Origin of the sequence: Streptomyces sp. NBC_00989 (genome assembly GCF_045162655.1) — a bacterium.
GTDB lineage: Bacteria > Actinomycetota > Actinomycetes > Streptomycetales > Streptomycetaceae > Streptomyces.
The window spans coordinates 9372501-9603186 of sequence record NZ_CP108728.1; the positions used below are offsets into that span (position 1 = coordinate 9372501).

188 protein-coding genes, 2 rRNA genes, 2 pseudogenes and 2 riboswitches (2 of these 194 only partly in view) are annotated in these 230686 nt (G+C 70.7%); of the genes and pseudogenes, 102 read left to right on the forward strand and 90 right to left on the reverse strand.

Going from position 1 to position 230686, the window contains the following annotated elements; genetic code table 11:
* The 12 genes and pseudogenes from OG714_RS42135 to OG714_RS42190 all read left to right on the forward strand — a co-directional run.
* Positions 1-2811 (forward strand): 23S ribosomal RNA (locus OG714_RS42135) (it extends 312 nt beyond the left edge of the window).
* A 91-nt stretch (positions 2812-2902) separates the two neighbouring features.
* Positions 2903-3019, forward strand: a 5S ribosomal RNA gene (rrf, locus tag OG714_RS42140).
* A 110-nt stretch (positions 3020-3129) separates the two neighbouring features.
* Positions 3130-3738 (forward strand): CDP-alcohol phosphatidyltransferase family protein, encoded by a 609-nt coding sequence (locus tag OG714_RS42145; protein ID WP_406129053.1) that lies wholly within the window; start codon positions 3130-3132, stop codon positions 3736-3738.
* Between the two features lie 114 nt (positions 3739-3852).
* Entirely contained in the window at positions 3853-6348 is a 2496-nt protein-coding gene (locus OG714_RS42150; RefSeq protein ID WP_406129055.1) for a sugar phosphate nucleotidyltransferase, read from the forward strand.
* A gap of 167 nt (positions 6349-6515) precedes the next feature.
* The gene (locus tag OG714_RS42155) at positions 6516-7352 is read left to right on the forward strand and encodes a DUF881 domain-containing protein (RefSeq protein ID WP_406132134.1); all 837 of its coding nucleotides are present in this window, start codon (positions 6516-6518) and stop codon (positions 7350-7352) included.
* On the forward strand, positions 7349-7681 hold the full coding sequence (locus OG714_RS42160; RefSeq protein WP_019059351.1) for a small basic family protein: 333 nt from the start codon (positions 7349-7351) through the stop codon (positions 7679-7681). Before OG714_RS42155 ends, OG714_RS42160 begins: the two co-directional genes overlap by 4 nt.
* 5 nt (positions 7682-7686) lie before the next feature.
* Positions 7687-8523, forward strand: a complete 837-nt coding sequence (locus tag OG714_RS42165) for a DUF881 domain-containing protein (RefSeq protein ID WP_406129057.1) — start codon at positions 7687-7689, stop codon at positions 8521-8523.
* 61 nt (positions 8524-8584) lie between these two features.
* The gene (locus tag OG714_RS42170; RefSeq protein WP_327405539.1) at positions 8585-9466 is read left to right on the forward strand and encodes an FHA domain-containing protein; all 882 of its coding nucleotides are present in this window, start codon (positions 8585-8587) and stop codon (positions 9464-9466) included.
* A gap of 43 nt (positions 9467-9509) precedes the next feature.
* The gene (locus OG714_RS42175) at positions 9510-10247 is read left to right on the forward strand and encodes a MerR family transcriptional regulator (protein WP_406129060.1); all 738 of its coding nucleotides are present in this window, start codon (positions 9510-9512) and stop codon (positions 10245-10247) included.
* Between the two features lie 85 nt (positions 10248-10332).
* Positions 10333-10806, forward strand: coding sequence for a bifunctional nuclease family protein (locus tag OG714_RS42180; protein ID WP_006123076.1), 474 nt, complete (start codon positions 10333-10335; stop codon positions 10804-10806).
* Positions 10807-11021: 215 nt separating this feature from the next.
* Positions 11022-11666 carry a MerR family transcriptional regulator gene (locus OG714_RS42185; RefSeq protein WP_406129062.1) on the forward strand — a complete coding sequence of 215 codons (645 nt, stop codon included), beginning with the start codon at positions 11022-11024 and terminating at the stop codon, positions 11664-11666.
* 57 nt (positions 11667-11723) lie between these two features.
* A pseudogene (locus OG714_RS42190) lies at positions 11724-13178 on the forward strand (DNA polymerase IV); the annotation flags it as partial.
* Between the two features lie 714 nt (positions 13179-13892).
* On the opposite strand, the gene OG714_RS42195 reads toward OG714_RS42190, so the two are convergent.
* A complete protein-coding gene (locus OG714_RS42195) occupies positions 13893-14264 on the reverse strand; it encodes a PRC-barrel domain-containing protein (RefSeq protein WP_406129064.1) in 372 nt (123 codons plus the stop codon).
* Between the two features lie 114 nt (positions 14265-14378).
* Positions 14379-14474, forward strand: a riboswitch (glycine riboswitch).
* 187 nt (positions 14475-14661) lie between these two features.
* On the opposite strand from OG714_RS42195, the gene gcvP reads away from it, so the two are divergent.
* Positions 14662-17547 carry an aminomethyl-transferring glycine dehydrogenase gene (gcvP, locus tag OG714_RS42200; protein WP_406129066.1) on the forward strand — a complete coding sequence of 962 codons (2886 nt, stop codon included), beginning with the start codon at positions 14662-14664 and terminating at the stop codon, positions 17545-17547.
* A 122-nt stretch (positions 17548-17669) separates the two neighbouring features.
* Here gcvP and OG714_RS42205 read toward each other — a convergent pair whose 3' ends face one another.
* Genes OG714_RS42205 through modA form a run of 3 tightly spaced genes read right to left on the reverse strand, consistent with a single transcriptional unit; the run spans position 17670 to position 20468 of the window.
* The gene (locus OG714_RS42205) at positions 17670-18743 is read right to left on the reverse strand and encodes an ABC transporter ATP-binding protein (protein ID WP_406129068.1); all 1074 of its coding nucleotides are present in this window, start codon (positions 18741-18743) and stop codon (positions 17670-17672) included.
* Positions 18744-18792: 49 nt separating this feature from the next.
* Positions 18793-19650, reverse strand: a complete 858-nt coding sequence (modB, locus tag OG714_RS42210) for a molybdate ABC transporter permease subunit (RefSeq protein ID WP_406129070.1) — start codon at positions 19648-19650, stop codon at positions 18793-18795.
* Positions 19647-20468: a molybdate ABC transporter substrate-binding protein gene (modA, locus tag OG714_RS42215; RefSeq protein ID WP_406129071.1), complete on the reverse strand. Its 822-nt coding sequence runs from the start codon at positions 20466-20468 to the stop codon at positions 19647-19649. The genes modB and modA overlap by 4 nt, the downstream gene beginning before the upstream one ends.
* 219 nt (positions 20469-20687) lie before the next feature.
* Between modA and OG714_RS42220 the strand changes: the two genes are divergently transcribed.
* Positions 20688-21176 (forward strand): molybdopterin-dependent oxidoreductase, encoded by a 489-nt coding sequence (locus OG714_RS42220; RefSeq protein ID WP_406129073.1) that lies wholly within the window; start codon positions 20688-20690, stop codon positions 21174-21176.
* Here the strand turns inward: OG714_RS42220 and OG714_RS42225 are convergent.
* Both OG714_RS42225 and OG714_RS42230 read right to left on the reverse strand, forming a co-directional pair.
* On the reverse strand, positions 21091-23832 hold the full coding sequence (locus OG714_RS42225) for a molybdopterin-dependent oxidoreductase (RefSeq protein WP_406129075.1): 2742 nt from the start codon (positions 23830-23832) through the stop codon (positions 21091-21093). The two genes, OG714_RS42220 and OG714_RS42225, sit on opposite strands and share 86 nt — an antisense overlap.
* On the reverse strand, positions 23829-24650 hold the full coding sequence (locus OG714_RS42230) for an FAD binding domain-containing protein (protein WP_406129076.1): 822 nt from the start codon (positions 24648-24650) through the stop codon (positions 23829-23831). Before OG714_RS42230 ends, OG714_RS42225 begins: the two co-directional genes overlap by 4 nt.
* A 180-nt stretch (positions 24651-24830) precedes the next feature.
* On the opposite strand from OG714_RS42230, the gene OG714_RS42235 reads away from it, so the two are divergent.
* The 3 genes from OG714_RS42235 to OG714_RS42245 all read left to right on the forward strand — a co-directional run bounded on the left by OG714_RS42235 (position 24831) and on the right by OG714_RS42245 (position 28592).
* Positions 24831-26339, forward strand: a complete 1509-nt coding sequence (locus tag OG714_RS42235) for a helix-turn-helix domain-containing protein (protein ID WP_406129078.1) — start codon at positions 24831-24833, stop codon at positions 26337-26339.
* Between the two features lie 42 nt (positions 26340-26381).
* Positions 26382-27317 (forward strand): LysR substrate-binding domain-containing protein, encoded by a 936-nt coding sequence (locus OG714_RS42240; RefSeq protein ID WP_406129079.1) that lies wholly within the window; start codon positions 26382-26384, stop codon positions 27315-27317.
* Positions 27318-27431: 114 nt separating this feature from the next.
* Complete coding sequence (locus tag OG714_RS42245) at positions 27432-28592, forward strand: NAD-dependent formate dehydrogenase (protein ID WP_406129081.1); 1161 nt, start codon at positions 27432-27434, stop codon at positions 28590-28592.
* Positions 28593-28622: 30 nt separating this feature from the next.
* On the opposite strand, the gene OG714_RS42250 is transcribed toward OG714_RS42245, so the two are convergent.
* Entirely contained in the window at positions 28623-29018 is a 396-nt protein-coding gene (locus tag OG714_RS42250; RefSeq protein ID WP_406129083.1) for a molybdopterin-binding protein, read from the reverse strand.
* Positions 29019-29116: 98 nt separating this feature from the next.
* Between OG714_RS42250 and OG714_RS42255 the strand changes: the two genes are divergently transcribed.
* On the forward strand, positions 29117-29707 hold the full coding sequence (locus OG714_RS42255; protein WP_406129085.1) for a DUF1707 domain-containing protein: 591 nt from the start codon (positions 29117-29119) through the stop codon (positions 29705-29707).
* Here the strand turns inward: OG714_RS42255 and OG714_RS42260 are convergent.
* From OG714_RS42260 to OG714_RS42270, 3 genes are all read right to left on the reverse strand, one after another.
* Positions 29685-30206: a hypothetical protein gene (locus OG714_RS42260; RefSeq protein WP_406129087.1), complete on the reverse strand. Its 522-nt coding sequence runs from the start codon at positions 30204-30206 to the stop codon at positions 29685-29687. The two genes, OG714_RS42255 and OG714_RS42260, sit on opposite strands and share 23 nt — an antisense overlap.
* Before the next feature lie 192 nt (positions 30207-30398).
* Positions 30399-32354 (reverse strand): amino acid transporter, encoded by a 1956-nt coding sequence (locus OG714_RS42265; protein ID WP_406129089.1) that lies wholly within the window; start codon positions 32352-32354, stop codon positions 30399-30401.
* Between the two features lie 537 nt (positions 32355-32891).
* Positions 32892-34466, reverse strand: a complete 1575-nt coding sequence (locus tag OG714_RS42270) for a Na+/H+ antiporter (protein ID WP_406129091.1) — start codon at positions 34464-34466, stop codon at positions 32892-32894.
* A 183-nt stretch (positions 34467-34649) separates the two neighbouring features.
* On the opposite strand from OG714_RS42270, the gene OG714_RS42275 reads away from it, so the two are divergent.
* On the forward strand, positions 34650-37163 hold the full coding sequence (locus OG714_RS42275; protein ID WP_406129093.1) for an ATP-binding protein: 2514 nt from the start codon (positions 34650-34652) through the stop codon (positions 37161-37163).
* A 16-nt stretch (positions 37164-37179) separates the two neighbouring features.
* On the opposite strand, the gene OG714_RS42280 is transcribed toward OG714_RS42275, so the two are convergent.
* The gene (locus OG714_RS42280) at positions 37180-37716 is read right to left on the reverse strand and encodes a hypothetical protein (RefSeq protein WP_406129095.1); all 537 of its coding nucleotides are present in this window, start codon (positions 37714-37716) and stop codon (positions 37180-37182) included.
* 259 nt (positions 37717-37975) lie between these two features.
* Between OG714_RS42280 and OG714_RS42285 the strand changes: the two genes are divergently transcribed.
* The 9 genes from OG714_RS42285 (at position 37976) to OG714_RS42325 (ending at position 50780) form a co-directional block, all read left to right on the forward strand.
* Positions 37976-39808, forward strand: coding sequence for an APC family permease (locus OG714_RS42285; RefSeq protein WP_406129097.1), 1833 nt, complete (start codon positions 37976-37978; stop codon positions 39806-39808).
* A 376-nt stretch (positions 39809-40184) separates the two neighbouring features.
* Positions 40185-40274, forward strand: coding sequence for a K(+)-transporting ATPase subunit F (gene kdpF, locus OG714_RS42290; protein ID WP_016434100.1), 90 nt, complete (start codon positions 40185-40187; stop codon positions 40272-40274).
* A gap of 7 nt (positions 40275-40281) precedes the next feature.
* Complete coding sequence (gene kdpA, locus OG714_RS42295; protein WP_406129099.1) at positions 40282-41946, forward strand: potassium-transporting ATPase subunit KdpA; 1665 nt, start codon at positions 40282-40284, stop codon at positions 41944-41946.
* Between the two features lie 38 nt (positions 41947-41984).
* Positions 41985-44078: a potassium-transporting ATPase subunit KdpB gene (kdpB, locus tag OG714_RS42300; RefSeq protein WP_406129101.1), complete on the forward strand. Its 2094-nt coding sequence runs from the start codon at positions 41985-41987 to the stop codon at positions 44076-44078.
* Between the two features lie 24 nt (positions 44079-44102).
* Entirely contained in the window at positions 44103-44771 is a 669-nt protein-coding gene (locus OG714_RS42305; RefSeq protein WP_406129103.1) for a potassium-transporting ATPase subunit C, read from the forward strand.
* Between the two features lie 100 nt (positions 44772-44871).
* Positions 44872-45555: a response regulator gene (locus tag OG714_RS42310; RefSeq protein ID WP_406129105.1), complete on the forward strand. Its 684-nt coding sequence runs from the start codon at positions 44872-44874 to the stop codon at positions 45553-45555.
* A 1-nt stretch (position 45556) separates the two neighbouring features.
* Complete coding sequence (locus OG714_RS42315) at positions 45557-48103, forward strand: DUF4118 domain-containing protein (protein ID WP_406129107.1); 2547 nt, start codon at positions 45557-45559, stop codon at positions 48101-48103.
* A 57-nt stretch (positions 48104-48160) separates the two neighbouring features.
* Positions 48161-49606 (forward strand): glycoside hydrolase family 43 protein, encoded by a 1446-nt coding sequence (locus tag OG714_RS42320; protein WP_406129109.1) that lies wholly within the window; start codon positions 48161-48163, stop codon positions 49604-49606.
* A gap of 106 nt (positions 49607-49712) precedes the next feature.
* Positions 49713-50780 carry an endo-1,4-beta-xylanase gene (locus tag OG714_RS42325; protein ID WP_406129111.1) on the forward strand — a complete coding sequence of 356 codons (1068 nt, stop codon included), beginning with the start codon at positions 49713-49715 and terminating at the stop codon, positions 50778-50780.
* 132 nt (positions 50781-50912) lie between these two features.
* Here OG714_RS42325 and OG714_RS42330 read toward each other — a convergent pair whose 3' ends face one another.
* Together OG714_RS42330 and OG714_RS42335 are read right to left on the reverse strand one after the other, a co-directional pair.
* On the reverse strand, positions 50913-51104 hold the full coding sequence (locus OG714_RS42330; RefSeq protein WP_329245543.1) for a DUF5999 family protein: 192 nt from the start codon (positions 51102-51104) through the stop codon (positions 50913-50915).
* 284 nt (positions 51105-51388) lie between these two features.
* On the reverse strand, positions 51389-51973 hold the full coding sequence (locus OG714_RS42335; RefSeq protein ID WP_406129113.1) for a hypothetical protein: 585 nt from the start codon (positions 51971-51973) through the stop codon (positions 51389-51391).
* 531 nt (positions 51974-52504) lie between these two features.
* Between OG714_RS42335 and OG714_RS42340 the strand changes: the two genes are divergently transcribed.
* Positions 52505-54022, forward strand: a complete 1518-nt coding sequence (locus tag OG714_RS42340; protein WP_406129115.1) for a glutamate-cysteine ligase family protein — start codon at positions 52505-52507, stop codon at positions 54020-54022.
* Positions 54023-54073: 51 nt separating this feature from the next.
* Here OG714_RS42340 and OG714_RS42345 read toward each other — a convergent pair whose 3' ends face one another.
* The gene (locus OG714_RS42345) at positions 54074-55861 is read right to left on the reverse strand and encodes a substrate-binding and VWA domain-containing protein (protein ID WP_406129117.1); all 1788 of its coding nucleotides are present in this window, start codon (positions 55859-55861) and stop codon (positions 54074-54076) included.
* 186 nt (positions 55862-56047) lie between these two features.
* On the opposite strand from OG714_RS42345, the gene OG714_RS42350 reads away from it, so the two are divergent.
* Positions 56048-56848, forward strand: a complete 801-nt coding sequence (locus OG714_RS42350; RefSeq protein WP_406129118.1) for a CPBP family intramembrane glutamic endopeptidase — start codon at positions 56048-56050, stop codon at positions 56846-56848.
* A gap of 61 nt (positions 56849-56909) precedes the next feature.
* On the opposite strand, the gene OG714_RS42355 is transcribed toward OG714_RS42350, so the two are convergent.
* From OG714_RS42355 to OG714_RS42365, 3 genes are all read right to left on the reverse strand, one after another.
* On the reverse strand, positions 56910-57719 hold the full coding sequence (locus tag OG714_RS42355; protein WP_406129120.1) for a PhzF family phenazine biosynthesis protein: 810 nt from the start codon (positions 57717-57719) through the stop codon (positions 56910-56912).
* A gap of 97 nt (positions 57720-57816) precedes the next feature.
* Positions 57817-58491 (reverse strand): class I SAM-dependent methyltransferase, encoded by a 675-nt coding sequence (locus OG714_RS42360; RefSeq protein ID WP_406129122.1) that lies wholly within the window; start codon positions 58489-58491, stop codon positions 57817-57819.
* 76 nt (positions 58492-58567) lie between these two features.
* Complete coding sequence (locus OG714_RS42365) at positions 58568-59464, reverse strand: aminoglycoside phosphotransferase family protein (RefSeq protein ID WP_406129124.1); 897 nt, start codon at positions 59462-59464, stop codon at positions 58568-58570.
* Positions 59465-59622: 158 nt separating this feature from the next.
* Between OG714_RS42365 and OG714_RS42370 the strand changes: the two genes are divergently transcribed.
* Positions 59623-60261: a PadR family transcriptional regulator gene (locus tag OG714_RS42370; protein ID WP_406129126.1), complete on the forward strand. Its 639-nt coding sequence runs from the start codon at positions 59623-59625 to the stop codon at positions 60259-60261.
* A gap of 105 nt (positions 60262-60366) precedes the next feature.
* Here OG714_RS42370 and OG714_RS42375 read toward each other — a convergent pair whose 3' ends face one another.
* Complete coding sequence (locus OG714_RS42375) at positions 60367-60795, reverse strand: SRPBCC family protein (RefSeq protein ID WP_406129128.1); 429 nt, start codon at positions 60793-60795, stop codon at positions 60367-60369.
* A gap of 112 nt (positions 60796-60907) precedes the next feature.
* The gene (locus tag OG714_RS42380) at positions 60908-61075 is read right to left on the reverse strand and encodes a hypothetical protein (RefSeq protein ID WP_106971117.1); all 168 of its coding nucleotides are present in this window, start codon (positions 61073-61075) and stop codon (positions 60908-60910) included.
* A gap of 219 nt (positions 61076-61294) precedes the next feature.
* Between OG714_RS42380 and OG714_RS42385 the strand changes: the two genes are divergently transcribed.
* The 3 genes from OG714_RS42385 to OG714_RS42395 all read left to right on the forward strand — a co-directional run bounded on the left by OG714_RS42385 (position 61295) and on the right by OG714_RS42395 (position 64100).
* Complete coding sequence (locus OG714_RS42385) at positions 61295-61846, forward strand: Clp protease N-terminal domain-containing protein (RefSeq protein ID WP_406129130.1); 552 nt, start codon at positions 61295-61297, stop codon at positions 61844-61846.
* A gap of 108 nt (positions 61847-61954) precedes the next feature.
* Positions 61955-62959: an EamA family transporter gene (locus OG714_RS42390; protein ID WP_406129132.1), complete on the forward strand. Its 1005-nt coding sequence runs from the start codon at positions 61955-61957 to the stop codon at positions 62957-62959.
* A 187-nt stretch (positions 62960-63146) separates the two neighbouring features.
* Positions 63147-64100, forward strand: coding sequence for a DMT family transporter (locus OG714_RS42395; protein ID WP_406129134.1), 954 nt, complete (start codon positions 63147-63149; stop codon positions 64098-64100).
* 15 nt (positions 64101-64115) lie between these two features.
* Here the strand turns inward: OG714_RS42395 and OG714_RS42400 are convergent, their stop codons facing one another.
* Both OG714_RS42400 and OG714_RS42405 read right to left on the reverse strand, forming a co-directional pair.
* A complete protein-coding gene (locus tag OG714_RS42400; protein ID WP_406129136.1) occupies positions 64116-64748 on the reverse strand; it encodes an FMN-binding negative transcriptional regulator in 633 nt (210 codons plus the stop codon).
* Positions 64748-65434 (reverse strand): pyridoxamine 5'-phosphate oxidase family protein, encoded by a 687-nt coding sequence (locus tag OG714_RS42405; RefSeq protein WP_406129137.1) that lies wholly within the window; start codon positions 65432-65434, stop codon positions 64748-64750. The genes OG714_RS42400 and OG714_RS42405 overlap by 1 nt, the downstream gene beginning before the upstream one ends.
* 95 nt (positions 65435-65529) lie before the next feature.
* Here OG714_RS42405 and OG714_RS42410 point away from each other — a divergent pair, with 95 nt between their 5' ends.
* Positions 65530-66861, forward strand: coding sequence for an aminotransferase class I/II-fold pyridoxal phosphate-dependent enzyme (locus OG714_RS42410; RefSeq protein WP_406129139.1), 1332 nt, complete (start codon positions 65530-65532; stop codon positions 66859-66861).
* Between the two features lie 79 nt (positions 66862-66940).
* Here the strand turns inward: OG714_RS42410 and OG714_RS42415 are convergent, their stop codons facing one another.
* On the reverse strand, positions 66941-67891 hold the full coding sequence (locus tag OG714_RS42415) for a DMT family transporter (RefSeq protein ID WP_406129141.1): 951 nt from the start codon (positions 67889-67891) through the stop codon (positions 66941-66943).
* Positions 67892-67965: 74 nt separating this feature from the next.
* On the opposite strand from OG714_RS42415, the gene OG714_RS42420 reads away from it, so the two are divergent.
* Positions 67966-68868: a LysR family transcriptional regulator gene (locus OG714_RS42420; protein WP_406129143.1), complete on the forward strand. Its 903-nt coding sequence runs from the start codon at positions 67966-67968 to the stop codon at positions 68866-68868.
* Positions 68869-68974: 106 nt separating this feature from the next.
* Here OG714_RS42420 and OG714_RS42425 read toward each other — a convergent pair whose 3' ends face one another.
* Positions 68975-69442, reverse strand: a complete 468-nt coding sequence (locus OG714_RS42425; protein ID WP_406129145.1) for a pyridoxamine 5'-phosphate oxidase family protein — start codon at positions 69440-69442, stop codon at positions 68975-68977.
* Between the two features lie 148 nt (positions 69443-69590).
* Here OG714_RS42425 and OG714_RS42430 point away from each other — a divergent pair, with 148 nt between their 5' ends.
* A complete protein-coding gene (locus tag OG714_RS42430; protein WP_406129147.1) occupies positions 69591-70232 on the forward strand; it encodes a cysteine hydrolase in 642 nt (213 codons plus the stop codon).
* A 3-nt stretch (positions 70233-70235) separates the two neighbouring features.
* Here OG714_RS42430 and OG714_RS42435 read toward each other — a convergent pair whose 3' ends face one another.
* Positions 70236-70718: a Rieske (2Fe-2S) protein gene (locus tag OG714_RS42435; RefSeq protein WP_406129149.1), complete on the reverse strand. Its 483-nt coding sequence runs from the start codon at positions 70716-70718 to the stop codon at positions 70236-70238.
* A 346-nt stretch (positions 70719-71064) separates the two neighbouring features.
* Here OG714_RS42435 and OG714_RS42440 point away from each other — a divergent pair, with 346 nt between their 5' ends.
* From OG714_RS42440 to OG714_RS42480, 9 genes are all read left to right on the forward strand, one after another.
* The gene (locus tag OG714_RS42440) at positions 71065-72771 is read left to right on the forward strand and encodes a nitrate/nitrite transporter (RefSeq protein ID WP_406129151.1); all 1707 of its coding nucleotides are present in this window, start codon (positions 71065-71067) and stop codon (positions 72769-72771) included.
* Between the two features lie 5 nt (positions 72772-72776).
* The gene (locus OG714_RS42445) at positions 72777-73016 is read left to right on the forward strand and encodes a hypothetical protein (RefSeq protein WP_406129153.1); all 240 of its coding nucleotides are present in this window, start codon (positions 72777-72779) and stop codon (positions 73014-73016) included.
* A gap of 152 nt (positions 73017-73168) precedes the next feature.
* Positions 73169-73921 (forward strand): HipA family kinase, encoded by a 753-nt coding sequence (locus tag OG714_RS42450; RefSeq protein WP_406129155.1) that lies wholly within the window; start codon positions 73169-73171, stop codon positions 73919-73921.
* A complete protein-coding gene (locus OG714_RS42455) occupies positions 73918-74334 on the forward strand; it encodes a DUF3037 domain-containing protein (protein ID WP_019059410.1) in 417 nt (138 codons plus the stop codon). Before OG714_RS42450 ends, OG714_RS42455 begins: the two co-directional genes overlap by 4 nt.
* Positions 74335-74476: 142 nt before the next feature.
* Entirely contained in the window at positions 74477-75238 is a 762-nt protein-coding gene (fabG, locus tag OG714_RS42460; RefSeq protein WP_406129157.1) for a 3-oxoacyl-ACP reductase FabG, read from the forward strand.
* Between the two features lie 14 nt (positions 75239-75252).
* Positions 75253-76014: an SDR family oxidoreductase gene (locus OG714_RS42465; protein ID WP_406129159.1), complete on the forward strand. Its 762-nt coding sequence runs from the start codon at positions 75253-75255 to the stop codon at positions 76012-76014.
* Positions 76015-76213: 199 nt separating this feature from the next.
* Complete coding sequence (locus OG714_RS42470; protein WP_406129161.1) at positions 76214-77788, forward strand: ABC transporter substrate-binding protein; 1575 nt, start codon at positions 76214-76216, stop codon at positions 77786-77788.
* 112 nt (positions 77789-77900) lie between these two features.
* The gene (ung, locus tag OG714_RS42475; protein ID WP_019059414.1) at positions 77901-78584 is read left to right on the forward strand and encodes a uracil-DNA glycosylase; all 684 of its coding nucleotides are present in this window, start codon (positions 77901-77903) and stop codon (positions 78582-78584) included.
* Between the two features lie 103 nt (positions 78585-78687).
* Positions 78688-79272, forward strand: a complete 585-nt coding sequence (locus tag OG714_RS42480; RefSeq protein WP_406129163.1) for a hypothetical protein — start codon at positions 78688-78690, stop codon at positions 79270-79272.
* Positions 79273-79324: 52 nt separating this feature from the next.
* Here OG714_RS42480 and OG714_RS42485 read toward each other — a convergent pair whose 3' ends face one another.
* Both OG714_RS42485 and OG714_RS42490 read right to left on the reverse strand, forming a co-directional pair.
* A complete protein-coding gene (locus OG714_RS42485) occupies positions 79325-79804 on the reverse strand; it encodes a hypothetical protein (protein ID WP_406129165.1) in 480 nt (159 codons plus the stop codon).
* 130 nt (positions 79805-79934) lie between these two features.
* Positions 79935-80447, reverse strand: a complete 513-nt coding sequence (locus OG714_RS42490; RefSeq protein ID WP_406129166.1) for a DinB family protein — start codon at positions 80445-80447, stop codon at positions 79935-79937.
* Between the two features lie 98 nt (positions 80448-80545).
* Here OG714_RS42490 and OG714_RS42495 point away from each other — a divergent pair, with 98 nt between their 5' ends.
* Complete coding sequence (locus tag OG714_RS42495; protein ID WP_406129168.1) at positions 80546-81457, forward strand: Gfo/Idh/MocA family protein; 912 nt, start codon at positions 80546-80548, stop codon at positions 81455-81457.
* Here the strand turns inward: OG714_RS42495 and lnt are convergent.
* Positions 81375-82949, reverse strand: coding sequence for an apolipoprotein N-acyltransferase (gene lnt / locus OG714_RS42500; protein ID WP_406129170.1), 1575 nt, complete (start codon positions 82947-82949; stop codon positions 81375-81377). The two genes, OG714_RS42495 and lnt, sit on opposite strands and share 83 nt — an antisense overlap.
* A 127-nt stretch (positions 82950-83076) precedes the next feature.
* The gene (locus OG714_RS42505) at positions 83077-83577 is read right to left on the reverse strand and encodes a nuclear transport factor 2 family protein (protein WP_406129172.1); all 501 of its coding nucleotides are present in this window, start codon (positions 83575-83577) and stop codon (positions 83077-83079) included.
* A 123-nt stretch (positions 83578-83700) separates the two neighbouring features.
* Here OG714_RS42505 and OG714_RS42510 point away from each other — a divergent pair, with 123 nt between their 5' ends.
* Positions 83701-84441 carry an SDR family NAD(P)-dependent oxidoreductase gene (locus tag OG714_RS42510; RefSeq protein WP_406129174.1) on the forward strand — a complete coding sequence of 247 codons (741 nt, stop codon included), beginning with the start codon at positions 83701-83703 and terminating at the stop codon, positions 84439-84441.
* Positions 84442-84674: 233 nt separating this feature from the next.
* Here the strand turns inward: OG714_RS42510 and OG714_RS42515 are convergent, their stop codons facing one another.
* The 3 genes from OG714_RS42515 to OG714_RS42525 all read right to left on the reverse strand — a co-directional run bounded on the left by OG714_RS42515 (position 84675) and on the right by OG714_RS42525 (position 85781).
* Positions 84675-84854, reverse strand: a complete 180-nt coding sequence (locus OG714_RS42515) for a hypothetical protein (protein WP_406129176.1) — start codon at positions 84852-84854, stop codon at positions 84675-84677.
* 109 nt (positions 84855-84963) lie between these two features.
* Positions 84964-85494 (reverse strand): DUF1877 domain-containing protein, encoded by a 531-nt coding sequence (locus tag OG714_RS42520; protein ID WP_406129177.1) that lies wholly within the window; start codon positions 85492-85494, stop codon positions 84964-84966.
* Between the two features lie 8 nt (positions 85495-85502).
* The gene (locus OG714_RS42525) at positions 85503-85781 is read right to left on the reverse strand and encodes a winged helix-turn-helix transcriptional regulator (protein ID WP_406132135.1); all 279 of its coding nucleotides are present in this window, start codon (positions 85779-85781) and stop codon (positions 85503-85505) included.
* 169 nt (positions 85782-85950) lie between these two features.
* Between OG714_RS42525 and OG714_RS42530 the strand changes: the two genes are divergently transcribed.
* The gene (locus OG714_RS42530) at positions 85951-86511 is read left to right on the forward strand and encodes a carboxymuconolactone decarboxylase family protein (protein ID WP_406129179.1); all 561 of its coding nucleotides are present in this window, start codon (positions 85951-85953) and stop codon (positions 86509-86511) included.
* A gap of 1 nt (position 86512) precedes the next feature.
* Here the strand turns inward: OG714_RS42530 and OG714_RS42535 are convergent, their stop codons facing one another.
* Positions 86513-87388 (reverse strand): undecaprenyl-diphosphate phosphatase, encoded by an 876-nt coding sequence (locus OG714_RS42535; RefSeq protein WP_406129181.1) that lies wholly within the window; start codon positions 87386-87388, stop codon positions 86513-86515.
* Positions 87389-87708: 320 nt separating this feature from the next.
* Here OG714_RS42535 and OG714_RS42540 point away from each other — a divergent pair, with 320 nt between their 5' ends.
* From OG714_RS42540 to OG714_RS42550, 3 genes are all read left to right on the forward strand, one after another.
* Positions 87709-88896, forward strand: coding sequence for a Gfo/Idh/MocA family protein (locus tag OG714_RS42540; RefSeq protein ID WP_406132136.1), 1188 nt, complete (start codon positions 87709-87711; stop codon positions 88894-88896).
* A complete protein-coding gene (locus tag OG714_RS42545; protein WP_406129183.1) occupies positions 88893-89825 on the forward strand; it encodes a PmoA family protein in 933 nt (310 codons plus the stop codon). Before OG714_RS42540 ends, OG714_RS42545 begins: the two co-directional genes overlap by 4 nt.
* A 137-nt stretch (positions 89826-89962) precedes the next feature.
* Positions 89963-90586: a cupin domain-containing protein gene (locus tag OG714_RS42550; RefSeq protein ID WP_406132137.1), complete on the forward strand. Its 624-nt coding sequence runs from the start codon at positions 89963-89965 to the stop codon at positions 90584-90586.
* Between the two features lie 9 nt (positions 90587-90595).
* Here the strand turns inward: OG714_RS42550 and OG714_RS42555 are convergent, their stop codons facing one another.
* Positions 90596-91117 (reverse strand): winged helix-turn-helix transcriptional regulator, encoded by a 522-nt coding sequence (locus OG714_RS42555; RefSeq protein ID WP_406129184.1) that lies wholly within the window; start codon positions 91115-91117, stop codon positions 90596-90598.
* 107 nt (positions 91118-91224) lie between these two features.
* Here OG714_RS42555 and OG714_RS42560 point away from each other — a divergent pair, with 107 nt between their 5' ends.
* Positions 91225-92394 (forward strand): thiolase family protein, encoded by a 1170-nt coding sequence (locus OG714_RS42560; RefSeq protein ID WP_406129186.1) that lies wholly within the window; start codon positions 91225-91227, stop codon positions 92392-92394.
* A gap of 4 nt (positions 92395-92398) precedes the next feature.
* Here OG714_RS42560 and OG714_RS42565 read toward each other — a convergent pair whose 3' ends face one another.
* Entirely contained in the window at positions 92399-93253 is an 855-nt protein-coding gene (locus tag OG714_RS42565) for a TVP38/TMEM64 family protein (RefSeq protein WP_406129188.1), read from the reverse strand.
* Between the two features lie 50 nt (positions 93254-93303).
* On the opposite strand from OG714_RS42565, the gene OG714_RS42570 reads away from it, so the two are divergent.
* From OG714_RS42570 to OG714_RS42585, 4 genes are all read left to right on the forward strand, one after another.
* Positions 93304-94023: a DNA alkylation repair protein gene (locus OG714_RS42570; protein ID WP_406129189.1), complete on the forward strand. Its 720-nt coding sequence runs from the start codon at positions 93304-93306 to the stop codon at positions 94021-94023.
* Between the two features lie 341 nt (positions 94024-94364).
* Positions 94365-95534, forward strand: a complete 1170-nt coding sequence (gene tuf, locus OG714_RS42575; protein ID WP_406129191.1) for an elongation factor Tu — start codon at positions 94365-94367, stop codon at positions 95532-95534.
* A gap of 179 nt (positions 95535-95713) precedes the next feature.
* On the forward strand, positions 95714-96556 hold the full coding sequence (locus OG714_RS42580; RefSeq protein WP_406129193.1) for a patatin-like phospholipase family protein: 843 nt from the start codon (positions 95714-95716) through the stop codon (positions 96554-96556).
* 176 nt (positions 96557-96732) lie between these two features.
* Positions 96733-97578 (forward strand): spermidine synthase, encoded by an 846-nt coding sequence (locus OG714_RS42585; RefSeq protein WP_406129194.1) that lies wholly within the window; start codon positions 96733-96735, stop codon positions 97576-97578.
* Positions 97579-97719: 141 nt separating this feature from the next.
* On the opposite strand, the gene OG714_RS42590 is transcribed toward OG714_RS42585, so the two are convergent.
* Positions 97720-98958 (reverse strand): MFS transporter, encoded by a 1239-nt coding sequence (locus OG714_RS42590; protein WP_406129196.1) that lies wholly within the window; start codon positions 98956-98958, stop codon positions 97720-97722.
* 109 nt (positions 98959-99067) lie between these two features.
* Positions 99068-100084 (reverse strand): hypothetical protein, encoded by a 1017-nt coding sequence (locus OG714_RS42595; protein ID WP_406129198.1) that lies wholly within the window; start codon positions 100082-100084, stop codon positions 99068-99070.
* Positions 100085-100259: 175 nt separating this feature from the next.
* Here OG714_RS42595 and OG714_RS42600 point away from each other — a divergent pair, with 175 nt between their 5' ends.
* Positions 100260-100697: a DUF4442 domain-containing protein gene (locus tag OG714_RS42600; protein WP_406132138.1), complete on the forward strand. Its 438-nt coding sequence runs from the start codon at positions 100260-100262 to the stop codon at positions 100695-100697.
* A 92-nt stretch (positions 100698-100789) separates the two neighbouring features.
* On the opposite strand, the gene galU is transcribed toward OG714_RS42600, so the two are convergent.
* Positions 100790-101752, reverse strand: coding sequence for a UTP--glucose-1-phosphate uridylyltransferase GalU (gene galU, locus OG714_RS42605; RefSeq protein WP_406129199.1), 963 nt, complete (start codon positions 101750-101752; stop codon positions 100790-100792).
* 341 nt (positions 101753-102093) lie between these two features.
* Here galU and OG714_RS42610 point away from each other — a divergent pair, with 341 nt between their 5' ends.
* From OG714_RS42610 to OG714_RS42625, 4 genes are all read left to right on the forward strand, one after another.
* Positions 102094-103971 carry an RICIN domain-containing protein gene (locus OG714_RS42610; protein ID WP_406129201.1) on the forward strand — a complete coding sequence of 626 codons (1878 nt, stop codon included), beginning with the start codon at positions 102094-102096 and terminating at the stop codon, positions 103969-103971.
* A gap of 327 nt (positions 103972-104298) precedes the next feature.
* Entirely contained in the window at positions 104299-106779 is a 2481-nt protein-coding gene (locus OG714_RS42615; protein ID WP_406129203.1) for a beta-glucosidase, read from the forward strand.
* 180 nt (positions 106780-106959) lie between these two features.
* Positions 106960-108447, forward strand: coding sequence for an amidohydrolase (locus OG714_RS42620; RefSeq protein ID WP_406129205.1), 1488 nt, complete (start codon positions 106960-106962; stop codon positions 108445-108447).
* 123 nt (positions 108448-108570) lie between these two features.
* Positions 108571-109251 carry an isochorismatase family protein gene (locus OG714_RS42625; RefSeq protein WP_406129207.1) on the forward strand — a complete coding sequence of 227 codons (681 nt, stop codon included), beginning with the start codon at positions 108571-108573 and terminating at the stop codon, positions 109249-109251.
* Between the two features lie 140 nt (positions 109252-109391).
* On the opposite strand, the gene OG714_RS42630 is transcribed toward OG714_RS42625, so the two are convergent.
* Complete coding sequence (locus tag OG714_RS42630) at positions 109392-110699, reverse strand: lysine N(6)-hydroxylase/L-ornithine N(5)-oxygenase family protein (protein WP_406132139.1); 1308 nt, start codon at positions 110697-110699, stop codon at positions 109392-109394.
* A 98-nt stretch (positions 110700-110797) separates the two neighbouring features.
* Between OG714_RS42630 and OG714_RS42635 the strand changes: the two genes are divergently transcribed.
* A complete protein-coding gene (locus OG714_RS42635) occupies positions 110798-111751 on the forward strand; it encodes a methionyl-tRNA formyltransferase (RefSeq protein WP_406129209.1) in 954 nt (317 codons plus the stop codon).
* A 37-nt stretch (positions 111752-111788) separates the two neighbouring features.
* Here the strand turns inward: OG714_RS42635 and OG714_RS42640 are convergent, their stop codons facing one another.
* Genes OG714_RS42640 through OG714_RS42650 form a run of 3 tightly spaced genes read right to left on the reverse strand, consistent with a single transcriptional unit; the run spans position 111789 to position 114782 of the window.
* The gene (locus OG714_RS42640) at positions 111789-112703 is read right to left on the reverse strand and encodes an ABC transporter ATP-binding protein (protein WP_406129211.1); all 915 of its coding nucleotides are present in this window, start codon (positions 112701-112703) and stop codon (positions 111789-111791) included.
* Positions 112704-112707: 4 nt separating this feature from the next.
* Complete coding sequence (locus OG714_RS42645) at positions 112708-113790, reverse strand: FecCD family ABC transporter permease (RefSeq protein ID WP_406129213.1); 1083 nt, start codon at positions 113788-113790, stop codon at positions 112708-112710.
* Complete coding sequence (locus OG714_RS42650; protein ID WP_406132140.1) at positions 113787-114782, reverse strand: FecCD family ABC transporter permease; 996 nt, start codon at positions 114780-114782, stop codon at positions 113787-113789. The genes OG714_RS42645 and OG714_RS42650 overlap by 4 nt, the downstream gene beginning before the upstream one ends.
* Before the next feature lie 258 nt (positions 114783-115040).
* Between OG714_RS42650 and OG714_RS42655 the strand changes: the two genes are divergently transcribed.
* Entirely contained in the window at positions 115041-137018 is a 21978-nt protein-coding gene (locus OG714_RS42655) for a non-ribosomal peptide synthase/polyketide synthase (RefSeq protein ID WP_406129214.1), read from the forward strand.
* Positions 137019-137102: 84 nt separating this feature from the next.
* Positions 137103-137306 carry an MbtH family protein gene (locus OG714_RS42660; protein WP_406129216.1) on the forward strand — a complete coding sequence of 68 codons (204 nt, stop codon included), beginning with the start codon at positions 137103-137105 and terminating at the stop codon, positions 137304-137306.
* 62 nt (positions 137307-137368) lie between these two features.
* Here OG714_RS42660 and OG714_RS42665 read toward each other — a convergent pair whose 3' ends face one another.
* The 3 genes from OG714_RS42665 to OG714_RS42675 all read right to left on the reverse strand — a co-directional run bounded on the left by OG714_RS42665 (position 137369) and on the right by OG714_RS42675 (position 142028).
* On the reverse strand, positions 137369-138445 hold the full coding sequence (locus OG714_RS42665) for an iron-siderophore ABC transporter substrate-binding protein (RefSeq protein WP_406129218.1): 1077 nt from the start codon (positions 138443-138445) through the stop codon (positions 137369-137371).
* 77 nt (positions 138446-138522) lie between these two features.
* On the reverse strand, positions 138523-140322 hold the full coding sequence (locus OG714_RS42670; protein WP_406129220.1) for an ABC transporter ATP-binding protein: 1800 nt from the start codon (positions 140320-140322) through the stop codon (positions 138523-138525).
* Positions 140319-142028, reverse strand: a complete 1710-nt coding sequence (locus OG714_RS42675; RefSeq protein ID WP_406129221.1) for an ABC transporter ATP-binding protein — start codon at positions 142026-142028, stop codon at positions 140319-140321. Before OG714_RS42675 ends, OG714_RS42670 begins: the two co-directional genes overlap by 4 nt.
* A 272-nt stretch (positions 142029-142300) precedes the next feature.
* Here OG714_RS42675 and OG714_RS42680 point away from each other — a divergent pair, with 272 nt between their 5' ends.
* A complete protein-coding gene (locus tag OG714_RS42680) occupies positions 142301-142945 on the forward strand; it encodes a DedA family protein (protein ID WP_406129223.1) in 645 nt (214 codons plus the stop codon).
* An 85-nt stretch (positions 142946-143030) separates the two neighbouring features.
* On the opposite strand, the gene OG714_RS42685 is transcribed toward OG714_RS42680, so the two are convergent.
* Positions 143031-143558 (reverse strand): gamma carbonic anhydrase family protein, encoded by a 528-nt coding sequence (locus OG714_RS42685; RefSeq protein WP_406129225.1) that lies wholly within the window; start codon positions 143556-143558, stop codon positions 143031-143033.
* Positions 143559-143666: 108 nt separating this feature from the next.
* Between OG714_RS42685 and OG714_RS42690 the strand changes: the two genes are divergently transcribed.
* Positions 143667-144464, forward strand: a complete 798-nt coding sequence (locus tag OG714_RS42690) for an acyltransferase (RefSeq protein WP_406129227.1) — start codon at positions 143667-143669, stop codon at positions 144462-144464.
* 137 nt (positions 144465-144601) lie between these two features.
* On the opposite strand, the gene OG714_RS42695 is transcribed toward OG714_RS42690, so the two are convergent.
* The gene (locus OG714_RS42695) at positions 144602-145459 is read right to left on the reverse strand and encodes an EamA family transporter (protein WP_406129229.1); all 858 of its coding nucleotides are present in this window, start codon (positions 145457-145459) and stop codon (positions 144602-144604) included.
* 116 nt (positions 145460-145575) lie between these two features.
* Between OG714_RS42695 and OG714_RS42700 the strand changes: the two genes are divergently transcribed.
* The gene (locus tag OG714_RS42700; RefSeq protein WP_406129230.1) at positions 145576-146160 is read left to right on the forward strand and encodes a helix-turn-helix domain-containing protein; all 585 of its coding nucleotides are present in this window, start codon (positions 145576-145578) and stop codon (positions 146158-146160) included.
* Positions 146161-146191: 31 nt separating this feature from the next.
* Positions 146192-146749: a YbaK/EbsC family protein gene (locus OG714_RS42705; protein WP_406129232.1), complete on the forward strand. Its 558-nt coding sequence runs from the start codon at positions 146192-146194 to the stop codon at positions 146747-146749.
* A 12-nt stretch (positions 146750-146761) separates the two neighbouring features.
* Here the strand turns inward: OG714_RS42705 and OG714_RS42710 are convergent, their stop codons facing one another.
* Positions 146762-147820: a cation diffusion facilitator family transporter gene (locus OG714_RS42710; protein ID WP_406129234.1), complete on the reverse strand. Its 1059-nt coding sequence runs from the start codon at positions 147818-147820 to the stop codon at positions 146762-146764.
* 59 nt (positions 147821-147879) lie between these two features.
* On the opposite strand from OG714_RS42710, the gene OG714_RS42715 reads away from it, so the two are divergent.
* Complete coding sequence (locus OG714_RS42715; RefSeq protein ID WP_406129236.1) at positions 147880-148239, forward strand: ArsR/SmtB family transcription factor; 360 nt, start codon at positions 147880-147882, stop codon at positions 148237-148239.
* Between the two features lie 7 nt (positions 148240-148246).
* Here OG714_RS42715 and OG714_RS42720 read toward each other — a convergent pair whose 3' ends face one another.
* The 5 genes from OG714_RS42720 to OG714_RS42740 all read right to left on the reverse strand — a co-directional run bounded on the left by OG714_RS42720 (position 148247) and on the right by OG714_RS42740 (position 154828).
* Positions 148247-149470 carry a 4-hydroxybenzoate 3-monooxygenase gene (locus tag OG714_RS42720; RefSeq protein WP_406129238.1) on the reverse strand — a complete coding sequence of 408 codons (1224 nt, stop codon included), beginning with the start codon at positions 149468-149470 and terminating at the stop codon, positions 148247-148249.
* Positions 149471-149553: 83 nt separating this feature from the next.
* Positions 149554-151194 carry an APC family permease gene (locus tag OG714_RS42725; protein WP_406129240.1) on the reverse strand — a complete coding sequence of 547 codons (1641 nt, stop codon included), beginning with the start codon at positions 151192-151194 and terminating at the stop codon, positions 149554-149556.
* Positions 151195-151344: 150 nt separating this feature from the next.
* Positions 151345-151752: a CoA-binding protein gene (locus OG714_RS42730; RefSeq protein WP_406129241.1), complete on the reverse strand. Its 408-nt coding sequence runs from the start codon at positions 151750-151752 to the stop codon at positions 151345-151347.
* A 70-nt stretch (positions 151753-151822) separates the two neighbouring features.
* Complete coding sequence (locus OG714_RS42735; protein WP_406129242.1) at positions 151823-153682, reverse strand: right-handed parallel beta-helix repeat-containing protein; 1860 nt, start codon at positions 153680-153682, stop codon at positions 151823-151825.
* 123 nt (positions 153683-153805) lie between these two features.
* Complete coding sequence (locus OG714_RS42740; RefSeq protein ID WP_406129244.1) at positions 153806-154828, reverse strand: LacI family DNA-binding transcriptional regulator; 1023 nt, start codon at positions 154826-154828, stop codon at positions 153806-153808.
* Positions 154829-155076: 248 nt separating this feature from the next.
* Here OG714_RS42740 and OG714_RS42745 point away from each other — a divergent pair, with 248 nt between their 5' ends.
* Positions 155077-157035 carry a hypothetical protein gene (locus tag OG714_RS42745; protein WP_406129246.1) on the forward strand — a complete coding sequence of 653 codons (1959 nt, stop codon included), beginning with the start codon at positions 155077-155079 and terminating at the stop codon, positions 157033-157035.
* A 19-nt stretch (positions 157036-157054) separates the two neighbouring features.
* On the opposite strand, the gene OG714_RS42750 is transcribed toward OG714_RS42745, so the two are convergent.
* On the reverse strand, positions 157055-159085 hold the full coding sequence (locus tag OG714_RS42750; protein WP_406129248.1) for a BTAD domain-containing putative transcriptional regulator: 2031 nt from the start codon (positions 159083-159085) through the stop codon (positions 157055-157057).
* A gap of 141 nt (positions 159086-159226) precedes the next feature.
* On the opposite strand from OG714_RS42750, the gene OG714_RS42755 reads away from it, so the two are divergent.
* Positions 159227-160108, forward strand: coding sequence for an alpha/beta fold hydrolase (locus OG714_RS42755; protein WP_406129250.1), 882 nt, complete (start codon positions 159227-159229; stop codon positions 160106-160108).
* 28 nt (positions 160109-160136) lie between these two features.
* On the opposite strand, the gene OG714_RS42760 is transcribed toward OG714_RS42755, so the two are convergent.
* The gene (locus tag OG714_RS42760; protein WP_406129252.1) at positions 160137-160964 is read right to left on the reverse strand and encodes a carboxypeptidase regulatory-like domain-containing protein; all 828 of its coding nucleotides are present in this window, start codon (positions 160962-160964) and stop codon (positions 160137-160139) included.
* A 180-nt stretch (positions 160965-161144) separates the two neighbouring features.
* Between OG714_RS42760 and OG714_RS42765 the strand changes: the two genes are divergently transcribed.
* Both OG714_RS42765 and OG714_RS42770 read left to right on the forward strand, forming a co-directional pair.
* The gene (locus OG714_RS42765; RefSeq protein ID WP_406129253.1) at positions 161145-161909 is read left to right on the forward strand and encodes a hypothetical protein; all 765 of its coding nucleotides are present in this window, start codon (positions 161145-161147) and stop codon (positions 161907-161909) included.
* The gene (locus OG714_RS42770; protein ID WP_406129255.1) at positions 161906-162448 is read left to right on the forward strand and encodes a SixA phosphatase family protein; all 543 of its coding nucleotides are present in this window, start codon (positions 161906-161908) and stop codon (positions 162446-162448) included. The genes OG714_RS42765 and OG714_RS42770 overlap by 4 nt, the downstream gene beginning before the upstream one ends.
* Positions 162449-162461: 13 nt before the next feature.
* Here OG714_RS42770 and OG714_RS42775 read toward each other — a convergent pair whose 3' ends face one another.
* Both OG714_RS42775 and OG714_RS42780 read right to left on the reverse strand, forming a co-directional pair.
* Complete coding sequence (locus tag OG714_RS42775) at positions 162462-163292, reverse strand: SDR family oxidoreductase (protein WP_406129256.1); 831 nt, start codon at positions 163290-163292, stop codon at positions 162462-162464.
* A 10-nt stretch (positions 163293-163302) separates the two neighbouring features.
* Positions 163303-165288, reverse strand: coding sequence for an amino acid transporter (locus tag OG714_RS42780; RefSeq protein WP_406129258.1), 1986 nt, complete (start codon positions 165286-165288; stop codon positions 163303-163305).
* A 125-nt stretch (positions 165289-165413) separates the two neighbouring features.
* Here OG714_RS42780 and OG714_RS42785 point away from each other — a divergent pair, with 125 nt between their 5' ends.
* Positions 165414-166040 (forward strand): YigZ family protein, encoded by a 627-nt coding sequence (locus OG714_RS42785; RefSeq protein ID WP_406129259.1) that lies wholly within the window; start codon positions 165414-165416, stop codon positions 166038-166040.
* A 63-nt stretch (positions 166041-166103) separates the two neighbouring features.
* Here OG714_RS42785 and OG714_RS42790 read toward each other — a convergent pair whose 3' ends face one another.
* Positions 166104-168086: a protein kinase domain-containing protein gene (locus tag OG714_RS42790; RefSeq protein ID WP_406129260.1), complete on the reverse strand. Its 1983-nt coding sequence runs from the start codon at positions 168084-168086 to the stop codon at positions 166104-166106.
* A 348-nt stretch (positions 168087-168434) separates the two neighbouring features.
* On the opposite strand from OG714_RS42790, the gene OG714_RS42795 reads away from it, so the two are divergent.
* From OG714_RS42795 to OG714_RS42805, 3 genes are all read left to right on the forward strand, one after another.
* Positions 168435-169724: an MATE family efflux transporter gene (locus tag OG714_RS42795; protein ID WP_406129262.1), complete on the forward strand. Its 1290-nt coding sequence runs from the start codon at positions 168435-168437 to the stop codon at positions 169722-169724.
* A 105-nt stretch (positions 169725-169829) separates the two neighbouring features.
* Entirely contained in the window at positions 169830-170993 is a 1164-nt protein-coding gene (locus OG714_RS42800) for an exonuclease SbcCD subunit D (RefSeq protein WP_406129264.1), read from the forward strand.
* A 97-nt stretch (positions 170994-171090) separates the two neighbouring features.
* Positions 171091-174081 (forward strand): AAA family ATPase, encoded by a 2991-nt coding sequence (locus OG714_RS42805; protein ID WP_406129266.1) that lies wholly within the window; start codon positions 171091-171093, stop codon positions 174079-174081.
* A gap of 38 nt (positions 174082-174119) precedes the next feature.
* Here the strand turns inward: OG714_RS42805 and OG714_RS42810 are convergent, their stop codons facing one another.
* Positions 174120-174575 carry an Lrp/AsnC family transcriptional regulator gene (locus OG714_RS42810; protein ID WP_406129268.1) on the reverse strand — a complete coding sequence of 152 codons (456 nt, stop codon included), beginning with the start codon at positions 174573-174575 and terminating at the stop codon, positions 174120-174122.
* A gap of 163 nt (positions 174576-174738) precedes the next feature.
* Between OG714_RS42810 and OG714_RS42815 the strand changes: the two genes are divergently transcribed.
* Together OG714_RS42815 and OG714_RS42820 are read left to right on the forward strand one after the other, a co-directional pair.
* A complete protein-coding gene (locus tag OG714_RS42815) occupies positions 174739-175218 on the forward strand; it encodes a rhodanese-like domain-containing protein (protein WP_406129270.1) in 480 nt (159 codons plus the stop codon).
* A gap of 118 nt (positions 175219-175336) precedes the next feature.
* On the forward strand, positions 175337-175855 hold the full coding sequence (locus OG714_RS42820; RefSeq protein WP_406129271.1) for an immunity 21 family protein: 519 nt from the start codon (positions 175337-175339) through the stop codon (positions 175853-175855).
* A 148-nt stretch (positions 175856-176003) separates the two neighbouring features.
* Here OG714_RS42820 and OG714_RS42825 read toward each other — a convergent pair whose 3' ends face one another.
* Both OG714_RS42825 and OG714_RS42830 read right to left on the reverse strand, forming a co-directional pair.
* The gene (locus OG714_RS42825; RefSeq protein ID WP_406129273.1) at positions 176004-177695 is read right to left on the reverse strand and encodes a DUF885 domain-containing protein; all 1692 of its coding nucleotides are present in this window, start codon (positions 177693-177695) and stop codon (positions 176004-176006) included.
* Between the two features lie 33 nt (positions 177696-177728).
* On the reverse strand, positions 177729-178223 hold the full coding sequence (locus OG714_RS42830) for an Lrp/AsnC family transcriptional regulator (RefSeq protein ID WP_406129275.1): 495 nt from the start codon (positions 178221-178223) through the stop codon (positions 177729-177731).
* 60 nt (positions 178224-178283) lie between these two features.
* On the opposite strand from OG714_RS42830, the gene OG714_RS42835 reads away from it, so the two are divergent.
* Positions 178284-179555 (forward strand): trans-sulfuration enzyme family protein, encoded by a 1272-nt coding sequence (locus OG714_RS42835; protein WP_406129277.1) that lies wholly within the window; start codon positions 178284-178286, stop codon positions 179553-179555.
* Here OG714_RS42835 and OG714_RS42840 read toward each other — a convergent pair.
* The 5 genes from OG714_RS42840 to OG714_RS42860 form a co-directional block, all read right to left on the reverse strand.
* A complete protein-coding gene (locus tag OG714_RS42840) occupies positions 179524-181035 on the reverse strand; it encodes a GNAT family N-acetyltransferase (RefSeq protein ID WP_406129279.1) in 1512 nt (503 codons plus the stop codon). The two genes, OG714_RS42835 and OG714_RS42840, sit on opposite strands and share 32 nt — an antisense overlap.
* Positions 181036-181179: 144 nt before the next feature.
* Complete coding sequence (locus OG714_RS42845; RefSeq protein WP_406129281.1) at positions 181180-183843, reverse strand: DUF6493 family protein; 2664 nt, start codon at positions 183841-183843, stop codon at positions 181180-181182.
* Positions 183840-185279, reverse strand: coding sequence for an SWIM zinc finger family protein (locus OG714_RS42850; RefSeq protein ID WP_406129283.1), 1440 nt, complete (start codon positions 185277-185279; stop codon positions 183840-183842). Before OG714_RS42850 ends, OG714_RS42845 begins: the two co-directional genes overlap by 4 nt.
* A 142-nt stretch (positions 185280-185421) precedes the next feature.
* Positions 185422-187005, reverse strand: a complete 1584-nt coding sequence (locus tag OG714_RS42855) for an alkaline phosphatase D family protein (RefSeq protein WP_406129284.1) — start codon at positions 187003-187005, stop codon at positions 185422-185424.
* Positions 187006-187140: 135 nt separating this feature from the next.
* Positions 187141-188625 carry a PLP-dependent aminotransferase family protein gene (locus OG714_RS42860; protein WP_406129286.1) on the reverse strand — a complete coding sequence of 495 codons (1485 nt, stop codon included), beginning with the start codon at positions 188623-188625 and terminating at the stop codon, positions 187141-187143.
* Between the two features lie 47 nt (positions 188626-188672).
* Between OG714_RS42860 and OG714_RS42865 the strand changes: the two are divergent.
* Positions 188673-189509 (forward strand): annotated as a pseudogene (locus OG714_RS42865) (DMT family transporter); the annotation flags it as partial.
* 45 nt (positions 189510-189554) lie between these two features.
* Here the strand turns inward: OG714_RS42865 and OG714_RS42870 are convergent.
* Positions 189555-190385: an alpha/beta fold hydrolase gene (locus OG714_RS42870; RefSeq protein ID WP_406129287.1), complete on the reverse strand. Its 831-nt coding sequence runs from the start codon at positions 190383-190385 to the stop codon at positions 189555-189557.
* Positions 190386-190553: 168 nt separating this feature from the next.
* Complete coding sequence (locus OG714_RS42875; protein ID WP_406129288.1) at positions 190554-191207, reverse strand: NADPH-dependent F420 reductase; 654 nt, start codon at positions 191205-191207, stop codon at positions 190554-190556.
* Positions 191208-191335: 128 nt separating this feature from the next.
* On the opposite strand from OG714_RS42875, the gene OG714_RS42880 reads away from it, so the two are divergent.
* Both OG714_RS42880 and OG714_RS42885 read left to right on the forward strand, forming a co-directional pair.
* Positions 191336-192220 (forward strand): RNA polymerase sigma-70 factor, encoded by an 885-nt coding sequence (locus OG714_RS42880; protein WP_406129290.1) that lies wholly within the window; start codon positions 191336-191338, stop codon positions 192218-192220.
* Between the two features lie 239 nt (positions 192221-192459).
* Positions 192460-193221, forward strand: coding sequence for a GntR family transcriptional regulator (locus OG714_RS42885; RefSeq protein WP_406129291.1), 762 nt, complete (start codon positions 192460-192462; stop codon positions 193219-193221).
* Positions 193222-193369: 148 nt separating this feature from the next.
* Here the strand turns inward: OG714_RS42885 and OG714_RS42890 are convergent, their stop codons facing one another.
* The 3 genes from OG714_RS42890 to OG714_RS42900 form a co-directional block, all read right to left on the reverse strand.
* Complete coding sequence (locus tag OG714_RS42890) at positions 193370-194524, reverse strand: ROK family transcriptional regulator (RefSeq protein ID WP_329245241.1); 1155 nt, start codon at positions 194522-194524, stop codon at positions 193370-193372.
* A 99-nt stretch (positions 194525-194623) separates the two neighbouring features.
* A complete protein-coding gene (locus OG714_RS42895; protein ID WP_043668383.1) occupies positions 194624-195286 on the reverse strand; it encodes a response regulator transcription factor in 663 nt (220 codons plus the stop codon).
* 14 nt (positions 195287-195300) lie between these two features.
* Positions 195301-196455 carry a sensor histidine kinase gene (locus tag OG714_RS42900; protein ID WP_406129294.1) on the reverse strand — a complete coding sequence of 385 codons (1155 nt, stop codon included), beginning with the start codon at positions 196453-196455 and terminating at the stop codon, positions 195301-195303.
* A 108-nt stretch (positions 196456-196563) separates the two neighbouring features.
* Between OG714_RS42900 and OG714_RS42905 the strand changes: the two genes are divergently transcribed.
* The 3 genes from OG714_RS42905 (at position 196564) to OG714_RS42915 (ending at position 198734) form a co-directional block, all read left to right on the forward strand.
* Positions 196564-197484 carry an ABC transporter ATP-binding protein gene (locus OG714_RS42905; protein ID WP_406129295.1) on the forward strand — a complete coding sequence of 307 codons (921 nt, stop codon included), beginning with the start codon at positions 196564-196566 and terminating at the stop codon, positions 197482-197484.
* A gap of 2 nt (positions 197485-197486) precedes the next feature.
* The gene (locus OG714_RS42910) at positions 197487-198209 is read left to right on the forward strand and encodes an ABC transporter permease (RefSeq protein ID WP_406129297.1); all 723 of its coding nucleotides are present in this window, start codon (positions 197487-197489) and stop codon (positions 198207-198209) included.
* Positions 198210-198290: 81 nt separating this feature from the next.
* Positions 198291-198734 carry a hypothetical protein gene (locus OG714_RS42915; protein WP_406129299.1) on the forward strand — a complete coding sequence of 148 codons (444 nt, stop codon included), beginning with the start codon at positions 198291-198293 and terminating at the stop codon, positions 198732-198734.
* 4 nt (positions 198735-198738) lie between these two features.
* On the opposite strand, the gene mug is transcribed toward OG714_RS42915, so the two are convergent.
* Positions 198739-199284, reverse strand: a complete 546-nt coding sequence (gene mug, locus OG714_RS42920; protein WP_406132141.1) for a G/U mismatch-specific DNA glycosylase — start codon at positions 199282-199284, stop codon at positions 198739-198741.
* Positions 199281-200723 (reverse strand): adenylosuccinate lyase, encoded by a 1443-nt coding sequence (gene purB / locus OG714_RS42925; protein ID WP_033283481.1) that lies wholly within the window; start codon positions 200721-200723, stop codon positions 199281-199283. The genes mug and purB overlap by 4 nt, the downstream gene beginning before the upstream one ends.
* Before the next feature lie 280 nt (positions 200724-201003).
* Between purB and OG714_RS42930 the strand changes: the two genes are divergently transcribed.
* Both OG714_RS42930 and OG714_RS42935 read left to right on the forward strand, forming a co-directional pair.
* On the forward strand, positions 201004-201615 hold the full coding sequence (locus OG714_RS42930) for a hypothetical protein (RefSeq protein WP_406129301.1): 612 nt from the start codon (positions 201004-201006) through the stop codon (positions 201613-201615).
* 67 nt (positions 201616-201682) lie between these two features.
* Positions 201683-202258: a hypothetical protein gene (locus tag OG714_RS42935; RefSeq protein ID WP_406129302.1), complete on the forward strand. Its 576-nt coding sequence runs from the start codon at positions 201683-201685 to the stop codon at positions 202256-202258.
* Between the two features lie 126 nt (positions 202259-202384).
* Here the strand turns inward: OG714_RS42935 and OG714_RS42940 are convergent, their stop codons facing one another.
* The 8 genes from OG714_RS42940 to OG714_RS42975 form a co-directional block, all read right to left on the reverse strand.
* Positions 202385-202735 carry a DUF4326 domain-containing protein gene (locus OG714_RS42940; protein ID WP_406129303.1) on the reverse strand — a complete coding sequence of 117 codons (351 nt, stop codon included), beginning with the start codon at positions 202733-202735 and terminating at the stop codon, positions 202385-202387.
* A gap of 6 nt (positions 202736-202741) precedes the next feature.
* Positions 202742-203524 carry an SGNH/GDSL hydrolase family protein gene (locus tag OG714_RS42945; RefSeq protein WP_406129305.1) on the reverse strand — a complete coding sequence of 261 codons (783 nt, stop codon included), beginning with the start codon at positions 203522-203524 and terminating at the stop codon, positions 202742-202744.
* 291 nt (positions 203525-203815) lie between these two features.
* Positions 203816-204829, reverse strand: coding sequence for a hemolysin family protein (locus OG714_RS42950; protein ID WP_406129307.1), 1014 nt, complete (start codon positions 204827-204829; stop codon positions 203816-203818).
* Positions 204826-206190 carry a hemolysin family protein gene (locus OG714_RS42955; RefSeq protein WP_406129308.1) on the reverse strand — a complete coding sequence of 455 codons (1365 nt, stop codon included), beginning with the start codon at positions 206188-206190 and terminating at the stop codon, positions 204826-204828. The genes OG714_RS42950 and OG714_RS42955 overlap by 4 nt, the downstream gene beginning before the upstream one ends.
* A gap of 154 nt (positions 206191-206344) precedes the next feature.
* Positions 206345-206770 (reverse strand): GNAT family N-acetyltransferase, encoded by a 426-nt coding sequence (locus OG714_RS42960; RefSeq protein WP_406129310.1) that lies wholly within the window; start codon positions 206768-206770, stop codon positions 206345-206347.
* Positions 206763-207674, reverse strand: a complete 912-nt coding sequence (locus OG714_RS42965; RefSeq protein WP_406129312.1) for an LLM class F420-dependent oxidoreductase — start codon at positions 207672-207674, stop codon at positions 206763-206765. The genes OG714_RS42960 and OG714_RS42965 overlap by 8 nt, the downstream gene beginning before the upstream one ends.
* A 66-nt stretch (positions 207675-207740) precedes the next feature.
* Positions 207741-210311 (reverse strand): ABC transporter permease, encoded by a 2571-nt coding sequence (locus tag OG714_RS42970; RefSeq protein ID WP_406129314.1) that lies wholly within the window; start codon positions 210309-210311, stop codon positions 207741-207743.
* Between the two features lie 3 nt (positions 210312-210314).
* Positions 210315-211181 carry an ABC transporter ATP-binding protein gene (locus OG714_RS42975; RefSeq protein WP_406129316.1) on the reverse strand — a complete coding sequence of 289 codons (867 nt, stop codon included), beginning with the start codon at positions 211179-211181 and terminating at the stop codon, positions 210315-210317.
* Between the two features lie 219 nt (positions 211182-211400).
* Between OG714_RS42975 and OG714_RS42980 the strand changes: the two genes are divergently transcribed.
* Together OG714_RS42980 and OG714_RS42985 are read left to right on the forward strand one after the other, a co-directional pair.
* A complete protein-coding gene (locus tag OG714_RS42980) occupies positions 211401-211640 on the forward strand; it encodes a toxin-antitoxin system HicB family antitoxin (protein ID WP_366094160.1) in 240 nt (79 codons plus the stop codon).
* A 4-nt stretch (positions 211641-211644) separates the two neighbouring features.
* Positions 211645-212019, forward strand: a complete 375-nt coding sequence (locus tag OG714_RS42985; protein WP_406129317.1) for a fic family toxin-antitoxin system, toxin component — start codon at positions 211645-211647, stop codon at positions 212017-212019.
* A gap of 9 nt (positions 212020-212028) precedes the next feature.
* On the opposite strand, the gene OG714_RS42990 is transcribed toward OG714_RS42985, so the two are convergent.
* A complete protein-coding gene (locus OG714_RS42990; RefSeq protein WP_406129319.1) occupies positions 212029-212724 on the reverse strand; it encodes a class I SAM-dependent methyltransferase in 696 nt (231 codons plus the stop codon).
* A gap of 94 nt (positions 212725-212818) precedes the next feature.
* Entirely contained in the window at positions 212819-213505 is a 687-nt protein-coding gene (locus OG714_RS42995) for an esterase/lipase family protein (protein ID WP_406129321.1), read from the reverse strand.
* A 115-nt stretch (positions 213506-213620) separates the two neighbouring features.
* Here OG714_RS42995 and OG714_RS43000 point away from each other — a divergent pair, with 115 nt between their 5' ends.
* Positions 213621-215897, forward strand: coding sequence for a LuxR C-terminal-related transcriptional regulator (locus OG714_RS43000; protein ID WP_406129322.1), 2277 nt, complete (start codon positions 213621-213623; stop codon positions 215895-215897).
* Here OG714_RS43000 and bioD read toward each other — a convergent pair.
* Genes bioD through bioB form a run of 3 tightly spaced genes read right to left on the reverse strand, consistent with a single transcriptional unit; the run spans position 215894 to position 219153 of the window.
* The gene (gene bioD, locus OG714_RS43005) at positions 215894-216634 is read right to left on the reverse strand and encodes a dethiobiotin synthase (protein WP_406129324.1); all 741 of its coding nucleotides are present in this window, start codon (positions 216632-216634) and stop codon (positions 215894-215896) included. The genes OG714_RS43000 and bioD overlap by 4 nt on opposite strands.
* Position 216635: 1 nt before the next feature.
* Positions 216636-217928: an adenosylmethionine--8-amino-7-oxononanoate transaminase gene (locus OG714_RS43010; protein WP_406129326.1), complete on the reverse strand. Its 1293-nt coding sequence runs from the start codon at positions 217926-217928 to the stop codon at positions 216636-216638.
* Complete coding sequence (gene bioB / locus OG714_RS43015; RefSeq protein ID WP_406129327.1) at positions 217921-219153, reverse strand: biotin synthase BioB; 1233 nt, start codon at positions 219151-219153, stop codon at positions 217921-217923. The genes OG714_RS43010 and bioB overlap by 8 nt, the downstream gene beginning before the upstream one ends.
* A gap of 147 nt (positions 219154-219300) precedes the next feature.
* Between bioB and OG714_RS43020 the strand changes: the two genes are divergently transcribed.
* Positions 219301-220428, forward strand: coding sequence for an 8-amino-7-oxononanoate synthase (locus OG714_RS43020; RefSeq protein ID WP_406129329.1), 1128 nt, complete (start codon positions 219301-219303; stop codon positions 220426-220428).
* A 41-nt stretch (positions 220429-220469) separates the two neighbouring features.
* Here the strand turns inward: OG714_RS43020 and OG714_RS43025 are convergent, their stop codons facing one another.
* A complete protein-coding gene (locus OG714_RS43025) occupies positions 220470-220694 on the reverse strand; it encodes a DUF397 domain-containing protein (RefSeq protein ID WP_406129331.1) in 225 nt (74 codons plus the stop codon).
* A gap of 9 nt (positions 220695-220703) precedes the next feature.
* Complete coding sequence (locus tag OG714_RS43030) at positions 220704-221573, reverse strand: helix-turn-helix domain-containing protein (protein ID WP_406129332.1); 870 nt, start codon at positions 221571-221573, stop codon at positions 220704-220706.
* 212 nt (positions 221574-221785) lie between these two features.
* Here OG714_RS43030 and OG714_RS43035 point away from each other — a divergent pair, with 212 nt between their 5' ends.
* A complete protein-coding gene (locus OG714_RS43035; protein ID WP_406129334.1) occupies positions 221786-222244 on the forward strand; it encodes an ATP-binding protein in 459 nt (152 codons plus the stop codon).
* Positions 222245-222517: 273 nt separating this feature from the next.
* Here OG714_RS43035 and OG714_RS43040 read toward each other — a convergent pair whose 3' ends face one another.
* The 3 genes from OG714_RS43040 to OG714_RS43050 form a co-directional block, all read right to left on the reverse strand.
* Complete coding sequence (locus tag OG714_RS43040; RefSeq protein WP_019059527.1) at positions 222518-222991, reverse strand: C40 family peptidase; 474 nt, start codon at positions 222989-222991, stop codon at positions 222518-222520.
* Positions 222992-222994: 3 nt separating this feature from the next.
* A riboswitch (cyclic di-AMP (ydaO/yuaA leader) is annotated at positions 222995-223174 on the reverse strand.
* Positions 223175-223546: 372 nt separating this feature from the next.
* A complete protein-coding gene (locus tag OG714_RS43045; protein ID WP_406129335.1) occupies positions 223547-223855 on the reverse strand; it encodes a hypothetical protein in 309 nt (102 codons plus the stop codon).
* A 7-nt stretch (positions 223856-223862) separates the two neighbouring features.
* A complete protein-coding gene (locus OG714_RS43050; RefSeq protein ID WP_406129337.1) occupies positions 223863-224498 on the reverse strand; it encodes an ATP-dependent Clp protease proteolytic subunit in 636 nt (211 codons plus the stop codon).
* A gap of 83 nt (positions 224499-224581) precedes the next feature.
* On the opposite strand from OG714_RS43050, the gene OG714_RS43055 reads away from it, so the two are divergent.
* From OG714_RS43055 to OG714_RS43090, 8 genes are all read left to right on the forward strand, one after another.
* Positions 224582-224878, forward strand: a complete 297-nt coding sequence (locus OG714_RS43055; RefSeq protein WP_406129339.1) for a type II toxin-antitoxin system Phd/YefM family antitoxin — start codon at positions 224582-224584, stop codon at positions 224876-224878.
* Between the two features lie 310 nt (positions 224879-225188).
* On the forward strand, positions 225189-225491 hold the full coding sequence (locus tag OG714_RS43060) for an urease subunit gamma (RefSeq protein ID WP_010988499.1): 303 nt from the start codon (positions 225189-225191) through the stop codon (positions 225489-225491).
* Positions 225492-225500: 9 nt separating this feature from the next.
* The gene (locus OG714_RS43065; protein ID WP_406129341.1) at positions 225501-225812 is read left to right on the forward strand and encodes an urease subunit beta; all 312 of its coding nucleotides are present in this window, start codon (positions 225501-225503) and stop codon (positions 225810-225812) included.
* Positions 225805-227526, forward strand: a complete 1722-nt coding sequence (locus tag OG714_RS43070; RefSeq protein WP_406129343.1) for an urease subunit alpha — start codon at positions 225805-225807, stop codon at positions 227524-227526. Before OG714_RS43065 ends, OG714_RS43070 begins: the two co-directional genes overlap by 8 nt.
* A gap of 36 nt (positions 227527-227562) precedes the next feature.
* Positions 227563-228237 carry an urease accessory protein UreF gene (locus tag OG714_RS43075; protein WP_406129344.1) on the forward strand — a complete coding sequence of 225 codons (675 nt, stop codon included), beginning with the start codon at positions 227563-227565 and terminating at the stop codon, positions 228235-228237.
* 312 nt (positions 228238-228549) lie between these two features.
* Positions 228550-229227 carry an urease accessory protein UreG gene (gene ureG / locus OG714_RS43080; RefSeq protein WP_406129346.1) on the forward strand — a complete coding sequence of 226 codons (678 nt, stop codon included), beginning with the start codon at positions 228550-228552 and terminating at the stop codon, positions 229225-229227.
* Positions 229215-229982, forward strand: a complete 768-nt coding sequence (locus OG714_RS43085; RefSeq protein WP_406129347.1) for an urease accessory protein UreD — start codon at positions 229215-229217, stop codon at positions 229980-229982. Before ureG ends, OG714_RS43085 begins: the two co-directional genes overlap by 13 nt.
* A 164-nt stretch (positions 229983-230146) precedes the next feature.
* A protein-coding gene (locus OG714_RS43090) for an alpha/beta hydrolase (protein ID WP_406132143.1) crosses the window boundary here: on the forward strand, positions 230147-230686 show its 5' end (the start). Its footprint extends 1041 nt past the window's final position; the window shows 540 of its 1581 coding nt (coding positions 1-540); its start codon is at positions 230147-230149; its stop codon lies off the right edge, out of view.

Sequence of the window (230686 nt, forward strand, 5' to 3'; positions counted from 1 at the left end):
GGGGTTGTGGGATCTCTCTTTCACAGTCTGCCGGCTGTGAGACGAGTCAGAAACCGTTGATGTAGGCGAAGGACATGCGAAAGGTCCGGCGTAGAGGGTAAGACCCCCGTAGTCGAAACGTCAACGGCTCGTTTGAGAGACACCCAAGTAGCACGGGGCCCGAGAAATCCCGTGTGAATCTGGCGGGACCACCCGCTAAGCCTAAATATTCCCTGGTGACCGATAGCGGATAGTACCGTGAGGGAATGGTGAAAAGTACCGCGGGAGCGGAGTGAAATAGTACCTGAAACCGTGTGCCTACAAGCCGTGGGAGCGTCGCGCATTGAGTTTACTCAATGCGTCGTGACTGCGTGCCTTTTGAAGAATGAGCCTGCGAGTTTGCGGTGTGTTGCGAGGTTAACCCGTGTGGGGAAGCCGTAGCGAAAGCGAGTCCGAATAGGGCGATTTAGTAGCGCGCTCAAGACCCGAAGCGGAGTGATCTAGCCATGGGCAGGTTGAAGCGGAGGTAAGACTTCGTGGAGGACCGAACCCACCAGGGTTGAAAACCTGGGGGATGACCTGTGGTTAGGGGTGAAAGGCCAATCAAACTCCGTGATAGCTGGTTCTCCCCGAAATGCATTTAGGTGCAGCGTCGTGTGTTTCTTGCCGGAGGTAGAGCACTGGATAGGCGATGGGCCCTACCGGGTTACTGACCTTAGCCAAACTCCGAATGCCGGTAAGTGAGAGCACGGCAGTGAGACTGTGGGGGATAAGCTCCATGGTCGAGAGGGAAACAGCCCAGAGCATCGACTAAGGCCCCTAAGCGTACGCTAAGTGGGAAAGGATGTGGAGTCGCAGAGACAACCAGGAGGTTGGCTTAGAAGCAGCCACCCTTGAAAGAGTGCGTAATAGCTCACTGGTCTAGTGATTCCGCGCCGACAATGTAGCGGGGCTCAAGCGTACCGCCGAAGTCGTGTCATTCCAGCAATAGCCCCAACGGGTGCTGGGATGGGTAGGGGAGCGTCGTGTGCCGGGTGAAGCTGCAGCGGAAGCTAGTGGTGGACGGTTCACGAGTGAGAATGCAGGCATGAGTAGCGATACACACGTGAGAAACGTGTGCGCCGATTGACTAAGGGTTCCTGGGTCAAGCTGATCTGCCCAGGGTAAGTCGGGACCTAAGGCGAGGCCGACAGGCGTAGTCGATGGATAACCGGTTGATATTCCGGTACCCGCTGTGAAGCGTCAAACATCGAGCATCGTGATGCTAAGGCCGTGAAGCCGTTCCGGACCCTTCGGGGAATGGAAAGTGGTGGAGCCGCCGGCCCAAGCGGTTAGTAGGTGAGTGATGGGGTGACGCAGGAAGGTAGTCCATCCCGGGCGGTGGTTGTCCCGGGGTAAGGGTGTAGGACGAGTGGTAGGCAAATCCGCCATTCATTAAGTCTGAGACCTGATGCCGAGCCGATTGTGGTGAAGTGGATGATCCTATGCTGTCGAGAAAAGCCTCTAGCGAGTTTCATGGCGGCCCGTACCCTAAACCGACTCAGGTGGTCAGGTAGAGAATACCGAGGCGTTCGGGTGAACTATGGTTAAGGAACTCGGCAAAATGCCCCCGTAACTTCGGGAGAAGGGGGGCCATCACTGGTGATCGGATTTACTCCGTGAGCTGGGGGTGGCCGCAGAGACCAGCGAGAAGCGACTGTTTACTAAAAACACAGGTCCGTGCGAAGCCGTAAGGCGATGTATACGGACTGACGCCTGCCCGGTGCTGGAACGTTAAGGGGACCGGTTAGTCACTCTTCGGGGTGGCGAAGCTGAGAACTTAAGCGCCAGTAAACGGCGGTGGTAACTATAACCATCCTAAGGTAGCGAAATTCCTTGTCGGGTAAGTTCCGACCTGCACGAATGGCGTAACGACTTCTCGACTGTCTCAACCATAGGCCCGGTGAAATTGCACTACGAGTAAAGATGCTCGTTTCGCGCAGCAGGACGGAAAGACCCCGGGACCTTTACTACAGTTTGATATTGGTGTTCGGTTCGGCTTGTGTAGGATAGCTGGGAGACTGTGAACTCTGGACGCCAGTTCAGGGGGAGTCGTCGTTGAAATACCAGTCTGGTCGTGCTGGATGTCTAACCTGGGTCCGTGATCCGGATCAGGGACAGTGTCTGATGGGTAGTTTAACTGGGGCGGTTGCCTCCTAAAGAGTAACGGAGGCGCCCAAAGGTTCCCTCAGCCTGGTTGGCAATCAGGTGTTGAGTGTAAGTGCACAAGGGAGCTTGACTGTGAGACCGACGGGTCGAGCAGGGACGAAAGTCGGGACTAGTGATCCGGCGGTGGCTTGTGGAAGCGCCGTCGCTCAACGGATAAAAGGTACCCCGGGGATAACAGGCTGATCTTCCCCAAGAGTCCATATCGACGGGATGGTTTGGCACCTCGATGTCGGCTCGTCGCATCCTGGGGCTGGAGTCGGTCCCAAGGGTTGGGCTGTTCGCCCATTAAAGCGGTACGCGAGCTGGGTTTAGAACGTCGTGAGACAGTTCGGTCCCTATCCGCTGCGCGCGCAGGAACATTGAGAAGGGCTGTCCCTAGTACGAGAGGACCGGGACGGACGAACCTCTGGTGTGCCAGTTGTTCTGCCAAGGGCATGGCTGGTTGGCTACGTTCGGGAGGGATAACCGCTGAAAGCATCTAAGCGGGAAGCCTGCTTCGAGATGAGTGTTCCCACCCCCTTGAGGGGTTAAGGCTCCCAGTAGACGACTGGGTTGATAGGCCGGATCTGGAAGGCGGGTAACCGCTGGAGGTGACCGGTACTAATAGGCCGAGGGCTTGTCCTCAGTTGCTCGCGTCCACTGTGTTGGTTCTGAAACCACGAACAACCCCATTGCCATGGTCACGGTGATGGTGCGGTTGTCTGTTTCATAGTGTTTCGGTGGTCATAGCGTGAGGGAAACGCCCGGTTACATTCCGAACCCGGAAGCTAAGCCTTACAGCGCCGATGGTACTGCAGGGGGGACCCTGTGGGAGAGTAGGACGCCGCCGAACTCCTTTTAGAGCTCTGGCTCTTGGGCATGCAGCCCAAGAGCCAGAGCTTTTTTGCGTTGGGGTAAGGTCAGGGGGAATCGTTGGCTCGTTTTCCCACAGGAGGCCCCCGGGTGGAGGTCCAGGAGACCCGCGTCCAGACAGACCGGGTGCTCACCATCCCGAACATCCTCAGCATGGCGCGCCTGGTCGGCGTACCCATCTTCCTGTGGTTGATCCTCAGGCCCGAGTTCGGAGGGCCCAAGAGTGACGGCTGGGCGCTTCTGGTGCTGATGCTGAGCGGGATCAGCGACTACCTGGACGGCAAGCTCGCGCGGCGCTGGAATCAGATCAGCAGTCTCGGCCGGCTCCTGGATCCCGCCGCGGACCGGCTCTACATTCTCTCGACTCTCGTCGGACTCACCTGGCGCGAGATTCTGCCAATCTGGTTGACCGCCGCACTACTGGCGCGAGAGCTGGTCCTGCTGGTGGTGGTGGGCATCCTCAGGCGGCACGGCTATCCGCCGCTGCAGGTGAACTTCCTGGGCAAGGCCGCTACGTTCAACCTGATGTACGCCTTCCCGTTGCTGCTGCTCAGTGACGGAAGTGGATGGCTCCCCTCACTCGCAGCCATTTTCGGATGGGCGTTCGCAGGATGGGGTACAACGCTCTACTGGTGGGCAGGAGTCCTCTACGTGGTACAAGTCCGCCGCCTACTGCGTGCGGACGCCATGGCCGACTGACCTTGCCGATTGGGCGGTAACAGTCGCTCGATGGCCCGTTGCGCAAAAGTGCGGGACAATCTGGACTGGTGAAGTCGGCTAGACCGTCGTCTCGCAGAGGAGGACGCTTCCGACATGAAGGCCGTCGTGATGGCCGGAGGCGAAGGCACACGCCTTCGCCCCATGACCTCAAGCATGCCCAAGCCACTGTTGCCCGTGGTCAATCGACCGATCATGGAGCACGTGCTCAGGCTGCTCAAAAGGCATGGGCTCAATGAGACCGTAGTCACCGTGCAGTTCCTGGCCTCGCTGGTCAAGAACTACTTCGGTGACGGCGAAGAGCTTGGGATGGAGCTCTCGTATGCCAATGAGGAGAAGCCACTCGGTACCGCCGGAAGCGTCAAGAACGCCGAAGAGGCGTTGAAGGACGATGCCTTCGTCGTCATTTCCGGTGATGCCCTGACCGACTTCGACCTCACCGAACTGATCAATTTCCACAAGGAAAAGGGTGCGCTGGTCACGGTCTGTCTGACCCGGGTGCCCAATCCGCTGGAATTCGGCATCACCATCGTCGACGAAGAGGGAAAGGTCGAGCGTTTCCTCGAGAAGCCGACCTGGGGTCAGGTTTTCTCGGACACCGTGAACACGGGCATCTATGTGATGGAGCCCGAAGTCTTCGACTATGTCGAGGCCGATGTTCCCGTCGACTGGTCCGGCGATGTCTTCCCGCAGTTGATGAAGGAAGGCAAGCCGGTCTACGGCTTTATCGCCGAGGGCTACTGGGAAGATGTCGGCACCCACGAGAGCTATGTGAAGGCGCAGGCCGATGTCCTGGAGGGCAAGGTCGACGTCGAGATCGACGGCTTCGAGCTGTCGCCGGGCGTATGGGTGGCCGAGGGTGCCGAGGTGCACCCCGACGCGGTTCTCCGCGGGCCGCTGTACATCGGTGACTACGCCAAGGTCGAGGCCGGCGCCGAAATCCGTGAGCACACCGTCATCGGATCCAACGTCGTCGTGAAGACCGGGGCTTTTCTGCACCGGGCCGTCGTGCACGACAACGTGTACGTCGGGCAGCACAGCAATCTTCGCGGCTGCGTCGTCGGAAAGAACACCGACATCATGCGTGCGGCCCGGATCGAGGACGGCGCCGTCATCGGTGACGAGTGCCTGATCGGTGAAGAATCGATCGTGCAGGGCAATGTGCGGGTCTACCCGTTCAAGACGATCGAAGCCGGTGCCTTCGTCAACACGTCGGTCATCTGGGAGAACAGAGGGCAGGCGCATCTCTTCGGCGCGCGCGGTGTGTCCGGGATCCTGAACGTGGAGATCACGCCGGAGCTCGTCGTCCGTCTCGCCGGCGCCTACGCCACGACCCTCAAGAAGGGGTCCACGGTCACCACGGCCCGCGACCACTCCCGAGGAGCCCGTGCGCTCAAGCGGGCGGTCATCTCCGCCTTGCAGACCAGCGCAATCGACGTACGGGACCTGGAGAACGTACCGCTGCCCGTGGCCCGGCAGCAGACCGCGCGGGGCAGTGCGGGCGGGATCATGATCCGGACCACACCTGGTGTGCCGGACTCCGTCGACATCATGTTCTTCGACAGCCAGGGCGCCGACCTCTCGCAGGGGAGTCAGCGAAAGCTGGACCGGGTGTTCGCGCGCCAGGAGTACCGGCGTGCGTTCCCCGGTGAGATCGGGGATCTGCACTTCCCGGCCAGCGTCTTCGACTCGTACACCGGGTCCCTGTTGCGGAACGTCGACACGACCGGGATCGCCGACTCCGGCCTGAAGGTCGTGGTGGACGCGTCCAACGGCAGCGCCGGGCTCGTGCTGCCCAGCCTGCTCGGCAAGCTCGGTGTGGACTCGCTGACGATCAATCCCGGTCTCGACGAGTCCAGGCCGACCGAGACCGCGGACACACGGCGGTCGGGGCTGGTGCGGCTCGGCGAGATCGTGGCCTCCGCGCGGGCCGCGTTCGGGGTGCGGTTCGACCCCGTCGGTGAGCGGCTTTCACTCGTCGACGAGAAGGGGCGGATCGTCGAGGACGACCGGGCCCTGCTCGTGATGCTCGACCTGGTGGCCGCGGAGCGGCGCAGCGGGCGGGTGGCGCTGCCGGTGACCACCACGAGGATCGCCGAGCAGGTGGCGGCGTACCACGGGACGCAGGTCGAGTGGACGACGACCTCGCCGGACGACCTGACCAGGGTCGGGCGCGATGAGACGACCATCTTCGGCGGTGACGGCAAGGCCGGGTTCATCATCCCGGAGTTCAGCAGCGTCTTCGACGGTGCCGCCGCCTTCGTACGGCTCATCGGGCTGGTGGCGCGGACGCAGTTGACGCTCAGCCAGATCGACGCCCGGATTCCTCGGGCGCATGTCCTGAAGCGGGACCTGGCTACTCCCTGGGCCGTCAAGGGACTTGTGATGCGCCGGGTCGTGGAAGCGGCCGGCGATCGCTTTGTCGATACGACGGACGGTGTGCGGGTCGTGGAGACCGACGGGCGCTGGGTGATGGTGCTGCCCGACATCGCCGAGGCGGTCACGCATCTGTGGGCCGAAGGGCCCGACGACGCCTCCGCGCAGGCCCTGTTGGACGAGTGGTCGGCGGTCGTGGACAGCGCCGGACGGTAAAACACGGAGCACGCGCGCGTGCCGGACATGTCTCCCCAAGGGGGCCTGTCCGGCACGCCGGTGGGGCCATTCGGAGGTACAGGCCACCACGTGCGACGATGTGCGGCATGCCGCAGCAGCCCCCCGTTCGGAGCACACCCACGCGCCCTGCGCGCCCGGACGCGTCCATGTCGCTGCTCACCAATGTCATGGACCACAGTCTCGACGACGGCTACGCCGAGGCGGCCGCCCGGAAGAAGGCCGCGGGCGAGAGCGGCATGCCGAAGACCCTCCGGGCGAAGCTCGGTCTCGCCGCCGGCCTGGTGCTGGCGGCGCTCGTCGTGACCGTAGGAGCGGCACAGGCGCGTGTGGCCGCTCCCGTGGTGGCCAAGGAGCGCCAGGAGCTGATCGATCGTATCGACAAGGAGACCACGTCGGCGGACAAGCTGGAGGGCTCCGTCGACACGCTCCGGGACGATGTGAGCGCGCGGCAGCGGGCGGCGCTGAAGACCAGCGGTGGCAGCGGGCAGGCTGACCTGGTGAGCATGCTGTCCGGTGCCACCGCGGTGCACGGTCCCGGTGTGAAGCTCGTCGTCGACGACGCGAAGGAAGCCAGTAGCGGCGGAGGCGACAACCCGCGTGAGACAGCGGACTTCTCCGACACCGGGCGGGTGCGCGACCGCGACATGCAGCGCGTCGTCAACGGACTGTGGGCGGCGGGCGCCGAGGCCGTGTCCATCAACGGGCAGCGGCTGACGGCACTGTCCGCGATCAGGGCCGCGGGTGACGCGATACTGGTCGACAACAGGCCACTGGTGCCGCCTTATACGGTGCTCGCGGTGGGGGACGGCCAGCGACTGAGCACCAGGTTCCAGAACGCTGCCGACGGGCTCTATCTGCACGCCCTGGAAGACAACTACGGCATCAGGGCGACCATCGCCGTGGAGAGCGATCTCCGGCTGCCCGCCGCGCCGAGTGTGATCGTACGTACAGCACAGCCGAGAACTGAGAAGGGCACATCGTGATCGCCGTACTGGGCCTCATCGTGGGAGTGGTGGCCGGAATCCTGGTCCGGCCTGAGGTGCCGGTGGTCGTGGAGCCCTATCTTCCGATCGCCGTGGTCGCGGCGCTCGACGCGGTCTTCGGCGGGCTGCGGGCCATGCTCGACGGCATCTTCGACGACAAGGTCTTCGTGGTGTCGTTCCTGTCGAACGTGGTCGTGGCCGCGCTGATCGTGTTCCTGGGCGACAAGCTGGGCGTCGGCGCCCAGCTGTCCACGGGGGTCGTGGTCGTTCTCGGGATCCGCATCTTCTCCAACGCGGCTGCCATTCGCCGGCACGTCTTCCGGGCGTGAGGTCGATGAGCAACGAAGACGAGCGGCCGGAACACAGGCTGCGCAGGGAACTGCCCGACGAGGTCCAGGCGTCTGCTTCCTCGGAGGCACCTGTTCCCGAGGTGAAGTCCGGGCCCACCGTGACCGGCCGGCAGCGGCTGGTGCAGGGGCTGTGGCCGCCGCGCGTGAGCCGGGCCCAACTCATCGTCGCGGTGCTGCTGTTCGGCCTCGGTTTCGGGCTGGCCGTACAGGTCGCCTCGAACAGCAACAGCGACAGTGCGCTGCGTGGGGCACGCCAGGAAGATCTTGTGCGCATTCTCGATGAACTGGATGACCGTACTCAGCGTCTTGAGGACGAGAAGCAGGGTCTGCAGAAACAGCGCGACGAGCTGGAGAACAGCTCCGACCAGGCCGAGGAGGCCCGCAAGCAGACGGCCGAGAAGGAGAAGCAACTCGGCATTCTGGCGGGCACCGTGGCCGCGCAGGGACCCGGCATCACGATGACCATCGACGACACGAAGGGAACGGTCGAGGCGGACATGCTGCTCGACGCGGTCCAGGAGTTGCGCGCGGCCGGCGCGGAGGCGATCCAGGTGAACGACGTAAGGGTCGTCGCCAACACGTATCTGACGGACTCCGGCAAGAGCGTGAGCGTCGACGGGAACAAGATCAACGCCCCCTATCGTTTCAAGGTCATCGGCAAGCCGCAGGATCTCGAACCGGCGCTCAACATCCCTGGAGGCGTGGTGCAGACTCTCGAGAAGGAGCAGGCCACCGTTACCGTCGAGCGGTCGGCCAAGATCGTCGTGGATGCCTTGCGGGCGGCGAAGCAGCCTGACTACGCTCGGTCGTCCTCCCGGTGAACCGCGGGTGCATGGGGGCCGTAGTGCGAGGGCATGAGGTTGCGGGGGGTCGACGCACCGATTGGGTGGTGCGTGGTGGAAACTGTCTGGTGGATACGGACGTTGTGAGGATGTCCGGGTCAACCGGTGTGTTCAATCAGGGTTCGTCCTGCCCCACGGGCGGGTCTGTTTCGGTCAAGGGGAATCGCCCGTGAAGTTGTTTGCGAAGTTGTTCGGCAAGAGTGCGAAAGAGAGCAGCGACAACCAGACCGCTCGCCACCGCGCACAACCGGACGCAGAAGGCCAGCGCCCGTTGTTCCGCGACCAGGTCGCGGGCCAGGGCGCGCCGTCGGTTGACCCTGCGCAGTCCGGCGACATAGGTTTCGGGCAACCGTCAACCTCAAGTACGGGTGGAGGGTTTTCCCCTATGTCGGCCCTGGTGTGTACGAGGTGCGGTAACCGCAACGCGGAGAACAGCCGCTTCTGCTCCAACTGCGGTGCGCCGCTGCGCCCCGGCGCGACCCCGGAGCGTCCGTCCGAGACGACGTCCACGATCTCCATCTCCGGTCTTGAGGCCTACGACGCCGAGGTGACCGGTCAGACGCAGATGCCGACGCTCTCCCCGGAGGCGCAGGCCGCCGTCGACGCGCTGCCGTTGGGCTCGGCGCTGCTGGTGGTGCGTCGCGGTCCCAACTCGGGCAGCCGCTTCCTGCTGGACGGCGAGCTGACCACGGCCGGCCGTCATCCGCAGAGCGACATCTTCCTGGACGACGTGACGGTCTCGCGCCGGCATGTGGAGTTCCGGCGCTCTCCTGACGGTTCGTTCACGGTCGCCGACGTCGGCAGTCTGAACGGCACGTACGTCAACCGCGAGCGCATCGACTCGGTCTCGCTGGCGAACGGTGACGAGGTACAGATCGGCAAGTACCGGCTGGTGTTCTACGCGAGCCAGCGGGGTTACTGACCCTCCCTCGGACTGTGTCCGGGGGATTCCCCCAGGAAGGTCCATGCTTCAAACACCGAGCGGCGGTGCCGGGCACGGTACCGCCGCCGCGGACACAGGGCTGATGAGCATCGGCACGGTGCTGAACGTGCTGCGCGACGAGTTTCCCGAAGTCACCATCTCCAAGATTCGTTTCCTGGAGTCGGAGGGCCTCATCGAGCCGCAGCGGACCCCTTCCGGGTACCGCAAGTTCAGCCCTGCCGACGTCGAGCGCCTCGGCCATGTCCTGAGGATGCAGCGGGACCACTATCTGCCGCTCAAGGTGATCCGCGAGCACCTCGACGCCATGGAGCGCGGGGAGGCCGCGCCCCTGCCCACCGTGGGGCGTCAGCGGGACGGCGAGGTCGTCCTGGAGCCCGTGGAGGGGCCCACGGCGGCCCGGATCGGACGGGCCGAGCTGATGGCCGCCGCCGGGATCGGCGAGCGGGAGCTCGATGAGTGGGAGTCGTACGGACTCATCGCGCCGCTGCCGGACGGGGTTTACGACGCGGAAGCCGTCACCGTGGCCGGACTTGTCCTCGAACTCGGGCGGTTCGGGATCGAACCGCGGCACCTGCGCGCCATGAAGGCCGCCGCGGACCGTGAGGCCGGGCTCGTCGACCAGGTGGTGGCCCCGCTCAAGCGCCACCGCAATCCGCAGACCAGGGCCCACGCGGAGGCCCGTACGAAGGAGCTGGCGGGGCTCACGGTGAAGCTGCACGCGGCTCTGGTGCAGACCGCGCTCGGTGTGCGGCTGCCCTGAGACGGGCGGCCCCGCGGCTGCCTGATCGGTCACCCGTTCTCGGCCCGACTACCCAAACGTCCCGGGCACGGCCTAGGGTTGCTGTGTGAACGAGCTCGATGTCGTAGGTGTCCGGGTCGAAATGCCCTCCAACCAACCGATCGTGCTCCTGCGTGAAGTGGGAGGCGACCGCTACCTCCCCATCTGGATCGGGCCCGGGGAGGCGACGGCGATCGCCTTCGCGCAGCAGGGCATGGCCCCCGCACGACCGCTGACCCACGACCTGTTCAAGGACGTGCTGGAGGCCGTCGGCCAGGAGCTGACCGAAGTGCGCATCACGGATCTGCGGGAGGGCGTCTTCTATGCGGAGCTGGTCTTCGCCAGCGGCGTCGAGGTGAGCGCCCGCCCGTCCGACGCCATAGCGCTGGCACTGCGCACCGGGACGCCGATCTACGGCAGTGACGGTGTGCTCGACGACGCGGGCATCGCGATCCCGGACGAGCAGGAGGACGAGGTGGAGAAGTTCCGCGAGTTCCTCGACCAGATCTCGCCCGAGGACTTCGGCACCAACAGCCAGTGAGCCGAGGGTCGGCGAAGAAATGCTGGCATTTGCCACCGGCGTGTGAGAGCGTCCTGCGGCTCTCCGCGAGCGCATTCGGCTAGCCTTTCCCCGCGGTGGGACACGGGAAACCACTCCTTGGGTGATTATCACTCGGCGTGCCGAGTGTGGCGATCGTTGACGCACCCCTGGTGACTGCCTACCGTCGAGAAGGCAGGTCAAGGACGGAGGTCGGCGTGAGAAGCAGCGGCGACGGTACGGCTGGGGGTGCCCCGGAACGCAGTTTCGGGGACAGAGGTCCGTACCCGCTTCACGGCAGTACGGCCGATCGCATTCCGCAGCGGCCGGCGGCAGTGCCGAGCAGCGGAGGGGCGGCGTCCATGGCGTCCGAGGAGATCGGCTACCGGGGGCCCACGGCCTGTGCGGCGGCCGGCATCACCTATCGGCAACTGGACTACTGGGCGCGCACCGGGCTCGTGGAGCCCAGCGTGCGGCCCGCACACGGGTCGGGGACGCAGCGGCTCTACAGCTTCCGGGACGTCGTCGTCCTGAAGATCGTCAAGCGGTTCCTCGACACAGGCGTGTCGCTGCAGAACATCCGCAGCGCCGTCCTGCACCTGAGGGAGTGCGGCTTCCGTGATCTGGAGCGCATGACGCTGATGAGCGACGGCGCCACGGTCTACGAGTGCACCTCGCCTGACGAGGTCCACGCGCTGCTCCAGGGCGGCCAGGGCGTCTTCGGGATCGCCGTGGGGGTCGTGTGGCGGGACGTCGAGAGCGCCCTGTCGCAGCTGCACGGGGAGCGCGTCGACACCGGTGAGACGCTCGTCGGGTCCAACCCCGCCGACGAGCTGGCCAGGAGGCGCAACCGGGCCGTCTGAGGGCCCGGCGGGAGCCGTAGCGGGGCATTGTCAGTGGCGTAGGGCAGCATCGGAGATGTGAGAACCGCGCCCACGATCCTGCATCTCGACATGGATGCCTTCTTCGCCTCGGCGGAGCAGGCGTCCAAGCCGAGCCTGCGCGGGAAGGCCGTCGTCGTGGGCGGGCTCGGGCCGCGCGGGGTGGTCGCCACCGCGTCGTACGAGGCACGGGTTTTCGGGGTGAACTCGGCGATGCCCATGGCCCAGGCGCGGCGGCTCGCTCCGAACGCCGCGTATCTCGTGCCGCGCTTCGGGTTCTACCGGTCGATCAGCGAGCAGGTGATGGGGCTGCTGCGGGAGCTGTCGCCGCTGGTGGAGCCCCTGAGCCTGGACGAGGCGTTCGTGGACCTGGAGGCCGGGGGAGTGGCCTGGAACGCGGAGTCGGCGCAGGCGACCGGGGAGCGGCTGCGGGCCGACATACGGGCGGTCACGGGGCTCACGGGCTCGGTGGGTCTCGCCGCCTCCAAGATGATCGCGAAGATCGCCTCCGAGCGGGCCAAGCCGGACGGGCTCGTCCTGATCGAGCCCGGGACCGAGCGGACGTTGCTGGGGCCGTTGTCGGTGCGCACGCTGCCGGGGGTCGGACCGGCGACGGGTGATCATCTGCGGCGGGCCGGGATCACCACGGTCGACGAGATCGCCGAGGCGGGCGAGGACGAGCTCGTACGGCTGGTGGGCAAGGCGCACGGGCACGGGCTCTACGCCATGGCACTGGCGCACGACGAGCGGCCTGTGGTGGCCGAGCGGGAGACCAAGTCGGTGTCGGTGGAGGACACGTACGATGTGGACATCCATGACCGGATCCGGGTGGGGCTGGAAGTGCAGCGGCTCGCCGACCGGTGCGTGCGGCGGCTGCGGGCGGCCGGGTTGTCGGGGCGGACCATCGTGCTGAAGGTGCGGCGCTACGACTTCTCGACGCTGACCAGGTCCGAGACGCTGCGCGGGCCCACCGACGATCCGGGGGTGGTGCGGGAGGCGGCGGCCCGGTTGCTGGACTCCGTGGACACCACGGGCGGGGTACGGCTGCTCGGGGTGGGTGTGTCCGGGCTCGCCGACTACACGCAGGAGGACCTGTTCGCGCAGGCGGCGGGGGAGCCCGACCTTCTTGAGGATGAACACACGGAGGTGGAGCGGGGCGAGGAGCCGGCGGCGCCCGTCGAGCGGCGCTGGCCCGCTGGGCACGATGTGTGCCACGCCGGGTTCGGGCACGGGTGGGTGCAGGGGAGCGGGCTGGGGCGGGTCACCGTACGGTTTGAGACGCCTGAGGATTCTGGGCCGGGGCGGGTGCGGACGTTCCGGACCGACGATCCGGAGTTGGAGCCGGCGGAACCGTTGCCCTTGGTGGCGCAACGCACTGACGTGTCGCCGGGTGAGTCGGCTGCGCTGAGGGAGCGAGGTTCTGGTGATCTGTCGGTGGAGCCGTCGCCGGTGGTGGGGCGGGGGTCGGGTGGCTTGCCTGCGGGGCCGATGCCGGTGCCGACGCCAGTAGAGGTGCCGGTGGAGGTGCGAGGACCCGAGGACCGGTCGGCTGAGCCGCCGGCGTCGAGCGCGCGGCGTTCTGACGTTCCGCCCTCGACGCCGACGCCATTGGAGAGCCGAGGTCCCGTCGATTCGTCCGGGGAGCTGCTGCCCTCGGTGGAGCCGGGTGCCGATGAACCGCAGGGTGAGCCGCTGCTGTCGGTCGCGCGGCGTGGTGACGTCTTGTCCGCGGCGCCGACGTCGTTGGAGGCGCCTGCCTCCGGCGTTGCGCAGGGCTGGCCGCTGCCGTCGGTTGTGCGAGGTTCCGGTGTCGGGTCTGCCGAGTCGTTGCCGTCGGCGGAGCCGAGCTCCGAGGTTCTGCACGGTGAGCCGCTGTCGTCGGTTGGGCCTGGCCCCGATGATCCGCAGGGCGAGCTGCTGCTGCCGTCGGACGCGTGGTGATCCGAGGTCGCGTCGGTTGCGGGGCGCTCCGGTGTCAGGCCCGTCGAGCCGCTGCCCTCGGTGGTGCCAAGCCCCGGCGGTTCGCAGGTCGAGTTGCTGTCACTGGACGACGCGTGGCGTTCCAGCGTTGTGCCTGCTGCGTCGACGTCCTCGGTCGGGCCAGACACAGGTACCTCGACCGTTGCACCAACGCCCGGATACCCCGTCGGCCGCGTCAACGCCCCCAGGGATTCGACGTCCCGGTGACGAACCGGTCGTCGGATCCGCTCAGGTGTCGTCCGAGCCCGCGAGTTTGCCGAAGTCGTGGTCCGGGAGTGATGGGGGTGGGCCGACGTCGAGGCCGTAGTGGTGGTAGAGCTGGAGTTCCTGGTCGGGGGAGAGGTGGCGGCCTACTCCGAAGTCGGGGGCGTCCTTGATCAGGGAGCGGTCGAAGGGGATGTGCAGGGTGCCCTCGATCAGTTCGCTGGGCTCCAGGGGGACGAAGGCGTCTCTGGAGAACAGGCCGGTGCGTATGGCCGCCCACTCCGGTACGCCGGTCGCGTCGTCGAGGTAGACCTCGTCGATCGTGCCGATCTTGGCGCCGGTGCGGTCGAACGCCTTGCGGCCGATCAGGTTGCGCGGATCGATATCGGTCTGCACGGGCCCTCCTCCTGGTCGCAACTCATCCGTAAGCACTACAAAAGAGCACATTGGGGAAGGTGGCCACTCGAAAGCTCGGGTTCAACGCTCGCTGGTAGGCTGGCCATCGGCTGCTGACCCCGTGCGGGAGAGTCCTCCAGACTTCATCGGAGGCGCCGAAGGAGCAAATCCTCCCCGGAATCTCTCAGGCTCACGTACCGCACGGACGAGGTCACTCTGGAAAGCAGAGCGTGTGTCGTCGACGGTGTCGGCGGCTTGCGCTCTCACCGACGGTGAAAGCCGGTGACCTTCGGGTGGCCGGTGAAGCTCTCAGGTTGAGATGACAGAGGGGGAGGCCGTCCGGCACCCCGCTGTCGTGGTGCCCTCGAAGGTCGTGTCCGACCAGGAGGCCTCCCTGATGACTGTCCCTCGCATTCCGCTCTCCGAGCTCGAACAGGGCATCCCGTTCGAGCAACGCCACATCGGGCCCGACCAGGAGGCGCGGGCCAAGATGCTCGCGCAGGTCGGCTACGGCTCGCTCGACGAGCTCACGGCCGCCGCCGTCCCGGATGTGATCAAGAACGCCGACGCTCTCGATCTGCCGGGCGCCCGTACCGAGGCCGAGGTACTGGCCGAGCTGCGGTCCCTCGCGGACCGCAACGAGGTTCTCGGTTCCATGATCGGGCTCGGGTACTACGGGACCTTCACCCCGCCCGTGATCCTGCGCAACGTCATGGAGAGCCCGGCTTGGTACACGGCCTACACGCCGTATCAGCCGGAGATCTCCCAGGGGCGGCTCGAAGCCCTTCTCAACTTCCAGACGATGGTCGCCGATCTGACCGGGCTGCCGACCTCCGGTGCCTCCCTGCTCGACGAGGGGACGGCCGCCGCGGAGGCCGTGGCGCTGTCGCGGCGCATGGGGAAGAACAAAAAGGGGCTGTTCCTGGTCGACGCGGACGCGTTGCCGCAGACCATCGCCGTGATCGAGACGCGTGCTGAGCCGGCCGGTGTCGAGGTCGTCGTCGCCGATCTCAGCGAGGGCATCCCGGCCGAGATCGCCGAGCGTGAGATCAACGGCGTGCTCGTGCAGTACCCGGGCGCCTCCGGTGCCGTACGCGATATCAAGCCGTTGATCGAGCAGGCACACGGGCTCGGTGCGCTCGTCACCGTCGCCGCCGATCTGCTCGCGCTGACGCTGCTGAAGTCGCCGGGTGAGCTGGGCGCGGACATCGCGGTCGGTACGACGCAGCGGTTCGGGGTGCCGATGGGCTTCGGCGGGCCGCACGCCGGATACATGGCCGTGCACGAGAAGTTCGCGCGCAGCCTGCCGGGGCGGCTCGTGGGCGTCTCCGTCGACGCCGACGGAAACAGGGCCTACCGCCTCGCCCTGCAGACCCGCGAGCAGCACATCCGCCGCGAGAAGGCCACCAGCAACATCTGTACCGCCCAGGTGCTGCTCGCGGTGATGGCCGGCATGTACGCCGTCTACCACGGGCCCGAGGGGCTCAAGGGCATCGCGCGGCGCACGCACAGGTACGCCACGATCCTTGCCGCCGGGCTCACCGCCGGCGGTGTCGAGGTCGTGCACGGTGGTTACTTCGACACGCTCACCGCGCGCGTTCCGGGCCGGGCCGCCGAGGTCGTCGCCGCTGCCCGCGAGGACGGCGTCAACCTGTACCTCGTGGACGCCGACCAGGTGTCCATCGCCTGCGACGAGACCAGCACACGTGCCCAACTGGCCGCCGTATGGAGCGCGTTCGGGGTCGACGGCGACATTGAGGCGCTTGACGCTTCTGCCGAGGACACCTTGCCCGCCGGGCTGCTGCGCACCGATGCCTACCTCACGCACCCTGTCTTCCGGGATCACCGTTCCGAGACCGCGATGCTGCGGTATCTGCGTCGGCTCGCCGACCGGGACTACGCGCTGGACCGGGGCATGATCCCGCTCGGTTCCTGCACCATGAAGCTCAACGCGACCACCGAGATGGAGCCGGTCACCTGGCCCGAGTTCGGGCAGTTGCACCCCTTCGCGCCGGCCGAGCAGGCGCAGGGATACCTCACGCTCATCCGGGAGTTGGAGGAGCGGCTCGCCGAGGTCACCGGGTACGACAACGTGTCGTTGCAGCCCAACGCCGGTTCGCAGGGGGAGTTGGCCGGACTGCTCGCCGTACGTGGGTATCACCGTGCCAATGGCGATGAGCAGCGGACCGTGTGTCTGATTCCGTCGTCCGCGCATGGCACCAATGCCGCCAGTGCCGTGATGGCCGGGATGAAGGTCGTCGTCGTGAAGACCGCCGAGGACGGTGAGATCGACGTCGAGGATCTGCGGGCGAAGATCGAGCAGTACCGCGACGAGCTGTCGGTGTTGATGATCACTTACCCGTCCACGCACGGTGTGTTCGAGGAGCACGTCGCCGACATCTGCGCGCAGGTTCATGAGGCGGGCGGGCAGGTCTACGTCGACGGTGCCAACCTCAACGCCCTTGTGGGGCTTGCCAAGCCGGGGCATTTCGGCGGGGACGTCTCGCATCTGAATCTGCACAAGACGTTCTGCATTCCGCACGGTGGGGGTGGTCCTGGGGTCGGTCCGGTTGGTGTGCGCGCGCACCTCGCGCCGTATCTGCCGAACCACCCGTTGCAGCCTGCGGCCGGGCCGGAGACGGGAGTTGGGCCGATCTCGGCTGCTCCCTGGGGTTCCGCCGGGATTCTGCCGATCTCGTGGGCTTACGTCCGGCTCATGGGTGGTGAGGGGTTGAAGCGGGCCACGCAGGTGGCGGTGCTCAGCGCCAACTACATTGCCAAGCGCCTTGAGCCGCACTATCCGGTGCTCTACACCGGGCCGGGCGGGCTCGTCGCGCACGAGTGCATCATCGATCTGCGGCCGATCAGCAAGGCGACCGGTGTCAGCGTCGACGACATCGCCAAGCGGCTCATCGACTACGGCTTCCACGCGCCGACGATGTCGTTCCCGGTGGCCGGCACGCTGATGATCGAGCCGACGGAGTCCGAGGACCTGATCGAGCTGGACCGGTTCTGCGAGGCGATGATCGCGATTCGCGGGGAGATCGAGAAGGTCGGTGCGGGTGAGTGGCCGGCTGAGGACAACCCGTTGCGGAACGCGCCGCATACCGCTGCCGCGTTGGGTGGGGAGTGGGGGCACGCGTATACGCGTGAGGAGGCGGTCTTCCCGGCCGGGGTGTCCGTCGCGGACAAGTACTGGCCGCCGGTGCGGCGGATCGACCAGGCCTTTGGTGACCGGAACCTGGTGTGCTCGTGCCCGCCGTTGGATGCGTACGAGGACTGAGCGTTCTGCTGTGAGTGCCGCGAGGTGCCGTCCTTTTGGGTGCGGCACCGTCGTGGCTGGGCGCGCCCCGCGGCGGAGCCGCAAATCGATACAGCCCCGCGCCTCTTTGGGTGCGGGGCAGCTCAGGCCGGATATGCGTGCGTCTGGGTTGCCTTGACCGTGGCCCAGACCGACGCGCCCTGGTGCAAGTTCAGTTCGGCCGCTGCGATCGTCGTGAGGTCGGCGGTCAGGGGGAGTTCGCCGGTCAGGTCTGCGCGGATCTGGTCGCCGTGGGTTTCCAGGCCCGCTACCTCGCAGTGCCAGAGGTTGCGGGCGCTGGTGCCGGTGGGGTGGTCGCGGAAGAGGGTGACCCCGCTGGGTGGGAACGCCACGAACACCTCGCCCTGTAGGTCCTCCGTGGTCGTGATCGTGGGGCCGGTGTCGAGGGTGACCGTGTGGCCGGCGGCGTGGCCCTTGTAGAGGTTGAGGCCGACCAGTTGGGCGATGTAGTCCGTGCGCGGGTGGCGGGCGATGTCGGCCGGGACGCCCTCCTGGACGATCGTGCCCTGTTCGATCACGACCAGCCGGTCGGCCAGCACCATGGCGTCCAGCGGGTCGTGGGTGACCAGCACGGCGACCGCCTCGAACTCGGCCAGGTGGCGCCGGAGTTGGGCCCGCACCTCTAGGCGGGTACGGGCGTCCAGGGCTGCCAGGGGTTCGTCGAGGAGGAGCAGGCGCGGACGGGTCGCCAACGCCCTTGCCACGGCGACGCGTTGGGCCTGGCCGCCGGAGAGTCCGCGGGGCTTGGCGCCCGCGTGTTCGGTGAGACCCATGCGGTCCAGCCACTCGGCGGCCACCGCGCGGGACTCCGCCTTCGTCGCTCCCTGGCAGCGGGGGCCGAAGCCGACGTTGTCGAGGGCGGTCAGGTGGGGGAACAGCAGGTAGTCCTGGAAGACGACACCCACCGGGCGGGACTCCGGTGGCGTGCGGTCCAACTCCGCGCCGTCCAGCCGTAGATGACCGTCCGTCAGGCGGACCAGGCCGGCCAGGGCGCGGAGTGCTGTCGTCTTGCCGGCGCCGTTGGGGCCGAGCAGGGCGACGACGTCTCCCGGCGCGGCCGTCAGCTCTACGTCGAGGCGGAAGGTGCCGCGGTCCACGACGACGTGGGCGTCCAGGCCCTGGGCGCCGGTGAGCTGGGCGTCGGCGGGGTCGGTCATGACGTGCACGTCCAGACGGCTGATGTGCGGGCGGTCGTACGGCTGTTGCTCATGACGTGGTCATCCAGCGGTCCCGGAGGCCCGCCAGCACCGCGATCGATACTGCCAGGAGGACCAGGCTCAACGCGATGGCCGCCTCCGGGTCGTTCTGGAGGGCCAAGTACACCGCCAGCGGCATCGTCTGGGTGCGGCCGGGGAAGTTGCCGGCGAAGGTGATCGTCGCGCCGAACTCGCCCAGCGCGCGGGCCCAGGCGAGGACCGCGCCCGCCGCGATGCCCGGGGCGATCAGGGGGAGCGTGACCCGGCGGAACGCCGTGAAGCGGGAGGCGCCGAGCGTTTGGGCCGCCTCCTCGTAGCGGGGGTCCGCGGCGCGGAGCGTGCCCTCGACGCTGATGACCAGGAACGGCATCGCGACGAACGATTCCGCGACCACGACGCCGGTCGTGGTGAAGGGGAGGGTGATGCCGAACCACGAGTCCAGCCACTGTCCTACGACGCCGTTGCGGCCGAGCGCCAGGAGAAGGGCCACACCGCCCACCACCGGGGGCAGGACCAGCGGGAGTGTCACCAGGGCGCGGAGGAAGCCGCGGCCGGGGAACTCCGTGCGGGCCAGTACCCAGGCCAGCGGTACGCCCAGGACCAGGCTCACGGCCGTCGCCGCGGTCGCGCTGAACAGGGAGAGCTGGAGCGCCTGCCAGACCTCCGTGCTGGTCAGCTGCGATGGCAGGGACCGCCACGGGGCTCGTACGAGAAGGGCGATCAGGGGGAGGAGCAGGAACGCCAGCCCTACCAGCGCGGGGATCAGGAGGGGGAGCGGCACTCCCCGCCCCGTCATCCGGACACGGCGACGCCGCGGACCGCCCTTGAGAGTCTCGGCCGCGGCGTCGGAGGTGTCGAGCTGGGTCACGGCTTGAGGAAGCCCGCCGCGGAGAGCACCTTCTGGCCCTCGGCGGACTGCACCAGCGCGATGAACGCCTTGGCGGCGACGGCGTTCGGCGCGTTCTTGAGGAGGACGATCGGGTAGTCGTTGATGGCGTTGGCGGACTCCGGGAACTCCACGCCGTCCACCTTGCTGCCGGCCGCGTGCACGTCGGTCTTGTAGACGACCGCCGCGTCGGCCTCCTTCAGCTCCACCTTCGTCAGGGCGCTCTTCACGTCCTGCTCGTACGACACCGGGGTGAGCTTCAACTTGCTTGCGGTGAGGGCCTTTTGGGCCGCCGCGCCGCACGGCACCGTCTTGTCGCAGAGCACGACCTTCAGCGAGGACTTCGTGAGGTCCTTCAGCGAGGTCACCTTGTCAGGGTTGCCCGGCAGGGTGGCGATCTCCAGCTGGTTGCGGACGAAGGTGGCCGGCGTGCCGACCGCGTCCTTCTTGTCCGTCACGATCGCCATGGTCTTCGGGCTCGCGGCGGCGAACACGTCGGCCGGGGCGCCGCCGGTGATGCTCGCGGCGAGGGTGTCGCTGCCGCCGAAGCTGAACGTGACCTTGGTGCCCGGGTGCGCCTTCTCGAACTCCTTGCCCAGCGTCGTGAACGACTCCTGGAGCGAGGCGGCGGCGAAGACGGTGACCGTGCCGGACATCTTCGGGGACGCGGACGCCGAGGAGTCGGACTTCGAGGAGGACGAGTCGTCGCTGGAGGAGCAGGCGCTCAGGGCCAGCAGCGCGGCGGCTCCCGCCCCGGCAACCTGCAGGGTCCGGCGGGTCCGACGCGCGGAACGGGTCATCACGGTTCTACTCCTCTGATCTCTTCATGAAAGGGGCTCATGAAAGGGGTTGTCGCGCCCTGGGACGACCGCAACGGCCGTGCCGCGATGATACTGCCGCATTTGCAAGGCATTAGTCTCCTGTGGCATCGCATGAGCTGCACTGTTCGCTTGTGGGGTGCGCATGTGCGTTTGTACGGGAGTGCCGTCCGGGTACCACATTCCGGGAGGTGATGGCTCGTGACGCTCGCGCAGCTCGACCTGACGGGGGACCTCGCCCGCCCCGCCCGGCTGACCGTGCCCGACCTGTCCGGCTGGCCGCTGCACCGGGTGCGGGTCAGCTTCGAGTGCGCCACCAGTGGCACCCAGGTGCACCGCTTCGCGGGACCCCGGCTCTACGACGTGCTGTCCTCGGCCGGTCCCGGCTTCGACCCCGTCCGCCGCAAGGACCGGCTGCGTTTCCTGATCGCGGTCAGCGGTGCGGACGGGCACCACGCGCTGCTGTCCTGGGCCGAGATCGACCCCGACTTCGCTCATGCCCCTGTTCTGCTCGCAGTCAGCATCGACGACACCCCGCTCGACCGTGCCGGACCGCAACTGGTGCTTCCGCAGGACCGTTGCGGGGCCCGGCACATCAGTGGGATCAGGGCGATACGGGTGGACGGAGGGTACGGGGCGACCTGGCCAGTGCCAGCCACACCCGGTCGCGGGTCAGCGGAAGTTCCGTGAAACGGACGCCTGTCGCGTCCCGCAGCGCGTTGGCGAAGGCGGGCGCGACCGGGTTGAAGGGACTCTCGCTCATCGACTTGGCGCCCAACGGGCCGATGGCGTCCGCCGTTTCCATGAAGTGGACCTCGGTACGCGGCACGTCCGCGTACTGGGGGAGCCGGTAACGCCGGAAGGCCGCCGTCTCCACCGTGCCCCGCTCGTCGATGCGGACGTTCTCGAAGAGGGTCGCGCCGAGCGCCTGGGCGACCCCGCCCTCCACCTGGCCCCGGCACTGCATCGGGTTCATCACCTTGCCCGCGTCGGCCGCGTGCACGCTGCGCAGGATACGGATCTCGCCGGTGCCCGGATCGACGGCGACCCTGAACCACTGCGCGTTGAAGGCCACCGAGCGGGGCGTCCCGCCGAAGTGCCCGTCGGCGCTGAACTCCACCCCGACCGCCGCACCCGCCGCGTGCAGCTCCTTCAGGGTGAGGCGGCCGCCCGGGTGCAGTACGGCTTCCTCGGCCAACGTGCACGCAGCGCGCGGGAGTTGCAGATGGGCGGCGGCGAAGTCGAGGAGCTGGTCGGCGAGGGCGCGAGAGGCGCGGAGAGTGGCCTTGCCCGCCACCACCGTGCCCGTGGAGGCGAAGGCGCCCGTGTCATGCCGTACGACGTCCGTGTCGGACTGGCGGACGGTGATCCGGTCGACGGTGGTGGCGAGTTCACCGGCCGCGATCTGGCGGTGGACCGTGGTCGTGCCGTTGCCGAACTCGGCTGTGCCTACGGCGAGATCGAAGCTTCCGTCGGGGAGGAGGCTCGCCTTCGCGTCGGCGATGTGGCCGCCGGGCGGGCCGGTCGCGATCATCGCCAGGGCCGTGCCCTCGCCCACCAGCCAGCCGTCCGGGGGGAGTTGGGAAGCAGGTTCCGCCTGCGCCCGGCGGACGATGGCGATGCACTGGTCGAGGCCGTAGCTCGCGATGTGCAGGTCCTCCTCCTCGCCGCCGGGGGAGAGCATCGGCTCGCCGGGGCCGATGATGTTCTTCGCCTTGAACTCCAGAGGGTCCAGGCCGAGTTGGCGGGCGAGTTCGTCGAGCGCCGACTCCACGGCGAACATCACCTGGCCGAGGCCGTAGCCGCGGAAGGCGCCCGCCGGGACGGTGTGCGTGTAGACGGAGAAGGCGTCGACCTTCTTGTGCGGGGCTCGGTAGACGGCCATCGACTCGCCGACGCTGTGGAACATGACGGCGGGGCCGTGGTTGCCGTAGGCGCCGGTGTTGGAGACAACTCGTAGCCGGAGTGCGGTGAGTTGGCCGTCGCGGCGGGCGCCCGCCTTCACGTTGATGGTGAACGGGTGGCGGGTGGTCGCGCCGTAGAACTGTTCGGCGCGGGTGTACTCCAGTTTCACCGGGCGGCGCAGGCGCAGGACCGCGAGGGCGACGATGTCCTCGACGAGCATCTCCTGCTTGCCGCCGAAGCCGCCGCCGACCCGGCCGGCGACGACCCGCACCTGCTCCTCGGGGAGGTCGTACAGCGCGCAGAGGGCGCGGCGGGTGAGGAACGGGGTCTGCGAACTGGTGCGCACCGTAAGCCTGTTGTCCTCGTCGAACCACGCCACCGCGCCGTGCGTCTCCAGGCTCGCGTGCTGGACGCGCTGGGTGCGGTAGGTGTCCTCGTAGACGGCGTCGGCCTCGGCGAAGCCCGTCTCCACGCTGCCGATCTCGCCGTGTGCCTCGCCCACGACGTTGTTCTGCGGGCGGGAGATGCGGGCCGTAGCGGCGTCCTTGTCGTGGACGACCGGGGCGCCGGGGCGCATCGCCTGCTCCGGGTCGAGGACGGCGGGCAGGATCTCGTACGTCACCTCGACGCGTCGGCAGCCCTCCTCGGCGGCGGCCTCGCTGTCGGCGACGACGGCGGCGACGCGTTGACCGACGTAGCGGACGGTGTCGTCGAGGACGCGGGTGTCGTCCGGGTCCTCCGTGGGGTGCTCGTGGCGGGCCGTGGAGAAGTGGCGTTCCGGGGCGTCGTAGTGAGTGAACACCGCTTGTACGCCCGGGACTTGGAGGGCGGCCTCGGTGTCGATCGCGGTGATGCGGGCGTGGGCGTGCGGGGAGCGGAGGAGCTTCATGTGGAGCAGGCCGGGGACGTCGATGTCGAAGGTGTAGCGGGCGGTGCCGGTGACCACCTGGGGTCCGGCCGGGGCGGGGAGGTTGCGGCCGACCGCCTCGCCCGCGCCCGGTGCCTCGGCGTGGCAGACGCCTCGTACCGCGTCCTCGATGGCGCGGTAGCCGGTGCAGCGGCACAGGTTGCCCTTGAACGCCCTTGGCAGGTCGGTGAGTTGGTCCTCGTTCAGGGCCGCCGTCGTCATCAGGAAGCCGGCCGTGCAGAAGCCGCACTGGAAGCCCTGGGCGTCCAGGAACTTCCGCTGCACCGGGTGGAGTTCGCCGTCCTCGGTGGCCAGGCCCTCGACCGTGGTGACGGCGCGGCCGTCGGCGCGGAAGGCCGGGTAGAGGCAGCTGTGCACCGGCTCGCCGTCCACGTGGACCGTGCAGGCGCCGCAGTCGCCCGCGTCGCAGCCCTTCTTCACGCCGAACCAGCCGAGCTCGCGGAGGTATGTGCGCAGACACTGACCCGGGCGGGGTTCCTCGGCGAAGGACCGGCCGTTGACCTCGATCTTCATGCTGCCGTCTCTCCCAGCTCCCGGCGGATCTCCTCCGCGTAGCGGAATGTCATGTGCGCCCGCCATTCCGGCAACCCGTGGATGTCGTCGAACCACTCGTCGTCCGCGACGGAGGAGGCGATGGCCGTGCGCAGTTGCTCCGCCGTCAGTGGCAGCGGGAACAACACGCGGAACGGACGGACCGTCGACGCGGTGATCGTCAGCGCGAGCGAGCTGTCGAGCGGGTCCAGGGTGCCGATGACCAGGACTCCGGATCGGCCGAGGCCGTAGAGGGAGGCCTGGCGGAAGGCCGTACGGCAGGTCAGGGCGCGGGCCGGGACCGTGATCGAGCGGAGCAGTTCGCCGTCGGCAAGGTCCTTGCGGCCCGCGCCGGTGACGAAGTCGGCGACGCGGACCCGGCGGCGTAGGCCGTCCTGGGACAGGAGGAGGCACTCGGCGTCCAGGGCGGCCGTGAGGGAGATCATCGGGCCCGCGGGCAGGGCGTTGCAGAGGTTGCCGCCGACCGTCGCCATGTTCCAGATCTTGAAGGAGGCGAGGAAGGCGCGGCAGCACTGCTCGAAGAGCGGGGCCGCGGTGGTCGTCAACTCCTGTGCGAAACGGGAGAGTTGGGCGATCGTGCAGGTCGCGGCGATTTCCAGGGAGCCGTCCGGGTGCCGTTCGACGGGTGTCCAGCCGGTGCGGCTCAGGTCCACCAGGCGGCGCAGGTGCGGTTGCGGCTCGGAGAAGAGATATGTGCCGCCGCCGAGCCAGGCGTCGCCCGGCCGCCAGCGGGTCGGCTGCCGGGCGTCGAGGATCTCGGCCACCGTGTTCAGGTCCATGACCGCCAGTGAAGCAACGCGGACCCGGTCGGGACGACTGGTTCACAGCACGGAAACGCCGACGTTCCACGGCCGGACACTGGAGGATCGACCAAGAGGCGTTTCGGCCGATTGGTCTGGCACTTACCATGCAATCACTCGCATTCACCTGGCGAATGCGAGATGCGAGGAGCCGGAACCATGCACGTCGAACACCTTCTTCAGGACGAGTCCCTCGGCCTGCGCCTGCTGTGGGCCGAGGACGCCCAGCTGGCCCGGGAGATCAGCGGAGTGACCGTGACCGACCTGGAGGACCCCGCGCGGTTCGTGCGGCGGGACGAGGTCGTGCTGAGTGGGCTCGTGTGGTGGTCGGCCGAGGACGGGCCCGGGCGGGCCGAGCGGTTCGTGTCCGCGCTGCGTGGGGCGGGCGCCGCCGCGCTGCTCGCGGGGGAGGAGACGCACGGGTCGGTGCCGGACGACCTCGTCGAGGCCTGTGTGCGGCACGGGCTGCCGGTGGCCGCCGTACCGGCGCACATCATGTTCCGCGCGATCACCGACACCGTGTACCTCGGGCGCTGGGGCGAGCTGAGCCGTCGGCACACGCTGCCGGAGAACGTGCGGGGGCGGCTGAGCCGGATGGCCGCGCAGGGTGCGGGGCCGGAGGCGATCGTGGCTACGGCCTTCGCGCATCTCGAACGGGCCGTCGCGTATGTCCTCACGCCCTCCGGGCGGACGGTCGCGGCGACACGGAGCGCGGGGGCGATACCGGTGGGGAAGGCGGCCGGCCTGCTGGCGGAGGCCGTGCCCGTCGATGCGGACGGGGTCTCGCCGTACGAGCGGTGGCACCTCTGCCTTCCCGACCCCGACGACGCGCCGCCACGCATGGTGCACGAGCTGGCCTCCGTGCTGGGGCGCTGCCAGGAGGCGCGGGTGCGGGCGCGGGCCGTAGAGCGGCAGACGGCCGATGAGTTGGGGGCGTTGCTCGCCGTGCCGGGTGTCGATGGCGCGGTTGTGGCGGCGGCGGTACGGGCCTGTGGGTTGCCGGACGACGGGCCGTATCGGGTGCTTGTCGCGGAGACCGGGGCGCAGCGGGCGGGTCTTGCGGAGGGGGCACTGGCCGAGGCGGTCGCGCATGTGGTGCCGGGCCTCGCGGATGTGGTGCCCGGGGTGGGGGCTGTGGGGCGGCTGCCGGACGGGGCCGCGTTCGCGGTCGTGGCCGGGGCGGAGGCCGACGCGCTGCACGAGGCGTGGCCGCTCGTCGCCGCAGCCGAACCAGCCGTGCCGCTCTACGGCGGGACCGGAGCGCCCGTCGGCGGCGCGGGGGAGCTCAACGGCGCGCTGGCAGAGGCGCGTTACGCACTCGCCTCGGCGCGGAGCACCGCCGCGTCCGGCGGCTCCGCGCTCACCGACGCTGCCACCCTCACGGGGCTCGACGCGTTGCTCACCGGTGTTCCGGCCGAGGTCCGTACCGCCTACAGCCGGACCGTGCTCGGTGAACTGCGGTCCAACACCGTGCTGTTGGAGACGCTGGAGACCTTCCTGGCCTGTGACGGTTCCTGGGCGCGGACGGCGGAGGCGCTGCATCTGCACGTCAACTCCGTGCACTACCGGATCGGGCGCATCGAGCACTTCACCGGCCGCGACCTCTCCCGCCTCTACGACCGACTCGACCTGTGGGCGGCCCTGTTGTGCCGGGCGGATGCGGCTTAGCCTGCACGTTCCGGCGTTCCATCGTTCCCGGGGAGGGTGGGCGTGCTGCTGCGTCAGCTGGAGTACCTGGTCGCGCTCGCCCGTGAGCGGCACTTCGCGCGGGCCGCGGCGGCCTGTTATGTCTCGCAGCCCTCGCTGTCGGCCGCGATCCGGCGCCTGGAGCACGAGTTGGACGTGCCGATCGTGCGGCGCGGCCGGCGGTACGAGGGGCTGACCCCGGAGGGCGAGGTGGTGCTGGCCTGGGCGCACCGCATCCTGGCCGAACGGGACGCGCTGCACCAGGAGTTGTCGGCGCTGCGGGGTGGACTGACCGGCACGCTGCGGCTGGGTGTGGTGCCGACCGCGCTGCCCGCCGCGTCCCTCCTCACCACCCCGTTCTGCGAACGGCATCCCCGGGCCCGGGTCGCCCTGGAGTCGCTCGCGTCCGTCGACATCACCCACGGGCTCGCCGAGTTCGAGCTGGACGCGGCGATGACGTACCTGGACGACGACACCCTGCGCAACGTCCGCCGCTTCCCGCTCTACGAGGAGCGGTACGTCCTCCTGACGCCGGTCGACGGGCCGCTCGGCGGTGTCTCCAGGGCGAGTTGGGCACAGGCGGCCACGCTTCCCCTGTGCCTGCTCAACTCGCGGATGCGCAACCGCCGCATCATCGACGAGTGCTTCGCCGCCGAGGGCGCGACGGCCTCCCCGGCGGTCGAGTCGGACAGCGTCGCCGGGCTCTACACGCTGCTGCCCGGGGGCCGTTGGTCCAGCGTGATCTCGCACGCGTGGCTGCACATGTTCGACGTACCGGACGGGATGCGGGTCGTACCGCTGAACGGGCCCGCGCACGGACCCCGGGTCGGACTGGTCGTCGTCCGCAGCGAGCCCCGATCGGTGCTGGCGGAGGCGCTGTTGAAGGTGGCCCGGGAGGCGGGCGTACGGGACGCGCTCGACGAACAGCTGCACACCTATCTGGGCGGCGACGGACGCTGACAGCCGTTGATAGGAGCGGGCTATGTCGGCATAGCAACGTTCGCTTTGACCAGGGCGATTCACCCCGAGGATCGTGAAGTGCATCTTCCGACAACGGAGTTGAGGAGCCGCGACATGGCCAAGGTTCTCTGTGTCCTGTACGACGACCCCAAAGACGGTTACCCGACCTCGTACGCCCGCGACGACCTGCCCGTGATCGACCACTACCCGGGCGGCCAGACCACCCCCACCCCCGAGGCCGTCGACTTCACCCCCGGTCACCTCCTCGGCAGTGTCTCCGGTGAACTCGGCCTGCGTGCCTACCTGGAGGCGGCCGGGCACACCCTCGTCGTCACCTCCGACAAGGACGGCGCGGGCTCGGTCTTCGACCGCGAACTGGTCGACGCCGACATCGTGATCTCGCAGCCGTTCTGGCCCGCGTACCTCACCCCGGAGCGCATCGCCGCCGCCAAGAACCTCAAGCTGGCGGTCACCGCCGGCATCGGTTCCGACCACGTCGACCTCGACTCGGCGATCTCCCACGGCGTGACGGTCGCCGAGGTGACGTACTGCAACAGCATCAGCGTCGCCGAACACGTCGTGATGATGACGCTGTCCCTCGTGCGCAACTACCTGCCGTCCCACCAGGTCGTGCTCGACGGCGGCTGGAACATCGCGGACTGCGTGGCCCGTTCGTACGACCTCGAAGGCATGCACGTCGGGACGGTCGCCGCCGGGCGGATCGGGCTCGCGGTGCTGCGGCGGCTCGCGCCCTTCGACGTCAAGCTGCACTACACCGACCGGCACCGGCTTCCCGAGGACGTGGAACGGGAGTTGGGGCTGACCTGGCACGAGAGCGCCGAGGACATGGTGCCGCACTGCGACGTCGTGACCATCAACGCGCCGCTGCACCCCGAGACCGAGGGGCTGTTCGGCGACAAGCTGCTCGCGCAGATGAAGCGCGGCGCGTATCTCATCAACACCGCGCGGGCGAAGATCGCCGACCGCGACGCCGTCGACCGGGCGCTGCGCAGTGGGCAGTTGGCGGGTTACGCCGGTGACGTGTGGTTCCCGCAGCCCGCTCCGGCGGACCACCCGTGGCGGACCATGCCGCACCACGGCATGACCCCGCACATCTCCGGTTCGTCGCTGTCGGCGCAGGCCCGGTACGCGGCGGGCACGCGGGAGATCCTGGAGGCGTTCTTCGCGGGGCGGCCGATCCGGGACGAGTATCTGATCGTGGACGGGGGCGCGTTGGCGGGTACCGGCGCGCACTCCTATTCGGTCAACAAGTGACGCGGTGACGGACGGGGGCCGCCGCACGCCTCACACGCGGTCGATGTGCACGTTCGTCGACTTCACGCGGGCGGTGGCCTCCATGCCCACTTCCAGGCCGAGTTCCTCGACGGCCTCCCGGGTCAGCAGGGAGACCAGCCGGTGCGGGCCCGCCTGGATGTCGACCTGGGCGGCGACGTCGCCGAGCTTGATCGCGGTGACGATGCCGGGGAACGCGTTGCGCACCGAGGTGTACGACGTGTCCTCCTCGACGCCGCCCGCCTTGGCCAGCGCCACCGAGAACGCGGCCAGATCGACACCGTCGATGAGCCGGCGCCCGCCCTCGTCGCGGTGGGTCGTCACCCGGCCCGCGTCCGCCCACCGGCGCGCGGTGTCCGGGCTCACGCCGAGCAGCCGCGCCGCCTGGCCGATTGTGTAGGACTGCATACGCGCCACCCTAGGGCCAGAAACGGTAACCGGTGGACGGGGGGTTGGCTCTGGGGTATAACGCGATATAGCGTCAGTCCGTCGATCGGGGTGAGGGTATGTCGGGTGAGCTGATGAGCACGACCGGGTTGCGGGCCTCGCATGCGGACCGGGACCGCGTCGTGGACGTGTTGACCGGCGCGGCCGGCGACGGCAGGCTGACCGCCGAGGAACTCGACGAGCGCGTCGAAGCCGCCCTGACCGCCCGCACGATGGGGGAGTTGGCGGTCCTGACGGCCGACCTTCCGGTGGTGGCGGGCACGACCCCGGTCGAGGTGAAGGACGTCGCGCGCATCGAGCAGAACGGCGGTTCGACGCGGCGCGGTGACGGCTGGGTGGTGCCGCGCCGGCTGGAGATCCAGTCGCGGCTGGGCGATGTGACCCTCGACTTCACCGAGGCGGTGATCACCCAGCCCACGCTCCGCATCGACCTCGACATGCACCTCGGTTCGCTACGGCTGCTGCTCCCGCCGGGCATCGTCGTGGACACCGACTCCCTGGTGCTCAACTACAGCAAGGTCAAGACGCGCGGGCCCGGTGACGCGGGGGCTCCGGTCGAGCTGCGGATCGAGATCGCCGGGCAACTGGGCTTCGGGAAGGTCAGAGTGCGCCGGACGCGGCGCGCGGTCAGGAAATCCCCGACGCCCTGAGGACCGAGCGCGCGGTCTCGTCGTCGATCAGATGGCCCAGGTGACGCCGGACGTCGGTGCCCTGGCGCAGCGTGCCGTGCTCCGTCGAGTGCCGTATGCCCGTGTCCAGCTCGTGCCAGAGCAGGGGGTTGGCGACCAGGACACGGGGGTCGAGTTCGAGCCAGTGTCCGTGCGCGTCCCGCAGGACGAGGCGTTCGGAGACGTCGCCGTAGCGTCGTACGACGGTCAGCGCGTCCGTGTGCACCGTGCGCCGCAGCAGCGGGCTGTCCACGGTGAGCCAGCCGGGGCCCGCGGTGACGCGCTGCGGCAGCAGGACGGCGAAGAGCGCCGCCGACAGGGCGAACCACAGCAGCGCGCGGATCAGTGTCAGGGTTCCCGCGTTCCAGTCGACCAGCAGGGTCATGGCGAGGAACCCGAGCGCGCAGCCCGCCGCCAGCCGGGCGTCGCCACGCCAGTGGCGGTCGCCGGCCGGGTCCGGTGGGGGTGCGCTGTGCCGCATGAGGCCGACGGTAGGCCGCCACGCGTGCGCTGCGCGGGCCGCTGACGGGGCTCTTACACACCGGCACCCGATTTTGTCGTGCCTCTTACGGTGATGTCGGCTCGGGCGACCGGAAACGGTCGGCCGAGGGTGCGGGGAGGCGGTTGGTGCGCTGCTGTTGGCCGGTGTGCGTACGGGGGCGCGGGGTGCCCGTCAGCCCGTGTGTACGCGCGGGCGTCGTGCGCGGTCCGGTTCCGCCTCGCGCAGGACCTCGCGGGTGACCGGGGCGACCTCGCCCTGGCCGAAGAGGAAGAAGCGGAGGAAGTTGGCGAAGGGGTTGCCCTCGGTCCACTCGAAGTAGATGTGCGGGGTGCGGCCCGTCGTGTCGCGGACGTGGAGGAGGAGCGCGGCCAGGGCGTTGGGGATGGAGGACGATTCCAGGGTCAGCACCCGGTAGCGGTTGTGGAGCACCTCGCCGCGCACCGTCAGGCCCGCCTCGAACTCGGAGGCGTCGAGGACCGTCACCTCCACGAAGACGAAGTCCTCGCCGGGGATGTCGTTGTCGTTGCGGATCTGCTCGATCTTGTCCCGGTACTCGGCCTTGTCGCGGCGGTCGGGCTCGTTGGCGACGAAGCGGATCTTCCGGCTCGCCATGTCGCGGATGAATCGTTCCGCCATGGAGTCCAACTGCACGCTCGTCACCCGGAGTTCGAAGGCGCGGGCCAGCCGGGACAGCAGGGAGACCAGGATGATGCCGGCGATGAAACAGGCGCCGATCTTCACACCGTCGGGGCGTTCGATGACGTTCACGACGGTGACGTAGAGGAGGACCGCGGAGACGATGCCGAAGACGACGGTCCAGTTGCGCTGCTGGGCGCGGCGGGCCGCGATGGTGACCGCGATCGCGGCGGAGGACATCAGGACCAGGACGCCGGTGGCGTAGGCGCCGCCCTGGGCGTCGACGCTGGCGTCGAAGATCCAGGTGACCAGGAACGCGACCAGCGTGAAGACGATCACCATCGGGCGGACGGCGCGGGCCCAGTGCGGGGCCATGCCGTAGCGGGGGAGATAGCGCGGCATCAGGTTGAGCAGGCCGGCCATCGCGGAGGCGCCGGCGAACCACAGGATGGCGATGGTGGAGAGGTCGTAGACCGTGCCGAAGGCGTTGCCCAGGTACTCGTGCGCGAGGTAGGCGAGGGCCCGGCCGTTGGCCTGGCCGCCCGCCTTGAACTCCTTCTCCGGGATGAGCACGGTGGTGATGAAGCTGGTGGCGATCAGGAACACGCTCATGATCAGCGCGGCGGTCGTCAGCAGCTTCTTGGTGTCGCGGATACGGCCCTTGGGGTTGTCGTGGGTGTCGTCCGGGTCGCCCTCGACGTGCGGCATGACGGCCACGCCGGTCTCGAAGCCGGAGAGGCCGAGCGCGAGCTTGGGGAAGACCAGCAGGGAGACGCCGATCATCGCGAAGACGTTGCCGTGCTCGGTGGTCAGGGCGCTGGTCCAGTCGGTGACGACGTGTCCCTCGGTGGCCACGTGCCACATGCCGACGATCACGACGACGACGTTGAGGCTGAGGTAGGCGGCGACCAGGTACACGGCGACGCCGATCGCCTCAAGGAACCCCTTCAGGAACACCGCGCCGAGCAGGGCGACCAGGATGAGCGTGATCAGCATCTGCTTGTCGTGCAGCATGCTCGTCAGGTGCGGGTTCTCCACGAGGTGGGTGGAGGCGTCCGCCGCCGACAGGGTGATCGTGATCAGGAAGTCCGTCGCCGCGAACCCGAGCAGGGTCAGGACGAACAGCTTGCCCTTCCAGAACGACAGCAGCCGCTCCAGCATCGCGATGGAACCCTCGCCGTGCGGGCTCTCCTCCGCGACCCGGCGGTACACGGGGAGGGCGCCGGCGAGGGTGACGATCACGAGCACGATCGTCGCGACGGGGGAGAGCAGTCCGGCGGCGAGGGCCGCGATGCCGGGCTGGTAACCGAGGGTGGAGAAGTAGTCGACGCCGGTCAGGCACATCACCCGCCACCAGCGCTGGCCCTGGTGGACGTGCTGCTGGGGTTCCGGTGCGGTCTGCGTGACCTGGTGGCCGCCCTTGCCCATGTCGGCCAGGCCCTCCAGCATCCAGGCGCGCAGACGACTGGGAGGGTGTTCGGTCGTGGCCATCGGCGTGCTCCTGAGGTGCGGGTGCGGGTCGGCGTGTGGGCTCTGGCCATCACGCGGACGGCGGCACCAGCGTAAGCGGAGAGTGACGCGTGGGCCCATGGATGCGGGGGGCTTCGGCGTCAATCTTGCGTTAAGACTGGCCGGGTTGGGGGAGGAGGCGCATCAGGAAGCGGGGGATGCTGCTGGTTGGGGGTGCGTTGGGCTGTATGGGGGTGGGGTGGGGGCGGTTGGGGGTGGCGGATACCCAGAGTTACGGGGGAGGGGGGGCTGGTGTTTTGTCGCCTTGGAGCTCGGGGGGTTCTGTTGTGTGGCGGGTGCGGGTGTGTTGTGGCTGGTCGCGCCCGCGCGGCGGTAGCCGCACATCAGATACAGCCCCGCGCCCCTAGGGGGTGTGGGGGGCCGGGATGGGGATGCTGGCGGGTTGGGTGTGGGGCAATCGGCTTCGGGTCTCGGCGTTTGCCGCGCAGACTCTCCTCGCGGCAGCCGCGTTCACCGTTCTCGGGCTGCGGGCGTGGCCCACCGATCTCCGGTGAGCGGTCAGGCGTCCGCCAGCCTCGCCTCCTCCAGGTCCAAGGACCGCTGGAGTCGTCTGCGGGTCGTGTCGCTGATGGCGTGGTCGTCGTAGAGGCGCTGTAGTTCGACGGTCTCCACGGCGATCAGGTCGCGGCGGAGCTGGCGGTAGACCAGGTCGGCGGATTCCGCGTGGGTGGCTTGGCCGTTGTTGTCGGAGAGGCGGTCGCGGGCGTCGTCGAGGCGGGCGTTGAGGCCGCGGCGGAGGCGGTCGAGGACGACGTCCGGTACGGCTTCCAGCTCGGCGAGTTCGTCGAGGCGGCGGATGCCCGCGTCGGCCAACCGGCAGCGGGCGGAGGCCTCTTCGCGTTCCGTGTGGTCGGGTTCCAGGGCGATGCCGGAGCGGCGGACGACCGGTGCGAGCGTGAAGCCCTGGACGACGAGGGTGACGACCACGACCGAGGTGGTGAGGACCAGGACCAGGGGGCGGTCGGTGAGGGTGGTGCCGGTCTTGGTGACCTCGGGGATCGACAGGGCCGCCGCCAGCGGGAGGACACCCCGGGTGCCCGCCCAGGTCAGGACCATCGGGACGCGCCAATTCACCCTGTGCACCCCGCCCTTGCGCTGCACCACCGCCGACAGCGGCGCCAGCCACAGCAGTCGTACGGCGATCAGGGTGCCCGCCACCGCGAGGGCGTACAGCGGCCACGCCCGGTCGCCGTCGGACAGCGCCCGCACCTGCGCGGGCAGGGCGAGGCCGATCAGGGAGAACACCACGCTCTCCAGCAGGAACACCAACGTGCCGTAGACGGCGTGCAGTTGGAGCCGTATGCGGGCGTTGGTGAGCCGGTCGCCGCGACCGCCCAGGACGACCCCGGCGACCACGACCGAGGTCACGCCGGACGTGTGGGCGCCCTCCGCCAGGACGTAGGCCGCGTACGGCGTGACCAGGGAGATCACCGTCTCCAGGACCGGGTCCTCGGTGCGTCGGCGGATCAGGGTCACGACGTACGCCACGGCCGCTCCGATGACCGTGCCGCCGCCCGCGAGCACGACGAACTCCCCGCCCGCCGCACCCCAGTTGGCGGCCGCCGAGGCCACGGCGACGCTCACCGCGACCCGGAACAGGACCAGCGAGGTCGCGTCGTTGAAGAGGGACTCCGCCTGGACCAGCACCTGGACCCGGGGCGGCAGCGCGAGCCGTCGGCCCAGCGCGGTGACGGCGACCGGGTCGGTGCTGGCCAGGACCGACCCGAGCACGAGCGCCATCTGCCAGGAGAGGGGGGTGACCGTCGACGCCACCCAGCCCACGGCCGCCGCGGACGCGAGGACCAGGCCGATCGCGAGGATCCCGACCGGCTTCCACACCGCCTTCAGCTCGCGCCACGACATGTCCTCGGCGCTGGCGTACAGGAGCGGCGGCAGGACGACCAGGCCGATCACGTCGGGGCTGATCTCGATCGCCGGGGTGCCCGGCAGCAGGGCCACGGCGAGACCGGCGACCACGAGGAGGGAGGGTGCGGGGATCCGCCACCGGCGGGCGAACGTCGCGACCAGCGTCGCCAGTACCACGAGTGCCAGAACCGTACCGACGCCGCGCATGCCGTCCCCTTGTGGTCTTGGACGAGCCCATGCGGACTCCCCGCCGACCAGACTTCCCGGCACACCGCGGCCACCCTAACCCGGCCGAGCGCCGTCAAGACAGTGTCAACGTCCTCGCGGACGGCGCCAGAGACGCGTCAAGAAGCCCGCCCCGGCGGCCGCGGGGCGCTTGTCTGGGAGGCGATGAACGACGTGCGACGCGGGCGACTGAAGGTCTACCTCGGGGCGGCCCCGGGTGTCGGCAAGACCTACCGCATGCTCGACGAGGCACGGCGCCGGGCCGCTCGCGGCGCCGATGTGGTGGTGGGGTTCGCGGAGTGCCACGGGCGCCCGCGCACCGAGGCGATGCTCGACGGCCTGGAGGTCGTCGAGCGGTCCCAATGCGCTTACCGGGGTGGGTACTTCGAGGAGATGGACCTCCCCGCGGTGCTCGCGCGCCGCCCGGAGGTCGCCGTGGTCGACGAGTTCGCGCACAGCAACGTCCCCGGCGGCGGGCGCAACGCCAAGCGCTGGCAGGACATCGATGTGCTGCTCGCCGCCGGCATCGACGTCGTCACCGCCGTCAACGTGCAGCATCTGGCCTCCCTCAAGGACGTCGTCGAGAAGATCACCGGGGTACCGCAGCACGAGACGGTGCCCGACGACGTCGTCCGCCGGGCCCGGCAGATCGAGCTGATCGACATGCCGCCCGAGGGACTGCGGCGGCGCATGGCGCACGGCAACATCTACACACCGGAGAAGATCGACGCGGCCCTCGCCAACTACTTCCGGCCCGGAAACCTCACCGCGCTGCGGCAGTTGGCGCTGCTGTGGGTCGCCGACCGGGTCGACGAGGCCCTGCACACCTATCGCGCCGAGCACGCCATCGGCGGGGTGTGGGAGACCCGGGAGCGGGTGGTCGTCGCGCTGACCGGCGGCCCGGAGGGCGACACGCTCATCCGGCGGGCCGCCCGCATCGCCGACCGGTCCGCGGGCGGTGACCTGCTCGCCGTGCACGTGGCCCGCAGCGACGGACTCGCCGCCGGGGTGTCCCATGCGTCGCTTGCCAGGCAGCGGCGGCTCGTCGAGGACCTCGGCGGCAGCTACCACTCGGTGGTCGGCGACGGTGTCGCCACCGCCCTGGTCGAGTTCGCCCGCACCGAGAACGCCACCCAACTCGTCCTCGGCACCAGCCGCCGGGGCCGGTTCGAGCGCTTCCTGACCGGCCCCGGCACGGGGGAGACGGTCACGGAACTCTCCGGTGACATCGACGTGCACCGGGTCACGCACGAGCGGGCCGGGCGCGGCACCCTGCTGCCGTCCCGCCGCCGTACTCTCTCCACGGCCCGGCTAATTGCCGGTCCGGTGACGGGACTTGTGCTGCCGGTGCTGCTCACCGTCTGCCTCGCCCAGGTGCGCGGCACCGTCAACCTCACCAGCGAGGCACTGCTGTTCCTGCTCGCCGTCGTCGGGGTCGCCTGCATAGGCGGCGTCACCTCGGCGGTCATCGCGTCGGTGACGGCCTCGCTGCTGCTCAACTACTGGTTCATCCCGCCCATCGGGCAGTTCACCCTGGACGACCCCAACGCCCTTTTGGCGCTGGGGGTGTTCACGGTGGTGGCGGCGACCGTGGCCGCCGTCGTGGACCGTTCGCTACGACTGTCCCGGCGCTCGGCGCGTGCCACCGCCGAGGCGGAGACGATGTCCTCCCTCGCGGGCAGCATCGTGCGCGGCGGCCAGACGATCCCGGCGCTGCTGGAACGCACCCGCGAGACCTTCGGCACGGATTCGGCGGAACTCGTCGACGAGCCACCGGATCACGAGGTGGGGGTCGGTGTCACCACCGTCCCCGCCGGCCCCGGCGCCTTCCTCGTGCTGCGCGGACGCACCCTGTCCTCGTCGGAACGGCGGGTGCTCGCCGCCTTCGCCGCGCATGTCGGCTCCGCCGTCGAACGGGCCCAACTCGCCGAGGCCGCCGCCGAGATCGAGCCGGTGAAGGCCGCCGACCGCTTGCGTACGGCCCTGCTGCGGGCCGTAGGACACGACTTGCGGACGCCGCTCGCGGCGGGGTGGGCGGCCGTGACCTCGCTGCGCGGGCGGGACGTCGAGTTCTCCGCCGAGGACCGTGACGAACTCCTCGCGACCGCGGACGAGTCCATGGCCAAGCTGAACCGGCTGCTGGAGAACCTCCTCGATCTCAGTCGGCTTGAGGCCGGTGTCCTGCCGCTGAGTCTGCGGGCCACGAGCCTGGAGGAGGTGCTGCCGATGGCGCTCGCGGACGTGCCCGACGTGGACCTGCGGGACGTGGAGTCGATACCGCCGGTGCTCGTCGATCCGCCGCTGCTGGAGCGCGTGATCGCCAACCTGGCCGGCAACGCGGCCCGGCACACCCCGGCCGGGCGCCGGGTCATGGTCACCGCCAGTGCGCTGGGCGGCCGGGTGGAGCTGAGGGTCGTGGACCGAGGGCCCGGGCTGCCGACCACCGGACGTGAGCGGCTCTTTGAGCCCTTCCAGCGGCTCGGCGACACGGACAACACCACTGGGCTCGGGCTGGGTCTCGCCCTCGCGCGCGGCCTCACCGAGGCGATGGACGGGACCCTCACGCCCGAGGACACCCCGGGCGGCGGCCTGACCATGGTCGTGTCGTTGCCGCTGGCCGAACGGGCGAGCCGGCCGGACACGGAGACGGCCGCCCCAACTCCGGACCGGGCACCGTGAGTTCCACCAGCGGTCGCTACTCCAGGCCCGACACCCTGAACACGGTCTCCGCGGTCTCGCGCTCGACGCGTTCCGCGATCCGGCGCAGCGCGGTCGCCCCGCACGTGAGCGAGCCGGAGGCGATGGACCGGCGGGAGTCCTCGGAGACGCGGTGCCACAGGTCGGGGTTGTGCACCAGCACATCGGGGTCGATCTCGACCCGGCCGCCCAACTCGTCCCGCAGCAACAGCCGTTGAGAGACCCCGTCCAGACAGCGCACGGACACCAGCCGGTCCGTGCGGACCCGGTGCTCGCGCAGCAGCCCGCGTGCGGACAGCCAGCCCTCGCCCGCCCGGACCCGGGCCGGGTACAGGACGACGAGGAGCAGCACGGCGAGGGCGAGCCAGAGCGCGCCGCGCCACAAGGTGAGCCTGCCGCTCAAGTCGTCGACGAGCAGCAGGAGTCCGAGCAGCGCGCCCGCGCAGCGGAACGTGTCGCGCAGGTCCCGCGCCCACCGGCGGTCCTGTGCCGCTGCCCGCGGTTGATGCGCGTGTGCGTCGTCGGGGCGTCCCATGATGGCGACGGTAGGGACTCCGGGCGTACGGAGGCCGGGCCTTGACGCGACTCTGACGGGCGGCCGGTGCTTCTTGACGCCGTCGCAGCGGCGGAGGGCGGTTGCCCTGGTCACACGGTCGTCAAGTTCCCGTCAAAGAACGCGTGTCCGGCGCGAAGAAGACGCAAGGAGAAGGAGAAACCGACGGCGGCGGGACGGAACCTGGAGCGCACTCGCGCGTTCCCGTCGCCGCGCGTCCGTACGTGAAGGAGCCATCAGCATGACCGTTCTGACTGTCCAGCCGGGTGAGACACCGGCCGACGAGGAGCCCCCGGATACCGGCGAACGCCATCGGCTCACCGCCCTCGCCGGGTTCGCGGCCCTCTCCCTGGACGCCATGGCGTCGGTCGCGTACGGCCCCGAGGCGATCGTCCTCGTGCTGGCCGCCGCCGGTGCGCACGGACTCGGCTTCACCCTGCCGGTCACGCTCGCCATCGCCGCACTGCTCGCGGTGCTCGTCGCGTCGTACCGGCAGGTCATCGCGGCCTTCCCGGACGGCGGCGGCTCCTACGCCGTGGCGAAGACCCACCTCGGCGCGCGGACCAGCCTGGTGGCGGCGGCCTCGCTGGTGCTGGACTACGTACTGAACGTCGCCGTGGCGGTCACGGCCGGAGTCGCGGCGCTCACCTCCGCTTTCCCGTCGCTCTACGGTGAACGGCTGTGGCTCTGCCTGGCGGTGTTGACACTGGTCACAGCCGTGAACCTGCGCGGGATCGCCGAGTCGGCGCGGGTGTTCATCGTGCCGACCGTCGTGTTCGTCGGCTCGATCTTCGTCCTGATTGTGATCGGCCTCTTCCGCGATACGCCTGTGAGCCGGGTCAACAGCGAGTCCGTGGTGACCGGCAATGCCACAAGCGTCGGTGTCCTGCTCCTGCTGAAAGCTTTCGCCTCTGGTTGCAGCGCCCTCACCGGCGTCGAGGCCATCGCCAACGCCGTGCCCTCCTTCCGCACGCCTCGTGTGAAGCGGGCCCAGCGCGCGGAGGTCGCCCTCGGCGCGGTGCTCGGCGTGATGCTGATCGGCCTGTCGGTGCTGATCTCCCGCTTCCATCTCCAGCCCATCCAGGGAGTCACCGTCCTCGCCCAGCTCGCGGACGCCTCCCTCGGCCACAACTGGGCTTTCTACGTCATCCAGTTCGCGACGATGATCCTGCTCGCCCTGTCCGCGAACACGTCCTTCGGCGGGCTGCCGGTGCTGCTGAAGCTGCTGGCCCGCGACAACTACCTCCCGCACGTCTTCGCCCTCAAGGCCGACCGCCAGGTGCACCGGCACGGGGTGCTCGCGCTGGCCGCGGTCTCGGCGGCCCTGCTGGTGTTCTCCGGGGGCGACACCAACACCCTCGTGCCGCTCTTCGCGATCGGTGTCTTCGTCGGCTTCACCGTCGCCCAGGTCGGCATGGTCCGGCACTGGCGCGGCGAACGCGGCACCGGCTGGCACGGCAAAGCCCTGCTGAACGGCTTCGGCGCGGTCCTCACCGGCGTCGCCGCGGTCGTCGTCACCGCGACCAAGTTCGAGGAGGGCGCCTGGCTGATCGTGATCACCCTGCCGCTGCTGGTGCTGGCCTTCGAGACCGTGCACCGCGCGTACGCGCACATCGGCGAACGGCTCGGCCTCGGCCGCATCCCGGACCCCCCGCACCGCGACCGGTCCGTGGTGATCGTGCCGGTCTCCTCCCTCACCCGGCTCACCTCCGAGGCGCTGACGGCCGCCGCCTCCCTCGGCGACGAGGTCCGCGCGGTCACCGTCTGCTACCCCGACCCCGAGGACCGCGCCAACCTCCACACCCTGGAACGCGCCTGGGCCCAGTGGGACCCCGGCGTCCCCCTCGTCCAACTCCCCTGCGAGCGCCGCTCGTTGGGCCGCCCCATCGCCGCCTACGTACGGGACGTCTCGGCAACGGAACCGGACACCCGGGTCACCGTCCTGATCGCGGAGGTCGAGCCGGTCCGGCTGTGGCAGCGGCTGCTCCAGAACCAGCGGGGTGCCGTCGTGGCCCACGCGGTACGGCGAGACACGGACGCGGTGATCTGCCGGCTGCGGTTCCGGTTGTTCTGAGAGAGCCGCTCGCGGCCCCGTGCCCCGCATCGCCGTAGAACCGTGTTCGCGCGCCGGATCCCGGCTCCGCCGTAAGAGTCGCGTCAAAGGCGTATGCGCTGCCGTAAGGGACCCGTCAACGGCGGCCGAATCCGGTCATGGGCGCGGTTACCTCTAAGCGTCCGTTCCATTCGCACCTCATTCCAGGAGCTCACGATGGCCGATCTGGCCTTCGTCGTCACCACGATCGCGGTCTTCGCGCTGGTGGCCCTCGTCGCCAAGGGGGTGACGAAGCTGTGACCGCCGGGGCTGCATTCACCGGTGGTGTCGGCTTCGTCGTGTCCGCCGCCCTGCCGGGCCATCTCGTTCTCACCTACGGGCGCCAGGGGGTGTCGCTGTGACCGCCGAGAACATCGTCGGCCTCGTCGTGGCCGTCGCCCTGCTGGGCTATCTCGTCCTCGCCCTGATCTTCCCGGAGAGGTTCTGAGAGCGTTATGGGTCCCGTCCTTGCCGGTGTGCTCCAGCTGATCGCCCTGATAGCGGCGCTGGCGCTCGCCTACGTCCCCCTCGGCACCTACATGGCCAGGGTCTACTCCTCCGACAAGCACCTGCGGGTCGAGAAGTGGATCTACAAGGGCATCGGTGCCGACCCCAACACCGAGATGCGCTGGCCGGCGTATCTGCGCGGCGTGCTCGCCTTCTCGGTGGTCGGTGTTCTCTTCCTCTACCTCCTCCAGCGGATCCAAGGGATCCTGCCGGGCTCGCTGGGCTTCTCCTCCGTCAATCCCGCGCAGTCGTTCAACACGGCCGTGTCGTTCGTGACGAACACCAACTGGCAGTCGTACTACGGCGAACAGACCATGGGTCACGTCGTGCAGACCGCCGGGCTCGCCGTGCAGAACTTCGTCTCCGCGGCCGTCGGAATCGCCGTCGCGGTGGCTCTCGTACGAGGCTTCGCGCGCTCCCGTACCGGTGAACTCGGCAACTTCTGGGCCGACTTGGTGCGGGGCACGATCCGCATCCTCGTGCCGTTGTCGGTGGTCGCGGCCCTCGTGCTGGTCGCGTGCGGCGCCATCCAGAACTTCTCCGGCATTCACGAAGTCGGCCAGTTCATGGGCGGACAGCAGCAGTGGAACGGGGGCGCCGTCGCCTCCCAGGAGGCCATCAAGGAGATCGGCACCAACGGCGGCGGCTACTTCAACGCCAACTCCGCGCACCCCTTCGAGAACCCGACGCCCTTCACGAACCTCTTCGAGATCTTCCTGCTGCTGGTCATCCCGTTCGCGCTGACCCGCACCTTCGGCGTGATGGTCGGCTCGATCAAGCAGGGCTACGCGATCCTCGCCACCATGGCCACCATCTGGGTCGGCTTCGTCGCCCTGATGATGTGGACCGAGTTCGCCCACCACGGCTCGGCGCTCCAGGCCGCCGGCGGTGCGATGGAGGGCAAGGAGACCCGGATCGGCGTCGGCGCCTCCTCGATCTTCGCGGTGTCGACCACCCTGACCTCGACGGGCGCGGTGGACTCCTTCCACTCCTCGTTCACCGGTCTCGGCGGCGGAATCACCATCCTGGGCATGCAGTTGGGCGAGATCGCACCCGGTGGTACCGGCTCCGGCCTCTACGGAATGCTGATCATGGCGGTCATCGCGGTGTTCATCGCCGGTCTGATGGTCGGCCGTACACCCGAGTACCTGGGCAAGAAGATCGGCACCCGCGAGATGAAGCTCGCAGCCTGCTACATCCTGATCACCCCGGCCCTGGTGCTGATCTTCGCGGCCGCCTCCATGGCGCTGCCGACCCCGCCGCACTCCATGCTCAACTCCGGCGCGCACGGCTTCTCCGAGGTGCTGTACGCCTTCACCTCCGCCGCCAACAACAACGGCTCCGCCTTCGCCGGGCTGAACGCGAACACCGACTGGTTCAACACCATGACCGGGCTCGCGATGGTGCTCGGCCGCTTCCTGCCGATGGTGTTCGTGCTGGCCCTGGCCGGCTCGCTCGCCGAGCAGAAGCCGGTCCCGGTCACGGCAGGCACCCTGCGCACCGAAAAGCCGCTGTTCACCGGCCTGTTGGTGGGCGCGATCCTCATCATCACCGGTCTGACCTACTTCCCGGCGCTGGCGCTGGGACCGCTGGCCGAGGGGCTGGCGTCATGACCACCCGCATAGACAACCAAGAAAACCAAGAGGACTCGATGTCCACTGCCACTCCGACCCGGGCGCCGCACAGCGATGTGCCGACCGGTCACAAGGACGAGGGACGGGTCGGCGCGGGGCTGTTCGACCCGAAGCAGCTGATCAGGTCCCTGCCCGACGCGTGCCGCAAGCTCGACCCGCGCGTGATGGTCAAGTCGCCCGTCATGTTCGTGGTGTGGATCGGGTCCGTGCTGACCACGGTCTTCTCCTTCAAGGACCCGGGCGACTGGTTCGGCTGGGCGATCAGCGCCTGGCTGTGGCTGACCGTCATCTTCGCCAACCTCGCGGAGGCCGTCGCCGAGGGCCGCGGCAAGGCGCAGGCCGACACCCTGCGCAAGGCCAAGACCGACACCGTGGCCCGGCGTCTCGTGGGCGACCATGAGGAGCAGGTCCCCGGTACCGAACTCCGCATCGGCGACCTGGTCGTGTGCGAGGCCGGCGACATCATCCCGGGCGACGGTGACGTCGTAGAAGGCGTCGCGTCCGTCGACGAGTCGGCCATCACCGGCGAGTCCGCGCCCGTGATCCGCGAGTCCGGCGGCGACCGCTCGGCCGTCACCGGCGGTACGAAGGTCCTCTCCGACCGCATCGTCATCAAGATCACGACGAAGCCCGGCGAGACCTTCATCGACCGGATGATCGCCCTGGTCGAGGGCGCCGCCCGGCAGAAGACGCCCAACGAGATCGCCCTGAACATCCTTCTTGCGTCCCTCACCATCGTGTTCCTGCTCGCCTGCGCCACGCTGCCGCCGTTCGCCGACTACGCGGGCACCCACCTCACGATGATCGTGCTGGTGGCCCTCCTGGTCTGCCTCATCCCGACCACGATCGGCGCACTGCTCTCCGCGATCGGCATCGCGGGCATGGACCGCCTCGTCCAGCGCAACGTACTGGCCATGTCCGGCCGGGCAGTTGAGGCCGCCGGCGACGTCTCGACGCTGCTGCTCGACAAGACCGGCACCATCACCCTCGGCAACCGGCAGGCCTCCGAGTTCGTGCCGGTGACCGGTACCACCGAGGCCGAACTCGCCGACGCCGCCCAGCTCTCGTCGCTCGCCGACGAGACGCCCGAGGGCCGTTCCATCGTCGTCCTGGCGAAGGAGAAGTACGGTCTGCGCGAGCGCCACCAGGGCGAGCTGGCCCACGCCGAGTGGATCGCCTTCACCGCCCAGACCCGCATGTCGGGCGTGGACGTCGACGGGCGCAAGATCCGCAAGGGCGCGGCCGGTTCGGTCGTCACCTGGGTCCGGGAGCGGGGCGGCGAGGTGTCCGAGGACGCCGGCGCGCTCACCGACCGGATCTCCGCGGCCGGCGGCACCCCGCTGCTCGTGGCCGTCGAAGACACCGACGGCGCACGGGTGTTGGGCGTCATCCACCTCAAGGACGTCGTCAAGGCGGGCATGCGCGAGCGGTTCGACGAGCTGCGCCGCATGGGCATCAAGACGGTCATGATCACGGGTGACAACCCGCTGACCGCCAAGGCGATCGCCGAGGAGGCGGGCGTCGACGACTTCCTCGCCGAGGCCACTCCCGAGGACAAGATGGCCCTCATCAAGCGGGAGCAGGCCGGCGGCAAGCTGGTCGCGATGACCGGTGACGGCACGAACGACGCGCCCGCGCTGGCCCAGGCGGACGTCGGCGTCGCGATGAACACCGGCACGTCGGCCGCGAAGGAGGCCGGCAACATGGTCGACCTCGACTCGAACCCGACCAAGCTCATCGAGATCGTCGAGATCGGCAAGCAACTCCTCATCACCCGGGGCGCGTTGACGACGTTCTCCATCGCCAACGACGTCGCGAAGTACTTCGCGATCATCCCGGCGCTGTTCGCGGCCGTCTACCCGGGCCTGGACAAGCTCAACATCATGCACCTGGCCTCGCCCGACTCCGCGATCCTCTCCGCGGTCATCTTCAACGCGCTGGTCATCATCGCGCTGGTGCCGCTCTCCCTGCGGGGCGTGCGGTACCGGCCGGTCAGCGCCGACAAGATGCTCCGCCGCAACCTCGGGATCTACGGCATCGGCGGACTGATCGCCCCCTTCATCGGCATCAAGATCATCGACCTCCTCATCTCCCTCATCCCCGGGCTGTAACTTTTTGAAAGCGTGCTGAAGGCCATGAACAACTCCGTTACGAACACAGCCAGGTTGCTCTGGGCGGCCCTGCGAGCGCTCCTCGTGTTGACTCTGGTCACAGGCGTGATCTACCCGCTGGCCGTCACAGGTGTGGCCCAGGCGTTGTTCAACAACAAGGCGAACGGCTCGGAGATCAAGGCGGACGGCAAGGTCGTCGGCTCCTCGCTCATCGGGCAGTCGTACAACCTGCCGTTGAAGAAGGGCCAGGAGACCCCGGCCCCGGACCTCAAGTGGTTCCAGGGCCGACCGGCCAACGGGCTGGGTGTGAACTCGATCAACACCCAGTACAAGCTGATCCTCTCCGGCGCCACCAACCTCTCCGCCGACAGCAAGGTGCTCGTCCAGCAGGTGAAGGACGCCAAGGCGGCGGTCGTGAAGGACAACTCCACTGCCGACTACAAGGTCAAGCCCTCCCAGGTCCCGGCCGACGCCGTCACCTCCTCCGGCTCCGGCCTCGACCCGGACATCTCCCCGGCCTACGCGGACCTCCAGGTCCACCGCATCGCCGAGAAGAACGGGCTGCCCGTCTCCCAGGTACAGAAGCTGGTCGACGAGCACACCGACGGCCGCACCCTCGGCTTCGTCGGCGAGCCCACGGTGAACGTGCTGGAGCTCAACATCGCGCTCAAGTCCCTTGTGACGAAGAGCTGATGGCGTTACGCGACCGGCAGGGGAGTCGGCGGCCCGGGAGAGATCCCGGCGCCGCCGACTCCCGCCGCCATGCCAGGGACCACACGAAAGGCACACCCCCATGACACGGGTGCTGGTGGTCGAGGACGACCCGCAGCTCGTACGGGCCCTCGTGATCAACATGCAGGCCCGCCGCTACGGCGTCGACGCGGCCCCCGACGGAGCCACCGCGCTCCGGCTCGCGGCCGCGCGGCAGCCGGACGTCGTGATGCTCGACCTCGGACTGCCCGACATGGACGGCGTCGACGTCATCAAGGCGCTGCGCGGCTGGACACGGGTCCCGATCCTGGTGCTGTCGGCGCGACAGGCCTCCGACGAGAAGGTCGCCGCCCTCGACGCGGGCGCCGACGACTACATCACCAAGCCGTTCAGCATGGACGAACTCCTCGCCCGGCTACGGGCCGCCGTCCGCCGCGTCGAGGACGTGCCCCTGACCCCGGCGACCACCCTGGTCGTCACCGACGACTTCACCATCGACCTGCTCGCCAAGAAGGCCACCCGCGCCGGACACGACATCCGGCTCACCCCCACCGAGTGGCATCTGCTGGAGATCCTGGTCACCAACCCCGGCCGCCTGATCACCCAGAAGCACCTGTTGCAGGAGGTGTGGGGGGTGTCCCAGAGCAACAAGACCAACTATCTCCGGGTCTACATGGCCCAGTTGAGAAGGAAGTTGGAGGGGGACCCGTCGAGCCCCCGCTATCTGATCACCGAGCCCGGCATGGGCTACCGCTTCGAAGGATGACATGGGACGCGGCAAGCTCCGGATCTACCTGGGCGCGGCACCGGGCGTCGGCAAGACGTACGCGATGCTGTCCGAGGCGCACCGGCGAACCGAGCGCGGCACCGACTGCGTGGTCGCCTTCGTGGAACACCACGGCAGACCGCGCACCGAGGTGATGCTGCACGGCCTGGAGGAGATCCCGCGCCGCGAACTCGCCTACCGGGACACGACGTTCACCGAGATGGACGTCGACGCGGTCCTCGCCCGCCACCCCGAGGTCGCCCTCGTCGACGAACTGCCGCACACCAACATCCCCGGCTCCCGCAACGCCAAGCGCTGGCAGGACATCGAGGAACTCCTCGCCGCGGGCATCGACGTGATCTCGACCGTCAACATCCAACACCTGGAATCCCTGGGCGACATCGTCGAGTCCATTACCGGCGTACGGCAACAGGAGACCGTCCCGGACGAAGTCGTGCGCCGCGCCGACCAGATCGAGCTGGTCGACATGTCACCGCCCGCGCTACGACGCCGGATGGCCCACGGAAACATCTACAAACCGGACAAGGTCGACGCTGCCCTGTCCAACTACTTCCGCCCCGGAAACCTGACCGCCCTACGGGAGTTGGCGCTCCTCTGGCTCGCCGACCGGGTCGACGCCTACCTCCAGGAGTACCGCAGCGAACACCGCGTCTCGGCGATCTGGGGATCGCGCGAACGGATCGTCGTAGGACTGACCGGCGGTCCCGAGGGCCGCACCCTCATCCGCCGGGCCGCCCGCCTCGCCGAAAAGGGCGCGGGCGGCGAGGTGTTGGCGGTCTACATCTCCCGCAGCGACGGCCTGACCTCGGCCTCCCCGAAGGAACTCGCCCAACAACGCACCCTCGTCGAGGACTTGGGCGGCACCTTCCACCACGTCGTCGGCGAGGACATACCGGTGGCCCTGCTGGACTTCGCGCGCGGGGTCAACGCCACCCAGATCGTCCTCGGCGTCTCCCGCCGCAAGGGCTGGCAGTACGTCTTCGGCCCCGGCGTCGGCTCGACGGTCGCCCGGGACTCCGGCCCCGACCTCGACGTCCACCTCATCACCCACGACGAGGCCGGCAAGGGACGCGGACTGCCTGCGAACCGGGGCACGCGGCTAGGGCGGGCCCGCATCGTCTGGGGCTGGCTGGCCGGAATCGGCGGACCGCTGCTGCTGACCTGGCTGTTGAGCGGTGTCGCGCCCGAAGTCGGCCTGGCCAACGACATGTTGCTGTACCTGACGCTGACGGTGGCGGCGGCCCTGCTCGGCGGACTGTTCCCCGCACTGGCCTCGGCGGCGGTCGGATCGCTGCTCCTGAACTGGTACTTCACCCCGCCCGTGCACACCTTCACCATCGCCGACCCCAAGAACATCGTCGCCATCGCGATCTTCGTGGCCGTCGCGGTGTCGGTCGCGTCGGTCGTCGACCTGGCGGCAAGGCGCACGCACCAGGCGGCCCGCCTGCGCGCCGAGTCGGAGATCCTCTCCTTCCTCGCGGGCAATGTGCTGCGCGGCGAGACCAGCCTGGAGGCGCTCCTGGAACGGGTCAGGGAGACCTTCGGCATGGAGTCCGCCGCCCTGCTGGAGCGCGCGAGCGACGTCGAACCCTGGACCTGCGCGGGCAGCGTGGGCCCGCGCCCCTGCCAGAACCCGGAGGACGCGGACGTCGACGTGCCGGTCGGCGACCACATGGCCCTCGCCCTCTCCGGCCGGGTCCTGCCCGCCGAGGACCGCCGGGTCCTGGCCGCCTTCGCCGCACAGGCCGCCGTCGTCCTGGACCGTCGCCGTCTCCGCGAAGAGGCCGACCAGGCAAGGGCGTTGGCCGAGGGCAACCGCATCCGCACGGCACTCCTGGCGGCCGTGAGCCACGACCTGCGGACGCCCCTCGCCGGCATCAAGGCGGCCGTCTCCTCGCTCCGTTCGGAGGACGTCGCCTGGTCGGACGAGGACCAGGCGGAGTTGCTGGCCGGCATCGAGGACGGCGCCGACCGCCTCGACAACCTCGTCGGGAACCTCCTCGACATGTCCCGACTCCAGACCGGCACGGTCACCCCGATCATCCGCGAGGCGGACCTCGACGAGGTGATCCCGATGGCGTTGGGCGGGGTCCCCGAGGACAGCGTCGAACTCGACATCCCCGAAAGCCTGCCCATGGTCTCCGTCGACAAGGGCCTGCTGGAACGCGCCGTCGCCAACATCGTCGAGAACGCGGTCAAGTACAGCCCGGAGCGAACTCCCGTACTGGTCAAGGCAAGTGCCATCGCCGACCGCGTGGAGATCCGGGTGATCGACCGCGGCCCCGGCGTCCCCGACGAGGCCAAGAACCGCATCTTCGAACCCTTCCAGCGCTACGGCGACGCCCCGCGCGGTGCCGGAGTGGGCCTCGGCCTCGCCGTCGCACGCGGCTTCACCGAGGCCCTCGGCGGCACGCTCGGCGCCGAGGACACCCCGGGCGGCGGCCTCACGATGGTCCTCAGCCTCCACCTCGCCCCCGCACCCACCCTTGCCCCCGTCGAAGGTTCCACCTACAGTCCGGCTCCGTAATGTTCGTCAATCGGCCCGAAACTTTCGAACCCGGGCCGGACGGAGGAGCGGAGACACATGCGGACCTACGACAACCCGGTCATCGGCGGTTTCCACCCCGACCCCAGCGTGTGCCGGGTCGGCGAGGACTACTACCTCGTCTGCTCCAGTTTCGAGTACTTCCCCGGGGTCCCGCTCTTCCACAGCCGGGACCTGGTGCACTGGCGCCAGCTCGGCAACGTCCTTGACAGACCAGGGCAGTTGAACCTCCCGGACGACACCCCCGCCTCGGCCGGCATCTACGCCCCGACCCTCCGCCACCACGACGGCCGCTTCTACCTGATCACCACCGAGGTGAGCGGCAAGGGCAACTTCATCGTCACCGCCGACCGCCCCGAGGGTCCCTGGTCGGACCCGGTCCTCGTCGACGTGCCCGGCATCGACCCCGACCTCGCCTGGGACGAGGACGGCAACTGCTGGTGCGCCGTCGCCGGGGTGAAGGTGGCCCGCATCGACCCGACGACCGGCAAGGTCCTGGAGGGCCCGCTCCCGATCTGGTCCGGCACGGGACTCCAGCACCCGGAGGCCCCACACCTCTACCGCGTCGGCGACTGGTGGTACCTGCTGCTGGCCGAAGGCGGCACCGCACACGGCCACAGCGTCTCCATCGCCCGGGCCCGCTCCCCACGCGGCCCCTACGAACCGGCCCCCGCCAACCCGATCCTCTCCCACCGCAGCACCGACCTCCCCATCCAGAGCACCGGCCACGCCGACCTGGTCAGCGCCCCCGACGGCACCTGGTGGATGGTCCTGCTGGGCACCCGCCCCCGGGGCTGGTTCCCCGGCTTCCACGTCCTGGGCCGCGAGACGTTCCTGACCCCGGTGGAGTGGGTGGACGGCTGGCCCCGGGTCGGTCCGGTACAGGAACAGCACCCGGCTCCGGAGGCCTGGCACCCCTTCGAACTCCCGCCGGTACGCGACGACTTCGACGCCCCGACCCTCGCCTTCTCGTGGATCTCCCCGCGCAGCAGGCCGGAGGACAGTTGGTCGCTGACCCGCCGTCCGGGCTGGCTGACTCTCGACGCGACCTCCGGCCCGGTGTTCCTCGGCCGCCGCCAACAGCACTTCGACTGCCGCGCGTCCGCCCGGATCGACCCCGGCTCCGGCCGCGCCGGCCTCTCCGTCCGCATGGACGAGGCCCATCACTACGACATCGAGGTCGCCGGGGGAGCGGCGAGCGTGGTAGCGCGGATCGGTCCCGTACGGCAGTGCATCGCCTCCCGCCCAGTGCCGTCGGGGCCGGTCACGCTGGCCGTCGACATCGTCGCGACCAGCGCCGACACACGTGCCCCCGACACCCTCACCTTCTCCGTGGAGGGCCCCGAAGGAGCCGTAGAACTCGCCGAGTTGGACGGCCGCTATCTCTCCACCCAGGTCGCCGGAGGCTTCACCGGGCGGGTGGTCGGCATGTACGTGACCGAGGGCGAGGCGGCCTTCGACTGGTTCGACTACCAACCGCGGTAGCGCATCCCCCTGGATCGACTCTTTCTGTATCAACACCGAAAGTTTCGACCCTCGTCAGTACGGGCGCCACCCCACGTACCGCTCACCCATGGACAGGAGTCGCACCATGCCCAGGAACAGACTCGGACTCGCGGGAGCCCTCGCGGCCGTCCTCATCGCTGCGGGCATCGCCACCGGCACGCCCGCCCAGGCCCACGAGGAACCGCGTACCCAGGCCCACGAAAGGCCGGCCACCCTCGCCCAGCTCGCCGAGCGCCACGGCCGTTACTTCGGCAGCGCCACCGACAACCCCGAGCTGACCGACACCGCGTACACGAAGATCCTGGGCCGCGAGTTCGACATGATCACCCCGGGCAACGGCATGAAGTGGTACGCCACCGAGCCCCGGCAGGGCGTCTTCGACTGGACGAACGGCGACCAGATCGTGAACCTCGCCCACGCGAACCACCAGCGGGTCCGCGCCCACACCCTCGTCTGGCACAGCCAGTTGCCCGACTGGCTCACGTCCGGCACCTGGACGGCGGACGAGTTGAGGGCCGTACTGAAGAAGCACATCACGACCGAGGTACGGCACTACCGCGGCAAGGTCTACTCCTGGGACGTCGTCAACGAGGCGTTCAACGAGGACGGCACCTACCGCGACACCATCTGGTACCGGACGCTCGGCCCCGGCTACATCGCCGACGCGCTGCGCTGGGCCCATCAGGCCGACCCGCACGCCAAGTTGTACCTCAACGACTACAACATCGAGGCGACCGGCCCGAAGAGTGACGCCTACTACGCCCTCGCGAAGCAACTCAAGGCCCAGCACGTGCCGTTGGACGGCATCGGGCTCCAGGCGCACCTGGCCCTCCAGTACGGCTATCCGACGACCCTGGAGGACAACCTCCGGCGCTTCTCCCGCCTCGGTCTCGACACCGCGCTCACCGAGGTCGACGTACGGATGCAACTCCCGGCGACCGACGCCAAGCTGACGGAGCAGGCGACCTGGTACCGGGACCTGACCGGGGCATGCCTCGCGGTGCGCGGGTGTGTGGGGGTGACCATCTGGGATTACACGGACCGGTATTCGTGGATTCCGGCGGTCTTCCCGGGAGAGGGAGCGGCACTTCCGTGGGACGAGCAGCTGAATACGAAACCGGCTTATCACGCGCTCCGTGAGGCGCTCCGATAACAGCCGACTACGGGGAGTGAACTACCCCGGATACGCGTCGGGGCCGGTGCGCACCGAGTATGTGCGGCCGGCCCCTCATGTTCTTGCAGTGCACAGCGACGGGCGGCGCGGCGGAACCGCCCGTGGTGGTGTTCAGGCCGCCGTCATCACCTGGCGGTGCGGGGCGATGATCTGGCCGTCGGGCAGGAGCTCACCGGTGTCCTCGAACAGGAGAACGCCGTTGCACAGCAGGCTCCAGCCCTGTTCCGGGTGGTGCGCCATGAGGCGGGCGGATTCCCGGTCGGCGGATTCGGCTGTGGGACACGGTGGCTGGTGCTTGCACATTGGTGGGATCTCTCGCTCTGTTGTGGTCATGTCCGTCCCCCGTGGTGTTGAGTCGGTCCGAACCCAGTGTTGCCCCATGGACGTCAATCCGCAGGGATTTAGCGGCACCGCTTCTCACAGGTTGATGACGCATCACCCGCGCGGACGGTTCATCCCAATTCCCAGCTCGTACGAGCTTTTTCCTGCTCGTACGAGCGTTACGAGCGTAAAAGGGGCCGGAAACGCGATCGTACCCCGCTGCCGGGAATTCGGCGGCGGGGTACGAGGGTGACGGAGGGGGAAAGTCAGGCGGGAGAACCGAGCAGCGGCGCGGGAGTCACCCGATGGGTCAGCATCGGCAGCAACTCGGCGACCCGGTGCGGACGGTGGGCCGCGATGCCGGGCGGCGCGGGGGCCAGCGGGACCAGCAGATCGGACGCGACGGGGTGGCCGTCGGCGCCGTCCTCGGTGAGGTCGCCGTGCAGCCAGAGCGTGAGCATGTAGAGGCCGGGCACGGACAGGAGGCGCGGCTGGTGGGCGTCCTTCATGTTCTCGGCCTGGCGCAGCGCCCGCTCGGTGGAGGCGATGTACGGGCCCTCGAAGAAGTGCGAGAACGCCCAGCCGTCGGGGGTCAGCATCGTCTCCGCGGCGGCGACCGCGCGATCACCGCAGCGGATCAGGAAACGCCAGCCGGCCAGCCGGGTGACGGCTGTCCCGTCCGCGGACACACGGTCCAACACATGCAGGGGCAGCGGGAGTTCGGGTGTTGCGGGTCCCTGGGCCGCGCGCAGGGACGGCGTCTTCGCCTCGCGGACCGCGGTGGGGGAACCGAGTGCCGTGAGAACGGAGCGCAGGGCGGGCGCGGGAGCCGGGGGGACATGCAGCGGCATGGTGGGTCGCCTCTCATTCGACAGGCACTGGTGGCGCGAGGGCGGGGCGGGGGCGGACGGCGCTGTCAGCTCTCGGGGTCAGGGAGGCCGGGCCAGGTTCCGTGAACATGGGTGCGGCCTGCCGCACGTCACCTCGACGGCAGGTTCCAGGACCGGGGCGCCAACCTTCTGCCTTGTTCGCGGAGTTTATACGACACGGGTTCAGACGATGTTTCGTCTAACCGTTTCCCGTATGAACAACAAGGACCTATTAGGCCAGCGATTCACGGGAATCATCCCGGTTCCGAACGGGCTCCACGGCGATGACCTCGGGATATGGCACCGATGGGGTCGGCCAATTCTCGTCGGCGTTTTTCACGAGGTCTTCATTCTGCGGGAACTGCGCGCTGCCGCATGCCTCGTGAATGTGCCGCGGGTCACGTTCGACCAGAGTAGCGGGCGCCGGGCCGGTCCGGGGACGTTATCGATCGCCAGGGCTGGGCATCATCCTTGCTGACCCGGGGACGAGTGGGACGAGGAGGTGACGCTTCGATGGGCGAGAAGGTCGTGGCAGGGCCGTTCGAGCTGGCCGACCGTCAGCGCTACCGCGCCAAGCTGCGGCGCTGCCTGACGGGGCTGGAGCGGCTGCTGGCCGAGAAGCGGTTCGACCGCCCCAAGAACCTCATGGGGCTGGAGATCGAACTGAACCTCGTCGGCTCCGACGGCATGCCGAAAATGCTGAATGGACAGGTCCTCGAGCGTATCGCGAGCCGAGATTTCCAAACAGAACTCGCCATGTTCAATCTGGAAGTCAACATTGCCCCACATCGATTGGACGGCCGGGTATTCGACAGGCTCGCCGAGGAGATCCGTACGTCACTGGCATATGCCCACCGGAAAGCGGGCGAGGTCGACGCCGGAATACTGATGATCGGCATTCTGCCGACGCTCGACCGGGACGACCTGGTCTCCTCGAACCTCTCCGCGGTCGACCGGTACACCCTGCTCAACGATCAGATCGTGGCCGCCCGCGGCGAGGATTTCGTCCTTGACATCGACGGCGTCGAGCACCTCACCTGTACCTCGGGTTCCATCGCGCCCGAAGCCGCCTGCACCTCCGTGCAGTTGCACCTCCAGGTCACCCCGGACCGCTTCGCCGACGTGTGGAACGCGGCCCAGGCCGTCGCCGCCGCACAGGTCGCCGTGGGCGCCAACTCGCCCTTCCTGTTCGGCCGTGAGCTCTGGCACGAGTCCCGGCCCCCGCTGTTCCAGCAGGCCACCGACACCCGCCCGCCCGAACTCCAGGCCCAGGGCGTCCGCCCCCGCACCTGGTTCGGCGAGCGCTGGGTCACCTCCGCGCACGACCTCTTCGAGGAGAACCTGCGCTTCTTCCCGCCCCTGCTCCCGATCCACGACGACGAGGAACCCCTCGACGTCCTCGACGCGGGCGGCATCCCCACCCTCGCCGAACTCGTCCTGCACAACGGCACGGTGTACCGCTGGAACCGCCCGGTCTACGGCATCGCCGACGGCGTCCCGCACCTGCGCGTCGAGAACCGCGTCCTGCCGGCCGGCCCCACCGTCACCGACGTCATCGCCAACACCGCCTTCTACTACGGCGTCGTCCGCGCCCTCGCCGAGGAGTCGCGGCCGGTGTGGACCCGGCTGCCCTTCGAGGCCGCCGCCGCCAACTTCGACACCGCGTGCCGTCACGGCATCGACGCCCGCCTTCTCTGGCCCCGGCGCGGACGCCTCGGCGGCACCACCGAGATCGACGCGGTGTCCCTCGTACGCGACGAACTGCTGCCGCTCGCGGAGGCCGGCCTGGACGCGTGGGGGGTCGAACCGGCCGACCGGGACCTGTACTTGGGCGTGATCGACGAGCGCTGCCGCCGCCGGGCCAACGGCGCGACCTGGCAGTCCGCCACCTTCCACCGCGCCCTGGAACAGGGCCTCACCAGGGAGGCCGCGCTGGCCGCCACCACCCGCCGCTACAGCGAGCTGATGCACCTCGGGGAGCCGGTCCACACCTGGCCGGTGGGACTGCCGGAGCCGGTGCCGCTGGGGTGAACCGCAGCTGTTTCAGCGCGCGTTGGCCGAGAGGGATGAACTGCGGCTGTCTCAGCCCGCGTCGGCGGACGCGCCCGACGCGCCCGCCGCCACGATGGCCTGGAGGATCACCGACTGGATCTGGGCCGGGTCGCTCACCTCGTGGCCCGAGCCGCCGGTCGCCTCGGCGATCTGGCGGGCCTCCTCCTTGTCGGCGTCCGGGCCCACCGCGATCATGATGAGCGGCACCGGCCGCTCAGGGCTGGCGAGTTGCTGCAACTGCCTGACGAGCGTGGAGCGGGAGATGCTGCCCGGGTCCTGGTTGACCCCGTCGGTGAGAATCACCAGCGCGTTGAACTTCCCCTTCACATAAGAGGACGTGGCCGCCTTGTACGCGGCGAGCGTGGTGTCGTAGAGCCCGGTCGCACCGTTCGGCACCGGCTTCAGCGAGCCGAACGCCGCCGACAGGGCGTCCCGTTGGGTGCCGTCGCCCGTGCGGTCGCCGAGCCGCTCGGTGGGCACCAGGACGCGGTAGTCCTTGTCGCCGTCGAGCTTCGTGGAGAACTCCCACAGCCCGATCTCGTCCTCGGGCGTGAACGTGGCCAGCGCCTGAAGCAGCGAGCCCTTGGTGACGTCCATCCGTGACTGCCCGGTCCCCGGCACCGGCTCCGCCATCGAGGCGGACGCGTCGACGACCGTGGTGATCCGCGCGCTCTGCACCGTGATCGTCCACGTACCCAGCGCCTTCTGGAGCGCCGCGTCGGAGGCGGGCTCGGCCGCCGCCACGGCGTACGGCTGCGGACTGCTGCCACCGGCCTCGGCGACCACGGCCTTGGGCGCGGTGTCGTCATCGGTGCGGAAGCCGTACTTCTCCATGAGCTTCTGCTGCGCGGGCCGGCTCAGATAGGTCATGAACCGGATCGCGGCCCGGCTCTCGTCCGTCGTCATCCGCTCCTGGTCGACCAGGTTGTACGGATAGTCGAGCCGCGGGGAGCCGTCCTTCGGATAGAACAGGTCGAGGCTCCCGCCGCCGTCCGCCGACGCGTTGTACGCGAACGCCGACTGCTCGCTGAGGACCAGCGCCTGGTTGCGCTTCGGATTGCCCTGCTCGGTGCCGGAGGAGTCGCGCGGCAGGGTGTCCAGGACCTGGCCGTCGGTGTCCGAGATCCGCTGCGACAGCGTCTTCATCATCGCCGCGGCCTGCGTGGCCCCGCCCTTGACCTTCGCGGCGGCCGTACTCAGCTGTGTGAGCGCCAGCAGTCCCGTAGCGCTGCGCGCCGGGTCGGCCGCGCCCAGCCGGAGCGAGTCGTCCTGGAGGGTGGCACCGGCCAGGTCCAGCCAGCTGTACGTCTTCTGCGGCCACCCGAGCGACTTGGCGGCGGTCGGGACCATCGCCACCCCGACCGGAGTGGAGGCCACGTTGCCCGCGGGGGTGACCTCCGTGGCGTCGCTGTCGGCGGCCGACGAGACCTCGTTCACCCACAGTTCCGAGTCGGGCACCCACACCTGTACGTCCGGGTGCTTGCCCGCCTTGAGCGTGTCCGCGAACTTGTACGACTCCTGGGCGGTCACCGAGATGTTCAGGCACTGCCCGTCGGACGTGATGCCCTCGTCGCGGGCCTTTCCGGCCGCCGCGCGCAGGGCGGGAGTCATATCGGGGGAGGCGGCGAGTTTCAGCCGTACGGCGTCCTTCTTGCAGGAGGAACCGAAGGAGAGCAACCCGCTCTGCACGGCCACGGCGGTACCGCCGGCGACGGTCAGCACGAGGACCGTGGCGATGGCCACCGTACGGCGGCGCGCGCGAGGACGGGGGTCGCTGCCGCCCGCCCCGTACTGATCGGGCAAGCTGTGACGTCCCATGACGGTGGTGCCCCTCCCTGTTGAACCACGTGCCGGTGTGCGGCCGTATGGCAGACATGGGGGAGGTGAGCCCCGTACCGCGTCCGTCCCCCCAACGGCCTGTCGCGCACGATCTTCGTAAGTTCTTTCGAGACCCTAGCGGGGCGAAGATGGGCATGAGGCGGGATTTCCGAACTGAAGGCAGGTGTGCAGGTGGAGGCAGGGCAGGTGGCCGAAACTTTTCCGCTGGAGCGGCCCACGCGGCGGATCCTCCGGTCCGAGGCACTGCTCGTTCTGGGGCTTTCGCTCGGTGCGAGTGGTGTGTCCGCCCTGATCAGTTTTGTCGGATCGGTCACGAAACCGGGAGGCCTCAAGGACCAGGCGGCCACCCTCAACGCCTCGGCCGCACCGGGCCGTCCGTGGCTCGATCTCGCCTGGCAGCTGTTCGGCATCGCGTCGGCGCTCGTCCCCGTCGCGCTCGTCGCGCACTTCCTCCTGAGGGAGGGCGAGAGCCTGCGCACGATCGGCTTCGACCGCACCCGCCCCTGGCTCGACCTGGGCCGCGGCGCGGCGATCGCGGCGGTCATCGGCAGCACCGGAATCGCCTTCTACCTGGCGGCCCGCGGCCTCGGCTTCAACCTCACGGTGGTACCGGAGGCGCTGCCCGACGTCTGGTGGAAGTACCCGGTCCTGATCCTCTCCGCGATGCAGAACGCGATCCTCGAAGAGGTCATCGTCGTCGGCTATCTGCTGCGCAGGCTCGGCCAGTTGGGCTGGACGCCGGGAACCGCGCTGGTGGCCAGTTCCGTACTGCGCGGTAGCTACCACCTCTACCAGGGCATCGGCGGCTTCATCGGCAACATGGTGATGGGCGTGGTCTTCGTGTACCTGTACCGGCGTTGGGGCCGCGTGGGTCCCCTGGTGGTGGCGCATTCTCTGCTCGACATCGGGGCGTTCGTCGGCTATGCGCTGCTGGCGGGGAAGGTCGGCTGGCTGCCGACGGCGTAGGTCGCGCAAGTCGCCTGCGCGGCAGGCCTGTTGACGACCTGCGGGCCAGGTCCCTGAGGGCTCAGGCGAGCAGCTCGCCGTCGATGACCGTGACCGCGCGTCCGGTCAACAGGGTCCGGTCGCCCCGGAGTTCGGTACGGACGCGCCCCGAGCGGGCCGAGGCCTGCAGCCCGGTGAGGACCGTGCCCCCGAGACGCTCGGACCAGAAGGGAGCCAGCGCCGTGTGCGCGCTGCCGGTGACCGGGTCCTCGTCGATCCCGACGTTCGGGAAGAAGCAGCGCGAGACGAAGTCGTAGCCCCGGGAGGGGTCTTCGGCACGGGCGGTGGCGATGATGCCGCGCTCGGAGTGGACGGCGAGGGCCTGGTGGTCCGGCGCGAGTCCTACGACGGTCTTCTCGTCGGCGAGTTCGACCACGAGGTCGCCGATGTTCGGTCCGGTGTCGAAGGCGGAGAGCGGTTCGGCACCCAACGCCTCGGCGACACCGTCCGGGATCTCGACGCGCGTGAGCGGGGCGGTCGGGAAGTCCAGGGTGATGGACCCGTCGTCCCCGGGCGTGGCGCTGAGCACCCCGCTCCGCGTGGCGAACCGCACGGTCCCCTCGTGGGCGCCGGTGGTGTGCAGCACATGGGCCGTGGCGAGGGTCGCGTGCCCGCACATCGCGACCTCGGTCGCCGGCGTGAACCACCGCAACGCCCAGTCGGCGTCCCCGCCTTCGGGCAGCGGGTGCGCGAACGCCGTCTCCGCGTGATTCACCTCCGACGCGATCTTCTGAAGCCGGTCGTCCGCCGGGAAGGCGTCGAGGAGCAGCACCCCGGCCGGGTTGCCGGCGAAGGGGCGGTCGGTGAAGGCGTCGACGATTCGAATCCGCATGTCCTGACGCTAGAGGCAGCGTGGAGCCGCGGGCCAAGGCCAATTCGCGGGGACTGGACCGATTCGGGTGTGAGGGCGGGGTGAGGGCAGGAGTCCGTTACGACGCCGAGGGGTGTTCCGGTTTCCGGGCCAGGAAGATGGCGTGGGTCCGCTTCGCTCCCTCGGCCGGTTCCTGGACCAGGCGCGCGGTGAGCGTGAGTCCGGCCTGTGCGAGCAACGTGGCGATCTTGTCCGGCGGGAGCAGATGGGACTCGTAGGACACGGGATGGCCGCCGTACGCCTGTGTCGGGCGCAGGAGTTGGTCGTCTCCCACGTGGCCGGCCAGCATCAACTGGCCGCCGGGGGCGAGCGTGCGGTGGAACTCGGCGAAGACGACGGGCAGTTGGTCGGGCGGTGTGTGGTGGGTGGAGTAGAAGGCGAGGATGCCGCCGAGCGAGTCGTCCCCGATCGGCGGTGCGGTCATCGAGCCCACGGTGAAGGTCAGTTCGGGGTGGGCGCGGCGGGCCAGTTCGATCATCTTCGGGGAGAGGTCGATGCCGAGGACGGGCACCCCGAGGCCCGCCAGATACGCCGTGACCCTGCCGGGCCCGCACCCCAGATCAGCCACGGTCCCGAGGCCGGCCGCCCGCACGGTATCGGCGAACGCGGCCAGCATCGCGCGGTACAACGGGTCCAACTCGTGCGGTTCCTTGACGAGTTGGACGTAGTCGGCGGCGACGGTGTCGTACGACTCCCGGATCGCGGCGAGGTAGGAGGGCGGCTGAGAGGTCACGCCGGTGACTCTAGGGGAGGGCATCGAGCACTCCCTCGGTCTCTTCCCGTCGGTGTGGTTGCCGGTGAGGGCGGCATCACTCCGTCGACTCCAGGATGCGGTCGAGTGTCCGGCGCCCCATCCCGCTCATCGTCGGATTGGTCTCGACGTAGTACCAGACGAGACCCATCGCCTGTTCGAACGCCCATGCCTTGCCGCGCTCCCATTCCAGATCGTCGCAGGCGAGTGTCCGCCGGAGCACTCCCCGCGGGCCAGGCAGCAGCAGGTGCCAGGCACTGACCAGATCCAGCGCGGGGTCGGCCGGGCCGAAGCCGCCGGTGTCGAGCACGCCGCTGAGCCGGTCTTCCGCGACCAGTACGTTGCCGGGAATCAGGTCACCATGGCTCATCACGTCGGGACTCGTGCGCGGCAACTCGCGGAAACGGCACCACACTTGGCGCAGCCGGGGCACGTCGAGCAGCCCCTCGCTCTCCTCGAAGCACTTCGCCATCCAGTCGTCGTGGTGCGTGAGAACGCCGCCGCGGTTGTCGCCGTTGAACAGCCGCCCTCGCGTCTCGGCGTCGCGCAGGGCCGCGATGAAGGACGCGAGGTCCTCGGCGAAAGCGTCCGACCCGCTCGGGTCGGCATCCGAGGCGATCGTTCCCGGCAGCCATGTCTGGACCGACCACGGCATGGGGTAACCCGCTCCGGGCTTTCCGAGGGCGACGGGTTCCGGTGCGGGGAACTGGGAGACCTGTGCCAGCTCCGCGCTCGCGCGGGCTTCCTGTTCCAGAACCGCCAGCGCCTCGGCGGGGTCGGCCGGACGCAGGGGGAAGCGCGCGGAGAGGTCGTTCCCGATGCGGTAGATGGCGTTGACCGTCCCGGTCGACGGCAGGAGCCGGATCGCCTTGCCGCTCCACTGAGGGAACTGTTCCTGGATCAAGGCCGCGACGATTTCGCCGGTCACGTCCACTTGGTCATCGTGCATGGTCATCGCTCGCAGGCTCTTCCACTGGTCCGGCTCGAAACGCCGGAAGCAGACCAGATCGACCGGGACGACGGCAACCGATAAAGAAGGGGGTTGCCATCAGAACAGTCCCGATATATCGTTGACGCATCGCGACAGATCAACGATGGAATGGAGTGATTGCGATGCGTACCCACGGATTCGAGCGTGGACATGGACAGGACGGCCCCTCCCGGCGCGGCCGGGGTGGCCCTGACGGGCGGCGTGGGGCTTTCGGACCCTTCGGGCCCGGTGGACCGGGTGGTCCCGGCGGCCCCGGCTTCGGACCGGGCTTCGGTCCCGGCCCCTGGGGTGGACGAGGGCGCGGCGGCCCGAGGGGTGGCAGGGCGCGGCGCGGCGACGTGCGTGCGTCGATCCTGGCCCTCCTCAAGGACCGGCCGATGCACGGCTACGAGATGATCCAGGAGATCGCCGAGCGCAGCGGCGGCGCGTGGAAGCCGAGCCCCGGCTCGGTCTACCCCACCCTGCAACTGCTGGAGGACGAGGGCCTGATCGCCAGTGAGTCGGAGGGCGGCAAGAAGCTCTTCGCCCTCACCGAGGCAGGCCGTACCGCGGCCGAAGAGGGCCCGGACGCCCCCTGGGAAGAGGCTTCCCGCGGGGTCGACTGGGAGGCCCTCAGTGAGATCCGCCAGGCCGGCTTCGGTCTGATGGAGGCCTTCGGCCAGGTCTGGAAGACCGGCAGCAAGGAGCAGCGCGAGAAGGCGCTGACCGTCATCAACGACGCCCGCAAGAAGCTGTACCTGATTCTGGCCGACGAGGACTGATGTCCTCCGGGTCGGAAGAGGTGGCAGGCCAAGGCGCCTCACGGAACTTCCGTGGGGCGCCTTCCCTGTGCGCGTTCCCGTTCCTGCGGTGCCCCGGCGCGTTCCTCAGGCCACCAGCCCGGCCAGTTTGCGCAGCGACTCGTTCAGGGCAGCCGTACCCGAGTCCTTCAGCTTGCCCGCCATCAACGACACCGCCGCACCCGTGAACTCACCGTCGATCCGGACCGTCGTGGCGTCGCTGTCGGGCGTGAGCGTGTAGCGCGTGGCGACGTTCACGGCCATCGGCCCCTTGCCGCGGATGGCGAAGACGCGGGCCGGCTCCACCTCCTCGATGGTCCATTCGACCTCGGCCGGGAAGCCCATCAGCTTCATGTTCTCCTGGAAGGTCCCGCCCACCGCGAGGACGTCCGGGCCGCCCTTGGGGAAGTTGGTGTGGGTCGCGTTCCACTCGCCGTACGCGGACCAGTCCGTGAGTTGAGTCCACACCTTCTCGGCCGGGGCCTCGATGCGTGCCTCCGCGCTGATTTCGGCCATGCGACCACCTCTTCGTATCGGGCTACGGTGTCGCGGAAGGTAGCCGCAGGGCGCGCAACATTCAATACTGATGAACCGTCAGAAATTGTGCGCCTGCGCCGATGTGCCGGGTTCAGCTCACCCGTCGTATCACCGCCGCGTCGAACAGGTCCCACGCGCGCGGGTGGGCGCTTTCGTCGTGGCAGTGCCACGCGTCCCAGAACAGGTCGGCGAGCAGCGCGTCCTCCGGGGCGTACACCCGGTACACGTACTGCCTGCCGTCGACCGCCGGCAATGCCACCAGCCAGCACCTGCTCTCCACGTTCGCGAAAGACGTACGCCGGGTGCAGCGCGGTTGCGCACGGGGCGCGCGGCGGGGCGGCGTGCGCCTCTCGGGGGTGCGGCGCGTGATCTCATCCGTAAGGAGGAGATTCCGGCCGCCCGGGTCCACTTTGTGTGGGACGCCGAAATGCAACCCTCCGGGGATGCCCTCAATGCGGGGGACTGATGGGGTAAGAGTGTGCAACCCCGGATCCCCAGGCAGTCGACCCGCGAGCAAGGAATCCACCGCGCGGACAGCGATGCCAGGCTCAGTGCAGAGCTGGCAGCGGTGGTCGCCGGTGCGCGCCGCCGGGCCCTGCGGGACGGGGACCACCAGATCGACACGGCCCACCTGCTGCACAGCCTCCTGGAGTCCGACCCCGAGTCCCGCGCCGTCTTCGGCGACGGCCCGCAGATCGCCCGGCTCCTGGGCTACCTCGTCCAGCGCAGCATCGGCTACGGCCTCCGCTGGCAGGGCACGGTCGAGGACTCCGGGGCGATCCCCGTGATCCCCGCGGCGGAGGGCTGGTCGCCCCTGGCCGCCGGCGCCCTGGAGTACGCCTGCGAGCGCGCCGAACTCCGCGACGCCGACCTGGCCTGCGGCATCGACCTCCTCGCCGCGATCGTCGCGGACCCCGAGTCCCGTGCCGTGGAGGTCCTGCACCGCGCGGGCATCGAGTCCCCCGAGGTGCTCGTCTGGATCGAAAGCCGCTTAGGGGACTACGTCGGGGGCGCCGAGACGGGGTGCTGAGCGGGCCGACGGTGTGCGTCGTGATGCCGGTCGGGATGACGTGCCGAAGGTCCACGCCCTGAGACAGGAGTCATCGGGGCTGACACTCCTGTCATCCCCTGTCATCATGTGCCCGTGCATACGTCTGAGAGCAGTGCGTCCGGAGGCGGCAAGGGAGTCGGCCTCGGTCTGGCGCTCGGGTCCGCGCTCGCCTTCGGCGGGTCCGGGGTCGCGGCCAAGCCGTTGATCGAGGCGGGCCTCGACCCGCTGCACGTGGTGTGGCTGCGCGTGGCCGGCGCGGCCCTCGTGATGCTACCCCTCGCCGTACGCCACCGGGCGCTCGTCCGCCGTCGTCCCGCGCTGCTCCTCGGGTTCGGGCTGCTCGCGGTGGCCGGTGTCCAGGCCTGCTACTTCGCCGCGATCTCCCGCATACCCGTAGGGGTCGCCCTGCTCGTGGAGTACCTCGCACCCGCCCTCGTGCTCGGCTGGGTGCGGTTCGTGCAGCGGCGGCCGGTCACCCGTGCCGCCGCGCTCGGCGTCGTCCTCGCGGCCGGCGGACTCGCCTGTGTCGTCGAGGTGTGGGCGGGCCTGAGCTTCGACGCCGTAGGACTGCTGCTCGCGCTCGCCGCCGCCTGCTGCCAGGTCGGCTACTTCGTGCTGTCCGACCAGGGCAGCGGAGCCGGCGAGGAGACCCCCGACCCGCTCGGCGTGATCGCGTACGGCCTGCTCGTCGGCGCCCTCGTGCTCACCGCCGTGGCCCGCCCCTGGACCATGGACTGGTCGATCCTCAAGGGCGACGCCGACATGAACGGCACCCCGGTCCCGGCCCTCCTCCTGCTCGCCTGGATCGTCCTGATCGCCACGGTCCTGGCGTACGTCACCGGAGTTGTCTCCGTGCGCCGCCTCTCTCCGCAGGTCGCGGGCGTCGTGGCCTGCCTCGAAGCGGTCATCGCGACCGTCCTGGCCTGGGTCCTGCTCGGCGAACACCTCTCCGCACCGCAGATCGTCGGGGGAGCGGTGGTCCTGCTGGGCGCCTTCATCGCGCAGTCCTCGGCGCCCACGAAGGGCTCAGGGGAACCGGTGGCCGGGGGCGGCCCCGAAAGGGAGTTGTCCCGCCGCGGAACGGCTGCCTAGGCTCCCGATCATGCACCGGAACACACTCGTCCTTCCGCCGCCGGCCGCCTGAGGCGGGCCCCCGGAATCCACGCCCGGCACGTCACAAGGCATCCCCGGGCGAAACGGTGCTGCCCGCAGAAGAAGTCCACGGACCCCGCCGACAGGGGTCCCTCGTCGCACTTCTGCACCTCTGCGGAGACCCCTCGTGTCGAACCCTGCTCTCGGCCTGCCCGTCGGGCGAGGCCTGCTCTACCTGATCATCGCCGGAGTCGCCTGGGGCACCGCGGGCGCGGCCGCCTCCCTGGTCTACCGGACCAGCGACCTCGGCCCCCTCGCCCTGTCCTTCTGGCGCTGCGCGGCCGGTTTCCTGCTCCTGCTCACCGTCCGCCTTCTCCGCCTTCGACGGCCGGGGGCGCGCCCCGCCGCCGTAGCCGAACCGCTCGGCCGCAAGGCCCTGCGGACCGTGACGACCGGCCTCGGGCTGGCCGTCTTCCAGACGGCCTACTTCGCGGCCGTCGCGGCCACCGGCCTCGCCGTGGCGACCGTCGTCGCACTCGGCGCAGGACCCGTGCTCGTCGCGCTCGGCGCCCGGCTGACCCTGGGGGAGCGGCTCGGCGCCGGCGGCGCGGTCGCCGTGGGCGGGGCGCTCACCGGGCTCGCCGTGCTGTCCCTGGGGCCGGCCGCGACCGTACGTCCGTCGGGCGTCCTGCTCGCGCTCGTCTCGGCGGCCGGCGGCACCGCCATGACGCTGCTGACCCGGCGCTGGGGACGCGGCGGCGGAACCGACGCGTCCGCCACGGCAGTCGGTACGTTCGCGGTCACCAGCCTGTGCCTGCTGCCGCTCGCCCTGGCCGAGGGGCTGGTACCGCACACCGCCCAGCCGGGCCGGGTCCTGTGGCTCCTCGGATACATCGCGACGGTCCCGACCGCCCTCGCCTACGCGCTCTACTTCGTGGCCGCGGCCGTCGTACGCTCTGCCACGGTCTCCGTGATCATGCTCCTCGAACCGGTGAGCGCGGCCGTACTCGCCGTCGTCCTGCTCGGCGAACGGCCGACCCCGACGACCCTGGCCGGCACCCTGCTGATGCTCGCCTCGGTCGCGGGCCTCGCGGTGACGGAAGCACGCGGGGCGCCAGCGGCCGAACACCCTCTTGTGTGACGGGAGTTCGGCTCCTCAGCCCTCGCGCCGGCGCAGCAGGTGCTCCCGGGCCACCGCGTCCCGAGGACCACCCCGCCCCACGAGCCCCGCCGCGATCCGGTCCCGCACCTCGGCCGACCGCTTCCCCGCGTACTTGAACTTCGCGCGCACGCCGGTCACTTCGAGCCGCACCACCCGGATACCGGACAACAGCCGTCCGTACGGCGCCTCGCCCGCCGCGACCGTCGAGGAACCGCCCTCGGGCTGGAAGTGGCCGACCTGGCGATTGAGCAGGGTCGCCGTCTCGGCGGGGTCGTCCACCAGGTGCGCTGTGCACCGGAGTTGGACCGCCGCGTAGAAGCTGGTCGGCACGCCGTGCTCGGGCGGGCCGTCCGGTTCCGCCTGCCAGGGGCCGGGGACGTAGACGTAGTCGTCGACGACGCTCAGGACCACCTGCGGGGCCGCCTCCAGCGCGGGCAACAGGGGGTTGGGGCGGGCGAGATGGATGATCGCCTCGCCGCGCCCGGGGTCGTAGGCGAAGTGGAGGGGCTGGACGAACGGGGGTTCCCCGGAGGGCCCGTTGACGGCCAGCTGGCCGAAGTCGTGGGCGGCGAGCCAGCGTTGCCACTCGGCGTCGTCCTGGGGTGCGTCCCAGGGGTGGATGAGCATTACAACGCGGCCAGGTAGGCGGGGAGTTCGGTGCCGGGGGCCAGGTCGTCGTTCGGGAGCGGGGCTCCGTAGGCGGGGCGGAGCGGGACCACACCGGCCCAGTGGGGGAGGTCCAGGTCCTCCGGCTCGTCGTTCGCGCCGCCGGTGCGGAGCTTGGCGGAGACCTCGTCGAGGTCGAGGCGGATCACCATGGTGGCGGCGAGTTCCTTCTTGTTGGCGGGCCGCGAGTCCGCCGACCGGCCCGGCACGACATGGTCGACCAGCGCGTCCAGCGCCGTCCGCTTCTCCTCGGGGTCCATCACCTGGTGGGCGATGCCGTGCACCACCACGGAGCGGTAGTTGATCGAGTGGTGGAACGCGGAACGGGCCAGCACCAGCCCGTCGACGTGCGTGACCGTCAGGCACACCGGCAGCCCCGGATCGGCCTGCCCCGTCATCCGCAGCGGGCGCGCGCCCGTCGAACCGTGCACGTACAGCCGCTCGCCGACCCGCCCGTACAGCGTCGGCAGCACGACCGGCGCGCCGTCCCGCACGAAGCCGAGGTGGCAGACGTAGGCCGCGTCGAGTATCGCGTGCACCAACTCCTTGTCGTACGACGCCCGGTCCGCGGAGCGCGTGGGGACGGTCCGGTCGGTCGGCGTGTAGGCGACGGGCTGCGACGTCGGCTGCGAGGTGGTCCCCTGCATGGTGCTCTCCATTGGTGTGTCCGCTCGGTGTGTCCGCTGTCCGGGGTACGGCTGCCTGGTTGCCATTCGTATTGCACTAGTGCATAGTGTTCTTTGTGCTAGGAGGATATCGGATCGAAGGGCGACGCGCAGCCGACATTGCGGCCGACGTCGAGCGCGCGGTGGGTTCGGGAGAGCTGGTGCCCGGGCAACTGCTGCCGCCCATGCGGGAGTTGGCGGTCGAGCTGGGCGTGAACCCCAACACGGTCGCGGCCGCGTACCGGACGCTGCGGGAGCGCGGGGTCATCGAGACCGCCGGGCGCCGGGGCAGCCGGGTGCGTCCCAAGCCGGCCACGACCGGGCGCGAGCACATCCGGGTGGACGTGCCGACGGGGGTCCGCGACGTCTCCCACGGCAACCCGGATCCGGCGCAACTGCCCTCCCTGGTACGGGCGTTCACCTTCGCCGCCGAACAGTCCGACCGTGAACCGGTCATGTACGGCGACGACCCGGTCGAACCGGAACTGGCCCGCATCGCCCGGACCGAGCTGGACGCGGAGGGGGTGCCGTCAGGCCCCGTGGCCGTCACCTCCGGCTCCCTGGACGCCATCGAGCGCGTCCTGGCCGCCCATCTGAAGCCCGGGGACACCGTCGCCGTGGAAGACCCGGGGTGGGGCAGCCTGCTCGACCTCGTACCGGCGCTGGGGCTGCGCGTGACCCCCGTCCGCGTCGACGACGACGGACCCCTCCCCGACGACGTGCGCGCCGCGTTGGAGTCCGGCGCGCGGGCCCTGATCGTCACCGACCGGGCGCAGAACCCCACCGGAGCCGTGGTGAGCGTCACGCGCGCGCGTGCTCTGCGGTCCGTGCTCCGCCGCCACCCGGAGATCCTGCTGATCGAGGACGACCACGGCCACGGCATCGTCGACCAGCCCCTGCACCCCCTGGCCGGCACCACCCGCACCTGGGCCTTCGTCCGCTCGGTCGCCAAGGCGTACGGCCCCGACCTGCGGCTCGCCGTGCTCACCGGTGACGCCGTCACTCTCGACCGGGTCCGCGGCCGCCAACGGCTGGGCCCGGGCTGGGTCAGCCGTATCACCCAGCGGGCCGTGGCCCGGCTGTGGGCCGACGGCGCGGTCGACACGCCGGTGGTGGCCGCCGCGTACGGCGCCCGCCGGGACGCGCTGATCGCCGCGCTCGCCGAACGCGGGGTCGCGGCCCACGGCACCAGCGGCCTCAACGTGTGGATCCCGGTACCGGACGAGACCGGTGCCGTCTCCCGCCTCCTGCACGCCGGTTGGGCCGTGGCCCCGGGTGCCCGCTTCCGCCTGGGCGCACCCCCGGGCATCCGCGTCACCGTCTCGACGCTGACGTCCGACGAGACCGGACCCCTGGCGGAGGCGATCGCTTCCGCCAGCGGCCCGGCACCGGTTCGCGGCTACGTCTGACGCCGGTTCGCGGGGGGCTTACGACCCCTCGTCCACCGGGCGAGCGGGTGCTCGCGACCTCTCGTCCGCCGGGCGACGGTTACCGCTTCCCTCTCGGCCGCATCTGCGTGAGCGCCGCCCCCGCCAGCACGATCACCGCCCCGACCGGAGTCGACCAGGTCAGCGACTCGCCCAGGATCGCGACGCCCGCCGCCGTGGCGATCACCGGGATGAAGTACGTGACCATCTGGGCGGTGGTGGGGCCGACTTCGGCGACCAGGCCGTACTGGAGGAGAACGGCGAGACCCGTGCCCAGAGCGCCCAGCGCGGCGATCGCCAGCAGGGGGAGGACCGGGAAGCGGGTCGGTACGGACGTGAACAACGGGGTTATGACGGCCAGTTGGAGGGTGGCCAGGAGCAACTGGGCGCCGGTCAGCGAGAGATGGGAGGCGCCGGTGCCGGCCAGGGTGCGGCGGACGTAGATCCAGCCGATCGGATAGCTGAGCGAGGCGAGCAGGGCCATCGCCGTGCCCCTGGCGTCCAGGCCGTTGAAGCCCTGCCAGGCGCCGAGGACCGTGAGGACGCCCAGGAAACCCAGGCCCAGGCCGGCCACGCGGACGCGGGTCGGACGGTCCTCGGAGAGGGCGACCAGGGACAGGGCCATGCCCCACAGCGGCGAGGTCGCGTTGCAGATGCCCGCGAGCGTGGACGGGATCGTCAGCTCGGCGTAGGCGAAGAGTGAGAACGGCAGGGCGTTGAGCAGGAACGCGGCGACCGCCAGATGAGCCCACGTGCGCGCGCCGCGCGGCAGCCGCTGCCGCTTCACCGCCATCGCCGCCGCGAGCACCGCCGTGCCGAACAGCAGCCGCCCGAACGTGACTTGGAAGGGTGCGTAGCCGTGTGTGCCCACCTTGATGAGCAGGAAGCTGAAGCCCCAGATGAGGGAGAGCGCTCCGAACCGCAGCCGCCAGTCGAGCGCGCGGCGGGGGAGGGGCGTGGCGGTGTCCCGGGCCTGCTTCCGGGTGGCGGCGGTGGTCGCGGCGGTGCTCATGGGTACCAAGATCCTGGCTCCGACCTCGTAGCACAAGCGAGATTTCGAGCCCGATACCTCGTAGTATCGCTTACATGTTGAATCTGGAGCGCCTGCGTACCCTGGACGCCCTCGCCCGGCACGGCTCGGTCAGCGGTGCGGCCGAAGGGCTGCATGTGACGACCTCGGCCGTGTCGCAGCAGATGTCCAAGCTGGAGCGGGAGGTGGGGCAGCAGCTCCTCGCCAAGAACGGGCGGGGCGTGCGGCTCACGGACGCCGGGCGGCTGCTCGCGGAGCACGCGGGCCGCATCCTCTCCCAGGTGGAGCTGGCCCAGGCCGACCTGGAGGCCCAACGGGGGCAGGTGGTCGGTGAGTTGAGGCTCTCCGCGTTCCCGACCGCTGCCCGCGGCCTGTTCCCCACCGCGCTCGCCGCCCTGCGCGCCCAGCACCCCGCGCTGCGCGTCCGCTCCACGGAACAGGAGCCGGAGAGCGGCATCGCGGGCGTCGTGCGCGGCGACCTCGACCTCGCCGTCGTCCTCGACTGGTACAACAAGCCGATGCCGCTCCCGGACGGTCTGGTCAAGGCGCCGATCCTGGACGACCCCGCCGACGTCGCGATGCCGGCCGATCATCCGCTGGCCGGGCGCGACGAGGTGGACCTCGGTGAGTTCGCCGACGACGAGTGGATCACCTGGGCCGAGGGCGAGTTCTGCCACGAGTGGCTGATGTTCACCCTGCGCTCCCGCGGCATCGAGCCGATCATCGGTCACCGCGCCGCCGAGACCCACACCCAACTCGGCCTGGTGGCAGCCGGTTTGGGTGTCTGCGTCGCCCCCCTGCTGGGCCGCAACCCGATGCCCGCGGGAGTCGTCACCGTCCCGCTGAAGCAACGGGTCCGCCGACACGTCTACGTCGTCTGGCGCGCCGACGCCGACCGCCGCCCGTCCATCCGCGCGGCGGTCGAGGCACTCCGGACGGCGGCCGAGGCCGTCGGCTGAGCGGGCGTTTCACTCCGGTCACACGGACGCTCGCCGCGGGCGAGGACCAGGTGCCCCGAAAGTCCCACGGGACCGCGTCCTCGGAGGCGTTCTCGCGCCAACTGCCTTACAGCGCCGCCATCTTGCGGAAGTCCCAGGACGCGAGCGTGTCCGGTGTCAGGCGTATCCACGCGTGCCGGCCGTCGTACGGCATCGCGTCGAGGCCGAAGTTCTTCTGCGCGAACAGCTTCTCCACGGCGACGAGTTCGGGATGCGGCTCGCCCGTGCGCGGGGCCTCGCCCACGAACTCGACGGTCCCGGACAGCTCGACGCCGCGCAACTCGTCGTAGGCGTGCCCGCCGTCGATCACCACCGCGACGCGCGGGTCGCGGCGCAGGTCGGACCAGCGCTTGCTGCGCGTGATCGAGTACAGCCACAACGAGGTGCCGTCCCAGGCGAACCAGAGTGGGCTGACGTGCGGGGCCCCGTCCGCGGAGACGGTCGCGACGCGGCAGGTGCGCTCGGTGGCGAGGAACTCGTCCAGTTCCTCGGGTGTCATCATGATCTTCCGGCCTCGACGCTGAGTGGCGGTCATGCGGTCCCCTTCGACTACGGCACGAGCGGCGGGCAGCCACTTCTGACGCTGCGTCAGAAATTGGGCCGGAGGAGCGTCGGCCGTCTTCCCTCCGCACACGATGCTCGTTACTGTCGCCCGCCCCGGCCGTCGACGACAAGGGAGAGCCATGCCGTCGCACGAACAACTCAGTGAGATCCTCGACACGGTGAGCACCGTGCTGCTGACCGTCGAGTGCCAGCAGGGGGTGGTGGGACCGGACAGCGCACTGCCCGAACTCGCCCTCGCCGCACGCTCGTCTGGCGCGCTGACGAACGTGGCCCGACTCGTCGCCGCCGCGCACGAGAGCGGGGTGCAGGTGATCCACGCGATCGCCGAGCGCCGGCCCGACGGCCGGGGCGCGAACCACAACGCCCGCCTGTTCCGTGCCGCCGAACGCCTGCCCGTCCAGCAGTTGTCGGGCACCACGGCGGTGCGCGTGGCGCCCCCGATCGAGGTCGCCGAGGAGGACTTCGTCGTACGACGGCTGCACGGCCTGTCGCCGATCCAGGGCACCGAAGTCGACGCGCTGCTAAGGAACTTGGGCTGCCGGACGCTGATCGTCACCGGCGTCTCGGCCAACGTGGCCATTCCCAACGCGGTGTTCGACGCCGTCAACCGCGGCTACACCGTCGTCGTCCCCAGGGACGCCATCGCGGGGGTGCCCGCCGACTACACCCCCGCGATGATCCGCAACACCCTCGCATTGGTCGCTACGGTCGCGACCACGGACGAGGTGCTGGGCTGTCTCAAACGACCGCGCCGAGGCTGATCGTCACGCCAGCGTGATGGAGTCCCCGGAGACGGTGATCTGCTCGGCGGGCAGCGCCTGGGTCGCGGGACCCTTCTTCACGCTGCCGTCCGTGACGGAGAACTCGCTCTTGTGGCACGGGCAGACGATGACACCGTCGCTGATGCTGCTCACCGCACAGCCCTGGTGGGTGCACTTCGACGAGAACGCCTTGTAGGTGCCAGCCGTCGGCTGGGTGACCACCACGCCCTGGCTCGCGAAGATCTTGCCGCCGCCCTCGGGGATGTCGGTGGTTTTCGCCAGCTCGGTGCCGCCCGCGTCACCCTGGGCGGTGGACGCGCCGGACGTGCTGGTGGAGTCCGAGTTCGAGGAGCCCGAGGTGTCCGACGACGAGTCGTCGCTGGACGAGCACGCGGTCAGCGCGACGGCGAGTCCCGCCGCGCCGACCGCCGCCAACGCGGTGCGGCGGGACGGCGTCGTAACGGGTTCGAACGAATCGCTGGTCATGCTGACGTTCCTTCCATAGGGAAGCATTTGTGGGTGTGCAAAGGGGTACGAGGTGCGGGTGACCGTCGTTCAGACGGTGTCGAGAGCTTGGCCTTATCGAGATCAGGAAGACGTAAAACGTCCCTGTCGGTCAGCTGTCGGCCGCGTATAAGGCCTGATCAGGCACCTGCAACAGTCGCCAGTAACAGGCATCGGCAACGAACACCGGCAACCTGCGGAGATGTCCAAGGAAGTCGTGTCGCACATCTAGCCATACCGACTAGTCGGTACTAGCGTCCGCTCGAACGGAGGGAGCCCCCACCTCCCGCCGCCCCCTTCGTCCCCCGCCCGCTCCAAAGGGAGTCGTATGCCCTCCGCCTCCGCACCTTCCGACACGCGAGGCCCCGGTGCCGACGCGCCCGGCGCCGGTGCTCGTGGCTCGCTCGCCGGCCTGTACCGCCGCGACCTGGCGGCGTATCCGGCCACCGGGCGGCGCATGTCGTACCTGGCGATCGTGGTGGTCACCACCGTGGTGCTCTACTACATGCTCTACATCCAGTACGCGGTGGCGACGTCGATCATCACGCACTTCGACATGACCTACCGCTACTTCGTGTGGGTCTCGGTCATCGGCAACGCGGTCGGGGCCTTCGCCTCCCTCGTGGCAGGCCTCGCGGACCGGTGGGGGCGGGCGAACCTCGTGGTCTACGGCCTGCTCGTCGCCGCGCTCCTGGTCTTCTTCGGACTGCCCAACGCCGGTGACAAGACGACGTACTTGGTGCTGTTCGCCTTGGTCAGCTTCGTCGAGGGCATCGTGCTGGTCGCGACCCCGGCGCTGATCCGCGACTTCTCACCGCAGCTGGGCCGGGCCACCGCGATGGGCTACTGGACGATGGGCCCGGTCATCGGCAGCCTCGTCGTCACCTCGGTGACCAGCAGCACGCTCGACACCGCCGGCTGGCAGGACGAACTGCGCTACTCCGGGGCGGCCGGACTGGTCGTGTTCGTCGTCACCCTGTTCGCCCTGCGCGAGCTGTCGCCGGGGCTGCGCGACCAGATCATGGTGAGCCTGCGCGACCGTGCCCTGGTCGAGGCGCGCGCCAAGGGGCTGGACACGGAGGCGGTACGGCGCGGGGAGTGGCGCCAGATGCTGCGCCTGGACATCCTCGGCTCCGCCTTCGCGATCGCCGTGTTCCTGCTTCTGTACTACGCCGCGGTCGGCAACTTCGTCGTCTACTTCTCGACCACCTTCGGCTACAGCGAGCAGCGCACCAACGGCCTCGCCAACTGGTACTGGGCGGCGAACGCCCTCGCGCTGATCGTGGCGGGCCTGCTGTCGGACCGGCTGCTGGTGCGCAAACCGTTCATGATCGTGGGCGGGATCGGTGCGATCGTGGCGACCGCCGTCTTCGCCTCGCTGGCCACCCACGCGACGACCGGTTACTACACCTTCGCCTGGCTGTTCGTGGCGATCGGTGTGTTCAGCGGGGTCGCCTACGCGCCGTGGATGGCGAGCTTCACCGAGACCGTGGAGAAGCGCAATCCGGCCGCGACCGCCGCGGGGCTCGCGGTCTGGGGCTGGACGGTACGGATCGTGGTCGCCGTGTCGGCCGCGTTCATCCCGGTGCTCGTCACCTCCGTCACCCCGCTCGTCGAACACGGCGCCGAGGTGGCGGCCGCACAGAAGCAGGCCGCCCCTGCCCTCGCCATCGTCGGCGCCCACCCCCAACTCTTCGCCGAACTCGGCAAGTACACGCCCACCACCACGCCTCCCGCCCTGGCCGCCCAAGCGGTCAAGGAAGTCGGCGCCGCCGACCTGGCCGTCGTACAGAAGGCGCAGCCGGAGCTCAAGGTGCTCAAGGAGCACGGGCCGGAGGTGCAGAAGGCCGTGAAGAACGGCCCCGGCGAGTGGCGCACCTGGTGGTGGATCTGCGTGGGCGGCCAAGTCCTGTTCCTGCCCTTCGTGTTCGTGATGGCCGGCCGCTGGAGCCCGAAGAAGGCCCGCGAGGACGCCCAGGCCCACCAGGACGCCGTCGACCGCGAACTGGCCGCGCTCGCCGGGAGCGAGGTCTGACCGACGTGTTGACCAACGCCGCGGCCTGGGCGCAACTGCCCGGCCGCGGCGCGTCGGTGACTATGACGGACCCGGAACTCCGGGGCTGGGAGCGCGACTTGACCTCAACGACCTTCGCGGCGATTTCGCTCGCCCACCCGAGCAGCCGCAGGTCGGAGTGGCGGCGCCCCGCGAGCTGGAGTCCGAGGGGCAACTCCCCGACGCCGCGCGGCAAGGGGATCGTCACGCAGGGCAGACCGAAGTGACTCCAGGGCAGACTTATCACCGGACTCCCGCTGGACGAAAGGCCGAGCGGCGCCACGTGGGCATCGGCGGCCGCGGAGCGTCGGTGGTGAGGCCGGCGCGGTGGCTCGGGTGCTCTTGGCCGGTGGTCACGCGCGATCACTATGCTCACTTCATGAAGGAAGTCATCGCCACCCGCTACATCACACCCCTGCGCGAGGGCGGCTCGCTGCCGGGGCTCGTCGAGGGGGACGATTTCGGGACGTACGTCATGAAGTTCAGCGGCGCGGGGCAGGGCCGCAAGACGCTCGTCGCCGAGGTCGTCGTGGGGGAGCTGGCCCGGCGGCTGGGATTCCGGGTGCCCCGCCTGGTGACCCTCGACCTCGACCCCGTGCTGGGGCTCGGCGAACCCGACCAGCAGGTCCAGGAACTGCTCAAGTCCAGCGGCGGCACCAACCTCGGCATGGACTTCCTGTCCGGTGCGCTCGGCTTCGACCCGCTCGCCTTCACGGTGAGCCCCGAGGAGGCCGGCCGGATCGTCTGGTTCGACGCGCTGGTCAACAACGTCGACCGCTCCTGGCGCAACCCCAACCTGCTGATGTGGCACGGCGACCTGTGGCTCATCGACCACGGCGCCACCATGATCTGGCACCACAACTGGCCCGGCGCCCAGACCTCCGCGGCCCGCCCCTACGACGCCGCCGACCACGCCCTCGCCCGCTTCACGCCGGACGTCGCGACCGCGGCCGTAGACCTGGCACCGAAGGTCACCGAGGAACTCCTCGCAGAGGTCACCGCCGAGATCCCCGACGCCTGGCTGACCGGCGAACCCGGCTTCGACACCCCGGACCTCCTCCGTGAGGCGTACGCGGCACCCCTCCTCGCGCGCGTGCCCTTCCTCCATGAACGCATCAAGGGACTCCAGTGACCGAGCGCCACATCATCCGCCCGAGCGAGGCGAACACCCGGGACGTCTTCGAGTACGCCCTCCTCCGGGTCGTACCGCGCATCGAGCGCGGCGAGTGCGTCAACGCCGGCGTGCTCGTCTACTGCCGTGCCCAGTCCTACGTCGGCGCCCGCACCCATCTGGACGAGGCGAGGCTGCTCGCTCTCGACCCGGCGGCCGACGTGGCCGGAATCCGGGCCGCGCTCGGCGCCGTGGAAGGCGTGTGCGCGGGCGGGGAGGCGGCCGGGCAGGCGGCGGTGGACGATGCCGGGCGGCGGTTCCGGTGGCTGATCGCGCCCCGGTCCACGGTGGTGCAGCCGGGGCCCGTGCACACCGGTCTCACCGTCGATCCGGCGGCCGAGGCGGAGCGCCTGCTGGACCTGCTGGTGAGGTAATGGATCACACCTGGCCGCACGCACGTTGACACCGAGTGCCAGGGCTTCTAGCGTCACGTCTGGCGAAGGTACTAAGCGGTCGCTCACCGGCGGGCCGCGGTTCCAGGGGCCGAGAGTCTCTCAAGGGCGAGGAGAACCAGGAATGTCCACCACTGAGCAGCGGGTCGCGATCGTCACCGGCGGGGCGCGGGGCATCGGCGCCGCCACCGCCGTACGCCTCACGGCCGAGGGCCGTGCGGTCGCCGTGATCGACCTCGACGAGGCCGCCTGCAAGGACACCGTGGAGAAGATCACCGCGGCCGGCGGCAAGGCCCTCGCGGTCGGCGCCGACGTCTCCGACGAGGCACAGGTCGAGGCCGCGATCACGCGGATCGCCGCGGAGCTCGGCGCGCCGACGATCCTCGTCAACAACGCGGGCGTGCTCCGCGACAACCTGCTCTTCAAGATGAGCGTCGCCGACTGGGACACCGTCCTGGGCGTGCACCTGCGCGGCTCGTTCCTGATGACCAAGGCCGTCCAGAAGCACATGGTCGACGCGGGCTTCGGCCGCATCGTCAACCTCTCCTCGTCCTCCGCCCTCGGCAACCGCGGCCAGGCCAACTACTCCGCCGCCAAGGCCGGCCTCCAGGGCTTCACCAAGACCCTCGCCATCGAGCTGGGCAAGTTCGGCATCACGGCCAACGCCGTCGCCCCCGGCTTCATCGCCACCGACATGACCGCCGCGACCGCCGCCCGCGTCGGCATGGGCTTCGACGACTTCAAGGCCGCGGCCGCCACCCAGATCCCGGTGCAGCGCGTCGGCGAACCCGACGACATCGCCAACGCCGTCGCCTTCTTCACCAACGAGGCGGCCGGTTTCGTCTCCGGCCAGGTCCTGTACGTCGCCGGCGGACCGCTCAACTAGGGAACACGGGAACCATGACTGAACTGCCTGAACTCTCCGGCAAGGTCGCCGTCATCACCGGCGCCAGCCGCGGCATCGGCTACGGCGTCGCGGAGGCGCTGCTCGCCCGAGGCGACCGGGTCTGCATCACCGGCCGCAGCGAGGACGCCCTCAAGGAGGCCGTCGAGGCCCTCGGCGCCGAGCGCGTCATCGGCGTCGCCGGCAAGGCCCACGACGAGGCCCACCAGACCGTCGTCGTCGAGCGCACGATGGAGGCCTTCGGCCGCGTCGACTTCCTGGTCAACAACGCCGGTACGAACCCGGTGTTCGGCCCGATCGCCGACCTCGACCTGAACGTCGCCCGCAAGGTCTTCGAGACCAACGTCGTCTCGGCGCTCGGCTTCGCCCAGAAGACCTGGCACGCCTGGCAGAAGGACAACGGCGGCGCCATCGTCAACATCGCCTCCCTCGCCGGCGTCTCCGCCTCGCCGTTCATCGGCGCGTACGGCGTCAGCAAGGCCGCGATGATCAACCTGACGCTCCAGCTGGCGCACGAGTTCGCGCCCGGCGTGCGGGTCAACGCGATCGCCCCGGCGGTCGTGAAGACCAAGTTCGCCGCCGCCCTGTACGAGGGCCGCGAGGCGGAGGCCGCCGCCTCCTACCCGCTGGCCCGACTCGGCGTGCCGTCCGACATCGGCGGCACCGCCGCCTTCCTGACGTCGGACCAGTCCGACTGGATCACCGGCCAGACCCTCGTCGTCGACGGCGGCATCCTCCTGAACGCCGGAGTCGGCTGACCGATCCGCCCGGGCGCCGATCTCTTTGCTGTTCCCTTGACGGAATCGGCGCCCGTGTCAGGACATAAAACGCGCACAGCCGAATGACAACGTCGTCATAAAAACGCTGCTCAACAGCCCCGTCCGAACCAGCTTTTCCGGGCGGGGAACTGCGGTACGGTCTGCCGACCCTTGGTACGGCGGATCGAGGAGCGTGCGTGTGTTCAACCGGAACCGAGGCCTGCGGGCGGGCGCGGCGATCGCGTCGATATCCCTGGCGGCCGGATGCGGTGTGTTCTCGGACGGGAATCCCGACGACGGGGGAGCCATCGTCGTCGGCACCACCAGCGCCCCCAGCACACTCGATCCGGCCGCCTCCTGGGACGGCTCCTGGGAACTGTTCCGCAACATCTACCAGACGCTGCTCGCCTACCCGTCCGGTGCGACGACACCCGAGGCGGACGCCGCCAAGTGCGCCTTCACGGACAGTTCGAACACGACGTACCGCTGCGAACTCCGCGCGGACATGAAGTTCGCCGACGGCGACACCCTCGACGCCCAGGCCGTCAAGCACTCCATCGACCGGATCCGGCAGATCAACGTGTCGAGCGGCCCCGCGGGCCTGCTGGGGAGCCTCGACCGCGTGCAGGTCCTCGACGACCGCGACGTCGTCTTCCACCTCAACAAGCCCGACGCCACCTTCCCGTTCGTGCTCGCCACCCCGGCCATGTCGATCGTCGACCCCGACGACTACCCCGCGCACTCCCTGCGCAAGGACGGCAAGGTCTTCGGCTCCGGGCCGTACACACTGAAGTCGTACGACGACGGGAAACAGGCCCGACTCGTCCGGAACGACCGCTACAAGGGCTACGCCAAGCGCGAGAACAGCGCGGTGACGATCCGCTACTTCCAGGACTCGGGCACCATGGTGAAGGCGCTGCGGGACGGGAAGATCGACGTCACCTACCGCGGCCTCGCCGCCGACGACATCATCGCCCTCCAGGGCCGTACCTCCAAGAGCCTGCAACTGGTCGACGGCTCCGGCACCGACATCAACTACCTGGTGTTCAACCCCAAGGACCGCTGGGCCGGGAACCTCGCCGTCCGCAAGGCCGTCGCCCAGGTCGTCGACCGCGGGGCGATCACCCACAAGATCTACCGCGACACCGTGGACCCGCTCTACTCGATGGTCCCGAAGGGCCTCACCGGCCACACCACCGCGTTCTTCGACGACTTCGGCGACCCCAGCGTCCCCAAGGCCCGCAAGCTCCTCACCGACGCGGGCATCAACCGGCCCGTCCCGCTCACCCTCTGGTACACGACCGACCGCTACGGCTCCGAGACCGCCCTCGAATTCAGGGAACTGAAGCGGCAGTTGGACGACTCCGGGCTCTTCACGATCACCCTCAGGAGCCGCCCCTGGAAGACCTACGTGACGGGCTACCAGAAGGGCGATTACCCGGTGTTCGGGCGCGGCTGGTTCCCGGACTTCCCCGACGCCGAGAACTTCATCGCGCCGTTCGTGGGGCAGCAGAACGCGCTCGGTACGCCGTACCTGTCGACCAGGATCACCGACGTACTGCTGCCCGAGTCCCGTCGGGAGGACGACCGGGCCGACGTGGTCAAGGAGTTCGAGGACGCCCAGCAGATCCTGGTGGACGACGCGCGGCTGCTGCCGCTGTGGCAGGGCCGGCAGTACGTCGCCGCGAGCGACGACATCTCCGGCGGGGAGCAGGCACTCGACCCGTCGACGATCATGATGATGTGGGAGCTGTACCGCAAGACCAGCTGGTGACACGGCTCTTGGCACCCGTTGTCAGTGGCCGCCTGTAGGTTCTGGGCATGGCAGCGACCGCACCGCGCGGTCGCCCCTCATCGCAGTTGCCGCACACGGTAAGGAAGTTGACGTGACCGACATCTCCATGCTCCCCGAGTCCTGGCGCGGGGTCCTGGGCGACGAGCTTCAGCAGCCCTACTTCAAGGAGCTGACCGAATTCGTCGAGGAGGAGCGGGCGAAGGGTCCCGTCTACCCGCCGCGCGAGGAGGTCTTCGCCGCGCTGGAGGCGACGCCGTACGACCAGGTGAAGGTGCTGGTCCTCGGGCAGGACCCCTACCACGGCGAGGGCCAGGGCCACGGCCTGTGCTTCTCGGTCCGCCCCGGGGTGAAGACCCCGCCCTCCCTCCGGAACATCTACAAGGAGATGAAGGAGGAGCTCGACCTCCCGATCCCGGACAACGGCTATCTGATGCCGTGGGCCCAGCAGGGCGTCCTGCTGCTTAACGCGGTGCTCACGGTCCGCTCCGGCGAGGCGAACTCGCACAAGGGCAAGGGCTGGGAGAAGTTCACCGACGCGGTGATCCGCGCGGTCGCCGACCGCCCCGACCCGGCCGTCTTCGTCCTGTGGGGCAACTACGCGCAGAAGAAGCTCCCCCTGATCGACGAGGAGCGCCACGTGGTCGTCAAGGGCGCGCACCCCTCCCCGCTGTCGGCCAAGAAGTTCTTCGGCTCCCACCCGTTCACCCAGATCGACGAGGCAGTCGCGAAGCAGGGCCACACCGCGATCGACTGGCGCATCCCGAACCTTGGCTGACCTCACCGGGACGGGGGGACGGTGCCGCCTGACGGGGATTGTCAGTGCCGCCGGTTAGCGTCGACAGGGACAGCCAGGGTGGCTGGCGAGTGCGGAGGACGCGGTGGCGGAGCGACAGGAGCAGGCGGCGCCGGACGCTCTGCTGACGCGGATCGGGCAGATCGTCATGCTGCACCACGGCGGCGACCGCGAGGAGGCCCGGGACCGGCTGCTGGGCCTGTGGTCGGCGCTGGGCGAGGACGGCGACCCGCTCCACCGCTGCACGTTGGCCCACTACCTGGCCGACACCCAGGACGACCCGACCGACGAACTCGCCTGGGATCTCCGGGCGTTGTCGGCGGCGGACGAGCTGACGGACGGGCGGGACGCGGGAGACCCGGGGGACTCGGGGCATTCGGGGGAGGCCGGAGACCCTGGGGACATCGCGAACGCCGGCCAGGAGGGCACGATCGCGATCCGCGCCTTCTACCCCTCCCTGCACCTCAACCTCGCCGCCGACTATGTGAAGCTCGACCGCCCGGACGCCGCCCGCACCCACATCCGCCGTGCCCGCGACGCCTGCACCGTCCTCGCCGACGACGGCTACGGCAAAGGGGTGCGGGCCGCGATCGGCCGGCTGGAGCTGCGGCTGGGTGACGCGGGCGCGGGCGGCGGCGAGAGCTGGGGGCCGCCGAGACAGCGGCCGTAGGGTCCGTCCGTCACGACGATCGCGGAGTCCCGCCCGCGGAGCCCCGCTCGTCTCAACGGCCGTACGTCTGGCCGCAGATGATCGATTGCGGGCTGTCCGACTGCCAGCCGCCGTACTTCTTGCCCAGGGCGCAGACGTCCTGCGTGTTCTTGGGGACCGACTTGACCACGTCGGGGATGTCCGCGCTCGGCTTCCGCGGGTGATGCGGCTTCGGGTGCGGATGCGGGTGGGGGCGCTGGTGCGAGCGGGGGACCGGTGCCTGGGCCGCCTGCGGGGGCGGGGCCGGTGCGTGGTGCGGCGGATGCGTGGCGGGTTTGGGGCGGTGGGACGGGCTGATGAGTTCCAGCGCCTCCCGCGCCGGGGCCTGTACGACCTGCGGCTCCGCGCTGCCGTCCGGGCGCGGCACCGACGCTTGGGACGGTGCGGCTGGGGGAGCGGGGGCCGCCGGCCGCTGGACCGTCACACAGCCGGAGAGGGCCGAGACAGCCACGGTGACCAGGAGCGTTGCGGTGGTGGTCGTCGTTCGATGCACCCGCGCAACTCTGCTGGTTCCGGCCCCCTTTGGGACAGCGGACGGGCGGATGATGCCCCACACGGGTGATCTCCGCCCCCTTACGGACGGCGCGCGCCCCCTCCGGGTGACGTGACGTCAGTCGACGGGGTCAGTCGCCGGTGTTCCCGTCGATCCGCTCACGGAGCAGGTCGGCATGGCCGTTGTGCCGGGCGTACTCCTCGATCATGTGCGTGTGGATCCAGCGCAGGTTGAAGCGCTCGCCGGTGCGCCGGTGCTTGCCCACGGAGATGTCGTCCAGGGTGAACCGGGCCGCGTGCTCGTTGGCCGCCGCGATCTCGGCCTGCCAGGTGGCGTGGGCCTCCGCCCAGGTGTCCGCCTCGGTGAGATGGAAATCGCCGTCCGGGTCCTCCTCGGTGCAGTAGATCGGGGTCAACTGCTCGTCCGACATGACCCGGCGGTACCAGCTCCGCTCCACCTCCGCCATGTGCCGCACCAGGCCCATGAGCGACAGGTTGGACGGCTCCACCGAAGCGGTCCTCAACTGTTCGTCGGTCAGGCCCTCGCACTTCCAGGCCAGGGTGTCCCGGTGGTACTTGAGCCAGCCGTCCAGCATGGTGCGTTCGTCGGCGGTGGTCGCGGGTTCAGTGCGCTCGATGGTCATGCCCGCATCCTCGCGTGCTCCGGCCGCCCGCACCAGCGGATATTGCCCCGCCGTATGCTTCCGAGGAGGTACCGCTGGGCGAGCGCTAGGGAGACTCCGTGAAGGTCGGCTGCATCGGGCTCGGTGACATCGCGCAGAAGGCCTACCTGCCGGTTCTCGGCGGGCTGCCCGGGGTCGAACTGCATCTGCAGACCCGCACCCCCGCCACGCTCGCCCGGGTCGCCGACGGCCTCCACCTCCCGGCGGACCGGCGCCACACGGACCTCGACGCGCTCCTCGCGCAGGGCCTCGACGCCGCGTTCGTGCACGCGCCCACGGCCGTGCACCCCGAGATCGTCACCCGGCTCCTGGAGGCGGGCGTAGCGACGTACGTCGACAAGCCGCTCGCCTACGAACTCGCCGACTCCGAGCGGCTGGTGCGGCTCGCGGAGGAGCGGAACGTGTCGCTCGCGGTCGGCTTCAACCGCCGCTACGCCCCCGGGTACGCGCAGTGCGCCGACCACCCGCGCGAGTTGATCCTCATGCAGAAGAACCGGATCGGGCTCCCCGAGGAGCCGCGCGCGATGATCCTGGACGACTTCATCCACATCGTGGACACCCTGCGGTTCCTGGTGCCGGGGGAGATCGAGGACGTGACCGTGCGTGCCCGCGTCCAGGACGGACTGCTGCACCACCTCGTGCTCCAGCTCTCCGGCGACGCCTTCACCGCGCTCGGCGTGATGAACCGGCTCAGCGGTTCGGTCGAGGAGATCCTGGAGGTCTCAGGACAGGACACCAAGCGTCAGGTCCTCAACCTCGCCGAGGTCGTCGACCACAAGGGCCAGCCGACCGTACGGCGCCGCGGGGACTGGGTGCCGGTCGCCCGGCAGCGCGGAATCGAACAGGCCGTCCTCACGTTCCTCGACGCCGTACGCGCCGGAAAGGTGCTCAGCGCCCGGGACGCGCTGGCGACTCATGAACTGTGCGAGCGGGTGGTACGAGCGGTCGCGGACCGCTCCGCCGCAGTCTGAACGCCACCGCGCCCTCCCCGGCGCACATCGCCGCGAGCACCAGCAGCGCCAGGCCCACCGGCCAGGCGCCGTAGCGGACGTACGGCGTGATGCCGTGCGCGAGCGGGACGTCGTAGACCTGGGTGGTGCTCTTGTTCGTGCCCAGCCAGGAGCCGATGCGCTGGCCGCTCGGGCCGTAGACGGCGGAGACGCCGGTCAGGGTGGCGTGGACCATCGGGCGGCCGGTCTCGGCGGCGCGCAGGGCGGCGAGGGTGGCGTGCTGCTCGGGGGCCCAGCTGTGCTGGAACGACGAGGTCGACGACTGGGCGAGCAGGACGTCCGCGCCGTCCTGGGCGAGATGGCGGCTCATGTCGGGGAACGCGGTCTCGAAGCAGATCAGCGGGCCGATGCGCAGCCCGTGCCCCACGTTCATCACGACCTGCTGGGTGCCGTGCCTGCGGTCGACGCCCGCCGCCTTGCCGACGGAGGTGGCCCAGCCGAGCAGCGAACGGAACGGGATGTACTCCCCGAAGGGGACGAGCCGCATCTTGTCGTAGCGGTCGCCGGTGAGGCCCTTCGGGCCGACCAGCACCGAGCTCTTGTAGATGCCGGGCTTGTCGGAGCGCTCGGCGTCCACGTTGACCAGGATGTCGGCGCCGGTCTCCTTGGAGAGGGCGGCGATCCGGCGCGCGAGATCGGGCCGTTTGGTGAGGTCGAAGCTGACGCTGCTCTCGCCCCAGGCGATCAAGTCGACGTCCTGACCGGCGAGTTGGCGGGTCAGCTGCTCCTCGCGGTCGAAGCGCCGGGCGCCGCTTTCGTCGCCGTCGATGATCCCGGGCTGTACGACGGCGATCCGGACGCGGCCGTCGACGTCGGGGCGCGGCGACCACACCCAGGCGGCGGAGGTCACGGCGGCGGTGGCCAGGAGTCCCGCGACGGCGGGCATCCGGGACTCGCGTACGGCGACCAGGACGGCCACCGCGACATTCACGGTCACGACCAGGAAGCTCAGCAGCCACACCCCGCCGACGGACGCCAGCCGCAACGCCGGTTCCACCTGCCACTGGGTGGAGCCGAGCAGCCCCCAGGGGCCGCCCAACCCCTGCCAGGACCGCACGAGTTCGACCATCAGCCAGCCCGAGGGCAGGACCAGGAGCGCGGCGGCACCCCGCCGGGCCGACGGCACGCCACCGAGGAAGCGGCGCACCAGCCAGCCCCACGGCGCCCACAGCGCGCCCAGCAGCCCCGCGATGACCACGATGAACACGCTCAGGCTCGGCACCAGCCAGCTGTGCACCGCCAGCATGAAACCGAGCCCCCCGAACCAGCCGTCGTAGACCGCCCGTCGTCCGGTCGGCGCCGAGCGGGTCAGCAGGATCCAGGGGACGAGCGCGACGTAGGCGAACCACCACCAGGACGGCGCGGGGAACGCGAACACGGGCAGGGCGCCCGCGAGCACGGCGAGCAGGGAACGCCGCCACGGAGAGGCGAGCCAGTCGCCGAAGGTCTTCATACGGCACCTCCCTACCCGCTGGTCGCTCCAGTGTGCGTGCCCGGGAGGATCTCGCACAGAGGACGTCGACCCGGCCGTCCCGGTCCGGCCAATCGTCAGTCCGGCCGGTCCGGTCAGTCCGGCCGTCTCAGTTGACCACGGCCTGCGGGCGCCGCTCGGGAAGGCGCCGCCACTTCTCCTCCACGACGACCTCGGTCAGCCGCCAGCCGTCGTACGTCCGCAGCAGGCCGAACGCGTACCGCCCGCCGCACACGAAGTCGGGAGCGGTGGAGCCGTCGCCCGTGGCGCCGTGCTCCTCCTTGGCGAAGCGCATCGGATTGACGTAGTCGGCCTGGACGCGTGCCGTGTCGTCGGTGTGCTGGTCCAGGGCTCCGAAGCGGATCCGCCGGTTGACGATCAGATGCTGCCGCATCGAGAACAGTTGCAGGCTCTCCGCGAGCCACCCGGCGACTTGTTCCGCGTTCCCCTCGATCCCTCCGGCGGACCGGTAGTCGGCACGCCCGTCCGCGGCGAACAGTTTCCGGTACGCCTCCCAGTCGCCGTCGTCCACCGCCACCGCGTATTCGGTGATCACTTCGTCCACGGCCAGCCGGTCCATCACAATCGCCAGTTCCACACGCTGCGTCATCGGCTCAGTGTTGGCTACGGAGCGTGTCGCGCCAAGAGGGACGCGGATACAAGGCGGGGAACATTCGGTGGTGTTCGACGATTCTTCGCCGATCTTCATCGGTTTCTGTTGTGAGGAGTACGCATGAAACGTCTTGTCACGGTCGTCACCGGGGGCGGCCGGGGGATCGGCGCGGCAACCTGCCGGCGGCTCGCGGAGGACGGGCACGACGTGGTGGTGGGATATCTGCGGGATGCGGAGGCGGCAGAGGAAGTCGCGGACGCGGTACGGCAGGCAGGCGCCCGTTCGGTGTGCGTGCGCGGGGACACGTCCGTCGAGGCGGACGTGGAGCGGCTCTTCGCGGTGGCCGAGCAGCAACTCGGACCGGTCACAGGGCTGGTGAACAACGCCGGGGTGACCGGCCCGTTCGGCCGCCTCGCCGACACCGACCCCGCCGATCTGCGCCGGGTCGTCGAGGTCAATCTCCTGGGCACACTGCTGTGTTCGCGCCGCGCCGCGCGAGCGATGACGGCACGGGGAAACGGCGTGATCGTGAACGTCTCGTCCGCCGCCGCGACCCTCGGCAGTCCCGGCGAATACGTCCACTACGCCGCGACGAAGGCAGCCGTCGACCTCCTCACCCTCGGCCTCGCCAAGGAACTCGGCCCCGACGGCATCCGCGTCAACGCGGTCGCGCCCGGCGTCATCGACACGGAGATCCACGCGAGGATGGGGGACCCGGACCGGCCTGATCGGTTGGCGGCGTCGATCCCGCTGCGCCGCGCCGGCCGGCCCGAGGAAGTAGCCGCCGCGATCGCCTGGTTGATGTCGCCGGACGCGTCGTACGCGACGGGGACGGTGGTGCGGGTGTCGGGCGGGCGGTGAGCCAAGTGGGTGGCGGGCGGCGGGACCGGGCGGGGTGAACCGGCTGGTTGAACTGGGAGGGTCGAGACAGCTGGGTTGAACCGGCTGGATTGAACTGGCCGGGTTGAACTGGCCGGGGTCGACCGGCATCCAGGTTCGATCGACATAGGGAAGTACGGCCGGCCCCGGACCTACGGCTGCTCGGCCGCGATGCTCGGCTCCCCGCCCGAACCGCACATGCCGTTCAGGACGATTCAGGCGGCGGCGATGACCTCTTCACGTATCGCCTTGGCCCACTCGACCACCAACAGCTCGTATTCCTCCCGCTCTTGGGTGGAGAGCGAGCCGCCCGCACGCAGCCAGAGTGCCCGGATCTGCTCGTTCACCTCGGAAGCAGACCGCACGGAACCAGGGGCCACGAAATCGGGGGACATGCGAACAGCCTAGGGGCAAGGACTGACACTGCGCTACCAGACGGCTACTCAGACCGTATGGGCTTGGTCACGGGCACGGTGAAACGGGCGCCCGGCGCGGCCCGGACGCTCAGTCGACCCACGTGACGACACACTGGGCGTGACGTGCGGCGGCTCGGTAGAACTCCCGCACGGCGACGAAGTGTTCGGTCAGATGTTCCCGTACGGCACCGTCGAATCCGGCGCCGAATTCGCAGACGGCGGCGGCGACTTCGGTGGACGCGGGCAAGTCCGCGAGCAGGTCGCCGAGTCGTACGCGGTCCAGTGCGGCGGCGATGTCGGCGATCGCGACGGGGGCGAGCAGACCGGGGCGGATCGCCGAAACCGTCGTACACCTCGTCGTGGTCCAGGAATCCCGCATCCCGCCCACATCCCCGTCGGGATCGCCCGACACGGCCCGGTCGAGCAGGGCGATCACCTGCGGGTCGGCGCCGGTCGAGCGGCAGAGGTGGATGAGGCCCCACAGTGCCCAGCCCGTGTCGAGCAGGTCGCCGTCCGGCGGGTCCCAACCAGGGGACGCGTCGGACGAGTCGAGGGCTGAAGCGCGGCAGCGGTCCAGGTACTCGTTCGTCACGCGGGCGAACTGCTGTGTCAGCGCCACGAGTTGGCTCACCCCCGCCGCTCGGCCCACACTCGCGACCATTCCGACAACGGCGCCATCGCCGTCACCAGGTCCATGCCGAGGGAGGTCAACTGCCAGGCCCCGTCAGGCGTCTGCCCGGCGATGTCCGCCTCGCGCAGCTCCGTCAGCCGAGTGGACAGGACGCTGGAGGACATGTCGTCGCAACGGCGTTGCAGGTCGCGGAAGCCGATCGGGGCGCCGTGCCGGTGGAGTTCCCAGATCACCCGGAGTGTCCAGCGCCGGCCGAGGAGATCGAGCGCGGCCATGACCGGGCGGCCGGTGGTCGATCCGCGCACGGGGCGACCGGGGGTGGGGGTGGAGCTGGCGGGCGTGGATTCCGTGGGCTCGGACTCCAACTGGCCTCCTCTGCCGACTTCTTGTGACCTCGCACCTCACCCTTGCGCTTCGATTTCAGAAGCGCAAGAGTCGGTGGACATGAAACAGCGCATCGAAGGCGTCACCCCGCCCTACGCCCCCGAGACCGACCGCGCCCTGCACCGCTGGATGCCGCCCGGCGTCACCCGCGAACCCCTGATGCTCTTCAAGGTCCTCGAACGCCATCCGGAACTCGCCTCCCGGATGCGGGCGTTGGGCGCCGGGCTCCTCGTCCACGGCCGTCTGGGCGACGCCGACCGCGAACTCGTGATCGCCCGTGTCTGCGCCCGCTCCGGCTGCGCCTACGAGTGGGGAGTCCACATGGCGACGTACGCCGAAGTCGCCCGACTCACCCCGAGCCAGATCACCTTGACCGCGACCGGCACCCCGGACGACCCGGCCTGGTCGCCCCGCCAGTCCGCGCTGCTCAGAGCCGTCGACGAACTCCACGCCGACGCCCGGCTGAGCGACGCCGCATGGTCCGGTCTGCGGGAGCAGCTCGACGAGCCCGAGGCCCTCGAGTTCCTTGTGCTGGCCGGGTGGTACCGCACCATCGCCTACGTGGCCAACGGTGTCGGGATCGAGCCGGAGGCGTGGGCCCTTGCCCTGCCCGGGAGTTGACTCAGCCCGCCGACTCCGCCGCGTGCGGGCTCAACTCGCCCGCCGTGACCAGCGCGATGATGACGATGCCGAGGGCGATGCGGTAGTAGACGAACGGCATGAAGGACTTGTGCGAGATGAACTTCATGAACCAGGCGATCACGGCGTATCCGACCACGAACGCGATCACCGTCGCGAACATCGTCGGCCCCCACGCGACATGTCCTTCCTCCGCCGCGTCCTTCAACTCGAAGGCGCCCGAGGCCAGTACGGCCGGCATGGCGAGCAGGAAGGAGTAACGGGCCGCCGCCTCACGGGTGTAGCCCATGAACAGGCCGCCGCTGATGGTCGCGCCCGAGCGGGAGACGCCGGGGACGAGGGCCATCGCCTGGCAGAGGCCGTACAGCAGACCGTCCTTGGCGTTGAGGTTCTCGAGTGTCTTGCGCTGCTTGGGCGCCCGGTGTCGGCCGCCGTTCTCGTCGCGGGCCGCGAGGCGGTCGGCGATGCCGATGACGATGCCCATCACGATCAGCATGGTGGCGGTGATGCGCAGGTCGCGGAACGGGCCCTCGATCTGGTCCTTGAGGGTCACGCCCAGCACGCCGATCGGGATGGAGCCGACGATCACCAGCCAGCCCATCTGGGCGTCGTGGTCGCGTCGCATCTCCTTGTTCGTGAGCGACCGGAACCACGCGGCGAGAATCCGCCCGACATCCTGGCGGAAATAGATCAGCACCGCCGCCTCCGTGCCGAGCTGTGTGATCGCGGTGAAGGCCGCGCCCGGATCCTCCCAGCCCGAGAAGGCCGCCGTCAGCCGCAGATGGGCGCTGGAGGAGACGGGAAGGAACTCGGTCAGCCCCTGGACGAGTCCGAGGATGAGGGATTTAAACCAAGACATGGAGTTACGGCGTCCAAGTGCTGATCGTGGAGGGGCAAAGGACACACCAAAACGCCGCGCGCGGTGAACGAGTGTGTGTGAGGGGCAGCGTAGCGTCCCGGTGTGACAGGCCCGACACAGGGGTTTCACGGCGGCTGTGGGACTCCGGGCACAGAGGTTTCAGGGCGGTTGCGCGACTCCGCACACAGAGGTTTCACGAGTGGTCCGACGACTCCGGGTTCGCGGTGTTGACCAGCTGCGGGGACGGCGCATACGTTGCAGCGGAGGAAAGCGCTTGCTGCATGCGCTCGCTGTTCCCCGGAGGAGTGCTGATCACGACCATGTCCACACCCGCCACCAACCCCGGGGCGCTCCAGCCCTTGACCCCGCTCACCGGCCGACGCGTCCGGGCCGCCGTGGTCGGCGCCGGTGCCATCGGCCGCGGTTCCCATTTCCCCGCGCTCGCACGGCTCGCCGAGGAGGGGGAGACCGAGGTCGTCGCGGCCGTTGACATCGATGCCACGTCGGTCGAGTCCTTCTGCGCCGAGGCCGGGATCCCGCACGCCTACACCGATCTGGAGCAGATGCTCCGGGAACAGCGGCCCGACCTCGTCACCATCTGCACCCCGCCCACCCTGCACCGGGCGCAGACGATCGCCGCGCTGCGGGCCGGCGCCTGGGTCTGGTGCGAGAAGCCGCCGGTGCCGACCCTGGCCGACTTCGACGCGGTGGAGGACGAAGAGGGCCCGGGACAGGGCACGGCCGGCGGACCGTACGCCTCGATCGTCTTTCAGCACCGCTTCGGGTCGGGCTCGCGGCACGTGCGCCGGCTGCTCGCCGAGCGGGCGATGGGGCGGCCGCTCGTGGCGCACTGCCAGACCACCTGGTACCGCGACACCGCTTACTACGCCGTGCCCTGGCGCGGGCGCTGGGAGACCGAGGGCGGCGGTCCCGCGATGGGACACGGCATCCACCAGATGGACCTGCTGCTCGATCTGCTCGGGCCGTGGAGCGAGGTGAAGGCCATGGCCGGGCGGCTGGTCCACGACGTGGAGACCGAGGACGTCTCGACCGCGCTGGTCCGCTTCGAGAACGGCGCGATGGCGACCGTCGTGAACAGTGTGCTGAGCCCCGACGAGGTCAGCCGTATCCGCATCGACTGCGAGCGCGCGACCGTCGAACTCACCCACCTGTACGGGCACAGCAACGACAACTGGCGCATCACGCCCGCCCCGGACGTGTCGGGTGACGAGGCCGCGGCCTGGCAGGACTTCGGGCCGGACGTGCCGAGTTCGCACCTGGAGCAGCTGCGTGAACTCGTCATGAGCATGCGGGCCGGCGAACGGCCGCGCAGCAGCGGCACGGACGGCCGCACCAGCCTCGAACTGATCACCGCGCTCTATAAGTCGGCGTTCACGGACACGACCGTGCGGGCCGGCGAGATCGGCCCCGGAGACCCCTTTTACACGGCGCTGCACGGTGGCGCCCTCGGCTGGGCGCCCGTGGCGCGCGAGGAGGTGCCGGCGTGACCGGCCTGCGTATCGTCCATGCCCACGGGGACCGCATCACGGTGACCGAACCGGCCACCGGCGTCGAGCTGTTCAGCTACGTGTACCGGCCCGAGGCCGCCTGGGAGGCGCCGAAGCCGTACCTCCACCCGATCAGGACGCTCGCCGGTGACGTCGTCACGGACTACCGGCCCAACGACCACCGCTGGCACAAGGGCCTGCAGTTCACCGCCTCGCATCTGTCGGGCTCGAACCTATGGGGCGGCAACACATACGTTCACGGCGAGGGATATCTCCAACTCCCAGAGCGGGTCGGGTCGATGGCCCACGTCGCCTTCGACGAGGTCGACGCCGACGATTCGCGTCTCGTCATCGCCGAACGGCTGACCTGGCACCCGTACAGCGGTGAACTCTGGGCCGACGAGCAGCGCCGGATCGAGGTGCACGATGTGGACACGGACTCGGAGTCGGGTTCGTGGGCGCTCACCTGGACGAGCGCCGTGACGAACCGCCGTGACGAGCCCCTGCGGTTCGGCAGCCCGACCACCCACGGGCGCGAGGCGGCCGGCTACACGGGCCTCTTCTGGCGCGGCCCGCGCGCCTTCCGCGACGGCCGGATCATCGGCCCCGACGGCGAGGGCCCCGAGCTGATGGGCTCCCAGGGGCCCTGGCTCGCCGTCTCCGGCGAGCACGACGGCACCGACGGCCACGCGACCATCATCTTCGCCCACGCCCCGGAGAACGACCAGGCCGGCGCCCAGGGCACCCACCCCGCCCACTGGTTCGTCCGCAACGAGCCCTTCGCGGGGATCGCCCCCTCCTTCGCCTTCCACGACGAGCTTGAGCTCGCCCCCGGCGACACCCTCACCCGGCGCTACCGGGTCGTCATCGCCGACGGGGAGTGGGAGCGGGAGGAGATCGCCAAGTACCTGGAGGCGCGCCCGTGGTGAACACGCCTGTGGTGAACACGGGGGCCGCCGAAGGCTTCTCCGGGTTGCCGGGCGGTGTCGCCGTCTCGCATCTGTCCGTCTACGACTGGCCGGCCGAGGCCGGCAGTGGCGACGGACTGTGCGGCGGAACTCCCCATATGCACCTGACCTGTTCGGAGGGGTACGTCGTCACCGGCGGGCGCGGTGCGGTGCAGACCCTCACGATGTCCGGCACGGCCTCCGGGTACGAGGTCACGCCGCTCGCGGCCGGAACGGTCGCCTGGTTCACGCCGGGCACCATCCACCGGCTCGTCAACGAGGGCGACCTGCGCATCACCGTCCTCATGCAGAACAGCGGCCTGCCCGAGGCGGGGGACGCGGTGCTCACGCTGCCCCCGCAGTACCTCACCGACCCCGAGACGTACGCCGCCGCCACCGTGATCCCGGCCGACGCGCCCGAGGCGGAGCAGGAACGGGTCGCCCGGGCCCGACGCGACCTCGCCCTGGAGGGCTACGAGGCGCTGCGCTCCGCCGACGGTCCGGAAGCGCTGGCCGCCTTCCATCGGGCCGCCGCCGCGCTGGTACGGCCCCGGCTCGCGGAGTGGCGCGCGCGTTGGGAGCGGGGGGCGCGGGCCGCCGCCACGGCCACGGGGGCGCAGCTCGACCGGCTCGAACAGGGTGACTTCTCCCACCTCGCCGACGCCGCGGTACGGGCCGAACAGCCTTCTGCTTATGGGAAGTTCGGGATGTGCGGGCGGTTGGACGTCTACAAGGGGCAGTAGGTCTGGATCTCAGGCCGCGGTCGGGCCTGTCACCGACCAGCCGGGTGTCTGCGGGTGGGCCGTCAGGTCCTGGTGGTGGACCGGGGCGCCGCAGGCAGTGCAGGTGACGGCGGGGACCAGTTCGTTGCCGCAGATGTGCTCGATCACCATGGGGCGGTCGAGCTGATCCCTCCGAAGATGGCGGTCGCCCCACGCCATGAGGGTCATCAGGACCGGCTCCAGTTCGAGCCCCGCCTCGGTGGGCCGGTACTCGAAGCGCTGCGGGTGCTCGCTGTAGGTCCGCCGGGTGAGGATCCCGGCGTCGACGAGACGGCGCAGCCGGGTGGCCAGGACGTCGCGCGGGGCGCCGATGTTGCGGACCAACTGGTCGAAGCGGCGATTGCCGAGGCACACCTCCCGCAGGACGAGCAGGGAGTACTTCTCGCCGACGAGCGCGAGGGCATCGGCGATCGAGCAGGGGCGCGGGTCTTTGTTTTTGGCTTTGGCTTTGGCTGTGTCTGTGTCTGTGTCTGTGTCTTTGGGGGCGGCCATAGCACCCACTTTAAGGGAGGGTTTGATTTTCCAACTGACAGGACTATGGTGAGTTTGGATTTCCTACTCACTGGTAGTGCTTGTTGGAAACAACGGAGGCCCGCACCATGCGTGACGCAGTGATCGTCGAAGCCGTACGCACGCCCGTAGGCAAAGGCAAGCCGAACGGCTTCCTCGCCCAGGTCCACCCCGTCGAACTTCTCGCACACACCTTGCGCACCCTCGTCGAGCGCACGGGGATCGACCCGGCGATCGTTGACGACGTCATCGGCGGAACGGTCACCCAGGTCGGTGAGCAGGCCGTCAACATCACCCGGCAGGCCGTGCTGTCGGCGGGCTTCCCGGAGTCGGTGCCCGCGACCACGGTGGACCGCCAGTGCGGCTCGTCCCAGCAGGCCGTGCACTTCGCGGCGCAGGGCGTGATCTCCGGGGCGTACGACCTGGTCGTGGCCTGTGGAGTGGAGTCCATGGGGCGCGTGCCGATGGGGTCGAGCGTGCTGCCGGGCACGGATCCCTTCGGCCCCGGTGTCGCCGGGCGCTACCCGGAGGGCCTCGTCCCGCAGGGCATCAGCGCCGAACTCATCGCCGCCAAGTGGTCGATGACGCGCGACCAGTTGGACGCCTTCGCCGTCTCCTCGCACGACAAGGCGGCCGCCGCCTGGGACGCGGGCCTCTTCGACGCCCAGGTGGCCCCCCTGGCGGGCGCCTCGCGCGACGAGTGCGTACGGCCCGGCAGTACCACCGAGGTTCTCGCCGGCCTCAAGCCCGCCTTCTACGACGCGACGTACGCCGAGCGCTTCCCGCAGATCGAGTGGAACATCACCGCCGGCAACTCCAGCCCCATCAACGACGGCGCCTCCGCCGTCCTCATCACGTCCAGCGAGACCGCGGCCCGGCTCGGACTGCGCCCGCTCGCCCGGCTGCACAGCTTCGCCGTGACCGGTTCGGACCCGCTGCTCATGCTCACCGGTGTCATACCGGCCACCGAGAAGGTGCTGCGCCGGGCGTCGCTCACCCTCGACGACATCGACCTGTTCGAGGTCAACGAGGCGTTCTCCAGCGTCGTGCTGGCCTGGCAGCAGGAGACGGGCGCGGATCTCGCCAAGGTCAACGTGCACGGCGGGGCCATCGCAATCGGGCATCCGCTCGGGGCGAGCGGTACGCGGCTGACGACCACGCTGGTGCACGCGATGCGGGACCAGGGGGCGCGTTACGGACTGCAGACGATGTGCGAGGCCGGGGGCCTCGCCAACGCGATGATCATCGAGGCGGTCTGATCCCTCACTGGGCTCGCAGGTGGTGGCGCTTGCGCCAGGCCACCACCGCGCCGCCCAGGGCGGGCAGGGCGATGCAGGCCATCGCGATCAGGAAGGCCGGTGACGTGGGGCTGGAGGCGCGGGCCCCGGCGACGACGTAGGCGGCGGTGTTCGGGATCGAGCCGAGGGCCGTCGCGAGCAGGAACGGGGTCCAGCGCATACGGGAGACGGCGGCGCAGTAGTTCACGCCCCAGAACGGCAGGCCCGGGAAGAGCCGTGCCGCCAGCATCGAACGGAAGCCGTGCCGGCTGAGCTGCCCGTCCGCGGCCTTCAGCCACCGGCCCCGCAGCAGCGGGCGCAGGGCGTCCTGGCCCAGCACACGGCCCAGGCCGAAGGAGATGCCGGCGCCGAGCACCGTGCCCGCCAACGCCGCGCCGGTGCCCAGCTGGGAGCCGAACAGGGCGCCCGCGGCGAGGTTCAGCAGGGGGCGCGGTACGAACGCCACGCTGCACAGGCCGTACGCCGCCGCGAACACCAACGCGGCCATGGCGCCGCCGAGTTGGGGCGGCCAGCCGTCGGAGAGCAGGCGCTGCGGGTGGAAGAGCAGCACGGTCGACGCCGCCCCGGCGAGCAGCACGAGCAGCAGCGACAGCCGCGACCACGGCGAGAGCAGGGCTCTCGTGCAGCGCGCGGTGAAGCCGGCCGGGGTGACGGGCAGCAAGGGCATGACGGGCAGCAGAGACGCGACGGGCATGGCCGTGGGGACGGTCACGACTGCGGCGAGCTCCGTGCCGGTGATCTGGGCAGTGGCCTGGGGAGTGGCCGTGGCGGTGCCCCCAGAGCGGGTGCCCCCAGAGTCGGTGGCGGCATCGGCGAGCATGTCGGCGACACTAACCGACCTGTGTATGTGATCGCCGTATGGTTCGTCTCATGAGCGTCACAGGTGCGGGCACCGTGCGGGTGCCGGGCAGCGTTCTCGCGGACACCGTGCTGGAGCGGCTCACGGCCACGTACGCCGCCGCGGCCGACCCGGAGCGGGCCGTGCCCATGCGGGCGTACATGAAGGACATCGCGCCCTTCCTGGGCCTCACCACACCCGTACGCAGGGCGTTGTCCCGCACGGTCCTGGACGGCACACCCCACCCCGACGAGAGCGACTGCACCGCGATCGCCCTGCGCTGCTGGGAGCTGCCGGAGCGCGAGTACCAGTACTTCGCGGTGGACTACCTGCGCCGCCATGTGAGGCACTGCACCTCCGGCTTCCTGCCGGTCGCCCGCCATCTCGTCTCGACGGTCTCCTGGTGGGACACCGTCGACGCACTCGCCTCCCACGTAGTGGGAGGCCTGGTCGTCGCCGACCCGAAGCTGGTCACCGACATGGACGCGTGGATCGTCGACGAGGACATGTGGGTCGCCCGTACGGCCCTCCTCCACCAACTGCGCTACAAGGAGCGCACCGACACCGGACGCCTCTTCGCGTACTGCCTGAGCCAGTCCGGGCACCCTGACTTCTTCATCCGCAAGGCCATCGGCTGGTGCCTGCGCGAGTACGCGAAGACGGACCCGGAGGCGGTACGGGACTTCCTGGCCCGGGAGAAGGGGCGGTTCGCGCCGCTGTCGGTGCGCGAGGCCCTGAAGAATCAGCCCTGAAGAATCAGCCCGAAGAATCAGCCCGAAGAATCAGCACTGAAGAACATCGGCGCCTGACGTCCCACGTACTGATAAATCGTTCGACGCCGGGCAAAGCGTCGGCAATGATCGGCCTCATGTTCCGGTACGCCTTCCACCTCGCAGCATCCGCGGTCGCGGATGCCCCGAAGGCTGCCGTTCCCGTGCTCGATCCCGTTCTCCTCGCCGCAGTCGACGGCGCCCGAAGCTGACCCTCTCCGGATCGTCCGGCGGACCCCGCAGGGGGAGGGTCGGCGAGTCCTCGGGGTCCCCCTTTTTCACCACTGGGCTTTTCATCACTGGAGAGGCTTCGAGGTACAGCCATGTCCAAGACGGCATACGTCCGCACGAAACCGCATCTGAACATCGGCACGATGGGCCACGTCGACCACGGCAAGACCACCCTGACCGCCGCCATCACCAAGGTCCTCGCCGAGCGCGGCGCGTCCACCTTCGTACCGTTCGACCGGATCGACCGGGCGCCGGAGGAGGCCGCGCGCGGCATCACCATCAACATCGCGCACGTCGAGTACGAGACGGACACCCGGCACTACGCGCACGTGGACATGCCGGGCCACGCCGACTACGTCAAGAACATGGTCACCGGGGCCGCGCAGCTCGACGGGGCGATCCTCGTCGTCTCCGCGCTCGACGGGATCATGCCGCAGACCGCCGAACACGTGCTGCTCGCCCGGCAGGTGGGCGTCGACCACATCGTGGTCGCGCTCAACAAGGCCGACGCGGGTGACGACGAGCTGACCGACCTGGTCGAGCTGGAGGTCCGCGAACTGCTCACCGCGAACGGCTACGGCGGCGACTCCGTACCCGTCGTACGGGTGTCCGGCCTCAAGGCCCTTGAGGGAGACCCCCGTTGGACGGCGTCGATCGACGCGCTGCTCGACGCCGTGGACACGTACGTGCCCATGCCCGAGCGGTATCTGGACGCGCCGTTCCTGTTGCCGGTCGAGAACGTGCTCACGATCACCGGGCGCGGGACCGTCGTCACGGGTGCGATCGAGCGCGGCACGGTCCGGGTGGGCGACCGGATCGAAGTGCTCGGGGCCGCCGTCGACACGGTGGTCACCGGCCTGGAGACCTTCGGCAAGCCCATGGCGGAGGCGCAGGCCGGCGACAACGTGGCGCTGCTGCTGCGGGGTGTCCCACGCGACGCGGTCCGTCGCGGGCACATCGTCGCGGCGCCCGGCAGCGTCGTCCCCAGCCGCCGTTTCTCGGCGCAGGTGTACGTCCTGTCGGCCCGCGAGGGCGGCCGTACGACCGCGGTGTCGACCGGCTACCGGCCGCAGTTCTACATCCGCACCGCGGACGTGGTCGGCGACATCGACCTCGGCGAGACGGCGGTCGCCCGACCCGGTGACACCGTCACGATGTCGATCGAGCTGGGCCGTGAGGTCCCGCTGGAGCCGGGGCTCGGCTTCGCGATCCGCGAGGGCGGGCGGACGGTCGGGGCGGGGACGGTGACGGCAGTGGGGTGAGCGAGATCGGTTGAGCGGGTGGGTGCCCGTCCCTTCTGGGGCGGGCACCCATGTGCGTTCTGGGGCGGGCTTCCTCTGCGTCCCAGGTCAGGGGCTCGTGACCGTGATTGTCAGTGGGGTGCGCAAGACTTGATCGCGGCGGCAGTTGTGGCGAGGCGTGGGGAAGGCGGGAACACACCATGGCGGGCAAGGCACTTGTGCTGGGTGGCGGGGGCAGCAGCGGGATCGGCTGGATGGCCGGGCTGCTGTACGGGCTGGGCGAGGCCGGCGTCGATCTCTCCGACGCCGATGTCGTGATCGGCACGTCAGCGGGTTCAGCGGTCGGTGCCCAGCTGCGGGCCGGCACGCTCAAGGAGCTCTACGAGCGTCAACTCGCCGCCCCCGAGGGCGAGATCCCCGGCCGACTCGGTCCTGGCCTGATGCTCCGCTACGCCTGGGCGACCGTGACCTCGCGAACTCCCGAGGCGTACGGGCGGAAGATCGGCCGTATGGCACTCGCCGCCAGGACGCCCCACGCGGCGGCCCGGCGCGCGGCGATCGAGTCCCGGCTCGTCTCACCGGAGTGGCCCGACCGTGCGTTGCGCATCACCGCCGTCGACACGGTGACCGGTGAACTGCGGGCCTTCGACAAGGACAGCGGGCTGCCCCTGGGCGACGCGGTGGCCGCCAGCTGCGCCGTCCCCGGCGTGTGGCCCCCGGTCACCATCGAGGACCGCCGCTGGATCGACGGCGGCATCCACTCAGCGGCCAACGCGCAGCTCGCCGAGGGCTACGACCAGGTCGTCGTCCTCGCGCCGATATCCCTCGGGGGCGGCCCCCTGGTGTCTCCGGCGGCCCAGGCCCGGCGACTTGTGGAGCGGGGCGCCCGCGCGGTCGTCGTGTCACCGTCCCCGGAAGCGAAGCAGGCGTTCGGCCGCAATCCGCTGGACCCGTCGGTACGGGCGGCCGCGGCGCGGGCGGGGCGGGAGCAGGCGGGGGCGCATGTGGGAGAGGTGGGGGAGGTCTGGGGTCTGGCGGGGTGACGGGCGGGGTGACTGGATGATCGACTCGAAGTGCCGATGACTCGATGGCTCGCGGGTGTGGGCAGCGGCGACAGCCGGGGTGCGCTGGGCGTACGGTGCCGGGATCGCGGAGGGCAGGTGCTCACCACCGCCCGACCACCTCCGCGTCCACCCCACCGCCCCGGCACAATGGACCTGTGAACGAGCCGATACCCGTGACCCGGGACGTTGATCACGGGGTCGCCAAACTCATGCCCGACGTGGACCGGGACCGGGCCTGGCTGCTGACTGTCGACGGGGCGCCGCAGTCCTACGTGGACCTTGACGCGCCGACGCACCTGGAGTTCGAGTACACGCGGCGGCTCGGGCATGTGCTGGACACCCTCGCGGAACCGGGGCGCCCGCTGGACGTGCTGCACCTGGGGGGCGGGGCGCTCACGTTGCCCCGGTACGTGGCGGCGACCCGGCCAGGGTCACGGCAGGACGTGGTCGAGGCCGATCTGGCGCTGCTGGAGTTGGTCACCGAGCACCTGCCGTTGCCGGACGGTGCCGGTGTCACCGTGCACGGAGCCGATGCCCGCGCCTGGCTGGAAGCGGCGCCGGACGGCTCGGCGGACGTGCTCGTCGCCGATGTCTTCGGCGGTTCGCGGGTCCCGGCGCACCTCACGTCCGTGGCCTACGCCCGCGAAGCCGAGCGTGTCCTGCGGGCCGACGGCGTCTACCTGGCCAACCTCGCGGACTCCGCTCCCTTCACCTTCCTGCGTGCCCAACTCGCCACGTTCGGCACGGTGTTCCAGGAGCTGGTGCTGATCGCGGAACCGGGGGTGCTGCGAGGACGCCGCTTCGGCAACGCGGTGCTGGTCGCCGCACATCACCCGATCGAAACGGCGGCCCTGACCCGGCTCGTGGCCTCGGACGCGTTCCCGGCGCGGCTTGAACACGGGCCCGCGCTGCGGGAGTTCATCGGCGGTGCGCGGCCGGTCCGGGACGCGGACGCCGTTCCGTCACCCGAGCCCCCGGCCGGCGCGTTCGGTATCGGCTGAGCCGGCTCCTGGTCCCGCGCTTCTTCCCAGCGCGGCTCGAACACCGGCCTGCGCCACGGGACTTCGCCGATGGCACGCGACCTGTCCGCGATGAGAGTGCCGTACCGCGTCACCCGAAGTGTCCTCACGACCCGAAGTCCTTCACGCCCCGTCCCGCCGTCGCAGATTCCGTACCTCCGGTACACACAGCACCGCCGCTGTGACCACCGTGACCAGGGCCGCGCACCCCCACAGCGCGGCCGTGCGTCCGAAGGCCGACTCGGTCGGGCCCGCTGCCGCTGCGGCGAGGGGCATCAGGGCGATGGAGCCGAACCAGTCGTAGGCGGAGATGCGGGAGAGTTTGTCCTCGGGGATCTCCTGGTGCAGGGCTGTCATCCACGAGACGCCGAAGATCTCCACCGTCGCGCCCGAGAGGAACATCACCGCGAAGAGGACGCCGATCGGGACCGGTACCGCGAGGGCGGCGGACGGGAGGGCCAGGGGGAAGATGCCGAGCATGCCCGCGAGGAGGAGGCGGCGGGGTTTCCAGCGGGTCATCAGGAGGGCGCCGGCCACCGTGCCCGCGCCGAACGCGGCCAGGGCCAGGCCCCACGGGCCCGCGCCGCCGAGGCTGTCGCGGGCGACGAGCGGGCCGTAGACCGCGTCTGCCGCGCCGACGACCGCGTTGGCGATGGAGAAGGCCACGACGACGGACCACAACCACGGGCGGCCGATGAACTCCCGCCAGCCGTCCCGGAGATCGGCCAGCATCCCGCCGCCCGGTGCGCGCGGCGGGATGTGGCTCACGTCGAGGAAGGAGCGGAGCGCCCCGGCGATCGCGAACGCCGCCGCGTCGACCGCGAGCACCCAGCCCGGGCCGACCGCCGCGACCAGCGCGCCGCCGAGCGCCGCGCCGCCCAACGACGCGCCCTGCATCGCCATCCGGAAGACCGCGAACGCCCGGCCCGCCTGTTTTCCGCTCACCGTGGACATGAGCATGCCCTCGGCCGCCGGGCCGAAGAACGCCTGGCCGGTACCGCCGAGCGCGGTCAGCAGCATCATCTGCCAGAGGCGGGGCTCGCCGGTCAGCACGAGTACCGCGAAGACCGCCTGCGACACACAGCTCAGCGCGTTGGCCGCGACCATGACGTGGTGCCGGGGCACCCGGTCCGAGATCGCGCCGCCGATCAGCAGGAACAACACCAGCGGCAGCGTGCGCGAGGCGGCCACCAGACCCACGTCACCGCTGTCGCCGCCCGCGTCCAGCACGGCGAACGCGGAGGCGATCAGCGCGCCGTTGCCACCGAGCCCGGTCGCCACCGCGGCGGCGGTCAGCAGGGTGTAGTTGCGGCCCGCCCAGTCGGGTCGGTGCGCTCGACGGGGGGCGGGGGCGACGGTCACCGGCCGACTATCGCCGCCCACGCCACACCCCGCCAAACAGATTGCCGCCAGAATCAAGCCAAACGGTCACCGGCCATCGGTCGACTGCCAAGAGCCAACGACCGGCGCGTCAGCTCGTGGCGCCCGTCGGGTCCCCGTGCAGTCGTACGGTGCTCAGGATCTTCTGCACCGTCGCGTCGGGGATCTCCTCGCTGACGCCCTTCGCGCCGTAGAGCGTCCAGGAGACGAAGTTGTCCGCCGAGTTCTTGAAGGCGAACGTGGTCGCCTTGCCGTCGGAGGAGCACTTGCCGGACTTAGGTACGCCGGACGTGTAAGAGGTGGCGACGCTGCCCGTGACACCCGACTTCGTCGTGTACGGCTTGGCCGCGCCGATCTTCAGGTACTTCTTGGACGAGTCCTTCTGGTCCGTGTACCCGCCGAACGCGAACGCGGCCGCGTCGCCGCGCGCGGTGCTCGCGGTGTCCTTCGCACCGTCCTCGCCCTTGGTGCCGCTCGACGCCAGCGACGAAGTCTCCTTCGTGCCGTCCTTGTTGTCGTCGGACTCGCACCAGTTCTGCTTGAGGTAGGCGGGCGCCGAGAAGCCGATGTACGGGGAGCCGTCGCCCTTCACCTCGTCCTCGAAGAAGCTGAAGGTGCCCGGCGTGCCCACCTCCCAGTCGGCGGGGACGTCGAACGCGGTGCCGTACTTCTGGTTGACGACGACCTTCCAGCCCGCGATCGTCGGCTTCTCGGTCTCGTTGCCGCGCGGGTTGTCGTCCGAACCGGAGGACGAGGCAGTCGGGTCCGTGGACGCCGACGGCGACTGGCTCGATTTGTCCTTGCCACCGTCCGCCTTGTCGTCCTTGTCGCCGCCGAGGACCAGGAATCCGGTCACACCCGCGGCCACGACGACGGCCGTGGCGGCGATGATCGCGACCAGCTTCGTCCGGTTTCCGCCGCCCCCGCCCTGCGGCGGCTGCGGTCCGCCCGCGGGGCCCGGAGCGCCCCACTGCGGTTGCTGCCCATAGGGATTGGGCTGTTGAAAGCCGGGCTGCTGATACGGATTCGGCTGTTGGTACCCCGGTTGCTGGTACGGGTTGTCCTGCGGGTTCTGCTCGCCCCCGGGCGGCTGCTGTCCTGGCCACATGGGCAGTAACCCTAGTGCGGCGTGGGACACGGTTGGGTCACCGCCCCTTGTCAGGGTCGTACCAATCAAGGGCCAACAGGGCGGTCAACCGGTAAGCGGGTGGTGTGTGCGGCCGCACACATCTGGCCAGGCCTGGCTACTCGTGGGTAACATGCCCTTCATGAGCGCAGATCAGATGTCCATCGGCGAGCTGCTCGCCGCGACGGTGCCGATGGTTCGCACGCTGAACCTGGAGTACCTGGAGACCAGTCCGGAGCGGGCCGTGCTGTCCCTGCCGGACCAGAGCGAGTACCGCAACCACGTCGGCGGGCCGCACGCCGGCGCGATGTTCACCCTCGGCGAGTCCGCCAGCGGCGCGATCGTCCTCGCCGCCTTCGGCGACCAGCTCTCGCGGGCCGTGCCGCTCCCGGTCAACGCCGAGATCGCGTTCAAGAAGATCGCACTCGGCCCGGTGAAGGCCACCGCGACCCTCGGCCGCCCCGCCGCCGACGTCGTCGCCGAACTCGACGCGGGCGAGCGCCCCGAGTTCCCGGTCGCCGTCGCCATCCAGCGCGAGGACGGCGCCGTCACGGGCGAGATGACGGTCATCTGGACGCTCCGGCCGAACGGCTGACCAGCGCCAACGTGAGGTGAGTTGATACGAGTTGATACGAGGGCCCGGTCGTCGTCGCATACGGCGTGATCGGGCCCTCGTGCGTGGGGAGTTCAGGCCGCGAAGCGGGTGTTCTCGCTCGCGCCGACGTCCCCGCTCTCCAGTCCCGCCACGAACTCCTTGAGCCACGCGACGAATTCGGGGCCCAGGTCGTCGCGGTCGCAGGCCAGCCGGACCACCGTGCGCAGGTAGTCGGCCTTGTCGCCGGTGTCGTAGCGCAGGCCCTTGAAGACGACCCCGTGGACCGTGCCGGAGGCGGCCAACTCCTGGAGGGCGTCGGTCAGTTGGATCTCGCCGCCGCGGCCGGGCGGGGTGCGCTCCAGGGTGGGGAAGATCGCGGGATCGAGGACGTAGCGGCCGATGACGGCGTAGCGGCTCGGCGCGTCCTCGCGGGACGGCTTCTCGACCAGGCCGGTGACGCGTACGACACCCTCCTCGCCGGTCGGCTCCACGGCCGCGCAGCCGTACAAGTGGACTGATTCCTCGGGGACTTCCATGAGGGCGACCACGCTGCCGGCGTACCGCTCGCGGACCTCCAGCATCTGGCTGAGCAGGGTCTCGCGCGGGTCGATCAGATCGTCGCCGAGGAGGACGGCGAACGGCTGGTCGCCGACGTGGTGGCGGGCGCAGAGCACCGCGTGGCCGAGGCCGAGCGGGTCGCCCTGGCGGATGTGGTGGATGTCGGCGAGGCGCGCGGGGTCGCGTACGGCGTCCAGGCGCACGGTGTCGCCCTTGGCGGCCAGGGCCTGTTCGAGTTCGAAGGCGTGGTCGAAGTGGTCCTCGATGGCGCGCTTGTGCCGGCCGGTGACCATCAGGATGTCGTCGAGCCCGGCCGCGGCGGCCTCCTCGACGACGTACTGGATCGCGGGCTTGTCGACGACCGGGAGCATCTCCTTCGGCGTCGCCTTCGTCGCGGGCAGGAACCGTGTGCCGAGTCCGGCGGCCGGGACGACCGCCTTGCGGACCGTGGGGACGGGGGCGGATCCGGGGGTGGCTGAAGAGTGGGGGGCGATCATGCGGCCCATGGTGGCGCACGGCGATGAGAGCATCCCGAGAGGAACTTCGGAGTTCCCTGTGTGCCTCCCTTAGTTCGCGGAGGAGTTGGAGATTTCGTGGAGACGCCTGTGGATACCCGCGGTAACCAATCTGAATTCATAGCGTTTTGAACATCGGTCACCCGAACTCCTTGTTTCCTGTCAGAGGCTTGTGCGAGTGTGAGCCACCTCATGAGGGCAGCTGTGAGAAGGCAATGGTCAGGGTCGTTTCTGACATCTCATAGGTATGCACCAATCAAGTACCTGCTTTCCGACGGTCGGGCATTCGTGTGCCGTCCTGCGGCCTGGAAGGAAATGGTTCCGTGCAATCCCCCTACCCCCCACGCCCGCCGTTCCCGCCCCGTCCCGGATCGAGTCCGGGGGAGTCGGACCGCAATCTCGTGGCGCAGCTCGGCGACAAAGCCGAGGGCACTCACGCCGTCGCGCTGTTGCTCGCACGCCACTGGCAGGCGACAAGCGAATATGCGGTCATCTGTCTCGCGTCCGCCGAGAGTTCGGCGTCCATGGTGGCGAGCGCGGCCTTCCACCAGGTACTGGCCGGCCGGGCGACCGGCGGCGCGCTGCGTCCCCAACTCCTCGTGGCGGTAAGGGAGATGGTGAAAAAGTGGGCGGCGGAGGAGCGAATTGCCGTCCTGCTGCCGGAACTTCGTAAACCCACTGGCGCCCGAGGTCTACGCGCGGCGAGGTCCGGCACCTCCGAAAGGCGGAAGCTGGCCGAACGTGCATTCGGCGCGCTGTCCGGGGCCTCCCAATGCCTGCTGTGGCACGCCGAGGTCGAGGCCGAACCCATATCCGTACCGGCCGGTCTGCTGGGCGTGGACGAGGTCACCGCGACCGCCGCACTGGACCAGGCGCGTGAACAATTCAGGGCGGGCTGCGTACGCGCCCACCTGGAACTCGCGCCGACCCATGAATGCCGCCACTACAACCGACTCCTCGACGTCCCGATCCGTCGCGGCGGCGGCCTGTTGCCCGATGTGCAACGGCATCTGATGACGTGCCGCTACTGCCGTTTCGCGGCAGAGCAGTTGAGCCATTTCGACGGCGGCCTCGAAGTGCTGCTCGCCGAGACCGTCCTCGGCTGGGGCGCCCGCCGCTACGTCGACTCACGGCCCGGCCGCGAGACCCCCGAGTCCGCGGCCCGCGCCGCCCGCCGTCCGATGGGCCGCCACCGCCCCACGCCGGACGGCCGGCTCGCCTTTCCGCGCCGGCACCCCAGGGCCGCGCTCGTGGGCGTGGGCCTCACCTCCCTCGCCCTGCTCGCGACCGTGCTCGCCACCAAGGGCTGGACCGAAGGGGGCAACACGCCTGATCCGAACGTCACTTGGGGCGCGGCCAGCGGCAGTTCGACCCGCCCGAGCCCGGTCGGCGCGCCCTCGTCGGACGGTTCCGCCGCTTCCGCGTCGGCCGCCGGCGCCGACGGAGGGGTCGCGGGAGTCGTCCAGCAGGGCGTCCTGCGCAGCCTCGCCTCCGGCCTGTGCCTCGACATCCCGGGCAGCCAGGTACGGAGCGGCGCCGCCGTCACCATGGCCGCCTGCTCGACCGCCGGGTCCCAGCAGTGGTCGTACGACCAGGACGGTCTGCTGCGCAGCCAGACCGACCCGGGACTCTGCCTCGCCACCGACACCACCGCGCGCACGGTCACCCTGGCCGGGTGCCTGGTGCACGCGGGCGAGGTGCACTACGACCTGACGGTGAGTGGCGAGTTCCTGCTCCGCTGGAGCCAGGGGCTGGCCGTCGCTCCGGCGAGCGTGAAGGCCGGGGCGCGGGTCGTGGTGACGGACCGGGACGGGTCCGCCGAGCAGCGGTGGGCGCTGGAATCCACGGCCGACGCGCGGGTGAAGCAGGGTGACCCGACCGGAAAGGGCGAGGCGGAGGGGACGGGGAAGGGGGAGGTGCCGGGGGACGGTGCACCGGACGCGCCCGCGTCTCCGGAAGGTGCGCCCCAGGGCGACGTACCGCCGCCTCTCTCGAACCTTCCGCAACAGGACCAGCCGCAGTACGCACCCCGCGCCGCGCAGGTCGCATGCTGCGAGGAACCCGCGCCGGAACCCGGGCCCTTGGGCGGTGAAGCCGGCGCCAGCGCCGTGCAGCCGCTGACGGCCGTAGGGGACGCCGTAGGAAATGTCGTAGGAGGCGTCCTGGACACGGTCACCACGCTCGTCCCGTCCCTCCACTGAGCTGAAGTGAACCGAGCTGAACTGAGCTGACCTGAACCGAGCCGAGCTGAATCGAGCTGACCTGAGCCGAGTGCCGGGGCTGCCCCAACCGGGGTGGCCCCGCAGCTCTTTCACCCTTCGGTTCTTGTCGGCGCGCGACCGATTCCTGTTCGGCTCATTGACACGAGTCAGTGACGGTCATAGTTTTCCCGCCGCGCCAGTGGTCTCCAACGGGTCGTCAAGTCGGTGTTCGCGCATGGTGCGTTCAGATACCGAACACGGTCCGGGGCACCGCGGCGCACCCGCGGTTCACACCGTCGTGCCCGCACAACGAAGGAGTGACGGCTCATGACCGACACCGTGTCCCGGCGATCCGCCCTGCGTCTGCTGGGCGGAGCGATCGCGGTGGCCAGCGCGGCCACCACCGGACTCGTCTCCCCGTCGCACGCGTACGCACAGGCCAGACCCGAGGCGGGGGCCGGCCCCCGCGTCGAAGGCCTCCTGGTCAAGCTCACCCTCGACGAGAAGATCTCCCTCCTGCACGGCGCCACCGACCCGAACTCGCTCGGCCAGGCCGGTTACATCCCTGGCGTCCCCCGCCTGAAGATCCCGCCGCTCCGGCTCACCGACGGACCGGCCGGCGTCCGCGTCACCGCACACGCCACCGCCCTCCCGGCACCCGTCCTGCTCGCCTCCGCCTTCGACCCCGAACTCGCCCGCCGCTACGGCCAGGTCGTCGGCCGCGAGGGACGCGCGCTGGGCCAGGACGTCCTGCTGTCCCCGATGGTCAACCTCATCCGCACCCCGTACGCGGGCCGCAACTTCGAGACCCTCAGCGAGGATCCGCTGCTCGCCGGTGACCTGGTCGCCGCCGAGATCAAGGGCATCCAGGGCGAAGGACTCATCGCGACCGTCAAGCACTTCGCGATGAACAACCAGGAGAAGGACCGCGACTCCATCGACGTACGGGTCGACGAACAGACCATGCACGAGATCGAGTTGCGCGGTTTCGAGGCGGCCGTTGGCGCCGGGACCGGTGCGGTGATGGGCGCGTACAACAAGGTCAACGGCACCTTCGCCTGCGAGAACAAGACCCTCCTCACCGACATCCTGCGCGGTCGATGGGGCTTCGAGGGCTGGGTGATGACCGACTGGTTCGCCGCGCACAGCACCGTCGCCGCGATCACCGCCGGCCTCGACATGGAGATGCCGGACGGCACCTACTTCGGCACGCCCCTCAAGTCGGCCGTGCAGAACGGGAGTTTGCCGGAGCGGTACGTCGACCGCGCGGTGCGCCGGATCCTCGGCGTGATGGACCGGTTCGGGCTCCTCGACGGCAGCGTGCCGCCGCGCCCCGCGCGCGACGCGAAGGCGGGCGCCGCCGTCGCCCTGGAGGTCGCCAAGGCGGGCGCGACCCTGCTCCGCAACGAGCACAACACCCTCCCGCTGACCGGCGGCGGCACCATCGCGGTGATCGGCCCCACCGGCTCCCTGCCCTTCGTCAGCGGCGGCGGCAGCGCGCATGTCGTACCGGACCACGCGGACAGCCCGCTCGACGCGATCAGGGCGCGGGCCGGTTCCCGGACCCGGGTGACGTACGCGCTCGGCGAGGACCTGTTCGGCAAGGCGATTCCCGCGTCTTCGCTCACCCCCGCCTTCGACAGCGAGGGCCAGCGGGTGGACGCGGGCGGGACCTGGGAGTACGACGGCTCGCTCGCCGTGACCGGGTCCGACGAGTGGACGTTCGTCCTGCACTTCTCCTCGGCTCCGACCGCGCGCCCCAAAGTCCTCCTCGACGGCGAGGAGTTGTTCCCGATCGCGGCCGGATACGGCGAGTACTTCTCGGGTGGCCTGGTCTCGGTCGACCCCGACGGCCTCTCGGTCCGCCGCAGGACGCTCACCCTCGCCCAGGGCACCCACACTCTGAAGATCACCGCCGACGGCGGCGACGCCGGACTGCTGTTCCGGCTGCGGCGCGTCACCGGCGAGACCCGGGCCCAGGACGTCGCCGAGGCGGTCACCGCGGCGCGCGCCGCCCGCGGTGTCGTCCTGTTCGCCTACGAGGACGCCACGGAGGGCCTGGACCGCACCACCCTCGAACTCCCGGGAAACCAAAGGAAGTTGATCGAAGCGGTCACGGCCGCGAACGCGCGCACCACGGTGGTCCTCAACACCTCGTCGTCGACGTCGATGCCGTGGCTGGCCCGCACCGGGGCGGTCCTCCAGATGTACTACCCGGGCCAGGAGGGCGCCGCCGCCACGACCGCCGTCCTGTTCGGCGACTGCGACCCCGGCGGCCGGCTCACCCAGTCCTTCCCGGTCGACGACGCCCACCACCCGGTCGCGGGCGACCCCCGCCGCTACCCCGGCGTGAACGGCGTCGAGGAGTACTCGGAGGGCATCCATGTCGGCTACCGCTGGTACGACGCGGAGGGCGTACGCCCCCTCTACCCCTTCGGTCACGGACTCTCGTACACCGACTTCTCCTACGAGGACGCGTCCGCACGCTGGAACGGGCACGGGCTCGACGTCACCTTCACGGTCCGCAACACCGGGCGACGGGACGGGGTCGCGGTGCCTCAGGTGTACGTCGGCCGCTCACCGCACCTCCAACTCGACCAGGCTGTGCGGGTGTTGGGCGGCTATCGGCGACTGGCGCTGCGGAGTGGGGAGCGGCGCCGGGTCACCGTGCGGGTCGCCGCGCGCACGTTGTCGTCGTGGGACGCGAAGCGGCATGCGTGGGTGCTGGGGACTGGGCGGCGGGCTGTGTGGGTGGGGGCTTCGGCGGGGGATCTGGGGGTGCGGACGAGCGCGGAGGTGAAGCGATGAGGTAGGGAGTACGGTGCGTCGTCATCGGCCTTGCCGCGAGGGATCGGCGAGGTCGGTGACGCGGCGGGGCCGGGAGCCGTCGTCCGGGGGACGGAAGGGCGATCCACGAGGTAAGGTAAGCCTTACTTTACTTGGTGGAATCGTTGGAGGAGTGCCCTCGGCATTCCCCTGGAGGCCCTTATGGCGGACAACCCAAGCGCCCTGACACTCACCCGGGTGCGCCTGGGTGCCGGTGGGCCGCTCGCCCGGGTGCGGGTGGCGGACGGTCGGATCACCCATGTCGTACTGGAAGCGGATGCGGGCGCCGAGGGTGCCGGTGAGCGGCAACTCGATCTCGGCGGGCGGGTGTTGCTGCCCGGGCTGTGGGACGCCCATGTCCATCTGGGGGAGTGGGCGAGTGCCCGGCACCGGCTCGACCTGGCCGGTACCGCGTCCGCACGGGCCGTCGCCGAGCTCGTCCGGGAGCGGGCCGGGGTGGCCGACGGTGCGGTGCTCTACGGGTACGGGTTCCGGGACGGGCTGTGGGCCGACGCCCCGCACAAGGGGCTGCTGGACGCGGTGTTGCCCGATCGGCCGGTCGCCCTGGTCAGCGCCGACCTGCATGCCGCGTGGCTCAACTCCGCCTGCCTCGCGCTCGTCGGCCGGGGCGACCACCCCACCGGCCTGATCCGCGAACACGAGGCCCACGAGGTCCTGTCCGCACTGCCCGCGGCACCGGACGACGTGGTCGACGGCTGGATCGAGGACGCCTGCTGGGCTGCCGCCGCGCGCGGGGTCAGCGGTGTCATCGACTTCCAGTTCGGCGACACGGTCGCGGACTGGGAACGGCGTTCGGCGCATTTCCGGCCCGCCGTACGGGTGTCGGCCGCGGTGTATCCGAGTTACCTGGACGCGGCGGTCAAGCGCGGGCTGCGCACGGGGGACGCCGTCGGTGCGGAGGGCGGGCTGGTTCGGGTGGGGCCGCTGAAGCTCTTCACGGACGGTTCGCTCAACACCCGTACCGCCCTGTGCCGCGACCCCTACCCGGGACTTGAGGGTACGGACGGCGCCCACGGTATCGAGGAGACGGCCCCCGACGAGCTCGTACGGCTCATGCGGCACGCCGCCGCGCACGGCATCGAACCCGCCGTGCACGCCATCGGCGACCGCGCCAACACCGTTGCCCTGGACGCCTTCGAGACGGTGCGCTGCCGCGGCCGGATCGAGCACGCGCAGTTGCTGAGTCCTCAAGACCTGCCGAGATTCGCCCAGTTGGGGGTCACGGCGGGGGTGCAGCCCCGGCACGCGACGGACGACCGTGACGTGGCGGACCGGCACTGGGCCGGGCGCACCGAACGCGCCTTCCCCTACGGCGACCTGCTCGCCGCCGGGGCACGGCTCGAGTTCGGTTCGGACGCCCCGGTCTCGCCGCTGGACCCCTGGCTCGCCATCGCGTCCGCCGTCATCCGCACCGACGACGAACGCCCCGCCTGGCACCCGGAGCAACGCCTGTCCGTCCCGGACGCGTTGGTCGCCGCGGCCCGCGGACGCCGGCTCATCAGGGTCGGCGACCCGGCCGACCTGGTCGCCGTCGACGCGGATCCCCTGGACGCCGACCCGGACACCCTGCGCGCGATGCCCGTCCACGCCACGATGACCAACGGCCGCTGGACCCACGGGCCTTACTGACCCGGTCCCGCGTTCTCCAACCTCACGACGTAACCCAACGACGTAACCCAACGACGCAACACCACGACGTAACCCCGCGACGTCTCTTCATGACGTCCGACGACCGGTGAGAGGCCGACGCGTATGCCGTCATCCGACATGGTCCCGTACGTCATGCCCGGCCCTGCCGCGCTGCCCCCGGACCGGACGGGCTGGGCCATCGACCCGGGCCGCGCGGCGCTGGTGGTCCTGAACGTGCAGAACCACTTCCTGCACGTACTGCGGGAGTCCTCCGCACCGGTCGGTGAACTCCTCGCCGGAGTCGCCCTGTTGACGGAGTCGGCGCGGGCGGCGGGCATTCCCGTGCTGTACACCCTCAAGACCGCGGAGCGGGAACCGGACGGACGGGAGTCCAGCTTCGGGCATCCGCGCCTGCCCGGCGGCGAGGACTCCCGTGACGTGGTGGACGCGATCCGCCCTCAGGTCGGCGACAGCGTGCTGGTGGCGAAGCGGTTCAGTGCCTTCGCCGGTACCCGACTGCGGCGCAGGCTCGCGGAGTTGGGGCGCGACCAGCCGGTGATCGTCGGGGTGTTCGCACGCACCCAGGTGCTGCTGACGGCGGCCGACGCGTGGATGCAGGACATGGAGCCGTTCGTCGTCGCGGACGCGGTGGCCGACCGGGCGCACGACGACCACCGGATGGCCGTGGACTGGATCGCGGCGACCTGCGGAGCGGTCAGGACCGTGCGGGGCGTGGCGGACGTGTTCGGCGTACCCGGTCCCCAGCGCCGCAGAGGGAGCCGACCTTCAACGCCGCTGATTTGACCGAGGTTTGACCAGCGGCGGCCGGCAAGCGACCGTAGGCCGGCCTGGGATGCTGCCCCGCCCACCCGAAAAATCCCGGCACAGAAAAACCCCGGGCCCGGAAGGGACCGTACCCTCCGGGCCCGGGGAGTCGTGGGGCGTCAGACGGGCAGCTTCGCCGCCTGCACCGACCGGTGGATCTCCTCCGCCCGCACCGCCACCGTCGACAGCAGCGTGCTGGTCAGCCCGTGCGTGTGCTCGGTGCCGCCCTGGAGGTAGAGGCCCGCGGTGACCTCGGGGACCGTCTCGACCCGGTGGTCCCGGCCGACGCGGACCTCGTCGCCGTCGTCCCGCAGGCAGAGCTTCGCCGCCTCGCCGAGCAGCGAACTCAGGTCGCGGGGCCGGTAACCGGTGGCGAGCACCAGCACATCGGCGGACAGCACCTGCTTCTCGCCGGTGGGCAGGAACTCCACAGCGATGTCGAGACCGCCGTCGGCCGCCGGGTCGACGGCGCGGATGCGGGAGACGTTGAGGAAGCGCAGCCGTTCCCGTCCGGCCACCTTCTCCCGGTACGCGGTGGCGTACAGGGCCTCGATCAACTCCATGTCGACCACGGAGTAGTTGGTGGACCGGTGGTAGTCGATCAGCGACTGCTTGACCTCGGAGGGGGCCGAGAAGTAGACGTCCACCGCCTCCGGGTCGAAGATGCGGTTCGCGAACGGGCTGTCGTCGGCCGGGGTGTAGCCGTACTTGGCGAACACCGAGCACACCTCGGCGTCCGGGAAGGTGCGGTGCAGATAGTCCACCGCCTCGGCGGCGCTCTGCCCGGCGCCCAGCACCACCGCCCGCCGCACCGGCTTGCCCGCGTCGGCCAGTCCGGTCGCGCGGGGGATCAACTCGCTGTTGTGCCAGATCCGTTCGGCCAGTTCGAGACCCGGCGGAACATGCGGCTCAAGTCCCATCGCCACGCTGATGTTGCGGGCCCGCCGGGTCACCGCCGTACCGGAACCCGACGGGTCGCGGCTGGTGACGTCGAAGAAGGCGACCTCGCCGTCGTCGCCGCGCACCGGGTCGACGGAGACGACCTCGCTGCCGTAGGAGACCAGGTGGGAGACCCGCTCGGCCGCCCACTCGAAGTACTCGTGGAACTCCACGCGCAGCGGGAACAGGGTCTTCTGGTTCAGGAAGTCGATCAGTCTGCCCTGCTCGCGCAGGAAGCAGAGGAAGCTGTAGTCGCTGGTCGGATTCCGCAGCGTGACCAGGTCTTTGAGGAACGACACCTGCATCGTGGCGTCGTCGATCAGCATGCCCCGGTGCCAGCCGAAGCGCGGCTGGCGTTCCAGGAACAGGGCGTTGAGACGGCTGTCTGCCGGAAGGCTCTTGTTGTGCTCCTCAACCGCTATGGACAGAGCGAGATTTGACGGACCGAATCCGATTCCGAGTATGTCGTGGACCACTTCGGAATCCATTAGCGGTGACTTCACCGTGGCATCGCCTCCCTCAGGCAGCCCAATGCTAGATAAGGTAAGGCTTACCTTGCAATGAGTCGTTGAAGGGAAGGACCGTCATGCGGGTCGTCATGCTCGGCTATCAGACCTGGGGTCACCGCACGCTGCAGGCGTTGCTGGACTCCGACCACGAGGTCGTTCTCGTCGTCACCCACCCGAAAAGTGAGCATGCCTACGAGAAGATCTGGGACGACAGCGTCGCCGAACTCGCCGAGAAGAACGACGTCCCCGTCCTGCTGCGCAACCGCCCCGACGACGCCGAACTCCTCGACGCCGTACGGGAAGCGCGACCGGACATCATCGTCGCCAACAACTGGCGGACGTGGCTGCCGCCGGAGCTGTTCGACCTCCCGCCGCACGGCACGCTCAACGTCCACGACTCGCTGCTGCCGTCGTACGCGGGCTTCTCGCCGATCATCTGGGCGCTCCTGAACGACGAGCCGCGCGTCGGCGTCACCGCGCACCGCATGAACGGCGAACTCGACGCCGGGGACGTCCTGATCCAGCGCTCGGTGCCGGTCGGACCCACCGACACGGCGACCGACCTGTTCCACCGCACCGTCGACCTCATCGCGCCCATCGTGCGCGAGTCGCTCGACCTGATCGCCTCCGGCCGCGACGCCGGCCAGTGGGTGCCGCAGGACCGCAGCCGCGCCAGTTTCTTCCACAAGAGGTCGGCCGAGGACAGCCGCATCGACTGGAGTTGGCCCGCGGAACGCCTGGAGCGCCTCGTACGGGCCCAGTCGGACCCGTACCCGAACGCGTACGCCTTCCACCGCGGCGAGCGGCTCAGGATCGTCTCAGCGGCCGTCTCGGAGGGACGCTACGGCGGTACCCCGGGCCGGATCTTCATCCGCGAGGGCGACGGCGTGGTCATCGTGGCGGGCCCCGAGGCCCACACCGGGCGCGGCCAGGGGCTGTTGGTGCGCCGGGTGCGCACGGACGACGGCACCGAGTACGCGGCCGGCGACTACTTCCGCACGATGGGCGGGTACTTGAAGTCCCGGCCCTGAACGACCCTCGGGGCCCTGCTGGTTGAGGTGGGGCCCCTCACCGGGTCGTGACGGCGTCCTCGGCCCGGGCGTTGCCGTCGGTGGTGGTCTTGATGGTGCCGTCGTGGTGGTGCCGCCCCAGCGGTATCACCAACGGCGTGCCGCTGACCGGGTCGGGGGTGATCCGGCAGCGCAGGTCGAAGACGTCCTCGACGGTCGCCTCGGTGACGACGTCGGCGGGCGCGCCCTCGGCGACGATGCGGCCGGCCTTCATGGCGATGACGTGATCGGCGTACCGGCAGGCCTGGTTGAGGTCGTGCAGCACCATCACGATCGTGCGGCCCTCGCGCCGGTTGAGGTCCGTGATCAGGTCGAGTACGTCGATCTGGTGGGCGAGGTCGAGATAGGTGGTCGGCTCGTCGAGGAGCAGGACCGGGGTGCCCTGGGCGACGGCCATGGCGATCCACGCGCGTTGCCGCTGGCCGCCGGAGAGTTCGTCGACCGGGCGCTCGGCGAGGTCGGTCAGGCTGGTTGCCTCAAGGGCCGCGTGCACGGCTTCCTCGTCGGCCGCCGACCACTGCCGCCACCAGGTCTGGTGCGGGGAACGGCCCCGGCCGACCAGGTCGAGCACGGTCAGGCCCTCCGGTGCGACCGGCGTCTGCGGCAAGATGCCCAGTTTGCGGGCGAGTTCGCGGGTGGGGACGGACCGCAGCGCGACGCCGTCCAGCTCCACCACGCCCTGGCGCGGGGTCAGCAGCCGGGCGAGCGCCCGCAACAGGGTCGACTTGCCGCAGGCGTTGGCGCCGACGATGGCCGTGATCCGGCCGGTCGGCACGGTGAGGTTCAGGTTCTCGACCACGGGTCGTCCGTCGTAGGCGAGATGAAGATCACGCGCCCGCAACTCGGGTCCGAACGTGGGCGATTGAGGGGCGCCGGCCGGAGATTCGGACTCGCGCGGGTCAGTGGTCGACATGCGATCAGCCTCCAGAGCCCGCGCGGTTGGCGCGGATGAGCAGCCACAGCAGGACCGGCGCGCCGAGGGCGCCGGTGACGATCCCGACCGGCAGTTCCGTCCCCGGGATCGCCTCGCGGGCGAGGAGATCGGAGCCGAGGACGACGAGCGCGCCGGTGAGACCTGAGACGAGCGGGGGCGGCGACGAGGTACCCGCCAGCCGCTGGGCGATCTGCGGGCAGGCCAGCGCGACGAAGGCGACCGGCCCGGCGGCCGCCGTACCGAAGGCGACCAGGCCCACCCCGGCCAGCAGCAGGGCCAGCCGGACGGGTTGGACGGGTGTGCCGAGTCCGGCGGCGACGTCGTCGCCGAGCATCAGCGTGCGCATCCAGCGGCCCATGCCCAGGGTGATCGGCAGCAGCACGGCCAGGGCGATCGCCAGGGAGTCCACCTGGTTCCAGGTCCGGCCGTTGAGGTTGCCGACCAGCCAGCCGAGGGCCGCCTCCGCCTCGAAGCGATTGCCGCGCGCCACAAGGAAGTTGGTGGCGCTGGAGCAGATCCAGGAGACCCCGATGCCGACGAGGATGATGCGGTACCCGGTGGCCCCGCCCTTCCACGCCAGCGCGTACACGAGGAGTGCGGTGGCCAGTGCGCCGAGCAACCCCAGCGTGGACAGGCCGAGTCCGCCGGTCCAGCCAAGAACCACCGCCGCCACCACGGCGGTTCCGGCGCCCTCGGTGAGCCCGATCATGTCGGGGCTGGCCAGCGGATTGCGGGTCATCGTCTGGAACACGGCCCCGGAGACGCCGAACGCGACGCCGACCAGCAGTCCGACCAGGGCACGAGGCAGCCGTAGATCCTGCACGACGATGACCGTGCCCGCGTCGCCCGAGCCCCAGAGCGCGCGGATGACATCCGTGAAGGCCACGGGATAGTCGCCGATGGTCAGGCCCCAGCAGAACAGCAGGAACGCGCCGAGCGTGACGCCAACTCCCGTGAGGAGCAGGCGTGGACGCAGTACGCCGGACACCGGGGGCACGGTCAGCCGGAACGGGCGGTCGCCGAGGGCGGCGCGCGGGGGAGCGGCAACGGGTGTGGGCACGCTCATACCTCCGCGAGCTTCCGGCGGCGGACCAGGACGATGAAGAACGGGCCGCCGAGGAAGGCGACGAGGACACCGGCCTGGATCTCGGTCGGGCGGTCCACCATCCGGCCCAGGATGTCGGCGGACAGCAGCAGGAGGGGCGCCAGCGCGGCCGAGAGCGGCAGCAGCCAGCGGTAGTCGGGGCCGATTCCGGCGTACTGCGCGAGGACCCGCGCGATGTGCGGGACGACCAGACCGAGGAAGACCACGGGACCGATGACGGCGACGGACGCGCCGGTCAACAGAACGACGGCGGTGACCCCTTGGAGCCGTACCAGACCGAGCCGCCGTCCCAGCGAGGCGGCCACGTCGTCGCCGAGGGCCATGCTGTTGAGGGCGGGCGCGAGGGACAGGGCCAGTACGGCGCCCACGGCGAGGAAGGGCAGGATGCGCACCAGCTCGCCGGAGTCCTGGTCGGCCAGGGTACCGGCCGACCAGAAGCGGTAGCGGTCCAGCGCGTCCTGGTCGGTGAGGACGATGGCGCTGGTGAACGACTGGAGCAGCGCGGTGATCGCGACCCCGGCGAGCGCCAGTTTCACCGGTGTGGCCCCGGACCCGCCCAGCCGCCCCAGGAAGAAGACCACGACACTCGCGACGAGCGCCCCGCCGAACGCGAACCACACATAGCCGTACAGCGAGACCACGCCGAACACCCCGACCGCCACGACGATCGCGAAGGACGCCCCCGCGCTCACCCCGAGAATGCCCGGGTCCGCGAGCGGATTTCGGGTCAGGGCCTGCATCAGCGCGCCGGACAGGCCGAGCGCGGCGCCCGTCGTCAGGCCGAGCAGGGTGCGGGGCACGCGCACCGACCAGATGACGTTGTCGACGAGGCGGCTGGGCGGATGCCCGAGGACCGAGCGCACGACCTGGTCGAGCGGCACGCTGAGCGCGCCGAGGGCGACCGACAGCAGGGACAGCAGGACGAGGAGGGTGACGATCAGTGTCACCAGCACCGTGGTGCGAAGCCTTCTGCCTGAAGCCACGTGCCGGTCTCCATGTCGTCTTCCGGATCATCTTCCGTGCTCTGGAGCCCTGTTGGCGGACCACCGGGCGGCCTCTCCAGCAGCTTAGGTGAGCATAACCTCAGCGGCTGTGACATGGGCCGGTGGTTTCGGGGTGGGTCTATCAAGTAAGGCAATGCTTACCTTACTATGCGAGCGGTCGCGGCTCCGCTGAGCCGTTCCACACGCATTTGGGAGGCACGGGCAGCTGTGGCGGGCAACACGCTTTCTTCGGCACAGGCAACGGCGGCGAACGACTTCTGGCGACGGCGGTTCGCGTCACCGGTACCGGAGACGTCCCTGCCGCTGGACTTTCCCCGTCCGCCACGCGGGGAGGGCGAGGTCTCCCGCGCGCGACGCGCGGCAGCCCTCGCCGTGACGGCCGACGCGGCCACCCGACTCACCGCCTTCGTCGCCCTGTTGCACCGTTACGGCGGCACGACGGCCACCGAGACGGCGGTGGCCCACGAGGGACTCCCGCTGCGTGTCACGATCGACGGCGACACCTCGTTCACCGAACTCCGCGACCAGATCACGTCCGTTCGCGCGGAGGCCGCCGCCCACCACGTCCCGACCACCGAGCTGCTACGGCTCCTCGCCCCCGAACCCCTGCGCGGCGGCGGCCTGTTGTGCGCCACGGGCTTCGGCCCCGACCCGTGGGACGAGAGCGGTCCACTGGACCTGGCGCTGACCGTGACCGGCGGAGAGGTCGGGGGAGAGGGGGACGGTGAGGGCGAAGGCGAGGTGTCGGCCGACTACCGCACCGACCTCTTCTCCCCCGCCACCGTCGACCTGATCCTCGGCCACTACGGCACGCTCCTCGCCGACGCCGTCGCCCGCCCGGACACCCCGGTCGCCGACCTCGAACTCCTCGGCGCCGACGAACGGCACCGCATCCTGCACGGCTGGAACGACACCGAGCACGACGTGCCGGCGCTCACCTGGCCGCGCATGTTCGCCGACCAGGTCGCCGCACGCCCGCACGAGACCGCCCTCATCCACGAGGACGTCCGCCTCACCTACGCCGAACTCGACGCCCGTGCCTCGAAGTTGGCGCACGCCCTGGTGGCCCGGGGTGCCGGTCCCGAGCAGGTCGTGGCGCTCGCCGTGCCGCGCTCGGCCGACATGATCGTGGCCGAGGTCGCCGTCCTGAAGTCGGGCGCCGCCTATCTGCCGGTCGACACCGACTACCCGGCCGACCGCATCGCCTACATGCTCGCCGACGCCCGCCCGGTCTGCCTCGTCACCACCGCCGAGATCGCCCCCGACCTCCCGCCGGACCTCGATCCGCTCGTCCTCGACGCCCCCGGGACGGTCGCCGAGCTGGCCGCGTACCCGGCCCAAGGCCCGTCCACCGCCAATGGGTTGACGACGGCGCACGCGGCCTACGTGATCTACACCTCCGGCTCCACCGGCCGCCCCAAGGGCACGGTCCTCTCCCACGCGGGTGTCGCGAAACTGGTCGCCACCCAGCAGGAACGATTCGGTATCGGCCCGCACAGCCGGGTGCTCCAGTTCGCCTCGCCCAGCTTCGACGTCGCGTTCTGGGACCTGTGCCTCGGCCTGCTCTCCGGCGGCCGCCTGGTCGTCGTCCCCGCCGACCGCCGCGTCCCCGGCGCTCCCCTCGCGGACTACGCCGACGAGCACGGCATCACCTTCATGATCCTGCCGCCGGCGCTGCTGGCCGCCATGCCCGAGGACGTCCAACTCCCGCCCAACGCAACCCTGTTGGCGGGCACCGAGCGTGTATCGCCCGAGCTGGTCGGCCGGTACGCGCGCGGCCGGATGATGTTCAACGCCTACGGCCCGACCGAAGCCACCACCAACTCCACCCTCGGCCTGTGCGACCCGGACACCCCGCCCGGCACCATCGTGCCCATCGGCATCCCCGACCCCGGCACCCGCGCCTACGTCCTCGACGACCGGCTGCGCCCGGTCCCCGCCGGTGTCACGGGAGAGCTCTACCTCGGCGGCGCCGGCCTGGCCCGCGGCTACCTCGGCCGCCCCGCCCTCACCGCCGAACGCTTCGTCGCCGCCCCCGCCGACATGACCGCGGCACCGGGCGAACGCCTTTACCGCACCGGTGACTTGGTCCGCTGGAAGGCGGACGGCCGCCTGGAGTTCCACGGCCGCGTCGACACCCAGGTCAAGATCCGCGGCTTCCGTATCGAACCCGGCGAGATCGAGTCCGTCCTGCGCTCCCACCCGTCCGTCGACCAGGCAGCCGTGGTCGTCCGCGAGGACCGCCCCGGCGAACGCCGCCTCGCCGCCTACGTCGTGCCCTCGCTGGACGCCGAGCCGACTCCCGACGAGGGGGTGGCCGAGTGGAAGGACCTGCACGAACTCCTCTACTCCGCCGCCGGATCGGACGGTTTCGAGGAGAACTTCGCCGGCTGGAACAGCATGTACGACGGCCTGCCCATCCCCCTCGCCGACATGCGCGAGTGGCGCGAGGCCACCCTCGACCGCATCCGCGCGCTACGGCCCCGGCGCATCCTGGAGATCGGCGTCGGCAGCGGTCTGCTGCTGTCCCGGCTCGCCCCGGACTGCGCCGAGTACTGGGGCACAGACCTCTCCGAGGAAGCCGTACGCGCCCTGGACGCACAGGTGTCCGCCGTCCCCGAACTCGCCGACCGCGTCACCCTGTTGGCCCGTCCCGCGCACGACCTCACCGGCCTGCCCGAGGGCCACTTCGACACGATCGTCGTGAACTCCGTCATCCAGTACTTCCCCGGTGGCGACTACCTCACCGGCGTACTCCGGAACGCGGCCGCTCTCCTCGCCCCCGGCGGCGCGGTGTTCGTCGGCGACGTACGCAACCTGCGTCTGCTGCGCACCCTGAGCGCGGCCGTCGAGAGTGGACGGGTACTGGACGAGGAGGCGGACGGCGACAAGGAAGCCCTGCGCGCCGCCGTGGACCGGGCGGTCGCCTGGGAGGGCGAACTCCTCGTCGACCCCGACTACTTCACGAGCCTCGACGGCCTCTCTGCCGACATCCGGGTCAAGCGCGGCACGCACCACAACGAACTCACCCGCTATCGCTACGACGTCGTGCTCCGACCGCGGTCGGATGTGTCCGAGGTGACACCTGAGTCGCCCTGGCCCGCGCTCGGTTCGGTGCGGGCGCTGGACGAGCTGCTCGCCGGACGGCCGGACCGGTTGCGGATCACCGGCATCCCCAACTCCCGTCTGGCCGACGACCTCGCGGCGCTGGGCGCGCTGGACGACAGCAGCAGGCCGGCCGCCGGATCGTACGGTGTCGATCCGGAATCCCTGTACGAGATCGCCGCGCGGCACGGTCACGACGTGGCGCTGACCTGGAGCGGAGACGCCGAGGACGGCAGCCTGGACGCGCTGTTCGCCCCTGCCGGAGCCGACCTCGTCACGGTCGACTACCGTCCCGGCGGCGGCCACCCGCTCACCAACCGCCCCGCGCCCTTCCGCAACGTCAACGCCCTGATGTCGACCCTGCGGACGCACGCCACCGAGTACCTGCCCGACTACATGGTCCCGGCAGCGTTCGTCCCGCTGGACCGGCTGCCCGTCACCCCGAGTGGCAAGCTCGACGCCGCCGCGCTGCCCGTCCCGGACCTCACCCGCCTGCTGAGCGCGGGCCGGGCGCCCGAGACGGCCCGCGAACAGCTGCTGTGCGACCTGTACGCACGGGCGCTCAAGGTGCCCTCGGTCGGCGTCGACGACGACTTCTTCGCGCTCGGCGGCGACAGCATCGTCGCCGTCCAACTCCTCATCCTGGCCCGCCGGGCAGGCCTGGAACTGACCCCGCGAGACGTGTTCCGGCACCGTACGGTCGCCGAACTGGCCACGGTCGCCCGCACCGGTACGGCCGACCTCACGGCAGACACCCCGTGGCAGCCGCTGAGCGAGGACGAACTCGCTTCTGTGCAGGGCGAGTTCCCTGTCACCGTCCAGGAGGCGCTGCCCCTCGGTCCGCTCCAGGAAGGCTTCTTCTTCCACGCGCTGGTGGACGGTGCCGAACTCGACGCGTATGTCGTGCAGCAGGTCATCGAGCTGTCCGGACCGGTCGACGGCGCCCTGCTGCGCGAGGCCGCACAGCGGCTCATCGACCGGCACGCCCCGCTGCGCGCCTGCTTCCGCCAGACGCCCGACGGCCGCCCGGTCCAGCTCATCGCGTCCGGCCTCGAACTGCCCTGGCACGAGGTCGACCTGTCCGCGCAGGACGACGCCGCGGTCCGCCGCGCCCTCGCCGAGGCCGTCGCCGCCGACGAACGCGCCCACCGCTTCGACCTCGCCCGCCCGCCGCTGATCCGCTGCGCGCTCATCCGCTTCGGCGAGGACCGCAGCCGCCTGGTCCTGACGTTCCATCACATCGTCGCGGACGGCTGGTCCCTGCCGGTCCTGCACCGCGAACTCCTCGCTCTCTACGGCGAGAACCCGGCCCCCCTCCCCGAAGTCGCCCCGTACCGCGGCTACCTCCGCCGGATCGCCGGCGCCGACCGCGATGCCGCCCGAGCCGCCTGGAGTACGGCGCTCGCCGGGGTCGAGGAGCCCACCCGGCTCGTGGAGAACCCGGCGCCCGCCGGACCCGTCGAACCCGCCCAGATCCGCGTCGAGTTGAGCGAGCGGGTCACCTCTCGGCTCGCCGCCCGCGCCCGCGAACGCGGAGTCACCCTCGGCACGCTCGTCCAGGGCGCCTGGGGTCTGCTCGTCGGTCGTATGACGGGCCGCGAGGACGTGCTGTTCGGCACCACCGTGGCCGGACGTGACGCCGCCGTCGACGGCATCGAGTCGATGATCGGCCTGTTCATCAACACCCTGCCCACCCGGCTGCGTTGGGCTCCGGGCGACACCCTGGGCGGACTGCTGGACCGGCTCCAGGACGAGCAGAGTGCTCTCCTCGACCACCAGCATCTCGGCCTCGCCGACATCCAGCGCGCCACCGGGCACGCGGGCGACGGCGAACTCTTCGACACCCTCGTGGTGTTCGAGAACTACCCCGGCGGCGAGGGCGCCCCGGGCATCACCGACCCCACCGGCACGATCGCCGTCGCGGGCCACGCCTTCCACGACGCCGTGCACTACCCGCTGGCCCTCATCGTCAAGCCCGGCCGCCGCCTCGACCTGCGCCTCAAGCACCACGCCCGGCGCCTCGACGCCGACGCCGTGCAGTCCCTCGCCGACCGGCTCACCCTCGTCCTGGACGCGCTGGCGGACGACCCCGGCGCCCGCGTCGCGGACCTCGACCTGCTGACGCCGGACGAGCTGGCCACGGCCCACCCGGCGGGGGAGACCCGGCCGGTTCCGGCCACGACGCTCGCCGCCGCGTTCGCCGCGCAGGTCGCTCGTACTCCGGACGCGACGGCTGTCGTCTTCGACGGTACGACCACGCTCACCTATGCCGAACTGGACGAGCGAGCCGAGGAGTTGGCGGCGCGGCTGAGGGCCAAGGGCGCGGGCCGGGAGCGGTTCGTCGCCGTCGCCGTACCCCGCTCGGCGGAGCTGATGGTGGCGCTGCTGGGTGTCCTGAAGTCGGGGGCCGCCTATCTGCCCCTCGACCTGGACTATCCGGCGGAGCGGCTCGCGTACATGCTGGCCGACTCGGGGGCGACGACGGTCGTCACGACGGAACGGGACGCGGACCGGCTGCCGTCGGTCGAGGGCCTGGACGTGCTGCGCGTGGACGCGGAGGGCGAAGAGGCCCTGCTCGGCGGAGCGCCGGACCCCGCCCGCCCCGACGACCCCGCCTACCTCATCTACACCTCCGGTTCCACCGGCCGCCCCAAGGGCGTCGTCGTCACCCACCGCGCCATCGGCAACCGACTGGCCTGGATGCAGGGCGAGTACCAACTCACCGGCGACGACCGGGTGTTGCAGAAGACACCGTCCAGTTTCGACGTGAGCGTGTGGGAGTTCTTCTGGGCGCTGCGCGAGGGCGCCGCCGTAGTCCTCGCCGCCCCCGACGGACACCGCGACCCCGCCTACCTGGCCCGCCTGATCCGGGCCGAGGGTGTGACGACGATGCACTTCGTGCCGTCGATGCTGGAGGCGTTCCTCGCCTCCGACGAGGTCACCGCCGACCCCGCGTGGGCGGGCAGCCTGCGCCGCGTGTTCAGCAGCGGCGAAGCCCTGTCCGGGTCCGCCGCCCACCGCTGGCGCGAGCTGACCGGCGTCCCGCTGCACAACCTCTACGGCCCCACCGAGGCCGCCGTCGACGTGACGTACCACGCCTACGACGGCTCGCCCGGCACCACCGTGCCCATCGGCCGACCCGTGTGGAACACCGGTCTGCGCGTGCTCGATCCGTGCCTGCGCCCGGTCCCCGACGGCGTGCCCGGCGAGCTGTACCTGACCGGCGTCCAGCTGGCCCGCGGCTACCACCGGCGCCCCGCGCTCACCGCCGACCGCTTCGTCGCCGACCCGTACGCCACCGAGCCCGGCGCCCGCATGTACCGCACCGGCGACCTGGTACGCCGCCGCCCCGACGGCACGATCGACTACCTCGGCCGCACCGACCGCCAGGTCAAGCTCCGCGGCAACCGGGTCGAACTCGGCGAGATCGAGGCCGAGTTGACCCGCCTCCCGGCCGTGGCCCGGGGCGCGGTCGTCATCCGCGACCAGCGACTCGTCGCCTACGCCGTCCCGGTCGCCGGAGCCACCGTGGACCCGGCCGGCCTGCGCACCGCCCTCGCGGACGCGCTGCCCGCGCCCCTGGTCCCGGAGGCGTACGTCGTCCTCGCCGACCTCCCGCTCACCCCGAGCGGCAAGCTGGACCAGGCCGCGCTGCCCGCCCCCGAGGCCGAGCGTGCCGAACGCCGTTCGCCCGCAGGGCCGTTGGAGCGGCAGCTCACCGAGATCTTCGCGGCCGTCCTCGGCATCGAGGACGCGGGCCCTGACGACGACTTCTTCCGGCTCGGCGGCGACAGCATCAGCTCCATCGGCGTCGCCAGCCGGGCCCGCGCGGCCGGCCTGGACCTGAGCCCGCGCGACGTGTTCACGTACCGCACGCCCGCCGCTCTCGCGACGGCAGCCACCGTCACGACGGCCAACCTCGCCGCCCCCGTCGAGGCGTTCACCCTCACCACCGCCGAACACGCCCGCGTCCACGCCGTCGCCGCCCCGGAGACCGTCGCCGACGTCTGGCCGCTGGCCCCCCTCCAGGAGGGCCTGTTCTTCCACTCGGCTTACGACGAGGGCGCGTTGGACGTCTACACCGTCCACGAGACCTTCGACTTCGCGACCCGTCTCGACACCATCCGGCTGCGTGCCGCCGTCCGCACCCTTCTCGACCGCAACCCGGGCCTGCGTGCGGGCTTCACCAGCGACGGCCTCGACCAGCCGGTGCAGTTCATCGTCGAGGACCCGGAGATCCCTCTCGAAGAGGTCGACCTCTCCCTCCTCCCCGCCGCCGAACAGGACGTTCTGCTTAGGGAGTTGACGGACGCCGAACGCAACCGTCGCTTCGACCTGTCCGCACCCCCGCTCTTCCGGCTCCTCCTGCTCCGCCTCGGTGCGGAGCGCGGCGACCGTCTCGTCATCGGCCGCCACCTGATCCTCTGGGACGGCTGGTCGGCGTGGCTGTTCCTCGACGAGCTGTTCGCGCTCTACGAGGCGGGCGGCGACGCCAACGCCCTGCCCGAGCCCGGCAGTTACCGCGACTACCTGACCTGGCTGGAGGAGCAGGACGACTCCGTCGCCACGTCCGCCTGGCGCACCGCGCTCGCCGGACTCGACGAGCCGACGCTGCTCGCGCCCACCGCCGGCGACGGTCTCGAACCGATCATCCCCGACCAGCTCGACGTACGCCTGTCCGCCGAACTCGGCGACCGGCTGCGCGAGTTGGCCCCGGCCCACGGCCTGACCCTCAACACCCTCCTCAACGCGGCCTGGGGACTCACCCTCGCCTCCGCGACCGGCCGCGCCGACGTCGTGTTCGGTACGACCGTCGCCGGTCGGCCCAGTGAGGTCCCGGACGTCGGCAACATCATCGGTCTGTTCCTCAACACCGTGCCGACCCGCATCGCCCTCGACCCCGCCGAGCCGGTCCTCGACCTGCTCCGCCGCATCCAGGGCGAACGCCTCGACCTCATGCCGTACGAGCACTTGAGCCTCGGCGTCCTCCAGGCCGAGACCGGGCACCGCAAGCTCTTCGACACGCTGTTCGTGCTGCGCAACAACGACACCGAGGAGCGGTTGGCGGACCTGAGGACCCGGCACGGCGCCACGGCCGTCGCCAACGTCGACGCCACCCACTACCCGGCCAACCTCGTCATCACCCCGGGCCGCGAGATCGCCGTCACCCTCACCCATCGCCCCGACCTCGTCCCGACCGGGAAAGCGCGGGCACTCCTCGACCGCTTCGCGCTCCTCGTCGACCGCCTCACCGCCGACCTCACGGCACCGGTCGGCTCCCTCGACGCCCTCCTGCCCGCCGAACTCGACGCGCTACGACGGGAGTCGGCGGCCAGCCGTGTCCCCGACCCCGAGGACACCATCGCCGACCTGCTGGCCGCGCAGGCAGAACGCACCCCGGACGAACGGGCCCTCGTCTTCGGCGAGCGCACCCTGACGTACGCCGAACTCGACGCGGCCGTCAACCGCATGGCCCGGCTGCTGATCGACCGGGGCGCGGGCCCCGAGCAGGTCGTCGCCCTCGGTCTGCCGCGCTCCCTGGACATGGTGGTCGCCCTCTTCGCGGTCCTGCGCACCGGAGCGGCCTACCTGCCCCTGGAGTTGGACCACCCGGCCGACCGCCTCTCCCTGATGCTGGCCGACGCCCGCCCCCTCCTCCTGCTCAGCACCACGGCCGTATCCGCCACGCTGGACGGCGAGATGACCCGCGTCCTGCTCGACGACCCCGAGACCAAGGGGGAGCTGGCGGGGCAGTCGGACGCTCCGGTCCACCGCCGCTTCAGCCTCGAACATCCCGCCTACGTCATCTACACCTCGGGCTCCACCGGCCGTCCCAAGGGCGTCGTCACCCCCTACCGGGGCCTGACGAACATGCAGTTGAACCATCAGAAGGAGATCTTCGAGCCCGCCATCGCCGCGGCCGGCGGTCGACGGCTGCGCATCGCGCACACCGTGTCCTTCGCCTTCGACATGTCGTGGGAGGAGCTGCTCTGGCTGGTCGAGGGCCACGAAGTGCACGTCTGCGACGAGGAGTTGAGGCGTGACGCCGAAGCACTGGTCGCCTACTGCGAACGCCACCGCGTCGACGTCGTCAACGTCACCCCCACCTACGCCCGACTCCTCATCGAGCAGGGCCTGTTGGAGGGCCACGTCCCGCCGCTCGTCCTGCTCGGCGGCGAGGCCGTCCCGGAGACGGTGTGGGCGGCGCTGCGCGACACCGAGGGGACGTACGGCTACAACCTGTACGGGCCGACCGAGTACACCATCAACACCCTCGGCGGCGGCACCCTCGACAGCGACACCCCGACCGTCGGCAAGCCCATCCGCGGCACCCGCGCCCACATCCTCGACGCCTGGCTGCGCCCGGTACCGGAAGGCGTCCCCGGCGAGCTGTACATCGCCGGAATCGGCCTGGCCCGCGGCTACTTGGACCGCCCCTCGCTGACCGCCGAACGCTTCGTCGCCGACCCCTTCGGCGAACCCGGCGAACGCATGTACCGCACGGGCGACCTGGTCCGCCGCAACCCTGACGGCAACCTCGACTTCCTCGGCCGCACCGACGACCAGGTCAAGATCCGCGGCTACCGCATCGAACCCGGCGAGATAGAGACCGCCCTCAGCCGCCACCCGTTGGTCGCCCAGGCCGCCGTCGTCGTCCGCGACGAACGCCTCGTCGGCTACGTCGTCCCCTCCGGCGCCGACTCCGCCGAACGCACCGCCGCCGAGGCCGCGCAGGTGGGGGAGTGGCAGGAGATCTACTCCGACGAGTACGAGGAGATCGGCACCGCCGTCTTCACCGAGCAGTACGACGGCTGGGACAGCTCCTACGACGGACAGCCCATCCCCTTCGAGGAGATGCACGAGTGGCGCGAGGCCACCCTCGCCCGCATCGGCTCCCTCAAGCCCCGCCGCATCCTCGAAATCGGCGTCGGCTCCGGCCTGTTGCTGTCCCGGCTCGCCCCCGACGCGGAGGCGTACTGGGCAACCGACTTCGCCGCGCCCGTCATCCGCAAGATCGGCGAGGAAGTACGGCGCGACCCCGCCCTCGCTTCCAAGGTCGAACTGCGCTGCCGCCCGGCCGAGGACCTGAGCGGTCTGCCGTTCGCCTACTTCGACACGATCGTCATCAACTCCGTCATCCAGTACTTCCCGAGCATCGACCACCTGACCGCCGTCCTGCACGGCGCGATGGAACTGCTCGCTCCCGGTGGCGCCCTGTTCGTCGGCGACGTCCGCAACCTGCGGCTCGCCGGCACCTTCCACACCGAGATCCAGCGCACCCGGGGCACCGCCGAGGCGGACCAGGAGCGGGCGGTCGAGCGCGGCCTGCGCCTGGAGAAGGAACTCCTCGTAGACCCCGACTACTTCACCACCCTCGGCTACGGCGTCGACCTGCGCACCAAGCGCGCCCACCACCACAACGAACTGTCCCGCCACCGCTACGACGTCGTCCTCTACGCCGACGAGCCGGACGTACGCCTGGACAGCATCGCCTCCGTCGACTGGGCCACCGGCAACACCATCGGCGAACTCCTGCGCGGCGACTGGTCGTCGGCCGAGGCCATCGGTCAACTCCTCGCCGGCAACTGGTCCGCGACCGGGGTGGCCGGCGAACGCCCGCGCGGCGAACGGCCCGAGGCGCTCCGCTTCACCGGCATCCCCGACGGCCGTACGACCGAGGCGGGCGTCGACCCCGAGCACCTGCACGAACTCGGCACAGCGGCCGGATACCGGGTGCTGACCACCTGGTCGGAGGAAACGGGGACCTATGACGCCGTATTCCTGAAGTCATCCGAACTCCGCGTCACCGGCGGCCTGTTCCGTCCCGGCGGCGGTATCCACCCCTACGCCAACGACCCCACCGCCGCCCGCGAGGCGAGCGCCCTGGTGCGGCGGCTGCGCGAGGACCTGGGCCGTGAACTGCCCGACTACATGGTCCCGTCGGCCTTCGTCACCGTCGACGGCCTGCCCATGAACGCCAACGGCAAGCTCGACGTCCGCGCCCTGCCCGACGCGGAACCCGCCGTCGCCCTCGGCGGCGGACGCGGCCCGCGCACCCCGCAGGAAGAGGTGCTCTGCCGACTGTTCGCCGAGGTGCTGGGACTTCCCGAGGTCGGCGCCGAGGACAACTTCTTCGACCTGGGCGGCCATTCACTCCTCGCCACCCGGCTGGTCAGCCGCGCCCGCACCGAACTCGGCGCCGAACTCGCCATCCGAGACCTCTTCGAAGCCCCCACCCCGGCCCTCCTCGCGGGCCGTGCGGACACGGCGAGCCCGGCCCGTCCGGCGGTCACCCCCGTCACCGACCGGCCCGCCCGTATCCCGCTGTCGGCCGCCCAGCGACGGCTGTTGCTCGTCGAGGAGATCACCGGCAGCGGAGTCGCCTACAACTTCCCGCTGGTCTTCCGACTGCGCGGCACCCTCGACACCGAGGCCCTGACCGCCGCCCTGCGGGACGTCGCCGGCCGCCACGAGGCACTGCGGACGGTGTTCCCGGCGCACGAGGGCGAGCCGTACCAGCGGATCGTTCCGGTCGAGGACGCGATCCCGGCCCTCACGATCGTCGACTGCACGGAGGGGGACCTGCCCGCGCTGATCGAGTCCGCCCAGCGCCGCCCCTTCGACCTGGCCACCGAACTCCCGCTGCGCTGCGAGGTGTTCAGGCTCGGTCCGGACGAGCACGTCGTCGCCGTCGTCCTGCACCACATCACCACCGACGAGTGGTCCGACCGCCCCTTCCTCGCCGACCTCGACACCGCCTACGCGGCCCGTCGTCAAGGCCGTGCGCCCGCGTGGGCACCGCTGCCGGTGCAGTACGCCGACTACACCCTCTGGCAGGACGACCTGCTGGCCCGCACCGGCGAGGCCCAACTCGCCCACTGGACCGACGCGTTGCGCAACCTGCCCGACGAACTGACCCTGCCCGTCGACCGACCGCGCCCCGCCGAGCCGACCGGCCTCGGCGGCAAGGTCCGCCTGGAACTGCCCACCGCCACCGGCCACGCCCTGCGCGACCTCTCCGGCGCCACCGGCACCAGCATGTTCATGCTGTTCCAGGCAGCCACCGCGGCACTCCTGAACCGGCTCGGCGCGGGCGAGGACATCCCGCTCGGCGCCCCCATCGCGGGCCGCACCGACGAGGCACTCGCCGACCTGGTGGGCTTCTTCGTCAACACGCTGGTGCTGCGCACCGACGTGTCCGGCGACGAGCTGACGTTCCGCGAACTCCTGGGTCGTGTAAGGGAGTCGTCCCTCGCCGCCTTCGAGTTCCAGGACCTGCCGTTCGACCGGGTCGTCGAGGCCCTCAACCCGTCCCGCGTGGCCGGCCGCAACCCGCTCTTCCAGGTCATGCTCGGCTACCACCACCGCCCCGACGGCGACCCGGACGTGCTCGGCCTCGCGACCGAGTGGTTCGACATGGACACCGGCATGGCCAAGTTCGACCTGCACTTCACCTTCGTCGACGAGACGGGCAGCGACCGGGTGGTCCTGCTCCTGGAGTACGCGACCGACCTCTTCGACCACGGCACCGCGGAGCGCATCGCCGGCCGCATGGCACGCCTGCTGGACCACGCGGCGTCTGAACCCGACCGTGCGGTACGGGACTTCGACCTCCTGGCCGACGCCGAACGCGCCCTGGTCCTGGGGGAGTGGAACGCCACCGAGCACCCCGTCCCGCCCACCACCCTCCCGGAACTCTTCCGCGCCCAGGCCGCCCGCACCCCCGACGCCACGGCTCTCGTCTTCGAGGGACAGCAGCTGACGTACGCGGAGCTGGACACCCAAGTCGAGCGCACGGCCGGGGTGTTGGCCGCGTTCGGCGCCGGGCCCGACCAGACCGTGGCCGTGGCCCTCCCGCGCTCACTCGACCTCGTCGTCGCCCTCCTCGCCGTACACCGAGCCGGTGCCGCCTACCTTCCGCTCGACCCGGACTACCCGGAGGAGCGCCTCGCCCTCATGGTCGAGGACGCCCGCCCGGTGTACGTCATCCGCGACACCCTGCCGACCGGCCCCGAGGGCCAACTCCCCACGTCCTACGACCCGTCGAGCCCCGCATACGTCATCTACACCTCCGGCTCCACCGGCCGCCCCAAGGGCGTCGTCGTCCCGCACGAGGGCATCGTCAACCGGCTGCTCTGGATGCAGGACGCGTACGGCCTGATGGCCGCCGACCGGGTGCTCCAGAAGACGCCGTCCAGCTTCGACGTGTCGGTGTGGGAGTTCTTCTGGCCGCTGATCACCGGCGCCACCCTGGTCGTCGCCCGCCCCGAAGGCCACCGTGACCCGGCCTACCTGGCGGAGCTGATCCGCGAACAGGACGTCACCACCGTCCACTTCGTGCCCTCCATGTTCCAACTCTTCCTGGAGGAGCCCTCCGCGGCCGACTGCACCGGCCTGCGCCGCGTGATGTGCAGCGGCGAGGCCCTGCCCGTCGCCCTCACCCACCGCTTCCACGATGTCCTGACCACCGCCCGACTCCACAACCTCTACGGCCCGACCGAGGCCTCGGTCGACGTGACGGCCGTGGAGATCGGCCCCGACGCGACGAGCGTCCCGATCGGCCGCCCTGTGTGGAACACCCGCACCTACGTCCTCGACGCCGGTCTGCGCCCCGTCCCGCCGGGCGTCCCGGGCGAGTTGTACCTCGCGGGCGTCCAGCTCGCCCGCGGCTACCTCGACCGGCCCGGCCTCACCGCCGAGCGGTTCGTCGCCGACCCGTACGGCGCCCCGGGCACCCGCATGTACCGCACCGGCGACCTGGCCCGCTGGAACGCCGACGGCACGATCGAGTACCTCGGCCGCACCGACGACCAGGTGAAGGTACGCGGCTTCCGCGTCGAACCCGGCGAGATCGAGGGCGCGTTGACCGCCCATCCCGCCGTCGCGCATGCCGTCGTCATGGTCCGGGAACAGCGCCTGGTGGCGTACGTGGTCCCGGCCGGGGACGGCGGACCGGTGGGTGTGGAGGCGATCCGCGCCCACACATCCGCCGTCCTCCCCGCCCACATGGTCCCCGCCGCCTACGTCACCCTCGACGCACTGCCCCTCACCCCCAACGGCAAGCTCGACCGCGCCGCCCTGCCCGCCCCCGACTTCACGACCACCACCGGTACGGACGCGGGCACTTCGCCCCGCAGCCCGCGCGAGGAGATCCTCACCGGACTCTTCGGAGACGTCCTCGGCCTCGAACGCGTCGGCGCCGACGACGACTTCTTCACCCTCGGCGGCCACTCCCTGCTCGCCATGCGCCTGGTGAGCCGCATCCGCACGGTGCTCGGCGCCGACCTCACCGTGCGCACTGTCTTCGAGGCGTCCACTCCCGCACTCCTCGCCGCCCGCCTTGACGACCGGGCCGGCGGACTGACCGCCCTCGTCCCCGCCGAGCGACCCGACGAACTCCCGCTCTCCTACGCCCAGCAGCGCCTGTGGCTCCTGCACCGCATCGAAGGCCCGGGAGCCACCTACAACATCCCGGCCGCCTGGCGCCTGACCGGCACGCTCGACCGGGACGCCCTGGCCGCCGCCCTGGACGACCTCGCCGTACGGCACGAGAGCCTGCGCACGGTCTTCCCCGAACAGGACGGCCGACCGCGCCAGGTCGTGCTGGACGAGGCCTCGGTACCCCTCCACCACAGCCGCGTCACACCGACCGAACTGCCCGCCCACCTCGCCGAGGCCGCCGCGCGCGGATTCGAGATCGACCGTGAACTCCCGCTGCGCGCCCACGTGTTCGAGGTGACCGAGGACGAGCACGTCCTGCTGCTGGTGCTGCACCACATCGCCGGCGACCAGTGGTCCGACGGTCCGCTGTGGCGGGACCTGGCCACCGCGTATGAGGCCCGCCGCGAGGGACGGGCACCCGCGTGGGCGCCGCTGCCGGTGCAGTACGCCGACTACGCCCTCTGGCACCGCGAGGCACTCGGCGACGCCGATGCCCCGGACAGCCGCCAGTCCCGCCAACTCGCCTACTGGCAGGACACCTTGGCGGGCCTCCCGGACGAACTCGCGCTGCCCACCGACCGCCCCCGCCCGCTGGAGAGCAGCCACCGGGGCGGCGCGGTCGGCCTGACCCTCGATGCCGGACGGACGGCGGAACTGCGCGCGTTGGCCCGCCGCCACGGCGTCAGTATGTTCATGGTGACCCAGGCCGTCGTCGCCGCGCTGCTGCACCGGCTCGGCGCCGGGGACGACATCCCGCTCGGCGCACCCATCTCCGGACGCGGCGACGAACACCTCGAAGACCTGGTCGGTTTCTTCGTCAACACCCTTGTCCTGCGCACCGATCTGTCCGGTGATCCCACGTTCGCCGACCTGCTCGCCCGCGTCCGGGCCACCGACCTCGCCGCCTACGAACACCAGGACCTGCCCTTCGAGCGCCTGGTGGAGGCGGTCAACCCGGCCCGCTCACTGGCCCGGCACCCGCTGTTCCAGGTGATGGTCGTCCACCTCGACGACGAGGGCGCCACGCCTGCCCTGCCCGGCCTGACCGCACGCCGTGAGGAACTCGGCCAGCAGGGCGCCAAGTTCGACCTCAGCTTCGACTTCGTCGAGCAGGGCGCGGACGGCATGCGGTGCTGGATCGAGTACAGCGCCGACCTCTTCGACGAGACGACCGCCGAACTCCTCGCCCAGCGGCTTGAGTTGCTACTGGCCCAGGTCGCCACCGACCCCGACCGGCGTATCGGCACGCTCGACGTCCTGCGCGACGACGAACGCGCCCTCGTCCTCACCGACTGGAACGACACCGCCCGCACCGTCCCCGACCTCACCCTCCCGGAACTCTTCCGCGCCCAGGTCGCCCGCACCCCCGAGGCCACGGCGGTCGTCTTCGAGGACACCGCCCTCACCTACGCCGAACTCGACCTGCGGGTCGAGAAGTTGGCGCACACCCTCGCCGCGCACGGGGCGCGAGCCGAGGCCGTCGTCGCCGTGGCCCTGCCGCGCTCCCTCGCCCTTGTGGTCGCGCTGCTCGCCGTCCACCGCGCGGGCGCCGCCTACCTGCCCCTCGACACCGGCTACCCGACCGACCGGCTCGCCTACACACTCGCCGACGCCCGTCCGGTCTGCCTGGTCACCACCGAGGGCGTCGCGCTCCCGGACGCTGACGTACCCACCCTCACGGTGGACGCGGACGGCACCCCCGACCACCCGGCGTACGCGCCGCTGCCCACCGCCTTCGATCCCCGCCACCCGGCCTACGTCATCTACACCTCGGGCTCCACCGGCCGCCCCAAGGGCGTCACCGTCCCCCACCAGGGCATCACCAACCGCCTGTTGTGGATGCAGGACACCTACCGTCTCGACGCCGACGACCGGGTCCTGCAAAAGACCCCGGCCGGGTTCGACGTGTCGGTGTGGGAGTTCTTCTGGCCGCTGATCACCGGCGCCACGCTCGTCGTGGCCCGCCCCGAGGGTCACCAGGACCCGGTCTACCTCGCCGAGCTGATCCGGCGTCAGCACATCACCACGGCCCACTTCGTTCCGTCGATGCTGCGCGCCTTCCTCGACGAGCCCGCCGCCGCCCACTGCACCGACCTGCTCCAAGTCATGTGCAGCGGCGAGGCGTTGCCCACCCCGCTGGCCGCCCGCTTCCACCAGGTCCTCCCGGGCAGCCGCCTGCACAACCTCTACGGCCCGACCGAGGCGTCCGTCGACGTCACGGCCCACGAGGTCCCCGCCGACCCGGCCACCGTGCCGATCGGCCGCCCGGTGTGGAACACCCGCACCTATGTCCTCGACGCCGGACTCCGCCCCGTACCGCCCGGTGTGGCCGGCGAACTGTATCTGGCGGGCGTCCAGTTGGCGCGCGGCTACCTGGGCCGGTCCGCCCTGACCGCCGAACGCTTCGTCGCCGACCCGAACGCCACCGAACCCGGCGTCCGCATGTACCGCACCGGCGACCTGGCCCGCTGGACCCGGGACGGCGAACTGGAGTACCTCGGCCGCGCCGACGACCAGGTCAAACTGCGCGGCTTCCGTATCGAACTCGGCGAGATCGAGACCGTGTTGGCCGCCCACGAGAGCGTCGCGCACGCCACCGTCGTCGTCCGGGACGAACGCCTCGTCGCCTACGTCGTGCCGAGCGGAGAGACAGCGGATTCCGCCGAACTCCGCGCCCACACCGCCCAGTCGCTGCCCGACCACATGGTCCCGTCGGCCGTCGTCACCCTCGACGCCCTCCCGCTCACCCCCAACGGCAAACTCGACCGCCGCGCCCTGCCCGCCCCCGACTTCGCCGCCGAGGTCACCGACACCCGCCCGCGCACACCGCTGGAGGAGACCCTCTGCACCCTTGTCGCGGACGTGCTCGGACTCGAACGCGTCGGTGTCGAGGACGACTTCTTCTCGCTCGGCGGCGACAGCATCGTCGCCATGCAGCTGGTCGCCCGTGCCCGCGCGGCCGGGCTCACCTTCAGCCCGCGTGACGTGTTCCGCCACAAGTCGGCCGCCGGGCTCGCCACCGTGACCGCCACCACGGTCACCGCCGACCGCGACGACGACGTGATCCTGCTCGACGTCACCGACGAGGAGCGCGCCGAACTCGCCGCCCTGCCCGCCGGAACCGAGGTCCTGCCCGTCTCCCCGCTCCAGGCCGGCCTGCTCTTCCACGCCGCCCTCGACTCCGGCGACGACGGACCGGACGTCTACACCGTCCAGGTCTCCTACGACCTCGAAGGCCCCCTGGACGCCGACCGGTTGCACACCGTGGCCCAGTCCGTGCTCGACGCGCACGAGAACCTGCGCAGCGGCTTCCGGCACCTGTCCTCCGGGCGGCCCGTCGCCGTCGTACCGCGTACGGCCGTCCTGCCCTGGCGGCAGCTCGACCTCGCCGACGAACCGGAGGAGTGGGAGCACCTGCTCGTCCAGGAGCGGCGACGGTTCGACCCCGAACGGCCGCCGCTGCTAAGGCTGTTGCTGGCCCGGCTCGGTCCGGACCGGCACCGGCTCGTGCTCTCGCACCAGCACCTCCTCCTGGACGGCTGGTCGCTGCCCCTGCTCACCGCCGAGTTGTGGGCGCGTTACGAGGGCCGTACACCGGTAGCCCCCGCCCCGTACCGCGCGCACCTGCGGCTGCTTGCCGCCCAGGACCCGGCCGTCTCCACCGCCGCGTGGTCGGAGGCCCTCGGCGGGCTGGCGGAGCCGACACGCCTCGCGCCCGTCGACCCCGACCGTGCCGCCGTCGTACCGTCCACCCACACCGTGGAGCTGGACCCGGACCGCACGGCGGAGCTGGAAGCGTTCGCGCGCCGCCGGGGCGTCACCGTCAACACCCTTGTCCAGGCCGCCTGGGGCGTGCTGCTCGGGCGGCTCACCGGCCGGGACGACGTCGTGTTCGGCGCCACCGTCGCCGGGCGTTCGCCCGAGCTGGCCGGTGCCGAGTCGATGATCGGCCTGTTCATCAACACCATCCCTGTACGGGTGCGGGTCCGCCCGGAGGAGAGCACGGCCGCACTCCTCGACCGGCTCCAGGACGAGCAGTCCCGGCTCATCGCCCACCAGCACCTCGGCCTCGCCGACATCCAGCGGGCCGCCGGACTCGGTGAACTCTTCGACACCCTGGTGGTGTTCGAGTCGTACCCGGTCGCCGACGAGGAAGAGGGCGGCGACGGGCCGCGCGTCACCGTCCGGGACCACGAGGACTCCACCCACTACCCGTTCGCGTGGGCGATCGAGCCCGCCGAACGGCTGCGGCTCACCGCCGAGTTCCGGCCCGACCTCTTCCAGCCGGCGGTCGTACGACGGATCACGGACGCCCTGACCGCCCTCCTCACCGGCATGGCGGCCGAGCCGGACCGTCCCGTCGGCCGGCTCGACCTGCTCGACCCGGTCGCGCGGCACACGGTCCTGGAGACCTGGAACGACACCGCGCTGCCCGCGCCGGAGGCCGAACGGCTCGGCACCGTACCGGCGTTGTTCGTCGCCCAGGCCGCCGCCGACCCCGGCGCGGTCGCCGTCACCGACGGCCGTACGACGTGGACGTTCGCCGAACTCCACGCGCGCACGGACCAGTTGGCCCGCGTACTCGCCGGACACGGCGTCGGACCCGAGCGGATCGTGGCCCTCGCACTGCCCCGCACCGCCGACCACATCGCCGCGATCCTCGCCGTGATGAAGGCGGGCGCCGCCTATCTGCCCCTCGACCCCGGCCTCCCCGAGTCCCGCCTGACCGGCATGCTCGACGACGCCCGCCCCGCGCTGATCCTGGCCACGGCGGAGACGGCCGCCACGCTGCCCACAACCACCGTCCCCGTCCTGCGACTTGACGCCCCGACCGACGGACTGCCGGAGGCCGAACCCGTCGCCCCAGGCCCCGACCACCCCGCCTACGTCATCTACACCTCCGGCTCCACCGGCCGCCCCAAGGGCGTCGTCGTCACCCAGCGAGGCATCGCCAACCTCTTCCACAGCCACCGCCACGACCTGCACGAGGCCGCCAAGCGGCGCACGGGACTGAGGCGCCTGCGCGTCGGGCACGCCTGGTCGTTCTCCTTCGACGCCTCCTGGCAGCCGCAGTTGTGGCTCCTTGACGGGCACGCGCTGCACATCGCCGACGACGAGACCCGGCGCGACCCCGAACTCCTCGCCGCGTTCATCCGCGACCGGGGCATCGACTTCATCGAGGTCACCCCGTCGCTGCTCACGCAGATGGCGGACAGCGGCCTGATCGGAGACGAGGGCGACTGCCCGCTCTCCGTGGTCGGCTTCGGCGGCGAGGCCGTACCCGAGTCGCTGTGGACCCGGCTGGCCGCGCTCCAGGACACCGAGGCGTTCAACCTCTACGGCCCCACCGAGGCCACCGTCGACGCGCTCGTCGGCCGGGTCCGCGACAGCGCCACCCCGGTCGTCGGTCGGCCGGTCCACGAGTCCCGCGCCTACGTCCTCGACACCGCCCTGCGCCCCGTACCGCCGGGCGTCACAGGGGAGTTGTACCTGTCCGGGCCGGGTCTGGCCCGCGGTTACCTCGGCCGGCCCGAGCTCACCGCCGAACGCTTCGTCGCCGACCCGTACGCCACCGAGCCCGGCGAGCGCATGTACCGTACCGGCGACATGGCCCGCTGGACCGAGGACGGCCTGCTGGAGTTCGCCGGCCGCACCGACGACCAGGTCAAGATCCGCGGCTACCGCATCGAACTCGCCGAGATCGAGGCCGCGTTGGACACCCACCCGGCGGTCGCGCAAACCGTCGTCGTGGCCCGCGAACACCGGCCCGGCATACGGCAGCTGATCGCCTACGTCGTCGCCGACGAGGCGGACGGGACGGAACTCCGTGCCCACGCCGCCGCCGCGCTGCCCGACTACATGGTCCCGGCCGCCGTGGTCGTCCTCGACCGGCTGCCGCTCCTGTCGAACGGCAAACTCGACCGATCCGCCCTGCCCGCCCCGGACTTCACCGCGCAGGGCGGCGGCCGAGCCCCCGAGAACGACACCGAGCGCACCCTGCGCGACCTGTTCGCGGACGCCCTCGGGCTGCCCGCCGAGGCGGTCGGCACCGACGACGACTTCTTCACCTTCGGCGGGGACAGCATCGTCGCCATGCAACTGGTCGCCCGGGCGCGGGCCGGCGGTCTGCGGGTCACGCCCCGGCAGGTCTTCCAGCACCGGACTGTCGCCGCCCTCGCGGCCGTTGCCGTCCCGCTCGGCACCGACGAACGGCACGCGGTCCACGACGACGGCACCGGCACCGTCCCGCTCACCCCGATCATGCGCGGCCTGCTGGAGCGCGGCGGCCCCATCGCCGCCTACCACCAGGCGGCCCTGGTCCAGACGCCGGCCGACCTGACCGAACCCGGTCTGCTGGCCGTGCTCACGGCACTCGCCGACCGGCACGACATGCTGCGGGCCCAACTCGCACGCGAACACGGGTGGTTGCTGCGGGTACCGGCCGCACGGGACACCGACGTCAGCACCTGGCTCACCCGCGTCGACGTGCACGGGGCGGACGACGACGAACTGCGCGCGGCCATCTCCCGTCACGCCGAGACGGCCCGGGCCGGGCTCGACCCGGATGCCGGGGCGATGGTGCGGGCGGTGTGGTTCGACGCCGGACCCGGACAGCCCGGCCGACTCCTCGTCCTCGTCCACCACCTGGTGATCGACGGCGTCTCCTGGCGCGTCCTGCTGCCCGACCTGGCCACCGCGTGGGCGGCGGTCAGGGGTGGCCGTACACCCGAACTCGCCCCCGTGGAGCTGTCGTTCGCCCGCTGGTCCCGACTCCTCGGAGCGCGCGCGACCGACCCCGCCACCGAGGACGAGCTGCCGTGGTGGACCTCCGCCCTCGCCGAGGGCGCCGAACTCCCGCTGGCCCGCCCGCTCGACCCGGCCCGCGACACGGTCGCCACCACCCGCCATGTCTCCCTGTCCCTGCCCGCCGACGTCACGGGCCCGCTGCTGAGCCGAGCCCCGGCCGCGTTCGGCGCGACGGTCAACGACGTGCTGCTCACCGCGTTCGCACTGGCGGTCGGTGACTGGCGCGCCCGGACCCTGGGTGCCGAACAGCCGGGCGGGCCGGTGCTGGTGGACGTGGAGGGCCACGGCCGTGAGGAGCAACTCGCGGGCGACGCCGACCTGTCCCGTACGGTCGGCTGGTTCACCAGCGTCGTGCCCGTGCGACTCGACCCGGGCGAGGCCGACTCGGCGGACGCCTTCGCGGGCGGGCCCGCGCTGGACACGGCCCTGGCCCGGATCCGCGAGCACCTCACCGCGCTGCCCACCGCCGGCATCGGACACGGCCTGCTGCGTCACCTCAACCCCGGGACGGGCGCACGACTCGCCCAACTCGGTGAACCGCAGATCGAGTTCAACTACATGGGCCGCTTCGACCGCCCGGCGGCCGCCGACTGGTCCTACGCTCCCGAGGACGACGCGGCCGACCTCGACGCCGACCCCGGCCAGCCGATGTCCCACGCCCTGACCCTCAACGCCATCACCGAGGACCGGCCCGAGGGACCGGAGTTGAGCGCCCACTGGGCGTACGCCGCCGAACTCCTCACCGAGGAACAGGTGCGGGATCTGGCCCGCACCTGGTTCCGGGCGCTGGAGGCGGTCGTACGACGAGCGGCCGTAGCGAACAAGCCCTGAACAGGCCTGATCAAGCGCTGAACAGGCCCCGACCGAACCGCAGTTACCCACCCGACCGCATCAGAGAGGCAAGGAACCCCCGACATGAGCAACCCGTTCGAGAACCCCGAAGGCGTCTACTCCGTCCTCGTCAACGACGAGGGCCAGCACAGCCTTTGGCCCGACTTCGTGGACGTACCGGCGGGTTGGACGGTCGCCTACGGACCGGCCGCACGGCAGGAGTGCCTCGACCACATCGAGACCAACTGGACGGACATGCGGCCGAAGAGCCTCGTCGACGGGGTCTGAGCACACGAAAGGGGGGCGGGTCCGAGGAAATCGGACCCGCCCCCCTTTCACGTTCCCGTGCGTCAGGACGCTGGCTGCTCCACCTTCGTCGACGTCTTGCCGTCCACCGCGGCGGCGAGCTGCGGCACCAGGCGGTCGAGGACGTAGGGGATGCTCAACACCGTGGACAGGGACACGGCGTTGCCGTAGTCGCTGGTCTCCTTGATGAAGACCTCGCGGCCCTGCTTCACCACGTTCAGGTCGCCGTAGATCTTGTCACTGTGCAGCTTGGTGACGGCCGTGGTGGTGTCCGGGACGATCCACACGGCGACCTTCTGGTCGAGGAGGTCGTAGCGCTCCTTGCTGATGTTGGCGCCGAACGTGTCACCGATGACCTTGTCGAGGCCCTCCGGGAGCGAGAAGCCCAGGTCGGAGAGGAGCCGGGAGCGCGGGTCCTGGCTGCCGTAGACGAACACGCCCTCGTACGGGGTGGCCATGACGCCCGTCGCGCCGGCGAAGGCGGGGTTGGCCTTCTTGGCGACGGCGAACTTGGCCTCGACGCCCGACACCAGGGTCTTGGCCTCGTCGGCCTTGCCGAGCGCCTTGCCGATCTCCTCGGTCTGCTGCTGCCACGGCACGCCGTAGTCGTTGTACTGCTTGGGCTGGGCGACGACCGGCGCGAACTGCGACAGGCTCTGGTACTGCGCCTTGGTCAGGCCCGAGTACACGGCGAGGATCAGATCGGGCTTCAGGGCGGCGATCTTCTCCACCTGCGGGCCGGTGCCGGTGTCCTTGAGGGCGGTCGGTGCCGCCGCACCGCCCAACTTGTCCTGCGCCCAAGGGCCGATGGCGCCCTTGTAGCCGCCGAGCCACTCGGTCGTGCCGACCGGCACCTTGCCCAGGGCGAGGACGGCGTCCTGGTCGGTGAGACCGACGGTGACGATCCGCTTGGGCTCGGACTTGATCGTCGTACTGCCGAACTTGTGGGCGATCGTCACGGGGAACGCGTCTGCGGAGGCCTTCGCCTCCGACCCCGACGTGTTCGAACTGGACGACGTGGAGTCGGAGTCGGAGGAACCGCAGCCGACCGCCGTGACGGCCAGCAGGAGTACGGAGGCGAGCAGGCCGGACAGCCGGGCAGCTCTGGTGGCGCGGGGCATCGGATGATCCTTCTGTTCGTCGCGGTGGGTTCGGCGGGGGGTGACAGGTCTTCGCGGGGGGAGGTCTTGAGCGGGGGCTAGTGGGCTTCGGGGGCTGCTTCGGCGGATCGGCTGCCGGACCAGGCGTGCCACAGGGCGGCGTACTGGCCCTGCGCGGTGAGGAGTTCGTCGTGCGTGCCGTTCTCCACGACCCGGCCGTCGCTCAGGACGATCACCCGGTCCGCGGAGGCGGCCTGGCTGAGCCGGTGCGCCACGACCAGCGCGGTACGGCCGCGCAGCGCCTGCTCGGCGGCCTCGTCGAGCTGCCGCGCACCCGAACTGCCCGCCTCCGCCGTCGCCTCGTCGAGTACGACGACCGGCGGGTCGGCCAACAGGAGCCGGGCGAGGGCGAGTTGCTGAGCGCGGTCGGCGGTCAGCCGATGACCACCGTCACCGACGACCGTGTCCAGCCCCTCCGGCAACGCCTCGACCCAGCCGAGCGCGCCCACCGTCTCGAGCGCCTCCCGGAGTTCCTCGACATGCGCGTCCGGGCGGGCCAGCCGCAGATCCTCGGCGAGCGGCCCGGCGAAGACGTGCACCTCCTGCGTGACGAGCCCGACCAGGTGACCGGCCTCGTCCGGCTCGGCGCCGCCGACGTCGATCCGGCCCGACTGCGGGCGGTGCAGCCCCGCGACCAGCTTGGCCAGGGTCGTCTTGCCCGCACCGGTCGTACCGACCAGCGCGACCCGCTCCTTGGCCCGTATCTCCAGGTCGACGTCGTGCAGCACCGGGCGGCCCGGCACATACGCGTGGGAGACACCGGTCAGCGTCACGGACGGGGGACCGGCGGCGGTCGTACGGTCGTCCGCGCGGTCGGCGAGCACGGGCACGGGCTCGTCCACCACGCCGACGAGCCGTGCCAGCCCGGCCGTTGCGGACTGGGCGTCGTCGAGGAGCACCAGCGCGGTGTTGACCGGACCGAAGAGAGTGTGGAAGTACAGCGCGGCGGCGGTGGCCGTGCCGACCGAGGCGGAACCGTCGCGCACCAGCCAGAACCCGGTGGCCAGGACGGCGGACAGCCCCAGGTACTCGGCGATGTGCAGCCGGCTGTAGAAGCGGAGCATCAACTGCACGCCGCTCATGGTCAGTTCGACCGCCGAGCGCGAGCGTTCGGTGACCCGCCGGGTGTGGCCCTTCTGCAACCGGTACGCCCGTACCGTCCGCGCCCCGCCGATGGTGTCCAGCAACTGCTGCTGCTGTGTCCCGGTCGCGATGCGCTCCTTGGCGTACAGGGGAACGGCGTTGCGCACGTACCAGCGCGCGGTGTGCGCCTGCACCGGCACCGCGATCAGGGCCGCCAGCAGGAACCGCCAGTCCAGCAGGGCGAGCGCGCCCAACGTCAGCAGGATCGACAGCGCGGACCGCGCCAGCTCGGGGAGCGCCCCGCGCACGGCGTCGGCGACCCGCGAAACGTCGCGCGTGACACGGGCGTTGAGGTCACCGGACCCGGCCTTCTCCACCCGGTCGAGGGGGAGTGACAGGGCCCGCTCCACGAACAGTTCACGCAGCCGTGCGAGCGCGGTCTCGCCGAGCCGCGACACCAGGGACATGCCGAGTGCGGTGGTCACGCCCTGGACCAGGGCGACTCCGGCCAGCGCGACCACGGGGAAGGTGAGGGCGTCGGGGGAGCGGTGCTCGGTGACGATGTCGACGATATGGCCCAGCAGCGGCTGGGTGAGGAGTCCGACGGCCGTGGCGAGCACCAGCAGCCCGAATCCGGCGGCGGCCAACCCCCGCTGCGGGCGCAGCAGTTCACGCACCGCCGCGCGGGTGCGGGCGGGGGTGGCGGTGGGGAGGAGAGCACGGTCGGAGTCCGTCCGTATGTCGTCCGTCGTCATGCCAGCACCGCCGTCCGGTAGGTCGCGTCGGTTCGTACGAGGTCCGCGTGGGTGCCTTCGGCGCCGACGCGGCCCGCGTCGAGGAGGATCACGTGGTCGGTGACGGCGAGCAGGGCGGGGCTGTTGGTCACCACGATCGTGGTGCGGCCCTGCCGGAACTCGCGCAGGCCGTCGGCGATCCGGGCCTCGGTCACCGTGTCGACGGCCGTGGTCGGATCGTGCACGACCAGGACGGGCGGCCCGGCACGCAACGCCCGTGCCAGCAGCACCCGTTGACGCTGCCCGCCGGACAGGGAACGGCCGCCCTCACCGACGCCGGTCGCGGTCCCGTGCGGCAACGAGTCGGCGACTTCGTCGGCGCGGGCGGCGGCCATGGCACGTCCCGTGAGGAGATCGTCCTGTCCGCCCTCCGAGTCGTCCTCCGGCGTCACGTTCGCCGCCAACGAGCCCTCGAACAGCGCCGCGTCATGCGCGGCGACCAGCACAGCGGCCCGAAGTCCCGCCGGATCGAGCCGAGTCAGGGGCACGCCGTCCAGCTCGACCGAACCCGACTCCGGGTCCGTCTCACGACCGAGGCAGCGCAGCAGGGCCTCGGCGCCGGCCGGGTCCGTCACCGCGATGCCGGTCAACTGCCCGGCGGGCAGTTCGAGATCGAGGCCGTCGAGGCCGCCGAGCCGTACGCCCCGCAGCCGCAGTTCCCCGCGAACGGGCTCGGTGACCGGGTCGTCGCCGTCCATGACGGCGGGCCCGGTGGCCAGTACCTCGGCGACGCGCGCGGCCGAGGCACGGCCCTGCGCCAGTTCGGCGTTGACCCAGGCGAACGTCTCCAACGGGCCCAGCAGGAACAGCGCGAGACCCACCGCCGACACCAACTGGCCCAGAGTCAGCGACCCGTCGAGCGCCAGCCGACCGCCCACGAGAGCGATCAGCGCGATGAACCCACCGGTGAGCGCGAGCACGAGCCCGGTCTGCCAGGACTCGGCACGCGCCGAACGCAGCGTGGCGGCAAGGGAGATACGACTCGTCCGGCGATACCGCTCGACGGCGGCGTCCTGCGCGCCGAGCCCCTTCAACACCCGCAGCCCGGCCACCAGGTCGGCGGCCACGCCCGACGCATGGGCGGCCTTGTCCTGCTCGGCCTCGCTGCGCCGCTCCAACGGCTTGCTCAGCAGATGTCCCAGCCACAACAGAACGGGCGTACCCAGCAACACGATCAGTCCGAGCGTCACCGAGGTCAGCAGCAGCGCCACGGCGCTCACGACGACACCCGCGAGGGCCCAGATCCCGGCCATCAGCGCCATGTTGACCGCGCCGACCCGCTTGGCGTCCTCGGTGGCGACGTTGGCCATCTCGCCGGGCAGCCGTCCCTCCTCGGCACCGCCACGGGCGTCGAGCACCCGCCCCACGATCGCCAACCGCAGTGTGTGCGCGGCCTCTTCGGCACTGCGCTCACCGGCCTTGGCGCCCAGCCGGAAACTCCACGACAGCGTCACGTACATGACGGCCAGCACGCCGAGCCAGAGCGCCAGGCGTCCGGCGTTCTGCCCGGCGACGGCCTGGTCGATGACGACACCGATGAGCACCGGCACCAGGGCTTCCCCCAGTTGGTGCACGCTTCCGAGCGCCGAGCCGAGCGCGACGCGCCGTATCTGTCCCTTGACCGAGCGCGTCAGGACGTCCCGCCCCGACAGTTCCCCTGCTCCCACCAGCCACCCTCCGGAAACCGGCCAACTTAGGCAAGGCTACTCTAAGTGAATCTCGGGTAGTCGATGCCCTTTCGGTCCGCCCGGGACGTAACGGAGCGGTTTCGATGCACTAACCCGAGCCGCTGTGGGAGCCGTTCTCGGAGCCGCTGTCCGAGGGGTCGGCCGAGAGGCGTTGCCGTCGGATGCCGAGCGGTAGGCTTCCTGGGTGCGCCCGACGCGTTCGCGGCGCACGCCGGCAAGACAGACAGTCCGCGCGTTCAGGAGGACCGGCGTTGCACGTCCAGGAATGGCTCGACTCGGTTCCGGCGGTGGCCGTCTACGCCGTGGTGGCACTCGTCATCGGGGTGGAGAGCCTGGGCATCCCGCTGCCGGGCGAGATCGTCCTGGTCTCGGCGGCACTGCTCTCCTCCCAGCACTCGGGCATCAACCCGATCGTCCTGGGCGCCTGCGCCGTTGTCGGTGCCGTCATCGGCGACTCCATCGGCTACGCGATCGGCCGCAAGGGCGGACGCCCGCTGCTCGCCTGGCTCGCGAACAAGTTCCCCAGACACTTCAGCGAAGGCCATGTGGCCACCGCCGAGCGGTCCTTCGAGAAGTGGGGCATGTGGGCCGTCTTCTTCGGCCGCTTCATCGCCCTCCTCCGCATCTTCGCCGGCCCCCTCGCGGGCGTACTCCGCATGCCCTACTGGAAGTTCCTGATCGCCAACGTCCTCGGCGGAATCATCTGGGCCGGCGGCACCACGGCGGTCGTCTACTACGTGGGAATCGTCGCCGAGGACTGGCTCAAGCGCTTCTCGTACTTCGGCCTGGCGGCAGCGGTACTGGTCGGCCTCGCCTCAATGCTGATCGTCCGCCGCAAGGCGCAGAAGATGACGGCCAAGAAAAGCGAACCCGAACCGGTAAACGTCGGCGAGTGAAGCGCGCCCCAAGGGGCGCGGGGCTGTGCTGAATATGCGGCTCCGCCGCGTGGTCGCGACAAGCCACGACGCACCCGCCAACGGTCTACTCATGCACCCCCTTATGCGCCTTGGCCAACTCCGCATACATGGTTCCGTTGAGGGTCAACCCCTCCCGCTCCTCACCGCTCAGCCCGCGCCGCACCTTCGCAGGCACCCCGGCGACCAGTGACCCCGGCGGCACAACCATCCCCTGCGGCACCAACGCCTGAGCCGCGACAAGCGAACCCGCCCCGATCACCGCCCCGTTGAGCACCGTAGCCCCCATCCCGATCAGGCAGTCGTCCTCAACGGTCGCCCCATGCACCACCGCGTTGTGCCCCACGGAAACCCGCTCGCCCACGCTCACCGGGAACCCCGGATCCGCGTGCAGCGTGCAGTTGTCCTGGATGTTGCTGTGCGCCCCGACGGAGATCCGCTCGACATCGCCCCGCACCACCGCGCCGTACCAGACACTCGCCCCGGCAGCCAGCGTCACATCCCCGATCACGGACGCCGTAGGAGCGACGAAGGCATCCCCGTCGACCTTCGGCTCCCGCCCACCAATACCCACGATCAACGCCCTGTGCGTCATAAGACCCTCCCAACCGTCGGAGACACCCGCACCGTACGTCATCGGGTAGGGCGAAGATCACAGCGGCCGGACCGCATGGCCCAGGCTCCCGCTGAGTACCGTGGCCGGGTGCCCAAGCGCAAGAACACGTTCTCAAAATGGCGGCGCCAGCTCGCGCAGCGCGCCGTCCACGCGGGCTGGGCCTGGGTGCAGCGCACCGGCTCGGTGACGGCCAGGAACCCCGGCCGCTTCCACTTCGGCTCGATCGGCGAAGCCACCCGGCTCGCCTTCCCGCTGGGCACGGTCTTCGGCGAACCCTGGATCCACCTCGGCGCCCACTGCATCGTCGGCGAACAGGTCACCCTCACGGCGGGCCTGATGCCGGACCTCGACCTCGGCCCGGACCCGATCCTGCGCCTGGGCGACGGCGTGGTCCTCGGCCGCGGCAGCCACGTCATCGCCGACACGACGGTCACCATCGGCAGCGACTGCTACTTCGGGCCCTACGTCTACGTCACGTCCACGAACCATTCCTACGACGACCCGCACGAGCCCATCGGCAGGCAGTGGCCGCGTATGGAACCCGTCGAGATCGGCCCCGGCTGCTGGATCGGCACCGGCGCGGTGATCCTGCCGGGCGCGCGGATCGGCCGGAACGTGGTGGTGGCGGCCGGTGCGGTGGTCCGCGGCACGGTGCCCGACCATGCCGTGGTGGCGGGGGCGCCCGCACGGGTCGTACGCCGCTGGACGCAGACGGAGGGCTGGCAGCCTCCGCTCCGCACCCCCGCACCGGTGCCGATCCCCGCGGATGTGACCCCGGATCAACTGCGCGCACTCGCGGGCCTGGACGAGGCGAGCGCGGCGCGCCTGGCCGACCTGGACGAGGACGCGATCGCGCACCTGGCGGAGCTGGAAGCGGAGGCCTGAGCGGCACTTGTGCGGAGGCCTGACCCGGCACTTACGCCGAGGCCTGATCCGGCACCGATGCCGAGACGAGGCCCGGCACCCGACGCCCCCCCCCGCGGCACCTGACGCCGCCCTGCACACAACCCCGCCCCGCCCCCTCACCCCGTCGCCAGCAACAACGTCCCCACCAGCGCCAGCCCCGCCCCCGCCGCCTGGATCATCCGCAGCCGCTCACTCAGGAACCCGCGCGCGGCCAGCGCGGTCACCACCGGATACAGCGACGCGAGCACCGCCGCCACCGTCACCGGCCCATGCTGCGCGGCGATCGAATACGTCCCGTTGGCCGCCACGTCGGCCAGCCCCACGAAGGCCAGCGCCGGCAGTGAACCCCAGGGGAACCCGCCCTCCGGAAGCGCGACCCCGCCCCGCCGCACGGAGGCGTAGAGCGCGGCCCCACCCGTGGCCACGTTCGTGACGCGCTGCACGAACAGCGCGAGGAAGAGGCCGGTCACGCTGCTGGACGCCTCCGCGATCAGCGCGAACACCGTGCCGAAGCCGAGCGCGGCGATCAGGGTCAGGAGGATCGTCTGCCGTTGGACGGGCGCGCCCCGCAACTGCGGACCGCCCGCGAGGACGACCCCGGTGACGGCGACCGCGATCCCCGCCGCCTGCATCAGGCCTGGCCGCTCGCCGAGAAAGAGCCCCACCCCGACCGGTACGGCCACGCTCAGCGTCGCGAGCGGCGAGACGACACCCATCGGACCCAGCGCGAGCGCCTTGTAGAAGCTGAACAGCGCGACCGGCCCCACCATCCCCGCCGCGAACGCGAACCACAGCTGCGGCCCGGCCTCGCTCCAGCCCCCGGTGGCCACCACGATCGCGCCGAGCACGGCCGCCGCGATCCCCTGCGAGACCACGACCACCGTCAGCGCCGGGGTCCGCCTGGTCAGCAGTCCGCCGCCGAAGTCGGCCACTCCCCACAGGAGGCTGGTGGCCAGGGCGAAGAATGCTGTCACGGGGTGCCTCGCAGTACAGTTCGGTGCAGTTCGGTGAACGATCTGGTGCACCCCACCGTAGTTCACTGAACTGAACCCTGTCATCCATAATATTGACCTGAAGGTATGGGCGGAACGTGTCGGACCTCGACCTGCTGAACCAGTCCCTGGCTCGCAACGTCAAGCACTGGCGCTCGGTGCGCGGCTTCACCCTGGACGTGCTGGCCGCCCGCGCCGCTGTCAGCCGGGGCATGCTCATCCAGATCGAGCAGGCCCGCACCAATCCCAGCATCGGCACGGTCGTCAAGATCGGCGACGCCCTCGGCGTCAGCATCACCACCCTGCTCGACTACGAACAGGGCCCGAAGGTCCGCATCGTCCCCGCCGAGCGCGCCGTACGGCTCTGGCACACCGACGCCGGCAGCTACAACCGCCTCCTCGCCGGCACCGAGGCACCCGGTCCGCTGGAGATGTGGGACTGGCGGCTGATGCCGGGGGACTCCAGTGCCTCCGAGCCCCATCCCACCGGCACCGTCGAACTGGTCCACGTCACCACCGGCGAGCTGACCCTCACCGTGGACGGGGAGGACCATGTCGTCCCGGCCGGCGCGAGCGCCACCTTCGAGGCCAACACCCCGCACACGTACGGCAATCAGGGCGACGAACCGATGGAGATGGTGATGGCGGTGTCCGTCCCGCCGGTGCACCGGGACACCCCGTGAGCAGCCGTCGTACGACTGTTAGCGTGCCGTCATGCGCGCACCCATCGGACACTTCGACCACGCCACCCCGGCCCCCGACTGCCTCGACGAACTGACCCGCCCGGTCGCCGACGCCGTGCGCGCCTGGCACGGCAGTGTCCCCGCCGACCAGTTCGTCTACGTCGACACCGACCCCGAGTGGGCCGACACCGCCACCTTCGTCGAGCACTACGGCCGTGAGCTGCTGGAGCGGTCCGCGAACTGCGTGGTCGTGGCCGGAAAGCGCGGCGGCGAGACCACGCTGGCCGCGTGCGTGGTCCTGTCCACCACCCGCGTCGACGTCAACGGCGTCGTCCGCCGCCAACTCGGCGCCCGCAAGGCCTCGTTCGCGTCGACGGACACCGCGACCGGCGAGAGCGGCATGGAGTACGGCGGCATCACCCCCGTCGGACTCCCCGCCGACTGGCCGGTGTTGGTGGACTCGGCCGTCGTCGACCTGCCGTACGTCCTGGTCGGCAGCGGACGCCGGCGCGGCAAACTCCTCGTCCCGGGCAAGGCGTTCGCGGAACTTCCGGGCGCGGTCGTCCTGGAAGGGCTGGGCATCGCCTGAACCCCGGGGTTCTCACGCCATGGCGTGGTGGTGGGCCAACTCCCCGTGCGGGTCCGCCTCTCCCGGCACCGGTGCCGGATCGGCGTGCACCAGGGCAGCCGTCAGCCGCGGTACCGCGTGCAGCAGCGCGTGTTCCGCCGCCACGGCGACGGCGTGGGCCTGTCGTACCGTCGCCTCCCCGTCCACGACCACCGCCACCTCGGCGCGCAGCCGGTGCCCGATCCAGCGCAGCCTCAACTCGCCCACCCCGCGCACCCCTTCGACCTCCCGCACGGCGTGCTCGGCCCGGTCCACCAGGTCGGGATCGACGGCGTCCATCACGCGCCGGAACACCTCGCGCGCCGCGTCCCGCAGGACCAGCGCGATCGCGGCCGTGATCGCCAACCCCACGATCGGGTCGGCGAGTTGCCACCCCAGCGCCGAACCGCCGGCCCCGAGCAGCACGGCCAGCGAGGTGAACCCGTCGGTACGGGCGTGGAGTCCGTCGGCGACCAGCGCGGCGGACCCGATCTCCCGGCCGACGCGGATGCGGTACCTGGCCACCCACTCGTTGCCCACGAACCCGACGAGCGCCGCGACGGCGACCACGGACACGTGCGTCACGGGACGCGGAGCGAACAGCCGCTCCACCGCCGCCCAGGCCGCGAAGGCGGCGGACGCGGCGATCGTCAGCACGATCGCGATACCGGCCAGGTCCTCGGCGCGCCCGTAGCCGTACGTGAAGCGGCGCGTGGCGGCCCGGCGGCCGAGCACGAACGCGATGCCGAGCGGTACGGCGGTCAGCGCGTCCGCCGCGTTGTGCACCGTGTCGCCGAGCAGCGCGACCGACCCGGACACGACCACCACGACCGCCTGCGCCAGCGCCGTCACCCCGAGCACCGCGAGCGACACCCAGAGCGCGCGCATACCGCGGGCCGAGGACTCCAGGGCGGAGTCGAGTTTGTCGGCGGTCTCGTGGGAGTGCGGGGTGAGGAGATGGCCCAGGCGGTGACGGATGCCGCTGGGGGAGTGGTGATGGTGATCGTGCTGCGGGTGGTCGTGCTCGTGCCCGTGGTGGTGTCGGTCGCTCACGTGGGTCCCCTTCCGGTGCGCGGGTGGACGTACGACGCCCACAGGGTCATTATGTGCGTATGAGCGCACGCATGCACCTATCACCTGCGCACGATGCGCATCCGCGCACCCCGGGCGAGGAACAGTTCGCGCTGGCCGCCGAACTCCTGGCCCTCCTCGGCGACCGCACCCGGCTGACCCTCCTGCACGCGCTGACGGCGGGCGAGTCCGACGTCACCACGCTCACCGAGGCCTGCGACGCGGCCCGCCCGGCGGTCAGCCAGCACCTGGCGCGGCTGCGTCTCGCGGGTCTGGTGACCACCCGCAAGGAAGGCCGCCGGGTGATCTACGCGTTGAGCGACGGCCATCTACGGCGACTGGTCGGCGAGGCGTTGAACGTGGCGGACCACCGGATCGACGACCGCCCGCCGCACGACTGACGGTTCGTCAGCTCGCGGGGTCCTTGCCCAGGTACGACTCCGCGAACGCGAGCCCGGCGGAAGGGGATTCGAAGACGCGGCGCAGACGGGCGAGGGTGGTGCCCGCGCGGTACGGGTCGCCGGACGAGGTGCCGTGGTACACCTCGGAGAGCCACTGGGAGAACTCCTGGTAGTCCCACACGCGCCCGAGGCACGCCTCCGAATAACCGCCGAGGCCCGCTGAGTCGCCCTTCGTGACGTACGCGACGAGCGCGTCACCGAGCAGGAACGCGTCGTGCAGCGCGAGGTTCATGCCCTTCGCGGCGATGGGCGCGGTGAGGTGGGCCGCGTCGCCGGCGAGGAAGAGACGGCCGAACACCATCGGTTCGACAACGTAGTTGTGCATGTCGAGCACGCGCTTCTCGATCAGCCGGCCCTCGGTCAGCGGCGGGGCGCCGGTCGCGGCCAGGCGGTGCTGGAGCTCGGCCCAGACGCGTTCGTGCGGCCAGTTGCCGGGGTCGTCGCCGGGCGGGCACTCCAGGTAGTAGCGGGTGACCTCGGGACTGCGCGCCATGTGCCCGGCGAACCCGCGCGGATGGACACCGAACACCACACAGTCCGACGACGGCGGCGCCTCCGCGAGCAGCGCGAGCCAGCCGATGCCGTAGTCGTGCCGCGCTATCCGGGCCCGTTCCGGCGGCAACGCGGCCCGGGTCACCCCGCGCGCACCGTCGCAGCCCGCCACGAAGTCGCCGTGCACGAACTGCCGTTGACCCGTCTCCGGGTCGGTGTACGACACCGCCGGGCGGTCGGTGTCCAGGTCGTGCAGCTGGACGTCCTGGACGCCGAAACGGATCGCGCCGCCGCGTACGTCCGCGTACTCCCGCACCAGGTCCGTCACCAGCAACGGCTGTGGGTAGACGAAGTGGTGATGCCCCGTCAACTCCGTGTAGGAGAGCCGGTGTCGCTGCCCGCCGAAGCGGAACTCGCACTCGGTGTGCAGCTGCGCCCGCTCCAACAGGTTCTCGGCGAGCCCCCGTTGCTGGAGCCCGCGGACGGCCCACTCCTCGATGACGCCGGCCCGGGGCCGTTGCTCGATGAACTCGCGGGTCTCCGTCTCCAGGACCAGGCAGTCGATCCCGGCGGCACGCAGGATGTTGCCGATGGTCAGTCCGGCGGGTCCGGCGCCCACGACGACGACCGGAAAGTGTTGTGCCGGCGCCGAGTTGGGGTGGGGGGAGGGGAACGTCACCCGACCATTATGACGGTGTCCGGACAGCCGAAACCGGCCTCCTGGAGGGGGGCCGGTTCGGATTCTGTGCGGAAGGGACCGGATCAGTGCGTGGGCGCGTCCACGACCACGACCTCGTCGATGCTGCGGTGGATCTCGTCCGGCTGCGAGGAGACGGCGCGGGCCCAGTAGTAGATGACCAGCGAGAACGCGGCGATGATCAGGATGTCCCACCACAGCGGGATGTTGCCCTGCCCGCCGAAGCCGCCCTGCCAGGAGATCACGCCCATGCCGATCAGGTAGACCGGAAGCCACTGGGCGGCCCTGAAGTCCAGCCGGGGCGCGTCCGGCAGGTTCTTGCTCCTGGCGTAGAGGGCGTAGCCGCCGAGCAGTGCGTAACCGAGGATGATCGCCACACCGAGCCGCCAGAGGATGCCCCAAGTCGCCCAGTAGATGATGAGGTTGGCGACCACGAAGGACAGCGGGGAGATCACCTTGCCGCCGGGGAGACGGTAGGGGCGGTCGTGGTCCGGCAGCTTGTCGGTGAAGACGCCGTACGCCAGCGGTGCGCCCGCGTACATCAGGACGCTCGCCGAGGTGATGAAGCCGACCAACTGCTGCCAGCTCGGGAAGGGCAGGAAGCAGACGACCCCGGTCACGAAGGAGAGGATCAGGCCGAACCACGGCACGCCTCGGGCGTCCACCTTCTCGAACAGCTTCGGCGCGTAGCCGTTGCGGGAGAGGCCGTAGGAGACGCGGGAGGTGGCGGTGGTGTAGATCAGGCCGGTGCCGGCGGGGGAGACCACGGCGTCGAGGTAGAGCACGACGCTCAGCCAGCCCAGGCCGACCAGGGTGGCCAGGCCCGCCCAAGGGCCGTCTATGCCGGGGAAGTTGAGCTTGGCCCAGCCGTGCGAGAACGTGCTGTGCGGCAGTGCGGCGATGAACACGACCTGGAGCAGGACGTAGATGGTCGCGCCGATCGCGACCGAGCCGAGGGTCGCGCGGGGCAGGTCGCGCCGGGGGTTGCGGCTCTCGCCCGCGAGCTGGATCGCCTGCTCGAAGCCGAGGAGGGCGAAGATGATGCCGCTGGTGCTGATGGCACTCAGCACGCCCTTGGCGCCGAAGGGGGCGAAGCTCTCCGAAGTGAAGTTGCCCGGGTGGAAGTTGCCCACCGCGACGATGAAGATCGTGGCCAGCGGGACCGCGATCTTCCACCAGGTGGCCGCGCTGTTGGTGTGCGCGAGGACCTTCACCCCGAGGAAGTTGACCGCGACGAACACGGCCATCAGAACGATGGCGACGATGAGGCCGCTGGTCGTCAGGGTGCTGTCCTTCGCGTGCAGATAGCCCTTCGCGAAGTCCCAGTGCCCGGCGTAGCCGATCATGGCCTCGACCTCGATCGGGGCCACGGTCGCCGCCTGTAGCCAGGCGAACCAGCCGAACGACATGCCGGCCAGGCCGCCGAAGGCGTAGTGGGGATAGCGCGCCGTGCCGCCCGCCACCGGGAACATGCCGCCGAGTTCGGCGTGCACCAGCGCCAGCAGGACGATCGCGACCGCACCGATCACCCACGAGATGATCGCCGCGGGGCCCGCGACCATGACGGCGTTCTTGGCGCCGTACAGCCATCCGGAACCGATGATGGAGCCGACCGAGGCCCACATCAGGCCTATCAGTCCGACGTCCCTGCGCAGTCCACCCGGTTTGCTCGTGGCCTCCGGGAGAAACTGATCAACACTCGCCATGTCAAGGCGCCTCTCGAAGTCAGCACGCGTGCTTAACGGTCGGGAGGCCTCAGGCTAGGAATGTATGAATATTTTCAGAAGTGCGTTGCCTGAAATTTGACTTGGGCCGGAGAGCTTCTTTTACACAGTGTCCACACAGGTTTCCGCAGGTCAGCCGAGCCGTGGGAGCTCGATCGCCGGGCAGTGGTCCATGACCATGTCGAGGCCGGCGGCGCGGGTGCGGTCGTAGGCGCCCTCGTCGATCACGCCGAGCTGGAACCAGACGGCCTTCGCGCCGATGCCCACCGCCTCGTCGGCGACCGCGCCCGCGAGGTCGCTGTTGACGAACACGTCCACGACGTCCACCTCGAAGGGGATGTCGGAGAGGGCGGCGTACCCCTGCTCGCCGTGCACCGTCTCCGCCTTGGGATGGACGGGTACGACGCGCTTGCCGAAGCGCCGCAACACCTCCGCCACGCCGTAGGCCGCCCGGGACCGGTTCGAGGACAGGCCCACGACGGCCCAGGTGTCGCCGGACTCGGTGAGGATCTTGCGGATCGTTGATGGGTCGCCGTACATGCTCGGCCTCCTTGGAATCGTGCGCGCCCGCTGCTGCCTGCGACAACAGTGGGCGGAGCACCCTGATTCCTCAGTCCGCGACCACGGACGTGTTGAGGCCCTTGTCGTAGTGGTTGCGGGCGATCTTGATGCCCGAGCTGCCGTGGAAGACGAACAGCGGTGAGGTGTACGGCGGTTGGTCGGCCGCGGCCAGGCGGCGGACCGTGTTGCCGGTGAAGGTGAAGCCGCCGACGCTCTTGGCGTTGACCACCGTCACATCACCGATGTCGAAGGAGTTGTGCTCGACCTTGATGTTGTGGTGGACCGGGTGCGCCGGGTCGACGACCTGGTTGGTCGGCTCGACGAAGATCACCGGGCCGGTGGGGCGGGTGAAGGAGTTGTCGCGGATCGTGAGGTCGGCGACCGGGCCCGACTCGTACCACTGGTAGGCGTCGGCGGAGACGTAGATGCTGGCCATGGACATCGCGTCGAAGCGGTTGCCCGCGATCAGGACCGGCTTGCGGGTGGTGACCAGGATGCCGCGCGTCGGCACGTTGCGGAACGTGTTGCCGGTGATGACGACCGACGGGGTGGCCGTGATGTTCTCGACGACCGTGCCGCCGATCTCGACCCCGGCGGGGACCGGCCGGTCGAAGGTGACGTTCATCGTGGTCAGGGACTTGGTGTGGTCCATGCCGCTCGGGCCGTCGACCGCCGTGACCTTCGCGTGCGGGTCCGCCACCGGGGTCATCGTGCGCTTCGTCGTGAACTCGGCCTCGTCGCCCGGCGCGAACTGCGGGAACCCGGCGGTCTGCGGGTGTTCGTAGGCGAGGGTCAGCGTGTTCGGCCCCGGTTGCCCGACGACCTCCAGGTACGTGCCGTGGATGTTGATCGGGTCGTCGTGCGGGCCGTCGAAGAGGCTCCGGGTGATGGAGACCCTGCCCTTGACGCCGGACATCTGCACGAAGTCCGCGAACGAGGCCGTCGACCGGCCGGACTTCGGATCGGGTGCGAAGTCGACCTCGTCGATCGTGATGTTCTCGCTGAACTGGCCCACCACACCGAAGGACTGGAGGTAGTAGGCGTTCATCGAGCGCATCGTGACGTTCTTGGACTGCCAGATGAAGGCGCCCGGTTCCGTCCGCTCGATCAGGCGCATCTGGTAGACGAGCCCGGCGTCCGTCGGCTGCGTCGCGGTGCTGTAGTCGATGCGGATCCGGCGGCCGCCGAGGTCGGTGACCGAGGAGACGTCGTTGAAGAGCGGGTTGTCGCCGCGCCAGGTCCGTTGCGCCTCGGGGTCGTGGATCTGGGTGTACTGGAGTCCGTCGTCACCCTGCCAGTACGGCTGTCCGGTGGCCGGGCTCTTCTCGCCGAGCCAGGTGATGTGCGTGCCGTTCACCTCGTAGGGGCTGCCGGCCGGGATCTTCAGGACGCGGTACGCGTGCCCGCCGGTGACACCGGCGGTGGCGACGGTCGCGTCGATGACCTCGGGGGCCGCGTAGTCGAACGAGAAGTTCTGGAACGTCACGTTCGTCGAGCGGATCGACGCGAACGCCGTCTGAAGACCGTGGTGGACGAGCTTCGCCCCGCCGCCGTCGACGGTGACGTCGTGCATGTCCTCGATGAGCAGCCCGATCTTCTTGTCCCGGTAACGCTGGTCCGCGCCAACGGTGTTGGAGACATACAGCTCACGCGTCTCGGCCCGCTCCGGGTAGAGCTGGTAGGTGCCCTTCGAGAAGACGATCCGGACCGGCCGTCCGTGATCGACGTTCTTGGCGTGCCGGAGCGCCGCGACGACGGCGGGCGTCGAGTCCGTCCGCCCGGTGGGGTCGGCTCCGTACGCGTCCACGTCGACCACCGCCACCGGCGTCGTTCTCTGCGCCGCGGCCACAGGACTGCCGCCGCCGACGAGCAGCGCGAGCGCCACCCCGACGAACACGAACCGAGACATAGCCCCTCCGGAGCATTCATGATGCACGGCCATGAGCCGCGAAACACCCGATGAATAGGGGGAGTTGCCGCCGATTTCCCGGTCGGATCTCCGACTGGAGTGTCCTTAGATCCGACCTCTAGGTCAATGGTCTGGACGAGGCAAGGGAGTTGGCTCCTTCGGCGCCCCCGTGCTCGCGCGGATCACCAGCTCGGGGTCGAAGAGAAGCTCGCCGACGGGGACGTCACGGTTGCCGACCAGGGCGAGGACACTGCGCCCCGCCTCCGAGGCCAGCCGGTCGGCAGGCTGGCGGACCGTGGTGAGCGGCGGGTCGACGAAGTCCATGATCATGGAGCCGTCGTAGCCGACGACCGACACATCGCCCGGGACGTCGTACCCCTGCCGGCGCGCACCGCGGATCGCGCCCAGCGCCATGTAGTCGCTGGCCGCGACGATCGCCGTGGCCCCCCGGCCGAGCAGCGAGATCGCGGCGGACTGGCCGCCCTCGACGGTGTACGACTGCCGGACCACCCACTGCTCCGCGTCCTCGACACCGCGCCTGGCGAGCGAGGAGACGAAGCCGCTGACCCGGCGGTCGGCCGGACGGTTGCCGACCGGGCCGGACGCCATGCCGATACGGCGGTGACCGAGCCGGTACAGATGGTCGACGGCGAGTTCGGCGGCGAGCAGGTCGTCGGTGGAGAAGACCGGCGCCTCGCTCACGCCCTCGAACCGGCCGTTGATCCCGACGAACGGGATCCTGCGGGAACGCAGCAGTTCGTACGCCGAAGGGTCCGCGCCCTCAAGGGTGTTGCTGGCCGAGAGGAACACGACGGCCGCCACGCCCCGGTCGGCGAGCGAGGTCACGAAGTCCAACTCCTGCACCCCGCCCGGGAAGCACGGGCACAGGACCGTCTTCAGACCGTGCGGGGCGAGGACGGACTCGATGCGCTCGGCGACATCGGCGAAGAACGGGTTGGAGACCAACTCGGTGACGACCGCGACGAGTTGACCCCGGGTCTGCCGCTCGTACCCCAGGTCGGCCATCGCCTGCTCGACCGCCTCGCGGGTCTTGCGGGACACGCCCTGACGCCGGTTGATGACCCGGCTGACCGTGGCCTCGCTCACCCGCGCGCGCTCCGCGACCTCGGTGATGCCGACCTTCATACGGTTCCCTCCGTGGCCTCTCGGTGGACCTGCCTCAACCGGCTTGTCTCAACCGGCTTGCCTCAACCGACTTGCAGGGTTTCATTGAAAACTTTCATCAGAACCTTCCGCTCAAAGTAGCAGTCGGATTGCATGTCTTCCATGTTTCTCACGCATGACCATTGAATCGCCTCTCGGGCCCCTGCTAGCTTTCCGGCCACCACTCGGCCGCCCGCCCCCTCGTGGCGACCGAAGACCCGGGAGACCCGATGAAGCCCTCACGGCTCATGCTGATCACCGCTGTTGCCCTGCTCGCGCCGATGGCTCCCGCACTGTCGGCCGGCGCGTCCGCCGCCCCCCGCCCCCAACTCACCATCCCGGACCCGGGGTTCGAGAACGGCGGCACGGGCTGGACCTTCACCTCGGGCGCCGGGGTCGGCACCGGCAACAGGCACGGCGGCGAGCGCTTCCTCTACCTCGACGCCGGAGCCGGCAAGAGCGCCGAGCTGACCATCGTCGCGCCCAGGAACGGGAGTTACGACTTCTCCGCATGGATCGGGAGCGCCGGCACCGGCGGCGCCTACACGATCCGGCGCAACGGCGAGACCGTCGAGACGATCACGCTGCCGCAGCACCCCGGCTACGCCCGGTACACCATCAGCGGCGTCCAGTTGGGGACCGGAGACCGGCTGCAGATCGAGTTCGGCTCCGGCAGCGCCTGGGTCAACGCCGACGACCTGATGATCTCGCCCGCCGCGCCCGCCGATCCGAAGGTGACCTCGTCCGACCCCGAGGTCGTCGCGATGTTCGACTGGGCCCAGAAGAAGGCCAACAGCTGGGTCCAACTCCCCGGCACCGTAGGCCCGGTCAACGTCGACGAGTACCAGACCGGCGGCACCGGCAGCGCGACGTACGAGCCCACCTACTGGGCCGGATACGCCAACCGCAGCGCCTACTACTCCCGCGACATGACCCACCAGCTCGCCGGCGCCCACCTCATCGGCCTCGACGCCGAGAACGAGACGATGCTCCGCTCGTACGCGGCGTCGGCCACCGCCGAGCACACGTACTTCCCGGTGTGGTCCCTCAACTTCGACGCCAAGACCTACCTGAGCATCGACTACAAGAGCCCGGACAACTTCGTCCGCGAGGTGCCGGCCACGTTCGAACTCGTCGAGAAGGCGGCCCAGGCCTACCTGTGGACCGGCGACCGCAGATACGTCGACGACCCGGTGCTGTGGGACTTCTACCGGCACGCCACCGAGCAGTTCATCGACCTGCACAACTCGGCCAAGGACAACGGCAAGGTGAAGGTCGCCGAGGGCACGGGCCAGGGCATCTTCCAGGGCGCCGCCAGCTACAACGAGCAGGACGGCGACGGGCTCGCCGAGGCCGGGGACGGCATCGCCTCCGAGTACCAGGCGTACCTGGCGATGGCCGTCCTCGCGCGCGGCAAGGGCGACACCGGACTCGCCAAGACGTACGACAAGCGCGCCGCCGACCTGAAGGCGTACTTCAACGACGACTGGAGCGGCACCGGCAGCGGGGCCGACATGGTCCGCGCGTACACCACCTCCGGCACCCCGGTCACCGGCTGGGGCAAGGAGAACAGCGTCTTCATGCCGATGAAGCAGATCATCGCCCCCGGCCCGCGCAACGACGCCTACCTCGACTACATCCAGGCACAGGAGCTGGGCCCGGACGGCTCGCCCAACATCGAGTCGACGACGTACCTCCCCGACATGTTCTTCAAGAACAACCGGCCCGACACCGCCTGGCAGTGGATGAAGAAGATCTACGGTGAGCGGGAGACCCAGCACGTCAACTCCAGCCAGGGCCCCGACGGCGACTACCCCGAGGTGTCGTTCACCCTGGTCAGCCAGACCGTCCAGGGCCTGATGGGCATCACCCCGGACGCGCCGGACCACAAGGTGACCACCCAGTCGCAACTGCCGTCCGGCATGAAGTGGCTCCAGGCGGCGGACGTTCCCATCGGCACCGGCACGGTCACCGTCCGCCACGACGGCGCGACGAAGACCACGCTGACGAACAACTCCCGCAAGGGCTCCTACAGTTGGGAGGCACGCTTCCCCGGCGTCCACAGGAAGATCAAGGTCAACGGCGTTCCGCAGCGGGTGCGGACCAAGGTGGTCGACGGCGTGACCTACACGTACGCGACGCCGACGGTGCGGGCGGGGGCGACGGTGGTGGTGCAGGTGAGCGGCTGACGCGAACGCCGGCTCACGCTCACCGAGGGCTCCGTAGCGCGACAGTGAGATCGTCGAGGTACCGCGCGACCGGGCCCAGGGTGAGCAGGCCACTGCCTGCCCCGGCCAACTCGGCTGCGGCGGGCGCCAGTTCGGCGAGCGCGCGCTCCATCGTCTCCCGGTCGTCCACGGCGAGTGCCGCGCGGGCGGCCAGGCACCACAGGGCCTCGAACAGGAGGTCGCGGGGCGGGTCGGGGAGCGAGCGCAGTGCCGCCCGGGCTTCGGCGGGACGGTCGCGGGCCAGCAGTACCAGCGGGCGGGCCCATGGTTCGTACGGTCCCCAGTCGATGCGCTCGTCGGTCTGGGCGGGTCGCCCGCTCCGCAGGCGCAGGCACAGCAGGGCCAGCGGCAGCAGCCCCTGTTCCAGCCCGGGCATGCCGGATCCGTCCAGCCGAAGTGCCGCGTCCTGACAGGCGGTTGCCACCTCGGCCGGCCGGGGACTGCCGGTCGCGGTGAGTCGTAGGACCCGGTACCACTGGGTGAACACGCCCACCAGCGGCAGTTCATGACGGTCGGCCAGCTCTTCCGCCGCTGCCGCATGTCCGTCGGCTCCGGTGAAGTCCGCGAGGGCGCCGCGCGACTGGAGTCGGATGAGATGCCCGAGCACCTCGTACGTGACCAAGCCGTGCCGGGCGGACAGGGTGACCAACTCGGCGCCGATCTCGTCCCGTTGGGGAGCCAGTCCCGCGCGGTGGAAGGTCTGCATGAATGTGCCGTTGAGGGCGAAGGCCAGCAGCGCGGGGTCGTTCAACTGGCGGGCGATGTCCTCCGCCTGGCGGGCGGCCTGGGGTCCGCGTGCGGAGCGGGTGCCGCGTGACTCCAGCGCGATGGTGGCCAACAGGCGGGCCCGCGCGGTGAGATGGGCATCCGGCGGGAGCGCGGCCAAGGTGTGCTCGGCCGCGGCCACCGTGTCCGCCGCCTGGCGTGGGTCGTCGACGCGGGTCCAGATCGCGGGGACGTCGTAGGCGCCGATCACGCGGGCGGTGAGCTCCAGGTCGCCCAGTTCCTGCGCCGCCCTGATCGCCGCGAGGCGGTGCCGACGCGCCGCCTCCAGACCGCCGCCTCCGGTCACCGCGAGATCGCGGAGCAGGCCCACGGTCGACTCAAGGCGGGCACGGGCGCCGGATGCGACGGTGCGGTCGTAGGCGGCGGTTGCCCGAGCCCACACGTGGTCGGCGGGAGCGGTCGTATCCGACACGGGGTCGGGGTCCGGGGCGTGGGCGATGTGCGAGCCGGGGTCCAGGTGCTCGGCGTGGGCGAGGATGTCCGCCTCCAGACGGCGCAGGGTCGGGCCCGGGTCCGCGCCGAGTTGTTCCACGAGGAGGGTGCGCGCCCGGCGCAGTACCGCGAGCGCGTCGCCCTGACGGCCGGTGCGGTAAAGGGCCAGGGCCAGCAGGCGCCAGGCGTCCTCGCGCCACGGGTGTTCGGCCACGTGTGCGTCCAGGTCGGGGACCGCCTCGGCGGCCTGGCCCAGGGCGAGTCGGGCCTCGGCGCGGAGTTCGACGGCGTGCAGGCGGAGTTCGGTGAGGCGGGAGCGTTCCGCGCGGGCCCAGGTCTCCTCGCCGAAGTCGGCGTAGGCCGGGCCCCGCCACCAACTCAGCGCCTCCTCCAGGAGGTTGAGCGCGTGCGGGTCCGGCAGGGTTCCGGCAGTGGTCACCGCCCGCTCGAAGCGCCAGGCGTCCACGGCCTCGGGATCGGCCCGCAGTGCGTACCCCGGCCCCTCGGTGACCAGCAGCCGGGCCGGAGTTCGCGGCGGGCGCTCCGGCTCCAGCGCCCGGCGCAGCGCGGCCACGAAGGTGCGCACCGCGCCCACCGCGTCGGCGGGCGGCTCCGCATGATCCGCCTGGTCCGCCCACAGATCCTCGACCAGGCGCCCGACCGGCACGACCCGACGCCGGGCGACGAGCAGCCGGGCCAGCACCGCACGGTGCCGCGGTCCCTTCAGGGCGATCGCGTCCCCGGCACCGTCCCAGGCCGCGACCGGCCCCAGCACCCCGAACGCGACCTCCATCGCCGACCACCCTTTCCGGGGCATCGCCCCAGGTCACGGTAGCGCGCTCATTCGCTGCTCATCGGCGCGCGGCAGGCTCGGCGGCATCGCACGAAGGAAGTGCGAGAGAAGCACGAAGCACGTACGAACGAAGGGCGCACCATGCCACCGACCATCCCCGGCTTCACCTACCACCGCGTCCCCGTCGCGGACGGCGTCACCCTGAACGCGGCCGTGTCCGGCTCGGGCAGCCCGATCGTGCTGCTGCACGGCTTCCCGCAGAGCCACCTCATGTGGCGCCATGTCGCCGCCGACCTCGCCGCCGACCACACCGTGATCTGCCCCGACCTGCGCGGCTACGGCGCGAGCGACAAGCCCGCCGAGACCGACGGTTCCGGTTACGCCAAGCGCACCATGGCCGCGGACGTCGTCGCCCTCGCCCATGCGCTGGGGCACGACCAGTTCGCGCTGGCCGGGCACGACCGCGGCGCCCTGGTCGCCTTCCGTGCCGGACTCGACCACCCCGGAACGATCACTCACCTGGCCTGCCTCGACGTACTGCCCACGCTGGACATGTGGGACGTGATGCACGGAGTCACCGCCGCCGTGGGCTTCCATCTCTACCTGATGGCCCAACCCCCGGGCCTGCCCGAGCAGTTGATCACCGCAGCGCCCGACGCGTTCTTCGGGCACTTCCTCGACCTCTGGACCGACCACCCGTCCGCGATCCCCGCCGAGATCCGGGCCGCCTACCTGGACGCCTGCCGCGCCGCGATCCCCTCGATCGTGGCCGACTACCGCGCCTCCGCCGGTATCGACGTCGCCCATGACCGGGCCGACCGCGAGGCCGGCAACCGGCTGCGGATGCCGGTCGCCGTCCTCCAACAGGACTGGGGCGCCGCGCTCGGCTTCGACGCGGCGGCGCTGTGGCGGGCCTGGGCACCGGATCTACGGCACGAGACCGTCACCTGCGGCCACTTCATGGCGGAGGAGGACCCGGCGGTCGTGGCGAAGACACTGCGGGAGCTCGTCGCCGGCCGCTGAACCGGTGTGCCTCAGGCGGTCCACGCGGTCACGGCCGAACCGGTGTGTCCCGGTCGGTGCCCGCGGTCACCGTGAAGTCGACGTCCTCGCCGACCGCCGAGACCCCGTTGAACGCGGCACTCGCGTGGAGTCGGTTGGCGCCTTCCGGCAGCGGGGTGTCCGGTGTGCACGACCAGATGCCGTCGATGCGGGCGACACCCGCGCAGACCTTGTGCTCGGCGGCGTTCAGGACGCTCACCCGCGCTCCCGGATAGGAGGTCCCCGCGATCCGCGCCCGGCCGGACACGAACGTGCCGCCCGCCGGTTCGCTCAGCGTCGGGACGGGCATGCCGACGGTCACGGTGCAACGGCCGGACGCGCGCCGGGTTCCACCCGCGTCGGTCAGTACGACGGCGCACCCGGGCAGCCGCGTCCCCGGCACCGCCCGCGCGTCCACGGCGAGCGCGAACGGATAGCCGCCGTCCTTCCACGAACCGGGCCCCGAGTCACGGAGGTAGGTGTACGTGCCGCTCGTGCCGTCGGCGGTCACCGAGCCCTGGAACCGCGCCGTGTCGGCGAGGGGCGTACCGGTGACCCGGGCCCCGGTGGGCGCGGTCAGCCGCAGCGAGGACCCGGCCGGCAGCGCGGCGCCGGCGTACCCGCTGATTTCCACCAGCCCGGACCGGCCCGGCACGATGGTCACCCCGCCGCCCAGAACCCGTGCGGAGACCTCCCAGGAGTCGGTGCGGAGCGGCGCGGCGGCCGCGATGCCGGGCGGGAGGAGCGCCGTACCGGCGACGAGCGCGGCGGCCAGGAGGAGCAGCCGTCGGCGAAGGGGTGCCGGGGACGGTTTGCGGGGGAGCCTGCGGTCGGTCATCGGGAGTCTCCGGGGTCGTCTCGGCCGGGGTGCTGGTCGGGGCATCTCCCACCCCACACGCCCCACCGGCCTCGGCGAAAGGCGGGATGGGCGAACGGGTGAACGCAGGCGCGGTCGCGCACCCCGACGCGCCGGACAGACCGGGGTGAATCCCGCCACCTCGGCCGGAGCAGAGCGAACATGCATGCGTACGGCCGTCCGCCCGCCTACGCTCAGGCCGTGCTGCGCATCATCGACGCCCGAACCGGCGAGCCCGTCGAAGCCGCCCCCGCCCGCCGTGGCCTGACCAGGGTCGAGGCACACGCGTCGGGCCTGACTCCCACGACACTACGAGTCCTCCTCCTCTCCGATCTCCTCGTCCGCGCCCTCGAACTAGGCGGCACCCCCGTCTGGTCACTGCTCACCGGCGAGCACGAACAGCCCGAACTCCGGGCGGCGGCAAGGGCATTGGGCATACGGCCCTTCGAGGACGGCGGAGACCTCGGCTCCGGACTGGGCGAGGCGCAGGTCCTCCACGTGGCGACGGAGGGCGCAGCGGAACCCGGGGGAGTCCTGGTGGCCGTAGCACCCGTCGATGCGCCCACTACTTCCGCCCCGGACCTCTCCGACCCGGGTGCGCTCCGTCTCGCCCTGCTGTCGCACGCCCGGGACCTGCCGGTACGGCTCGACGTGGAGGGGCTGGAGGAGGCGCGGCGGACGCTGGCGCACTGGCGCGGATCGGTCGCCGGGTGGGCGCGTCAGCCCTCGCGGCCGGTGCCCGACGAGGTGCGGGCGGAGCTGCGGGCCGCATGGGAGGACGACCTGGACGTGCCCGAGGTGCTGCGGGTGCTGCGCCGGGTGGAGACCTGGCCCGACCTGCCCGACGGCGCCCGCTTCGAGACGTACGCCTACGCCGACCGGCTCCTCGGGCTCGAACTCACCCGTGACATCGGGTCGTTGGCGTGAGCGCCCGCGCCGGAGCCCGCCCGCTGCGCCGGCTGGTCGTGCTGCGGCACGCCAAGTCGGCCTGGCCGGAGGGGGTTCCCGACCACCGGCGTTACCTCGCCCCGCGCGGGCGCCGCGACGCCCCGGCCGCCGGCATCGCCCTCGCCGAGGCCGACTCCCTGCCGGACCTCGCGCTGTGCTCCACGGCCGTACGGGCGCGCCAGACCTGGGAGTTGGCCTCCGCCGAGTGGGGCACCCCGCCGCCGGTGCGGTACGAGCCGCGGCTCTACGCGGCCGACGTGCCGGACCTCCTCGACGTCGTCCACCAAGTGCCGCCCGAGGTCGAGACGTTGCTCCTGATCGGGCACAACCCCGGCCTGGAGGAGCTGGTCCTCGCGCTCGCCGGTGACAGACTCGACGACGCGCTCGACGAGGTCCGCGTGAAGTTCCCGACCTCGGCGATCGCGGTCCTGGCCTGGCACGGCGCCACCTGGCAGGACCTCGCCCCGGGCACGGCCCTGCTGACGAGCCTGACCGTGCCGCGGGGCAAGAAGACGTGAAGTGGGGCTGCGGCTAAGGGGCTTGGAGGAATTCCCGGGCTCCGCGCAGCCGGGTCCGGAGCTGTTCCCGCGTGGTGGTGCCGACCAGGCGGACTTCCAGGGCGCCGGGTACGGGCGTGCCCGCTCGGCGTCCGGCGGGCAGCCGGGCCGCGTCGAGTCCGTCGCGCCGGGCGATGAGCACGCCGAGTTCATGGCGGCTGAGGGCGTCCGGGCCGGCGAGGTGGAACATCCCGGACCGGTCGGACAGCGCGAGTTCGAGCAGGGCGGCGGCCAGGTCCTCGACCTGGACCGGACAGCGGACGACATCGGTGAACAGGACGCCCTCGCGGGTACCGGCGGCCAGGTCGTGGACCATGCGCTCGTGCGCGGAGCCGCCGTGGCCGATGATCAATGAGGTGCGCGCGACCGCCGCGGCCGGTGTCAGGAGGCGTACGGCGGTCTCGGCGGCGGCCTTCGCCGCGCCGTACGGGGTGACGGGGTCGGGCAGACACGACTCGTCGTAGGAGATCCGGGAACCGGAGAACACGGCGTCGCTGGAGACGTGGACCAGGCGGCAGCCGTAGCGCGCCACCGCCAGCGCCACGCGGACCGAACCATCGGCGGTGATCGCCCAATCGCCTTGTCCGCTGGTCGTGTTGATGACCGCGTCGGGGGCGGCCCCGGTCATGACCTCGTCGACGCGGGCGGGGTCGCGGAGGTCGAGCCGGTGCCACGTGACTCCGGGCACGGCGTCGGGGCGGGAGGAGCAGTACGTCGCCGCCGTCTCCCAACCCGCCGCCGTCGCCCGGCGTGCGAGTTCCGAGCCCAGGAAGCCGCTGCCGCCGACGATCAACACCCTTGCCATGACCGGCCGTTCAACCGACGTGCACGCGAGGCCGGCGTTCAGGATCCGGTTCCGCGCGGCGCAGGACCTCGCGGGTCACCGGCGCGACCTCGCCGTCGCCGAAGACGAGGAAGCGGATGAGATGGCTGACCGGATTGCCCTCGGTCCAGGTGAAGTAGGCGTGCGGGACCTTGCCCGTGCGGTCCCGGAGGACCAGCAGGACCGCGGCGATCGCGTTGGGCACCGTGGGCCCCTCGATCCGGAGCCGTCGTACCCCGTACTTCTCCTCGCCGTGCACCGTGATGTCCGCCGAGAAGTCCGAGGAGTCGCGGAGCAGGACCTCCAGGAACAACACCGGGCCGCCGTCGGGGATATGGGTCTCCTCGCGCTGGCTGTACTCCTTGGCCCGGTACTCCCGACGGCTGTGCTCCTGCGGCTCGTTCGCGATCAGCCGGAGCGGGCCGCTGCGCGCCGCCTCGTCGACGAAACGGGACGCCGCGCTGTCGAACGTGACCTCGGCGGCGCGGAGTTCGAAGGCGCGGTGCACGCGCGAACCGAACGACGTCACCAGGATCAGCACGATGAAGATGCCCGCGATCTTGATGCCGTCGGGCCGTTCGATGACGTTCGTGACCAGCGTGTACGCGAACACGGCGGTGATCGTGCCGAACCCGAGCGTGGCCTTGCGATGCCCCCGCTTGTGCACGGTGACCGTGGACGCGAAGGCCGCCGACAGCATCAGCACCAGCACCCCGGTCGCGTACGCGCCGCTCTGCGCGTCGACGCTCGCGTGAAACCACAGGGTGATGACGATCGCCGTCACCATGAAGACCAGCACCAGGGGGCGCACCGCCCGCGTCCACTCCGGTGCCATGCCGTAGCGCGGCAGATAGCGCGGTACGAGGTTCAGCAGTCCGGCGAGCGCGGAGGCGCCCGCGAACCACAGGATCGCGATCGTCGAGACGTCGTAGAGCGTGCCGAAGGCCTGGCCCAGGTGCTCGTGGGCGAGGTAGGCGAGCGCGCGGCCGTTCGCCGGGCCGCCCGTCTTGAAGGCGCTCTGCGGGATGAGGATGGTCGTCGCCAGGCTGGACAGCAGCAGGAAGCCGGACATGATCACGGCGGCCGTGGTGAGCAGCCTGCGGGTCTCGCGGATGCGGCCCGTCGGCTTCGCGTACGTGTCCGTCGGATCGCCCTTGACCTGCGGCATCACCGCCACACCCGTCTCGAAGCCGGACATGCCGAGGGCCAGTTTCGGGAACACGAGCAGCGCGACCCCGACCATCGCGAGCGGCGAGGAGTGCGCGGCCGTCATCGCGTCCGTCCAGTCGCCGATCTTCACCGGATGGCTCAGCACCTCCCAGGCGGACACCGCGAGGACCACCACGTTGAGCGTGAGATACATGCCCACCAGCACCACCGCGATCCCGATGGCCTCCCGGAACCCCTTGAGGAAGACCGCGCCCAGCGCCCCGACGAGCACCAGCGTGATCCAGGTGTTCTCGCCGTGCAGCCAGCCCGGCGCGAACGGGTTCTCCACGACGTGCGCCGCCGCGTCCGCCGCCGACAGGGTGACCGTGATCATGAAGTCTGTCGCCGCGAAGCCCAGCAGTACCAGGACGAAGATCTTCCCCGACCACCACGGCAGCAGCCGTTCCAGCATGGCGATCGACCCCTCGCCGTGCGGAGACTCGTGCGCCACCCGCCGGTAGACCGGCAGCGCCCCGAGCAGCGTCAGCCCGATCAGCACGACCGTCGCCAGCGGGGACAGCAGCCCGGCCGCGAGGGCGGCGATGCCCGGCTGATAGCCCAGGGTGGAGAAGTAGTCGACGCCGGTCAGACACATGACCCGCCACCAGCGGTGACCCTCGTGCTCCGGGTCCGGGGTGGCGTGCGGGCCCGGATGCCGGGCGCTCTGCTCGCTCAGCCCGTTCAGGAGCCAGGCCCGGCAGCGCTCCGCGGCGGACTCGGGACCCCCGGACCCCGCGCTCTCCGTGGGGTCCACCTGCGCGCCGGTCATGCTGAGAACTCCCTGCGATCGAACGACCGTGCCCGGGGCCCGGGCGACGAGGAGCGAGTATCCACCACATCGTCACCCGCACCCGGACCGGGGGCGACCCCTGACCCTGCGCATAGGCTGGCCGGATGCAGGACGAGTACCGCACAGTGGCCCGCCCGGGCGTGCACGAGACCGAGGTCAACCGCTCCCGCTTCCTGTGCGCCCTCGCCCCAGCGGCCACCGAACAGGAGGCCCAGGCCTTCATCGCCCGGATCCGCAGGGAACACACGGACGCCACCCACAACTGCTTCGCCTACGTCATCGGCGCCGACGCCGCGATCCAGAAGGCGAGCGACGACGGCGAACCCGGCGGCACCGCGGGCGTCCCCATGCTCCAGATGCTGCTGCGCCGCGACATTCGGTACGCCGTCGCCGTCGTCACCCGCTACTACGGCGGCGTCAAGCTCGGCGCGGGCGGCCTCATCCGGGCCTACGGCGGCTCGGTCGGCGAGGCCCTCGACACCCTCGGCACGATCACCCGCCGCCGCTTCCGCCTCGCCACGGTGACCGTCGACCACCAGCGCGCGGGCAAGGTCCAGAACGACCTGCGCGCCACCGGCCGCGAGGTCCGGGACGTCCGCTACGGCGAGGAGGTCACCATCGAGATCGGCCTGCCGGACGCCGAAGTGGACGCGTTCCGGGGGTGGTTGGCGGATGCGACGGCGGGGACGGCGGGGTTGGAGCTGGGCGGCGAGGCGTACGGGGACGCGTGAGGTGGAGCCGGGGCCGGCGGGGGGTACGGAGACGCGTGAGTCCCGACGGCTACTGACGGTCTGTCAGGAGGCCCATTTCCAGACCTGGTTGGAGCTGCCCGCGCAGCCGAAGGTCTGGACGGTCTGACCGTCCTTCCCCGACGCGGAGGCCTCCGCGTCCAGGCAGAAACCGTCCGGGACGCTGACCAGGGTCCCGGCGCCGCCCAGTTTCCACCGCTGCGCGCCCAGCCCGTCGCAGCTCCTGACCCGGATCTTCGTGAAGTTCTGGCCGACCGTGCTGGCGTCGGCGTCCAGGCAGTAGTGGCTGCCCTGATTGACCACCAGATACTGGGAGTTGTGGCCGGGCACGCGGAACAGCGCCCACTTCTGGGCAGCCGTGCCGTTGCACCCCCACACCTGGACGGCGGTCACGTGGGCGTCGAGACACCGGGCGACATCGACGGTGTCGACGCTCTCGGTGACGGTCACCGTACCGGCACGGACCGGCCCCCGCTCCGTGCCGTACAGCAGCTTCGCGGTCTGCGCGTCGACCGTGCCGCTGGCGGTGGTTCCGGCCTCGGTCTGGAAGACCTTCAACGCGTCGGCCGTGGCCTTCCCGAACTCGCCGTCGACCGTGACGTGCAACCCGTAACCGGCGAGGAGGAGTTGGAGCGCCTTGACGCAGTCGCCGCCGGAGCGCGAGGCGAGTTCGGCGATGCAGGAGGAGAGCCGGATGTCGAGGTTCGCGGGATCGCGGGTGGCCGGCGCGCCCGACGGGTTCTGTGGCGCCCCGCCCTTCGTCGCCGACGCGGAGGCGTCCGTACTCGGCGAACCGCCCGGCCCCGAGGGCGAGTTCCCCGGTGCGACGGCGGCCGGGGGTGTCCCCGGTCCGGGACCGGCCGACGTTCCGGGGGCGTCGTGGTGCAGCAGGAGCAGCGTCGCGGTGATGCCGGCGCCGACGAGGAGGGTGGCCGCGCCGATGGCGGCCGCGATCAACTTGCCGCGTTTTTTAGGGGCGTTCGCGTGTTTCCGGGATGTGGTGGATGCGGCGGGCGGGGCGGGAGGCGCGGGCGAGGCCGGGGCTGCCGCGACGGGCCGTTCGAGCCCATCGAGCCGTCCGAGTCCTTCGGCCTCTTCAACTCCCTTGAGTCCCTTGAGCCCTTCGAGCCCTTCGAGACGTTCGGCGGGGGAGGGCCTGCGCCGGGAGGGAATCCGTGGCGGGCCGCCGACCGGCGCCGACAACTGATGTCCGATGGCCGTTCTGAACACCGCCTCGGGTAACGGCCGCAGCTCAGGGTCCTTGTCCAGGCAGGTGCGGATGAACGCGGCCAACTCCGCGTCGACGTCCGCCACTTTGTCGAGGACGTCCTCCCGGGGCGGGTCGAACGCCACCCGGTGCAGCACGTCGACACCCGTGCCCTCACCGAACGGGGCTTCCCCGGCGACGGCGTAGGTGAGCGTGGAGGCCAGCGAGAAGACGTCGGAGGCGGCGGTCACCTCCTGGCCGCGCACCTGCTCCGGGGACATGTAGGCGGGGGTGCCGACGTTCTGGCCGGTGGCGGTGATCGAGGTGCCGTCGCCGGCCTGGACGACACCGAAGTCGATGACGCGGGCGCCGTCGGCACCCAGGATGACGTTGGACGGCTTGAGGTCGCGGTGCACGATCCCCGCGCGCCAGATCGCCTCGATCGCCCGGCCCACGTCGGCCAGCAACCGCCAGGCCGCCGCCGCGTCGACCGGTCCGCGCGCGTCGATCAGCTCCGACAGCGTGGGCCCGGGTATGTACTCGGTGGCGACCCACACCAGATCCTCGTCACAGCCGCTGCCCAACAGCCGTACGATGTGCGCCCCTTGGATCCGGCCCAGGGCGCCGACCTCGCGCTCGAAGCGCCTCCGGAACAGCGGGTCCTCCGCGTACTCGGGCCGGATCACCTTCACGGCGGCCGGACCCGTGGCGCCGGTGGCGTCGCGGCCCAGGAAGACCCGGCCCATCCCGCCGCTGCCGAGCACCGACATCAACCGGTACGGGCCCGCCTGGCGCGGGTCGCTCTTCCGCAGCGGCACCACGGGAGGCGGCTCCATCCCCGCCGCCGCATAGGCCATCGTTTCGGACCGACCGCGGAACTCGACTGGCATGGGAACCCTGTGTCTCTCGCGTGGTGCGTGTGACGTGAGATTAGCGCAGCACATCTGTGCGACAAGGGAGTTGAGGCTTTCCCACAGCGACCCGACGGCGATCACCAAGCTGATCGACATGCTTGCGTCAACACCCTGTGCGGTGGGGGTAGTGGAGGGCCGGAAGGATCGACACACGCTGGGGGTCGAATGGACAAGGACTTACTGAAGCGCCGATCGGAGCGATTCGGTCGGGGGGACCGTTCGGAGCGGCGGGTGATTCTAGGGTTCAGTCTGCCGATGTCGGTCGCCAACTATGTTCAGCAGTCGTACCTGTTGGCGGACAGTGTCATCGTGGGCCATTACGTCGGTGTCGACGGCCTGGCGGGGGTCGGTGCGGCTCAGCCGATCTTCTACCTCGTCAACGCGGTGTTCCTGGGGCTGGTGAGCGGTTTCGCCATCCGGTTCGCGCGGATGACCGGTTCGGGCCGGGCGGAGCGGCAGCAGGATGCGGTGATCGGGCTGGCGTTGTTCGCGGTGGTCTGGGCCGGGTTGTGTATCGGTCTGGTCTTCGGTGCGACCGGGTTCTTCCTCGATGCCATGGGGATCCACGGCGGTGTGGCCGCGGGGAGTACGACGTATCTGCGGACGCTGTCCCTGGGTTTTGTCGGGATGTTCGGCATCGGTGCCCTGGGCGGGTTCCTGCGGGGGCTCGGGGATTCGCGCACGGTCATGTACATCATGGTGTTCAGCAGTCTCCTCAACATCGCCCTGGCCTGGACGTTCGTGGCTGTGCTGGGGTGGGGGCTGCGTGGTGCGGCGCTGGGGACGGTGACGGCCGCTTCGCTGGCGTTCGTCGCCGGGCTGGTCCTGGTGGCCCGGCGGCACGGTGTCCACCGTTATCGCAGCAGTCTTCCCGAACTGGCCTGGCAGGCGGGTTTGTCCCTGCGCCTGGGTTTTCCGGTGGGTATCCAGCACGTCATGCTCTCGCTCGGGACCATGGTGCTGACGTCGTTGATCGCGCCGTTCGGCACGGCCGCGATCGCGGCGTTCAGCATCGCCTCGCGGCTGGAGGCCCTGGCGGGGCGTTTCTATCTGGATCTGTCCGGGGCGGTGACGGTGTTCGTGGCCCAGCACACGGGTGCGGGCGATGCCGAGCGGGCCCGGCGGGTGCTGTTGGAGGCGCTGCGGATCTGTGTGTGGGGGACGCTGGCGGAGTCGTTGCTGGTGATCCTGCTGCGGCAGGACATCGCGGCCGCGTTCACGACCGATGCGGAGGTGCGGGCGATCGTCGGCTCCTACATCCTCATGGCGTATCCGTTCTTCCTCTGTTACTCGGCGATGGCGGTCACCCACGGTTTCCTGAACGGCATCGGCCGGACGGTCTTCCCGCTCGTGTGCACGATGCTGTCGTTCCTGGTGGTCCGGGTTCCCACGGCGTTCCTCCTGAAGGGACCGCTGGGGCTGGACGGCATCATCTGGGCGGTGCCCATCGGCTGGTTCGTCGGCCTGGCCTACACCGCGTTCGCCGTACGCCGGTACATCAAGGACCCCCGGCGGTTCATACCCGTGCAGAAGCTGCCGGTGTGAGTGGGCGTCCATATCGCCGGATTTACGGCCATATCACATCTGATGCCTGGGAACTCCGAGGTCAATGGTGGTTCAGGGGCCGACAGGCGCTAGCGTGGTGGACCGATGAGACTGCTGCACACTTCCGACTGGCACCTGGGCCGGGCGTTCCACCGCGTGAACATGCTCGGGGCCCAGGCCGACTTCGTGAGTCACCTCGTCACCACCGTGGGCGAACACGCCGTGGACGCGGTGGTCGTGTCGGGAGACGTGTACGACCGGGCGGTGCCGCCGCTGGCCGCGGTCGAGCTGTTCGACGACACCCTGCACCGGCTCGCCGACCTGGGCGTGCCCACGGTGATGATCTCCGGGAACCATGACTCCGCCCGCCGACTCGGCGTCGGCGCCGGTCTGATCGACCGCGCGGGCATCCACCTCCGCACCGAACCGTCGGCCTGCGGGACGCCCGTGGTGATTCCGGACGCGTTCGGCGACGTCGCCTTCTACGGGCTGCCGTATCTCGAACCCGCCCTGGTCAAGGCCGAGTTCGGGGTCGAGAAGGCCGGACACGAAGCCGTTCTCGCCGCCGCCATGGGCCGGGTCCGCGCCGACCTCGCCGGCCGCGCGCCCGGCACCCGTTCCGTGGTCCTCGCGCATGCCTTCGTCACCGGCGGCGAGGCCAGCGACAGCGAACGGGACATCACCGTCGGCGGAGTCGCCGCCGTACCGGCCGGTGTCTTCGACGGCGTCGACTACGCGGCGCTGGGACATCTGCACGGCTCCCAGACCATCACCGGGCGCGTGCGGTACTCGGGTTCCCCGCTGCCGTACTCCTTCTCCGAGGCCGACCACCGCAAGAGCATGTGGCTCGTCGACCTGGACGCCGCCGGGACCGTCACCGCCGAGCGCCTCGACTGCCCGGTACCGCGCGAACTGGCACGTATCCGGGGCACGTTGGAGGACCTCCTCCACGATCCCGACCTCGCGCGGCACGAGGAGGCGTGGGTCGAGGCGACACTCACCGACCCGGTCCGCCCGGCCGACCCCATGGCCCGGCTCACCGAACGCTTCCCGCACACGCTCAGCCTCGTCTTCGACCCCGAGCGGGGCCCCGACGACCCCGACGTGTCCTACGCCCGGCGCCTCGCGGGCCGCAACGACCGTGAGATCGCCGACGACTTCGTGGCCCACGTCCGCGGCGCCGGTCCCGACGAGGACGAACAGGCCGTGCTCCAGGAGGCGTTCGACGCGGTGCGCGCGGACTCGGTCGTACGGGAGGTGGCGCCGTGAGCGTTCGGCGGGATGCGGTGGACGCGCGGCGGGGTGCGGTGGACGGGGTGGGCGCTGTCGGCTTCGCGTGGCGAGCGGGAGAAGGGGGTGGCGGCCGATGAGGCTGCACCGGCTCGACATCACCGCCTTCGGTCCCTTCGGTGGTTCGCAGACCGTCGACTTCGACGAACTGTCCTCCGCCGGGCTGTTCCTCCTGCACGGTCCGACCGGCGCCGGCAAGACCTCCGTCCTCGACGCCGTCTGCTACGCGCTCTACGGCTCGGTGCCCGGCGTCCGGCAGTCCGGCCAGGGGCTCACCCTGCGCAGCGACCACGCGGAGGCCGGCACCCGCACGGAAGTCCGGCTCGAACTGACCGTCGCCGGGCGGCGGTTGGAGCTCACCCGGCAGCCGCCCTGGGCCCGCCCCAAGAAGCGCGGCACGGGCAGCACCCTGGACAAGGCACAGAGCTGGCTGCGCGAGTACGACGCGACCGCCGGCGACTGGAAGGACCTCAGCCGCTCGCACCAGGAGATCGGCGAGGAGATCACCCAGCTGCTGGGCATGAGCCGGGAACAGTTCTGCCAGGTCGTGCTGCTGCCCCAGGGCGAGTTCGCGCGGTTCCTGCGCTCCGACGCCGAGGCGCGCGGCAAGCTGCTCGGCCGGCTCTTCGACACCCACCGCTTCGCCGAGGTCGAGAAACGGCTCGCCGAACGGCGCCGCGCCACGGAGACCCAGGTCCGCGAGGGCGACGCCGAGTTGCTCGCGGACGCGCACCGCATGCAGCAGGCGGCCGGTGACGCCATGGAGCTGCCGGACCTCGCTCCCGGTGAACCCGGCCTCGCCGACGAGGTGTTGAGCGCGGCGGCCGTCGCCCGCAGCACAGCACGCGAACAACTGACCGTCGCGCAGGGTGGGCTGAGTGCCGCCGAGTCCGCTCAGGCCGCCGCCGATCGTGAACTGGCCGACGTACGTGAACTGGCGCGTCTGCAACAGCGGTTCACGCAGGCGCGGGAGCGGGCCACGCTCATGGAGGAGCGGGCCGACGGCTATCGGCAGGCACAGGCGCGGATGGAGCGGGCCCGGAAGGCGGAGGCGGTGGCGCCGGCGCTGGAGCTGCGCGAGGCCGCCGACACCGAGCACCGGGACGCCGCCCGGACCGAGTCGCGTGCGCGTGACCTGCTGCCGGACACCTTCGCGGGCGCCGGCGCTGCCGGGCTGGCCGCCGCCGCACGCCGAGCCGCCGAGGAACTGGGCGGACTCGAGTCGGCCCGCCGCGCCGAGCAGCGGCTCACCGAACTCGGCGTGGAGCGCGCCGAGTTGGACCGCCAGGAGCGCGCCGACGAGGACGTACGGCAGGAGGCCGAGGCCTGGCTCGCCGAGTGGGACACCACCCGTGCGGGACTTCAGGCGCGGATCGAGTCGGCGCAGGAGGCCACCACCCGGGCCGAACAGCTCGGCGTCCGGCGTGATCCCGCCGAGCGGCGGCTCGGGGCTGCCCGGCAGCGGGACCAGTTCGCCGGTGACACGGAGGATGCCCAGCGGCAGGTGCTGGTCTGCGCCGAACATGCCTTGACGACCCGCGCCCACTGGCTCGACCTCAAGGAACAGCGGCTGAACGGCATCGCCGCCGAACTCGCCGCCCACCTCACCGACGGCGCACCGTGCGCCGTCTGCGGAGCCACCGAACACCCCGCCCCCGCCCGCAAATCCGCCGGGCACGTCGACCGCGCGGCGGAGGAGCGGGCCCTCACCGCCCACCAGCGCGCCGAGGAACAGCGCACCGAGGCCGAGCGGCGCCTGGCCGTCGTACGGGAAGCCCTCGCCGCCGCCACCGCCGAGGCGGGTGACGCGCCGACCGGTCAACTCGCCGACGAGGTCGCGGAGTTGGAGCGGCTCTACGAGCAGGCCCGCCGGGACGCGTCCTGGCTGCACCCCGCGGCCGAGGAACTGCGCCGGGCCGAGCAGGAGCACGAGCGGCGGACCGCGATCCAGCAGCAGGCCGCCCTCAGAGCCGCCTCCCGCACGACCCTGCGCGACACCCTGGACCGCGAACGAGCCTCCCTGGAAGGCGAGTTGGCGCAGTCCCGGGGCGCCGCCGAGAGCGTGGCCGCCCGTGCCGCCCAGCTGGAGCGGCAGGCCGCGCTGCTCACCGACGCGGCCGACGCCGTCCGTACCGCCGAGGACACCGCGCAGCGGCTCAAGGACGCCGACGCCCGGCTCGCCGACGCCGCCTTCCGCGCCGGGTTCGACACCCCGCAGGCCGCTGCCGCCGCCCTTCTCGACGACACCGCTCATCGCGAACTCCAACGGCGCCTGGACGCCTGGCAGTCGGAGGAGGCCGCCGTACGGGCCGTGCTGGCCGAAGTCGACACGGCGGCGGCCGCGCAACAGGCCCCCGCCGACCTGGACCTGGCGGAGCGTGCCGCGACCGCGGCCGTTCAGCGGACCCGGGACGCGGCCTCCGCGCGCGACGCGGCGGCCCGGCGCTGCACCGAACTCGACCGGCTCTCCGCCCGATCGGCCGCAGGGGCACGTCAACTGGCGCCGCTGCGCGAGGAGTACGACCGGGTGGCCCGCCTCGCCACCCTCACCGCCGGCACCTCGGCCGACAACGAACGCCGGATGCGCCTGGAGTCGTACGTTCTCGCCGCCCGCCTGGAACAGGTGGCCGCCGCCGCGACCGTACGGTTGCAGCGCATGTCGTCCGGCCGTTACACCCTCGTCCACTCGGACGACCGGGCCGGGCGCGGCCGTAGCGGACTCGGGTTGCATGTCGTCGACGCGTGGACCGGGCGGGAGCGGGACACGGCGACACTGTCCGGCGGTGAGACGTTCTTCGCGTCGCTCGCCCTCGCGCTCGGGCTCGCGGACGTGGTCACCGACGAGGCCGGCGGGGTCAGGCTCGACACACTCTTCATCGACGAGGGCTTCGGCAGCCTCGACGAGCAGACCCTCGACGAGGTCCTCGACGTCCTGGACTCCCTGCGCGAGCGGGACCGCAGCGTCGGCATCGTCAGCCATGTCGCCGATCTGCGGCGGCGGATCCACGCGCAGCTGGAGGTCGTGAAGGGGAGGGACGGGTCGGCCGTACGGCAGCGGGGGCAGTGAGGTCGGTGAGACCCGTGAGACCTGTAAGGCTTGTGAGGTCAGTGGCCCAGCGGGCGGCGGGGGAGCGGTGAGGAGTAGACGACGCTGGTGGTGACCGATCCCAGGGCGCCGATCTTGCCCGAGACCTCCTCCAGGTGGCGCATCGAACGGGCCGTGACCTTGATCATGAAGCAGTCGTCGCCCGTGATGTGATGCGCCTCCAGGATCTCCGGCGTCGCCGCGACCAGGTCGTGGAAGGGCTTGTAGTTGCCGTTCGGATAGCGCAGCCGCACGAACGCCAGGATCGGCAGCCCCAGCCGCTCGGGGTCCACGACCGCCGCGTATCCCTGGATCACGCCCGCCTCCTCCAGCCGTCGCACCCGTTCGGTGACCGCGCTCGCGGACATGGAGACGGCCCGGGCCAGCTCGGCGAAACTGGCCCGGCCCTCCCGCTGGAGGACTTCGAGGATGCGCCAGTCGGTGGCGTCCGGGGTGTAAGTGGAATGCGCGGTCATGCCTGAGGAATAGCAGGGGAATCCCCGGCTGATCAAGAGGTACGCCGGGGATCGTCCCTTCAGTGGACCGGTCGCCGACCGTAGATTTCTCGACGTAGAGATGGAGAGACGTCGAGACGCAGAGGCGTAGTGGCGTAGAGGCGCCCTCGTGAAAGGTCGGACCATGAGCAGCAGTACCGTCGTCAACCCTGTTCTGCGGGTCGCCCCCGCCGCGCCTCCCGTGGCGGCCGCCCACTTCCGTGCCAGCCTCGCCTTCCACGCGGACGTGTCCGACGTGGCCGGCGCGCTCGCGGGCGGCGGCGACCCCGGTTTCGTCGTCCTCGACTCACGGTCCACCGAGTCCTGGGACCAGGGTCACGTCCCCGGAGCGGTCCACCTCCCCACCGCGCTCATCCCCGAACAGGCCGAGGGCCTCCTCGACAAGTCCGTGCCGGTCGTGACGTATTGCTGGGGTCCGGGCTGCAACGGCGCCACCCGGGCCGCCCTCGCGCTCGCCGAACTCGGGTACCAGGTCAAGGAGATGCTCGGGGGCTTCGAGTACTGGGTGCGTGAGGGCTTCGAGTTCGAGACGTGGGAGGGGAGTGAGAGGGGTGCGGTCGATTCGTTGACGGCGCCGCTCGGCGCGGACGAATGCGGCTGCTGATTCCTGGACGATGGCCTTCAACTCGTCGCCCTGGCAGGTGAGTTCGCGCGCCGGCCGCTGACACGCGGGTCCCTCGAACCATGAACATGTGGGCTCGCTGTGCGTGTAGGTTCTGCCCATGGCGCGATACGCGGAGCCGGGAACGGCGGTGCAGTGGGTGGAGTCGGGCGGCGGGCCGCTCATAGCGGTGCCGGAGACGGTGCTGCCGTTCTGGACGGGAGCCGACGGCGACGAACTGGCCTCGGACTACGACCGGGCCTGCGAGGTCGGTGGATACGCCGGCCTGCTGCCCGTGGGGGACAGTGCGGCCCTGGTCCTGGGTGACGATCCCGCGTCGACCTCCTTCCTGCCGGAGCACGGCACGTTCGTACGGTGGTGCGCCGCGAACTCCGAGGACGAGGTGCTGGCCGGCATCCCCGCCGCGCTCGCCGTCGCGACCTGGGAGAACGAGGTGCAGTGGGACGTACCCGGCCCGGTCGTCCTGTTCGACTCGGCATGGCCCGGGCGGGAGTCGGAGGGCACGGAACACCTGAAGGTCGACCTGGAACCGGGCCGCTACGCCGTCCGCGCGGGCCAGTCCCAACCGGGCCCGGAGACATGGCTCGGTCTCATCCAGCTGCGGCGGCTTTCCCGCTGACGGACCCCTGACGCGGCGGCCGTGTCCCGAACCGGCGTGTGCGTAAGGGGACTTCGGCTCTCGGCGACGGACGCACCCGGCGGCCACGTCCCGAACTCCCGGACGCGGCCGACTACATGTCACACCGTGCGGGTCACCGCACCCCGCGTCAGAGCTGCGACAACTCGTCCACCAGGTCGTCCAGGCCCAGCGAACCCTGCGACAGAGCGGCCATGTGCCAGGCCTTCAGGTCGAAGGCGTCGCCGCGGTTTCGGCGTGCGTTCTCGCGGCCCAACAGCCAGGCCCGCTGGCCGAGTTTGTAGCCGATGGCCTGGCCGGGGATCGTGAGGTAGCGGGTCAGTTCGCTCTCCACGAAGTCCGCCGGGCGGCTGCTGTGCGCGCCGAAGAACTCCTGGGCCAGCTCCGGCGTCCACCGCTCACCGGGGTGGAAGGGCGAGTTCGCCGGGATCTCCATCTCCAGGTGCATGCCGATGTCGACGATGATCCGGGTGGCCCGCATCATCTGCCCGTCGAGATAGCCGAGTCGCTGCTCCGCGTCCTCCAAGTAGCCCAGCTCGTCCATCAGTTGCTCCGCGTACAGCGCCCAGCCCTCGGCGTTGGCGCTGACCATGCCGACGGACGCCTGGTAGCGGGAGAGGTCGTCGGCGACGTGCGTCCACTGGGCGAGCTGGAGGTGATGGCCGGGGACGCCCTCGTGGTACCAGGTCGAGACGAGGTCGTAGACCGGGAACCGGGTCTGTCCCATCGTCGGGAGCCAGGTGCGGCCCGGCCGTGAGAAGTCCTGCGAGGGCTGTGTGTAGTACGGCGCCGCCGAGCTGCCCGCCGGCGCGATGTGCGACTCCACCCGCCGTACCCGCTCGGCGAGTTCGAAGTGTGTGCCGTCCAGGTCCTCGATCGCCTTGTCCATCAGGCCCTGGAGCCAGGCGCGGACCTCGTCGACGCCCTCGATGTGCTGGCCGTGCTCGTCGAGGTGCGCGAGCGCCACCCACGGGGTCGCGGCGCCGGGCAGGATCTTCTCGGCCTCCCGCTTCATCTCGGCGAGCAGCCGGTGGTACTCGGACCAGCCGTACGCGTACGCCTCGTCGAGGTCCAGCTCCGTACCGTTGTAGTAGCGCGCCCAGCGCGCGTACCGCTCCCGGCCCACCGTGTTCGGTGCGCTCTCGATCGCCGGCGCGTACACGTCGCGCATCCAGTCCCGCAGCTCCACCAGCGCCGCGGTCGCCGCACGCGCGGCCTCGTCCAGTTCGGTGCGCAGGGAGTCGGGGCCGGCCGAGGCGAAGTCCTCGTACCAGCCGAGCCCCTGGCCGTCCGTGTCCGACCACTCGGCGAGCTGGCCGATGAAAGTGGCCGTCGGGCGCGGACCCGCGAACAGCTTCCGGTCCAGGCCCAGTTGGAGGGACTCGCGGTAGCCGGCCAGCGCGGCGGGCACCGCGCGCAACCGCTCGGCGATGGCCGCCCAGTCCTCGTCGGTCTGCGCCGGCGTCACCGTGAACACATCTCGGATCGAGTGCGCGGGCGTGTGCATGTTGCCGACCTCGCGCAGACCCTCCTCGGTGTCGTGCACACCGAGCGCGGCGGTCAGCCGCTCGCGCAGCAGGCGCGCGCAACGGCGCTCGCCGTCACTGTCCGCGCCGGGCCGGCGCTCGGCCTCGTCGAGCTTCGCGAGGGCCGCCCGCTGAAGCTCCGCGAGACGTTCCTGACCTGCGGGGGAGAGATCGGGCAGGCGGCTCGAACTCTCCTTCACGCCCAGATACGTACCGATGACCGGGTTGAGGGCGATGAGATCGTCGACGTAGGAGTCGGCGACCTGCCGGGGCAGCGGAGTGTTGGTCTGCGACATGAGGACCATCCTCATACGCGGAACTTGTACCCGTCACCCTGATTCAGCTGTGGGCGTGGCAAGCGGCAGCAAAGGTCCGCAGTCCCACTGCTGGAAGATCAACCGCGTCTCCACCCGGGCCACTTCGCGCTGCGACGTGAACTCGTCCAGGACCAGCCGCTGCAGATCCGCCATGTCCGCGACGGCCACATGGACGACGTAGTCGTCGGGACCGGTCAGATGGAACACGGTCCGCGACTCCGGCAGGGCCCGGATCCGCTCCACGAACGGCCCCACCAACTCCCGCCGGTGCGGCCTGACCTGCACCGACAGCAGCGCCTCAAGACCGCGCCCCAACTTGGCCGGATCGAGCCGCAGTTGATGCCCCAGGATCACCCCGGCCCGGCGCAGCCTCGCCACCCGGTCCAGACACGTCGACGGCGCGACCCCGACCTGCGCCGCGAGCTCGCGATAGGTCGCCCGGGCGTCGTTCTGCAGCAACCGCAGCAGATGGACATCCACCGGATCCAGTACGACAGATTCGGTCATATGCCGAACGTAACACGGACTCTTGGCCGCTGATCCCGTCCGATGTTCATCCTTCCGTCCATGGACACAACGAGCCCGCACCCCTCCCCGGCCCCGCGCGCACTCGCCACCGAAGCCGTGCACGCCGGCCGCGACGACCTCGCCCGGCAGGGCCTGCACGCCCCGCCGATCGACCTGTCGACGACCTACCCGTCGTACGACAGCCGCGGCGAGGCCGCCCGCGTCGACGCCTTCGCCACCACCGGCGCCGAACCCGACGGCCCGCCCGTCTACGGCCGCGTCGGCAACCCGACCGTCGCCCGCTTCGAGACCGCCCTCGCCCGCCTCGAAGGCACCCAGAGCGCGGTGGCGTTCGCCAGCGGCATGGCGGCCCTGACCGCCGTCCTGCTGGCGCGGGCCGCGACGGGGCTGCGGCACGTGGTGGCGGTACGACCCCTGTACGGCAGCAGCGACCACCTGCTCACCGCCGGGCTGCTCGGCTCCGAGGTGACCTGGACCGACCCGGCCGGGATCGCCGACGCGCTGCGCGCCGACACCGGTCTGGTCGTCGTGGAGTCACCGGCCAACCCGACCCTGGCCGAACTCGACCTGCGCGCCGTCGCCCACTCCTGCGGCTCGGTCCCGCTCCTCGTGGACAACACCTTCGCCACCCCGGTCCTGCAACGCCCGGCCGAACACGGTGCGCGGATCGTCCTGCACAGCGCCACCAAGTACCTCGGCGGGCACGGCGATGTGATGGCGGGGGTGGTGGCCTGCGACGAGGAGTTCGCCGGGCTGCTGCGCCAGGTGCGGTTCGCGACGGGTGGCGTGCTGCATCCGCTGGCCGGCTATTTGCTGCTGCGCGGCCTCTCGACCCTGCCGGTACGGGTGCGGGCCGCGTCCGCCAACGCCGCCGAACTCGCCCGCCGCCTCACCGCCGATCCGCGTGTCGCCCGCGTCCACTACCCGCGCATCGGCGGCGCGATGATCGCCTTCGAGGTCCACGGCGACCCCCACGAGGTCATCGCCGCCGTCCGCCTCATCACCCCCGCCGTCAGCCTCGGCAGCGTCGACACCCTGATCCAGCACCCGGCCTCCATCAGCCACCGCGTGGTGACCGAGGAGGACAGGAGGAGTTCGGGCGTGAGCGACAGCTTGCTGAGGCTGTCGGTGGGACTGGAGGACGTAGAGGACCTGTGGGCGGATCTGGATGGGGCGCTCGCGCCCCTCCAGAGGGGCGCGGGGCTGTATCGATGTGCGGCTCCGCCGCGGGGCGCGAGCAGTCACGGCGAACCCGTAGAGGCCAACCAACCCGCTGTGACTACGGCGCTTCGGCCCTCCCGAACTCCGTAACTTCCACGGCAGCCGCCGCCGCAGCCAGTCGAGCGGTGACCACCAACGTCCCCTCCTCGATCTGATAGTCGAGCGGCAGTTCAAGCCCCCGCATCGCCGCGACCATCCCCGTGTTGGACGCCTGAGTCACCGCGTACACGCTCTCGCAGCCCGCCTCGACAGCCATCCTCACCAGCCGCCCCAACAACTCGCTCCCAATTCCGCGCCGTTGCCAGTCGTCCTCGACGAGCAGCGCGACCTCCGTCTCGTCCCCGTCCCACAGCAGATGCCCGAGCCCGACGATCCGCCCCGACGCCGTCTGCACGGCGAGCGTCCGTCCGAACCGCGGAGAGAGCAGGTGGTTGAGATAGCGGTCGGCGTCACCGACCGGTCCGTGGTACCGCATACCGAGGGTCCGCGCCGAGCACCGCTCGTGCATCTCCCGTGCCGCGTCGAGGTCACCGGTGTCCGCGCGCCGTACGGTGATCGCGTTGCCCTCGGGCAGCGTCAGCACGTCCTGACTGCGCGGGATGCGCGGACCGAGCCGGGCGTCCAGCTCGACCAGCGCCCGCGCCCGGGCGAACTCGGTGGGCGTGAACGGCAGATACGGCCGCTCCACTGTGATCACTCCGCCTTCCGGCGCCCGCAGTCGCATGACCGTGTCCTCCAACGCCCCCTCCACTGGCACCGATTCCGGCTCGCGTCCCTTGCCCGCGGTGGTCGCGGGCAGCGAACGGATGGTGCACCGGCCCAGCAACTGTCGTAGCGCCAGCGGCAGTTCGGCCGCGTCCAGGGCCGTCCGCGTGGCGAGGCCCAGGACGCGGGTCGGGGCGTCCACCAGATCGTGGGCGTCGGCGCGCTCGATCCAGGTGCCCGAACCGCCGGCCGACGACACCGCCCGGGTGATCTCGGACGCCTCGACCTCACCGGGCGCCCGCAGCAGGAACTCGTCCACCGTGCCCTCGGCCAGCGGGTGCGTCTGGAGGCTCAGGATGTCGACCTGCTGGCCGGCCAGTGCCGTGCACAACACCGCCAGCGAACCCGGCGCGTCCCGCACCGTCGTCCGCATCCGCCACAGCGCGGCCGGCGCGGCGACGGGGTCGGCGGGCGCAGACGACTGCTCGGACGGGGACGCGGACGTGGCCTCGGATCCGGATAGGGCTCGGGATGTGGACGTAGCTGCGGACTTGGACTTCGACTCGGGCGATTCGGTCCGCTCGGTCGGCCCGGCCTGCCGCAGTTCCGCGGCCGACCGGGCACCGGTATCGCCCGTCGGCGGCGCATGACCGTGGCGGCGTGACCACCACGTGTGGAACCCCGCCGTGGCGACCAGGGCCAACGCGGAGATCGCCAGCAGCGTCGGGCCGTCGGGACCGTGTCCCACCAGATCCGCGACGACGTCCGCCACCGCGACCGCCGTGAACAGCGCGGCCAGCTCCACCAGGTCCCGCCGCCAGTGGTGCACCGGACGCCCGTGCTTCGCGCGCGTCACATCAGACATGTCTCGACTCATGCATCCACTGTGAAGGAAGGGTGTTGCGTGATCACGAACGCTCTGTGACCTACCGGTAAAAGCATCGTTCTGTACCTTTTGCCGTTCTTTTGGTGACTGCGGTGCACCGGAGGTCAGCCCTGTCGCCCTACGTCATGCGGCCATCTCCTCCACCAGCGCACTGCGCAGCCGACGTGCCTGTGTGACCAGCCTGGACGAGCCGCTCCGGGCCGCCGCCTGCGCCAGATGCGGCAGCTCACCCCGGGCCCCCGACCGCTCCGCGCACTCGGCGGCCACGGCGAGGAGGTCTCCGAGCCCCCGCGCGTGGGCGGGCTTGGCATCACCGTCGAGATCGGCGAGCAGCGCGGTCAGGGTGTGTCGGAGGATCCCCCAGATGGTCGCGTTCGCCCCGGTCGCCGCCCCGGTCCGCACCGACTCGGCGAGCCGCGACGGCTTCACCGCCCCACTCCGTACCAGCTCCCCGAGCTCCACGCCCAGCCGATCCACGTCCAACTGTCCCCGCGCCGCGAGCACCAGCAACGCGTCTACGGCGGCCAGCCGATCCTCGGGGTGCCGCGCGCCGAGCCCGTACGCCAGACACAGGTGCGTGGCCTGACCGGCCAGCCCCTCGGACTCGGCCAGCAGCGGGAGTACGGCGGCCGCGCCACGGGTGTCGTCAAGCGCGACGGCCGACACGTCCCGCACCAGGCGCGCCGCCACCAGTTCACGACGCTCGGGGAGTATCGCGAGCCAGTGCCGCTGCATCTCCTGGGTCCAGTGGTAGCAGTACCAACGGTCACCGTAGGCGGTCACCGGCTTGCCCAGCGCGCGGAACTCCGCAGGGAAGTCCTCCTGGAGATCGAGGAGTTCACCCAACTCCACCACGACGCGCGCCCCGGCCGTCCGTCGCCTGCTCAGGGGCAGGGTGGGACTCGCGGACGTCAGCCAGCGCGCGAGCCGGGTGCCCTCCGCCGTGCCGAGAGCCTCCGCACGCTCGGCGGCAGCGGTTGCCACCTCCCGGTCCTCGCGGCGCACCCGCAGCAGGGCCTGTGCGAAGTCGGCCTCCGAGACCCGCGCGCCCAGGCGGCGGTATCCGTCCAGCCGGGCCACCAACTCGTCCGGCTCCAGCAGCCCCGTGCTCCAACTCGGCGTCGACAACAGGAACGGCAGCGGCTCCGCGCGGAGCCGGTACGCCACCTCCCACAGCCGGGCGTCGAAGGCCCGCGTCAGCGCGCTGTGCCCGCACTCCTGGCCCCGCCGGCCGCGCCGCACCCCTTCGTTGAGTGTGACGGTGCGTACTTTGTCCAGCAGGGTGGCCAGCAGGAGGTCGAGCCCGTACGAACCGCTGCCGAAGCTGTGGTGCGACCTGCTGAAGTGGTCGTCCGGACGCTGGACGTGACCGGGGGCATCACCGGCCCACCAGCGGCGGGCGACCACCGGACCCAGCGCCTCCAGGAGGGCGTCCCGGTCGCGGTAGGCATGGCGGACGAGTCCGTCCAGCGCGCGCTCGAACACCGTCACATCGCCCTCGGTCGCCAGCAACACCCCCAGCTCCTCGGCGAGTTCGACCGCCGACTCGGGTGCCGGTGCGAGACGCGCCGCCTCCGGTGCCGGCGGGAGCATCTCCTCGTACACCACCGGTGCCGCTGTCACCGGCGCCGCGCCCAGGGTCTCGACGGCGCGTGCGCGCAGGGCGGGGACCAACTGGTCGGCCGCCGCGGCGAGTTCGGCCCGCACCTCGGGGGAGTCGACCTTCCTGAGGTGCCGCTCGACCAGCTTCAGTGCCCGCTCCTGTACGTCCGCGTCCTCGTGCCCGAAGGCCTGGGTGAGGGCGGGCAGCACCTCGTCGGCGGCCGACGTGTCCCGTGCCAACACCTTGCCCAGCAGCACCAGTTGGGCCCGGACGAGTTTCTTCTCGGGGCGGAACAGCACCGCGTCCGACATCTCGGCCAGCCGACGCGGCGTCAACTCCCCGTCCAGAGCCAGGGAACCGAGCACGGACTGGGCGTGCGACGCCACCATCGACACCGCGTCCGAGGTCAGCGCCAGCCAGTCGGCGATCCGCTCCCGCTCCTCCTCACGGGTCAGGGCGAGGGCCTTCAACACGCGCAGGAACACCCGGTTGTCGAGCGTCGTACCGCCCCGCAGCAGCCGGGCCACGCACGCGTCCACCGTCCGCTTCCGGTCCAGGACGCCTTCGGTGGTGAGCTGGGCGAGCGCGTCGGCCCAACTGTTCGGCCCCTGGTCCGAGGCCCACTCCAGCGGGCTGCCGATGTCCTCCGTCCCGAAGACCGCGTCCACCAGCTCCGCGAGATGCGGATCCATGCGCAGCCGGTCGAGCAGGGTGTTCCCGAGCTGCCGCAGGTTGCCGATGTGCTCCACCCAGCCCCGCACATAGGCGTCCGTCGTCGGCACCGGGCAACCCGAGAGCCGTACCAGACCGGCCATCAGCTCGTACGGCACGCTCGCGGAGGCAGGGCGTCCGGCGAGGCGGTGCGTCACGTCGGCCAGCCAGGCGGTGTCGCGGTCACCCAGGATGTGGATCAGCAGCGCCGGGGACGACTGCGACCAGCGCATGTCGGTGGCGGCGATCCAGGTCGCCACGGCCGCCGCCCCCGTCTCACAGGCGGCCCCGGCCGCGTGCAGGGCCGGATAGGCGCGGCGGGCCGGCATCTCCCACGGTGCCTTGCGCAGCTCCTTGCGGAGTTCCCTCAACTCCGGCAGGAACGCCCGCCGTTCGGTGTCCGTCAACCCGTCGAGCAGCCCGACCGCCTCGGCCGTCCGGCCCGCCCGCACCGCTTCCATCAGCGAACTCATCGCGCACCCCCGTCGACCCGCACCATGTTCTGATCCGCGTTCCGGTCCGTGTCCCGAACCGTGTTCCGCTCCGTCGCGGCACCCCGCCGCACCATCCGCACCGCCAGCGCGTGCTTGCACGGCCCGCGCCCGCCCCGGTACTTCGCCCACCACACACAGCTGCAACTCAGCACCCCCGCCTCGTCCCGCACCCGGTGCACGTGACCGTCCTCGGCGGTCACCGTCCCGAGCGCGCCCTCCAGAGCCACCGCCCCCGCCGCCACCAGCGCGCGGGCCGAACGCAGCCGCGGATTGTGGCGCTCCACGCGCTGCGCGTCGTACGGCAGTTCACGATGGAAGTAGGCCGCCTCCGCCGTGTCGTAGCCGACCCGTCCCGAGGTGCCCAGCCGGGTCAGCGCGGCGCGCACCCGCTCGGGGGTGAGTCCCGAGGAGGCGGCCATGTCGGCGACGTCGATACGGGGCTCCCAGGCCAGCAGTACGGAGATCAACTCCGCGTCCTCATCCGCCTCGTCGGCGGCGAGCGCGTCCAGGACCCCGCCCTCGCCGGAGAATCCGCGCGACGCGTCCGGCGACAGCGTGAGGGTGAGCCGCATGCCCGGCAGGACGGCCTCCCAGGCACCGGCCGTAGCACCGGCGCCTATGACGGAGGGGCCGTAGATCCGCAGGGCCGTCGCGTGGCGCAGGACGCGCTGGAGGGCGATCAGGCGCTCCGGGCCCGGGAGGCAGACCGCGCCCGGTACGGGGCGGGTGGTCGGGCGCAGGCCGCGTCCCGCCGGTACGACCCACCGGGGGCCGCTCGTGGTGCCGCGCGCGCCGCCCTTCGGGAGCGAGCGCAGGAAACGGACCGCCTCCGCCGCGGGCAGCTCGGCCCGCAGGTCGAAGCCGGCCGCTATGACCTGGGCCTCCGCGAAGCCGCGCAGCCACCGGTCAGGGAGCGGCACCTTCTTCTCCACCACCGGGCCGTCCAGCGTGGTCACGGCCAACTCCTCGGGGCCGACCCGGAGATGGAGCGGATCGTCCGTGCCGATCCGGGACAGGGCCTCGCGCAGCGGGTTGTTGACGTCGACGTTCGTCGTGCCGTGTCCCACCTCGTCGCCGTCGAGTCCGGGGCCGAGGACGTCCAGTCGCGCGTACACCCCGCCGCAGCCGGAGAAGGACTCGAAGCGCAGCCGGTCGCCGCCCGCCGTCACCACCGGATCGAGGGAGGCGGGCAGTTGACGCTGGTAGTAGCGCGTGGCCGCCACGTCGGCCACCGCCAGCAGCGCCGCCGAGGCCACCTGAGGCGAGGTCAGGAAGCCCGCGAAGAAGCGCGGATGGTCGGTGACACCCGAAGGAGTCGCACCTCGTGAGGTCTCCAGCCCGAGGCGCCGTCCGTCCGCCGCCGACTCCAGCACGGAGGGTCGGGGATAGGTCACGGCCTGCAAAGATCGCGTCATGGGAAAAACCGTAGAGGCCACCACTGACAATCGGGCCTGACCTGCGAAAACGCGGTCCGCGGTGGGGAGTTGGCATGCCGCGAGACGTGCCGCGCACCGGGGGATGACGCCGGTGCGCGGCTCACGTACGAGGGTAGTGGAGTTACTGGCCGACCCGTCCCGGCTGAAGGGTCTTCGTGAACAGCACGGTGCCGTCCTGCTCCCGCAGACGCACCGTCAACTCCCCGCTGTGGCCGTCGATGTCGACCTCGCCGAAGAACTGGTAGCCCTCGGCCGGCGACACGTTCTGCGCGGTCGGCGCCTTCACGAACACCCGCTCCGGGCCGAAGGTGTCGTCGAGGTCGCTGGCCGGGAAGGCGCCCGCGTTCAGCGGACCGGAGACGAACTCCCAGAACGGCTCGAAGTCGGTGAACGCGGCCCGCGAGGGCTGGTAGTGCTGGGCGGAGGTGTGGTGCACGTCGGCCGTCAGCCACACGGTGCCGGTGATCCGCCGGTGCTTGATGTACCGCAGCAGCTCCGCGATCTGCAGCTCACGCCCGAGCGGCGCACCCGGGTCGCCTTGCGCGACCGCCTCGATGTTCGCCTTGCCCTCCGTGGCGTCGGGCACGACCAGGCCGAGCGGCATGTCGGCGGCGATCACCTTCCACACCGCACGCGACCGCGACAACTCCCGCTTGAGCCAATCCAGTTGCTCGCGGCCGAGGATGCCCTGCGGGTCCACGGTCTGTTTGTCGGACGAGTTGGCGTTGCGGTAGGTCCGCATGTCCAGGACGAACACGTCGAGCAGCGGACCGTGCCGCATCACGCGCTGCACCCGGCCCTCCTTCGCGCCCGGCCGCAGCGTCGAGATCGGGAAGTACTCGCTGAACGCCCGCCGGGCGCGCACCGCCATGACGTCGACGTTCTTCTCCGTGTAGCGGGTGTCGGAGGCGGCGATCACCTCGCCCGGGTACCAGTTGTTGCGCACCTCGTGGTCGTCCCACTGGATGATCGACGGGACCTGGGCGTTGAACCGCTTGAGGTTCTCGTCGAGCAGGTTGTAGCGGAAGTTGCCGCGGAACTCGGCCAGGGTCTCGGCGACCTTGGACTTCTCCTCCGTGGTGACGTTCCGGTAGAGGCTGCCGTCGGGCAGGGCCTGGGTCGCCGTGATCGGGCCGTCGGCGTAGATGTTGTCGCCGCTGCACACGAAGAAGTCCGGGTCCAGCTTGGCCATCGCGTCGTAGATCCGGTAACCGCCGAGGTCCGGGTTGATGCCCCAGCCCTGCCCCGCGAGGTCACCGGACCACAGGAAACGCACACCGCGCCGCCCGGTCGGCACCGTACGGAACGTGCCGGCGACCGGCTCGCCCGTACGGCGCGGGTCGTCGGGGTCGGCGAGCAGGACCCGGTAGTGGATCTGCTCCCCCGAGGGCAGTCCGCGCAGCCGGGTGGTGCCGGTGAAGTCCGTGTCCGCGCCGAGCAGCGGACCGTGCCACCGGTGCGGATCGCGGAACGACTCGGTGGCCGAGGTCTCCACGATCATCCGGGCCGGGCGGTCCGAGCGCACCCACACGAGCCCGGAGTCCGAGGTCACGTCCCCCGCCTGCACGCCCCAGCCCGCCTTGGGACGCCCGGACAGGGCGAAGGCCGGGGCGGCGCCGAGGGCGGCGGGCACGGTCAGGGCCGCCGACGCGGCAAGGGAGCCGCGCAGGACGCTACGGCGGGCGGGGAACGGACGATGTGACATGAGGTTGCGCCTCCACGGACGGGATGCGGTCAGGGTGCACTGCCACAACTACTGGTGCGCCACAGCGCACACGGAAACCACAGATGAACAACGGAACGCGGTGACATGGGGCCCGCGTGCGACACCAGGGACTCCCTACGGGCGGACGGCGCCGGCCATCAGACCCACACCCGCACGAATCCGTCCGGGAGACAGATGCGCGTACCCCAGGACCAGCCGTACGACCGCGTCGTCCACGCGCGCGTGTGTGTAGGCGGTGAGCGGGCGTACCGCGACACCGACGTCGGCCACGCGTTCCAGGAAGGCCTCCTGGGGGCCGTACTTCTCCGGCAACTCGGCGATGGCGTGCAGGCCCGCCGCGATCCCGGTCACCTCCGCCCCCGGGAAGTGCTCCTCCAGGGCGGCGACGAGGGCGTCCCGGCGCTGCCGGTAGGCGCGCTGGCAGCGCCGCAACTGGCGGTCGTAGTCGCCGCGTCCCAGGAAGCGGGCGAACAGCGCCTGGTCGAGCGTCGGGTGGCCGAGGTCCATGGTGCGCTTGCGTTCCACGACCTCGTCGACCAGTGACGCGGGCACGAGCAACCAGCCGAGCCGCAGCCCCGGGGCGAGGGACTTGCTGACCGAGCCCGCGTAGGCCACACGCTCCGGGTCGAGGCCCTGGAGTGCGCCCACGGGGGCTCGGTCGTAGCGGAAGTCCCCGTCGTAATCGTCCTCGAAGAGGAGACCGTCCACCGACCGTGCCCAGTCGAGGAGTTGGGCCCGTCGCCGCGCGGAGTAGGCGATGCCCGTGGGGAACTGGTGGGCGGGCGTGGTGACCACGACCCGTACGCCCGACGCCCGCAACGGGCCGATCGCCAGGCCCTCGTCGTCCAGGGGCAGTGGTACGGTGCCGACCCCCGCCGAGGCGTACAGCGAGTCGTGCTGAGGGCTGCCCGGGTCTTCGACGCCGACGGTGCGCGTCCCGCGCGCGTGGAGCACGAATCCGAGCAGCGCCGTCGCCTGCGCCACTCCGGAGACCACGACCAGCCGCTCCGGGTCGGCGACCACACCCCGGCGGCGGGCCAGCAGTTCCGCCAGAGCCATACGCAACCGGGGCAGCCCGCGCGGATCGGGATAGCCGAGCACCTCGTGCGGCGACTCCGCCAGCACACCGCGCTGCGCGGCGGCCCAGGCGGCGCGCGGGAACAGCGACAGGTCCGGTGTGCCGGCCACGAAGTCGGCCCGGGCGCCCGGGGAGCGCGGCGCGAGATCACGCGCGCGTGGCCGCGCCGCCCGTACGGCACCGCCCACCCAGGTGCCCGCGCCCCGGCCGCTGCGCAGATACCCCTCCGCCGTCAACTGCTCGTACGCCTCGGTGACCAGCCCGCGAGACACCCCGAGGTCGGCCGCCAGGTCCCGGCTCGACGGCAGCCGGGTGTCCGGTGCCAGCAGCCCCGAACGCACCGCCTCGCGCAGCGCGGCCTGGAGGGAGCGGCCACGCGCGCGTGCCGGTGCCGAGGCGGCGGGCAACAGCAACTCCCAGGCGGCGGAGCCCGCCAGACCGTCCGGATCGGCCGGCCCCTCCGGATTGGTCCGCCCTTCCGGATCGGCCGGTCCTTCCGGATTGGTCCGCGATGACGTCATGGAAGTGGACCTTAAACCGGACCGCCGCTCTCCCTAGCGTCGCTGCCATGAACCCCACCACCGCCCGCGGCACCCCGCTCGCCGCCTTCGCCTGCGTCCTCGTCGGCGCCTCCTTCACCGCGAACAGCGTCCTGGGCGACTACCCGTACGCGGGCGGCCAGTTCCTCCGCTATGGCCTCGCCTGCCTGCTCCTCCTCCCGTTCACCGGCACAGACGCGAAGGCCCGACTGCGCGGGCTCACGCCACGCCAATGGACCCGTCTCGCGCTGCTCGCGGCCGTGGGCATGGTCGGCTTCAACCTGGCCGTCATCGCCGCCGAACGCAGCGCCGAACCGGCCGTCCCGGGCGTCTTCGTGGGCTGCGCGCCCGTGGCCGTCGCGGTTCTCGTCCCTCTCCTGGAGGGACGCCGTCCGCGGCGGATCGTGCTCTACGGGGCGTCGCTCGTCGCGGTCGGCGCGTTCACGGTCCAGGGGTGGGGCCGTACGGACGGCGCCGGAATCGCCTTCTCCGGGTGCGCACTTGCGGGCGAGGTGGGCTTCGCGGTGCTCGCGGTTCCCGTACTGCGGCCCCTGGGACCGCGATTGCTGTCGGCCACCGTGTGCGGTCTCGCCGCGGCCGAGGCGGGGACGGCAGGGCTTGTCCTCGACGGGACCGCCTGGCTGCGGCGTCCCGACGGCACCGAGGCCGCCGCGCTGCTGTGGCAGGCGGCGGTCGTCACGGTCGTCGGCTTCGTGTGCTGGTACATGGGCATGCAGCGGATCGGCGCGGAGCGCGCCACGCTCTTCTCCGGCCTCATCCCGGTCGCCGCCGCCGGAACCGCGCCGCTCGTCGGAACGGGCTCCTACGGGGTCGTCCAGGCCGTCGGCAGCGCCCTCGTGGGTGCCGGAGTCGCCCTGGGATCGGGTGCGTCGGCGCTGCTTCCGCGCCGGTCAGCGGCTGCCGTCGAGGATGACCCGCGCGACCAGGGCCGGGTCGTCGTTCATCGGGCAGTGCCCGCAGCCGGGCAGCCGCACCAGCCGGGACCGGGGGATCAACTTCTTGGCGCGGACGCCCTGGCGGCGCAGCAGCAGCCGGTCCTGGGTGCCCCAGGCCACGGTGACCGGGATGCCGGGGATGTCGTCGGTGAACAGGACGCTCGTACCGGCCCGGAGTGTGTCGTCGAACCCGGGCGCGTTGACCAGCGCGAGCGTCTCGGCGACCACGGCCTCGGGTGAACGGCGGCCGGGGCGGGCGTAGATGGTGCTGGTGAGCGCGGTGCGGCCGACCGTCGTGCGCGCCAGCTTCTCGACCACCGGGAGCGGCATGCCGCGGGCGATCCGTCGCATGGTGAGCAGCACACCGAAGGCGTAGCGCCGCTCGGCCCGGGACCAGAACCCGGCGGGGGAGAGCGCGGTGACGGACCGTACGACCTTCTCGCGGCCCAGCTCCAGGGCCATCAGGCCACCGAGCGAGTTGCCCGCCACATGTGGACGGTCGAGCCCCAGCGCCTCGCAGAAGGCCCTGAACACGGCGGCCGTCGTGGGCAGGTCGTACGAGAGTCCCTCCGGGAGCGCAGGGGAGGCGCCGAACCCGGGCAGGTCCACGGCGATCACGTCGCGCTCGGTCGCGAGGATGTCCACCACCGGGTCCCAGGCCTGCCGGTGGTGACCTATGCCGTGCAGCAGGAGCAGCGGTTCGCCGCGACCCACGCGCGCGTAGGACACGGTCACGGTCTTCGGGCCCTGCGGAGTGGGGACCGGGAAGGAGACGGTGGCGGACATGGGGATGCTCCTCGTCTGGGACGTGCTGACAGACGCCGTACAGGCCGTGTAGACAGCTTGTCAGCAACTGCTACTGACCGGTAGCCCCAGTCGCCGTCGACCTCACGGCTCCGAGCGTGTCCCGCGGCCCTGAGCGCGCCTAGCGACCCCGAGATCGTTCTACGATCCTCAACGCGCCCTGCGGACCTCCAGGTTGAACTCGGCGTGCCCGAGGTTCTGGAACAGCCCCAGCCACAGCGGCAGCACCATCTCCACGGCACGTGACGACTCGATGCCGCCCAGGTCCAGCACCCGGTGCGCGGGCCAGCCGAACTCCCCGAGCAGGGCCGTCACCCGCGCCTTGGCCTCCGCGTCCTCGCCGGACACGAACACCTGGTGCTCGCCCGGCACGAGCGAAGGCTCCACCATCACCTGGCAGTTGACGGTGTTGAGGGACTTCACCACGCGCGCGTGCGGAAAGGCCCGCTGGATCTGCTCGCCCACGCTGTCCGACTCGACCGGAGACAGCCTGAGCCGCCCGTCCTCGAACGCCATCGGGTTGGAGACATCCAGCACGACCTTGCCGTCGAGGTGCTCCGCCCCGGCCGCCTCCAGCGCGGCGAGCGCCACCCGCCCGCCCACGGCGTTCACGACCACCTCGCCCGCCGCCGCGGCCTCCGCGAACGTGCCGGTACGCGCTCCGGGACCCGTGCTCTCGGCCCACTTGGCGCCGGCCGGATTGCCCTTCGTGCGCGAGCCCAGGGTCACCTCGTGCCCCAGCTCGACCAACTTGCCGCCCAAGGTGCGGCCCACCTCGCCCGTACCCAGCACCGCGTACCGCATCGCCACCTCCGGAAGGGGCCGCCGGACGCCGCCGGCCCGCGCCCAATTCTGCTCCGGGGCACACGTTTTTCTCCGGGACGCACGGTTATCTCCTGGACATGGGAAGGCGCGTCGCATGGGATGGCGACGTGACCACCGACGCCGAAATTGATGTCTTCGAAGAGCACCGCCCCGTCCTCATGGGAGTCGCCTACCGCATGCTCGGGCGGGTGGCCGACGCCGAGGACGTGGTCCAGGAGGCCTGGCTGCGCTGGTCCGCCGCCGACCGCGCCGAGGTCCGCGAACCGCGCGCCTACCTGGTGCGCGTGACCACCCGCCTCGCCATCGACCGACTCCGCCAGGTCAAGGCACGCGGCGAGGCCTACGTAGGCCCGTGGCTGCCCGAGCCATACGTCACCGACTTCGGGGACACCGTCCCCGACACCGCCGAACGTGCCGTGCTCGCCGACTCCGTCTCCCTCGCCGTACTCGTCGTCCTGGAGTCGCTGTCACCCCTGGAGCGCGCCGTGTTCGTCCTCAGGGAGGCGTTCGGCTACCCGTACGCCGACATCGCGGCAATGCTGGACCGAGGCGAGCCGGCCGTGCGCCAACTCGCCGGACGGGCCCGCAGGCACGTCGACGAACGCCGCCCGCGCTACGAGGTCGACCCCGCCCAACGCCGCGATCTCACCGAGCGGTTCCTCGCCGCCGCGGCCGAGGGCGACCTGGTCGGCCTCATGGAAATGCTCGCGCCGGACGTCCGTCTGGTGGGCGACAGCGGCGGCAAGTCCAAGGCGCCGCTGCGGATCCTGGAGAGCGCCGACAACGTGGGCCGCTTCCTGATCGCCGTCGCCGGGAAGGCCGTCCCGGAGATGTCGTTCCGCTTCCTGGAGCTCAACGGCGGACCCGCGGTGCTGATCCTTTCGGGTGACACGCCCGACAGCGTCTTCCAGGTGGACGTATCCGCCGGACGCATCCGTTCCGTCTACATCGTCCGCAACCCCGACAAGCTTCGATCACTGGCTTCCGCTTAGCCGTGACCTTGGTGGAGCCCCCGTTTCGCGACGGGGGCTTTGCCGTGCCGTCACCGAGAACGCCCAGTACGAACGCCCTGTGAACGCTCCGCGGCATGACCTCTGTGGGTTGCATATGACATGGAGGATTGGTCTTGACCAAGGGTGGGGGCCGCCCTATGGTCGCAGATAAGTGAAACAACCTTTAATAAACAAGGGCGCTAAAACGCCGCCGGAACACGGCGATTGCGGAGGACAGGGTGGGGACCACGCAGTTGGAATCGGTGCCGGAACCGAAGTACTGGCATCTCAAGACAGTGCTGAGTGAGGCACTGGACTCCGAGTTCTCCGTGGGCGAGATCCTGCCCAACGAGCGAGACCTGGCGGCCCGCTTCGGCGTCGCCCGGGCCACGCTCCGGCAGGCTCTGGAACAACTCGAACTGGAAGGCCGGCTACAGCGCCGCCGCGGAGTCGGCACGACCGTCGCGCCGCCGCGCGTGGGCGTCGCCGTCGGCACCGAGCAGCACGCCTGGCCGGGCGCCGGGGAGGACGCCTGGCAGTCCGTCGACTGCGTGCTGGCGGCTCCGCCGGCGTCCGTCGCGGACGTCCTGGAGACCGGTTCCGAGGAACTGGTCCACACCGTGCGCCGCTCCCGGGTGAGCCACGGCCAGCCGGTCGCCGCCGAACTGCTCTACATCCCGGAGTCGTCGGTGCCCGACCTCTCCGCGATAGACACTCCCTCGGCGACCGCACGCGCGCGTGCGGTACTGCGCGAGTTGCAGCGCCTCGAACTGGAGGGCCAGGACCGCGCCGTGGAACTCGGCTCGGCCCGCGCGGACGACGCCAAGGAACTGGACCGCCTCCCCGGGGCACCGGTTCTCGTCGTCACGACCCGCTTCTTCGCCGAGGGCCGCACCGCCGCGGTCTCCGTCGCGACCTACCGCGCGGACACCTGCCGCCTGACCTTCGCCGACTCCGGAGGCGTAGAAATACACCACGGCCCGGAACGCCAGGCCTCCTGACCCGGTCACAGTTCATCGCGTTGCGCCCCGGAACTTCTCCGGGGCGCAGTGCTTTTCCCGCCGGGCTCGGCAGCGCCCCGTAGGGGCGCGGGGAACTGCGCGCCCAGCCACAACGGACCCGCACCCAAAAAACAACCCCACGGCCAAGCTAGCGCCGCGTCACCGTGCCCTCCACCGCGAACAGCTGCTCCTCGACATGGTCAAGAGCCAATCGCAGCGCCCCAGTTGCCGCGGCGGCCTCCCCGAGCAACGACAGGGCAACCTTCGGCGGCCGCAGGCAATACCGCGCCAACTCCCGCCGCAACGGCTCCAGTACACCGTCCAGCCCGGCCGCCCACCCGCCCACGACGACCAGCTCCGGATCGAGCGCCAGCACCAGCGCCGCCACATCGTGCACAAGGCGCTGGATGAACCGGTCGACAGCCGCCATCGCCCGCTGGTCACCGTCCCGCGCCAGCGCGAAGACCTGCGCGACCGCCTGCTCGTCCAACGGATGCAGCGGCTTGTCCGTGGTGGAAAGCAACGTCTCCGGAGTCACGTCCCGGCCCAGCAGATGCAGCGCGCCGATCTCACCGGCCGCCCCGCGATACCCCCGGTGCAGCCGCCCCCCGATCAGCGAACCGGCACCCGGGCTCAACCCGGCCAGCACCATCACCATGTCGTCGGACTCGGTGGCCGCGCCCTTCCAGTGCTCGGCGACCGCCGCCGCGTTGGCATCGTTCTCGACCAGCACCGGGCACTTGAAGGAACGGCTCAACCGCTCGCCCAGGTGCAGCCCCGTCCACTGGGGCAGCGCGGTGCCCAGCCGTACGGTGCCGTCCGCCTCGACGATGCCCGGCGTGGCGACGCCCACCGCCCGCAGCGAGCCGCGTGCGACTCCGGCCCGGCGCAGCAGCTCGGCGACCGCGGTGCGCAGCCGCTCCAGGCGCTCGTCCGCCGAAGCCGTCTCGTCGACGTCCTTGGCGATCGCGCCGAGCACCCGGCCGTCCAGGTCGGCGAGGAGCACGGCGACGCGATGTGCGCCGATCTCCAGGCCCAGCAGATGCCCGGCCTCGGCCCGGAACCGGAACCGTCGCGCGGGCCGCCCCTGCCGCCGTACAACGCTCTCGTCGGCCGCCTTCTCGACGACCAGCCCGGCCTCGATCAGCCCCTCGACGACGCCCTCGACGGTCGGCCGGGACAGACCCGTCACCCGGGTGATCTCCGTCAGCGTGGCGCAGTCCGTGGCACGCAACGCGTGCAACACCACCGCGGAGTTGATCCTCCGCAGCAGCGAGGGGTCCCCGCCGGTCAGCCCCGCCAAGGTCTGTCCTCCCAGCTCGTGCGCGTGTTGGGCGGATCGTACTCGGCGCGGCGGACCCGGGCGAGTGCCGGGCGCCCCCGACCCGTCCGCCCCACCGAATCACCCCGGCGCCACGAACCCCGACTCGTACGCCGCGATCACCGCCTGCGTACGGTCCCGCGCCCCCAGCTTCGCCAGTACGGCGCTCACATGCGACTTCACCGTCTCGGTCCCGACGACGAGCCGGGCGGCGATCTCCGCGTTCGACAGACCCCGCGCCATCAGCCGCAGCACCTCGGCCTCACGCTCGGTCAGTTGGGCCCGCTCCATCACCGCGCGCGCCGCCCGGTTCCCGCCGTCGTCGCCGTACTCCGCGGCCAACTGCCGTACGGAGGCCGGGAACAGCAGCGACTCGCCCTCGGCCACCAGACGCACCGCGTGCACGATCTCGGCCGGCCGGGCCCGCTTCAGCAGGAACCCGTCGGCACCGGCCCGCAGCGCCTCGTACACGTACTCGTCGTTCTCGAAGGTCGTGATGACGAGGATCTTCGGCGGGTCGTCGACCGTGCGCAGCACCGCGCGCGTGGCCTCGATGCCGTCCAGAAGGGGCATCCGTACGTCCATGGCGACCACGTCCGGCCGCAGCTGCCGTACCAGCGGGATCACCGCGGCCCCGTCGGCGGCCTCCCCGACCACCTCGATGTCCGGCTGCGCCTCCAGTACGGCCCGCAGGCCCGCGCGTACGAGGGGTTCGTCATCGACCAGGAGAACGGTGACCGGCATCCGGCCAGCCTAGATCAGCCCAGCGGCAGCTCCGCGTGCACCTGCCAGTCACCCTCGTCGGGTCCGGTGTGCGCCCGGCCCCCGAGCAGCGCGGCACGCTCGCGTATGCCCCGCAGACCACTGCCCCGGCCCGGACCCGGTATCGCCGCCGTCAGCGGATTGCGGACCTCCAGATCGAGGGTGCCGTCGGCGACCCCGATACGGACCCGCACGGGCACGGAACCCGCGTGCCGCAGCACATTGGTCAGCGCCTCCTGAAGAATCCGGTAGCCCTCCCGGGAGACCGGCCCCGGCACCGTCTCCAACGGTCCGGTCACCTCCGCGTCGACCTTCGCCCCGGAGGCCCGCGCCGACTCCAGCAGCCGGTCGGCGTCCACCAGCGTCGGCCGACTGCTCACCGGCCGCTCCGCCTCCCGCAGTACGCCCAACACCCGCTCCAGGTCCTCCAGCGCGGCCCGGCCGGTCTCCTCGATGGCACCCAGCGCCCGCTCGGTGAACTCCGGGTCGCCCGCAGCCCGGGCGGCACCCGCCTGCACCACCGCCACGGTGAGCGCATGCCCGATGGAGTCGTGCAACTCCCGCGCGATGCGGTTGCGTTCCAGTAGTTGCTCGGTGCGCTCCTCCAGGGCGGCGAGCCGCTCCGCGCGCGAGGGGCCGAGCAGCTTCCGGGCCAGGAGCGTGGCCAACTTGCCCAGGCCGACGACGACGGCGTACAAGGCGATCAGGGGGAGGGGCGCCAGCAAGGCGTACCAGCCGTGCGGTGCCGCCTCCTTGAGAACCCATACGTCATCGGGCACGCGCCCGCGTGCGGTCTCGATCAGTTCGAAGGCGATGATCGGCAGCCAAACGCAGGCGCCCGCGGTCACCCAGCCCAGCAGTATGCGCATCTCCAGCCACAGCAAGGTGCGGCCCCGGTCCCGCCAGCTCGCCGACGGCGCCACCGAGATCCCCGAGTCCTGCTTGCCTGGCGTCAGCAGCAACTGCGCCTGCACCCCCTCGCCGATCCGCACGGCCGGGATCAGGCCGACCGGGATGAGCGCCAATGCGGGTGCGTACGGAGTCTCCGGGCTGACGAAGATCCACACACTGGTGAGCAGCATCGGCACCCAGAGGTGCAGTAGACGCGTATACGTCGTCCCCCGGAGCAGCGGGCGCAGGAAGCGGGCCATCCCGACATCGTGACAGCCGGCACTGACAATCGGCCTCCCCCGGGCGGGGGAGACGATCTCCACCGGCGGGGGAGGACCCAACCCCCTTGAACGGCCAGGCTGTTGGCCATGACCAGCATCGACGTACGAGACCTCACCAAGGAGTACGGCACCCGGCGGGCCGTGGACCACGTCACCTTCAACGTCCGCCCCGGCAAGGTCACCGGCTTCCTCGGCCCCAACGGCGCCGGAAAGTCCACCACCATGCGCCTCGTCCTCGGCCTCGACCGGCCCACCTCCGGCACCGCCACCATCGGAGACCGGCCCTACGCCGCGCTCACCGAGCCGCTGCGCCACGTGGGCGCCCTGCTCGACGCGCAGGCCGCGCACGGCTCCCGTACCGCTCGCGACCATCTGCGCGCCCTGGCGGCGAGCAACCGCATCCCGGCCGCCCGGGTCGACGCGGTGCTGGAGGAGACGGGACTCGCGTCGGTCGCACGTCGCCGGGTGAAGACGTACTCCCTGGGCATGCGCCAGCGGCTGGGCATCGCCGGTGCCCTCCTGGGCGACCCCGAGGTCGTTCTGCTGGACGAGCCGTCGAACGGCCTCGACCCCGAAGGCATCGTCTGGATCCGGGAGTTGCTGCGCCGGCTGGCGGCGGAGGGCCGCACGGTCCTGGTCTCCAGCCACCTGATGAACGAGACCGCCTCCTTCGCCGACCACCTCGTGGTCCTCGGTCGCGGCAGGCTCCTCGCCGACACCCCGATGCGGGACTTCATCGACGCGCGCGTGCAACCCCACGTACGCATCCGTACGACGGACGCCGGCGCCCTCAAGAGCACACTCGCCGGGCACGGTCTCGATCCCGTGGAGCAGGAGGACGGGCACTGGACCGTGACGCACGCACGCGTGGACGAGATCGGCACCCTGTTGTCCGCGGCGGGCGTACCGATCCTCGAACTGACCTCCACCGAGGGCACGTTGGAACAGGCCTACCTCGATCTGACCGCCACCGAGACCGAGTTCACCGCACCGCACCAGGAGGCCTGACCATGGCATTCACGCCCGTGTTCCACTCCGAGTGGATCAAGATCCGAACCCTCCGCTCCCAGGTCGCGGCCCTCGCCATGATGCTCGCGGTGACGGCGCTCTTCTCCGCACTCGCCTCCTCCGACACCGGCGGCGACGACTTCGACCCGCTGTTCGCGGTCTTCTTCGGCGTGGCCTTCGGCCAGATCGCGGCGATCGCTTTCGGCACGACCGCCGTGTCCTCCGAGTTCCAGGGCGGAGCGCTACGGCAGTCGCTGGCCGCGGTACCGCACCGGGGACGCTGGTTCGCGGCCAAGGCGACCGCCATCGCCGTACCCGTGTTCGCCGTCGGCCTGGTCACCGGCGTGGTGACACTGGCGGTCGGCAAGGTGGTGCTGGGCGCCGAGGCCGACGGGCTCGGCTGGGCGGAGCAGGTGCGCGGTGTGGTCGGCTGTGCCGTCTACCTCACGCTGATGGCGCTGCTCGCGGCCGGTCTCACGGCGGTGCTGCGCAGCGGAGTGGCGACGCTGAGCATCGTCATACCGTTCCTGCTCATTGTGTCCTTCGTGGTCGGCGACGCGTCGAGCGACCTCGCGGACCTCCTGCCCGACCGGGCCGGCCAGGTGGCGCTCCACCAGACCTGGGCCGGGTCGATGGGGCCGTGGACCGGGCTCGGGGTGACGGCGCTGTGGACCGTGGCCGCGTTGGCGGCGGGGGCGTGGAGTGTCCGGCGCCGGGACGCCTGATCTCGGAAGTGCCGGAACGTCTGCCCCCGTGCGGGGCCTGACGCCCCGCCCATTGTCAGTGGGAGCCGGTTCACTGGAGGCATGAACATCACGCACTCGCTGACGACGATCGACCTGCTGTGCACCCGGGACTTCCCCGCGGAGCACGGCAGGACGGACGTGGGCATGGGAGGACCCGGCTATCACATCGCCGAATTACAGACGAGCGGCGACTTCTGGGAGGACGACGGAACGGAGCGGGAGGAGACCGAGGCGCAGTACGAGATCGACCGGGACGGACTCGGCGAGCGGCTGCTCGAGCGATGGGGAGCGCTCCGTGCCATCAGTCTGGAGAGCGCGTTCGAGCGGTCGCAGGACGGCGAGGACATACCGGAGCCCTGGGCCTCGCTCAGCGTGCACGTCCCGGACGTACACCTGTGGAAGTCGCCGCAGACCGGCCGGTGGATCGCCCTCGGCGTATCCCAGTGGGACAAGGAACTCCCGTTCCAACTCCTGGCGGTCGTAACGGAGATGGACCCACCGTGAGGATCTAGTCCTGCGCGGCGACCCGCAGCCGCCCGAACTCCTCGGCCATCGTCGCCGCCGTCCAATGCGCGTTCAGCCCGCTCGGGTTGGGCAGTACCCACACGCGCGTGTCCCCGAACGTCCGCTCCTGCGGCCCGACTTGGGCCTTGCGGTCGTCAAAAGCAGCCCGGTAGGCGGTAACGCCCAGCACCGCGAGCCACCGCGGCTTCCACCCCGTCAGCTTCGACGCGAGGAGTTGGCCGCCCTCGCGGTACTCCTCCGGGCCCAACTCGTCGGCCCGAGCCGTCGCCCGTGCCACCACGTTCGTGATGCCGAGCCCGTACGACAGCAACTCCCCTTGTTCCGCGGGCTTCATGAGCCTCGGGGTGAAACCGGAGAGATGCAGTACCGGCCAGAAGCGGTTGCCGGGACGGGCGAAGTGGTGGCCCGTGGCCGCCGTCATCAGACCGGGGTTGATGCCGCAGAACAGCACGGCGAGGCCGTCCGCGACGACGTCCGGTACGAGACGGTCGCGGGCGGCCTCCAGCTCGGCCTGGGTGAAGCGGGTCAGAGGATCGCCCCCGGGGTGTAACCCGCGGCCTCCGGGTGCTGCTTCGCGAGCTCCTCGACACGGGCGACGACGACGGCGACCTGGTCGGCGGCGGCACCCGTGAAGGACAGCTTGTCGGCCATCAGCGCGTCCAACTGGGCGCGGTCGAGCGGGATGCGCTCGTCGGCGGCGAGCTTGTCCAGCAGTTCGTTGCGCTCGGCGCCCTGCTCGCGCATCGCCAGCGCGGAGGCGACGGCGTTCTCCTTGATGGCCTCGTGCGCGACCTCGCGGCCGACACCCGCGCGGACCGCGGCCATCAGCACCTTGGTCGTTGCTAGGAACGGCAGATAGCGGTCCAGCTCGCGCGCCACGACGGCCGGGAACGCGCCGAACTCGTCGAGCACGGTCAGGAACGTCTCCAGCAGACCGTCGAGCGCGAAGAACGCGTCGGGGAGGGCCACCCGGCGCACGACCGAGCACGAGACATCGCCCTCGTTCCACTGGTCGCCCGCCAGCTCGCCGGTCATCGACGCGTAGCCGCGCAGGATGACCATGAGGCCGTTGACGCGCTCGCAGGAGCGGGTGTTCATCTTGTGCGGCATCGCGGAGGAACCGACCTGGCCGGGCTTGAAGCCCTCGGTGACCAGCTCGTGCCCGGCCATCAGCCGGATCGTCTTCGCCAGCGAGGAGGGCGCCGCCGCGACCTGCACCAGCGCGGTCACGACCTCGTAGTCCAGCGAGCGCGGGTAGACCTGGCCGACCGAGGTGAACGCCTGCGAGAAGCCCAGGTGGGAGGCGATCCGCTGCTCCAGCTCCGCGAGCTTCGCCGCGTCACCGCCGAGCAGGTCGAGCATGTCCTGCGCGGTGCCCACCGGGCCCTTGATGCCACGCAGCGGGTAACGGCCGAGCAGCTCTTCCACCCGGCCGTAAGCCACGAGCAGCTCGTCGGCGGCGGTCGCGAAACGCTTGCCGAGGGTCGTGGCCTGCGCGGCCACGTTGTGCGAGCGGCCGGCCATGACCAGCTCGCCGTACTCACCGGCCAGCTTGCCGAGACGCGCGAGGACGGCCACCGTACGGTCGCGCATCAGCTCAAGCGAGAGCCGGATCTGCAACTGCTCGACGTTCTCCGTCAGATCGCGGGACGTCATGCCCTTGTGCACCTGCTCGTGCCCGGCGAGGTCGTTGAACTCCTCGATCCGCGCCTTCACATCGTGCCGCGTGACCTTCTCACGCTCGGCGATCGAGGCCAGGTCGACCTGGTCGAGCACACGCTCGTAGTCCGCGATCGCCGCGTCCGGCACCTCGATCCCGAGGTCCTTCTGGGCCCGCAGCACAGCGAGCCAGAGTTGCCGCTCCAGCTTCACCTTCTGCTCGGGAGACCAGAGCGTGGCGAGCTCGGTGGAGGCGTAACGTCCGGCGAGGACGTTCGGGATGCGGGGCTTGGCGGGAGCGGAAGTCACGTGTACGGAGTTTACCCGGCGTCCTTGAGGGGTCCGGACCGTCCGTTCAGCCGAGGGTTCCCAGGTCAAAGACTCTCCGGGCAGAGGGCCGCGCGATGTGTGTGATCGCGAGCCGGGTGTGAGAGATCGACCGTAGCGGTCGGGCCTCGCCGGCATCGGTCCCGGGACCGCGGATCCGCCTCCAACCCGATTGGGTGATTACCCCCAGTAGGCGGCAACCGCACGCTGCCTTTACAAGTCACACACCTCGCATTCATCAGCGAGGACCTCAGGGGGACACATGAGCAACCAGCCGCCCTACCCGCCACAGCAGCCCGGATGGGGCAACGGTCAACAGCCTTACGGACAGCCCCCGTTCCAGCCGCAGCCCCCGAAGAAGCGCTCCGTCGGAAAGATCGTCGGCCTCGGCTGTCTCGGCATCGTCGGTCTGTTCGTCGTCATCGTCATCGCCGTCGTCGCCATCGGAGGCGGCAACAGCAACAACGACTCCAGCGGCAGCGGCGACTCGAAGAGCGCGGCGCCCGCGGGCAAGAGCTCCGACAAGGCCGGTGCCGACACGAAGAAGAACGACACCACGAAGGACGACACCGACGGCAAGGTCGTCTTCAAGGTGTGGGGCACCGCCCCCGCCGGCGCCCTCGGCGGTCTCGACATCGGCTACGGCTCCGACTCGGACACGCGAAAGGGCACGTTCAAGGACGGCAGGTTCGAGGCGACGCTGACCCTCGACAAGAACGCCCTGTACTACGACGTGCACGCCCAGCTCCAGGGCTCCGGAGACATCACCTGCTCGGTCACCGCGGACGGAAAGACGAAGAAGGGCCACGCGTCCGGCGGCTACAACATCTGCAACGCGCAGCTGACCAGCAACTTCACCGGGGCTTGGTCGTAGCCCTGGTCAGCGGGCGCGGGGGCGTTCACGCCTGAACACGAACGGAACGACCATCCCTGGGGGGACCATGACCGACAGCAGCGTGCCGCCGATGCCGCCAATGCCACCTGTGCCACCTGTGCCGCCGAACGATCCGTCGCCACCGGCGAAGAAGCCGCGCACCAACCTGGTCATCCTCGGCTCGGCCGTCGCCGTCATCGCCGCCGTGGTGGCGACCGGCGTCGTGGTCGTGCAGTCCAGACCCGACGGAAGCAAGCCGACCGCCTTCGCCAAGCCGAACACACAGGACGAGGGCGCCGTCACCGCGGAGGAGCCGGATCCGGCTCCGTCGTACAGCGAGGTCGACGCCGACAGTTTCGCGATCGGACTGAAGACCACCGCGCGGCACTGCTTCGGGTCGGCGGGCTGCAACGTGACGGTCGAGCCGGACCTGACCTATCTGGGAGACAGCGAGGGGATCGATCCCGACGCCGTGTACGAGATCACCTACGAGATCCAGGGCGATGAATCCGGCCCGGTCATCGAGACGGCCGAACTGTCTCACGAGACGAGCCTGAACTACACGCCGTCCGTGCTCAGCACTGCTTCCGCGGGCACGGAGGTGTCCGCGGAGATCACGGACGTCTCGGTTCAGGGGGTATGAGGCGCGCAGGTCGGGAGTGCGGCGGCCTCGCTCCTGGGGGATCCCGGGACGGGGGCCGTCATCAGCCCCAGGTCATCGTCGGGATCCCCCCCACACGCACATACAGACACAGACGCAGGACCCACATCACGCCCCGCGATCCCCACCGTCGGCGAGCTCAGCCAGCACCCCCGCGTGACAGACCAGCGGCGCACACCAACAAGCCAGCACCCGTCCTCGCAGGGCCGGCACCAGGTCCAGCAGGTACGGCCGCTCCAGCAGATACGCCCGGTACATCGCCATCACCTCCGCGCGCGTGCCGTCCCGGCGGCGCGTGGGGGTGTCGTAGGCGAAGGGGTTGTGGAGCGGGTGGCGGGGGAGGTCCCAGCCGCCGAGGGTCCAGCGGCGGCCTACGTAGATGATCTCCTTCGGGGCCCGTTCCAGGCGGGAGCCGTACTCGTGGATGTGGCCCCTGACGTTGGTCACCCGCGTGGTCATGGGGAGTTACGCCGCCGGGCCCTCGTAGGGCAGCAGGTCCGGGCGCTTGGGGGAGAGGCCGTCGCCCGAGGAGCGGCCGGTCAGGCGGCGGCCGATCCAGGGGAGGAGGTACTGGCGGGTGAAGCGGGCGTCCTCGACGCGGCGGGCGGTCCAGTTCGGGGGCGGGGTCGGTGGCATCGGGGTGCGCCAGTCAGGGTCCTCCGCCTCGTAGCCGAGGGTCTGCCAGACCGCCTCGGCGACGCGACGGTGGCCCTCATCCGTGAGGTGGAGACGATCGACGTCCCACGCGCGCGGGTCGCCGAGCGAGGGAGCACCGTACAGGTCGACGACCAGGGCGCCGTGGCGGGCGGCGAGGTCGTCGACGCAGGCGAAGAGTTCCTCCATGCGGGGGCGGAAGCGCGCCAGGACCGGGCCCTGGCGGCCGGGGCTGCGCATCAGCACCAGGTGCTTGCAGGCCGGGGTGAGGCGTTCGACGGCCTCTTCCAGGAGAGCGCGGACGCGGCCCATGTCGCACTTGGGGCGCAGGGTGTCGTTCAGGCCGCCCACCAGCGTGATCACATCGGGCTGCATGGCGGCCGCCGGGCCGACCTGCTCCTCGACGATCTGCGCGATCAGCTTGCCGCGCACGGCGAGGTTGGCGTACCGGAAGCCGGGAGCCCGGGCGGCCATCCGGCCGGCGAGGATATCGGCCCAGCCCCGGTAGGTGCCGTCCGGGAGCAGGTCCGACATGCCCTCGGTGAAGGAGTCGCCGATCGCGACAAGGCTGGTGTGTGTGGGGTTCGTCTGCATGGCGACGAAAATGATATCCCGCGTCCATACCCACCGGTAGGTGGGCCTTCACAGGCCTCCGGTCACGCCCGCCTGGCCGCCATCAGCGCCCGCCGGTCCTCCAGGCCGCGTCCGCCTGTCCGGCCGCCAGCACCTACCTGGCCTCCGACCGAGCTCGCCCTCCGCCAGCGCCCGCCCGGCCTCCAAGCCGCGCCCACTTGGCCCCGAAGCACGCTCGCCTGGCCGCCCACTGGTACCCGCCCGGCTTCCACCGGCACTCGCCCGGCCTCAGCCGGTACCCTCCCCGGCGCCCTACGCCCGCTGCCCGAACAGTTCCCGCAGCACGTCCTCCATGGTCACAAGACCGGTCAGTCGCCCCTCCTCATCCAGCACCGCCGCGAGATGCGTACGGCTGCTGCGCATCGCGGTGAGGACGTCGTCCATCGGGGTGTCCTCCTTCACGTTCGCGATGGACCGCATGTCCTCGACCTTGAACGGCTCGTTGCGCGGCGAGGCGTCCAGTGCGTCCTTGACGTGCAGGTAGCCGATGATCCGGCGCTCGCCGTCCACCACGGGGAAGCGGGAGAAGCCGGACTCGGCCGACAGCACCTCCAGCTCGGCCGGGGTGATGCCGTCGACTACGTAGTCGACGCGTTCGAGGGGGAGTACGACGTCCCGCACGGGCCGTCTGCCCAGCTCCAGCGCGTCGTTGAGCCGCTCCAGGGCCCGTTCGTCGATCAGCCCCGCCTCTCCGGAGTCCCGTACGATCCGGGCGAGTTCGGCGTCCGAGAAGGACGCCGTCACCTCGTCCTTGACCTCGACCCGCATCAGCTTGAGCAGCGTGTTGGCGAACGCGTTGATCGTGAAGATCACCGGACGCAGCGCCCGGGACAGCGTCACCAGCGGCGGTCCGAGGACCAGCGCGCTGCGGACCGGCTCGGCCAGGGCGATGTTCTTCGGCACCATCTCGCCGAGCAGCATGTGCAGATAGGTCGCCGCGGCGAGCGCGATCACGAAGGACACCGCGTGCCCCGCGCCCTCCGGCACGCCGACCGCGTGGAACACCGGTTCCAGCAGATGCGCGATCGCCGGTTCCGCGACGATGCCGAGCACCAGCGTGCACAGCGTGATGCCGAGCTGGGCCGCGGCCATCAGCGCCGACACGTGCTGCAGACCCCACAGCACGCTCTTGGCCCGCCGGTCGCCGTCCTCGGCGTACGGCTCGATCTGGCTGCGGCGCACCGAGATCAACGCGAACTCGGCGGCCACGAAGAAGGCGTTGACGACCAGCGTCGCCAACCCGATCAGCAGTTGTACGGCGGTCACAGCTCCCCCTTCGCGGAGTCGGAACCGGATCCGGAATCCGAGCCGGAACCGGAGTCGTCGAGCGGCGCGTGCAGCAGCAGCCGCGCGGCCCGCCGGCCGGACGCGTCCACCACGTCGATCCGCCACCCGGCGACCTCGACGACGTCACCGACCTCCGGAATCCGCCCCAGCTCATTGGCAGCCAGACCGGCCAGCGTCTCGTACGGTCCCTCCGGCGCCCGCAGTCCCACGCGCGCGAGCTGGTCCATACGGGCGGCGCCGTCCGCCGAGTAGAGCGTGCGACCGTCGTCGTCCGCCCCGGCCGGGGCCAGGTCGGGCGTCTCGTGCGGATCGTGCTCGTCCCGCACCTCTCCCACGACCTCCTCGACGATGTCCTCCAGGGTCGCGACCCCCGCCGTACCGCCGTACTCGTCGATGACGACGGCCATCGTGCGCTTGCCGGACAGCCGGTCCAGGAGGCGGTCCACGGTCAGGGACTCCGGGACGAGGAGGGGTTCGCGCATCACCTCGGAGAGGGGGAAGCGGGGGCGGCGGTCCGCCGGAACCGCCAACACGTCCTTGATGTGGACCGTGCCGACGACCTCGTCCAGGTTGCCGCGGAAGACCGGGAACCGGGACAGCCCGGTGGCCCGGGTCGCGTTGGCCACGTCCTCGCAGGTCGCCTGGGCGTCGAGGGCGACGACCTGGACGCGGGGCGTCATCACGTTCTCCGCGGTGAGGTCGGCGAGGTTGAGCGTCCGTACGAACAGCTCGGCGGTGTCCGGCTCCAGGGCGCCCTCCCTGGCGGAGTGCCGGGCCAGCGCGGCCAGCTCCTGCGGCCCGCGCGCGGAGGCCAGCTCCTCGGCGGGCTCCAGGCCGAAGGCCCGCACCACGTGGTTGGCCGTGTTGTTCAGATGGCTGATGAACGGGCGGAACGCGGCACTGAACCAGCGCTGCGCGTTCCCCACCCGCTTCGCCACGCTGAGCGGCGACGAGATCGCCCAGTTCTTCGGCACCAGCTCGCCGACGACCATCAGGAACACCGTCGACAGCGCCGTACCCAGCACCAGCGCGACGGACTTCGACGCGGAGTGCGAGATGCCCAGCGATTCGAGCGGGCCCGCGATCAGCGCGGCGATCGACGGCTCGGAGAGCATGCCGACGACCAGATTGGTGACGGTGATGCCGAGCTGCGCCCCGGAGAGCTGGAACGTCAGATTCCGTACGGCCTTCAGGGCGCCCGCGGCGCCCCGCTCGCCGCGCTCGACCGCGCGCTCCAGCTCACCGCGCTCGACGGTGGTCAGCGAGAACTCGGCCGCGACGAAGGCACCACAGGCGAGCGAGAGCAGGATCGCCACCAGGAGCAGGAGCACTTCGGTCATCGGGTCACCTCCGTCCCATGATCGGACAGGGCAGGGAGGTTCGCGCGATGTCGCGTACTGGGAGGCTCGCCCATGGGCGGACGTTCACACCTTTCGAGGAGGTCGATGCCGAAGTGCCGTGCTGTCCGCCAATAGTAAAGGATGAGCAAAGCGATCAGGTGGTGAAGTGTTTCACCCAGCGCCGCCAGTGCTCCTCGGGTGCGTACCCCGCCGCGCGCCACGCATGCCGGCCCGTCTCGTTGCGCTCCAGCACCATCGCGTCGCCGCGACGCCCGCCCAGCGCCACGAACCGCTCCTCGGCCGCCGCGAGCAGCGCCGAGCCGATGCCCTGCCGGCGATGCTCCGGGTGCACGGCCAGCCGGTAGAGGTGGCAGCGCCAGCCGTCGAAACCGGCGATCACGGACCCGACGAGCCGCCCGTCACGTTCCGCCAGGATCAGCGCGTCGGGGTCCCTGGTGATGAGCCGGGCCACGCCGTCGCGGTCGTCGCTGATGCTCGTGCCTTCGGCGGCCTCGCGCCAGAAGGCCAGGACGGCGTCGATGTCGGAGAGGGCCGCGCTACGGACAGGAAGATCACTCATGGGGCGAGCCAAGCAGAGGGACGGCGGGCGTGGCGAGTGGGTTTCGGCGCAGTTCCGCGGCCACCGGCGCGAACGCCTCCATGTACGGCTCCAGCACCGTGAGATACGAGAAGCCGTACCGGTCGCGCAGCGCGCGCAGCTTCGCGGTGATCTCGTCCAGGGTGCCGACGAGCATGACGGGCAGGTCCAGCACCCGCTCCAGGGTCAGGTCCGGTCGGCGGTCCAGCAGGGGCCGGAGTGCGCTCGCGGGGTCGTCGGTCACGGCCACCACCTGGATCAGGAGGTTGAGTTCGGCGGGCTCGTCGCGGTCGGCCGCGAACTCCCGGTACTGGGCGACCCGTTGGCCGAACTCGGCGGCGTCGACCGGCGCGAGCTTGCCCGTCGTGCTGCCCGGTTCCAGGCTCGCGCCCGCGAACGCCGCGATGTCCGCGTGCTCGGCGGTCAGGCGCAGCATGCGGTCGCCGTTGCCGCCGAGGAGGAGCGGTACCCGGCAGTTCGCTGCGTCCAGCAGGCGCCCCAACTCCTCGATGGTGCGCCGCAGATGGTCGACGCGCTCGCCCGGCGAACCGAAGGGCAGCCCCGCCGTGTCGTGCTCCGCCTGTACGTAGCCGGTGCCGAGGCCGAGTTCGAGGCGTCCGCCGGTCAGATCGTGGGTCGTCGTCACCTCGCGGGCCAGCAGAGTCGGGTTCCAGAAGCCCGCGTTGAGCACGAACGTGCCCACCTGTGGCCGTACGGTCGCGTCAGCCGCCGCGACCAACGCCGGGAACGGCGCGACCATGCCGAGGTGGTCCGGGACGAGGAGCACGTCGTAGCCGAGTTCCTCGGCCCGTCGGCATCTCGCGCGCCACTCGTCGGCGGGTGCGGACGTGAGCAGGCTGGCCCCGAAGCGGAACGGGCGCGGCATGAACTCTCCTCGCAGGCAGGTGACCTGACCGAGCGCCACGTGGTGTGAGCTGCTGGCGCGATTCCATCACTCGTGCGCGATCGCCGCCAGCACGTTCATCCGCGACGCGCGCAGCGCGGGCAGCAGGGCCGCCACGATGCCGACCACCGCCGAGCCGATCACCACCGCGACGATCGTGGTCCACGGAATCGCGAGCGCCTCCATGCCCTGGAGCGCCAGGACTTGTTGTGCGCACACGCCCCACACCAGGCCGAGACCGAGTCCCAGCACCGCGCCGAACACCGCGATCACCACCGACTCCAGCCGGATCATCCGCCGCAGTTGGCGCCGCCCGAGTCCGATCGCGCGCAGCAGGCCGATCTCGCGGGTGCGCTCCACGACCGACAGGGCAAGGGTGTTGACCACGCCGAGCACCGCGATGACGATGGCCAGCCCGAGCAGCGCGTACACGAGATAGAGCAGGACGGCGATCTGGTCGTGGACGAGCTTCTTGTAGTCGGCCTGGTCGCGGACCTGGACCTGCGGATAGGGCTTCAGCGTCGTCTCCAGCGCCTTGCGGAGCTGGTCGGCGCCGGTGCCGGACGCGGCGTTCACGTACAGCGAGGAGTCCTGGCCGTTCGGGACGTACTTCTCGACCGTGGCGATCCCGAAGAACAGCCCGCCCTGCGTCCCGAACCCGCCCGAGGAACCCTGGTCGCTCAGGGCACCCACCGTCAGCTTCGTGGTGCGGCCGCCCGGGAACTCGACGGGGAGCACACTGCCGATCCGTACACCGTGCTTCTTCGCGAAGTCGGCCTCCATCGCGAGGTGTCCGGCGGCGAGCGCCGAACTCGTGCCGCCCTGCGCGTACTTGATGTGGGCGACATCGTCGAGCGGGGTGTCGTAGCCGGCCGCCGTCGTCTCCACCCGCTTGCCGTCCGGCAGTCGGACCGCGAGGGGTGCGAAGCGGGCCCGTACGACGAGACCGACGCCCTCGGTGGCGCGCACCTGGTCCGTGACCTCCTTGGAGAACGGCAGGAAGTTGCCGTTCTGGATCACGAAGTCGGCGCCCAGGGTCTTGTCGATCTGCTGGTCGAAGGACTTGGACATGGACGCGCTCGCCACCGACATCCCGCCGACCAGGGCGAGCCCCACCATCAGGGCCGCCGCGGTGGCGCCCGTACGGCGCGGGTTGCGCAGGGCGTTGCGCTGGCTCATCCGGCCGACCGAGCCGAACAGGGCCGGGAAGGCGCCGCCCAGCACCCGGATCATCGGGCGGACCAGAAGCGGGCCCGCGATGACGGTCGCGATCAGGGTGAGGACGATCCCGAGGCCCAGGAGGGAGGAGGACGAGGCCGTGCTCGTCGCGGCGGCGCAGCCCGCCAGCGCGGCGACACCGATCGCCCCGACGATCGATCCCACGACCGCGCGCACCTTCAACGGCCGCCCCACGCCCGCGACTTCGGCGTCCGCGAGAGCCGCCATGGGGGAGACGGTCGCAGCACGCCGGGCCGGGAGGTACGCGGCGACGAAGGTGACGCCGACCCCAACCACGTACGCCGCCACGGGAGTCGGCCAACCGACCACCATCTCCGTGGTCTTGAGGTTCATGCCGAACGCGGTCATCAGCTTGATCAGCCCGGCCGCGAGCCCGATCCCCGCCGCCAGCCCGACAGTTGACCCGACCAGCCCGAGCAGCAGCGCCTCGGTGAGCACCGACCGCCGCACCTGCTTGCGGTCCGCGCCCAGGGCACGCAACAGGCCCAGTTCGCGGGTGCGTTGGGCGATCAGCATCGAGAACGTGTTGACAATCAGGAAGACGCCGACCAGGACCGCGATACCGGCGAAGCCCAGCATCACGTACTTGATGACGTCGAGGAAGCCGCCCAGATCGGCGGCTGCCGACTTCGCCTGTTCGTCGGCGGTCTTGATGTCGTACGTACCGGAAGAGCCGATCGCGGCGGCCACCCGCTGCTTGAGTACGGCGTCGTCGACACCCTTCGCCGCGCCCACCGAGATGCTCGTGGCGCGGTCGGGCGCGCCGAGCAGCTGGTCCTTCGCGGTGGCGGGGTCGAGGAAGACCAGCGCGGCACCCGGGTTGGTGGTGGTGAAGGTGGCGATGCCGACGATCTGGACCTTGAAGCTGCCGGGCTGTGCCTGCACGGTCAGGGTGTCGCCGATCCGCACGTGCTTGTTGTCGGCGGTGTCCGCGTCGAGGAGGGCCTCGCTGGCACCCTGCGGGGCGTGCCCCGAGGTCAGTTTCACCGGGCTGCGGTCGGTGAGGTACCAGTCGGTGGCGATGGTGGGCGCGCCCGTGGTGGGGCCGACCGACTTGTTCTTGCTGTCGACGACCACGATGTTCTCGACGGACACGTCCGCGTGGGTCGAGGCGACCCCGGCCACCTTCGCCACCTGCCCGGCGAGCGCGGCGGGCACCGTCTCGGTCGCGCCGGTGGGCACCGAGGACTTGAGGTCCTGCTTCGGCTCGACGGTCACGTCGGCGGACGTGGACGCGAACAGCCGGTCGAAGGTGCGGGTCACCGTGTCGGAGAAGATCAGGCTGCCGGCCACGAACGCCACGGACAGCACGACGGCGAGCGCCGAGAGCAGCAGCCGTCCCTTGTGCGCGAGGAAGCTCCGGAGGGTCGCCTTCAGCACGGGTCAGTCCTTGTCGAGGGTTACGTCGGGTGTGTTGGGTGTACCGGGTGTACCGGGTGCGTCGGTCGTGCCTTTGGAGGGGCCTTCGAACTTGGTGCGGGCGAGGTCGAACCTCTTCATCCGCTCCAGCACCCCCTCCGCCGTAGGCCTCTCCATCTCGTCCACGATCCGCCCGTCCCCGAGGAAGAGCACCAGGTCGGAGTGGGCGGCGGCGCCCGGGTCGTGGCTGACCATGACCACGGTCTGCCCGAGGTCGTCGACGGCGTCGCGCAGGAAGCCGAGGACCTCCAGACCGGCCCGCGAGTCGAGGTTGCCGGTCGGCTCGTCCGCGAAGATCAGCTCGGGGCGGGAGGCCAGCGCCCGCGCGCACGCCACGCGCTGCTGCTGGCCCCCTGAGAGCTGGGACGGCCGGTGCTTGAGCCGGTCGCGCAGCCCGAGCGTGTCGATGACCTGGTCCAGCCACTTCTGGTCCGGTTTCTGGCCGGCGATGTCCATGGGCAGCGTGATGTTCTCGGCCGCGTTGAGGGTCGGGATGAGGTTGAACGACTGGAACATGAACCCGATCCGGTCCCGGCGCAGCCGGGTCAGCTCGCGGTCCTTCAGCCCCGTGATCTCGGTGTCGCCGAGCCACACCTGTCCGGCCGAAACGGTGTCGAGCCCCGCCAGGCAGTGCATCAGCGTGGACTTCCCGGAGCCGGACGGGCCCATGACCGCGGTGAAACGGCCGCGCGCGATGTCCACGTCCACCGAGTCCAGGGCGAGCACGGCCGTCTCGCCCGAACCGTAGGCCTTGGTCAGAGCGCGGGCGCGGGCCGCGATCCCGCCGGCCGAGGCCTGGCCTGGAGCGTGCTCCGCAGCAGATATGGACAAGACAGCCCCCTCGGATTCCCGCACTGGTGGACGTGCCGACTCCGTACTCCGGGCCGAGCCTAGTGTGACGCGCCACACACCCGATATCCCCCGTGCGACCGAGGTGGTCTCCACCCCAGGTCGGGCCCCCGATACCGATGTAAGGGGCACTCTCCACCCGGCCGCCACCCGCTGGACAAGCACTTGCCGGTGCTAGCAATCCGGCGCTAGCGTCTAGGTATGGCGAAGACCCAGCTGAACGTACGCGTGGACGAGGGCACCGCCCGCGCGGCCCGTGAACGTGCCCTGGCCCGCGGGATGAGCGTCAACCGGTACATAGAAGAGCTGGTCAGACAGGACACCGGGGAGGTCGGCCACACCTTCGTCGAGGCCGCCGCCGACTTCATGAAGCAGTACGAGTCCGTCTTCGCCGACGAGTTCGGCGCCGACGGGGCGAGCACCCGCGAAGGTCGCCGCTGATCCCTTGAACAACCTCAGGATCGATCTCGCCTGGCTGCTGATGCTCGCCGAACACAACACACCCGGAGACCCCCAGGTCACCGACTGGGGCGCGCTCGTCGCCGCCGTCGCGCGCCACCAGGCCGACATATTCGACGTCCCGGTCTACGACAGCCCGTACGCGCGCGCCGCCGCCTTGCTTCAACTCCTCATCCACGTCCCCGCGTTGGAGCGCTCGAACGCCCTCTTCGCCTCCGCCGTCGCGTACGCCTACCTCGTCGCCAGCGGTCTGAAGGTCGTCACCTCGCCCGAACAGGTCCGCGATCTGGCCCGGTTGGTCAAGAGCGGCGAGGCGTCGGTCGACGACATCGCGAACGAGCTGCGCCAGTGGAGCCTGTGATCGCGGTGATCACTCCGGTGCGTCAGGGCGCCACGCGGTGCCCAGGACGCAGTACGAGCTCGGCAGCGTAGGTCCCTTCTCCGGGATCAACACCCGCCGGTAGGGCCCGAGTTCGAACCCCGCGTCGCGCAGCGCGGCGACCGGGTCGCGGGCCAGATGACAGCCGCCGTTCAGCGGCGGCCACAGCGTGCGGTCCAGGGCGCGCTGGGTGAACGCCATCGCGGGCCCGCCGCCCTTGCCGTGCTCGAAGAACCGTACGACGCCGCCGGGCCGCAGCACCCGACGTACCTCCGCGAGCGCCCGCGGTACGTCGCGCACGCTGCACAGCACCAGCGAGAGGACGACCGCGTCGAAGGCCTCGCTCTTCACGGGCAGCTTCTCCGCCGCGCCCGGCACGACGTCGACGGGCACCTCGGAGCGGAGCGCGGACTCCACGGCCAGCTGCCGCAGGGTCCGCTCGGGCTCGATCGCGACGACCTCCGAGACGGCGCCCGGATAGTGCGCGAAGTTCAGGCCGTTCCCGGCCCCGATCTCGATCACCCGCCCGGAGAGCCCGGCGAGCAGCCGGTCCCGCATCCCGGCCAGGCCGAGCTTCGACTCGGCGGTCACGCTGAAACGGGCGTAGTAACGGGCGAACAGCGGGTGGTGGACGACGTCCCGCGGCACAGCGCCGACTGTGCCGGAGCCTACGGACCGTAGCGGCATGGCGACCTCCCGGACCGGACCGGGCCGAAACCGGTCCCTACCGGGATTGTCCCCCCTGCCGCCCTTGACCACCCCCGCTGCTGCCCCGAGCCGGTCAGGAGATGAAGTCCCGCACCTGCTCGTAGACGCCGTAGTCGTCGTTCATGTCGGTGTGCGAGATGCACCCGACGTCGACGTTGGTCGCGCCGCTCAGCTCGGCCGAGGTGTCCGGGTTGATCGCCTCGTCGCAGTCCGACCAGTAGGCCGCGTACGACACGCTGCCGGGCGTCTCGTCACCGGAGTTGAGCGCGGTGAGGAAGGAACTCCCGGTCTGCATCTCCTTGCAGGAGGTGTACAGCCAGCCGCAGAGCGAGGCGATGCTCGTCCCGTGGTTCACCCCGGCGACCGACACGAAGTCGTCGACGTACGAGGTCCCGCCGAGGTTCTTGAGGTAGTAGCGGCTGTTGAGCGCACCCATGGAGTGGACCACCAGGTCGACCTTCGAGGCGCCGGTGCTGGAGAGGACCGACTGGATGTAGGTCGACAGCGCTGAAGCGGTCGTGACGTTCGACTTCGTCCAGTCGTACGAGATCGCGTACAGCTCGGAGGATGAGTAACCGTCCGCCTTGAAGTCCGCGATCCAGTCGTCCCAGCTTGTGGAGTCGCTGCTCAGGCCGTGCACGAACACGATCGGGTTGTGGCTCGCCGCGTGAGCGGGCGTCGAGGCCAGGGAGAGTGACAGAAGGAGCGAGGTGGTCACGGCCGACAGGGCCGTGGCGATGCGACGCTTGTGGCGCTGCATGATGCCTCCTGATACGGGTGGGGTTGTCAGGAGTGTCGGCGTGGGTCTACGCGCGCCGCATCGGCGAAATCGCCGGTCTTTACGGGTGAATTAACTCGCCAGTAACGTCAGTTGTGTGCTGACTCCGGTGAACCCCACTTCTCTAGACCGCACTTCGCCACCGTCGCGCATCGACACAGGGCGAACCCTCGACCCCGCGCTCCCCGAAGGGGTCCGTATCCGAGCACTGCGCGCGGTCTACGGCGATCCGCGCGCCGCCGCCGAACTCCTCCCGCGCCTGACCCCACGCCAGGCCGCGGGCCTCGACCCCCTCCCGACCGAACCGGCGTCCCTGGCACCGGAGTTGCTGACCCGGTATCGCCGGGAGATCCGTGCGCTGCCCGACGGCACACGGCTGCTTCTGCTGCTCGCCGCGGCGGACCAGTACCCGGTCGCCACGCATGCCTTCCTGCGCGCCGTCGCGGCGGGGCGGCTCGACACCCGGCCCCTGGAAGCCGCCGAGACGGCCGGGGTCGCGCACGCGACGGCCGGCGGGGTCGTCTTCCGGGACCCGTGGACGAGGATCGCCGCGTACGAGACGGGGTCGCCGGCGGACCGGCGGGACGTCCACCGGTTGCTGGCACGGGTGTTGCGCGCCGAGGGTGAGGCACCGCGACGTTCCTGGCACCGGGGCGCGGGAGCGCTCGGCCCCAGCGCGCGGCTCACCGCGGAACTCCGCGCGGCCGCGCAACAGGCACGCGACGCCGGTGAACACCCCCTCGCCTGCGCCCTCGTGGAACGCGCCGCCGCGCTCTCCCTCGACCCCCGTGAACAGTCCCGCCTCCTCAACCGCGCCGCCGGCGACGCCTGGCAGTCCGGCGAAGGCGACCGGGCGCGAAGACTCGCGGCCGCGACGGACAGCGACGCGCTGAACGGGGTGTTCGCGCTGCGGGCGGGCAATGCGGCGGAGGCGTTCGACGCGTTGCTGACGGCTGTGGCGCGACGTGAACTGGAGGGATCCGGCGCCGACTTGAGACCGGCGTCCCGGTCGACCGAGGTACCCCGCATGGTCGCGGTACCCCGAACTCCCGCTCCCGACCACGCCGTTCACCTCCTCGCCTGGGCCACCGAGGCCGCCGTCTACACCGGGGACCTGAGACGGTGCAGGGAGGCGGCGGCCGTCGCCTCCCGGGTCGGGATCGTGCCGCACGGGACGCTCGGGGGACTGGCCGCCGCCTGCGAGGGACGGTACGAGGACGCGCGGGACCTGCTCAAGGCCGCCGCCGGGCGATGCGGTCCCGGAGGGGACCCCACCCTCCTGATCCACGCGGGGATCGCCGCGCTGATGCTCGGTGACCACACCCGTGCCACCACCGCCACCGTGCGGGCGGCGGCCTCGGCCCGGGCGCGGGGTGCGACCGTGGTCGTGGCGCAGGCGATGGAGTTCCGGGCGTACGCCGAGTTCTGGACCGGGCATCCGAGGGCCGCCGAGACGGCCACGGCGGACGCCCTGTGGCAGGCCCACGCCACCGGCCAGGACAACGGCGCCTGCCATCTGCAGGCCGCGCTCGCCATGTTCGCCGCGCTCACCGGGGACGGCGACGTCTGCCGGGAACGTGCCGCCGCCGCCCGCTCCTACGCCCTGGGCCGGGGCCTGGGCCTGCCGGCCGCCCTCGCCCAGTGGGCGCTTGCCTACCTCGACCTCAGCAGCGGCCGGTTCGCCGCCGCGGCGGCCCGGCTGCGCGCGCTCGCCGGCTTCGGCCCGGGCCACGGCCACCGGGCCATCCGGCACCTCGCCACCCCGCACTACGTCGAGGCCGCCGCCCGCAGCGGCGACACCCGTATCGCCCGCGCCGCACACGCCGACTACGACCGCTGGGCACGTGCTGTCCGCAGCCCCGACGACCTTGCCCTGAGCGCCCGTTGCCGGGCCCTGCTCGCGCCCGGCGACGAGGCGGTCGAGCACTACCGCAGCGCCCTCGACCTCCACGCACGCGGCACCCGTGACTTCGAACGGGCCCGCACCGAGCTGCTGTTCGGCGGCGCACTGCGCCGACTGCGCCGCCGCACCGAGGCCCGCGACCGCCTGCACACCTCGCTGGAGGCCTTCGAGTCCTTCGGCGCCCCGCACTGCGCCGCCCAGGCGCGCGCCGAACTCCGCGCCCTCGGCACCCCGGTGACCGCGACCGCCCTCCCCACCCCCGGAGCCCTCGCCCCGACCACCCGCCTCACCGCCCAGCAACTGATGGTCGCCCGCATGGCCGCCGACGGCGCCACCAACCGAGAGATCGCCGTCCGCCTCGCCCTCAGCCCTCGCACGATCGACCACCATCTACGCGGTGTCTTCAGCCGGTTGGGCATACGGTCGCGGATCGAACTGGTACGGCTGCTGGCCGAGGGGGAGGCGTCCTAGGAGGGCCCACTGCCCCAGGCAGCCGCAGCTTCCCGTCCCCGAAACCCCTCCGCGTCCCACACCCCGTCAAGCCGCGGCGCCAGCCAACTCGGTGCCGACGCACGGAAGTTCGCCGGTGTCAGCGCCCCCGCCCCCTCCGGCAGGGCCCCGAGCAGTGGAGCCCCCGCAACGTCCGGCAGGTCCACCACATTGCAACGTGACGCCAGATCAGGTGCGGTGGGCCAGCTGCCGATCAGTACGCCCAGCAAGTCGAGGCCCTGGGACCGGAGTTCACGGGCCGTCAGTTCCGTCGTGTTCAGGGTACCAAGACCCGCCGACGCCACGACCAGGACCGGTGCCCCCAGCAACCGCGCCGCGTCCGCCAGCGTGCCGCCCTCCGCGTCGAACCGTACGAGCAGGCCACCCGCGCCCTCGACCAGCACCAGGTCGTGCTCGGTGGCCAACTTCTGGGCGGCTTCGGCGATTTCGGGCGGGTGTACCGGGGCGAGACCGGCCCGGCGTGCTGCCGTGCCGGGGGCCAACGGCTCGGGGTAGCGGGCGAGTTCGGTGGCCGTCACGGCGCCCGCGAGCCGCGCGACCTCGTCGGCGTCCCCGCGCTCGTCCGGTCGTAGACCCGTCTGGGCGGGCTTCAGGACGGCCACCGTGCGGCCGGCCGCGAGCGCTGCCGCCGCGACCGCGGCCGTGGTGATCGTCTTGCCGACCTCCGTGCCCGTGCCCGTGATCACCAGTACCGGCATGTCATCCCTCCCGCGCCGCCGCGCACACCGCGCGGGCGATCCGAGCCAGGTCGGCGTCGCCCGTGACGTACGGCGGCATCGTGTAGACGAGGTCGCGGAACGGCCGTAGCCACACGCCCTCGCGTACGGCCGCGTCCGTGGCGGCCTTCATGTCGACGGCGTGGTCGAGTTGGACCACGCCGATGGCGCCGAGGACGCGGACGTCCTGGACGCCCGGGATGTCCCACGCCGGGGCGAGGCCCTCCCGTAGGCCCGTCTCGATGCGCTTGATCTCCGTCAACCAGTCCTGGTTCAGGAGGAGTTCGAGCGAGGCGCAGGCCACGGCCGCCGCGAGCGGGTTGCCCATGAAGGTCGGGCCGTGGGCGAGGACCGGTACCTCGCCCTGTGAGATGCCCTCGGCCACGCGTGACGTGCAGAGCGTCGCCGCCATCGTCATGTAGCCGCCGGTCAGCGCCTTGCCCACGCACATCACGTCCGGCGTCACCGCCGCGTGCTCCGCCGCGAACAGCGCGCCCGTGCGGCCGAAACCCGTCGCGATCTCGTCGAACACCAGCAGCACGTCGTGCGCGTCGCACGCCTCGCGCAGCACCCGCAGATACGCGGGGGAGTGGAACCGCATCCCGCCCGCGCCCTGCACCACCGGTTCCACGATCACCGCGGCCAGTTCGTGCGCGTGGCGTTCGATCAGCTCGCGCAGATGGTCGGCGTACGACTCGTCGTACTCGGTCGGTGGCGCGTCGGCGAACACCTGGCGCGGGAGTACCCCGGACCACAGCTCGTGCATCCCGCCCTCGGGGTCGCACACCGACATCGGCTGCCAGGTGTCGCCGTGGTAGCCGCCGCGCCAGGTCAGCAGGCGCTGTTTCGCGGGGCGGCCGAGCGAGCGCCAGTACTGGAGACACATCTTCACCGCGACCTCGACCGACACGGAGCCCGAGTCGGCGAGGAAGACGTGTTCCAGGCCGTCCGGAGACATGTCGACAAGGAGCTTCGCCAGGCGTACGGCAGGCTCGTGGGTCAGCCCGCCGAACATCACATGGCTCATCCGGCCGAGCTGCTCGTGCGCGGCCTCGTTGAGCACGGGGTGGTTGTAGCCGTGGATCGCCGACCACCAGGACGACATGCCGTCGACCAACTCGCCCCCGCCGTCCGCCAGTCGGAGCCGCACCCCGCTCGCCGATTCGACGACGAGCGGGTCGACCCGGCCGGGCATCGGACCGTACGGATGCCAGACGTGCCGCCGGTCCAGTTCCAGCAGCTCCGGGACGGGCAGGCGGCCGGTCGGGTCAGGCATTGGGCGCGAGATCCGTTCCGGCACCTCGACGGCGTACGGAGACCAGGTCCCGGCGGACCTCGTCGACCTGCGGTGCGGGAGCCGACGTAGACGCGACGGTGGGAGCGGAACCGCAGACTCCGGCGCCCTCGTGCCCACCACAGCCACCAGTGGCGCCCTCGTGCCCGCCGCAGCCCCCACCGCACCCGGCGTCCTCGTGCGACCCGCAGCCGCCCGCCGTCGCCCGGTGCTGCGGCAGCGTCACCTCGCCCGCGCCCTCCACCTCGAAGCCCGCGTCCGCGATCATCTCCAGGTCGGCGTGGCCGGCCTGGCCCTCGCTGGTGAGGTAGTCGCCGAGGAAGATCGAGTTGGCGAGGTTCAGGGCGAGGGGCTGCATCGTGCGCAGGTGGACCTCACGGCCGCCCGCGATACGGACCTCGACGTCCGGGCAGACGAAGCGGACCATCGCGAGGATGCGCAGACAGCGCTGCGGGGTGAGGTGCCACTCCGCGGCGAGCGGGGTGCCCTCCATCGGGATCAGGAAGTTCACCGGCACCGAGTCCGGGTCCAGCTCCCGGAGGGAGAAGACCACGTCGATCAGGTCCTCGTCCGTCTCGCCCATGCCGGCGATCAGGCCGGAGCAGGCGGACAGCCCGGCCGCGTGCGCCTTCTGCACGGTGTCGACGCGGTCGGCGTACGTGTGGGTGGTCGTGATGTCCCCGTACGTCGACTCGGACGTGTTGAGGTTGTGGTTGTAGGCGTCCGCGCCGGCCTCGCGCAGCCGGTCGGCCTGGCCGTCGGAGAGCAGGCCGAGGCAGGCGCACACCTCGACGCCCTCGTTCTGGTCCTTGATCGCCTTGATGGTGCCGGCGACCCGGTCCACGTCCCGGTCGGTCGGACCCCGGCCCGAGGCCACCAGGCAGACGCGCTTGGCACCTCCCGCCACTCCGGCCGCCGCGGCCTTCGAGGCGTCGTCGGGTTTCAGCCACGTGTACTTCAGGATGTCGGCCTTGGAGCCGAGCCGCTGCGAGCAGTACGAGCAGTCCTCGGGGCACAGGCCGGACTTCAGGTTGACGAGATAGTTGAGCTTCACCCGTCGGCCGAACCAGTGCCGGCGCACCTTTCCGGCCGCGGCCACGACATCCAGCAGGTCGTCGTCCGAGGTGGAGAGGACGGCGAGTGCTTCCGCGCGGGTCGGCAGCTCGCGCCGAAGCCCCTTGTCCACGAGCGTGTTCAGCAGGTCCATGAGATCCGATCCTGTCCTACGGGACCGCTTGCGGCCAAGGAGAGATTGAACAAGACATGGGCCCGGGGGTGTGGGTATCACCACACCATGGGCGGCTCGTCGTCCGATTAGTGTCTGTGCACTGCCTACAAAAGCCCCGGAGGAACCATGGCGTTCGGCTGGATCGACGAGCAGGCGGAGCAGCGCCGTCGCGCCGGGCTCGTACGGACCCTGCGGCCCCGTCCCGCCGACTCGCCGCTCCTCGATCTCGCGAGCAACGACTACCTGGGTCTGGCACATCACCCCGAGGTCGTCGAGGGGGCCGCGGCGGCGGCGCGGACCTGGGGCGGGGGGTCGACCGGGTCGCGGCTCGTCACCGGTACGACCGAGCTGCACGCCCAACTGGAGCGGGAACTGGCCGAGTTCTGCGGGTTCGAGGCGGCCCTCGTCTTCTCCTCCGGCTACGCGGCCAACCTCGCCGCGGTCACCACGCTCGCGCCGCACGGCTCGCTGATCGTCTCCGACGCGGGCAACCACGCCTCCCTGATCGACGGCTGCCGGCTGGCGCGGGGCGCCACCCAGGTCGTAGGACACGCCGATCCGGACGGGGTGCGCAAGGCGCTGCGGACGCATGACGGGCAGGCCGTCGTCGTGTCCGACTCGGTGTTCTCCGTGGACGGGGACGCGGCTCCGGTGGGCGCGCTCGCGCAGGCGTGCCGGGAGTTCGGCGCGGGGCTGCTGCTCGACGACGCGCACGGGCTGGGGGTGCTGGGCGACGGGGGGCGCGGGGCGCCGTACGCGGCGGGGCTCGCGGGGAGCGAGGACGTGGTCGTGACGGTCACGCTGTCCAAGTCGCTCGGGAGCCAGGGCGGTGCCGTGCTCGGGCCGGCGCGGGTGATCGACCATCTGGTCAACGCGGCGCGGACGTTCATCTTCGACACGGGACTGGCGCCCGCGGCGGCGGGTGCCGCGCTGGCGGCGCTCACCCTGCTGCGGCGCGAACCCGAGCGGGCTGCCCGGGCCCGCGCCGTGGCGAGTGAGCTGCACGTGCGTCTCACCGCCGCGGGTCTGGAAGCGGTACGTCCGGACGCCGCGGTGGTGTCGGTGCGTGCGCCGTCCCCGGAGGCGGCCGTGCAATGGGCGGCCGACTGCCGTACGGCAGGGCTGGCCGTGGGCTGCTTCCGTCCTCCTTCCGTGCCCGACGGCATCTCACGGCTCAGGCTGACCGCCCGAGCGGACCTCTCCGGGGCCGAGATCGAACGCGCTGTACGTGTGATCGGCGAGACGCGACCATGAGTCGGCGTGACACGGTCGTGCGTCGCTGACAGGCGGAACGGTCAGTGGAACGTGGCGAGGAAACCCGTCCAGCTCTCGGGGGAGAAGAGCAGGGCGGGTCCTTGCGGGTCCTTCGAGTCGCGTACGGCGAGCAGCCCCGCGCGGGGGCCTGAGCGCGGACGTGCCGCCTCGACGCAGTTGTTCGCTCCCGTGCTGTAGCTGCTGCGCAGCCACCGCACACCGGACGGTTCAGAACTGGAAGGTACGTTCCGAGGCAGTGCAGACATGGTGCCTCCTTACGCGCCGTCACCTATCCCGGCGATGTAATCCGACGAATCCTCGGGCGAAAGGGCGTGGAACTGAAGGGTGTTGAAGGCCTCGCTGTAGGCCTCTAGGTCTTCTTTCCGTTCGAGGTAGAGGCTACTCGTCAAGTGGTCTAGAACAACCACGTCCAGATCAGAAGTGCTCGGAAAGGAGAAGATAACGAAAGGTCCGGTGATGCCGATGTGTGCTCCTGCGGCGAACGGCAGTACCTGAAGCCTCACTTGGGGCAGCCGGGCGGCCTCCACGAGCCGGTCCAGCTGACGTGCCATCACCCCCGGCCCGCCGACCTCGCGCCGCAGCACCGCCTCGTCGAGGACCACGCTCAGGGCCAGCGGCGGATCCGCGCGCAGCACGTCCTGCCGGGCCAGCCGCACCTGCACCAGCGCGTCGAGCCGCTCGGGCCCGTCGTTGTCGAGGCCTCCCATGGCGGCCCGGGTCACCGCCCGGGCGTACTCGGGCGTCTGGAGCAGCCCGGGGACCACCGAGGTCTCCAGGGTGCGGATCGCGCCGGCCTGTGACTCCAGACTGATGAAGTCCCGGTAGGCGGGCGGCAGTACACCGCGATAGGCGTGCCACCAGTGGTGCCGGCCGCCGCCGCCGTCGGAGCCCGCGAGCACGAGCAGCATGTCCCGATGTTGTGGGTCGCCGACCTGGTAGGCGTCGAGAAGTAACCGGACGTCGGGCGGTTTCACGCCACTGGCGCCGGTCTCGATGCGGCTCACCTTCGACTGGTGCCAGCCGACCAGCCGGGCCGCCTCACCACTGGTGAGCCCCGCCTCCGCACGCAATGCGCGCAGTTCCGCGCCCAGTTTCCGGCGGCGTACCGCGGGACCGTACTGCATGGGTTTCTCCTTACTCCTTCCGAGCCGCCCAAATACGGTCTGGGGTCGCAGAGTTCACCGCTTCGAGCGACAGATATATGCATATCTTGGTGGATCGGCACCGTTACCGACGCGGTAATGGCAGTCTGGCGAAGAAGCACCAGTCCGGGACCGTACTCGAACCATCCGCTCCGTGTCGGACACCGGTCCCGCGGGAAAGGGACGACCGCGCCATGGCAGACCATCTGGAAGCATCCGTCACTCTGCCGAGCGATCCCGCCTCGGTCTCCACCGCCCGCACCTACGTGGTCGGAACCCTGGTGGAATGGGGCCTTCCGGCGGACACGGAGGTCGCCGACACCATCCGCCTCATCGTCTCCGAACTCGCCACCAACGCCGTACAGCACACCTTCGGGCAGTCACCCACCTTTACGGTGGACATCGAGCTGGAGCGTGACGAACGGCTGCGCATCGGGGTCACCGACAGCCATCCCCGGTTCCCGAAACGCCTGCCGGCCGCTGTCCAGCAGGACAACGGCCGGGGCATGGTGATCATTCGCTGGCTGACCGCGGAGTGCGGCGGAAAGCTCAAGGTCCGGCCCACCCTGGAGGGCGGCAAGACGGTCTCCATCGAGGTGCCCTGGACGGTACCGGCCCGGCCGGTGACGGCCGGGGGCCAGCAGGAGCCGTAGAGCGGCGTGGTGAACGTCCCTGGACACCCGAGGGGGTGGCGGCCTGTCAGGTGGCCGCCACCCCCTCGGGAGATTCATTCGGACGGGTCCCAGGACCTGTCCGGCGGATCCTGTCGCAGACGCGGGGCGTGGCACGCACATCTGCCGCGTCGTCGGTTGCCAACGCTCCGCGTTGACGCCCTCCTCCGTCTTGCAGCTGCACGCACCACGCCCCGCTCACCGGCGCCGATCACGCACCGCCGATTTCCTGCGACCTGATCCGCTGGACAGGCCCTAGCTGACCCGGCCGTACCAGACGCTCTTGGTCCAGATCTTCTGCAGCCTCACCACGTCCCCGGTCTTCGGGGCATGCCAGATCTTTCCCTTGCCGGCATAGATGCCGACGTGGTAGACGCTGGAGCCCGAGTGGAAGAAGACGAGGTCCCCGGCCTTGCGGCTCTTGGCCGAGATGTGGTGGGACTTGTTGTACTGCTGGGCCGCCGTACGGGGCAGTTTCTTGCCTGCCTTCTTGTACGAGTACAGCGTGAGCCCCGAGCAGTCGAAGCGGCCCGGTCCGGTGGCCCCGTACCTGTACGGAGCGCCCTTCTTGGACGCCGCGACCTGGAGTGCCTTCGTCGCGGGTGTCGCGGCCGCGGCGTCGGATGCGACGCCCGGTATCACGACGGAACCGCCAACAGCGGCGATGGCGAAAGCCGAGGCCGTACCGGCCCTGACCATCAGCGACGGGACACGATTGAGCGCAGTCATGCGCAACCCTTCGTCAGCCGCCTGTGAAGGATGACCTGTCGGATTCGGGCTGGCGAAGTTGCCCGGCCGCTGACGCGGCTTCACCCCAAGGGCTGCTCGACCCGGTCATGGCGTGACCGTCCCGGCGACCCGTCGTGCTTGGGTCCTCCACTCCTGCCGATGCAATCCTGTCGACCTGTCATCCGGGTGGCGGCAGGACTCGGCGTCCGCCCGGATCGCCCCGCCGCTGCGGCGGGGTCTTGTCGTCAGACAGGGATCTTGACCTATTGATGTCTGAAAATCCCAACGGAATCGGGGATTTGTGGGGTTACTCACCACTCACCCGTTCGGGTGGACACCGGGATGTTCGAATAGGTGTCGAGGGGGTCAAATGCCCCCGGACCAGCGCCGGAACGCCCCACCGCTCCCCCTGGACTACGCGCGTTGCGCAACCCCAACGGCCTTGTCGAAGGAGGGGCGTCTACTCCGAACGGGGGTACGCCGTTTGGTCCGTTTCGACTCGGTCCCGGACGCGCCTTCGGCGAGACGCGTCCGCCCGGGACGGCTCCGCGTCCCTCAACTGTCGGAGGGTGCGGGGAGGGTGACGCGCGCCGTGCGGCGCTCCCCGTCCAGCACGCGCAGCGCCCGCGCGAGGGTGGGGGCGTGCAGTTCGGTCTCGCCCCGCTGGTGCATCAGCGCCAGCGCGTCCCGCAGCTCTGCGGCCTTGGCCACGAGCGCCTGGGCGGCCCTCAGTCCACGGTACGTGTCACCGTGGTGCGCCGGGTTGATACGGCCGAGCAGGTCGGCCACATCCAGATAACGGTCGATCAACTCGCCCTCGGCGCGCGTCAGTGCGGGCAACGGCGGCAGTTCCGGCGGCAGCATCGTCGGCTCACTCCCCGCCCGGCTCGGTGAGCGAGGTCTTGCGGGTCGACACGATCCGGTCCACCAGCCCGTATTCCAGGGCCTGTTGGGCATCCATGATCCGGTCCCGCTCGATGTCCGCGCTCACCTGCTCCACCGTCCGGCCCGTGTGCAGGGCCAGCAGCTTCTCCAGTTGGGACCGGGTCCGCGCCAACTCGACGGCCTGGATGGCGAGATCACTCGCCTGACCATGGATCGGCTCGGGGAACGAGGGCTGGTGGAGCACCACCCGCGCACCCGGCAGCGCGGACCGCTTGCCCGGGGTGCCCGCCGCCAGCAGCAGCGCCGCGGAGGTGCCGGCCTGGCCCAGGCAGACCGTCTCCACGTCACACGTGACGAACCGCAACGTGTCGTAGATCGCCGACATCGCGGTGAAGGATCCGCCGGGCGAGTTGATGTACAGCGCGATGTCGCGGTCCGGTGCCTGGTACTCGAGGTGCATGAACTGGGCCATCACGTCGTTCGCCGAGATGTCGTCGATCGGCGTCCCGAGGAAGACGATCCGCTCCTCCAGCAGCTTCGAGTACGGGTCGAGGGTCCGGTGGCCGGCGCTGGTGCGCTCGGTGAACTCGGGCAGGACGTGGCGGGCGGACGGTCGGGTCATGGCATAGCCCTTCTCTAGGTCCCTGTGATTCTGGCGGGCTCTGTAAAAAATGTACAGGACGTACATGACGTTATGATGGGGGTATGGCCTACGAGATTCCGGTGACGCAAGCCAGGGCTGAGCTCGCCGACCTGATCAACCGGGTGGTGTACGGCGGTGAGCGCGTCGTCGTGACACGGCACGGCAAGCCCCTGGTCGCGCTGGTCTCCGCCGCCGACCTGGAGCGACTCGACGAACTCGACAAGCTGGACAGGATCGACGCGAACGCCGAGGAGCAGGTGATCAGTTCCGTCTCGCGCGTCCGAGAGGTCGCGTCCGCTCCTCGCGAACACCAGCGGTTCGGCATCGCCGCCGAACATCGGGGGCCGAACCCTTCGTAGCGAGGGGTCGTGCGACAGGCCGTGCGCGAGGCCGCTCTACGTGCGTAGATGTGATTGTCCTGATCACGGCTCGGTTAACTTGCTTGAAACGCCGTCCAACTAGCCTGCCGATCCATGCCACCAGGGGCTTTTCCCTGGGGGCTGAGCGGGTCCGGTGAAGTCCGCTGCGGTTCGGCAGCGCCCCGAAGGGGCGCGGGGAACCGCGCGACCAGCCACGACGGGCCTTTGGACGACGTCCCGCACTCCGAGCGGAGCGTTTAGGCGGCAGCCGGACCCCGCACGGTCCGGAGCGAGGACTGTGAGGTGGGACGTGCAACTGACCCCGCACGAGCAAGAGAGGCTGCTGATCCATGTGGCGGCCGACGTGGCCGAGAAGCGCCGGGCCCGTGGTCTGAAGCTGAACCACCCCGAGGCGGTCGCCCTCATCACGTCGCACATCCTCGAAGGCGCCCGTGACGGCCGTACCGTCGCCGAGCTGATGTCTTCCGGGCGCAAGCTGCTCACCAGGGACGACGTCATGGAGGGCATCCCCGAGATGATCCACGACGTACAGGTCGAGGCGACCTTCCCGGACGGCACCAAGCTCGTCACCGTCCACGACCCGATCGTGTAGGAGGCCTCGATGATTCCCGGCGAGATCCTGTTCGCGGACGACCCGATCGTCTACAACGCGGGCCGTGAGGTCACACGGATGACCGTCCTCAACGCAGCCGACCGGCCCGTCCAGGTCGGCTCCCACTACCACTTCGCCGAGGCCAACCCCGGCCTGGAGTTCGACCGCGCCGCCGCGCGCGGACAGCGGCTCAACGTCGCCGCCGGTACGGCCGTGCGCTTCGAGCCGGGCATCCCCGTCGACGTCGAACTCGTCCCGCTGGCCGGCGCCCGTGTCGTGCCCGGACTGCGCGGGGAGACCGGAGGTGCCCTCGATGCCTGAGATCTCCCGCGCCGCGTACGCGGACCTGTTCGGGCCGACCACCGGCGACCGCATCCGGCTCGCCGACACCGATCTGCTGATCGAGATCGAGGAGGACCGCTCCGGCGGTCCCGGACTCGCCGGTGACGAGGCCGTGTTCGGCGGTGGCAAGGTCATCCGCGAGTCGATGGGCCAGGCGCGTGCCTCCCGCGCGGAGGGCACCCCCGACACCGTCATCACCGGTGCCGTGATCGTCGACCACTGGGGCGTCGTCAAGGCCGACGTCGGCATCCGCGACGGCCGCATCACGGGCATCGGCAAGGCCGGCAACCCGGACACCATGGACGGCATCCACCCCGACCTGGTGATCGGCCCCGAGACCGAGGTCATCGCCGGCAACGGACGCATCCTCACGGCCGGCGCCGTCGACGCGCACGTCCACTTCATCTGCCCGCAGATCGCCGACGAGGCGCTCTCCGCCGGAGTCACCACGCTGGTCGGCGGCGGCACCGGACCGGCCGAGGGTTCCAAGGCGACCACCGTGACGCCGGGCCCCTGGCATCTGGCCCGGATGATGGCGGCGATGGAGCAGTACCCGCTCAACATCGGCTTCCTCGGCAAGGGCAACACCGTCTCGCACGACGCGATGATGTCCCAGATCCGCGGGGGAGCGCTGGGACTGAAGCTGCATGAGGACTGGGGCTCGACCCCCGCCGTCATCGACGCCTCGCTCACCGTCGCCGACCGCACGGGCGTCCAAGTCGCCATCCACACCGACACGTTGAACGAGGCCGGGTTCGTCGGCGACACCCTCGCCGCGATCGCCGGACGCGGCATCCACGCCTACCACACCGAGGGTGCGGGCGGCGGGCACGCGCCGGACATCATGACCGTGGTCTCCGAGCCGCACGTGCTGCCCAGCTCCACCAACCCGACCCGGCCGTACACCGTCAACACCGCCGAGGAACACCTCGACATGCTGATGGTCTGCCACCACCTCAACCCGGCGGTCCCCGAGGACCTGGCCTTCGCCGAGTCCCGCATCCGCCCGTCGACCATCGGCGCGGAGGACATCCTCCACGACCTCGGCGCCATCTCGATCATCTCCTCCGACGCGCAGGCGATGGGCCGGGTCGGCGAGGTCATCATGCGGACCTGGCAGACGGCGCATGTGATGAAGCGGCGGCGGGGTGCGCTGCCCGGGGACGGGCGTGCGGACAATCGTCGGGTACGGCGTTATGTCGCCAAGTACACGATCAACCCCGCCCTCGCTCAGGGCCTCGCCCGCGAGATCGGCTCCGTCGAGACCGGCAAGCTCGCCGACCTCGTGCTGTGGGAACCGGCGTTCTTCGGCGTCAAGCCGCACCTCGTCATCAAGGGCGGCCAGATCGCGTACGCGCAGATGGGCGACGCCAACGCGTCCATCCCGACGCCCCAACCCATCCTGCCGCGCCCGATGTTCGGGGCGATCGGACGGGCACCGGCCGCCAACTCCTTCAACTTCGTCGCCCAGTTGGCGATCGAGGACGGACTTCCCGAACGGCTCGACCTCGGCAAGAAGTTCGTCGCCATCGAGTCCACACGCGGGGTCACGAAGGCCGACATGCGCGAGAACGACGCTCGGCCTCGCGTCCAGGTCGATCCCGACAGCTTCGCCGTGCACATCGACGGGGAGCTCGTCGAGGCGACGCCGGCCGCCGAACTGCCCATGGCCCAGCGGTACTTCCTCTTCTGAGGAGGGGGTTCTGATGAGCTGGGTCAGGTGGGTCCCATGAGCAGGGGAGCGCTTCTCGTTCTCGCCGACGGCCGCTTCCCCGCCGGAGGGCATGCGCACTCCGGTGGGGCCGAGGCCGCCGTCAAGGCCGGGCGGGTCACCGGGGCGGCCGACCTCGGTGCGTTCTGCCGGGGTCGGTTGTACACGGCCGGGCTGGTGTCCGCGGGGCTCGCCTCCGCTGCCGCGCTGGGAGTGGACCCGGTGGAGCTGGACGCGGCCGCCGATGCGCGGACTCCGTCGCCCGCGTTGCGGGTGGCCGCGCGGAAACTCGGGCGGCAGTTGATGCGGGCCGCGCGGGCCACCTGGCCGTCCGCCGAACTCGATGCCTTGGCGCGGGAGTTCCCCAAGGGGGCGCATCAGCCGGTGGTGTTGGGGCTGGTGGCGCGGGCGGCCGGTCTTGGGCCTGAGGATGCGGCGTACTGCGCGGTCTACGAGAGTGTGAGTGGGCCCGCCTCCGCGACGGTGCGGTTGCTGAGTCTTGATCCGTTCGATGCTACGGCTGTGCTCGCTCGGTTGGCGCCGGAGTTGGACCTTGTCGTGGATCGGGCGGTGGAGGCGGGGCGGCGAGTTCTTGCCGAGGGGGTCGACGCTTTGCCCTGTGCGTCTGCGCCGTTGTTGGAGATCGGGGCGGAGACGCATGCTGCTTGGGCTGTGCGGTTGTTCGCGTCGTAGGGGGTTTCTCGCCCCCGCCGCCCCTACCCGTCCCATCCCCAGGGGCTGCCGCCCCTACCCGTCCCATCCCCAGGGGCTGCCGCCCCTACCCGTCCCATCCCCAGGGGCTGCCGCCCCTTCCGCCCCGCCTGGGGGCTCCGCCCCCTAGCCCCCCGATCGGCCTGAACGGCCTCGTCCTCAAACGCCGGACGGGCTGAATGATGCCGGCCTTGCTGACAAGGCACCGAAGCCGCAAGGCACCGAAACCGCAAGGCACCGAAGCCGGAAAGCACCTAAGCCGCGAAGTGCCGTAGAACCAGAAGGAGCCGCCTCATGCACCTCGACCACACCCACGACGGCCCCGCCGCCGTCAGTGCCGACGCTCAGCGTCCCGACGGCAGTCGTCGTGCTCTGCGTATCGGGCTCGGTGGGCCCGTCGGGTCCGGTAAGACCGCTACCGTTGCCGCGCTGTGCCGGGTTCTGCGGGATGAGCTGTCGCTTGCCGTCGTCACCAATGACATCTACACCCGTGAGGACGCCGAATTCCTGTTGCGGGAGGCCGTGTTGCCGCCCGAGCGGATCACCGCCGTGGAGACCGGGGCGTGTCCGCACACCGCTATCCGGGACGACATCTCCGCCAACCTCGAAGCCGTGGAGGATCTGGAGGACGAGGTCGGGCCGTTGGATCTGATCCTCGTGGAGTCGGGTGGGGACAATCTCACCGCGACCTTCTCCAAGGGGCTTGTCGACGCGCAGATCTTCGTCATCGACGTGGCCGGTGGGGACGACATTCCGCGCAAGGGTGGGCCCGGTGTCACCACCGCTGATCTGCTGGTCGTCAACAAGACCGACCTCGCGCCGTACGTCGGGTCCGATCTGGGGCGGATGGCTGCTGACGCCAAGGCCCAGCGGGCCGAACTGCCGGTCGTCTTCCAGTCGTTGAGGACAGAGGCAGGGGTTGCCGACGTCGCCGGCTGGGTGCGGGAGCGGCTTGCCGCGTGGACGGCGTGATCGTGAGCGGGGTGCGGGCCACCGCGCGGATCGTGGCCCGGGAGGACGGGCGGGGCGGTACCGCGCTGCCCGTGCTGGAGGGCGACGGGCCGCTTGCGTTGCGGCGGACCCGGGGGATGGGGGCCGAGGCTCAGGTCATGCTCGTCGGGGCCATGAGCGGGCCGCTCGGTGGTGATCACTTCGCCGTCGAGGCCGACGTCGAGCGGGGGGCCCGGTTGCGGGTCGGGTCCGCTGCCGCCACCATCGCGCTGCCGGGGCAGGCGAAGGGGGAGTCCCGGTACGACGTTCGGCTCAGCGTCGCCGACGATGGTGAACTGCACTGGCTGCCCGAGCAGTTGATCTCCGTGCGCGGTAGCGACCTGCGCGTCACGACCCGCGTCGACCTCGCCGCCTCCGCCCGGCTCGTGCTGCGTGAGGAGCAGGTGCTCGGGCGCGCCGGTGAGGAACCCGGACGGCTCACCAGCAGATTGGCACTGCGGATCGCCGGACGGACCGTCCTGGACCAGGAGTTGGCCTGCGGTCCCGGAGCGCCGGGCGGCTGGGACGGGCCCGCCGTCCTCGCGGGGCATCGGGCTGTGGGGCAACTCGTCGTCGTACGGCCGGAGTTTGCCCGGGAGCCGGTCGCGGCGCGGATGCTGGGGGAGTGTGCGGCGCTCGCGCCGCTCGCCGGGCCCGCCGTGCTGGTGAGCGCGATTGCCTCTGACGCGCTGCGGCTGCGGAGGGTGCTGGACGAGGCGTTGGCGTCCCTCGGGTGAGTATCCGCTGAGCGGGACGCGCGTTTCCGCTTATCGGATTGGTAAAGAAGGTCAACCGCCTCTGTTCTCAGGTGGCTCACAGCCGCGAGGATCCCCCGAGACCATTTCGCAACTATGTACGGGGAGGGGCCCACTTGAGGCACATCAGACCGAAGAGCCGGGTGATGGCGTTCGGTTCGGCCGGATTCGCGGCGGCGGCACTGATAGCCGGTGCCGTGGTGGCACCCGCGGCCAACGCGCAGACCGGTCAGACGGCGGGGCACAGTCAGGACCGTGCGGCCGCCCAGGGCGCCGCGCTCACCGCCGCCCGCGCCGCCAAGGCCGGGATCAACTGGCAGGACTGCCCCACCGACTGGGGATTCGCCAAGCCGGTCCAGTGCGGCTGGGTCACCGTACCGATCGACTACACCAAGCCGAACGGCAAGAAGATCAAGCTCGCCGTCGACCGTGCCGTCAGCACCGGCACCAAGGCGGAGCGCCAGGGCGCGCTCGTCTACAACCCCGGCGGTCCCGGTGGTTCCGGCATGCGCTTCCCGCTCCGGGTCACCACCAAGAACCCGCTGTGGGTCAACACGTCCAAGGCGTACGACTTCGTGGGCTTCGACCCGCGCGGTGTCGGCCACTCGGCGCCCATCTCCTGCATCGACCCGCAGGAGTTCGTGAAGGCGCCCAAGGCGGACCCGGTACCGGACAGCACGGCCGAC

Coding starts and splice junctions, on each gene's coding strand:
- OG714_RS42870 (WP_406129287.1), bottom strand. CDS start 190,385: ATGTCCGCCACCGTCTCCTTCCCGGTCCCCACTCCGCAGGGCCCGAAG.
- OG714_RS42570 (WP_406129189.1), top strand. CDS start 93,304: ATGAGCGTCACAGGTGCGGGCACCGTGCGGGTGCCGGGCAGCGTTCTC.
- OG714_RS42560 (WP_406129186.1), top strand. CDS start 91,225: ATGCGTGACGCAGTGATCGTCGAAGCCGTACGCACGCCCGTAGGCAAA.
- OG714_RS42735 (WP_406129242.1), bottom strand. CDS start 153,682: ATGTCTCGGTTCGTGTTCGTCGGGGTGGCGCTCGCGCTGCTCGTCGGC.
- OG714_RS42845 (WP_406129281.1), bottom strand. CDS start 183,843: ATGAGTTCGCTGATGGAAGCGGTGCGGGCGGGCCGGACGGCCGAGGCG.
- OG714_RS42550 (WP_406132137.1), top strand. CDS start 89,963: ATGCACCTGACCTGTTCGGAGGGGTACGTCGTCACCGGCGGGCGCGGT.
- OG714_RS42965 (WP_406129312.1), bottom strand. CDS start 207,674: ATGCCGCGCCCGTTCCGCTTCGGGGCCAGCCTGCTCACGTCCGCACCC.
- OG714_RS42840 (WP_406129279.1), bottom strand. CDS start 181,035: ATGTCTGATGTGACGCGCGCGAAGCACGGGCGTCCGGTGCACCACTGG.
- OG714_RS42640 (WP_406129211.1), bottom strand. CDS start 112,703: ATGTCGACCACTGACCCGCGCGAGTCCGAATCTCCGGCCGGCGCCCCT.
- OG714_RS42900 (WP_406129294.1), bottom strand. CDS start 196,455: ATGGCCCGCTTCCTGCGCCCGCTGCTCCGGGGGACGACGTATACGCGT.
- OG714_RS42750 (WP_406129248.1), bottom strand. CDS start 159,085: ATGGAGGTCGCGTTCGGGGTGCTGGGGCCGGTCGCGGCCTGGGACGGT.
- OG714_RS42815 (WP_406129270.1), top strand. CDS start 174,739: ATGAGCAGCAGTACCGTCGTCAACCCTGTTCTGCGGGTCGCCCCCGCC.
- OG714_RS42930 (WP_406129301.1), top strand. CDS start 201,004: ATGAGCAACCAGCCGCCCTACCCGCCACAGCAGCCCGGATGGGGCAAC.
- OG714_RS42825 (WP_406129273.1), bottom strand. CDS start 177,695: ATGTCGCAGACCAACACTCCGCTGCCCCGGCAGGTCGCCGACTCCTAC.
- OG714_RS42420 (WP_406129143.1), top strand. CDS start 67,966: ATGTTGAATCTGGAGCGCCTGCGTACCCTGGACGCCCTCGCCCGGCAC.
- OG714_RS42150 (WP_406129055.1), top strand. CDS start 3,853: ATGAAGGCCGTCGTGATGGCCGGAGGCGAAGGCACACGCCTTCGCCCC.
- OG714_RS43075 (WP_406129344.1), top strand. CDS start 227,563: ATGAGCAGGGGAGCGCTTCTCGTTCTCGCCGACGGCCGCTTCCCCGCC.
- OG714_RS42530 (WP_406129179.1), top strand. CDS start 85,951: ATGAAACAGCGCATCGAAGGCGTCACCCCGCCCTACGCCCCCGAGACC.
- OG714_RS42265 (WP_406129089.1), bottom strand. CDS start 32,354: ATGGCCACGACCGAACACCCTCCCAGTCGTCTGCGCGCCTGGATGCTG.
- OG714_RS42450 (WP_406129155.1), top strand. CDS start 73,169: ATGAAGGAAGTCATCGCCACCCGCTACATCACACCCCTGCGCGAGGGC.
- OG714_RS42800 (WP_406129264.1), top strand. CDS start 169,830: ATGAGACTGCTGCACACTTCCGACTGGCACCTGGGCCGGGCGTTCCAC.
- OG714_RS42405 (WP_406129137.1), bottom strand. CDS start 65,434: ATGCAGGGGACCACCTCGCAGCCGACGTCGCAGCCCGTCGCCTACACG.
- OG714_RS42660 (WP_406129216.1), top strand. CDS start 137,103: ATGAGCAACCCGTTCGAGAACCCCGAAGGCGTCTACTCCGTCCTCGTC.
- fabG (WP_406129157.1), top strand. CDS start 74,477: ATGTCCACCACTGAGCAGCGGGTCGCGATCGTCACCGGCGGGGCGCGG.
- OG714_RS43050 (WP_406129337.1), bottom strand. CDS start 224,498: ATGACCCGACCGTCCGCCCGCCACGTCCTGCCCGAGTTCACCGAGCGC.
- bioD (WP_406129324.1), bottom strand. CDS start 216,634: ATGCCGGTACTGGTGATCACGGGCACGGGCACGGAGGTCGGCAAGACG.
- OG714_RS42415 (WP_406129141.1), bottom strand. CDS start 67,891: ATGAGCACCGCCGCGACCACCGCCGCCACCCGGAAGCAGGCCCGGGAC.
- OG714_RS42945 (WP_406129305.1), bottom strand. CDS start 203,524: ATGCAGACGAACCCCACACACACCAGCCTTGTCGCGATCGGCGACTCC.
- OG714_RS42980 (WP_366094160.1), top strand. CDS start 211,401: ATGGCGAAGACCCAGCTGAACGTACGCGTGGACGAGGGCACCGCCCGC.
- OG714_RS42765 (WP_406129253.1), top strand. CDS start 161,145: ATGCATGCGTACGGCCGTCCGCCCGCCTACGCTCAGGCCGTGCTGCGC.
- OG714_RS42995 (WP_406129321.1), bottom strand. CDS start 213,505: ATGCAGCGCCACAAGCGTCGCATCGCCACGGCCCTGTCGGCCGTGACC.
- OG714_RS42830 (WP_406129275.1), bottom strand. CDS start 178,223: ATGACCGAATCTGTCGTACTGGATCCGGTGGATGTCCATCTGCTGCGG.
- OG714_RS42535 (WP_406129181.1), bottom strand. CDS start 87,388: ATGTCTTGGTTTAAATCCCTCATCCTCGGACTCGTCCAGGGGCTGACC.
- OG714_RS43065 (WP_406129341.1), top strand. CDS start 225,501: ATGATTCCCGGCGAGATCCTGTTCGCGGACGACCCGATCGTCTACAAC.
- OG714_RS43025 (WP_406129331.1), bottom strand. CDS start 220,694: ATGTCTGCACTGCCTCGGAACGTACCTTCCAGTTCTGAACCGTCCGGT.
- OG714_RS42305 (WP_406129103.1), top strand. CDS start 44,103: ATGAACAACTCCGTTACGAACACAGCCAGGTTGCTCTGGGCGGCCCTG.
- OG714_RS42250 (WP_406129083.1), bottom strand. CDS start 29,018: ATGCAGTCCTACACAATCGGCCAGGCGGCGCGGCTGCTCGGCGTGAGC.
- OG714_RS42315 (WP_406129107.1), top strand. CDS start 45,557: ATGGGACGCGGCAAGCTCCGGATCTACCTGGGCGCGGCACCGGGCGTC.
- OG714_RS42795 (WP_406129262.1), top strand. CDS start 168,435: ATGTCGGTCGCCAACTATGTTCAGCAGTCGTACCTGTTGGCGGACAGT.
- OG714_RS42435 (WP_406129149.1), bottom strand. CDS start 70,718: ATGACCAGCGATTCGTTCGAACCCGTTACGACGCCGTCCCGCCGCACC.
- OG714_RS42320 (WP_406129109.1), top strand. CDS start 48,161: ATGCGGACCTACGACAACCCGGTCATCGGCGGTTTCCACCCCGACCCC.
- OG714_RS43030 (WP_406129332.1), bottom strand. CDS start 221,573: ATGCAGTACGGTCCCGCGGTACGCCGCCGGAAACTGGGCGCGGAACTG.
- OG714_RS42490 (WP_406129166.1), bottom strand. CDS start 80,447: ATGACCATCGAGCGCACTGAACCCGCGACCACCGCCGACGAACGCACC.
- OG714_RS42665 (WP_406129218.1), bottom strand. CDS start 138,445: ATGCCCCGCGCCACCAGAGCTGCCCGGCTGTCCGGCCTGCTCGCCTCC.
- kdpB (WP_406129101.1), top strand. CDS start 41,985: ATGTCCACTGCCACTCCGACCCGGGCGCCGCACAGCGATGTGCCGACC.
- OG714_RS42780 (WP_406129258.1), bottom strand. CDS start 165,288: ATGACCGGCGCGCAGGTGGACCCCACGGAGAGCGCGGGGTCCGGGGGT.
- OG714_RS42375 (WP_406129128.1), bottom strand. CDS start 60,795: ATGGCCGAAATCAGCGCGGAGGCACGCATCGAGGCCCCGGCCGAGAAG.
- galU (WP_406129199.1), bottom strand. CDS start 101,752: ATGATCGCCCCCCACTCTTCAGCCACCCCCGGATCCGCCCCCGTCCCC.
- OG714_RS42835 (WP_406129277.1), top strand. CDS start 178,284: ATGGACACAACGAGCCCGCACCCCTCCCCGGCCCCGCGCGCACTCGCC.
- OG714_RS43045 (WP_406129335.1), bottom strand. CDS start 223,855: ATGCTGCCGCCGGAACTGCCGCCGTTGCCCGCACTGACGCGCGCCGAG.
- OG714_RS42175 (WP_406129060.1), top strand. CDS start 9,510: ATGCTTCAAACACCGAGCGGCGGTGCCGGGCACGGTACCGCCGCCGCG.
- OG714_RS43040 (WP_019059527.1), bottom strand. CDS start 222,991: ATGACTGCGCTCAATCGTGTCCCGTCGCTGATGGTCAGGGCCGGTACG.
- OG714_RS42230 (WP_406129076.1), bottom strand. CDS start 24,650: ATGGACCTGAACACGGTGGCCGAGATCCTCGACGCCCGGCAGCCGACC.
- OG714_RS42635 (WP_406129209.1), top strand. CDS start 110,798: ATGCGGGTCGTCATGCTCGGCTATCAGACCTGGGGTCACCGCACGCTG.
- OG714_RS42205 (WP_406129068.1), bottom strand. CDS start 18,743: ATGACCGACCCCGCCGACGCCCAGCTCACCGGCGCCCAGGGCCTGGAC.
- OG714_RS42630 (WP_406132139.1), bottom strand. CDS start 110,699: ATGGATTCCGAAGTGGTCCACGACATACTCGGAATCGGATTCGGTCCG.
- OG714_RS42255 (WP_406129085.1), top strand. CDS start 29,117: ATGTCGGGTGAGCTGATGAGCACGACCGGGTTGCGGGCCTCGCATGCG.
- OG714_RS42270 (WP_406129091.1), bottom strand. CDS start 34,466: ATGCGCGGCGTCGGTACGGTTCTGGCACTCGTGGTACTGGCGACGCTG.
- OG714_RS42510 (WP_406129174.1), top strand. CDS start 83,701: ATGAAACGTCTTGTCACGGTCGTCACCGGGGGCGGCCGGGGGATCGGC.
- OG714_RS42760 (WP_406129252.1), bottom strand. CDS start 160,964: ATGACCGACCGCAGGCTCCCCCGCAAACCGTCCCCGGCACCCCTTCGC.
- OG714_RS42940 (WP_406129303.1), bottom strand. CDS start 202,735: ATGACCACGCGGGTGACCAACGTCAGGGGCCACATCCACGAGTACGGC.
- lnt (WP_406129170.1), bottom strand. CDS start 82,949: ATGAAGACCTTCGGCGACTGGCTCGCCTCTCCGTGGCGGCGTTCCCTG.
- OG714_RS42600 (WP_406132138.1), top strand. CDS start 100,260: ATGTCCATCGGCGAGCTGCTCGCCGCGACGGTGCCGATGGTTCGCACG.
- OG714_RS42775 (WP_406129256.1), bottom strand. CDS start 163,292: ATGGCAAGGGTGTTGATCGTCGGCGGCAGCGGCTTCCTGGGCTCGGAA.
- OG714_RS42645 (WP_406129213.1), bottom strand. CDS start 113,790: ATGAGCGTGCCCACACCCGTTGCCGCTCCCCCGCGCGCCGCCCTCGGC.
- OG714_RS42895 (WP_043668383.1), bottom strand. CDS start 195,286: ATGCCGGTCACCGTTCTCCTGGTCGATGACGAACCCCTCGTACGCGCG.
- OG714_RS42595 (WP_406129198.1), bottom strand. CDS start 100,084: ATGTGGCCAGGACAGCAGCCGCCCGGGGGCGAGCAGAACCCGCAGGAC.
- OG714_RS42960 (WP_406129310.1), bottom strand. CDS start 206,770: ATGAGTGATCTTCCTGTCCGTAGCGCGGCCCTCTCCGACATCGACGCC.
- OG714_RS42440 (WP_406129151.1), top strand. CDS start 71,065: ATGCCCTCCGCCTCCGCACCTTCCGACACGCGAGGCCCCGGTGCCGAC.
- OG714_RS43010 (WP_406129326.1), bottom strand. CDS start 217,928: ATGCCTGACCCGACCGGCCGCCTGCCCGTCCCGGAGCTGCTGGAACTG.
- OG714_RS42810 (WP_406129268.1), bottom strand. CDS start 174,575: ATGACCGCGCATTCCACTTACACCCCGGACGCCACCGACTGGCGCATC.
- OG714_RS42705 (WP_406129232.1), top strand. CDS start 146,192: ATGCGCGCACCCATCGGACACTTCGACCACGCCACCCCGGCCCCCGAC.
- bioB (WP_406129327.1), bottom strand. CDS start 219,153: ATGGACCTGCTGAACACGCTCGTGGACAAGGGGCTTCGGCGCGAGCTG.
- OG714_RS42875 (WP_406129288.1), bottom strand. CDS start 191,207: ATGCGGTACGCGGTGCTGGGTACGGGCGAGGTGGGCCGCACCTTGGGC.
- OG714_RS42905 (WP_406129295.1), top strand. CDS start 196,564: ATGACCAGCATCGACGTACGAGACCTCACCAAGGAGTACGGCACCCGG.
- OG714_RS42850 (WP_406129283.1), bottom strand. CDS start 185,279: ATGACGCGATCTTTGCAGGCCGTGACCTATCCCCGACCCTCCGTGCTG.
- OG714_RS42260 (WP_406129087.1), bottom strand. CDS start 30,206: ATGCGGCACAGCGCACCCCCACCGGACCCGGCCGGCGACCGCCACTGG.
- OG714_RS42915 (WP_406129299.1), top strand. CDS start 198,291: ATGAACATCACGCACTCGCTGACGACGATCGACCTGCTGTGCACCCGG.
- OG714_RS42335 (WP_406129113.1), bottom strand. CDS start 51,973: ATGCCGCTGCATGTCCCCCCGGCTCCCGCGCCCGCCCTGCGCTCCGTT.
- OG714_RS42280 (WP_406129095.1), bottom strand. CDS start 37,716: ATGGGACGCCCCGACGACGCACACGCGCATCAACCGCGGGCAGCGGCA.
- OG714_RS42370 (WP_406129126.1), top strand. CDS start 59,623: ATGCGTACCCACGGATTCGAGCGTGGACATGGACAGGACGGCCCCTCC.
- OG714_RS42725 (WP_406129240.1), bottom strand. CDS start 151,194: ATGGCGAGTGTTGATCAGTTTCTCCCGGAGGCCACGAGCAAACCGGGT.
- OG714_RS42855 (WP_406129284.1), bottom strand. CDS start 187,005: ATGTCACATCGTCCGTTCCCCGCCCGCCGTAGCGTCCTGCGCGGCTCC.
- OG714_RS42955 (WP_406129308.1), bottom strand. CDS start 206,190: ATGACCGAAGTGCTCCTGCTCCTGGTGGCGATCCTGCTCTCGCTCGCC.
- OG714_RS42525 (WP_406132135.1), bottom strand. CDS start 85,781: ATGGCCGCGCTCGATCTCCTCGGCCGGCGCTGGACACTCCGGGTGATC.
- tuf (WP_406129191.1), top strand. CDS start 94,365: ATGTCCAAGACGGCATACGTCCGCACGAAACCGCATCTGAACATCGGC.
- OG714_RS42860 (WP_406129286.1), bottom strand. CDS start 188,625: ATGACGTCATCGCGGACCAATCCGGAAGGACCGGCCGATCCGGAAGGG.
- OG714_RS42505 (WP_406129172.1), bottom strand. CDS start 83,577: ATGACGCAGCGTGTGGAACTGGCGATTGTGATGGACCGGCTGGCCGTG.
- OG714_RS42670 (WP_406129220.1), bottom strand. CDS start 140,322: ATGACGACGGACGACATACGGACGGACTCCGACCGTGCTCTCCTCCCC.
- OG714_RS42755 (WP_406129250.1), top strand. CDS start 159,227: ATGCCACCGACCATCCCCGGCTTCACCTACCACCGCGTCCCCGTCGCG.
- OG714_RS42285 (WP_406129097.1), top strand. CDS start 37,976: ATGACCGTTCTGACTGTCCAGCCGGGTGAGACACCGGCCGACGAGGAG.
- OG714_RS42990 (WP_406129319.1), bottom strand. CDS start 212,724: ATGCCGCTACGGTCCGTAGGCTCCGGCACAGTCGGCGCTGTGCCGCGG.
- OG714_RS42565 (WP_406129188.1), bottom strand. CDS start 93,253: ATGCTCGCCGATGCCGCCACCGACTCTGGGGGCACCCGCTCTGGGGGC.
- OG714_RS42465 (WP_406129159.1), top strand. CDS start 75,253: ATGACTGAACTGCCTGAACTCTCCGGCAAGGTCGCCGTCATCACCGGC.
- OG714_RS42555 (WP_406129184.1), bottom strand. CDS start 91,117: ATGGCCGCCCCCAAAGACACAGACACAGACACAGACACAGCCAAAGCC.
- OG714_RS43020 (WP_406129329.1), top strand. CDS start 219,301: ATGGCGTTCGGCTGGATCGACGAGCAGGCGGAGCAGCGCCGTCGCGCC.
- OG714_RS42785 (WP_406129259.1), top strand. CDS start 165,414: ATGCAGGACGAGTACCGCACAGTGGCCCGCCCGGGCGTGCACGAGACC.
- OG714_RS43070 (WP_406129343.1), top strand. CDS start 225,805: ATGCCTGAGATCTCCCGCGCCGCGTACGCGGACCTGTTCGGGCCGACC.
- OG714_RS42515 (WP_406129176.1), bottom strand. CDS start 84,854: ATGTCCCCCGATTTCGTGGCCCCTGGTTCCGTGCGGTCTGCTTCCGAG.
- OG714_RS42275 (WP_406129093.1), top strand. CDS start 34,650: ATGAACGACGTGCGACGCGGGCGACTGAAGGTCTACCTCGGGGCGGCC.
- OG714_RS43055 (WP_406129339.1), top strand. CDS start 224,582: ATGGCCTACGAGATTCCGGTGACGCAAGCCAGGGCTGAGCTCGCCGAC.
- OG714_RS42805 (WP_406129266.1), top strand. CDS start 171,091: ATGAGGCTGCACCGGCTCGACATCACCGCCTTCGGTCCCTTCGGTGGT.
- OG714_RS42330 (WP_329245543.1), bottom strand. CDS start 51,104: ATGTGCAAGCACCAGCCACCGTGTCCCACAGCCGAATCCGCCGACCGG.
- OG714_RS42365 (WP_406129124.1), bottom strand. CDS start 59,464: ATGACCATGCACGATGACCAAGTGGACGTGACCGGCGAAATCGTCGCG.
- OG714_RS42345 (WP_406129117.1), bottom strand. CDS start 55,861: ATGGGACGTCACAGCTTGCCCGATCAGTACGGGGCGGGCGGCAGCGAC.
- OG714_RS42165 (WP_406129057.1), top strand. CDS start 7,687: ATGAGCAACGAAGACGAGCGGCCGGAACACAGGCTGCGCAGGGAACTG.
- ureG (WP_406129346.1), top strand. CDS start 228,550: ATGCACCTCGACCACACCCACGACGGCCCCGCCGCCGTCAGTGCCGAC.
- gcvP (WP_406129066.1), top strand. CDS start 14,662: ATGACTGTCCCTCGCATTCCGCTCTCCGAGCTCGAACAGGGCATCCCG.
- OG714_RS42730 (WP_406129241.1), bottom strand. CDS start 151,752: ATGTACGGCGACCCATCAACGATCCGCAAGATCCTCACCGAGTCCGGC.
- modA (WP_406129071.1), bottom strand. CDS start 20,468: ATGACCCGTTCCGCGCGTCGGACCCGCCGGACCCTGCAGGTTGCCGGG.
- OG714_RS42325 (WP_406129111.1), top strand. CDS start 49,713: ATGCCCAGGAACAGACTCGGACTCGCGGGAGCCCTCGCGGCCGTCCTC.
- OG714_RS42935 (WP_406129302.1), top strand. CDS start 201,683: ATGACCGACAGCAGCGTGCCGCCGATGCCGCCAATGCCACCTGTGCCA.
- OG714_RS42235 (WP_406129078.1), top strand. CDS start 24,831: ATGCACGTCGAACACCTTCTTCAGGACGAGTCCCTCGGCCTGCGCCTG.
- OG714_RS42715 (WP_406129236.1), top strand. CDS start 147,880: ATGAGCGCACGCATGCACCTATCACCTGCGCACGATGCGCATCCGCGC.
- OG714_RS42225 (WP_406129075.1), bottom strand. CDS start 23,832: ATGAAGATCGAGGTCAACGGCCGGTCCTTCGCCGAGGAACCCCGCCCG.
- OG714_RS43035 (WP_406129334.1), top strand. CDS start 221,786: ATGGCAGACCATCTGGAAGCATCCGTCACTCTGCCGAGCGATCCCGCC.
- OG714_RS42615 (WP_406129203.1), top strand. CDS start 104,299: ATGACCGACACCGTGTCCCGGCGATCCGCCCTGCGTCTGCTGGGCGGA.
- OG714_RS42580 (WP_406129193.1), top strand. CDS start 95,714: ATGGCGGGCAAGGCACTTGTGCTGGGTGGCGGGGGCAGCAGCGGGATC.
- OG714_RS42745 (WP_406129246.1), top strand. CDS start 155,077: ATGAAGCCCTCACGGCTCATGCTGATCACCGCTGTTGCCCTGCTCGCG.
- OG714_RS42310 (WP_406129105.1), top strand. CDS start 44,872: ATGACACGGGTGCTGGTGGTCGAGGACGACCCGCAGCTCGTACGGGCC.
- OG714_RS42340 (WP_406129115.1), top strand. CDS start 52,505: ATGGGCGAGAAGGTCGTGGCAGGGCCGTTCGAGCTGGCCGACCGTCAG.
- OG714_RS42820 (WP_406129271.1), top strand. CDS start 175,337: ATGGCGCGATACGCGGAGCCGGGAACGGCGGTGCAGTGGGTGGAGTCG.
- OG714_RS42625 (WP_406129207.1), top strand. CDS start 108,571: ATGCCGTCATCCGACATGGTCCCGTACGTCATGCCCGGCCCTGCCGCG.
- OG714_RS42245 (WP_406129081.1), top strand. CDS start 27,432: ATGGCCAAGGTTCTCTGTGTCCTGTACGACGACCCCAAAGACGGTTAC.
- kdpA (WP_406129099.1), top strand. CDS start 40,282: ATGGGTCCCGTCCTTGCCGGTGTGCTCCAGCTGATCGCCCTGATAGCG.
- OG714_RS42400 (WP_406129136.1), bottom strand. CDS start 64,748: ATGCTCATCCACCCCTGGGACGCACCCCAGGACGACGCCGAGTGGCAA.
- OG714_RS42155 (WP_406132134.1), top strand. CDS start 6,516: ATGTCGCTGCTCACCAATGTCATGGACCACAGTCTCGACGACGGCTAC.
- OG714_RS42425 (WP_406129145.1), bottom strand. CDS start 69,442: ATGACCGCCACTCAGCGTCGAGGCCGGAAGATCATGATGACACCCGAG.
- OG714_RS42355 (WP_406129120.1), bottom strand. CDS start 57,719: ATGCGGATTCGAATCGTCGACGCCTTCACCGACCGCCCCTTCGCCGGC.
- OG714_RS42540 (WP_406132136.1), top strand. CDS start 87,709: ATGTCCACACCCGCCACCAACCCCGGGGCGCTCCAGCCCTTGACCCCG.
- OG714_RS42430 (WP_406129147.1), top strand. CDS start 69,591: ATGCCGTCGCACGAACAACTCAGTGAGATCCTCGACACGGTGAGCACC.
- OG714_RS42910 (WP_406129297.1), top strand. CDS start 197,487: ATGGCATTCACGCCCGTGTTCCACTCCGAGTGGATCAAGATCCGAACC.
- OG714_RS42620 (WP_406129205.1), top strand. CDS start 106,960: ATGGCGGACAACCCAAGCGCCCTGACACTCACCCGGGTGCGCCTGGGT.
- OG714_RS42685 (WP_406129225.1), bottom strand. CDS start 143,558: ATGACGCACAGGGCGTTGATCGTGGGTATTGGTGGGCGGGAGCCGAAG.
- OG714_RS42740 (WP_406129244.1), bottom strand. CDS start 154,828: ATGAAGGTCGGCATCACCGAGGTCGCGGAGCGCGCGCGGGTGAGCGAG.